This is a genomic window from Trinickia symbiotica (assembly GCF_003028655.1).
Classification (GTDB): domain Bacteria; phylum Pseudomonadota; class Gammaproteobacteria; order Burkholderiales; family Burkholderiaceae; genus Trinickia; species Trinickia symbiotica_A.
Genome location: NZ_PYUC01000007.1, coordinates 113,311 through 343,129 on the forward strand (window position 1 = coordinate 113,311; position 229,819 = coordinate 343,129).

Consider the following 229,819-nt stretch of genomic DNA (forward strand, 5'->3'; position numbering starts at 1 on the left):
CAGCATCGTGATCGTCATCGGGCCGACGCCGCCGGGCACCGGCGTGATGAAGCCGGCTACATCGCGGACCGCCGCGAAATCGACGTCGCCGCATAGCTTGCCGGCCTCGTCGCGGTTCATCCCGACGTCGATGACGACGGCCCCGGGCTTGACCATATCGGCCGTCACGATGTTCCGCCGCCCCGTCGCCGCGACGATGACGTCGGCTGCCCGCGTATGCGCCGCGAGGTCGCGCGTCTTGCTGTGGCAGAGGGTGACCGTCGCGCCGGCCTCGAGCAGCAGGAGCGCCATCGGTTTGCCGACGATGTTGGACCGCCCAATGACGACCGCATTCGCGCCTTTCAGCGCGATGCCGTGCGCTTCGAACATCTTCATGACGCCGTACGGCGTGCAGGGTCGAAAGAGGGGCTTGCCCGTCAGCAGCGCGCCGGCGTTCGCAATATGAAAGCCGTCCACGTCCTTTTCGGGAGCGATCGCTTCGATGACTTTATGGCTGTCGATGTGCGGCGGCAGCGGCAGTTGAACGAGGATGCCGTGGATTTGCGGATCGCGATTGAGCTCGTCGATGCGCGCGAGGAGAGCCGCCTCTGAGAGCGTCGCGGGATAGCGGTCATACGACGAGTGAATGCCGTTGTCTTCGCACGCCTTCACCTTGTTGCGCACATAGACTTCGCTCGCCGGATTATCCCCGACGAGCACGACGGCGAGGCCCGGCTTGTGTCCGCGCGCCGTGAGCGCCGCGGCGCGCGTCGCGACTTCCGCGCGCAGAGTCTTGGAAAGGGCGATGCCGTCGATCAATTGGGCTGTCATGGATGGTCGGTCGGGACAAAGGAAAAATTATACCGCCGGGCTATTGGCCCGACTGGCAGTCCAACCGGCGAGGCAGCGAAGCTTGGAGGGGCGAGACGATGCAGCGAAACGCCGCGCGTGGCGTTTCGCCCGGCGCCTATTGTTGCTGCGGCTTGTTCGACAGCGCGAGTCGCAGCAGGTCGGCGACCGTGTTGACGTTGAGCTTTTCCATGATGTTCGCCCGGTGCGCCTCGACGGTCTTGATGCTGATCCCGAGGTCATCGGCGATCTGCTTGTTGAGGCGCCCGGCGATGATGCGCTCGAGCACCTGATGCTCGCGCGCCGTCAACTTCGAGAGCCGCTCGGCGGCCGCCCGCTGTTGCTGGACCGTGGTGCTCTCGCTGCGCGCCTTCTCGAGCATCCGCTCGACGAGCTTGCGGAGCTCGGCCTCGTCGAACGGCTTTTCGATGAAATCCATCGCGCCTTTTTTCATCGTCGAGACGGCCATCGGCACATCGCCGTGTCCGGTGACGAAGATGATCGGCAGCGAGGCGTTCTCGGCAATCAGCCGTTCCTGCAGCTCGAGGCCGCTCATGCCGGACATGCGCACGTCGAGAATCAGGCAGGCGATCTGCCCCGGGTGCTGAGCGGGCTGATAGGCGTCGAGGAACTGTTCGGCGCTCGTGAAGCACTGCACCCGATAGCCGTTCGCCTCAAGCAGCCAACGCAGCGAATCGCGCACGGCCTCGTCGTCGTCGACGACAAAGACGGTTTCCTGAGTGGTGACTGGGCTGCTCATAGTTCTCCCGTGACAGTTTGCGGTCTCTGTGCCTCGGACCCGCCTTGGTTATGATCGGCTGGTTCGCCGATCGGCAGACTAACGTGAAACGTGGCGCCTGTAACCTGTCCGTCGGCATCGATGTTGTTGACGACCCACAGGCGTCCGCGATGCGACTCGATGATCGATCGGCAGATGTTGAGCCCCATGCCCATGCCGTCCGACTTGGTGCTGAAAAACGGCTCGAAGAGGCGCTCGATGGCCGCTTCGTCCACGCCCGGGCCCTGATCGATCACGCTGATGCAGACGAACCCGGCATCGAGTCGGACGACGATCCGGATCGCCGGATCGACGGCGTTCGGCCGCGCGCCGTGCATCGCCTCGGCGGCGTTCTTGAGCAGGTTGACGAGCACCTGCTCGATGAGAACCGGGTCGACATAGATGACGGGCAGCCGTGAACGGATTTCCGTCACGATCCGAATCCTGCGCTTGCGGGTCTCGATCTCGGCGAGGCCCACCGCGTCGGCGACAATATCGGAGACGCGCGCCGCCTGGCGTTTCGGCTCGCTGCGCTTCACGAACTCGCGGATTCGCTTGATGATCATGCCCGCGCGCACGGCCTGCTGCGCCGTCTTTTCGAGCACGGGCAAGAGCGTATCGGGCGTCGTGCGACCCGCCTTGACGAGCGCCACCGTGCCCGAGCAGTAGTTGTTGATCGCGGCGAGCGGCTGATTGAGCTCGTGCGCGAGCGAGGAAGCCATCTCGCCCATCGTCATCAGGCGGCTCGTGAACTGCAGCTTCTCTTCCTGTTGACGCGCGAGTTCCTGCGCCTGCTTGCGCGTCGTGATGTCGGTGGCGATCTGCATCTGCGCGAGATGGCCATCGACCCACTGGATGTACTGGCGGCGCACCTCGAACCACTTCTGGATGCTCTGGACGTAGACTTCCTGCGCATCGGCCGTGCCTTCGGTCAGTGCGGCGGCCGGCAGCCCGGCGTAGGTATCGACCATATCGATCGAGTCCGACGACGCCTGCGTCGAATCGAAGCCGCCGCCGCCCGCGAGCTCGAGGTGCCCGTCGGGCCGAATGCCGAAAAGGTGCCGGTAATAACGGTTAGCGAACAGCAGCTCGGCTTCGTCGGCGGCGAGCACCGAAACGGCGGCGTCGAGGCTTTCGAGCACGGTCGTGAACCGCTCGTGGGCCGCGGCGAGCTCTTCGCGCGCGCGCTTCGGCTCCGTGATGTCGGTCATCGACGACATCCAGCCGGTTTGCCGTCCCGAGCTGTCGATGAGCGGCGAGACGTAAAGCCGTGCATGGAAGATCGAGCCGTCCTTGCGGCGCACGCGCAACTCGAAACCCGAGGAGGGCGCCTTGCCGCGCAGCGTCATGTCGATCTGACGCTGCATTTCGGGATAGGAGTCGCGCGGCCAGTACGGAAACGGCGGCGTCTTGCCGACGAGGTCGCTTTCGTCCCAGCCCGTCATCCGGCAGAACGCGGGGTTCACGTGCGTGATCCGTCCGTGCATGTCGAGCACGCGCATGCCGATCAGCACCGAGTTCTCCATCGCGCGTCTGAAGAACGCCTCGGCATACAGCGCCTGCTGCGCCTCGAAGCGCTGGCGCGTGTGCTTCCAGAGGCTCCAGAGACTCCAGAGGACGAAGCACGACAGCCCCGCCACGAGCCACACGAGTGTGTTGTTCGTGAAGTTCGTGATCTGCGGAAACGCGTAGACGCGCACGGTGAGCCCTTGGCCCGGCGGGTCGAGCGGCAGATCGTAGAAGATGTCGCGCGGCAGGCGCGGGCGCGTCGACGTCGTCGAGAGCTCCCGGTTGTCCGCGTCGAGCAGCGAAATCTTGTATTTCGCCGAAAGCTCGGGCGGAATGTCGTGCTTCAGAATCCCTTCGATCGAAAATACCGCGGCAATCGAGCCGAGAAACTCGCGATCGCGATAAACGGGTGTTTGCAGCGTCAGGTAGCCGTTGCCGAGGTCGTCGTAGATGAGCGGCGAGTAGACCTGGCGCCGCGTGCTGCGCGCCTCGCCGAAAGCGGCCGTGACGGCCATGTCCATCTGCGCGTCCGTGAGCCGCGCGAAACGCTGCCCCGCGAGCGGCGGCGCCATGTCGGGCCAGTGCAGCGTCTTTCCGCTCGTGTACCAGTTCAGATAGACGATCTCGGGGTGCGCCTGCATGATGTCGGCCGTCGACGTCTGAAACGAGCGTTCCTCCTCGTGGCCGGCCGCGAGATCGCGCGCCACGCCCTGCAATTGTTCCTGCGCGCCCGTCATGGAGAGGCGGATCTGCTGCTGGGCCCACGCCACGTTGCGGAAAAGCGTGTCCTCCTGCTGCTGCTGCTCGCGCCGGTTCAAGCTCCAGAGGATCAGGCTCATCACGACGAGGAACACCAGGATCGAGAGGAGCGGCGTCAGCAAATAGGAATTGGACCACCACGGTCCGTGGTGCCAGCGAGACGGCGCCGAGTCCGCCCGGGCACCGGACGGCCGCGCCGAGCGTGCGAAAAGCCGATCGGTCAACATGGCTCGAATTGTAGCGCAGCGCCGCAGGGCCAATTGGCGTAAAACAGGAAGCAACGGCTGTCAATTCGAGCGTTTTCCGATCGTGCGGCTATGTCCGGATACGTTCGATTTGCCGTTCGTCTGCGTGCCGTTCGATGTGCGTTGCAACAATATTCCGCATTATGAGAAATGATCTCGTAATTCGAAAAATTCGTTGCGCGGTGGGCTCGGGGGTCTTTACAATCGCCCACAACTGCCGCGGCCGAACCGGCTCGCGTCGTCTGTTCGAAGAGCATTTCCTACCAGGAGACGAGAAATGTCCGCTGTGCCCGACGAAGTCATGAAGTATGTCGCCGCCGATAAAGACGACGATCCCCAGGAAACCGGCGAATGGCTCGAGGCACTCGAGGGCGTGATCTCCGCCGTCGGCCCGAACCGTGCGCACTACCTGATCGAAAAGCAGATCGAGTTTGCCCGTGTGCATGGCGAGCATCTGCCGTTCTCGGCCAATACCCCCTACATCAACACGATTCCGGTCCCGAATCAGGCGAAGATTCCCGGCGACCAGGACATCGAGCACCGCATCCGCTCCTACACGCGCTGGAACGCGATCGCGATGGTGCTGCGCGCGGGCAAGCACACGAACGTCGGCGGTCACATCGCTTCGTTCGCCTCGGCCGCGACGCTATACGACGTCGGCTTCAATCATTTCTGGCACGCGCCGTCGGACAAGCACGGCGGCGACCTCGTGTTCGCGCAGGGCCACTCGTCGCCCGGCATCTATGCGCGCGCCTTCCTGCTCGGCCGGCTGACCGAAACGCAGCTCGACAACTTCCGCCAGGAGGTGGGCGGCGAGGGCATCTCGTCGTATCCGCACCCGTGGCTCATGCCCGACTTCTGGCAGTTCCCGACCGTCTCGATGGGCCTCGGCCCGATCATGGCGATCTACCAGGCGCGCTTCATGAAGTATCTGCAGGCGCGCGGCATCGTCAACGCGGAGGGCCGCAAGGTCTGGGCGTTCCTTGGCGACGGCGAGACCGACGAGCCCGAATCGCTCGGCGCGATCGGCATGGCGGGCCGTGAGCGGCTCGACAATCTGGTGTTCGTCGTCAACTGCAATTTGCAGCGCCTTGACGGCCCCGTGCGCGGCAACGGCAAGATCATTCAGGAGCTCGAGTCGGAATTCCGCGGCGCGGGCTGGAACGTCGTCAAGGTCATCTGGGGCAGCCGCTGGGACGCGCTCTTCGCGCGCGACAAGACGGGCGCCCTGATGCGCCGGATGATGGAAGTCGTCGACGGCGAGTATCAGACGTACAAGTCCGAGTCGGGCGCCTTCGTGCGCGAGCACTTTTTCAACACGCCGGAGTTGAAGGCGCTCGTCGCCGACTGGTCCGACGACGACATCTGGAACCTGAACCGCGGCGGCCATGATCCGCACAAGATCTATGCGGCCTTCCACGCGGCCACGCATCACAAGGGCCAGCCGACCGTCATCCTCGCGAAGACGATCAAGGGCTACGGCATGGGCGAGGCCGGCCAGGCAATGAACATCACCCACCAGCAGAAGAAGATGCAGGTGGATCAGCTCAAGGCGTTCCGAGACCAGTTCCGGCTGCCGATCTCCGACGAGCAGATCGTCGACGTGCCGTACCTCAAGTTCGAGGAGGGGTCGAAGGAGCTCGAGTACATGCGCGCCCGGCGCGAGGAGCTCGGCGGCTATCTGCCGGCGCGCCGTCAAAAGGCGGCCGAGTCGCTGCCCGTGCCGCCGCTCTCGGCGTTCGAGCCGCTTCTGAAGGGGACGGGTGAAGGCCGCGAGATCTCGACAACGATGGCGTTCGTGCGGATCCTCAACATCCTGCTGAAGGACAAGGCGCTCGGCAAGCGTGTCGTGCCGATCGTGCCCGACGAGTCGCGCACGTTCGGCATGGAGGGTCTCTTCCGCCAGATCGGCATCTGGAACCAGGACGGCCAGAAGTATGTGCCCGAGGATTCCGATCAGCTGATGTTCTACAAGGAATCCGAAACCGGCCAGATCCTGCAGGAAGGGATCAACGAGGCGGGCGGGATGTGCGACTGGATCGCCGCGGCGACGTCGTATTCGACGCACGGCGAGATCATGGTGCCGTTCTACGTCTTCTACTCGATGTTCGGCTTCCAGCGCATCGGCGATCTCATCTGGGCGGCCGGCGACATGCGTTCGCGCGGCTTCCTGCTCGGCGGCACGTCGGGCCGCACGACGCTGAACGGCGAAGGCCTGCAGCACGAGGACGGCCACTCGCTGCTGTGGGCGTCGTCGGTGCCGAACTGCGTCAGCTACGATCCGACGTTCGGCTTCGAGCTCGCGGTAATCATGCAAGACGGCCTGCGCCGGATGGTTCAGGAGCAGGAGGACGTGTTCTACTACGTCACGGTGATGAACGAGAACTACGAGCACCCGGCGATTCCCGAGGGTGACGACGTTGCCGCTCACATCATCAAAGGCATGTACTCGCTCAAGAAGGCCGACGCCTCGGGCAAGGCGCCGCGCGTGCAACTCATGGGCGCGGGCACGATCCTGAATGAGGTGATCGCCGCGGCCGATTTGCTGAAGAACGACTGGGGGGTGGCCGCCGACATCTGGAGCGTGCCGAGCTTCACCGAGCTCGCGCGCGAGGGCCAGGAAGTGTCGCGCTGGAATCTGCTGCACCCGACGGAGTCGCGCAAGCTTTCGCACGTTGAAACGCTGCTGAAGGATACGCAGGGCCCCGTCATCGCTTCGACGGACTACGTGCGTGCGCTAGCCGACCAGATCCGCGCTTACGTGCCGCGGCGCTTCGTCGTGCTCGGCACCGACGGCTTCGGCCGCTCCGATACGCGCGAGAAGCTGCGTCACTTCTTCGAAGTCGACCGTTACTGGGTCACCGTCGCCGCGCTGAACGCGCTGGCCGATGAAGGTACCATCGAGCGCAAGGTCGTGGCCGACGCGCTCGCGAAGTACCGCCTCGACCCCAACAAACCCAACCCGATGACCGTTTAAGGCATCGCCTTCGCGCGATCCGACGCGTGCGTGAGCCGCCCGAAAGGCGGCTTCACGCGCGTGTGCCCTGGAGACACCAACAAATGAGTCAAGCGATCGAAGTCAAGGTGCCGGACATCGGCGATTTCAAGGACGTACCCGTCATCGACATCCTCGTGAAACCGGGCGATACCGTCGAGCCGGAGCAGTCCCTCATCACGCTCGAGTCGGACAAGGCGACGATGGACGTGCCGAGCCCCGCGGCCGGCACCGTCAAGGAAATCCGAGTGAAGCAGGGCGACACCGTCTCCGAGGGCACGTTGATCGTGCTGCTCGAAGGCGGCGCGGCAGGCGCTGCCAGGCCCGCGCAAGGCAACGGCGCCGCCGCGCCCGCGCCTGCTGCCGCTCCGGCACCGGCCGCCGCTCCGGCGCCGGCCGCCGCGCCGGCTCCGGCTGCAGCCGCGCCGGCCGGCGGCGCCGTCCAGGAAGTCAAAGTGCCCGACATCGGCGACTTCAAGGACATCCCTGTCATCGAGATCGCCGTAAAAGTCGGCGATCGCGTGCAGAAGGAGCAATCGCTCATCACGCTCGAATCGGACAAGGCGACGATGGATGTACCGAGCCCGGCCGAAGGCGTCGTCAAGGAACTGAAGGTCAAGGTGGGCGACACCGTCTCCGAAGGTTCCGTGATTCTGCTGCTCGAATCGGGTGGCGCGGGTGCCGAAGCCGCGCCCGCCCCGGCCGCCGCGCCGCACAAGAAGGTGGAAGAGCCCTCCGACTCGCCGCGTCCCGACCTCGCGCACAAGGCGCCCACGCCGCCGTCCGCGCTCGCGCAGGCTCCGCTGATTCCGGCGGGAGAGGGCGGCGTGCGCCGGCCGAGCCATGCGTCGCCCTCGGTGCGCAAGTTCGCGCGCGATCTCGGCGTCGATGTCGCGCTCGTGCCGGGCACGGGCCCGAAAGGCCGCATTACTCAGGAAGACGTGACAGCGTTCGTGAAGGGCGTGATGACGGGACAGCGCGCGCCGGCTGGCGTACCCGCGGGCGCGCCGTCCGCCGGCGGCGAGCTCAACCTGCTGCCCTGGCCGAAGATCGACTTCACGAAGTTCGGCCCGATCGAGGCCAAGCCGCTCTCGCGCATCAAGAAGATTTCCGGCGCGAACCTGCACCGCAACTGGGTGATGATCCCGCACGTCACGAACAACGACGAGGCCGACATCACCGAGCTCGAGGCGCTGCGCGTTCAGCTCAACAAGGAAAACGAGAAGGCGGGCGTCAAGGTCACGATGCTCGCGTTCGTGATCAAGGCCGTCGTTGCCGCGCTGAAGAAGTTCCCGACGTTCAACGCGAGCCTCGATGGCGACAACCTCGTCTACAAGCAGTACTACCACGTCGGCTTTGCGGCGGATACGCCGAACGGGCTCGTCGTTCCGGTGATCCGCGACGCGGACAAGAAGGGCCTCATCGAGATCGCGAAAGAAATGGCCGAGCTCTCGAAGCTCGCGCGCGAAGGCAAGCTTAAGCCCGATCAGATGCAAGGCGGCTGCTTCTCGATTTCGTCGCTGGGCGGCATCGGCGGCACGCATTTCACGCCGATCATCAATGCACCCGAAGTGGCGATCCTCGGCCTTTCGCGCGGCGCGATGAAGCCCGTCTGGGACGGCAAGCAGTTCGCCCCGCGGCTCACGCTGCCGCTCTCGCTGTCGTACGACCATCGTGTCATCGACGGCGCCGAGGCCGCGCGCTTCAACGCCTATCTCACCTCGCTGCTCGCCGATTTCCGGCGCGTGATCCTTTGATCGCCGGCGCTAACAAGAAGGGGACGTGAATGAGTCTCGTCGAAGTGAAAGTGCCGGATATCGGCGACTTCAAGGACGTCGATGTCATCGAGGTCAACATCAAGGCTGGCGACGTCATCGAAAAGGAACAGTCGCTGCTGACGCTCGAGTCCGACAAGGCGTCGATGGAGGTGCCGAGCGATGCGGCCGGCACGGTCAAGGAAGTGAGGATCAAGGCCGGCGACAAGGTCTCGCAGGGCACAGTCATCGCGCTCGTCGAAGTGAGCGAAAGCGCCGGTGCTGCGAAGCCGGCGCCCGCTGCCCCATCGCCCGCGCCGGCCGCCGCCCCGGCTCCCGCGCGTGCCGAACAACCGCGCTCGCAGCCGGCTGCGGCGCCTGCCGCCGGCAGCTACACGGGTAACGTCGACATCGAATGCGACATGCTCGTGCTCGGCGCAGGCCCCGGCGGCTACTCGGCCGCCTTCCGCTCGGCGGATCTCGGCATGAAGACGGTGCTCGTCGAGCGCTATCCGACGCTCGGCGGCGTGTGCCTGAACGTCGGCTGCATTCCGTCGAAGGCGTTGCTGCACACAGCGCTGATCATGGACGAAGTCGGCGAGCTCGCCGAGCACGGCATCATGTTCGGCGAGGCGAAGATCGACCTTCCGAAGCTGCGCTCGTTCAAGTCCGGCGTCGTCAAGAAGCTGACGACGGGCCTGGCGGGCATGGCGAAAGCGCGCAAGGTCGAGGTCGTGACCGGTGTCGGTTCGTTCCTCGACCCGCACCACATGGAAGTCCAGGGCGAAAGCGGCAAAAAGGTCGTGCGCTTCAAGCAGGCAATCGTCGCGGCCGGTTCGCAAGCCGTGAAGCTGCCGTTCATGCCCGACGACCCGCGCGTCATCGATTCGACGGGCGCGCTCGAGCTGCCGCAGATTCCGCAGCGGATGCTCGTCGTCGGCGGCGGCATCATCGGACTCGAAATGGCGACGGTCTATGCGACGCTCGGCGCGAAGATCGACGTCGTCGAGATGCTCGACGGTCTCATGTTGGGCGCCGATCGCGATCTCGTGAAGGTCTGGCAGAAGTACAGCGCCAAGCATTTCGCCAACATCATGCTGAAGACGAAGACGACGTCGGCCGAAGCGAAGTCCGACGGCATCTACGTCAAGTTCGAGGGCGAGAGCGCGCCGGCGCAGGCGCAGCGCTACGACCTCGTGCTCGTGGCGGTCGGACGCAGCCCGAACGGCAAGAAAATCGGCGCCGACAAGGCGGGGATCGCAGTGACCGACCGCGGCTTCATCGAGGTCGACAAGCAGATGCGCACGAACGTGCCGCACATCTTCGCGATCGGCGACATCGTCGGTCAGCCGATGCTCGCCCACAAGGCGGTGCATGAAGGGCACGTCGCGGCCGAAGCGGCGCATGGCGAAAAGGCTTATTTCGACGCGCTGCAGATCCCGTCCGTGGCCTATACCGACCCGGAGGTCGCTTGGGCCGGAAAGACCGAGGACCAGTGCAAGGCCGAGGGCATCAAGTTCGGCAAGGCCGTCTTCCCCTGGGCCGCCTCGGGTCGGGCGATCGCTAACGGCCGGGACGAAGGCTTCACTAAGTTGATCTTCGACGAAGAGACGCATCGCGTCATCGGCGGCGGGATCGTCGGCCTGAATGGCGGCGATTTGATCAGCGAAGTGTGCCTGGCGATCGAGATGGGGGCGGATGCCACCGACATCGGCCGTACGATCCATCCGCACCCGACGCTCGGCGAATCGATCGGCATGGCCGCCGAGCTTTACGAAGGGGTCTGTACCGACCTGCCGCCGCAGCGCAAGAAGTGAAGCGGTGCGCGAAGGCTTGGCCGCCCGATTGGGCGCCAAGTTTTCGGCGCGACGGTCGCGCGATGGATTGTGGCGCCCGCCGTCACGCATGCAAAAGCAAAAACGGCGCGCTTCCGTTGGGAAGCGCGCCGTTTTTTTCCGTGCGGGGAGGGCCGGAGTTCAGCCCTCGGTTCCCGTCACGACTCTCAGGCAACAGGCTTTTTCGCTGCCGCGCGCGAAGCCGAAGCGGCTTGTTGAGCGGCCTTTTGCGCAGCCGTGGCGGCCGCGTTGAAGTTGCTTTCGGCGATTTCGACGGCTTGCTTCGTCGCCTTGTGGACCGTTTCGTACGTGGTGTTGGCTGCCGTGATCGCGGACTTCATCACGGCGACAGCCGTTTCCGAGCCGGCGGGAGCGTTCTTGCCGATATTGTCGACGAGCGCCTGCACCTTGCGGTTCTGCTCTTCGTACTGCGCTTCCGCGACGCGCGCGAATTCGGCTTGCGTGGCCGATGCGATCTCGTAGAGATGACGGCCGTACGACAGCACCTTCTCAGCCGCAGGCTGCGCGATGCTCGCTTGCAGCGCGAGCAATTCCTGCGCATCCCTCACGGACAAGGCACGCTGCGCGTTTTCCTGGCCTTCCGCGATCGTCGACTTGACGACTTGCAGGTTCAACTCGACCAGCTTCTCGATGCCTTCGAACGCCTTGTTCGTGAGGCCGAACAGCGCTTCGAGGTTGGCCTTCTGGGCTGCCGCGAATTGCTCAGGTGTCAGCAGAGTCATGTTTTCGCTCCTGATAGTCGGCCTGTCTGGCGCAGACCGGGGGGTGGAATGGCAAAACTTGAAAACTTGGGATCGCGTCGTCTAGCCGACGCGTTTTGTGCGTCGCAACAACGGAGTCTATTTTAGGCCGACTTGCACAAATGTCAAGCGCCTTTTTGTGCGTCGCACAATGTAAAGGTTTCCATGTAAAAACAAGAGCTTGCCGGTAATTCCGGCCGAGCAAACGCTCGCTTGTCGGGAAAAAATGCGGCAGTGCTCTGAACCCGTGCACCAACGTCGTGATAGGATCGCGCCCACGCTCCCGCTCGCACTTCCGTCACTTGGCTGCGCGCGTCGACGTCAACGTAAGGTCGCTGCCGCGCGTTGAGTCGGCTCGCGCGCGCAATGCGGTCCGAACGGCGCATCGCAGCGGATCACCGCCATCGTGGCGCCGCCGCTGCGCGCCGCGTACTTGGCGGGCCGACGCTGTCATTTTTCGTTCAAGTTTGCGTCAAATGCGCCGTTATGTGGCTATCGCCCCATAGCGAACCCTTGTTTTGTCGCACGATGAAATCGCGCGTGCGCGGCAGCCATTTGTGCCTGCCAGCACCTACAATTTGCTTCAAGGATCGCCGGTAAGTGCTTCAGATTGCTTATTTTTAATACCTTTACTACACTTGCCGGAACCTTCCGTCTCTCGCCACCCGTTTCAAGAACACCAATGAAAACCGCTCTGTTTTCGTCGCTGAAAGTGATGCAAGACGTGGCGCTTACCAGAGTCGTCTCGGTGACTGCTTCCCTGCTCGCCGCCGCGGTCTTCGCGGCCCCGATCGACGCGCTCGCCGCGTCCAGCTCGACCGACGCCGCTCAGACCAAGCCCGCCCTCGCGAAGAAAGCGCACAAAATCCGGCACGCCGAGGCGAAAGAAGCCGCGCGTGCGGAAAAGCCCGCCGCCCTCGCTGATGAGAAGACACGCAAGAAGCGCGTCTCGTACACCTTGAGGACGCACGGGCGTCATGGCGCAATGCGCCGGGTCGCCTTCGAGTCGCGTCTGCCGGCGACGGGTCAGGCGTTCAAGCTGCAAGAGGGGCCGGAAGGGCTCGCGCTGCGCTCGAACGTCGCTTACGTGATCGACCAGAACACGTCCGAAACCCTCTTCGACAAAAACTCGCGCTCGGTCGTGCCCATCGCCTCGATCACGAAGCTGATGACGGCGATGGTCGTCCTCGATTCGAAGATGCCGCTGACGGACGAGATCGAGGTGACGGACGAGGATCGCGACTACGAGAAGCATACGGGCTCGCGGCTTGCCGTCGGCTCTGTGCTGTCGCGCGAGGATATGCTGCACATCGCGTTGATGGCGTCGGAAAATCGCGCCGCGGCCGCGCTGTCGCGCTACTATCCCGGCGGCCGCGCCGCGTTCATCGCCGCGATGAACGCGAAGGCGAAGGCGCTCGGCATGACGGACACGCGTTTCGAGAACCCGACCGGCCTCACGAGCCATAACGTCTCGACGGCGCGCGATCTCGTGAAGATGGTCGACGCGGCCTATCAGTACCCGCTGATCCGCAAGTTCTCCACGGATCGCAGCTATACGGTCGATACGGGCCGGCGTGAGATCGCCTACAACAGCACCAACGCGCTCGTGCGCAATCCGTCGTGGGAGATCGGCCTGCAAAAGACCGGTTTCATCAATGAAGCGGGCGAATGCCTCGTGATGCAGGCGACGATTCAAGGTCGGCCGGTGATCATGGTGCTGCTCGATTCGTCGGGCAAGTACTCGCGCTTCGCCGACGCGACGCGCCTGCGCACCTGGCTCGACAACGGCGGTGATCAGCGGATCACGAGCGCCGATGCGGGCCCGCGCGGAGGGACCTGACGCGGTGCTTCATCGTCGCGACCAGAAAAAAGCCCCGTTCGCATTGACGGGGCTTTTTTTTCGGCCGGCTGACGTGGCTCAAGCGGTGGCTCAAGCGGTTTTCGCCGCTTTCGTGTCGTGGCCGTTGCCGGCCGTCGCGCTCACGGCTTCGGGGTGGTATCCGAGCGATTCGGAGATGACGAGCGCGGTGCGGCTCAGATGACCGAGCCACGCATCCTGCAGCCGGTCCGCCGGAGCCGACAGCGAGAGGCCGGCAACGAGCTTGCCCGTGTCGTCGTAGATTCCGGCGGCGATACAGCGCACGCCGAGCTCCAGCTCTTCGTTGTCGCGGGCGCAGGCCTGCTGACGCACCTGCAGCAACTCTCGCTCGAGCCGTCCGAGGTCCGTGATGCTGTTTTGCGTGTGCCCCGACAGACCCGTGCGCGTGGCATAGGCACGCACGCGCGGAGCCTCGTCGGCCGCCAGGAAGAGCTTGCCGACCGATGTCAGATGCAGCGGGGCCCGGCCGCCGATCGCGCGCACGACCTGCATGCCCGAGCGCTCGGAGTAGGCACGTTCGATGTAGACGATCTCGTCGCCCTGGCGCACTGACAGGTTGACCGTCTGCCCGGTGAGGCGATGCAGCTCGCGCATCGGCGCGAGCGCCGCATCACGCACGGAGAGGCGGGCCTTGACGAGGTTGCCGAGCTCGAGCAGCCGCATGCCGAGCCGGTAAGTGCCCGGATCCGAACGGTCGACCAGGCGGCAGGTGACCATGTCGTTGAGAATGCGGTGCGCCGTCGACGGGTGCAGCTCCGTGCGCAGGGCGAGTTCCTTGAGACTGACCGGGTCGGTGTGACCGGCAAGGGCGTCCAGCAGGCGCATCATGCGTTCGATGACCTGGATCGACGTCTTGGTGTCCTGGTTCGTATCGCTCATCGTGGATCGAATGACGCAAAGCAAAAAGTCATTGTATCTCGTATTGTGAAAAAAGCGAACGCTGTTCGAACGCTGGTTCGGCACCGTTTTTTGGCGGATCGCCCGCGCGAGCGGCCGCAATCGACGGATAATGGCAGCGATCGCCTCAACGGAGCTCTCATGCGCGTCGGATTGTTCGTCACTTGCCTCATCGACCTCATGCGCCCCGAAATCGGGTTTTCGGTCGTCAAGCTGATCGAGCAGGCGGGCTTCGAGGTCGTCGTGCCGCCGGCCCAGACCTGCTGCGGGCAGCCCGCCTACAACTCGGGCGAGCGGCGCATCGCGCGCGATCTGGCCGAGAAGATGCTGCGCGAGTTCGAGCAGTTCGACTACGTCGTCGTTCCGTCCGGGTCCTGCGGCGGCATGATCGCTGTCCACTACGCCGATCTTTTTGCCGACGATCCCGAGCTTATGGGACGCTATGGACGCCTTCGCGCCAAGGTTCATGAACTGACGGACTTTCTCGTGAACGTGGCGAAGGTCGAGCTGACGCCCGGGCATTTCGCGGGCCCCGTCACCTATCACGACTCGTGCTCAGGGCTGCGCGAGCTCGGCGTCAAGCTCGAACCGCGGGCCTTGCTCGCGCAAAAGGGCGTCGAGATCAACGAGATGAAGGGCTGCGAGCACTGCTGCGGCTTCGGCGGCACCTTTGCGGTCAAGTACGGCAATATCTCGACGGCGATCGTCGACGAAAAGTGCGAAAACATCCGTGCGAGCGGCGCGGACACGGTCGTGCTTGGGGATCTCGGCTGTATCCTCAACATCGAAGGCCGTCTGCGGCGCACGGGCGACACGGTTACGCGCGTGCTTCATATCGCCCAGGTGCTCGCGGAAGACATCTGACGCTGACGCGTCTTAGCCTCTTTGTCTCTGCCTCTTTGTCTCTTCGATACGGTGCTTTCATGCAAGTCCAATCGATGCACTTCAAGGCGCGCGCGAAGGAGAGTCTCGCCAACGCGCGTTTGCAGCAAAACCTGACGAAGCTGTCGACCAAGTTCGTTTCGGCGCGCGCGGTGGCGATGGAGTCGATCGACTTTCCGACGACGCGCGCGGAGCTCAAGGCGCGCCGCAACCGGGCGCTCGACGATCTCGACGTCTGGCTCGAGACGTTCGAGCGCGAGGCGACGCGCCGCGGCGTGACGGTGCTCTACGCCGAGACGACGCGCGACGCGGCGCGGCTCGTGGCCGAGATCGCGCGTCGACACGAGGTCAAGAAGGTCATCAAGACCAAATCGATGGTTTCGGAGGAGATGCGCCTGAACGCGGTTCTCGGCGAAATGGGCGTGCAGTCGATCGAGACGGACCTCGGCGAGTACATCCTGCAGATCAACGACAACGAGCCGCCCAGCCACATCATCGCGCCCGTGGTGCACAAGGATAAGGAGGAGATTGCCGATCTTTTCGCGCGAACGCACGCGCGTGCGCGCCTCACCGAAATTCCGCAGATGACGCGCGAGGCGCGCGACGTCCTGCGGCCTCACTTCATGTCGGCCGACATGGGTGTGACCGGGGGCAACTTCCTGATCGCGGAGACGGGCTCCGTCGTGCTCGTCACGAACGAAGGCAACGAAGGCATGTGCACGGTCATGCCGCGCGTGCACGTGGCCGTGACCGGCATCGAAAAGGTGCTGCCGACGCTCGAGGACCTCGCGGTCGCGATGCGGCTTCTGCCGCGCTCGGCGACCGGGCAGTCCACGTCGAATTACTTTTCCCTGCTGACCGGGCATCGCGCCGAGGGCGATGGCGACGGCCCCGCGCATATGTACGTCGTGCTCGTCGACGGCGGCCGTACCGGTCTCATCGGCGGCGAGTTTCAGGAGATGTTGCGCTGCATACGCTGCGGCGCCTGCATGAACCACTGTCCCGTCTATCAGAAGGTCGGCGGCCACGCTTACGGTTGGGTCTATCCGGGCCCGATGGGCTCCGTGCTCACGCCGAGTTATGTAGGGCTCGACAAGGCGGTTGACCTGCCGCAGGCGGCCACGCTTTGCGGCGAGTGCAATAGCGTCTGCCCGGTCGGCATACCGATTTCGGACCTCTTGCGCAAGCTGCGCGAAAAGCAAATGGACCGGCACTTACGGCCCCTCGCGGAACGGATCGGGCTTGCCGCATGGGGATTCGTCGCCGTGCGGCCGGCGCTTTACGGGCTAGTCACCAAGCTTGCCGTTCGCGTGCTCGAAACGATGGGTGGGCGCAGCCGCTCGATCTCGCGGCTGCCGCTCGGGCGGGGGTGGACGGCGACGCGCGAGATGCCGGCGCCCGTCGGCCGTACGTTCCGCGAGCTCTATGCCGCGCAACGCAGTCATGGTGGCGACCGCGCGCCCCGCAGCGCCGGGTCGTAGCACGATTGTTTATGCTATCGCAACGCTGAATTCGCTATTCCCGGCTTTGTCTCAATAGTCGATATCTATAGAATCCTCTCATGTAACCGCGGACGCGCATGTGCGCGCCCACAGCAACGAGGGGCGCAAGATGAAAACGAGAATATCGGTCTATTGGCCACTGGCCGTGGCGGTGACGCTGGCCGCCCTGGCGGCGATGCAAGCGTACGGCGCGAAGGCGCGGCATGAGCCGCTGGCGGCGGAGCAGGTGAGCGCGGAACTGGCTCGCACGATCTCTTACGGCCTCATTGACGGAGCTGAAACCGCGAGCACGGCCACCGTGGGGCAACGCGCCGCGAGCGCCGGGAAGCCGCAAGCGTCGTAGGAGGGGCGCCTCTATAATGGCGCCTTCGTACCCTAATGACCCGTTCGGCGGCAGGGGATACTTGACTAAAAATGTCATGTATTTATACTTGACCGCAATTGTCAAGAATTGCGGTTTCCCCCCAATACCATGAGACTCACCACGAAAGGGCGTTTCGCCGTCACGGCGATGATCGACTTGGCGCTCCGGCAGGATCAGGGGCCGGTGACGCTCGCTGGAATCAGCCAGCGCCAGAGGATCTCGCTGTCCTATCTCGAGCAGCTGTTCGGCAAGCTGCGTCGCCACGAGATCGTCGAGTCGGTGCGCGGGCCGGGCGGCGGTTACAACCTCGCCCGCAGGGCCAACGAAGTGACGGTCGCGGACATCATCATCGCCGTCGACGAGCCGCTCGATGCCACTCAGTGCGGTGGCAAGGGCTCATGCGAAGGCACGAAGCAAAGCGACGGCCACTGCATGACGCACGAGCTCTGGTCGACGCTGAACCAGAAGATGGTCGAGTACCTCGATTCAGTGTCGTTGCAGGATCTCGTCGATCAGCAGCGCTCGCGCGAGGGCGTGCCGTCGGTCCTGCACGATCGGCGTACGGAGCCGGCTGCCCCCGAGGCGCCGCGTCCGACACCGAGAGGTCCGAACTCGGTATTCAACATCGCGAGTTCATAGCTGATTCCAGTGCGCTGCCCGTCGAGCCGGCTCGAGCGATCGAGCCGAGCGTAACGGAATGAGGCGAGCGCCGTACCCAAAACAACGAGTCCCCCGGAGCGATTGATGATCAACGAAATGCCCCATCTGCCCATCTATATGGACTACAGCGCGACGACGCCCGTCGATCCGCGCGTGGTGGACAAGATGATTCCGTATCTGCGCGAGCAGTACGGCAACCCCGCATCGCGCAGCCATTCATACGGATGGGAAGCGGAGCGCGCCGTCGAAGAGGCGCGCGAGCATGTCGCCGCGCTGGTCAACGCCGATCCGCGCGAAATCATCTGGACGTCGGGCGCGACGGAGTCGGACAACCTCGCGATCAAGGGCGCCGCGCACTTCTACAAGAGCCGCGGCAAGCATGTCGTCACGGTGAAAACCGAACATAAAGCGGTGCTCGACACGGCCCGTGAACTCGAGCGCGAAGGCTTCGAAGTCACGTACCTCGACGTCCAAGAGAACGGCCTCATCGATATCGAGGCGTTCAAGGCGGCCTTGCGTCCCGACACGATTCTCGTCTCCGCGATGTTCGTGAACAACGAAATCGGCGTGATTCAGGACATCGAGACGATCGGCGAGATCTGCCGCTCGAAGAACATCATCTTTCATGTCGACGCCGCGCAGGCGACGGGCAAGGTCGAGATCGACCTCAATCGTCTGAAGGTCGACCTGATGTCGTTTTCGGCGCACAAGACTTACGGCCCGAAGGGCATCGGTGCGCTCTATGTGCGCCGCAAGCCGCGCGTGCGCATCGAGGCGCAGATGCACGGCGGCGGCCATGAGCGCGGCATGCGCTCCGGTACGCTCCCGACGCATCAGATCGTCGGGATGGGCGAGGCATTTCGCATCGCCCGCGAGGAAATGGCGACCGAAAACGAGCGCGTGCGCATGCTGCGCGACCGGTTGCTTGCCGGCCTCACGGAAATCGAGGAGGTCTATGTCAACGGCGACATGGAACGGCGCATTCCGCACAACCTGAACCTGAGCTTCAACTTCGTCGAAGGCGAATCGCTGATCATGGCGATCAAGGAAGTTGCCGTTTCATCGGGCTCCGCGTGCACGTCGGCCTCGCTCGAACCGTCGTATGTACTGCGCGCGCTCGGCCGCAACGACGAGCTCGCGCATAGCTCGATCCGGTTCACCGTGGGTCGCTTCACGACGGAACAGGAGGTCGAATTCGTGGTCGATCTGTTGAAGAGGAAGATCGCCAAGCTGCGCGACCTGTCCCCGCTCTGGGAAATGCACCAGGACGGCATCGATCTGTCGACGATCAAGTGGGCCGCGCATTGAAGCGGCACTGGACGACAAACACCGGACGACACAGGAATCAAGGAGAGTTTTGACCATGTCTTACAGCAATAAAGTGTTGGATCACTACGAGAATCCGCGCAACGTCGGCTCGTTCGCCAAGGACGACGACACCGTGGGCACCGGCATGGTCGGGGCGCCCGCTTGCGGCGATGTGATGAAGCTGCAGATCCGCGTGGGCGCGGACGGCGTCATCGAAGATGCGAAGTTCAAGACGTACGGCTGCGGTTCGGCCATCGCATCGAGCTCGCTCGTCACCGAGTGGGTGAAGGGCAAGACGCTCGACGAGGCACTCGCGATCAAGAACACGCAGATCGCCGAGGAGCTGGCGCTGCCGCCCGTGAAGATCCATTGTTCGATCCTGGCCGAGGACGCGATCAAGGCCGCGGTGGCCGATTACAAGCAACGCCATGCGGGCGTGGCGGGCGACGCGGCTGGAAAGACAGTGGAAGATGCAAACCAGCAAGCTGCTTGAATGAGCCATGGCAATCACATTGACTGACAAGGCCGCGCAGCAAGTCCAGAAGTATCTGGTGCGGCGCGGCAAGGGACTCGGTCTGCGGCTCGGCGTCCGGACGACGGGCTGCTCGGGCCTGGCGTACAAACTCGAATACGTCGATGAGCTCGAGCCCGAGGACCAGGTCTTCGAGTCCAATGGCGTCAAAGTCATCGTCGACCCGAAGAGCCTCGCCTATATCGACGGCACGGAGCTCGACTTCGCGCGCGAAGGGTTGAACGAGGGATTCAAGTTCAACAACCCGAACGTGAAGGACGAGTGCGGCTGCGGCGAGTCATTCCGCGTCTAACGACGCTCGCGAGCGTTTCGTAGCGGTTCTCCTTCCTGCAAGCATCGACCGGAGAGAAGGGCGGCGCGAGCCGCCTTTTGTTCGCTCGCGCGGCGCGGCGTCGTCGAGGGATTTCACGAGTCGCCGTGTGCCGTCGCGCCCTTGCGCACAAGTGAACATCGCGGCCCCCGGGGCCTTCAACGACTACCGCCTCATGTCTTCGATCCAGCAAAATTACTTCGAGCTTTTCCATCTGCCCGCACGATTCGCGCTTGATACCGATGCGCTCGATGCGGCCTACCGTACGGTGCAGGCGCAGGTTCATCCCGATCGTTTCGCCGCCGCCGGAGACGCGCAAAAGCGCATTGCGATGCAGTGGGCCGCACGCGCCAACGAGGCGTACGGCACGCTTCGCGATCCGCTCAAGCGTGCCACTTATCTGCTTTCGCTGCGCGGGGCCGACGTCGAGGCCGAGAACAACACGGCGATGGAACCGGTGTTTTTGATGCAACAAATGGAGTGGCGCGAGCGCGTGGAAGATGCCGCGGGCGCGAAGAATGTCGAAGCGCTCAATGCCTTGCTCGACGAGCTGCGCGATGAGGAGCGCGCGCGCTTCGCGAAACTCGCCGCATTGCTCGACGGCGGCGCTGATCAGCCGGCGGCCGAAGCGGTGCGGCAATTGATGTTCATCGAGCGCGTTGCGACCGAAATCGGCGCGCAGATCGAAAAGCTCGAGAACTAGGGACCTAAGCTGCTACGCAGCGAGCATCGCGCAGCCGACTCATAATAGCGGGGCATGGATCCCCGAAGAAACCTCAGATGGCCTTATTGCAAATTTCCGAACCGGGCATGGCGCCCGCGCCGCATCAACGGCGCCTCGCCGTCGGTATCGATCTCGGCACGACGAATTCCCTGGTTGCCGCCGTGCGCAACGGCGTACCCGACGCGCTGCCCGATGAGCACGGGCGTGTGCTGCTGCCGTCCGTCGTGCGCTATCTCGAGAAAGACGGGCGTCGTATCGGATACGCGGCAAAGGAAGAAGCCGCGCTCGATCCGCGCAACACCATCGTCTCCGTGAAGCGCTTCATGGGGCGCGGCAAGGCGGAGGTCGAAGGCGCCGAGAATGCGCCGTACGACTTTGTCGACGCGCCCGGCATGGTGCAGATTCGCACGGCCGCGGGGGTCAAAAGCCCCGTCGAAGTGTCCGCCGAAATCCTCGCCACGCTGCGCCAACGCGCCGAAGATACGCTCGGCGATGAGCTCGTCGGCGCCGTGATTACCGTGCCCGCCTATTTCGATGAGGCGCAGCGGCAGGCGACGAAAGATGCCGCCCGTCTCGCCGGCCTCAATGTGCTGCGCCTGCTCAACGAACCGACGGCGGCGGCGATCGCATATGGCCTCGACAATGGAGCCGAAGGGCGCTACGCGGTCTACGACCTCGGCGGTGGCACGTTCGATCTGTCGATCCTCAAGCTCACGAAGGGGGTCTTCGAGGTGTTGGCCGCGGGCGGCGATTCGGCGCTCGGCGGCGACGACTTCGACCATGTGCTGTTTCGCCACGTGTTGTCCGAGGCCGGGCTCGCGCCGCAAAGCCTCGCGCCCGAGGACGTCCGGCTGCTGCTCGATCGCGTGCGCGCGGCGAAAGAGGCGTTGTCGAGCGCCAACGACGTGCTGTTCGAGGCGACGCTGTCCGATGGCACGAGCATCGCTCAGCCGATCACCGAAGCTCGATTCGCGGCGCTCGTCGAGCATCTGGTGCAGCGCACGCTCGGGCCGACGAAAAAGGCATTGCGCGACGCGAAAATCTCGCCCGCCGACGTCAAGGGTATCGTGCTCGTCGGCGGCGCGACGCGCATGCCGGTGATTCGCCGCGCCGTCGAAGCGTTCTTCGGTCAGCCCCCGCTCACCAATCTTGACCCCGATCAGGTGGTCGCGCTAGGAGCCGCCATTCAGGCCGACTTGCTTGCCGGCAACCGCGGCGGCGACGACTGGCTGCTGCTCGACGTGATTCCGCTCTCGCTCGGCGTGGAGACGATGGGTGGGCTCGTCGAAAAGATCGTTCCGCGCAACTCGACGATCCCGGTCGCGCGTGCCCAGGAGTTCACGACGTTCAAAGACGGCCAGACCGCGATGGCGATCCACGTCGTCCAGGGAGAGCGCGAGCTCGTGTCCGACTGCCGCTCGCTCGCGCGCTTCGAGCTGCGCGGGATTCCGCCGATGGCGGCCGGCGCTGCGCGCATTCGCGTGACCTACCAGGTCGATGCCGACGGATTGCTTTCCGTCGTCGCACGGGAACAGCATTCGGGCGTCGAGGCGTCCGTCGTCGTGAAGCCTTCGTATGGGCTCGCCGACGACGACATCGCGCGCATGCTCGAAGATAGCTTCAAGTCGGCGGAGTTCGACATGCGCGCGCGCGCGCTGCGCGAAGCGCAGGTCGAGGCCGAGCGTCTGATCGAAGCGACCGAGGCGGCGCTCGCGGCCGATGGCGAACTGCTCGACGCCGCCGAGCGTGCGCTCGTCGACGCCGCGCTCGTCGGTTTGCGCGAAGCGGCACATGGCAGCGATGCTGATGCGATCGAAGCCGCCACGAAGGCACTCGCTTCGGCGACGGACGAATTTGCCGCGCGCCGCATGGACAAGAGCATTCGCGCGGCACTCAAGGGTCGCCGGCTCGATGAGGTCTGACAAGCAAGCCCCACACTACACTGATTGAACGGAAACCGTATGTCGCAAATCGTTGTGCTGCCCCATGTCGAACTGTGCCCCGAGGGAGCGGTCATCGAGGCTGAGCCGGGTAAGAGCGTCTGCGCGACGCTGCTCGAGAACGGGATCGAGATCGAGCATGCTTGCGAAATGTCTTGCGCATGCACCACTTGCCATGTGATCGTACGCGAGGGCTTCGACACGCTCGAGCCGTCCGAGGAGAACGAGGACGACCTGCTCGACAAGGCATGGGGACTCGAGCCCACTTCGAGGCTTTCATGCCAGGCAGTCGTGCCCGAAGGCGAGGATCTCGTCATCGAGATTCCGCGCTACTCGATCAACCATGCGAAAGAAAGTCATTGAACCGAGGAGGGAGCAAGCCATGAAGTGGACGGACGTACAAGAAATCGCAATGGCCCTCACCGATAAACACAGCGGCACCGATCCGCAATACGTGCGGTTCACGGACTTGCATCGGTGGGTGACGGAGCTCGAAGGGTTCGACGATGACCCGAACCGGTCGAACGAAAAGATCCTCGAGGCCATCCAGCTAGCCTGGATCGAAGATGCGGCCGAATGAGCCGCGTCGGGAGCGGACCGAACGAACTAAACGGACGGGCGGCCGCTGAGGCCGCCGAATCGGCCGGGCTTCATCGGCCGTAAAAAAGGCGATCCGTCGGCGGGATCGCCTTTTTTGTATTCCCGAGCGCGGCGGGCGCGCGGCTCAGCGGGCGACGAGCGTACCGCGCTCGATCCTCACCGGCTCTCCTTGCTGGAACGGCGGTGCCTGGCGGTAGGTGAAATAACGGAGCCGGCCGTTCTCCATCCGCACGCGGACCTGGTAGTCCGTCGTGCTGCGCAGGTGTCTCTCGACCGCATTGCCGGCGAAGCCGCCGCCCACTGCGCCGAGGACCGTCATCGCGGCCCGACCCGTACCGGCGCCGAACTGATTGCCGAGCAGGCCACCCGCGACAGCGCCGCCCACGGCGCCGATCCCTGTGCCATGGCCCTGGTGGCGCACCGTTACGATCGATTCCACGGTGCCGCAGCTGGCGCACGCGGCTGCCTGCGGCTGCGGTTGTTGTTGCGGCGTGGAGTAGGGTTGCTGCCCGGAATACGGCTGCTGAGCGTATTGCTGCCCCGGCTGCGCATAGAGGTTCGGCGCGGACTGAGTGGCGTACTGACCTTGCTGGGCAGTTGGCGCCGCGTTTTGCTCGGGCGACGATTGAGCCGATTGTTGAGCCGATTGTTGCGCTTCAGTGGCTTGGCCAGGCGCCGTCGATCGCGGTGCGGGCGCGACTGCCGCGGCGGCCGGCGCGCGAGCCGACGAATCCACGACCGGTTGATTCGCGATCTGCGCGCTCTGCGTTTGATCGTTTTGCGCGCCCGTGCTCGAAGCCTTCGGAAAGAGACCGGTAATGGCGGCCGTGGCGGCCAGGCTCGCGACGATGACTGTCGCCGCCGCCGTGGCGACGAGCGGATGCATGCGGCGCGGCGACGCGGTAGGCTGATTCATGACGGACCTCGTGTCAGCGTTCCATCCCGGGTTTGCGCTTTGGCTGTCGGCCAGAACTCGTGCTTCTGCACTCATTGGGGCGTCATGCAAAGCTCTTGCCCGATCTCCCTGCATAATCGGGATGTACTTGTTCCTACTTAATTGGACACCAGTGTCTGCCAAACGCTGCAGGCCTGCGTTTCAATTTGTAACTGATTGCGGACGGTGAGATCCGCGCGGGATTTGTTTCGTTGGAAGAAAGCCTTCGGCGCACCGGCTTAGCGGGGTCCGAAGCGAGCTGCGCCGCCGCCGGGTCACAGCTCGAAGCATCGCTTTTACCTGCGGTTACAAACTGTCGGGCTCGCGCAACGCCCGACAGTCGACCGTCCGGCGGTCAGTCCTCGCGGCGCAGGTGGGGGAAGAGAATCACGTCGCGGATGCTCGGGCTGTCGGTCAGCAGCATCACGAGGCGGTCGATGCCGATGCCGCAGCCGCCCGTCGGCGGCATCGCGTATTCGAGCGCACGAATGTAATCGGCGTCGTAATACATCGCCTCTTCGTCGCCGGCGTCTTTCTGCTCGACTTGTTTTTTGAAGCGAGCCGCCTGGTCTTCGGGGTCGTTGAGCTCAGAGAAGCCGTTCGCGATCTCGCGGCCCGTGATGAAGAGCTCGAAGCGCTCGGTGATTCCTTCGACCGTATCCGACGCGCGCGCGAGCGGCGAGACTTCGACCGGATAATCGACGATGAACGTCGGCTCCCAGAGTTGCGACTCGGCCGTTTCCTCGAAGAGCGCGAGCTGCAACGCGCCGATGCCGGCGTTCTTGAACGCGGGCTGCGCCGTGTCCACGCCGAACCGCTTCAGCTCGGCGCGCAAAAACACCGCATCGGCAAGCTGAGCATCGGTGTAGTCGGGCGCGTACTTGCGGATCGCCTGCGTGATCGTCAGCCGATGAAACGGCTTGGAAAAATCGAGCTCGCGTTGCTGGTACGTGAACGTCGCGGAGCCGAGCGCGTCGATGGCGGCTTTGCGGATCAGACGCTCGGTGAAATCCATGAGCCACACGTAGTCCGTATAGGCCGCATAGAACTCCATCATCGTGAACTCGGGGTTGTGCCGCGGCGACACGCCCTCGTTGCGGAAGTTGCGGTTGATTTCGAAGACGCGCTCGAAGCCGCCCACGACCAGGCGCTTCAAGTAGAGCTCCGGCGCAATGCGCAGGAACATCTGCATGTCGAGCGCGTTGTGGTGCGTCACGAAAGGCTTTGCGGCCGCGCCGCCCGGAATGGGGTGCAGCATCGGCGTTTCGACTTCCATGAAGTCGGCATCGGCCATGAATTTGCGGATCGAGGCGACGGCCTTCGTGCGGGCGACGAACGTCTTGCGTGCTTCGGGCGTGACGATGAGATCGACGTAGCGCTGCCGGTAACGCATTTCTTGATCGGCGAGCCCGTGGAACTTGTCGGGCAGCGGACGCAGCGCTTTCGCCAGCAGCCGCAGTTCGGTGCAACGAACCGACAGCTCGCCCTTGTTCGTGCGGAACAGTACGCCGCGCGCGGCGACGATGTCGCCGAGATCCCACTTCTTGAATGCTTCGTACGCTTGCTCGCCGACGTCGGCCGGCGTGACGAAGAACTGGATCTGGCCGGAGCCGTCTTGCACCGTGGCGAAGCTGGCCTTGCCCATGATTCGCTTGAGCATCATCCGGCCGGCGATGGCGACTGGAAGTGCCGTGGCTTCGAGCGCGTCCTTGTCGGCATCGGCATGCGCCGTCTGCAATTCGCCGGCGCGATGCGTCGGGCGGAAGTCGTTCGGGTAGGCGACGCCCGACTCGCGCAGCGCACGCAATTTCTCGCGGCGCTCGGCGATGATCTTGTTTTCGTCGGCGCTGTTGTCCAGGCTCGTGAGGGTTGGTTCGGTCATGGTCTTGGCTGCTTACACACCTTGCTTGAGGCTCGCGCTGATGAATTCGTCGAGGTCCCCGTCGAGCACGGCTTTCGTGTTGCTGATTTCGACATTCGTCCGCAAGTCCTTGACGCGGCTTTGGTCGAGCACGTAGGAGCGGATCTGATGGCCCCAGCCCACGTCGGTCTTGCTCGATTCCAGCTTGTCCTGCTCCGCCTGGCGCTTGCGCAGTTCCGCTTCGTAAAGACGCGACTTCAGCATCGCCATGGCTTCGGCGCGGTTGCGGTGCTGCGAGCGGTCGTTCTGACACTGCACGACGATGCCCGAGGGCAGGTGCGTGATGCGGACGGCCGAATCGGTCTTGTTGATGTGCTGGCCGCCCGCGCCCGAAGCGCGGAACGTATCGATGCGCAGATCGGCCGGGTTGATGTCGACTTCGATCGAATCGTCGACTTCCGGGTAGACGAACACCGACGAAAAGGACGTATGGCGGCCGCCCGAAGAGTCGAACGGCGATTTGCGCACGAGGCGGTGAATACCGGTTTCGGTGCGCAGGAAGCCATAGGCATATTCGCCTTCGACCTTGATCGTCGCGCTCTTGATGCCGGCCACGTCGCCTTCGGACTCTTCGAGCACCTCGGCCTTGAAGCCCTTGCGCTCGCAGTAGCGCAGATACTGGCGCAACAGCATCGACGCCCAGTCGCACGCCTCGGTGCCGCCGGCGCCGGCCTGAATGTCGATGAATGCGTTGTTCGGATCGGCCGGATTCGCGAACATCCGGCGAAATTCCATGTCCGCGACGCGGTGTTCGAGCGATGCCGCATCGGCTTCGCATGCGACGAGCGTGTCGTCGTCGTTTTCGTCGCGCGCCATCTCGAACAGATCCTGCGCGTCGCGCAAATCGTTATCGAGTGAGGCGAGGGTGAGAACGACGGCCTCGAGCGACTTTTTTTCCCGGCCGAGGGCCTGGGCGTGCTTCGAGTCGTTCCAGACGTTCGGGTCTTCGAGTTCCTTGTTGACTTCGGCTAGACGCGCCGTTTTGGCGTCGTAGTCAAAGATACCCCCGTAGCTCGCCCGCGCGCCGGCGCAGGTCCGCGAGAGAGCCCTCGATCGCGTTCAGACGTTCCGCTTCCATGTCGATCAGCTTCGGATTCGTAAAAAGGTGAAATTATAGCCGATCGGGGCTCCTGGCCCGGGGTTTCTATGGATTGCCGGTACTGGCGAAACGCGAACGCACTAGGCGCCATCCGCCGCCACGGCATGCTCGACGATCAACTGCACGCGGGACACGCCGTTCCACGAATCGCAGGCGAGCCGATAAGCGATATGCGCGCGCGCGGGCAGCGGCTCCGTGCGATTGAACCAGATCGCCTGGAAGCGTTGACGGCTGCGCATCAGTTGAAGCCTGAGATGCTTGTCTTTGACGAGCGCCTGCGACACCACGTCGAATTCGCCGGAAAACGTCGGCGCCGGAAAACCCTGGCCCCAGACGGCCGCTTCGAGCATCTCGACGATTTGCGGCGTGAAATACGCGTCTTCGAGCGTGCCGTCCGTCATGATCACGCGCGCAAGCGCGTCTTCCGTCAGCCACTCCCGGCCCACGGCCTCGAAAGCGGCGGCAAAGCGGGGCACTTCCGCCGCGGCGAGCGTGACGCCGGCCGCCATCGCATGCCCGCCGAATTTCGTCAGCAGGCCGGGCTCGCGCTTGGCAACGAGGTCGAGCGCGTCGCGCAAATGGAAACCGGCGATCGAGCGGCCCGAGCCCTTGACGACCGTACCGGTTGCGTCGGCAGGCGCGAACGTGAATGCGGGGCGGTGAAACTTTTCCTTGAGTCGGCTCGCGACGATTCCGATCACGCCCTGATGCCACTCGGGATTGAACAGCGTGATCGTGGCTGAGCCCGCCGGGTCGAGCGCGGCCAGATCGACGAGCGCCTGCTCCTGCATGCTGGCTTCGATCTCGCGGCGCTCGCGGTTCATCGTATCGAGCTGTTGCGCGAGTTCCCAGGCCCGACCGGGATCGTCCGTGATCAGGCACTCGATGCCGAGCGACATGTCCGACAGCCGTCCCGCGGCGTTCAGACGCGGGCCGAGCGCAAACCCCAAGTCGAGACCGGAGGCGGTGCGCGCGTCGCGGCCCGCTGCGCGGAAGAGGGCGGCGACGCCTGGCTGCATGCGGCCGCGGCGAATGCGCGCGACCCCCTGCGCGACGAGGACCCGATTGTTGTGATCGAGCTTGACGACGTCGGCGACGGTGCCGAGCGCCACGAGATCGAGCAGCCCGTCCAGGCGTGGCTCCGCGATGCCCCCCTCGGCGAACGCGCCGCGCTCGCGCAATTGCGCGCGCAAGGCGAGCAGCACGTAGAACATCACGCCGACGCCCGCGATGCACTTGCTCGGGAACGTGCATCCCGGCTGGTTCGGATTCACGATCGCCTGGGCGTCCGGCAATACGTCGCCGGGCAGGTGATGATCGGTGATCAGGACGTCGATGCCGTGCGAGCGCGCGGCGGCGACGCCGTCGACGCTGGCGATGCCGTTATCGACCGTGATCAGCAAGTCGGGCGGTCCCGCCGGGTGTCGCGCGGCCAGCTCGACGATCTCGGGCGTCAGACCATAGCCGTACTCGAACCGGTTGGGGACGAGATAGTCGACTTGCGCGCCGAACAGGCGCAGTCCGCGGACCGCGACGGCGCAAGCGGTCGCGCCGTCGCAATCGTAGTCGGCGACGACGAGGATGCGCCGCTTCGCCTCGAGCGCCCGCGCGAGTAGCGCGCCGGCCTCGGCGGCGCCCTTCAGCTCGAGCGGCGAGACGAGTCGGGTCAGATCTGTTTCGATTTCGTCCGGCAAGCGCACGCCGCGTGCGGCGTAAAGACGAGCGAGGACGGGATGAAGACCGTGGCGGATGAGCGCGGCTTCGTCGGCGGGCGACGGCGCGCGAGTCGCGATTCGAATCATGGGAGCGCCGGGAGCTTCATTCGAACAGCGACGCCAGCACGCGGCGGCGCCAGAACCGGCGCAAGTCGCCGCGTGTCGCGGTGAGGGTCGCTGAACTGGTATCGCCGCATAGTGTCATCGTCAGCGCGCTCAGCCGGCCCGCTTCGAGCGCGGCGAGCGCCGGTGAGAACCACTCGCGCTCGAGCGCGGCAAGCGCGCCGCTCCAGGCCGGCCAGTCTTGTTGCACGAACGGCGTCGAGAAAGGCTCGAGCTCGACGAGGGTCGTGCCGTTTCCTTCCGCGGCCGGCAAGGCGTCGAAAGCGGGCGGCGCCGCCGATGGCCCGACACCTGCCGCCAGTGCGAGCCCGCGGGTAGCGGCAGCGTTCGAGAAGACGCGTGCGAACGGGCTTTTGACCGGCTGAGCGGCGCCCTGCGCATGCAGCCAGACCGAGTTCACGGCCGGCAGCCCGCGCGCTTCGCGCGCCTCGTTGACGGGGTGCTCGAACCAGGCCATCTGGACTTCGTTTTGCAGCTTCATCCAGGCACGCGAGCGCTGGCCGGTATGCGCGTCATGGGGGAGCCAGATCTCGACGCTGCGTCCGCTCGCGCGCAGCGGCGACGCGCTCGCGAGCATGCCGAGCGCATCGCCGCTCAAATACCAGCGCGTAGGCGTCGGCGCCTCGATTCGTACGCCGAGCTCTTCGACGAGCGGCTTGGCGACGGCAAGCAGCGTTGCGGCCTCATCGGCGGCGAGCGCCAGCATGGCGGGGTCGACGAGCACGAGATGATCGTGGGCGATGCGCACGTGAACCGGCTCGACGCAAGCCCAGACGGTGTTGCCGGGCGTGCCGCCGTCGGCCAGCAGCATGTACGGCGCAAGCGGCGCCTCGTCGGCGGCGTTCGACGCAACCGCGCCGAATTGACGCGCGATCCAGCGCTCGTGCGGCAGCGTACGCTGGAAGTCTTCGCCGGCCACGCGCTCGACGAGTGTGGCGCGGGCGAGAAGCTTGTCGAGGGCGGGGCTTTGCAGATTGTGCAGCGCGGTCGAGGCGTCGGCGGCCGTCGGGAGCGCGAATGGAAGCAGCAGATGAAGACGGTGGGCGTGCATGATGCTGCGCATTGTATGGCAAACTGCGCGCTTGATCGGCGGCAAAGCCGGCCGCGGCGCGAATTGGGCCGGGGCGGCGGCCGTCGCGTAACAAATTGAAGGATTCGCTTGAAGCTTCCGTACGAATGGCAAATCGGCTGGCGCTATACGCGCGCCGGCAAGCGCACGACCGGCAACGGTTTCATCTCGTTCATCGCGCTCGTTTCGATGTCGGGGATCGCGCTCGGTGTGGCCGCACTCATCGTCGTGCTGTCCGTGATGAACGGTTTTCAGAAGGAAGTGCGCGACCGCATGCTTTCCGTGCTTGCGCACGTCGAGATCTTTTCGCCGAGCGGCGCCATGCCGGACTGGCAGCTGACGGCCAACGAGGCGCGGCGCAACCCGGAAGTCATCGGTGCGGCGCCTTACGTCGACGCGCAGGCGCTGCTCACGCGGCAAGACGCCGTGAGCGGCGTGGCGTTGCGCGGCGTCGACCCGGCGCTCGAGCCGCAGGTCTCCGACATCGGCAAGGAAATGAAAGCGGGGCGCCTGACCGACCTCGTTCCGGGCCAGTTCAATATCGTGCTCGGTGCCGATCTGGCGGAAAACCTCGGCGTGACGATAGGCGACAAGATCACGCTCGTCGCGCCGGAAGGCTCGATGACGCCCGCGGGCTTGATGCCGCGCTTGAAGCAATTCACGGTCGCGGGCATGTTTCAGTCCGGTCACTACGAGTACGACAGCTCGCTCGCGCTCGTGAACATTCATGACGCCGAGGCGCTCTTTCGCGTACCCGCGCCGACCGGCGTGAGGCTGCGGCTCAAGGACATGCAGCAGGCGCCGCGCGTGGCGCACGAGCTGGCGCGAACGCTGTCGGGCGACCTGTATATCCGCGATTGGACGCAGCAGAACAAGACCTGGTTTTCGGCCGTCAAGATCGAAAAGCGGATGATGTTCATCATCCTCACGCTGATCATCGCCGTGGCGGCGTTCAATCTGGTGTCGTCGCTCGTGATGACGGTGACGAACAAGCAAGCCGACATCGCGATTCTGCGAACGCTCGGCGCGCAGCCGGGATCGATCATGAAGATTTTCGTCGTACAGGGTATGACGATCGGTTTCGTCGGCACGGCGACGGGTGTCGCGCTCGGCACGCTCATCGCCTGGAGCATTCCGTGGCTCGTGCCGATGATCGAGCATCTGCTCGGCGTGCAATTCCTGCCGCCCTCGGTGTATTTCATCAGCGAGCTGCCATCCGAACTCGTGCCCGGCGACGTCATCAGAATCGGTGTGATCGCGTTCGTGCTCTCGACGCTCGCCACGCTTTATCCGAGCTGGCGTGGGGCCAAGGTTCGTCCGGCGGAGGCGCTGCGCTATGAGTGAGCTCATGACTGGTCCATCGACGACGAACGCTTCCACCGAGCGGCAGGCGCTCGGCGAGTACGTGCTCGAAGCAACGGGTATTTCAAAGGCGTTCGTTCAGGGCGGCTTCAACGTTTCGGTTCTGTCAGGCGCGAATCTCGCCGTGCGCCGTGGCGAGAAAGTCGCCGTCGTCGGCGCCTCCGGCTCGGGCAAGAGCACGCTGCTGCATGTGTTGGGCGGGCTCGACGAGCCGAGCGCCGGGCGCGTGTCGCTGCTTGGCAAGCCGTTTACCGAGCTCGCCGAGCGCGAGCGCAACGACTTGCGCAATCGCGCGCTCGGCTTCGTCTACCAGTTCCATCATCTGTTGCCCGAATTCAGCGCGCTCGACAACGTCGCGATGCCCCTGCGCATCCGACGTCTCACAACCGAGGAGGCGCGCCGCGAGGCGCTCGCGGTACTCGCGCGCGTGGGCCTCGAGCACCGCGCGAAACATCGGCCCGGCGAACTGTCGGGCGGTGAGCGGCAGCGCGTCGCCATTGCGCGCGCGCTGGTCGCGAAGCCTGCCTGCGTGCTCGCCGACGAGCCTACGGGCAATCTCGACGGCGCCACGGCGGACACGGTTTTCAACCTGATGCTCGAACTGTCGGAAAAGCTCGAAACGAGTTTCGTCATCGTCACGCACGATCCCGATCTCGCCGCGCGCTGCGATCGCGTCCTGCGCCTGCGCGACGGCGTGCTGCGCGAGGAACCGCCGATACCGGTCTGAGGCCGGGCGCGCGCGGCCATCGAGCGACATTCGCCATGTGGATCGATACGCACTGCCACCTGGACGCCGCCGAGTTCGACGTCGACCGCGACGACGTCGCGCGGGCGGCCGAGCAAGCCGGCGTCGGACGGATCGTCATTCCCGCCATCGGACGGGCGAACTTCGCGGCGGTGCGCGCGCTCGCTCATCGTCTGGCCGGTGGCGCTTACGCGCTCGGCATTCATCCGCTATTTACACCGCAAGCCCAGGAATGCGATCTCGATGCGCTTTCCGCCGAGATCGAAGCGAGCCTCGACGATCCGCGCTTCGTCGGCATCGGCGAAATCGGCCTCGACCATTTCGTGCCCGACCTGGACGACGAACGGCAATGGTTCTTCTACGAAGGACAGCTGAAGCTCGCGCGCGAATTCGATTTGCCTGTCATTTGCCATGTGCGCAAATCTCAGGACAAGGTGCTGAAGGGGCTGCGCCGCATCGGCGTGAAAAAGGGCATCGCGCATGCGTTCAACGGCAGCTTCCAGCAAGCGCATGCATTCATCGAGCAGGGCCTGCGGCTCGGCTTCGGCGGCAATGTCACGTTCGAGCGCGCGCGGCAGATTCGGCGGCTCGCCGTCGACCTGCCGCTGGAGGCGATCGTCGTCGAGACCGACGCGCCCGATATTGCCCCGGCCTGGCGCTACAAGCAACGCAATACGCCCGATCAGACGGCGCGCATCGGCGCCGTGCTGGCCGAATTGCGCGGCATCGAAGTCGACCAATTGGCCCTAGGCACAACGGCTAACGCTCACGCCGCGCTGCCGCGTCTCGCGCTTTCCTCTTCATAATCGCCGGACCGACTGCGCGCTCGATCGACGGCATGCGCGGTTCGAATCGGAGGTGGCGATGGAGGATGGATGCGGCTCGTCCTGTGCGGGTTCGTGCTCGGCGTCGTGCTGTTGCAGCAGCAACCGGTCTTGCCCGAGCGGCTCGGCTGGGGCGTCGGTGCGACGCTCTGGGTCGCGGCGCTCGCCCTCGCGGCTGCGCTTGCCGCTAGCTGCCGGGCAAACCCGGCGGAACCGGGGCACGCAGCGGGTTCGCCAATCGCGCGGATGGCAGGGCCATTGCGCCTTGGCGCGTGCTTTCTCGCGGCGGCGCTCACCGGTTTCGGCTACACCGCGGGCCGCGCAGATCTGCGGCTGCGCGACACGCTGCCGGCGCAGTGGGAGGGGCGCGATCTCGTTCTGTCGGGCCATGTGCACGGGCTGCCCGTGCGCGACGCGAGGAGCATGCGCTTTCTGTTCTCCGTCGATACGGACGAGATACGCCGCGATACCGGCATCGCGCGCTTTCCGCCGCTCGTTCAGTTGACCTGGCTCCAGCGCGGCGGCGACCGCATGCCGGCGCTCGTCCCCGGCGAGCGGTGGCGGCTGACGGTCCGCTTGAAGCGGCCGCATGGCCACGCCAATTTCGGTGGGCACGATCTCGAAGCGACGCTTTTCGCGCGCGGCGTGCGGGCGACCGGTTACGTTGCAGGCGCGGCGACGGCTAGGCGCCTGCCGGGCAGCGCGGGCGGACTCGCATCGGCGATCGATCGGTGGCGCTTCGCGCTCGCCGCGCGCATCGGCGAGGCGCTTTCCGCCGCGCCGCATCGCGGCATCGTTCTCGCGCTCGCAATCGGCGCGCAAGAAGCGATCGACTCGGCCGATCGCGCCGTGCTGCGCCGCACCGGGACGAGCCATCTTGTTGCGATTTCGGGGCTGCATATCGGCTTCGTCGCCGGCCTTGGCGCCGCGCTCGCCGCATGGCTCTGGCGGCGCTCGTGCTTTCTCGGCGCGAAGCTGGCACGAGGCGGCTCGCGCGAGTGGCCGCTCATCGTGCCGACACCGATCGTCGCCGCCGTCGCCGGGACCCTCTGCGCAGCCGGGTATGCGGCCCTCGCCGGCTTCAACGTGCCCGCCCAGCGCGCGTTGTGGATGCTCATTGTCGTCAGCGCGGCGTTCGTGTTCGGACGGAGCGTCGCGCCGTCGCTCGTGCTCGCCTGGGCTGCGGCCCTCGTCGTCATCGTCGATCCGTGGGCCGTGGTGGCGGCGGGCTTCTGGCTTTCGTTCGGCGCCGTTGCGGCGATTTCATTGGCGCTGCACGGGCGATTGCGGATACGGTCGCCCAATGACGACGAGGTTGAGGACGAGTTGCTCGACCCCTTCACTGCGAACTCGAGGGCTGCCGACGCGCCGCGCCGCTCACGATGGCGCTTCATGCGACGCGGCCTCGCTCGCGCGCGCCAGCAGCTTGCCGGTGCGCTTCGCGCGCAATATGCGGTGACGATCGGGCTCGCGCCGCTGACGGCCTTCTGGTTTGCGCAAATCTCGCTGGCTGGACCGTTCGCCAATGCATTGGCCGTCCCCTGGGTGAGCGTGCTCGTCACGCCGGTCGTGCTCATCGGCGTTGCATTGCCCGCACCGTTCGATTCGATCGCTTTCGAGCTCGCGCATGCGTTGCTCGAGCCGCTCATGCGGATCTTGCGGCGACTTTCGGACGAAGAATGGGCCGAATGGCGGACGCTCCGTCCGTCTCCCGTGACGCTCGCGTGGGCGGCCGCGGGCGTGATCTGGTGCCTGATGCCGCGAGGTTGGCCGTTGCGCTTCGCCGCGCCGCTCGCCTGGCTGCCGCTCGCGTTTCCCCCGCCTGCGTCGCCCGAGCCGGGTGAATTTCGACTGACCGCGCTCGACGTAGGGCAGGGCTCGGCCATCGTCGTCGAGACGGCACGCCACGCGCTGCTTTTCGATGCCGGGCCAGGCCCCGAATCGACGCACGCCGGCGAACGTATCGTCGCGCCCTATCTACTGGCGAATGGCTTGCCCGAGCTCGATGCGCTGGTGGTCAGTCATGCCGATGCCGACCATGCGGGCGGCGCCCCGGCCGTGCTCGAAGCGGTACGCGTGCGCCAATTGCTCGGCGGATTGCCGCCAGCCAACGCGCTTTGGCGGGCGGCGCGCGCGGCAGGCGCCGAGACGGTGCGCTGCGCTTCGGGGCAGCGCTGGCGATGGGACGGCGTCGATTTCACGATCTTATGGCCGCGGCCCGGCCCGCTGCCGCCGACATCGAACGCGGGCTCCTGCGTTCTAAAGGTGGAGGCGGACGGCTTTTCCGCGCTGTTGACGGGCGATATCGATGCCGCAGTCGAAGGCGCGCTGCAACGTGAGGCGATCCCTGTATCCGGCGTTTCCGACCCGCTCGCAGCCGATGTCCTCATCGTCGCGCATCACGGCAGCAAGACGTCGTCGACCGAGTCTTTCCTCGACTCGGTGCGTCCGCGCATCGCGGTATTTCAGGTAGGCTATCGCAACCGCTTCGGTCACCCTCATTCAGGCGTCTGGTCGCGCTTCGTCGCGCGCGGCGTCGAGCTGACACGGACGGACCGCGACGGTGCGGCGCGCATCGAGCTCGACCACGGCGTATTGACGCTCGAGCGCTATCGCGACACGCATCGCCGCTATTGGATGGATCGGTGAACCGCGTGTCGAGCGCGCCGCCGCGGGGCTTGTGGGGCTTTCAAACGAGGAGGCAGCGAAGCTTGAAGGAGATCATTCACTTTTCGCATGCGAACGGATTTCCGGCATCGACTTACCGGACGATGTTCGCCGAGCTCTCCGACGATTACGAGCTCCGGTACATCGAACGCATCGGCCACGATGCGCGCTACCCGGTCACGAGCGACTGGCCACATCTCGTCGAAGAACTGCTCGACGACATCGGCGCTCGCTACGAGGAGCCGGTCTGGCTCGTCGGCCACTCGCTCGGCGGCTACCTTTCGCTGATGGCGGCGCTCAAGCGACCGCATTGGGTGCGCGGCGTCGTGATGCTGGACTCGCCCGTGGTCGCGGGTTGGCGCGCGGGCGTGCTGCGTGTGTCGCAATGGACGGGGCTCGACGAGCGGCTCTCGCCGGCCGCCGCGACGCGAACACGCCGCACGCATTGGCCGAGCCGCGAGGAAGCGTGGCGGCATTTTCACGCGAAGCCCGCGTTCGCGCGCTGGGACGAGCGCGTGTTGTCCGACTACATCGATTTCGGCATTCCGCAGACGGCGCCCGACGGCACGCGCACGCTCGCCTTCGACCGCCAGATCGAATATCTGATCTATCGGACGCTGCCGCGCACGCTCGGCGCGCGGCTCGCACATGGCGCGCCCGTTCCGGTAGGCTTCGTGGCCGGGACGCATTCGAAGGAGATTCGCCAGGTCGGGCTCGAGGCGACGAAGCGGGCCACAGGCGGCAGCATCGAATGGCTCGAGGGCAGCCATCTCTTTCCGATGGAAAAGCCGATCGAGACCGCGCGTGCCGTGCAGCGGATGCTTCGCGTGCTTAGCGCGGAGTTGGTCGCATGACCGGCCGCCGGCTGTAGCGGGCGAGGGGTTGTCGCGCTCGTCGGGAGCCTCGCTCGGGATGACTCGGAGGAGCCTTCGAAAGGGCTGTGCTCGGCGCTTTCGGAAAGGGGTCCGGGCGGACCTTTAAGGTATAATCCGTTTTTCCCGCGAGCATCCAGCGATGACCAAATATGTTTTCGTCACCGGCGGTGTAGTTTCGTCCCTCGGCAAGGGCATTGCCGCCGCCTCTCTCGCCGCGATCCTCGAGTCGCGCGGTCTCAAAGTCACCCTCCTCAAACTCGATCCCTACATCAACGTCGACCCCGGCACGATGAGTCCGTTTCAGCACGGCGAAGTGTTCGTGACGGAGGACGGCGCCGAGACGGATCTCGACCTCGGGCACTACGAGCGCTTCATCAGCACGAAGATGCGCCGCGCCAACAATTTCACGACGGGGCAGATCTACGAGTCGGTGATCCGCAAGGAGCGGCGAGGCGACTATCTCGGCAAGACGGTGCAGGTCATTCCGCACATCACGAACGAGATTCAGGCCTTCATCGAGCGCGGCGCCGCATCGGCGACCTGCGGCGAGCCCGACGTGGCGATCGTCGAGATCGGCGGCACCGTGGGCGACATCGAATCGTTGCCGTTCCTCGAGGCCGCCCGCCAGATGAGCCTGCGCCTCGGGCGCAACAGCGCCTGCTTCGTTCACTTGACGCTCGTGCCGTTCATCGCGACGGCCGGCGAACTGAAGACGAAGCCGACGCAGCATAGCGTGCAGAAACTGCGCGAGATCGGTATTTCGCCGCACGTGCTGCTGTGCCGCGCGGACCGCCCGATTCCCGACGACGAGAGCAAGAAGATCTCCCTCTTTTCCAACGTGCCCGAGGACGCGGTCATCTCGGTGTGGGACGTCGACAGCATCTACAAGATTCCGCAAATGCTGCACGACCAGGGGCTCGACGAGATCATCTGCGACGAGTTGAAGCTGGCTCCCAATCCGGCCGATCTGTCGATGTGGGCCGATATCGTCGATAAGCTCGAGCGTCCGCTGCACGAGGTGACGATCGGCATGGTCGGCAAGTACGTGGAGTTGACCGAGTCGTACAAGTCGCTGATCGAAGCGCTGCGGCATGCCTCGGTGCATACGTCGACGAAAGTCAACATCGAATACATCGATTCAGAGCAGATCGAGGAAGAGGGCGTCGCGAGCCTCGCGCATCTCGATGCCGTGCTCGTGCCGGGCGGCTTCGGCCGGCGCGGCACCGAGGGCAAGATCGCCGCCATCCGTTATGCGCGCGAGGCGAAGGTGCCGTATCTCGGCATCTGCCTCGGCATGCAGCTTGCCGTGATCGAATTCGCGCGCGACGTCGTCGGTCTCGCGGGGGCGAACAGCACCGAGTTCGATCCGAAAACGCCGCATCGCGTCGTTGCGCTCATCACCGAGTGGTACGACCGTGAAGGCCGTGTCGAAAAGCGCGACGAGGCCTCCGATCTTGGCGGCACGATGCGTCTCGGCTCGCAGCGCTGCCCCATCAAGCCGGGCACGCTCGCCGCGCGTATCTACGGCAAGGACGTGAACGAGCGCCATCGCCATCGTTACGAAGTCAACAACCGCTACGTGCCTCAACTCGAAGGCGGCGGGCTCGTCATCAGCGCGCGCACGCCGAGCGAGGATCTGCCCGAAATGATGGAGTTGCCGCAGCAGCTTCACCCGTGGTTCGTCGGCGTGCAGTTCCACCCCGAGTTCACGTCGACGCCGCGCGACGGGCATCCGCTCTTCAAGTCGTTCGTCGAGGCCGCGTTGGCCTATTCCAAAGCGAGCGTCGAAGAAAAGGTGAAGGCATGAAGCTTTGCGACTTCGAAGTCGGCCTCGAAAAGCGTTTTTTCCTGATCGCGGGTACCTGCGTCGTCGAATCCGAGCAGATGTCGATCGATACGGCGGGCACGCTGAAAGAAATCTGCGCGAAACTCGGCATCCCGTTCATCTACAAGTCCTCGTTCGATAAAGCGAACCGCAGCTCGGGCAAATCGTTTCGCGGGCTCGGCATGGACGAAGGGCTGCGCATCCTCGGCGAGGTCAAGCGCCAATTGAAAGTGCCGGTGCTGACCGACGTTCATGAGATCGACGAGATCGCGCCGGCGGCCGAGGTCGTCGATGTCTTGCAAACACCCGCATTCCTTTGCCGGCAGACCGACTTCATTCACGCCTGCGCGCGCTCGGGCAAGCCCGTCAATATCAAGAAAGGCCAGTTCCTCGCGCCGCACGACATGAAGAACGTCATCGACAAGGCACGCGACGCGGCCCGCGAAGCGGGGCTATCCGATGATCGTTTCCTTGCCTGCGAGCGCGGTGCCTCGTTCGGCTACAACAACCTCGTCTCGGACATGCGCTCGCTCGCCATCATGCGCGAAACCGGCGCGCCGGTCGTCTTCGACGCGACGCACTCGGTACAGCTGCCGGGCGGCCAGGGCACGAGCTCGGGCGGGCAGCGCGAATTCGTACCCGTGCTTTCGCGCGCGGCCGTTGCCGTCGGTGTCGCCGGATTGTTCATGGAGACGCATCCGAACCCGCCCTGCGCGCTGTCCGATGGCCCGAACGCCGTGCCGTTGCGGCGCATGAGCGAGTTGCTCGAAACGCTCGTTGCGCTCGACGCCGTCGTGAAGCGCACGCCGTTTCTCGAGCGCGAGTTCGATTGATGCTCGCGCTTTTCGTCGAACGAACCGCGAACGAACAACACGACGAGAGACCAAGCGACCTAACGAGAACAACGAAAGAGCGAGCGCAGCTCCACGTCATAAGCGGAATTGAACGTCATTTTTAGAGGAAAACATGAGTGCAATCGTAGACATCATTGGCCGTGAGATCCTGGATTCGCGCGGCAACCCGACCGTCGAATGCGATGTGCTGCTCGAGTCGGGCACGATGGGGCGCGCGGCGGTGCCGTCTGGCGCGTCGACAGGCTCGCGCGAGGCGATCGAGTTGCGCGACGGCGAAGCCGGTCGCTATGGCGGCAAGGGCGTGTTGAAGGCGGTCGAGCATATCAACACGGAGATCTCCGAAGCCATCATGGGGCTCGACGCTTCCGAGCAGGCGTTCCTCGACAAGACGCTGCTCGAGCTCGACGGCACGGACAACAAGTCGCGTCTCGGCGCGAATGCGATGCTGGCCGTGTCGATCGCGGTCGCGAAGGCGGCTGCTGAGGAAGCGGGGCTGCCGCTTTACCGCTACTTCGGCGGATCGGGCGCGATGCAGCTTCCGGTGCCGATGATGAACATCGTCAATGGCGGCGCACATGCGAACAACAGCCTCGACATTCAGGAATTCATGATCGTGCCGGTGAGCCAGCCGACGTTTCGTGAAGCGTTGCGCTGCGGCGCCGAAGTGTTCCATGCGCTGAAGAAGATTCTCAGCGACCGCGGCATGAGCACGGCCGTCGGTGATGAAGGCGGTTTCGCGCCGAACTTCGGCAGCAACGACGAGTGCCTCTCGACGATTCTGCAGGCGATCGAGAAGGCCGGCTATCGCGCGGGCGAAGACGTGCTGCTGGCGCTCGATTGCGCGGCGAGCGAGTTCTACCACGACGGCAAGTACCAGCTTGCCGGCGAGGGGCTGCAACTGTCGTCGGCCGAGTTCACCGACTATCTCGCCACGCTCGCGGACAAATTCCCGATCGTGTCGATCGAAGACGGCATGCACGAGAGCGACTGGAACGGCTGGAAGCTCCTGACCGACCGGCTCGGCAAGAAGATCCAACTCGTCGGCGACGATCTCTTCGTCACGAACACGCGGATCCTGAAGGAGGGCATCGAGAAGGGCATCGCCAACTCGATCCTCATCAAGATCAATCAGATCGGTACGCTGACGGAGACGTTTGCCGCGATCGAGATGGCCAAGCGGGCCGGCTATACGGCCGTGATTTCGCACCGCTCGGGGGAAACGGAAGATTCGACGATCGCCGATATCGCCGTGGGTCTCAACGCCGGTCAGATCAAGACAGGCTCGCTCTCGCGCAGCGACCGCATCGCGAAGTACAACCAGTTGCTGCGCATCGAGGAAGATCTCGGCGATATCGCCAGCTACCCCGGCAAGTCGACGTTCTATAACCTCCGTTGACGAGCTGACTCGTTCTTTTTATCGGTCTTTCCGCCCGCCGCCGCGCAACTCGTTCCCCAAGGGGATTACCTTCGGGGCGTCCCCCAAGGGGACTACCTTCGGGGCGTTCGCGGCGGCGTTGACTATACGGCGCCTTTTCGCATGCGGCTCGTCACTGTCGTTCTTGTCGTCCTGCTCGTGCTGATTCAGTTTCCGCTTTGGTGGGGGCACGGTGGCTGGCTACGCGTGCATGAATTACGCGAGGCGCTCGACGCGCAAGCAAAGAAAAACGCCGACGAGAAGCTGCGCAATCAGCGGATCGAAGGCGAGGTCCAAGACCTGCAAGCCGGCACGGCAGCCGTCGAAGAGCGCGCTCGCTATGAAATGGGGATGGTCAAGGATGGCGAGGTGTTCGTTCAGTTCGTCTCGCCGAATTCGGCGGCGAGCACGGTTGCCGCGGCGTCCCTGAGCGCCGAAACGTCCACGCGCGGGCAAGTGTCGGCCGCGCCCGTCGCCGTCGTGCCGAATCCCGTCTCTCGTGTCAAGCCGGCGCACGGCAAGGCCGAGAGAGGCGCCAAGAAGCAGGCGGGCGAGAAACCGAAGCGTTAGCGAGGGCGCTCAGAAGGGCGAACAAGCCCAAGCCCAAGCTTGAGCGTCAGTGGACGCTGCGAGTCCCTTTAGGGACTTCCTCCGGTCGTCCCTAAAGGGACTTCCTTCGGGGGCCCCCGATGGTGCCCCCTTCGGTCGTCCCTAAAGGGACTTCCTTCGGTCGTCCTTACCACCACCAGCCCGGATAATAGCCGGGGCTGTAGTATCCCGCCCCCCATCCGCCGTAATAGCCGCCATACCCGCCGTAGACGATCGGCGGCGCGTAATACGGCACGTAGTAGCGTGCCCACGCGTCGGCCGCCATGGCTTCGTTTTGCTCCGAAAGGACTTGCTTGTCGATTTCGTCGTAACGCTTCTTTTCCGCATCGGTAAGCGGGTGCGCAGACCGCGACGCGCCGCCTTGATCGGGCGGGAGCCGGCTCAAAACCTGTCCGGACGGCGGGGCGACGACGCAGCCGGCGAGCGCCGCGGAGACGATCAGCGCGCCGATGGTAGCAACTGCCAACGGGCCGCGCGGCGATGGCAGGGCGCGTGCCGGTTTCGACGGGTTCATGCTGAGCCTCCTAAGAAGCAACGCGGCGCCGCCGCTCAGTGGCGCTGGGTCGCGGCGGGCGTGACGCCTGACGATACGCCGCTCGCCGCGAACAACTGCGCTACATCGACGGGGTCGAACTCGTAGCGCTGATTGCAGTACTCGCAGTGGATCTCGACGTGCCCTTGCTCGTCGAGCACACTTTCGACTTCGCCCCGTCCGAGCATCTTCAGCATCGAGCCGACTTTTTCCCGCGAGCAACTGCACTCGAAATGTGCGGCGACGGGCGCGAAGTGCTGAACGTTCTCTTGCCAGAAAAGACGCTTGAAGAGCGTCTGCGGCTCTTCTTTTAGCAGTTCGTCTTGCGATAGCGTCCCACCGAGCACGCAGACTCGCTCCCACGTGTCGGCATCGTGCTCGCCCGTGTGCGGCACGATTCCGCCGTCGCCGGGGAGCTTCTGCAACAGCATGCCGACGGCCCGCTCGTCGTTGGAGGCGAGCCAGAGTCGCGTATCGAGCTGTTCCGAGTGATGCATGTAGTGTTCGAGCACCTGGGCGATCGATTGCAGCGGCCCGTGGCTGCCGTTGAGCGGCACGATGCCCTGATAGGCTTGCTGACCGGGGCGCTTTTCGCGGGGATCGAGCGTGATGACGCAGCGGCCATGACCGCTTGCGTTGAGCAGCTCGACGAAGGGAGGGGGCTCCGCGGCGATCCCTTCGATTGCGAGGTCGTCCGAAAACTTCGCCGTGGCCCGCATGGCGAGCGCCGAGCTGCATTGGACCACGAGCATCTTGATGGGGCCGTCGCCGAAAATCTGCATGATGAGCGTGCCGTCGAACTTCAGGTTCGCCGACAGCAGCGCGCATGCCGCCATCATTTCGCCCAGAATGTCCCGTACCGGCGCCGGATAGCGGCGGCGTGTCAGCACATCGCGCCACGTATTGCGCAGCGATACGATTTCGCCGCGCACGGGCGCGGTGCTGAACATGAATTTCTGCAACTGATCTTCCACAGCTTTTCCTCGAAACGTCGATACTGGGCTTTCCGGCCGCCTGAGCGGGCAGCGGATGGCGCGGCGCTGCTCAGCCGATGCGCACGAGCTGCTCCTTGAAGAGCGCACGGCGTTGCACATACCCCGCGGCGTTGCTTTCGAGTCGCGCGACTTCTTCGTCAGTCAACTGGCGCACGACCTTCGCGGGCGCGCCGAGGATCAGAGATCGATCCGGAAATACCTTGCCCTCGGTCACGACGGCGCCTGCCCCGACCAGACAGTTGCGGCCGATCACCGCTCCATTCAAGACGATGGCCTGAATTCCGACGAGCGCGCCGTCGCGAATCGTGCAGCCGTGGAGCATCGCCTGGTGGCCGACGGTGACATTGGTCTCGATGACGAGCGGATAGCCGGGATCCGTATGGAGCGCCGCGCCTTCCTGGATATTGCTGCCGGCACCGACTGTGATCGGCTCGTTGTCCCCGCGGATCGACGCGCCGAACCAGACGCTCGCGTTCTCGTCGAGCGTCACTTGACCGATAATGGTTGCCGTGTCGGCAACGAAAACGCTCTCGTGAATCGTCGGGGCGTGCTCGCCCAGCTTGTACATCGCCACAGTTCAATTCTCCTGTCGGGCCGGCGCCGCGCGGCACGTCATCTTGCCGATCGGCAGTGCGCGTCGGGCAACGACGCGGGTGTCGAACCATCTATTGTAAATGGGTAACTGGCCTCCTTCGATTTCTGTCGCCGTTTCGTCCGACGCTCGCGATGCCCGGATCGGTCGCGGCGAGTCGCTGCGCCGTTTGTCGCTCGCAGCGCTCGTCGCCCGCGACCCGGCCGCGAAAGCCGGCTCGGTGCGGTCATTGCACGCGCGCTGGCTGGCGGGTGAACTCGTCTGTCTGCCGCAAGAGCGGATCGACGAGCCGGACGGCCTGCCCGGGCGCCCCGAGCGCCCGACGCTCGTCGCGCCGCGGCTTTTGCGGCACCGCGGCATGCAGTCGCGCGAGGGCCGCGCCGCGCTGCTTCATGCGCTGGCGCACATCGAATTCAACGCGATCAATCTCGCGCTCGACGCCGTCTGGCGCTTTCGGGACATGCCGGAAACGTTCTACGGCGACTGGTTGCGCGTTGCCGCGGAAGAGGCCCATCACTTCACGCTGCTTGCGGCGCGGCTTGCGGAGTTCGGCCACGCTTACGGCGATTTGCCTGCGCACGACGGCCTTTGGGAGATGTGCGAGCGCACGCGCGGCGACGTGCTCGCGCGCATGGCTCTCGTGCCGCGCACGCTCGAGGCGCGCGGACTCGACGCCTCGCCGCCGATTCGCGCGCGGCTCATCCAGGCGGGAGACTTCGACTCGGCCGCGATCCTCGACGTGATATTGCGCGACGAGGTCGGCCACGTGCGGATCGGCAATCGCTGGTTCCGCTATCTCTGCGAGGCACGCGCGCTCGCCCCGCACCCGACCTATCTCCGCCTCGCCGAGCAATACCATGCGCCGCGCTTGCGCGGCCCGTTCAACTTCGAGGCGCGCCGCGACGCTGGCTTCGACGAGGCCGAACTCGCCGCCTTGGCCGCGCAGGCGGATCCGGGCGACGGAACGGGCGCGACGTAACCCGTCTCCGAAACGCCGCGTGACTCGAGCGCTGCCTCGAGCAACGGCCGTGCGGCACCGATATAATCGAACGACCATTCTTTTTTGGGCGCCTCTCCCATGAACCTCTCCCAATCGGATTTCGTCACCGTTCGCGGTGTCAGGCTCCATGTGCGGCGCTGGGGCGATCGCGGCGCCCCGGCGTTGTTCATGCTGCATGGCTGGATGGACGTCTCGGCGTCTTTTCAGTTCGTCGTGGATGCGCTCGGCGGCGACTGGCAGGTGATCGCGCCCGACGCGCGTGGGTTTGGGCTATCGGATTGGCCGGTGGCGGCGCGCGGCGGCGGGCATTACTGGTTCCATGAATACCTGGCCGATCTGGAAGCACTGCTCGATTACTACGCGCCGACGGGGCAGGTAAACCTGGTCGGTCACAGCATGGGCGCGAACGTCGCTTGCCTTTATGCCGGCGTACGCCCGGAGCGCGTGCGCCGCGTCGTCGATCTGGAGGGCTTCGGCCTTGCGCCGGCGCGCGCCGCGGACGCGCCGCGGCGATTTGCCGCGTGGCTCGACGACCTGCGCGCGCCGCCGTCGCTCAAGGCCTACGGCACGCTCGACGACGTGGCGGCGCGGCTCATCAAGACCAATCCGCGCCTCGCGCCCGAACGCGCGCGGTTTCTGGCGCAGCACTGGTCGCGGCGCGGCGAGGACGGCCGCTACATGCTGCTGGCGGATCCGGCCCACAAGCTGCACGGCCCGCTCCTTTATCGGCTGGACGAAGTGATGGCGATATGGGCCAACGTCAGTGCGAAGGTGCTGCATGTCGAGGCGGTCACCTCGCCGACCCTCGCCAGGCTGGCGGGCGCGATTCCGCTCGCCGAATTCAAGGCGCGCTTTCAGGCGTTCCGCGATTGGCGTGAAAGGCTGATCGAGGACGCGGGGCACATGCTTCATCACGATCAGCCGGAGCGGATCGCGGCGCTGATCGAGGCGTTTTGCGCTTGATCGACCGCGTGCAAAAACGCGTCGGCGCGCGGGTGCCGGTCTTCCAGGCGTTCGAAGTTGCACGCCGCATTGAAGTAAAATGAGAAGACGGTTTTTGGGCCCCATTGAACCACATGAACGCCGACCTGCATTGCCATTCCAACGTGTCCGACGGGTTTTTCGCGCCCGCCGACGTAGCGCGGCGCGCGCATGCGGGAGGCGTGACGATCTGGTCGCTGACCGATCACGACGAGGTAAGGGGCCAAGCCGACGCGCGCAGGACGGCCGAGGCGCTCGGTATGCGCTACCTCGCCGGGGTCGAGATTTCCGTGACTTGGGCGATGAAAACGGTGCACGTGGTCGGGCTCGGCATCGATCCCGACTGCCCGGCGCTCGTCGAAGGGCTCTACGCCACGCGCAACGGCCGCAGCACGCGCGCCGAAGCAATGGGGGCGGCGCTCGACGCGATAGGTATTCCCGGGGCCTACGAGGGCGCGTTGCGTTACGTCTCGAACCCCGATCTCGTTTCGCGCACGCATTTCGCGCGCTTTCTCGTCGAAAAGGGCTTCGCCGAATCGACGGCCGACGTATTCGACCGTTTCCTGGGCGAGGGCAAGCCGGGTTACGTACCGCATCGGTGGGCCAGCCTGGAAGATGCGCTTTGCTGGATCAAGGCCGCGGGCGGCGTCGCGGTGATCGCCCATCCGGGCCGCTACAAGTACACGCCGCTCGCGTTCGACGAGCTGTTCTCCACATTCATCGATCTGGGCGGCGAGGCCATCGAGGTCGTGACGGGCAGCCATACGCCCGATCAGTACCGCGAGTACGCCGACGTCGCGCGCCGTTTCGGCTTTGAAGCGTCGCGCGGATCGGATTTTCACGCGCCGGGGGAGGGCCGAGTGGAGCTCGGTGAGTTGCCGCCGTTACCGGCCGGTCTTACGCCTGTGTGGGAGCGCTGGTTCTAGCGTCCGCTCAATCCTCGAACGAAAGGAAAAACGCCAGGGTCGGCCGGCGAATGCTCGATTTCGGCGCGGCCCCTCGAGCGGCGAGCCAGCCGGTTCACCGCGGCATCGAATGCAGTCCCGGGCCCGTGCCGATGCCCGGCTTACCGACGACTTCCACCATGTCCCAATTCTTCCGGATCCACCCCGACAACCCGCAGCCGCGGCTCATCGCGCAGGCTGTCCAGATCGTCAAGGAAGGCGGCGTCATTGCGCTGCCGACCGATTCGAGCTACGCGCTCGGGTGCCGGCTCGACGACAAGGAAGCCGTGACGCGCTTGCGCCGGATCCGCGGGCTGGACGAGCGTCAGCATCTGTCGCTGCTCGTGCGTGACCTTTCCGAGCTCGCGGCGTTCGCGATGGTCGACAATCACCAGTTCCGGCTCATCAAGTCGGTGACGCCCGGGCCCTATGTGTTCGTGCTGCAGGCGACGAAGGAAGTGCCGCGACGCTTGTCGCACCCGTCGCGCAAGACGATCGGCCTGCGCGTGCCCGATCACGCGATCACGCTCGCCTTGCTAGAGGCGCTCGGCGAGCCCCTCATCGCGACGACGCTGATCCTGCCGCCCGATAACGAACCGCTCAACGAGCCCGAGGACATCCGGGCCCGCCTCGAAAAGCAGATCGATCTCGTCATCGACGGCGGGGCGTGTCCGCGCGCGCCATCGACGGTCATCGATCTGACCGGCGACGAGCCCATGCTCGTGCGCGCAGGATGCGGCTCGCTCGAGCCGTTCGGTCTGACGGCGGCGTGAACGGTGATTTTGTCGCGACGGGTAGGGGCTTCTATCAGGAAACGATGAAAGAACGCGGCCACGCAGGCTGGCCGTCCGGCCGAGAGGCGTCACGCCTTGGCCCCCTTGTTACAATAGGCCCCGCTATGGATTTCTCTTCTTTGATACAGACGATCGCGGTCTACGCGCTGCCGGTGGTTTTCGCGATCACGCTGCACGAGGCCGCTCACGGCTATGCAGCCCGGCTGCTCGGCGACAACACCGCCTACATGATGGGGCGCGTGTCATTCAATCCGATGCGCCATATCGATCCGCTCGGGACGATCGCGATTCCGCTGCTGCTTTATTTCATGACGGGCGGCGCGTTCATGTTCGGCTACGCGAAGCCGGTGCCCGTCGCATTCCGCAATTTGCGCAACCCGCGTTGGGGCAGCCTCTGGGTCGCACTCGCCGGTCCGGCCTGCAATTTCGTGCAGGCGCTGCTCTGGGCGCTCGTCGGCGTGGCGCTCGCATACTTCTCGGTCGACGAGCCGTTTTTCGCTCGAATGGCGGCGGGCGGCGTCGGCGTGAATCTCGTGCTCGGCGTGCTGAACCTATTTCCGCTCCCTCCGCTCGATGGGGGCCGCGTCCTCGTCGCGCTGTTGCCGCCACGCCAGGCGATCGGCCTGGCACGGCTCGAGCCCTGGGGCTTTGCGATCGTGATGGTGCTCGTCATATCCGGCCTCTTGACGAAGATCTGGCTGAGGCCGCTCGTCTCGCTGGGCTATGACGCCTTGACCGCCATCCTGGCCCCTTTCGCCTCGTTCCTGAACTGACACCATGTTTCCTGACCGCATTTTCTCGGGCATGCGTCCCACCGGTTCGCTGCACCTCGGCCACTATCATGGCGTATTGAAGAACTGGGTGCGCCTGCAGGCCGAGTACCCGTGCTTTTTTTGCGTCGTCGACTGGCATGCGCTGACCACGCACTACGAGACACCGGACATCATCGAGAACAACGTCTGGGAAGTGCTGATCGACTGGCTCGCTTCGGGCATCGATCCGAGCCAGGCCACGCTGCTGATCCAGAGCCGCGTTCCCGAGCATGCGGAGCTTGCATTGCTGCTCGGCATGAGCACGCCGCTCGGCTGGCTCGAGCGCGTGCCGACGTACAAAGAGCAGATGGAGAAGCTGAAGGACAGGGATCTGTCGACTTACGGCTTTCTCGGCTATCCGGTGCTGATGGCCGCGGACATCCTGCTGTACCGGGCATCGCTCGTGCCGGTCGGCGAAGATCAGGTGCCGCATGTCGAGATGACGCGCGAGATCGCGCGGCGTTTCAATTATTTGTACGGACGCGAGCCGGGCTTCGAGGAAAAGGCGATAGAAGCCGTGAAAAAGCTGGGCGGCAAGCGCTCGAAGCTCTATCACGAGTTGCGCAACGCTTATCAGCAGGAGGGCGACGACGAGGCGCTCGAGCGAGCCCGCGCGCTGCTGCAGGAATCGCAAAGCTTGTCGATGGGCGACCGCGAGCGCCTGTTCGGCTACCTCGAAGGCACACGCAAGATCATTCTCGTCGAGCCGCAGGTGATGCTGACGGAGGCTTCGCGGATGCCGGGCCTCGATGGTCAGAAGATGTCGAAGTCCTACGGCAATACGATCGGCCTGCGCGAGGATGCGGAATCGATCACGAAGAAGGTCCGCACGATGCCGACCGACCCGGCGCGCGTGCGGCGAACCGACCCGGGCGATCCCGACAAGTGCCCGGTGTGGCAACTGCATCAGGTCTATAGCGACGAGGCGACCCATCAGTGGGTCCAGAAAGGCTGCCGTTCGGCTGGGATCGGCTGCCTCGAGTGCAAGCAGCCCGTCATCGAGGGCATCCTGCGCGAACAGCAGCCGATGCTCGAGCGCGCGCAAAAATACATGGACGATCCCTCGCTCGTTCGGGCAATCGTCGCCGACGGCTGCGACAAGGCGCGAAAATTCGCCACGGAGACGATGCGCGACGTGCGAGAGGCGATGGGCCTTGCATACTCGTAAGGACTCAGGGTCGGCACCGTTACGATTTTGGCCGGCCAATCCGCTACAATCGCGCTTTTAGAATCGAATTCATCGCGTTTCATGGCTAACGGCACATCAGGCAGCACCTCTGGCGGCGTGCGGATTCGCGGCAGCATTCCTGCGATCGTCACGCCGATGCGCGAAGACGGCGGACTCGATCTGGCGGCATTTCGCAAGCTCGTCGACTGGCAAATCGAAGAGGGCACGAATGCGCTCGTCGTCGTCGGCACGAGCGGCGAATCGGCCACGCTGACGGTCGAAGAGCACGTTCTCATGATCAAGACGGCCGTCGAGCAGGTGGCCGGCCGCATCCCCGTGATCGCCGGCGCAGGCGGCAACTCGACGGCCGAAGCGATCGAGTTGACCGAGCGCGCCAAGTCGGTCGGCGCAGATGCCACGCTGCAAGTCGTGCCGTATTACAACAAGCCGACGCAGGAAGGCATTTACCGCCATTTCCGGAAGATCGCCGAGGCCGTCGATCTTCCCGTGATCCTCTACAACGTGCCGGGCCGTACGGTGGCCGACATGTCGAACGAGACGATCCTGCGGCTCGCGCAGGTTCCTGGCATCGTCGGTGTGAAGGAGGCCACGGGCAATATCGATCGCGCGGCGCATCTCATCAAGGCCGCACCGGCCCACTTCGCCATCTATAGCGGCGACGATCCGACGGCGATCGCGCTGATGCTGCTCGGCGGGCACGGCAATATTTCGGTGACGGCGAACGTTGCGCCGCGCGCGATGAGCGAGCTCTGCAAAGCGGCACTCGCGGCCGATGCGAAGACGGCGCGCGAAATTCATTTGCGCTTGCTGTCGCTGCACAAGAATCTCTTCGTCGAATCGAATCCGATTCCGGCGAAATGGGCGCTTCAGGAAATGGGGCGAATCGAGGGGGGAATCCGTTTGCCTTTGACGCCGCTCGATGCGCGCTACCACGAAGTCGTGCGTGCCGCATTGCGCGAGGCAGGCGCGCTGCGCTGAAGCGTCGGGTATCGACGCCGGCCGCTCGGGGGCGAGCCGGCAACTGTAGCTGAATTCAACTAACCGACGTCGTTCTCGACTGACGCGCTTGGCCGCGGCTGGCATGCGCTTGGCATTCACGAAGGGCTCAATGAAACGTTCCGCTTTTTCCACTCGCGCCGTCTGCACGACGGCGCTCGTGCTTGCGTTCAGCACCGCGCTTGCCGGGTGCGACACCCTCAACGACTGGTTCTCCGGCGATAAGGTCGACTACAAGGCGACGGGCTCCGCTCCGCCCCTGAACGTGCCGGGCGATCTGACGACTGCCACCGCGCCGGCGCAGCAGTACACGGCCCCGCCCGTGGGCGCGGCGCTGGGCGGCGCGCCGCAGCGCAACAAGACTGTCGCCGGCAACGCGACCGAAGGCGTGCCCAGCGCGCAAGATCCCTACGGTATGCATATCGAGCGCGACGGCGACCGCCGCTGGCTCGTCGTCGACGGCCGCTCGCCCGACCAGCTCTGGCCTCAGCTCCAGGCGTTCTGGCAGGAGAACGGCTTCGCACTGGCAACCGATGCGCCAGCCACCGGCATCATGGAAACGGCCTGGGCGGAAAATCGCGCGAACATTCCCGACGACTGGTTCCGCCGCACCGTCGGACGTTTGATCGATTTCGCCTATTCGTCGGGCACGCGTGATCGTTTTCGCACGCTCGTCGCGCGCGGCCCCGATGGCACGACCGATATCTCGATCACGCATAGCGCGCTCGAGGAAGTGTTGACGGGGCAGGACAAGGACTCTTCGCGCTGGGTCGAGCGGCCGCGCAACCCCGTGCTCGAAGCCGTGTTCCTGACGAAGATGATGCAGAAGTTCGGTTTGACCGAAGCGCAGTCGAAGGAGCTGCTGGCCAACGCGCGACCTGCCACGGCACCCGCGAAGATCCAGATGAGCGGCGGCGAGACGACCCTCGATCTGCCGGAGTCGTTCGACCGGGCGTGGCTGCGTGTCGGGCTCGCGCTCGATCGAACGAATTTCACCGTCGACAACCGCGATCGCGCGAAGGGGATCTATTACGTCCGCTACGCGGATTCGGCCGAGGAGCTCAAGCGCGACGGCCTTTTCGGCAAGCTGTTCTACCGCAAGCCGACGGCCGACAAGCAGGGCCCTCAGTTCCTCGTCAACGTACGCCCGACGAGCGATACCCAAACGCAGGTCTCGATCGTCGACACCAGCGGCAACGTCGTGACGTCCACCGAGGCACAGCGGATTTTGACATTGCTGCACACGCAGCTGAACTGATCGTGCGATGCGCTTTGCCAGCCTAGGCAGCGGCAGCGAGGGGAACGCGCTCATCGTCGAGGCCCATAGCGGCGCGACGACGACGCGTGTGCTCCTCGACTGCGGGTTCTCGGCCAAAGAGCTCGAACGGCGCCTTGCACGTCTGAACCGCTGCATCGAGCAACTCGATGCGATCCTCATCACCCACGAACACAGCGATCACATCGGCAGCGCGCTGACCGTCGCGCGCAAATGGGCCGTACCGCTCTACACGAGCTGGGGAACGGCGCGTGCGGTCGGTGCGGATGAAGCCAACGTCGATTTGCACGTGCTCTGGGGCGATGAGACCGTCGCTATTGGGGATCTGCAGGTGTGCCCTTATACAGTTCCCCACGATGCGCGCGAGCCGCTGCAATTCGTCTTTTCCGACGGTGCGAATCGCTTGGGCGTGCTCACTGACGTCGGCGTTTCCACGCCGCATATCACAGAGGTGCTGAGTGGTTGCGACGGACTCGTGCTCGAATGCAATCACGACCTCGGCATGCTGGCCGCCAGCCGTTATCCGCAATCGTTGAAAGCGCGGATCGGCGGCAAACATGGGCATTTGAGCAACGATGCGGCCGCGGAGATTCTCGCGGCCTTGGACCGGACACGATTGAAGCACCTCGTCGCCGCGCATCTGAGTCAACAGAACAACCTTCCGGGGTTGGCCCGTTCGGCATTGGCCACGGTGCTGGGCGCGTCGGCCGACGACGTCGTCGTCGCGTCGCAGGAGGAGGGATTCGCCTGGCTCGAACTGGTTGGCGCCTAGCGAACGGGAATCAGGCGTGGAGGCCAAGAAAAAACCGGCCCGCAGGCCGGTTTTTTCTTGCCATCAAGGCGGCGAGCTTACTGGCTCGCACCCGAGGCCGGAGCTGCAGCGGACGCGGCCGGAGCTTCCGAAGCAGGAGCAGCAGCAGGAGCCGACTCGCTTGCGGCAGCAGCGCTCGAAGCAGCACCCGTATCCGAAGCAGCGGCGGCCGGCGCCGAAGCGGCCGACGTGTCGCTGGCCGGCGCGGCAGCGTTCTGGTCGCTGCTCTTGTTGCACGCAGCCAGGGCCACGGCAGCCAACAGGGATGCAACGAGGAGGGATTTCTTCATGATCACGTCCTTTTATGGTTAAAGGTAAGCAACAGCGCGAAATATTACCGGTAATGTGCTTCAACACCAACCTTGAGCCGCTGGTGGGACGCACATCAGAGCGTGAATCTTCCCCACGGCTTGGGCGGAAATTATATGCACTTTCGTACTGACCGTCGACAAACCGGGGTCAATACGTTGCCTTTCACATACAAAATTTCACGTTTTCTCCGGGTGGGGACCCTGTCACGCAAATGCGCCGATCCGAACCCAGCCGGCAAGATACCATTCGTGCAACAACGCTGTCATTGACCAATCATCAGAGAGTGTTACAAAGCGTTTCCCTTCGAGGCGGCGTCTGTCGGCAAGCTCCAAGAGCCACTTTTTACGCGGCGGCAGCCGATGTTCCTCGCCGTTGATGAAGTAGCTGCGCTTGCCATAGAGCAATGCTGTCTTCCTATCGAGCCGGACGCCCGCTCGCGCTGCCTGCCGCGTGAATGCGGCAACGCTGGCGCCGATTTCCGGCGGGTCGAAAACCACATGCGCCTTGGGCTCGCTGAGATAGCTGCCGATGAACGACGCGACGTCGCCCTCATCCCAACGAATGCGAGCAAGGATCGCGCCGATTTGGTCGATCATGGCTTGCGGCAACTGCGCTGGGCGCGTCACGGCGTCTTGCGCCGGGTCACGGTAGCGCCCATCGGGACGAGGGAGCCGCGCCGCCGATCCTCGCTCGGCGAGATGGTAGAGAAACTGGCCGACGAGCTCACTGGCCGACGGCGAACGAAAGCCGATCGAGCAGGTCATGCATTCGCCGATTGCCACCCCGTCGTGCGCGATGTGCGGCGGCAAATACAGCATGTCGCCCGGTTCGAGTACCCACTCGTTTTCCGGTTCGAAATGCTGTAAAACTTTCAATGGCAATCCATCTTTCATTGCCAGGTCTTTTTGCGCGGAGATTCGCCAGCGCCGTTTCCCGTGCACTTGCAGCAAAAAAACGTCATACGAATCGAAATGAGGTCCCACGCCGCCGCCGTCGGTGGCATAGGAGATCATCAGGTCGTCGAGCCGCGCGTCAGGAATGAACCGGAACCGGTCCAAAATCGTCCGGGCGCGGTCGTCGTGCAGATCGACACCTTGCACGAGCAGCGTCCATTCGCGGCGCTTGAGGCCGGGCAGGTCGTCACTATCGAAAGGACCGTGGTCGAGACGCCACGCGCCGCGAAAATGCGAGATGAGTCGGGCTTCCACGTCGTCGCTTGCGGCAAGCTCGAACAATTCGTCGCGAGATAGCGGCGGAACGATACCAGGCAGGGCCTGACGCACGAGCAGCGGCTTTTTCTGCCAGTGGCGCCGCATGAATTGCGAGGGCGACAGGTTGGCCAGAAGCGGCGTCGGCTGGTCGGGCGCGGGCGGTGAAACGGCGGAACGGGAAGGAGCGGCGGGGGAGATCGGTTGGTCGAGGGGCCGCTTCGGCATCGTATAATGAGACCGTATTTTGGGAGAGTTTGATGAAAATTGCGAAGAACACCGTTGTGTCGGTCGCTTATAAGCTGTCGGATGCGCAAGGCAACCTGATCGAGGAAAGCGACGAGCCGATGGTCTATCTGCACGGCGGCTATGATGGCACGTTCCCTAAGATCGAGGAAGAGCTCGATGGACACGAACCGGGGTTCCAGACTCAGATCCAGCTCGAGCCGCAGGATGCGTTCGGCGAGTACGATCCCGAACTCGTGAAGATCGAGCCGCGCAGCCGGTTTCCGGAGCCGCTGGAAGTGGGCATGCAGTTCGAAGGAACGCCTGAGGACAGCGACGACGAGATCGACGCGCTGATCTACACGGTGACGGACCTGGCCGAAGACAAAGTCGTGCTCGACGGAAATCATCCGCTTGCCGGCATGGCGCTGCGCTTCGCTCTGACGGTCAAGGAAGTTCGTCCCGCCACGGCCGACGAGATAGAGCATGCGCACGCCCACGGCGCGGAAGGCATCGAAGTCCTCGACGATGAAGACGATGACGAGGACGGCTCGTCAGCTCCCACCTTGCATTGAACCGCGGCCCGGCATGCCGGCCGGCGGCTGAGTCAGTGTTGGTGCGATGGTGGGCGCAATGAGCGGCGGGGTCGTCGCCGGCTCTCGCTCTTCCAGCTTGGGCAGCAGCGGGGGCTCGGCGGGCGCCGCCGGTGGGATCGGCGGCGGCACCGGCATGATGCCCGAGGCGCTCGGAGCCCGTTCGAGCGGCGCCGCGGGTGACTGCGAAGCAGGTTGAGGCGGGGTCTGCGGTATCCGTCTCAGCGACACCAATAACGGCGGCGCCTTCGCGAAATTCACATCGACTTTTATCCACTGCGTCACGGGGTCGTGCGGCCCGATTGCGATCCGTGTCAGATTCGCGAGACGATCGCCCTTGTCGTCAAAGAGCGGTTGATCGATTGAAAAGCCGTGGGGCAGGGGCTTCGGCCCTTCGTGGATGACAATCACCGGCCCGCGGAAAATCTGGGCCGCTTTCACCAGGCTTCGCTTGAATTCCAGATAGCCATCTCGAGATCGGTTGCGATCGAATCTGAGCCACGAGAATCGATCCGCACGCTCGTAGCGCTCGAAATCGGGCGCTGCCTCGATGAAGACAATGAGCGCATGCGCGCGGCGGCGCCGCGCGTATTCGGCCGCATGCTCGAGCCAGAAGGCCGTCGCGATCGCGCGGTCGTCGTATTCGCCGTTTCGGCCGCCGGCATTGGAGTAATGATTGTTTCCGCTGACCACGTTCAGGCCGACGAATACGGTGTCGTCGACTTGCCAGCGCACGTTTTCCCGATAGGCATGGAATCGTGCGACTTCGCTTTCACGCGTAAGCGCAAGCGTCGATTGCCCGAGCGAGGACGAGTTATCGGCGAACAAGGTCTGCCGCAAGAAGTCGAGACGCTCGGTTGGATCGTAACCGCCTGCTTGCGCGCGGTCGCAATCGGCCCAGTCATGCCGCCCGGGAACGACGACAAGCGGGACGCGCGATGTTTCGAGCACTTGCTGCCGTTGCTCGTAGACGGCATCGTCGCATCGCTCCGAGGCGCTCTTGAGATTGCCGTCATAGACGATGAAGGCGATATTCGGCTCGAGACCGATGGCATCGATAATCTGTTGCGTCATCGCTTCGTCCGCCGCGCTTCGCATGGTGCTGGAGATGACGCCGAACTCGAAGCGAGGCTCGGCCGCAGCGGTTTTTTCGGCGCACGACAAGGCCAGGCAAACCGCGAGGGCGGGTGCGACGATCCGCGTGACGCGATGAATCACCTATGCCTCAGCGCGGCGAATGTTGGGCGCTCGCCATCTCGTGCAACTCGTAGATCAGGTCGAGTGCTTCGCGAGGCTTCAAGTCGTTCGGGTCGAGCGCTCGCAGACGCTCGAGCGCGGGATGTGGCGACGCGTCGTTGGCCTCATCCGTGTCGTCGTCAGGCGCGTCTTCGACGCAGGGCGCCACGGCGAAGAGGTCGAGTTGCGGCGTCGCATGCGTGACGGACTGTTGCTCGAGATGCGCCAGATGCTTGCGAGCCGCGCGGATGACAGCGGCCGGCACGCCGGCCAACTGCGCGACCTGCAGCCCGTAGCTCTGGCTCGCCGGCCCGTCGTTGACGGCGTGCAGAAAAACAATGCCATGCCCGTGCTCGACGGCTGAAAGGTGGACGTTGGCCGCATGCGGAAATTCGGCCGGCAGTTGTGTCAACTCGAAGTAGTGCGTCGCGAAGAGCGTGTAGCAGCCGTTATGCGCAAGCAGGTGACGTGCGATGGCCCACGCGAGCGCGAGGCCGTCGAACGTCGACGTACCGCGGCCGATTTCGTCCATGAGTACGAGGCTTTGCGGCGTGGCGTCGTTGAGGATCGCCGCGGCTTCCGTCATTTCGACCATGAACGTCGACCGCCCACCTGCCAGGTCGTCGGCCGCGCCGATGCGCGTGAAGATGCGATCGATAGGACCGAAACGCGCACCCCGGGCCGGTATGTAACTGCCGACGTAGGCAAGCAGCGCGATCAATGCCGTTTGCCGCATGAACGTCGACTTGCCGCCCATGTTCGGGCCCGTGATCAGCAACAGCTTGCGCTCGGCGTCGAGCCGGCAATCGTTCGCGACGAATTGCTCGACCTGCGCTTCGACGACGGGGTGCCGTCCTTGTTCGATCTCGATGCCGGCTTCGGACGCGAACGTCGGCGCGACCCAGTCGAGCGCTTGCGCGCGCTCCGCGAGCGCGGCCAGCAGATCGAGCTCGGCGAGCGCGGCGGCGACGCGCTGGCAATCGCCGATGAACGGCAGCAGCGCCTGCAGCACGGCGTCATAGAGCGAGCGCTCGCGCGCGAGTGCGCGCTCCTGAGCGGACAGCGCCTTATCTTCGAACGTCTTGAGTTCGGGGGTGATGTAGCGCTCGGCGTTCTTCAGCGTCTGGCGGCGGCGATAGTCGTCGGGCACTTTATCGGTCTGGCCGCGCGTGACTTCGATATAAAAGCCGTGCACTTTGTTGTACTCCACGCGCAGATTGGCGATGCCAGTGCGTGCGCGCTCCCGTGCTTCGAGATCGATCAGATACTGCCCGCAGTTTTCGGAAATGTCACGCAGCTCGTCGAGCTCGCTGTCGTAGCCGCGTGCGATGACGCCACCGTCGCGTACCATCGCGGAAGGCTCCTCGGCGATGGCGCGCGCGAGCAGATCGACGCACTCGGCGGGAGGCTCGAGCGCGGCCGCGATTCGTTCGAGCGCCGCGGCGCCGCCGGCGGCGTCCGATGCCAGCGCACGCAGCGAGGGCAGCGCAGCAAACGTATCGCGCAGGCTGGAGAGATCGCGCGGCCGAGCCGACAGCAGAGCCAGGCGCCCGGTAATGCGCTCGACGTCGGCAACGCGCCGCAATGACCCTCTCAACGAATCGAGGCTCGCTTGCGGTGGAGCGTCGAGCAGTGCGCCGATCGCTTGCTGACGTGCTTGCGCGCGACCGCTGTCGCGCGGCGGGTGATGCAACCAGTGGCGCAGGAGGCGGCTGCCCATCGTCGTGCAGCAGGTGTCGAGCAGTGAACAGAGTGTCGGCGACTCGCCCCCGCGCAACGTTTCCGTCAGCTCGAGGTTGCGGCGCGTCGCCGGATCCAGCCCGATGTACTCCGATTCATATTCGACCTTGAGGCTGCGCACGTGGCGAAGCTGTTGGCCCTGCGTGGCAGCCGCGTATAGAAGCAGCGCGCCGCCCGCGCCGCATGCGCTCGTGAGCGACTCCGCGCTGAAACCGTCCAGGCTTGCCACATCGAGCTGATCGCATAGCCGCTGCTTGCCCGACGTGACGTCGAAATGCCACGATGGCACGCGTGTCAGCGCACCGGTCAGGCCCGGAGGGAGGAAGTCCGCGGGAGCGTCGGCCACGAGGATTTCGGCGGGACGAATGCGTTCGAGCGAGGCGCCGAGCTGGTCGGGTGCGATTTCGGCGAGACGTAGCGCGCCGCTCGCGAGATTCAGCCAGGCGAGGCCGATCGTATTGATGACGCCGCGCTTGTTATGCGCGGGGCAGATCGCAAGCAGATAGACGTCGCTTTTGTCGGCGAGCAGTGCCGCGTCGGTCAGTGTGCCGGGGGTAACCACGCGGACAACTTTGCGCTCGACAGGACCTTTCGACGTGGCCGGATCGCCGATCTGCTCGCAGATGGCGACCGATTCGCCGAGCTTCACGAGCTTCGCGAGATATTGCTCGACCGCGTGATGCGGCACGCCTGCCATTTTGATGGGATTGCCGGCCGATGCGCCGCGTTGCGTGAGGGTGAGGTCGAGCAGACGTGCGGCCTTTTCCGCGTCTTCGTAGAAGAGCTCGTAAAAATCGCCCATCCTGAAGAAGAGCAACGTGCCGGGGTGATCCGCTTTGATGCGCAGATACTGCTGCATATACGGCGTATGCTTCGCGAGCGTCTGATCGGTTTCGCCGGATGCCTGCTGCTGAGTTGGATTGCCCATCGTGTTCTTGGTGCTTGCGAGTATAGGGCGAGAGTGTACCTCGGCAGGCAATCCGTGCAGTCGTCCGAATGGCTAATGCAAACCAGGGACGCTCATGCAAGCTAGCGGCGTGCCGTCACGCGCCGGCGCTCAGTATTCGGGCGATTTTTCGCCGCGCGCGTCGGAACGCTTTCCGCCGCGTTAACTGCGGCATCGACATCCAGCCACGGACGAAAATTGTCGAGCGAGTACCGTGCGCCCGACTCGGACACCACCGACAACTCCAGTTCGAGTCCGAGCGATTTCAGAAAGCGCCGCAGCGTGGAAAGATAGGTGTCGGAGCGCCGTTCCAGTTGCGAAATGGCGTTTTGCTGGATGCCAAGCTCTTGTGCCACGTTCGCTTGCGTTTTTCCTACGGCCTTGCGGATGTCGGTGAGCGTCGTGGCCGCGGCCAGCATCTCCTGAACTTTTTCGTCCGCGAGCGATTCGATCCGTTGCCGGCGCGCCGCTGGGAGGCCTTCGATCACGTCGTCTAAGCTTCTGCCCATGTCTGCTTCTCCTTCGCTTACCTGCTCTGCATCCCGTTCTGCAAGACGGCGCTCGCCGCTTGCAGGCTCTTCAAATGCTCGTCGAATCGCTTGTTCGCGAGTTTCAGCAAATCGCTGTAAAACTGCTGCTCGCTCTTGCCTTGTTTGCTTCCGGCCACCAAGAGAACCGGGTGCCGATCCGGGCCGAAGGCGAACGCGGCCCTCCAGATTTCCGCTCCATTGTTGACCTTGAAGCGCAGCTCCTTCATGTTCGGGTGCCTCGGGTTGTGCAGCGTCCCAACATGAGGACGGCCCGCGTCGGGTCCCAACCGTTGAACCGCCTTCGCCGTCGCCAGCAACTCGTCCTGGACGGCTTCGGGCAGCAAATCGAATTCGGCATCGAAAGCGTCGTGAAACGAGAACTTCCATTGATGGCGCATCGATTATCACCTCCGAATGATATCACGTCAAGATTATCGAAGGCCGCGTCATCGGCGGAAGCGCGACGACGAGCGTCAGCTCGGTCACGGCCTCCGGCTTCGAGCCGGAGGCCGTGACGCTGGGGTCTTCGAGAGTGGCTTGAGGGTCTATCGCGGCGCGGAATCCGGACAGTCGTCCGAACGGCCAAACGGAGGAGACAAGGGGGCGGCGTACGCGTACGGTGAGGGCGCGCGATGCCTTATCGCCGTAATCGGCGTATCAAGCCTTTTGCGACAAGCGGCTATAAGGCGTGAGGATCGGCACCATCTGCGCGTAGATCTTCGGATTGCCGGCGACGATCTCGCCGATATGCAGGAAGTCCGAATCACCCGTGTAGTTGCCGACAAGCCCGCCCGCTTCGGTGATGAGCAGACTGCCCGCGGCCATGTCCCAGGCGCTGATGCCTTGCTCGAAGAAGCCGTCGAGGCGACCGGCCGCGACGTTCGCCAGATCGAGCGCGGCGGCGCCCGGACGACGCAGGCCCGTGCACGAGCGCGTCATTTCGGCAAAGAGGCGGCAATAGGCATCGAGCCGGTCGTTCTCACGGAACGGAAAGCCCGTGCCGATCAGCGAATCGGCGAGACGGTCGCGCCGGCCGACGCGGATGCGGCGATCGTTCAGATAGGCGCCGCGGCCGCGCGATGCAGTGTAGAGATCGTTGCGGGTCGGGTCGTAGACCACGGCCTGCGTCACGATTCCCTTGTGCGCAAGCCCGATGGAGACGCAGTAGTAGGGAAAGCCGTGGATGAAATTCGTCGTGCCGTCGAGCGGATCGATGATCCACTGGTAGTCGGATTCGTTCTCGGAGCGACCCGATTCCTCGGCGAGGATCGAATGATCGGGGTAGGCCGTCTTCAAAGTGTCGATGATCGCCGCTTCGGCAGCCTTATCGACCTCGGTGACGAAATCGTTGTGCTGCTTCTGGCTGACCTGGATCAAGTCGAGGTCGAGCGATGCGCGGTTGATGATCTGTCCGGCGCGGCGAGCCGCCTTGACAGCGATGTTGAGCATGGGATGCATGAGCAGATTCCTTGTGCCGCGGCAACAGCAAGTGCCGCCACGGAATGGGCCAAATCAAACCGCCCGGACTGCGCGCCAACACGGGAAAGAGGCACGCATTCCGTCGACGAAGACGAATTGAAGAAGAGCAATGCGCGTACATGGCCAGAGAGGCAAGCGTTGCGGTACGCGCAAACAAGGCGTGATTTTACCAGGAAGCGCGGCAAGCTTAGCGTTTCGGAGCGACACGCGCCGGGCCGATCCGACCAGATCGGCCGGTCGTTCGGGCGGCCTCGGGCCGTTGGCGATACCATACGGGCGTGCCGTTCATCGATTGCGGTGAGTAAGCCCAAACCATGCGGCTGTATCCATCCTTCGTCACCCTTGCAGCATCTTGTTTCGCAGCATCTTGAATTCATCGAATCCGAATCAGCCGCACGCGCCGCTCGACGCCGAAGCAGCCGCACTCAGCGGAGCCGGCGGACCTTGCGGCGGCTTTACGTCAACCGTCTTCGTGCTCGTCGAGCCGAGCCATCCGGGCAATGTCGGCGCTGCCGCGCGTGCGTTGAAGACAATGGGGTTTTCGCGTCTCGTGCTCGTCGCGCCGCGCGTCGCGCACGTGCAAACGGACCCGGAAGCCGTCGCGATGGCGAGCGGGGCCGACGACGTGCTCGCCGCGGCGAGCACCGTGCCGACGCTCGCCGATGCATTGACCGGTGTGCGGTGGTCGGTCGCCTTGACGGCCCGCGCGCGCGAGTACGGGCCGCCGCAACTTGCGCCGCGCGAGGCGGCAGGCGAGGCGTGCCGTCAAGCGGCGAGCGGCGACATCGCGTTCGTCTTCGGTAACGAGCGAACCGGTCTTTCCAACGAGCACGTCGAGCGATGCAGCTCGCTCGTGCATATTCCCGCGAACCCGGCCTATAGTTCGCTCAACCTCGCTCAGGCGGTGCAGGTGCTGGCTTACGAGTTGCGCACCGCCTATCTCGGGGAGCGCACGGCAATGGGCGCCGGCGACACGCTGGCCCAGCGTGCGTCGAGCGACGAAATCGAGCGGATGTTCGTGCATCTGGAAAACGCGCTCATCGCGCTCGACTTTCTCGATCCAGCCAATCCGAAAAAGCTGATGTCGCGGCTGAGGCGCCTTTTCGCGCGCGCGGCGCTCGAGCACGAGGAAGTCAACATCGTGCGCGGCATCGCCAAGCATATCCTGCTCAAGTCCCGCCGCGACGGCCGCCCGTAGCGCGTTCGTCCCTAAAGGGACTTCCTTCGGGGGCCCCAAAAGGGTGCCCCCTCCGGTCGTCCCTAAAGGGACTTCCTTCGGGGGCCTAAAAGGGTGCCCCCTCCGGTCGTCCCTAAAGGGACTTCCTTCGGGGGCCCTAAAGGATGCCCCCTCCGGTCGTCCCTAAAGGGACTTCCTTCGGGGGCCCTAAAGGATGCCCCCTCCGGTCGTCGTGCCTGCTTTCAGCCCGGCGGGCCGATGCCGATGGCCCAGTGATCGACGCCGCGCGAATGCCCCTGCCGAGCGCAGGGCGAAAAAAGCGCGCGAAGCAATCGGCGCGGGTTGCCATTACAATCGGCCGAACGCTCATAAGCAAATCACACCGAGTCATAACGATGCGTAGGCTGCCGCTCCGGGAGGGGCCGCAGTGGCGCTCATCAGGCGAGCCGACATCATGTTCACGAGACTTCGCGAAGACATTGCCTCGATCCGCGAGCGGGATCCCGCCGCGCGCAGCACGTGGGAAGTGCTCACCTGTTATCCGGGGCTGCACGCGATCGTGCTTCATCGAATGTCGCACGCCTGCTGGCTCGCCGGACGGCGCTGGCTCGCTCGAGCAATTTCGCAGTTCGGCCGATTTCTGACCGGCATCGAGATCCACCCGGGCGCGCGGATCGGCCGCCGCGTCTTCATCGATCACGGCATGGGCGTCGTCATCGGCGAGACCGCCGAAGTCGGCGACGATTGCACGATCTATCAGGGCGTCACGCTTGGCGGAACGTTGCTCACGCGCGGCGCGAAGCGGCATCCGACACTGGAGCGCGGCGTCGTCGTGGGCGCCGGGGCCAAGGTGCTGGGCGGCTTCACGGTCGGCGCTGAAGCGAAGATCGGTTCCAACGCGGTCGTCGTCAAGCCGGTGCCGGCCGGCGGCACGGCGGTCGGCAACCCCGCGCGCATCGTCATGCCGGCCGACTCGAAGCGCAAGAGCGAGCGCTCGACGTTTTGCGCGTACGGCATCACGCCGAACGCTGAAGACCCCGTTTCGCTTGCGCTGCATGGGCTCATCGATCACGCCGCGAAAGAGAGCCAGCGCGTCGATGAAATCGTGGCGGCGCTCGAGCGACTTGGCGAGCGCCTCGAGGCGCTACACGGCGCCGACGGCGCGCTGTCGGATTTGCGTCGCTTGTCGGCGGCGATCGAAGGGAAAGTGGCCCAGCATTGACGAAAGCCGCCGCGTCTTCTTTCCGCTGAGCAATCGAAGGGGTGAAAGTCGGTGCGACTGATCCCCGATCGGGCGTCGATGCCCGTCGGCGCACCTCAGTCGAGCGGGAGAACGTGGATGCCCTCGGCATCGATGCGCAAGTAGCCGCCGCGCCGCGTGCCGTGATCGAGGTCCCAGTCGGGCAGCACCCAGCGCGTGCCGCCTCGCTCATCGTGGCGTGCGGGCCGATGCGTATGCCCGTGGATCATCGTCGTCGTTTTACTCGACTTGAACAACGCGGCGACGCTTTCGCTCGTGACGTCGTAAAGCGGGGAAGGCGGCCGGCTTCTGCCGGCGTCGCTCGTCGTGCGCATCCGTTCGGCGAGCGCTCGACGCCACCTGAGCGGCCAGGCGAGAAAGAGCAATTGAACCGCGCGCCAGCGCGCGAATCGCCGAAACGTCTGGTATTTGTGGTCGGCGGTGCATAGCGCATCGCCATGCGCGAGCACGATGCGCGAGCCGAAAGCCGTCATGACGAACGGGTCGGGCAGCCAGATCGCGCCGGCCGCGCGCATGAACCGCTTGCCGAGCAGAAAGTCGCGGTTGCCGTGCATCACATAAAGCGCGATGCCGCGCTCGGAAAGCGTATGGAGGACGGCCGCGACGCGAGCGGCGAATGGGTCCACCTTCAGCGTATCGTCGCCGATCCAGTAGTCGAAGAGGTCTCCGAGCACGAAGACGGAATCGGCGCTATCGGCCGTGACGAGGACGAAGTGCTCGAAGGCGGCGACCGTGCGCGGAATGGCGGGACTCAGGTGCAAATCCGAGATGAAGAGCAGCGGGCGCGGCGCATGACCGCGCGTGCGGCCGTGCTCGTGCGGCACGGTCGCTTCGTTGCTGCGGGGCGGCACGTCGTGGCGCGCCGTAATCCCCTCGTCCCGGAAGATGCTCGTGCTCAATCGACGACGACCGCTTTTTCGATGATGACATCGTCGACGGGCACGTCCTGATGAAAGCCCTTCGAGCCCGTCTTCACCTTCTTGATTTTCTCGACTACGTCGAGCCCTTCGACGACCTTTCCGAACACGGCATAGCCCCAGCCCTGCGGCGTGGGTGCCGAGTGGTTGAGGAAGTCGTTGTCGTTCACGTTGATGAAGAACTGTGCCGTGGCCGAATGAGGATCGTTCGTGCGCGCCATCGCGATCGAGCCCTTGACGTTCTTCAGGCCGTTGTTGGCTTCGTTGTCGATCGGGGCGTCGGTCGGCTTTTGCTTCATGCCGGCCTCGAAGCCGCCGCCCTGGATCATGAAGCCGTCGATGACGCGGTGAAACACGGTGTTGTCATAGTGACCTTTCCTCACATAGTTCAGAAAGTTCTCCACCGTCTTCGGCGCTTTGTCCGCGTCCAGTTCGAGCTTGATGACGCCGTAGTTCGTATGCAGTTCGACCATGATGAAATTCCTTGCCTTGAAAGTGCCGTAAAAAAGAGGCATTGAGCAGGCCGGCATCTTGCGCCGGCCGGGTAGGGGCCGCTATTGGGAAACGACGCTCGCCGATTCGATCACGATCGGCTTTTGCGGCACATCGGCCATCGGGCCGCGCGTCGTGGTGGGCGTGCCCTCGATCTTCTTCACGACGTCCATGCCCGAGACGACCTTGCCGAACACCGCATAACCGTTGCCGTCCGGGTTCGGATAATCGAGCCCCGCGTTGTCGACGGTATTGATGAAGAACTGATCGGTTGCCGAGTTCGGGTCGCTCGTGCGCGCCATCGCTATCGTACCCACTGCATTTTTCAGACCGTTACGGCTCTCGATCGGGATCGGCGCGCGCGTCGGCTTCTCCTGAAAGGTCTGCGTGTAGCCGCCGCCCTGAATCATGAAGCCGGGAATCACGCGATGAAAGATCGTGCCGTTGTACTGACCTGACTTCACGTAGTCGAGAAAGTTGGTGACCGTCTTCGGCGCTTTGTCCGGATAGAGTTCGAGGCGAATGTCGCCGTCGCTGGTTTTCAGGAGCACTTGCGGATGCGCGGCCGTCGCGGCCGTTTGCGCGAGCGCGGACGTGCTCGCGATCAGAGCGGCGCTGCCGAGCGCCAACCAGAAGCGTTTCATGGACATCCTCATCGTTGGGAAGAAATGAATCCCGTCTCAGTTCGAAGGGGCGACGTAGGGAGCAGCGGGAAATGCGCCATTCGCGCCGCCTCCGAACGAAGGCGTCGGCGGAGGCGGAACCGATGGCTTCGCGGCCGAGGCGCCTGTCGTCTGAGCGCGCCCTGTAGTGATGGCGGATGGCTGCGCGACGATCTTCTCGACGGCGGCAAGACGCTCGCTCGTGGCGCCGCTCGTATGGCCGACGCTTTGCGCGCGCTTGTAAGCCGCGGCGGCGAGCCGCAGATAGAGATCGCCGAGGTTTTCGTAAGCGAGCCCAAAGGAAGGGTTCGCCTTCACGGCCGTCTCCAGCGCCGCGCGCGCTTCTTCATAGCGGCCATGCTTCGCATAGAGCGCGGCGAGATTGTTGTAAGGCTCGGGAAGCTCGGGATACGCCTGAGTCAATTCGACGAATTGCTCGATCGCATCGTCGTCGCGGCCGAGGTGCGCGAGCACGGTGCCGCGCTTGAACTTCGCCTGCGCATCGCGCGGGTTCGACTTGATCCGCGCATCGAGATCGGCGAGGGCCGCATTCCAATTCCGTGCCGCGATCGACGCATCGATTTGCGGTGTGTCGTCGGTCGTCACTTGCGCCGCTTGCGCATGCGCCGGCGCACTCGGCGACGCCGCGAGAGCGAAGCCGAGCACGGCCGTCGCGGCGAGGGCCGCTGTCCGTTGCATGCGGCCGCTGTAAGGTTTCATAGGCTCAGGTCTGGATGTTATACTCCGGCCCATTCTAACAAAACGTTTGCTCGTTTCCTCGAACGAGCGAACTCCTCCGCCTAGTCGTGGTCGTCTTTCGCCTCGATCGCAGCTCGAAGCGGCGCATGACGGTGCGAACCCGCACCGGCGCGTTGCGAACGGAGGCGCTCGAGCGTTCTCGCGAGGCGCCTCGCACGTCGCCAAGTGCGGAATGCTCGGGGCTCACGCATCGTCTCTATGGAATCACTGCGCATCTACAACACGCTCGCGCGTGAAAAGCAACTGTTCGAGCCGCGCCGTGCAGGCGAAGTGCGGATGTACGTCTGCGGGATAACCGTATACGACTACTGCCATATCGGCCATGCGCGCATGCTGATCGTGTTCGATGTCGTGCAGCGCTGGTTGCGTGCGCTTGGATACCAGGTGACATACGTCCGCAACATTACCGATATCGACGACAAAATCATTCGCCGCGCCGTCGAAAACGGCGAAACGATCAAGGCGCTGACTGATCGTTTCATCGCGGCGATGCACGCGGATGCCGATGCGCTCGGCGTCGCGCGCCCCGACATCGAGCCGCGTGCGACCGACTACATTCCGCAGATGCTCGGCATGATCGAGAAGCTCGAGGCGAACGGTTATGCCTATCAGGCGACGGATGGCGACGTCAACTATGCCGTGCGCAAGTTCGCCCGCTATGGCGCGCTTTCGGGCAAGTCGCTCGAGGATCTGCGCGCCGGCGAGCGCGTCGCCGCCAACGAGGCGAAGGAAGATCCGCTCGACTTCGTGCTGTGGAAGCGTGCGAAGCCCGACGAGCCGGTGGGCGCGAGTTGGGAGTCGAAGTACGGACCGGGACGGCCCGGTTGGCACATCGAGTGCTCGGCGATGAGCTGCGCGCTGCTCGGCGAGCATTTCGATCTGCACGGCGGCGGGCAGGATCTCCAGTTTCCGCACCACGAAAACGAGATCGCGCAAACCGAAGGGGCGACGGGCGAGACGTTCGTCGACTACTGGATGCACAACGGGTTCGTGCAGATCGACAACGAGAAGATGTCGAAGTCGCTCGGCAACTTCTTCACGATTCGCGAGGTGATCGCGAAATACGATCCCGAGGTCGTTCGCTTTTTCATCGCTCGCGCACATTACCGTTCGCCGCTCAACTACAGCGACGTTCACCTCGACGATGCGCGCGCGGCGCTCACGCGTCTTTACACCGCGCTCAAGGACGTGAGCCCCGACGACGGCGCACTCGATTGGAGCGAAGACCATGCCGCGCGTTTTCGCGCGGCGATGAACGACGACTTCAATACGCCCGTCGCGGTAGCCGTGCTGTTCGAGCTTGCCAACGTCGTGAATCGTACGCAGGACCGCGCGCTCGCGCGGCAGCTTCGCGCATTGGCGGCGACGCTCGGGCTGCTCGGCCGCGAACCGCGGGCGTTCTTGCAGCAAGCGGCGGGCGACGTCGGGGTCGTGATCGACGAGGCGGCGATCGAGCAGAAGATTGCCGAACGCGCCGCCGCGAAGCGGGCGAAGAACTATGCCGAGGCAGACCGGATTCGGGCCGAGTTGCTTGAAGCCGGCGTTGCGCTCGAAGACAAACCGGGCGGGCTCACGGAGTGGCGCCGCGTATGAACGTGCGTCGCGAAACGCGCTACCGCCGGGAGGCATGATGGCAACGGCCAGAAAGACGCCAGTCAAGCGCGCCGCGCCGCAGCGAGCCGCGGCGGCGAAAAACGCAGCGGGAAAGCGCGCGACGAAAGAGACGCGCGCATCGGTGAGCCCGAACGGCACGGCTGAACCGAAGCCGAAGCTGTCGGCGGCGCGCGCGACGAAGACGAAGGGCAACGGCTCGGCGGTGCCCGATTCAGGCAGCGGCGTCCAGGCACTCGTGCGCGATGGAACGCGCGACGGCGAAATCGTCCGCAAGACGCGCGCCGGTTCGAGTGCCGAGGCCGCCGTTCCTGTACAGATCGGCGGCTTGAAGCCAGAGGTCGCGCGACCGACTTATTGGGATCGCGCCTGCGCCGACCTCGTGAAGCGCGATCGCATCCTCAAGCGCCTCATTCCAAAATTCGGCCCTGTACATTTGATCAACGGTGGCGACCCATTCGTCACGCTCGCCCGTTCCGTCGTCGGTCAACAGATCTCGGTCCCCTCGGCGCAAGCCATGTGGGAGCGCATCGAGCAGGCGTGCCCGAGGCTCGCGCCGCAACAGTTCATCAGGCTGGGGCAGGAGCGGCTTATCGGATGCGGGTTGTCCAAGCGCAAGTCCGAGTACCTGATCGATCTCGCGCAGCACTTCGTCTCGGGCGCGCTGCACGTCGATAAGTGGATGTCGATGGAAGACGAAGCCGTCATCGCCGAGCTCACCCAGATTCGGGGCATTGGCCGCTGGACGGCGGAGATGTTCCTCATCTTCAACCTGTCGCGCCCCGACGTCCTTCCGCTCGACGACCTCGGCCTCATTCGTGCGATCAGCGTAAATTACTTCAGCGGCGAGCCCGTGACGCGCAGCGAGGCACGTGAGGTGGCAGCGAACTGGGAGCCGTGGCGTACGGTGGCCACCTGGTACATGTGGCGCAGCCTAGACGGCGCGCCCGAGCAGTGATCTATTAAGATTGTGGGTTGATAGTTTCGACCGATGCCGCGGCGCGTGGCGGCGGTTAGAATACGCGCTGCCGAAAGTCCCCAGGATTGGAACATATGAAAACGACGTTTCTGGATTTCGAACAGCCAATTGCCGAACTCGAGGCAAAAATCGAAGAACTGCGTTTCGTGCAGGACGACTCGGCTGTCGATATCTCGGAAGAAATCGAGCGGCTCTCGAAGAAGAGCCAGCAGTTGACCAAAGATCTGTACGCGAACCTGACGCCATGGCAGGTTTCGCAGATCGCCCGGCATCCGCAACGCCCGTACACGCTCGACTACGTCAACGAGATCTTCACCGACTTTCACGAGTTGCATGGCGATCGGGCTTTCGCCGACGACCAGTCGATCGTCGGCGGCATGGCGCGCTTCAACGGCCATCCGTGCATGATCATCGGTCACCAGAAGGGGCGCGACACGAAAGAGCGCGCCGCGCGCAATTTCGGCATGCCGCGTCCCGAGGGCTATCGCAAGGCCGAGCGGCTGATGCGCCTTGCGGAGAAGTTCGGACTCCCGATTTTCACGTTCGTCGACACGCCGGGCGCCTACCCGGGCGTCGGCGCTGAGGAGCGCGGACAGTCGGAGGCGATCGGCCACAATCTGTATGTCATGGCTGAACTGAAGACGCCGATCATCGCGACAGTGATCGGTGAAGGGGGCTCGGGCGGCGCACTGGCGATTGCCGTGGCCGACAGCCTGCTGATGCTGCAGTTCTCGACCTATTCGGTGATTTCGCCCGAAGGCTGCGCCTCCATCCTCTGGAAGAGCGCGGCGAAGGCGCCCGAAGCAGCCGAGGCGCTGGGCTTGACGGCCCATCGCCTGAAGGCGCTCGGCCTCATCGACAAGATCGTCAACGAGCCGCTCGGTGGCGCGCATCGCGATGTGAAGGGAATGGCTGCACTGCTGCGCCGCGCGCTTGCCGATACGCTGCGCCAATTCCAGGGCATGAGCGTGCACGATTTGCGCGAGCGCCGCTTCCAGCGGCTCATGTCCTACGGGAAGTTCAAGGAATCGATGCCCGGGGCATGAGGCGCGCCGCGCACGCCCCAGTGCGTCTCGTCGCGTCCTTCCGCTAGCGACGAAAGCCATGATTTCCTCTACCGACTCCGCCGCCGAGCACGTCATTTTCGACGCGCTCGGCGGTTTGCTTTCCGCGATGCCGTCCGATGCACGGATCGGCATCGCATTCAGCGGCGGCCTCGATTCGAGCGTGCTGCTCGATGCGGCGGTCCGCGTGGCGGGAGCGCACCGCTGCATCGCCTTGCACGTACATCACGGGTTGAGCCCGAATGCCGAGCGATGGCTTGCCCATTGCGAGGCCGCGGCTCGCGCGCTTGGCGCCGGCTTCGATGCTGAGCGCGTCGACTTGCGGCGCGAGACGGGGATGAGCATCGAAGCGGTTGCGCGCGAGGCGCGCTATCGAGCGCTCGACGCCATGTGTGCGCGCCACGGCGTGGCCGCGCTCTGGCTGGCGCATCATGCCGACGATCAGGCCGAAACCGTGCTGTTGCAGTTGCTGCGCGGCGCCGGCGTGGCAGGCCTCGCGGCGATGGCGCCGCATCGCGTCGACAACGTGGCCGCCATTCCTCGCGTGCGGCCGTTGCTGCATTTGCTGCGAGCGCAGCTTGAACGCTATGCACGCTCGCGCGGCCTGCGCTGGATCGAGGACGAATCGAATGCCGACACGCGCTACGCGCGCAACGCATTGCGTCACGACGTGATACCGGCGCTGACGATACATTTTCCCGGCTTTCGCGACGCGCTTGCGCGCACGGCCGCCCATGCGGCGACCGCTCAGCGCTTGCTCGATGAGCTCGCCGCGATCGATTTGGGCACGATCGCGCGAGACGATGGGCGCGCATTGTCGCGCGAGGCCCTGCTCGCGCTCGACGGCGCGCGCGCGATGAACGCGATGCGCGGATGGATGCGTGCGGCCGGGATCCCGGTGCCCTCCGCCGCGCGACTGACGGACATGCTGCGCCAATTGCGCGAGGCGCGCGCCGAGCATGCATTGCGAATCGAGCACGCCGGGCGCTGCCTGCGCCTCTATCGCGACTCGGTCTATTGGGAGAGCGACGATCGGCCTGCGTCGCCTGCAGCCGCCGCCGAGGATCGCGTGGCGCATGCGATCAAGGAGCCGACGATGCTCGCTTGGCGCGGCCAGGAAGTCTGGCGGCTCCCGCAATGGCGCGGCTCGCTCGTTTTCGTTCCTGTGCCGACGGGCGAGATGCCGGCCGATACGGTTGCGGAAACGCTGCTCGAGGGTGCGCCGCTGACCGCGCGCCCACGCATGGGGGGCGAACGCATGCGCCGCGCGCCGGGCGCGCCGGCTCGCACGCTGAAGAACCTGTTCCAGGAATCGGGGGTGCCCGCCTGGCAGCGCGACGTGCCGCTCGTTTATCTCGGCGATCGGCTGCTGTTCGTGCCGTTTCTCGGCATCAACGGCGCGTTCGTCGCTGCCGCGCCCGCGGACGAGGAGGGGGCGGCCGTGAGCGGACCACGTCGCCGCCTGGAATGGCGTGCCGACCTGCTTATCGCCTAGCGCCGATCGTCGGCATGGCGCGACTCCAAGCGGTGTCGCACCCCGTCGCCGACCGCCCGTGCGGCTTGTATTTTCAGCGTCGATCGAGTACTCTCGAACGCTTGTCCGACCCGCTTTAGCACCCATTTGCGGCCGTTTGCGCGCTTTTTTCACAGCAGTGACGCAGTCGGCTGCATTTTGCTTGTGCGGCAGATGTGGCATTGAGCCGTGGCGCATTCGAACGAACCGTGCGCTTCACGCCTACCCCCCGCCACGTTACGTCGTCGTCATGCGCTCACGAGGCCGCGTGGCCGATCGGCATGCCCGAGCTTCGAGCCATTAGCGCGTCGGCGCCGTTATTCCTCAAGTTAAAAACGACACAATGGCACTCATCGTACATAAATACGGCGGCACCTCGATGGGCTCGGTGGAGCGCATCAAGAACGTCGCCAAGCGTGTCGCGAAGTGGCAAAAGGCGGGCCATAAGTTGGTCGTCGTGCCATCGGCGATGTCCGGCGAAACGAATCGCCTGCTCGCCCTCGCGAAGGAAATCTCGAGCCAGCCCGATCCGCGCGAGCTCGACGTGATCGCATCGACGGGCGAGCAGGTGAGCGTCGGCCTGCTATCGATCGCATTGCAGGAAGCCGGCGTCGAAGCGGTCAGCTACGCCGGTTGGCAGGTGCCGATCAAGACCGATAGCGCATTCACGAAGGCACGGATCAGCGAGATCGAAAGCGAGCGCATCTTGCGCGATCTCGACGAAGGGAAGGTCGTCGTCATCACGGGCTTTCAGGGCGTCGATCCGGAGGGCCATATCACCACGCTCGGGCGCGGCGGTTCCGATACGTCAGCCGTGGCCGTCGCTGCGGCGCTCGAAGCGGACGAATGCCTGATCTTCACGGACGTGGACGGCGTTTATACGACCGACCCGCGTGTCGTCGAGGAGGCGCGCCGGCTCGATCGCGTGACGTTCGAGGAGATGCTCGAGATGGCGAGTCTCGGCTCGAAAGTGCTGCAGATCCGCTCGGTGGAGTTCGCGGGCAAATATCGCGTGAAGACACGCGTGCTGTCTAGCCTGACCGATCCGATGATCCCGCTCGAACAGGAAATGACCTCGGGCACGCTGATTACTTTTGAAGAAGACGAGACCATGGAAAAAGCAGTCATCTCCGGCATCGCGTTTCAGCGCGACGAGGCCCGTATCGCGGTGAGGGGCGTGCCCGATAAGCCGGGCATCGCTTATCAGATTCTCGGCCCTGTCGCCGACGCGAACATCGACGTCGACATGATCATTCAAAACACGAGCGTGCAGGGTAAGACCGATTTCACGTTCACGGTCGGCCGCGGCGACTATCAGCGCGCGATGGACATTCTGCTCAACCAGGTCAAGGGCCATGTGAGCGCGGAGGAAGTCGTCGGCGATCCGAAGGTCTCGAAGGTATCGGTCGTCGGGGTCGGGATGCGCTCGCACGTGGGTATCGCGAGCAAGATGTTCCGGACGTTGTCGGAAGAGGGGATCAACATCCAGATGATCTCGACCTCCGAAATCAAGATCTCGGTGCTCATCGACGAGAAGTACATGGAGCTCGCCGTGCGCGCGCTGCATAAGGCGTTCGAGCTCGAACAGGCTTGAGTATGCGATTTTCATGTCGCCGTCACGGCGGCGTCATGAAAGATGGGGCGGGAGGTGGTCGAAGCAGGCGGTAAACAGCGTCGCAGGCAAATTTTGCGTCGCACGATTTGACCTGCGTAACCGTTCCCGTTATCATCTTGGACTCGTCGCGCTGCCTCCCGGCGCCGACGAAAGCTTTGGGAGACGTGGCCGAGAGGTCGAAGGCACTCCCCTGCTAAGGGAGCATCTGGGCCAAAACCTGGATCGAGGGTTCGAATCCCTCCGTCTCCGCCAGTAGGCGGTGACAAAGCCCCGTGAGTTCTCGGACTTGCGGGGCTTTTTCTTTTTTCAGCCCGCGGTCGGCCCATCATCGGAAGCGGTGTGAGCCTCTATCAATTCGGTTCGTCCGCCTTCTGGCCAGCCGCCCACCAAACAGGTATTGATGCATTTGGCGTTTAGTCTATTTCGTTTGCTTCGTCTGTTGCGAATGAGGGTTGTCGGTAATATTATGGCTGTGTTGTGAGGACCCTTTTAATGACCACCGCAACCCCCGATCGCATCCAACTGACCGACGATCAAGCTGCCCTGCTTGCGAGCGCCAGTCGCCTAATGGGCGAAGCGTTAGATCATTCCCGCGCGGCGCGCGTGGCGCTCGTGGAAGAGGGCGAACACGGCGATGTCGCGCGTATCGACGTGCCGCCCGCAACCCTGCGCGTGCTGTCGAAGATACTGGCCATGATGGCCAGCCAACAGACCTTCCTGCTGTATCCGGCCGAAACCGAACTAACAACGGGGCAGGCGGCGGACATGCTCGGCGTGTCACGTCCCTATCTGATTGCGCGGCTCGAGGCCGGCGACCTTCCATTTCGCAAGGTCGGACGGCATCGCCGCATACGAATGGAAGATGTCCTCGCTTACAAGGCCACTATGCAGGTTGACCGCAAGGCGGCACTCGACGAATTGGTCGCGCAAAGCGAAGCCCTTGGCGGATATGACCTGTGAGGCTGGGCTTCGACCGTTTCACCGTCGTGCTCGACGCGTGCTGTTCCCGATGTTCACGCGCGATGTTTTGCTGACGTTGGCTGATCACGGCTTCTTCAACCCAAAGTGGTCCGCCAGGATCCATGCTGAGTGGACAGGCAACCTCATCTCTCGTTTGCGGACAAGCGGTGCGACGGAGGATCGGAGTGCGCGGATCGACGCTGTTCGACGCGCGATGGATCGGGCGTTTCCGGACGCCCTGATCCGCAATGTGCCGCCTGATTCAGGAGACGTACTGCCGGTGGATCCGAAGGATCGTCATGTGGTGATGGCGGCGGTTGCTGCCCGCGCCGACGCGATCGTAACGTTCAACCTGAAAGATTTCGCTGGCGATCACCTGCGGTGTGAACTTGCGATCGAGGTCCTCCATCCGGACGTATTCGTGCGTGACCTCATCGATCTTAACGAAAAGCGCGCGGCTGGCGCATTTCGCGAACTGCGCGCACGTAAGCGCCAGCCACCTTGGCAGGCGGAAGAACTGATCGACCGGGCACGGCGTGCGGGTCTCCTTGAGACAGCGGCTTGGCTTGAGGGAGAAGACGTTCGTCGACTGCTTTGATGACGTCAATGAATGACGGGGACTTCTCCAGAACGTACGGCAGTCGCTAGATTCGTTCGGCGCGCAGTCGAGGTCAGGATCCGCAAGCCTCACTGTAGTGTGAACCTTCGAGAATTACGTAAAGACGCAGGTCGCAGCCGGCGGCGTGCTCCGCCGCAATGAGCGTCTGCGTGACCAACATTACGATAGTCATCGGACCCGCCCCTCCAGGACGGGCGTACGCGATTCGGTCGAAGCACCGCAGCTCGTCAAGGACGGTACGGGATGCTTGACCAATATGCCATGAACGTCACGAGCCGCGTTAACCCTGTGCGCGACGCGTCATGAGCGAGAGCCGAATTTCGTTGCAGTACGTCTCGACAAGTTCGATGACAGGATCGGTAAGCGCGAGCGAGTTCTTGCGGATCGCCTCCATTTCTTCCGTTCGCACGAACACATCGACTCCGCATTCGACGAGCGCGATCCATACCATCGGCTGCGTGCCGCGCAGAGAAGCAAAAAAACTGGATAGCGAACGGCCACCAGGCGGATAGCGCCTGGCCTGCATCGGGTATTCAATCCAGTCCATCAAGGATCTGGTCGGAAGACCGCTGAAAGGCAGGAGGAGAACCTATCGTGAGCGCAGCGAAAGTCACATCGCAATGGCAGCAATTCGTTGGCGGATGCCTCGATTTCCGTCCGGCCGAGGGCGTCTATCGCATTGCGCGAGAGATGTTTACCGAACCGCAACTATTCGACTTGGAGATGGAGTTCATCTTCGAGAAGAACTGGATCTACGCCTGCCACGAGAGCGAGATTCCCCAGGCGCACGACTTCCTGACGATGCGTGCGGGCCGCCAACCGATGATCATCTCGCGCGATGGCAACGGTCAGCTCAACGCCATGATCAACGCCTGTCAGCATCGCGGTGCAACGCTCACGCGTATGGGCAAGGGCAATCAGTCCACTTTCACGTGCCCGTTCCACGCCTGGTGCTACAAGAGCGACGGACGCCTCGTGAAGGTCAAGGCTCCTGGCGAGTACTGCGACGACTTCGATAAGTCCACGCGTGGCCTCAAGAAGGCGCGCATCGCGAGCTACAAGGGCTTCGTCTTCGTGAGTCTCGACGTGCAAGGAACAGACACGCTCGAAGACTACCTGGGCGACGCACGCGTGTTCCTCGACATGATGGTCGCCCAATCGCCCACGGGCGAATTGGAAGTGCTGCCGGGCAAGTCGACGTACACCTATGAAGGGAACTGGAAGCTGCAAAACGAGAATGGCCTCGACGGCTATCACGTCAGCACCGTGCACTACAACTACGTCGCCACGGTGCAGCATCGGCAGGACGCGAACGCGAAGAAGGGCGGCGCGATCAACGGGACGCTCGACTACAGCAAGCTAGGCGCAGGTGACGCGGATACCGATGACGGCTGGTTCGCTTTCAGGAACGGCCATAGCGTGCTGTTCAGCGACATGCCGAACCCCGGCGTGCGTCCGGGCTATGCCACCGTCATGCCGCGCCTCCTCGAGGCATACGGTCAGCAGAAAGCCGAGTGGATGATGCATCGGCTGCGGAACCTGAACGTCTATCCAAGCCTCTTTTTCATGGATCAGATCAGCTCGCAACTACGCATCGTGCGTCCGGTCGCCTGGAACAAGACGGAAGTCATCAGCCAGTGCATCGGCGTAAAGGGCGAATCGGAAAAGGATCGCGAAAACCGCATTCGCCAGTTCGAAGACTTCTTCAATGTCTCGGGAATGGGCACGCCTGACGATCTCGTGGAATTCCGTGAGCAGCAGCGCGGCTTCCAGGCGCGCCTCGAGCGCTGGAGCGACATTTCGCGCGGACACCACAAGTGGGTGGCGGGCGAAACGGCAAATACGCGCCTGCTCGGCATTGAACCTGTGCTGTGCGGCACGGAGCTGACGCACGAGGGGCTCTACGTCAATCAGCACGGCGCCTGGCAGGCGTTTCTCATGAAGGGCCTCGCGCAACGATCGAACGTCGGGAAGGAGGCTTGAATCATGGCCGTCACGCATACGCTGCAACAATCGGTCGAGCAGTTTCTGTATCGCAAGGCCGAGCTTTGCGATGCACAGAGCTGGGACGAGTACCTCGACCTTTTCGACGAAAACAGCGAATTTCACGTGCCTCAATGGGACTCTGAGCACGTGTACACGACCGACCCGAAGCGCAGCATGTCGCTGATCTACTATGCGAACCGCACAGGGCTCGAGGACCGTGTCTTCCGGCTGCGCACGGGAAAGTCGGCAGCGTCCACGCCGCTGCCGCGTACGCTGCATCAGATCACCAACGTGCGTATCGCCGAGCGCGAGCACGGGGCGCTGGAGGTGAAGGCCAACTGGGCGACGTTTTACGCGCGGCACGGGGTGGCTGAGCACTTCTTCGGGCGCGCCACCTACCAGCTGCGCCCGGCGGGCGAGAGCTGGAAGATCGCACGCAAGCACGTGCTGCTCCTTAACGACACGATCAACGCCGTGCTCGACTTCTATCATCTGTAAGCGGGAGAGCGCGCAATGAGCCACAAGGTCGCGTTCAGTTTTGCCGACAGCAAGACTGTGTTCTTCGACGTCCGTTCGGGCGAACTCCTCCTCGACGCCGCGCTTCGCAACGGCGTGAACATTCCGCTCGACTGCCGCGAAGGCGTGTGCGGGACCTGCCAGGGACGCTGCGAGACGGGCAGCTATACGCAGGACTATGTCGACGAAGAAGCGCTGTCTGCGGACGACCTTGCCGCGCGCAAGATCCTGTCCTGCCAGACGCGCGTGCAATCCGATGCCTCGTTTTACTTCGACTTCGATTCGAGCCTATGCGGCTCGGGCGGAACGCGGTTGCTCGCGGGCCAGGTCGCGGGCGTCAAGCAGGTATCCGAAACGACGGCGATCCTGCATCTGGACACAAGCGCTCACGCGGGGCGCCTCGATTTTCTGCCGGGGCAGTACGCGCGACTGAAGGTGCCGGGTACGGACGCGTGGCGTTCCTATTCGTTCGCCAACCGGCCCACCGACGACAACCAGTTGCAGTTCCTGATTCGTCTGCTGCCCCACGGCGCGATGAGCAACTATATCCGCGAGCGCTGCGAGCCGGGTCAGACGATCGAATTCGAGGCGCCGCTCGGCACCTTCTATCTGCGAGAGGTGGAGCGACCGCTTGTGATGGTCGCCGGGGGTACCGGTCTCTCCGCATTGCTGGGCATGCTCGACGATCTCGCTCACAAGGGCGGTTGCGGCCAGCGCGTGCATCTCTACTACGGTGCGACGAACGCGCGCGACCTATGTGAGCTCGAGCGTTTGAAGACCTACGGTCAGCACATCGGAAACTTCATGTGCGACATCGTGGTGATGAATCCATCGGAGGGATGGCAGGGAAAGACAGGGCTCGTTCCGGAGCATTTCGACCGCGGCATGCTCGACGCGAGCCCGTTCGACATGTATGTGTGCGGACCGCCTGCGATGGTCGACGCCATCAAGACGTGGCTCGCGCGCGAAGCCTTGGGTGAACACCGCCTCTACTACGAGAAATTCGCAGATAGCAACGGCGCGAAGCAAGCTGCGTGAGCTTGCGGCGCAGCGCGCATTCAGGGTCTTTTCGTATTTTTGTCCGCGCGCGGCGTCGTTTACCATCGAGTGGCCATCAACCTCGGTGACACGCCATGTACGCGCCCGCCTCCAACGATATTCAAGGTATTGACGCACTGCGTCACGACCTCGAAGGCGCGCGGGACTGGATGGCGTCGATCTGCGGACCGCATGGATTGCAGGTACGGAGCCCGAAGAGACTGCAGTTCCATCATTCAGGCACGGTGTTGCGCTCGATGGCGAGTACGTTGGGGTACGTGGAATACGGCACCGACGTCACCGTTTCCGTTCACAACGAGGCGCCGCTCAACTGCTATAGCGTGAGTCTGCCGCTCACCGGGCAGCAGGAACTGGCCGCGCAGGGTCGCTTGTGGCTGTCGGACCAGGACAGGGGGCTCGTGTTGTCGCCGCACGAGAGGCAGGACCTCACGATCATGGGCAACTGTCGGAAGATCATCGTTGCGATACCGAGCCAGGCTCTGCGTGAGGTGCTCGAAGGCCTTCTGCAACGACCTCTCGGTGCCGCTTTGACGTTCGAGCCGCAGATGAATGCCATCGACGGCGATCAGGCTGCCTGGTGGCGTATGGTCAAGTATCTGCTGACCGAGATGGGCCGCGCCACGCCGTTGCTCAATCATCAGCAGATGGTCGGGAACCTCGAGCAGGCGCTGATCAAAGGGCTGTTGCTCTGTCAGCCCCACAACTACTCGCAGGCGCTCGCGGGGGCCATGGGCCCTTCATGTCCGTACTATCTGTTGCGCGCGAAGCAGTTCATCCACGATCACGCCCGCGAAGATGTCTCACTCGAGGACATCGAGCGTGCGGCCGGTGTGTCGCGCTACAAGCTGTTTGAAGGCTTCCGGCAGCACTTCGGGCATGCGCCCATGGCGTATTTGAAGTGGCATCGGCTCGAAGCAGTGCGCCGCGACATTTTGTCGGATTCTTCTGAACGAAATGTTTCGTCCATCGCGATGAACTGGGGTTTTTCGCATCTCGGCCGATTTTCCCACGACTACAAGCAGCGCTTTGGCGAAACACCGTCGCAAACACTCAAGCGGGCCGCAAAACGTTAAGTGAACCTCCACTGCGACTGCGCAGTCAGGCTGGCGCAATCGACCCTTTTCCTTTAAATGATGTATTATTGATGCATGTTAAGCATGCGGCAACTTGGTCAGAGCGGTTCTACGTCCGGACTGCCCGTTCTGAGACTCGGCTTCCGGCCTTTCTATCTTGGCGGCGCGATCTTCGGCGCGCTCGCGTTGCTGGTTTGGCTAGGCGCACTGCACGGCATAGCAACGGCAGGCCGAATACCGTCGGCGAGCGGAATGCTTTGGCATGCACACGAAATGGTTTTCGGGTTTGCCGCCGCCATCGTCGCTGGCTTTCTGCTCACGGCAGTGCGAGCCTGGACGTCAGCCGAGACGCCACATGGTATGCCGCTGGCCCTGTTGTGGCTGCTGTGGCTGGCGGGACGGATCGTGATGTGGCTAGGTTCCGAGCCCCTGGCTGCGATCGTCGATTCGGCGTTTTTGCCGGTGCTGGCGATTGCTCTGCTCCGTGTACTCCTGCGCGCGCGCAACCGCCGCAACCTCTTTGTGCCGGTGGCATTGGGTGCGCTCGCACTGACAAACATCCTATTTCACGAGTGCGTCCTGCGCGGGCGAGTCGATCTGGCATTGCGGATTGACTACGCGGCCGTCGGACTGCTGATTACGCTGGTCACGATCATCGCTGGTCGCGTCGTCCCGATCTTTACGACCAACGCCGTGCCGGGCTATACGTTCAAGCGCTGGCAATGGGTCGAAGCACTAGCGTTGCCTTTGCCGCTTTTGACCTTCGTGCTGGACGCAGCGGGCGCAAGCACAGGGTTTGTTGGCATCGCAGCAGGCGCTACTGCAGTGGTTCACGCCTTCCGGTTGGCGGGATGGCGCTCCTGGCGGGTCGGCCAGCGGCCGATTCTCGCGATTCTCCATCTCGCCTATGCGTTCATTCCGATTGGATTTGCGCTGCTCGCGCTGAGCGCAGTGGGCTGGGTACCCCATTCCATCGCACTCCATGCTCTGACAGTCGGCGCGCTTGGAGGCGCGATTATCGCCATGATTACGCGTACGGTTCTCGGGCATACCGGCCGCATGCTCGTAGCCGGGCGGGCCGAGATCGCTTGTTATTGCCTCGTGATCACCGCCGCCGTCTTGCGCGTTTTCGGTCCGTTGCTCTTGATCAGATGGAGAGCAGGCTGGGTCGACGCGGCGGGCTTGTGTTGGTGCGTCGCATTCGCGCTATATGCGTACCAATACTGGCCCTACCTGACGCGCCCGCGAGCCGACGGCAAGGCAGGCTAAACCGAAAAGACGTGAGCAAGGCATGAATCCCAACGATCTTTTGAGCAAACCGGCACCGTCGTTTGACGAGCCGCTCGAGATGCTGAAAGCGTGTCATGAGCGAATTGCCGCGCAATGCGCGACGCTCGAGAAACTGGCGGCGTATCTGCCTTCGCATGGTGCGGATACGCAGGCACAACAGGCGGCCAGGAACATCATGCGCTACTTCGACGTGGCGGGCCCGCATCATCACGCAGACGAGGAGCAGGACCTTTTTCCGATGCTCAACGAAATCGGCCGGCAGCAGCGCTCGCCCGTGACCGAACTGATCGTGTCGTTACGCGATGATCATCGATCGCTCGAGGCGGGATGGGCGCGATTGCGACGGGTGCTCGTCGACATTGAGGCGGGCGGAGCAGGGGGCCTCGAGCCTGAGTTGGTCGACAGCTTCGTTGCGGCGTACCGCCGTCACATTGCGATCGAGGAGAGTCAGGTCCTGCCGTATGCCGAAGCATGCCTGGATCGCCAGCAAATGGCCAAGCTGAGCTCGGCCATGGTGGCCCGACGCACTGTGGCGACCTAGATCAGCCCGTCCGGAAACGCTCAACCCTTGAGACAGCGGCTGGGTTTGAAGGCGAGGACGTCCGCCGACTGCGCTCAAATTGCCGTTATGCCGGGCCACCATTCCGGAGCATTGGCGTCCCTCCGCGCGCGTTACAATCCCACACGCAAAATCGCAAAATAAATGCTGTGGGGTTGTAGGCATGGGCAGTTGGCGTCCCGCTTGGCGCGGGCCAGAGTTTCTTGGTGCCGTCCAAAGGCACCCCGAGAAGGAGCAGGCAGCCCTTCGCGTGTCGCTCGGTACGATCGTTCTCGTCGCGTATCTGGTTGCTGCATGGATTGCGCGCTCGAGCGCCGTTTATGCCACGACCATGATGGTTGCGCTCTACGTGGCATACGGTCTTGCAACCTATCTCGCGATAAAGGTCGGGCCCGCGCGTTCGCCTCTTCGCCTGATCGTCACGACGGTTTCGGACCAGGCCATCGTCATGGCAATCCTCGTCGTCGGCGGGCAAGCCGCGCTCCCGGTCCTCTGGGCTTCGTTCTGGTTTCTTGTCGGTGCCGGCTGCCGCTACGGCAAGCGCATGCTCGGGCTCTCCTGCGCGGTGGCGCTGGCCGGGCTTGCCGGGCTCACGTTTGCGCAGCCGTGGTGGAGCGCAAACGTCGCGGTCGGCGTGAGTTTGGCGCTGAGTATTGCAGCGACCTCCATCTATCTATCGGTGTTGGTACACCGACTCGAACAACAGGCTGTCACTGATCCGTTGACGGGACTGAGCAACCGCGTCCGGCTGGAGCAGGCCCTGAATCACGCGCTGGCCAATCGCGACGCGGAGGCAGGGGACACTGCCTTGCTGCTGGTCGACCTCGACGGCTTCAAGGAAGTGAACGACAGATACGGTCATGCGGTAGGCGACGCACTGTTGCAGCGCTTCGCCATTGACTTGTCGCGCGGCGTGCGTCGAGGCGACACGCTCGCCCGCCTGGGCGGGGACGAGTTCGTGGTGCTGGCCCGACAGGTCCATGGCAAGCAAGGCGCATTGAAAATTGCCGACGCCATTCATGCGGTGCTGAGGAATCTGCAAGCGGTCGAGGGACATCGAATCGCCGTCTCGGCCAGCATTGGCGTGTGCATGCTCGCGAACGGCGTTCGGGGCGTCGCACCCGATGCCCGAACGCTGATGCGCTTCGCCGATCGTGCGATGTACCGCGCAAAAGCGAATGGCAGGGGACAGACGGCATTCGCCGGTTCAGTGGAAACAGAGCCTACCGCGTAGCCAGCCCCAGGAGACGCGCGCTATCGTACGAACGCCGAGGCCTGGCGCGAGCCGAACCCGGACACGGCTCTCGCTCATTGCGGACCGAACTACGCGAACATATAGGTTCAGAGTGAGGAGATCGAAATGCAATCGCGCCCGAAACAGATACAGGACTTCATCGATGCTGCGCGTATCCTCTTTGCCGCGGACATCCTTTCGAGAGAAGCTCGTGCGTTGGCGGTCGAGGTCTTCGCTCGCCTAGAGCAACACGGGGAATTCCGCTTCGAAAAGCGTGAGCGCTTCCCCGCCTGCGATTCGCTCGATAGAGCGCTCGAGCCGTATCTGGGTGCCAGCGATGCGTTCGGCCAAGTTGCGAGAAGCATCAAAGCGCTGGAGCCGTTCATCGGCTGGTCCAGACGGATGACCGTCGCGAACGCAAGCCCCAACTTTCTGGAAGGGCACGCGAACGGCATGATCTGCGGCCCCGGAGGCATCGAGGATCGGCGGGACCTGCAACTGGGCTTTACGGTGATGAAGCCCGATGTCCGCTATCCCGATCATAGTCACCCACCCGAGGAAGCCTATGTGTTGATGTCCGCAGGTGAATTCCGCAAGGACCGAGGGCCCTGGCTTTCGCCGGGGATCGGCGGCGGCATCCATAATGCTCCCGGCGCTGTTCACGCAGCGCGCTCCGACGACAACGCGTTCCTGGCGTTGTGGTGTCTCAAGATGTGATCATTATCCGTACGGTCACTCCGCGAACGGCAGTGCCGTTTGACCATCGGCGCGCATTTCGAAGGTGTTCAACGTCATCGCCACGAGCGCGTAGTAACCGAGCAGGCCGACCAAGTTGACCGTCACTTCGTGGCCGAAGCGGCCGACCGCTTTTCGATAGGTTGCATTCGATACTCGATGCGTGTCGTAGAGTTCCGTGGCGAAAGCGTAGATCAGCGCGTCGTCGTCATCGTCGAATTCGGGCTGCTTCCCGCTGCGGATCGCCTCCGCCGTGGCGGCGGGCACGCCGGCGTCCAGCGCGATCGGATGGTGGATGTGCCACTCGGCCTGCGAACGCCAGCGTGCGGCGGTGACGAGTATCGCCAGTTCCGAGAGGCGCAGGGGCAGCCCGGTACGATAGCGGCAGAATGCGCCGAGGCGCTGCGCATGCTGCGCGAGTTCCGGGCTGTGAATCCATCCGAGGAACGGGCCGTTAAGATTGCCTCGAGGTCCTGACAGAATCTCCGTCAGGACGGCTTTTTGCTCGGGCGTGGCATGCGCTTCGTCGAAGGCCGGCAAGCGGCTCGCGGGCGGGGCGAATGAGGAGTGGGTCATGGTCGAGTCTTAAATCTAGCGCACGCCTGCGCTGCGCAGTGCATCATCGATCGCATCGGTCAGGCGGCTGACGATGCGGTCGATATCGTCGGCCGTGCAAATGAAAGGCGGCGCCAGCAGCACGTGATCGCCTGACACGCCGTCGACGGTTCCTCCCATCGGATAGACCATCAGCCCGCGCTTCATCGCCTCACGCTTGATCGCCACGTTGACCGCCAACTCATGAGAAAACGGCACCTTGGTCGCACGATCCTCGACGAGTTCGACACCGACGAAGAGCCCCCGGCCTCTTACATCGCCGATATGTTCATGCCTTGAGTAATGCTCGCGCAGCGACGCGCGCAATTGCTCTCCGCGCGCCTTGACGTTATCGAGCAAGCGGTCTTCTTCGATCACGCGCTGCACCTCCAGTGCCGCGGCGCAGGCGATTGCGTGGCCGATATAGGTGTGGCCGTGCTGGAAGAACCCGGAACCTTTGAGAATCGCTTCGTAAATCCTGTCGCTGACTAGCGTCGCACCGATCGGCTGATAGCCTGCTCCGAGACCCTTGGCGATCGTGAGCAGATCGGGCGCTACGCCGTCCTCGGCACACGCATACAGATACCCCGTGCGGCCCATGCCGGACATGATCTCGTCAAGAATCAGAAGAACACCGTACTTGTCGCAGACCGCACGGATCTTGCGCAAGTAGTCGCCCACCGGCGGGACCGCGCCGGCCGTTGCGCCGACCACCGTCTCCGCGACGAACGCCGCCACGGTCTCCGGTCCCAACGCCAGAATCTTACTCTCCAGTTCATCCGCGAGGCGCTGCGTGAATGCATCGTCGGATTCATCGGACCGCTGCTCACGATAGGCGTAGCAGGGACTGACGTGATGCGCCTCGATCAGAATCGGCAGGAACGGCTCGCGCCGCCACGCGTTGCCGCCGATCGCCAGCGCTCCGAGCGTGTTGCCGTGATAGCTCTGACGGCGCGCGATGAAATGGCGTCGCCGCGGCTCACCGGTCTCGACGAAATATTGACGAGCGAGCTTGAGCGCGGCTTCGACCGCCTCCGAGCCGCCCGACACGAAGTACACATGCCCCAGGCCCTTTGGCGCTCTTTCCACGAGCCAATCAGCCAGTGCTTCAGCCGGCTCCGTCGTGAAGAACGAGGTATGTGCATAAGGGAGCTGCTGGGCTTGTCGTTTGATGGCGTCGATGACGCGCTGGTTACTGTGCCCGAGGCACGAGACCGCCGCGCCGCCCGATGCATCGATATAGCGTTTGCCTTCGGAGTCGATGATTTCGATGCCGTCGCCGGCGACGGCAACCGGCAACGTGCGCTTCGGCGCACGATGAAAAACAGTGGTCATGCGGTTTCCTTTGACAGCGGGCTAGTCGGCAACGGGTTCGGCCACGAGGTGCCGCAGCTTGTCGCGCACCCCTTTCCAATCATCGGCGTCGGGCAGCGGTGCCTGTCTGCTGACAATGACAGGCCATTGTTTCGACAAGGAAGCATTCAACTCGACGAACGACCGCTGGTCATCCGCGATATCCTCCGCCGATACAATGGCGTCGGCCGGACACTCCGCAACACAGACGGCGCAATCGATGCACTCGTCCGGATCGATGACGAGAAAGTTGGGGCCCGCGCGAAAACAATCGGTTGGACATACTTCGACGCAATCCGTGTAGCGGCAACGGATGCAACCTTCGGTCACAACATAAGCCATTGAGCCTCCTGGTAAAACGAAAATACCATCGAGGAGTGGGCCGCCGCAAGCAACAGCCCAAACTCACCTAAAAGGGCTTCTGTCATCCGTTGGACGCGATCGCGAGCGCCGGCTCGGACGGCGCGCTGGCAAGATGGCGGACCGAATGCCGTGCCATGGCGATGTTCGCGACGCTTTCCTCTTCGAAGAAAAACTTCTTCGCACCGAACGCAGGCTCGAGATCATGCAGCCAGGTCGCCGTCGGATCGAATTTGGCGTAGAACGGCCTGCGCACCCAGTCGGGGTTGCGTGCTTGCAAGAACTGAAGGGCGAACACCTTCTCGCCACCGATATCGACGATGCCATCGATGACGACCTTGCCGGGGAATGCGCTCATCGAAGGACCGCGGACCGTGCGCGCGAGTCCCGATACGGTCTGATAGGCCGCCTGAAAAATCTCATAGGCCTTCGCGAGCGGCAACTGGAAGTAATGGCTGGGGCCCGTGTCGCGTTCGACGAACATATAGTAGGGGATGGCGCCGAGCCGCACGCCCGTCGTCCACAGTTCCGCCCATCCCTTCGGGTCCTCGTTGATATGGCGGATCAGTGGCGCCTGCATCCGCAGCGTCGCGCCCGACGAAACGATACGTTTGACCGCGCGCTGCGCGATGGCCGGGCGCAATTCAGCCGGGTGATTGTAGTGGCCCATGATCGCGAGGTTCTTGCCTGCCGCGACGACTTTTTCGAACAAGCGTATGAGATCGTCGGAATCCTTGTCCGTCACGAAGCGTTGCGGCCAGTACGATACCGATTTCGTGCCGATGCGGATGTTTTGGATATGGGACAGTTCGGGCGCCAACAGCGGTTCGATATATCCGGAAAGAGACCGCGTGTTCATGATCAGCGGATCGCCGCCGGTAATCAAGACGTCGGTCACTTCGGGGTGCTGCTTCAGATAGGCAACCAGTTCGTTGGATTCGCGCGCATCGAACTTGAGATCGTCCATGCCGACAAATTGCGGCCAACGGAAGCAGAACGTGCAATAGGCGTGACAGGTCTGTCCGGCGCTGGGGAAGAACAACACGGTTTCTTTGTATTTGTGCTGCAGCCCGCTTAGCGGTTGACCATCGAGGAAGGGGACGTTGTGCGTCATCTGGCCGGCAGGATGCGGATTCATCCGCATGCGGATCGCACGCACGGCTTCTTCGATCGCAGCCTCGTCCTTCTTCTCGAGTACCAGGTCCCTCAGATTTGAATACTCGGCCGGAGAAAGCATGTCCTGGTGCGGAAACGTCAGGCGATAGATAGGATCGTTCGGGATGTTGGTCCAATCGATCAACTCGTCCATGACGTACTGATTCGTGCGAAAGGGCAGCACGCGAGATACGACCTGTACCGCTTCGCGCAACTCCGTGGAAAGCAATTGCCATTGCGGGGCCTGGCTGATCGTCTGGCGGGTATAGGGCTTGAACTTTGCGGGAAGTGCGTCGTTGGACATGATGCTCCTTCAATTCGAAAGTCGATGTCGGTCTGAAAATGAGGAGTACGAATGAAATCGATTCGATGTGGCTCGAACGATCTACCGCGATATGGAAGACATTGTTGCGATATGGTTTGACGTGAGCAAACGATATAAACTCGCGACGTTGTGCGTTTGAGGAATGATCCGTGAGACGAAAGATTCCGAGTATCGAAGCCTTGGTCGCATTCGAGGCAGCGGCCCGCCACCTGAGCTTTACCCGCAGCGCCGATGAGCTCGCCCTGACGCAAAGCGCCGTCGGACGGCAGGTTGCGATACTCGAGGAATATCTGGGCGTCGCGCTTTTCAACCGGGTCAAGAAGCGCCTTAGTCTCACCGAGGTCGGCCAACTCTATGCGAAGCGCGTGCGAGAGAACCTCGAGAGAATGGAGCGCGATACGCTGGCGGCGATGGCCCACCCGAATGCGGGCGGTATCCTCGAACTCGCGGTCATTCCCACGTTTGCTACGCGATGGTTGATTCCGCGGCTTCCGCAGTTCTACCGCGCGCATAAAAACATCGTCGTCAACCTGGCGACGCGGGCCGAGCCGTTCCTGTTCACCGACACGCAGTTCGATGCGGCGATTCACTTCGGCGACCCCATCTGGCCGGGGGCAATCGCCAAATTCCTGTTCGGTGAGGAGATGATTGCGGTATGCAGTCCGCGGTTGATGAACGGGCGGACGAACCTCGCGCCTTGCGAGGTCCCGAATTTCACGTTGCTGCATCAGTCGGCGCGCCCCGATGCGTGGCGGCAATGGCTCGCACAGGCAGGCGTGGACGCCGCCGACAGCATGAAAGGTCAGCGGTACGAGCTGTTTTCGATGCTCGTGGAGGCTGCCCGCGCGGGATTGGGCATTGCGCTCGTGCCGCGATTCCTCGTTACGCACGAGTTGAGCATTGGCGAGCTGATTTGTCCTTGCGATCTGCGTTTGCCTAGCGACAAAGGCTACTACCTCGTGTATCCGGAGCACCAGCAGAATTCGCCATGGCTGCAGGCTTTCGAGACATGGCTGCTGTCGGCGGCAAACTCATATATTGAGCGCGGCGGGGAATGAAAGGGGCGCGTGTGAGTCATCCCCGGCCCCTTCTAAACCCGGTTAAACGCCACTCGCCTTAAGGCGTGCGTCATACCAGCGAGCGAACTGCTCGAGTGCGCCTTCCGTGTACTTCGAGTACGGGCCCGGAACGTAGCCCGGGTCCTGCGTCCCGCTATGCGTGTTGCCGACCAGTTCCGCGTCCTGCGTAGTCGTGGCGATCCACACTTCGGTCAGCTTCTTCAGGTCGTAGTCGACGCCTTCCACGGCATCTTCGTTCACGAGCCAAATGGTACGCACGCGCGTTTTGTCCGGTGCCAGTGGAATGGCATACGCGATGACGGCGTGATCGCTCATCACGTGCGTCCACGAGTGATGCCCCCACATGTGCACGTCGCCGAGATCGCGGCGTTGCAAGTTGCCGAGGAGCTTGGTGCTGGCGACCTTGGTGTCCATCGTCTGAGATTCGCCGGCCCCGGCGATCACGAGCCGCTGAGAACGGAAATTCGTTTCGACGCTTTCGTCGAGCGATTCGACCAATTCGCAGATATAGCCGTCCTTCTCCCATTCTTCCTTGCGGGCCGCGTTGTTCGCGAGGTACTGCTCGTAGTCGGCCAGCGACTCCTCGCTTTGGCCATCGGGGCAGAAGCCGAAGTCGTGCGCGAGGAATGACTGCGTCAGCTCGGGGTGCGTGGCGCCGCAGTGGTAGCACTCACGGTTGTTCTCCATGACGAGCTTCCAGTTGCCGTTCTCGACAATATCCATCTCATAGGCAATCTTCGTACGCTGCATCTCGTGCGGCGCGAAGCGCGGCGTCATGGCCGTCTCGAGCTTTGCAATATCTTCCGGCGCCTCGTCGGCGAGGCACACGAAAACATGCGCGCCGACGACCTTGACGTGAACCGGGATCAGGCTCTTGCAATCCTTGTCGAATTCCTTGCCCATATGCGTGGCATGACGCAGGCTGCCGTCAAGGTCGTACGTCCATTGGTGATAGGGGCAAACCAGCATGCCGACGCTGACCTTGCCGGCGTTCTTGACGAGGCGCGAGCCGCGATGCCGGCAGACGTTTCGAAAGGCGCGGACATTTTCGTCGTCATCGCGCACGATCAGCACCGAAGCTTTGCCTATATCGATCGCGTAGACATCGCCGGGTTCCGGCACGTCGGCCGTCACGGCGACGAGGATCCATCGTTTGTGGAAAAAGACGTCCATGTCCGTTTCGAACACGTCTTGCCGCCCGAAGAGATCGCCGGGCATTCCGTGTCCGGGCTCCCGGCTGTCGAGCAGTTCGCGGTGCGTCTTAATGGGAATAAGGGGCATGGGGGGCCTCCAATGGGTATTTCCAAGTGCGTTGCATTGAGTTATGCCGGCAGTATTGGAGCGGCGAAACGTAGCGTCAACGCGCTTTATTTTTCGCATCGCATTACTTTATGTTATGCAGCGGTGGCCGGATTTTCGGTAGGCTTTCCCTGCCTCCTTGGACCGAAGAGAGCGCCGGGGCATTCGGTAGTGGATGCCCCGACTTGATCGACGCGCCCTTAGAAAACACGCGATCGTCCGGCGGACGAGCCATGGAATTGGACAAACAGGGTCAAGATGACAAGGGCAACTAAAGGATATCGACGCATCGTACCGTCCTTGACCGCACTGGTTGAATTCGAGGCGGTGGCGCGCTTGGGCAGCTTTACGCGTGCAGCGACTGAATTGGGCGTGACCCAGGCCGCGGTCAGCAGGCAGGTACGGTTTCTGGAAGAAGCGTTGGGCGTACGCTTATTCCATCGCTTGCACCGCTCGATCGCGTTGACCGCCGAGGGCGAGGCACTCTTTGTGGTCGTGTCCGAATCGATGCAGAAGATCGCGGGCGTATTCGATCGTCTGTCGATCGGTGCGGAGCAGCAAGAACTCGTGCTCGCTGCGACGGCGCCGTTTGCGCAACTGCGATTGCTGCCGAGGCTGCCGAACCTCAAGCGCCTCGATCCGCCCTTGCTGCTGCGGTTGAGCACGCAGATGTTCACCGCGGACATTCGTCATGTCGAGGTCGACGTTGCGGTGCGGTACGGAGACGGCAACTGGGGCGACGGCACATCCACGTTGTTGTTCGACGAAGAAGTGTTTCCCGTTTGCTCTCCGCGTTTTTTTGAGGAGAACGAAATATCGGACTCCCTCGAGGCGCTGGCCGCTCTGCCGCTCATCGAATCGGATTCGACGTACGAGGGCTGGATGGGGTGGGAGGCGTGGTTTCGATCAGCAGGGCATCGTCCGGCCAAGTTGAACTATGTGCTGCGTAGCAGCTTGTACACGGATGCCGTGCAAGCGGCGAGATATGGGCAAGGCGTCGCGCTGGGCTGGAGCCGTCTGGTGCACGACCTCTTGGCAAAAGGCGACCTTGTGCGCTTGACGAGCGCATCGTGCAAACCGCGCGACGCCTACTACGTCATCGTCCCTCACGGCCGGACGATGACGCCGGCCGTCGCGCGATTGATCGACTGGCTGCGGGAGGATGGCGCTATTAGCTAGGCGGCTAAGCGTTATGAAGATTTGAATGCGTGCTTGAGCTGAAACGCCTACAGCCAGTCGGCCTCGAAGCTGCAATCAGTGAGCGAGACGCAACCGTGCTCCGTGAGTACGACTTGCTGTTCGAGCTTGACGCCCTGCGTGCCCCCATCCGCACCGATGTAGCTTTCGACGCACACAGTCATGCCGACTTCGAATCGGCCGTCGTAACCCGCGCTTTTCCAATCGACGCTGTGTGCGATCGAGGGGTACTCGTCGACCATCCCAATGCCGTGGGCAAGGCAGCAGTACCGGTTCTTGATGTATTGATCGGGAATCTTCCAGGCCTTTTCCGAGAACTCGCGGAAGGTCATGCCCGGCCGTAGAAGGTTCATGTTGAAATGAACCTGCGTGTACGCAAGCTCGTATAGCTTGCGCTGCTCGTCCGAGGGGCGCCCATCCCCGACGAGCCAAGTGCGAGAAATGTCGGAGCAGTAGCCGTTCGGCCCGACCATGTCCGTGTCGAAGGCGAGCAAGTCGCCCTTTTGCAGGACACGCGAAGAACACTCGTGCATCCACGGATTCGTGCGGTCGCCGGAGGCGAGCAGCCGGGTTTCGATCCACTCGCCGCCGTGCCGGATGTTCTCGTAATGAAGGTTGGCCCAGAGATCGTTCTCGGTGATGCCGGGGCGCAGTTCGCGCCGCATGCGCGCAATGCCCTTTTCGGCGGTACGCAGGGATTCGCCCATCAAGACGAGTTCGCCGGCCGACTTGATCAGACGGGCCGTCTCCATGAGTGCCTGGCCGTCGAGCAGGGTGATACCGTTCTTTTCCAGGTAGGCGGTGCCGAACGGATCGAGCCGGTCGACTGCCAGCAGGCGCTCGCCCGGGGCATGCTTGCGGAAGACGTCTACGATATCGGCGCCCCAGGTCTGTGCGCGTTGCTCGGCTTCATGGCCTGCGTTGAAGAAGGTCCAACTGACGGGGTGGCGCAGTTCGACATCCTGGCCTAGCCCATCCCACACATGGTCGCTGCTATGAAACTCCCAGGCGATGATGCGGCCGTCCGCGAAAACCATGATGTATCGCGCGGGATTGCGGCCACACCAAACCGACATGTTGGACGAATCGGTCGCAAAGCGAATGTTTACTGGGTCGTACAGCAGGATCGCAGGGCATTGATGTTTGAGCAGTTGCTCCTGCACGCGAGTGAGCCGATACGATCGTACCTCGCGCAAGATCGCCTCCTTGCCGCTCGCTTTAACCGTGTTGTCTGGATCGGAAAGCTGATCGCCCGCCATACTGCGCCTCCTTGAATGATTTTGGTCGTGCGTTTTCGAGGGATAAGCGGGTTCGACGGGTGGTGTGAACCCGCTTGAAAACATGCCATGACTAAATCGCTTGCGTTTTCGTCGACGAATTGGGGGGACTACAGTTCGAGCACCAAGTCCGACGTCGGGCGGCTGCAGCAGAGCAAGCGGAATCCTTTCTGGACGTCTCGATCGCGAATGCCGCCGTTGTGTTTCATGTCGACCTCGCCTTCGAGCACCTTCGTCTTGCACGTGCCGCAGATGCCTTGGCTGCAAGACGAGGGGATCGCGACGCCGGCTTTTTTCGCGGCGGCGAGCACGGTTTCGGACGCGCTCATCGTGAACGTCTTCGACGAGCGCGAGAGTTTCACGGTGAACGTCCCTTGCGATGCATCGCCCTGTGGCGCGGCGGTTTCCGCGGTGCGTGCCGTCTCCACAGTTGCCGCACCCGCCGAGAAATCGAAGCTTTCCTGGTGATAGCGCGCCGGGTTGTGACCGCCTTCGCGCAGCAATGTCTGCGCGGCTTTCATGTAGCCGTCGGGGCCGCAAGTGAACACTTCGCGCTCGGCGTAGTCCGGTACCCATTCGGAAAGCTGCTGCAAACTGAGGCGGCCGATGGGGCCCGGCCAATCGCTTTCGTCTCCAATGCCTTCGCAAAGGAAGAATGTGCGCAGGCGAGGCGACAGCGCCACGAGCCTTTCGAGTTCTTTGCGGAAGATGATATCCGCCGGTGTCCTTGCGCTGTGAACGAAGACTATGTCTCGATCGAGACCAAGATCGATGCTCGCACGCGTCATCGACATCAGCGGCGTGACGCCCGAACCGGCGGACAGGTAAAGCGATTTTTTGGCGGCGGGCGCTACTGTCGGTGTAAAGCTGCCGGACGGGCCGTACGCGCGCAACTGGCTGCCGGGTTTCATGTTGTCGTGAAGCCAGTTGGACACGATGCCGCCCAGCACTCGCTTTACGGTAATCGACAACAGATACGGCCGCGTCGGCGGAGACGAGATCGTGTAGCAACGCTGGACCGTCCGACCTTGTATGTATGCCGACACGGTCATGAACTGACCCGGTTCGAAGCGAACCGGCGTGCCGTCGCCCACGCGGAATTCGAAGCTTTTGACGTCATGGGTCTCGTCGACCACACGAGCACACTTCAGGATCTGTTCCTCACTGCTCGCCCAAACTTTCGTGCCGCTCTCCCAGGTGTCGGCATTCGAGAGCCCATCTTCCGCCTGCTGCGCAGGCACCAACATTCTTTCTACCGAGTTCATCGCATCAACTTTCCATCGGAATACCTTGCGCGCTCATTCGGCTGCCTACCAGCGCGTGAACTGCTCAGCGTGCGTTGTCATCAATCGCGAAAGCTGGGCGCCCTTCAGTACGTGCCACCAGGCTCTTCTTCTGATGTTGCGGTTCGAGGATCAGAGTGCCTTCGCTGTGATCCGAGTATTGGTGGAGGGCGAGGGCAGCGTCAATACGCTTTATTTTCCGGCGGCTATTACATTAGGTTATGCGTCGCATCGGGACGCGTGTTTGGCTAATGCGAATAACCCACAACCGTTTTGGTCAGGCTCTTGCCCTTTGGTTTCCAGTGCGCGCCATCGCGATAACGCGGCACCGACCGCGGCGACGCTGGGCGCCGCGGCCAAGTCCGATTTCGCGCAGGGCGGCATTTCGGATTGCACGGTGGGTAACGTCGCCTGGTCTACGGTAATCACATACAACACGGTGTCGGCGGCGCTGAAGGCAGTGCGCTCACTGCCGCGCTGATCGGACGAGTCGGATGCGACAAAGCCCGCATTAGGCGGGCTTTGTCCGGGTGGTCGAAGAGCTTTCTGTGCGACGTTGTCAGGCTGCGAGTTTAAATTCCATTCGTTTGCCTAGCGCCGTAAGAGCGCTCGCCAGCGTTGTCAATGTAAGGCTTGTGTCTTCCTCGTCCAGCAAGCGATTTAATGCTGCCCGGCTCGTGTGCATCCGTTCCGCCATCGCTGTTTTGGACAGTTTTTGAGCCTTCATTTCCTGCGCGATTTGCCACGCGATGATTCTCTTCATGGCGGTAGCTGTGGCTTCCTCGAGCCGACCTTCTTCGGCGAGGAAGTCGTCGAAGCTACTTCCGACGTGCTTGTTTGCCATGTGGGGACTCCTTCAATTGCTTCGCACTTGCCGCGTCGTGAGCTTGCCGCATTCTTGTACGGGCGAGTTTCAGGTCAGACGCAGGCGTTTGCTGCGACTTCTTAATGAAGCCGTGGAGCAAAATCATCTTGTCGCCCATGACCGTGAAAAGCACCCGGGCAATCCGCTGTCGCAAGTCAACCCGGACCTCCCAGATGTCTGCCTCCATCTTTCGGACCAAAGGCATTCCGATCGGCCAGCCAAGCTCGACGGTTTTGATGTCGTCGCCGATGGACTTTCGGTCTTCGATGTCCAGCCCACGAAGCCACTCGCGAACGGGCTCATTGCCATTTTCTGACCGATAGAAATAGACAAAAAGCACGCGATCGGGAGGGGCCATGCGGAAGCGGAACCTGGGAACGTTGCTATCGTACCAAATTTGGTACGCCTGTCAATGGGGTTTTGGGGCTGCGGCTGTCAGAAAGGGCGACGGATCGGCAACGTCTCTGCGCGCTGTTGGGACTGGGCGAGCTTGCGATCGATGTTCTCTATCCGGACGTCTTCGCCAGCATCGTCGTACCGGTAGCGGTCGTTCCAACACTGAGGCCAGGCGAGCCGAACCCGGACCCGGCTCTCGCGCGCCCCGAAATGGCGCTTTTCCCTAGTGCCCTCCATACGGGCGCGTGATGATCTCGAGGAGGTGGCCGTTCGGATCTTCGAAATACGCGCCACGGCCGCCGTCGCGCGCGCTGATTTCGCCTTCGCGTCGCTGGGCCGGATCGGCCCAGTAGCGAACCTTCCTGGCTTCGATGCGCTCCATGATTTCGCCGAATTCCGTTTCACCGACAAGGAAGGCGTAGTGCTGCGGCGTGAGTCGCTCGTCGGTTCCCATGAAGTCCATCGTTACGTCGTTGCTGAGATGGACCGTGAGAAACGGCCCGAACGGCGTGGGCTTGGGGAGTCCGAGAATGTCGGTGAGGAATGCCGCGGATGCGTCCCTATCGTGGGCATAGACGATCGTGTGATTCAAAGAGATGCTCATGGAGGTAACTCCTTTCCAACGTTCACGCGTGATTGCGCTCTGAGCTCGGCTGCCGGCTCGTCAAGTCGACTGGCAAGCGTCGACTCTCCGACAATTGCAAAACCGCAACCTCGCTACGACTCCATCGGCATGCTACTTGATCTCGCAAATCGCCTTGTGCGGGTAGCTTGCCAGAACGATCGAGGTCTTCACCGGGCCGAACCGGGCCAGTGCGTCGATGACCGCTTCGAGTTGATTCATTCGTTGGACTACGACACGGACAATGAAGCAGTCTTCACCCGTGATCCGGTGCGCCTCGATGATCTCAGGCGTCGCTGAGAACGCCTTCAGGCACTTGGCAATCTGCGCGTGAGTCGTCTGTATGCGGACGATCGCGGAAATGTCGCGGCCTACCAGCTCGGCGTTGACCCTTGCCGCATATCCTTCGATCACGCCATGCTCTTCGAGCCGCTTGATCCGAGCGCTGACGGCCGGTTGCGACAATCCGATCCGTTTGCCGAGCTCGGTGTTGGTCACACGTGCATGAGTTTGCAGTGCCTCGAGAATGCGCCAATCCAGTCGGTCCAAGTCTACCTGCTTAGGTTTCATTCGTAGGAGTCCTCAAATTCCGCATATTCGAAGCCAGATGACGAACAATTCATCTGCTCGGTTATTCTGACAGAGACCGTCAGGTTTTACACTGGACGCTCTTTCATGGAGGAAAAAGATGAGTCGACGCTTCCTGATCGTGCCCGGTTACGGGAATTCGGGACCAACACACTGGCAAAGCCTCTGGGAGGCGACGAAACCGGGGGACTGGTCGCGCATCAAGGTCGAAGACTGGGATCACGCCGTTTGCGACGAATGGGTGGCGGCGATCGATAATGAGGTGAGGGCGCTCGGCCCCGATGTCATCGTCGTTGCTCACAGTCTTGGTTGCCTGGCGGTGGCGCATTGGGCCGCGCGGCACGCGCGCGCCATTCGAGGGGCGTTGCTCGTAGCCGTTCCGGATCCGTCGGCGCCCGCATTTCCGCGCGCTTTCACGGTCGGGTTTTCGGCTGTGCTGTCCTCAAGATTGCCGTTTCCCAGCATTGTCGTCGCCAGTAACGACGATCCGTACGGATCGATCGGTCATGCGCAGTCCTGTGCAAACGTATGGGGCAGCGAGTTCGTCGACGTGGGAGCACATGGGCATATCAACGCCGCCAGCCAACTGGAAGACTGGGCCGAGGGATACCAGCTTCTGCAGCGACTCGATACGAGTGAACTGGCCGAGCGCACTGATTCACGCTAAGCCGGATAGCGACGACGCGCCCGAATCGGGTACTGATCCGGATGCGGGTCCGATGAAGAAGAGCTCAATCCACGTTGTCCGCGACATCGGTCATGCGCGCGATGTGCGGGCAAATGCCCTCGTCTTCATCGATAGCCGAGGGCGGATGAATCAGCGCTTCGAGTCGCGCTTTCGTCGCGACGAACTCGGGCGACGTGATCTGCGAATAGTCGCGCGGCCGCGGCACGGGCACCTCGATGAGCTCCTGCACTTCGCCGGGATTGGCCTTCAGCACGAGAATGCGATCCGCGAGAAAGATGGCCTCGTCGAGGTCGTGCGTGATGAAAAGAATCGTGATGTCGACGTTGCGCCAGATATCGAGCAGATACGACTGCATTCTGGCTCGCGTCTGAGCATCGAGCGCGCCGAAGGGCTCGTCCATCAGCAGAATGCGCGGCCGCATCGCGAGTGCGCGCGCGATCGCGACGCGCTGCTTCATTCCGCCGGAAAGCTGATGCGGATAAACGTTCGCGAACTTCAACAGGCCGACGACGTCGAGCCATTGCAGCGCTTCCCGCTCGGCCTGGCTCGTGCCGAGGCCGTTCATCTTGAGCCCGAACATTACATTCTTCTTGACCGTCAGCCACGGAAACAGCGTATAGCCCTGAAACACCATTCCCCGGTCCGCGCCCGGCCCTTCGACGGGCCTGCCGTCGAGCAGCACTTCGCCGCTCGTCGGCCGTTCGAGGCCGGCAAGGATGCGAATCAGCGTGGACTTGCCGCAACCTGAGGGGCCGATCACGCAGACGAACTCGCGGCGATGTGTCTTGAAGCTGATGTCGTTCAATGCCGTGCATGCTCCCTGTGGCGTCGCGAAGCACTTGCCGACATGCCGGACTTCGAGAATCGTCTCGCGCGCCTTCAAGCGCTCGAAGCGCGCGCGCACGTCGTCGGATTGGAGCAGATAAGGAGGCACCGGTTGTGGATTGAGCATCATGATCCTTGCTGATTGGAGCGGGCACCGCGCGCAAACGGCACGCCGGCGGTGCGGGGTCTAGGCCTTGAGCGTGCGGTCCCACGGAAAAAGCCGGCGCCCAATGAGCGCGAGCACGATGTCGGTGCCGAGCCCGATCACGCCGATCATCATGATCGCCGCATAGACGTTCTCGAAATGCTCGTAGCGCGCCTGCTGCGTGATGTACCAGGTGATGCCCGATGTGGTCCCGACCAACTCGGCCACGATCAGATAGGTCCAGGCCCAGCCGAGCAGGATGCGCTGGTCGCGGTAGAGGTCCGGCAGAATGCCTGGCACGGCGACGTGCGTCAGCAGCCTGACCTTGCTCGTGCCGAGCGTCATCGCCGCCTCGAAGAGCGCATAGTCGAGCTTACGGGTCGTGTTGGCGATGATCAGCACCTGCTGAAAGAACGTGCCTATGACGATGATCGCGATCTTGGGGGCGTCATAGATGCCGAGTATGGCCACCATGAGTGCGCCGAAAGCGGGCGCCGGCAAGTATCGAAAAAACTCGAAGAAGGGCTCCTGCAACCGCGCGAGCGAGCTGAACGTGCCGCAGACGATGCCCAGCGGCACGCCGATCGCCGACGAAATGACGAAGCCCCAGAAGATGACCTGAATGCTGTGCCAAAAGCTTTGATGCAGCCATACCCCGTCGCGCGAGGCGGGCGGCGTCGCGAACGCCGTGTAGAAAGCCGCTAAGACCTCATGAGGAGCCGGCAGGTAGACAGGGTTTGCTGGCACGCCCGCGGGCAACGGCGCGTGTTTCGCGCGCGCGTCGGCGAGCTCCTGCCGGAACGTGTCCTTGTCGACCCGCAAGCCCACCTGAAAGTAGTCGACGCTGCCGGGATTCGTGATGACGATCTGTGGATGCCAGACGAACGGCACATAGCTCACGATGCACCAGACGATGATTGGCAGTGCGAACGATCCGATCCCGAGTATCCAACGATTGCGCGCCGACAGTTCGCGGCGCACCGCGAGCCATTCGGTACGGCGGTTGGCTGATGTGGTCATTGCGCTTTCTCGTCGATGCTTGGCATGGTGCCGCTCGCGAGATACGCGCGCCAGCCGCCGAATGCGGTGATGTCCACGGCACCTTGCAAACCGGCGCTCTCGCAGAGAAAGCCCTGTACCTGCGCCCCGTCAGCGAGCGTCAAGGTCCCGATCGAAAGCGGCGAGGGGACAAGTGTCATGAAGTCTCCATAGGCGGTAAGCGGCAGGTCCCAGACTTCCACGTCGATTGCGGCGCCGTCCTGGCCTTGTGGAAGCCGTACCAACCCTGGTTTGGCCATTCCGCCGTTTGCCGCGGCAGGCAGCGCGTAAAGCCGATAGAGCGGCGCTGTCTTTGTCGTGCGCAGATACCGGGCTTCGCGCTGCGTCAGTTGACCGTTGAGCGGCTGTCCACGCAGATGGGCGCCCACTACGGCAAGTGCAACGCGACGGGAGGCCGATTCATGCTGACAAGTCTCTTGCGCGGCGTGCGTGCCCGCTGCCGCGACGGCTGTTCGTTCGGGCTCGCGCGTGGGCTCGGCGAGCCAGGCTCGCGCGAGATCGAGCAACATGTGATCGGCATGCGCGCGGCCCACGAACGAGAGGCCGAAGGGAAGGCCGGCATGCGCTCCGCCTTCACAGACGCCGGCGGGTACCGCGACCGCCGCGAGGTCGAGCAGGTTGACGAAGTTCGTGTAGTAGCCGAAGCGCGCATTGACGCCGATCGGGTCCGCTTCGAGCTCGTCGATCGTGGCAGTCGTCGGGGAAGTCGGTGTGACGATCGCGTCGATTTTCTGCCAGACGGCGTCCGCGCACATGCGCAGGCTTGCGAGGCGATCGAAGGCCGCGAACGCCTCGGCTGCGCTCCATCGTTGCGCGCCGCCGATGATCGCGCGCGTGACGGCATGCAGCGCGCCCGGTTGCGTGTCAAAAAACGGTTTGATGGCAGCGAGTCTCTCCGCGACGAACGGTCCTTCGTAAAGTAGCCGAGCCGTCTCGAGAAAGGGCGCGAAGTCGATCTCGATCAGCCGGGCGCCGGTTTCTCGCAGCTGATCGAGCGCAGTGTCGAACGCCAGCGCGTACGACTCGTTCCCGAAGAATTCCAGCTGCGACCGTAGTGGCACGCCAAAGCGCATACCGCTCAACGTTGCATCGCGCGTGCGCGACGATGGCCCGCCCGCGCGAGGCATCCATTCTCGCGCGTAGGGATCGCCCGGCACGGCGGCGCGAGCGACATCGAAAACCCGCTGTGCGTCGTCCGCCGAATGCGCGAAGATCGATACGCAATCGAGCGACTTGCAAGCGGGCACGACGCCGAGCGTGCTCAGTATGCCCTTGGTCGGTTTCAAGCCGACGAGGCCGTTGAAGGCCGCCGGCACACGTCCCGACCCGGCCGTATCGGTGCCGAGCGAGAATGCCGCGAGGCCGAGCGCGACGGCAACAGCCGATCCGGAGCTGGACCCGCCGGACGCATAGCGCGGATCGAGCGCGTTGCGGCACGCTCCGTAGGGAGAGCGCTGACCTGAGAGCCCCGTCGCGAACTGGTCGAGATTGGCTTTGCCGATCGGGATCGCTCCGGCCGCGATCAAGCGCTCGACGACCGCCGCGCTCTTCTCCGGCGTGTAGGCATAGGCGGGGCAGGCAGCCGTCGTGGGCACGCCGGCGAGGTCAATGTTGTCCTTGATCGCGAACGGAATCCCGAAGAGCGGCAATGAATCCGGTGTGTGACCTCCGAGGGCATCGACATAGCGCATCATCTCGTCGAGCGTCAGCGCGCGAATCCAGACGTGGTGTCGATCGTTGCCCGCCGTACGCGCCGCGATCGCGTCGACGAGTTGCCTCGGCGTCAACGTGCCCTCGCGATAGCACTTCAAGAGGGCGGCGATCGTCATGGGGCCGGCCGGCATCCCGTTGCTCCCGCCCGTAATGCCGAGATCATCATCGATCGCCACGGTTTTTTCCTTTATTTGCATATAGCCTCCGAGCCTTGCACCGCATCCGTTTCCGCCGTTGCCGCTCTGTCGGCGCGCAAGACCATGAGCCGCTGTCCAGCCACGATTGGTGAGCCCTCAGCGCACTCGATCGTCTCGACGATGCCGTCGTTGCCCGCCATCACTGAAACCTCCATCTTCATCGACTCGAGAATCGCGACGACTTGGCCCTTCGCCACGCGTTCTCCCTCGCTTACGCAGATTTTCCAGACGCTGCCGGACACGTCGGCGCCAAGCGCCGATTGGTCATCGGCAAGCATATCCAGTGGGGAGGCGCAGCCGTGTCCGGCACCGTCGCCCGTGCCGCTCGCGCGATCGCTTTCCGGCTCGCCGACATGTTCGGCGGTGCCGGCTGCGCGCCAGCGTTCGCGCTCCGCTTCGAAGGCGGCCTGCTGCGATGCCTTGAAGGCTGCGATGGACTCGGCCTCCTCGCGCAAGAACCGGTTGTAAGCTCCCAAATCGAAGACGGATTCCTCGATCTTCAAGCTCGCCCGGCCCGCGATGAAGTCCGCGCGCAATTCGGTCAGTTCGGGCTCGCTCACCTCGTAGAAGCGAATCTCGTCGAAGAATCGCAGTAACCACGGTTTGCCGGGCTCGAATTCGCGCGTCGCGCGATAGCGGTTCCACATCTGGACGGTACGCCCGACGAACTGGTACCCACCGGGACCCTCCATGCCATAGACGCACAGATAAGCGCCCCCGATGCCGACGGCGTTCTCGGGCGTCCATGTCCGCGCCGGGTTGTACTTCGTCGTGACGAGCCGATGCCGCGGATCGATGGGCGTGGCGACGGGTGCACCGAGATATACATCGCCGAGCCCCATGACGAGATAGCGCGCATCGAAGACAATGCGCTTGACGCTTTCGATATCGGGCAGGCCGTTGATGCGTCGAATGAATTCGATGTTGCTCGGGCACCAAGGGGCATCGGGCCGCACGGATTGCATGTAGCGCTCGATCGCCGTGCGCGTCGAAGGGTCGTCCCATGAGAGCGGCAGATGCACGACGCGGTTCGGCACGCGCATGTCGTCGACGCGCGGCAAGGCGCGTTCGGCACGCTGCAGATGCTCGATCAACGCTGCGCGCGCCAAGCGCCGCGGATCGAACTGAATCTGCAGCGAGCGGATCCCAGGTGTCAGATCGACGATGCCGGGCAGGCGATGCGCTTCCAGCCAGGTCATGAGTGCGTGTACACGGAAACGCAGATTGAGATCGAGCACGAGCGGACCGTATTCGATCAGCACGTTGCGGTCGCCTGATTGACGGTAGACGACACCCATGCCATCTCCGGCGTCTCGATCTTCGAGCAACACGCACTCGTGCCCTGAACCTACCGCGTGTGCCGGCGCCTCCGGGGCGATCGGCACGAATCGAACCGTATCGCCGGGCCGCAGCTGTCCCAGCTTCCAGAGTTCGCTCGCGACGACCGTGACCGGGCACACGAAGCCCCCGAGGCTCGGACCATCGGGACCCAGGATCACGGGCATGTCTCCCGTGAAGTCCACCGCGCCGATCGCATACGCATTGTCGTGGATGTTCGACGGATGCAGCCCGGCTTCGCCGCCATCCGCACGTGCCCAGCGAGGCTTCGGGCCGATGAGGCGCACGCCGGTTCGGCTCGAGTTGTAATGCACCGTCCAGTGCGTGTCATACAGCATGGCGATATCGTCGCGCGTGAAGAAATCGGGTGCTCCATGCGGCCCGTCGAGCACGCCGAGCGACCAATCGTTCGTCAAGGGCGGCACATGGGCATCGCCAAGCGCGACGCCTTCTTTCGGACCTTCGCCGGCGTCGTCGGCAAGATGCAGCACGTCGCCTCGGCGCAAGGCTCGCCCGGCATGGCCGCCGAACTGACCCAGCGTAAAAGTCGCCTTGCTGCCGAGATAATCGGGTACCTGCAACCCGCCTTTCACGGCCAGGCAGGCTCGCATGCCGGGCCCCGCTATGCCGCCGAGCTCGAGGACAGCGCCCGGAGCCGCCCGCACTACCTGCCAGTAAGGAACGGGTTCGCCGTCGAGCGTCGCTCGCATGCGCGCGCCGCCCAATACGAACAGCGTTGCGCTGTTGAAGCGCAACGTCGCGCCTACCATCGTCAGCTCGAGCCCGGCCGCATCGATGGCATTACCGAGCAGTTCGTTGGCCTTGCTGAACGAAAGATCGTCCATGGGGCCGGAAGGCGGCACACCGACGCTCCAGTACCCGGTTCGGCCCGGCAGTTGCTGAACGGTCGTCTGGACGCCGCCGCTCAGCACGTCGATCGTATGGGGGAAGAATGCGAAGCGCGACAGATACGCCGTCGTCTGCTTGCCGCGGGCGAAGCGCTCGGAGCCCACGATCGCGCGAAGATAGTCGAGGTTCGTTTCGATGCCATAGAGCTCGGTCCGAGCGAGGGCGTCGCGCAACGCATTGAGCGCCGCGGCACGTGTATCGCCCTTCACGATGAGCTTGGCCACGAGCGGATCGTAGTACGCGCTGACCTCGGTGCCCGCGTCGACCCACGTCTCGGTGCGCGCGGTTTCGGGAAAACGCACGTGTGTGAGCGTGCCGGCGCAGGGCTGAAACTGTTTGTTGGGATCCTCGGCGTAGAGCCGGACCTGGATGCTCGCGCCGCGCGGAACGGGCGCGAGCGTCGCGAGCGGCGGTAGCTGACCCTCCGCCTGCCGAATCATCCATTCGACGAGGTCGATGCCCGTCACTTCCTCGGTGACGCAGTGCTCTACCTGCAGCCGGGTGTTGACTTCGAGAAAATAGAAATGCCGCGTGTCGTCGTCGAAGACGAACTCGACCGTGCCAGCCGATTCATATTGGACGGCCGCCGCGAGTCGCACTGCGCTGTCGATCAATGCCCGGCGCTCCGCCTCGGTGATATTCGGAGCGGGCGTCTCCTCGACGACTTTCTGATTGCGCCGCTGAAGTGAGCAGTCGCGCTCGCCGAGCGCGATGACTTTGCCGCTCCCGTCGCCGAATATCTGCACTTCGATATGCCGCGCGTTCTCGACGAACTTTTCGAGGTAGACGCCGCTATGCGCGAAGTTCGTGCCGCCGAGCCTCGATACCGAGGCGAACGCAGACGCGAGGTCATCGGGATTTCGGCAAACGGACATCCCGATGCCCCCGCCACCCGCGGTGCTCTTCAGCATGACCGGATAGCCGATCACGTCCGCCTCGGCGAGCGCGTGTGCCGTATCGGCGAGCAAGCCGGTGCCCGGCAGCAACGGCACGCTTTGCACGCGCGCGATCTCGCGCGCCGTGTGCTTGAGCCCGAACGAACGCAACTGGTCCGGCCGCGGGCCGATGAACCGGATTCCCGCGTCTTCGCAGGCCTGCGCGAAAGCGGCATTCTCGGAAAGAAACCCGTAGCCCGGATGCACGGCATCCGCACCCGTCGAATCCGCCGCGGCGATGATCGCCGCGATGTTCAAATAGCTGTCTGCCGCCGGGGACCGTCCGATATGCACTGCTTCGTCGGCAAGGCTGACATGCATGGCATGCCGGTCGGCATCGGAATAGACGGCCACGGAAGCGATGCCGAGCCGCTTCAGCGTGCGAATGACGCGGCAGGCAATTTCGCCGCGGTTGGCGATCAATACCTTGCGGAATGTCACTGCGCCTCCCAGATGGACAGGCGCACGGGCGTCGGGTTGTAGCCGTTGCAGGGATTGTTGAGTTGCGGGCAGTTCGAAATGAGGACGATCACATCCATCTCCGCGCGCATCTCCACATACTTTCCCGGCGCGGAAATACCGTCTTCGAACGTCAGCTTGCCGAGCGGCGTCACGGGCACGTTCATGAAGAAGTTGATGTTGCTGACGATGTCGCGCTTCGTGAGGCCAGGTCCCGCGCCGCAGACGCAGTGCGTGATGGCCTGCAGGAAATTGTCGCGGCAGTTGTGCATGTGACGCTTCTCGAGCGCGTAGCGGACTGTGTTGCTTTCGGCCGCACATGCGCCGCCGAGCGTATCGTGTCGACCGCACGTATCCGCAATGATCGTCAGCATGGGATTGCCGAGGTTCGACATCAGCCGGCTGCCCGCCGTCAGATACAGCTTGCGCTGAGCGCGAATCGTATCTTGCGCGCTGTATCGCTCGCGCGGATCGGCGCTGCTATAAAAGAGCGTATCGACGGCTTGGTTGCCTTCGAGATCGAGGATGCGGAACACCTGCCCGCGCTTCACTTCGTGCTGCCAGGGCTCACCGGCCGGAAGTGTGAAGTCATACGCGGCATAGCGCGGATCGAGCCGGCTTTCGACGATGGGCATCTTGGCATCCCCCCTCAGGCGAACAAGCGCTCGGTATTGATGAAGCCGCGTTCGTTCTCGGCGCACGAGGAGCGGCACGGGTCGTCCGAAGGGACACTGGCATCGGCGGCATAAGCGCGATACGCGATGAGCTTGACGGACTTCGGCTGGTAGCGGACCGCCGGGTCCAGTGGATGCGGCGCCGCTGAAAACGCCACGAGCGTATTCATCTCGAAGCGCAAGTCGAATGCGTCACTCGCTCGCGAGTGACCCGAGACGAATTCGAGCGAACCATCGTCCGACACCGCCAGCTTGCTGAAGAAGTTCACGTTCGCGACGAGGTCTCGACTGCCGAGGCCATGCTTCGCGATTTCTACGAGAAGACTGTCGCGGCCGTTGCGCATCATCGCGTTTCGATGCTCCTGGTAACGCGCGACGCCGTATTTGGCCTCGAAGAGCGCGGCGTCCCCAACGCCTCCCAGCGGGTCGTGCCAGCCGAGCGTGTCGGCTGTCACCGATGCCATCACGCGTCCCATATCCGAATAGAGGACGAACCCGCGCGTTAAATGCGCGGTGTGCTGGGCCTTCAGCGTATCGGCCATGTTGTAGCGCTCGAGCGGGTCTTCCTGCCGGTAGAACACCGCCGAGAGGTTGGCCCCGCCCTCGAGATCGACGATGCGCAAGGCGAGGCCGCGCCGCATGATCCCTGACCAGTGGGTGCCCGTCGGAATGACCGCTTCCCACAACGGCTGCGGGATCGGCGGAAGATCGACATGTGGATTCGACGACATGGAGGCTCCTGTTATCGGTGGAAATCAGCATGAGAGGGGCGACTGAAAACATCGCGACCTCCCGGGCTTTTATCCCTCCGTGGAGCCTCGCCGATGCCTTCGAAGAGAAGGGGAGCGGCAAGACCGGATTGCTCTCGGACCAGACGTCGCGTGCGCTTGCAGAGCGACCGGAACCCTAGCGATCCTGAAGATGATGCAAATTGCTTCGCACCTCTCGCGGGCCATAGAAGCGAGGAGCGTGCCAATGTGCGCTCAGCACGAGTGAATCTGTGAACGAGCGATGTGTGAGCAGGACCGGAGCGCCGATCACCGCTTCGAGCGCAGGATGTTCGCGCAAACGATGAACGGCGCACGCACAGAAAGGCGGAACGCCATGCACCACCAACATGTATGACGGCCCTGTTTCGGGGCATCGGATGCTGGACGGCATGAAAGCGCTGCAGTCGCGAGACATGCTCGATTGCGCCTTCGGTCCATGATGCCCAAACACGCAGTTGCTTTCCCGCCCAATCGAAGATGGCCGTTCTCGATCGATTCGGCGCCTTGGATAAGAAGCGGTTTTGACGCATGCAAAGAAGGAGAGCCTCGACTTGGCATGGTTCTCGCAGATCGGCGCCGCGAGAGGTGCGGCAGTGTCGCATCTTTAGGGATGCTAGGGTTCCGGTTCGCGAGAACGTCTGGTCCGAGAGCAGCCGGTGTGTCGATGCGTTTTGGCGTTTGCCGATTCGCGTGCCGCACTACACGGCGGGACAAAAGCCCGGGAGATTGGCGATAGCGGCCGCTATCGTGCCTCTCTCCGGCTGGCTTCTGGCGTTCCTACCCGCTCCGAACCGGCCATTGCGGCGCACGCCGCATCAATCGTCAACTCACCGGCCTACTGGAGCCCACGATGGCAACAATCCAACGCGTCCTGTCCCGTCTCACACCGTCGCTGCGCCGTGCGCTGATGCGCCTCGCCGCTACGCTTACGATCGCGACTTTCGGTTTTCCCGCCTATGCCCAGGCGCCGCTGCGCATCGGCTATAGCGACTGGCCCGGTTGGGTGGCCTTCCAGGTCGGCATCGACAAGGGATGGTTCAAAGAGGCGGGCGTGAACGTCGACTTCGAATGGTTCGATTACTCGGCTTCACTCGATGCGTTCGCGGCCGGCAAGCTCGACGCCGTCGGCGCGACCAATGGCGATGCACTCGTCACGGCGGCAAGCGGCGCGAAGAACATCATGGCGCTCGTCACCGACTATTCGAGCGGCAATGACGTAATCGTCGCGAAGCCCGGCATCAAGTCGATCGATGCGTTGAAGGGCAGGAAGATCGGCGTCGAGGTCGGTCTGGTCGACCATCTGCTGCTCGACAGCGCGCTCGAGAAGCACAAGCTCAAGGAGTCCGATGTCACGCTCGTCAATGCAAAGACGAACGAACTGCCTCAGGTGCTGGCATCGTCCGGCGATATTGCCGCCGTCGCGGCATGGCAGCCGAACGCGGGGCAGGCGTTGAAACGAGTCCCGGGCTCGCGGCCGATCTACACGTCGGCCGATGCACCCGGCCTTATCTATGATGTCATTGCGATCAACCCGACGAGCCTTGCGACACGCAAGGCGGACTGGGACAAGGTGATCAAGGTCTGGTACCGCTGCGTCGCCTATATCAACGATCCGAAAACACAGCCCGATGCAGTCAAGATCATGGCCGCGCGCGTTGGGTTGACGCCCGAGCAATACCTTCCGTTGCTGAAGGGCACGCATCTGCTCGATCTCGCATCCGCGAAGAAGGTTTACGCAAAGGGCGACGGCCTGGATTCGCTCTACGGCTCGAGCATGAACGCGGACAAATTCAATGTGCGCAACAGCGTCTATAAGCAAGCGCAAGACGTCAGCTCGTACATCGATCCCTCGCTCACTAACGCGCAGTAACTCCCTTTCGTTTGCTAGACATATCTATGGAGCGTACGCCTATGAAAAAGTCGTTGCTGGCTGCAGCAATTTCCGGGGTGCTCGCGACTGCCGCGCAGGCGCAAAGCAGCGTTACCCTCTACGGGCTCATCGATACGGGGCTCGTCTATACGAACAATCAGGTCGGTGCAAACGGCCAAGGGCACCGAAATTGGCAGGAAAACAGCAGCTCGACGCAGAACACGGTGTTCGGGCTCAAAGGATCGGAGGACCTCGGCGGCGGCAACCACGCGGTGTTCAAGCTCGAGCAGGGCTTCAATCTCAACAACGGCACTCAGGCGTTCCCCGGTGACGGCTTCGGTTCGCAGGCCTGGGTCGGACTGGAGAACGACAAGTACGGGACGCTCACGCTGGGCCGCCAGTTCGATGTCGTCAACGATCTGCTCGGACCGTTGTCCGCGGAAGCCAATACGTGGGGTGGCAGCATCGCCGCGCATCCGTTCGAGAACGACAATCTTGCCGCGGACTCGGTCGTCGTCAACAACACCGTCAAATACGCGAGCCCGACGCTTTTTGGCGTGACCGGTGAAGCGATGTACTCGTTCAGCAACAAGGCGGGCGCTTTCGCCAACAACCGCGCTTATGGCTTCGCCCTTTCGTACGCGCAGGGTCCGGTCAACGTGGCGGCCGGGTACTTGCAGTTCAACAATGCGGGCGGCGGTGCGCTCGGTACGAATGCGAACGGCGCGATCTCACTTTCCGACGGGAGCACGAACTTCGTCGCAGCACGCCAGCGGATCTGGGGCGTCGGCGGCAATTACACGTTCGGACCCGCGACGGTCGGCCTCGTCTGGAGCCATACCCAAATCGATCAGGCGGTCGACGTCTTCTCATTCGGCAGCGGTTACCTCGTGAGTGGAGGTGCCGGCGTGGGTACCCTGGCGGGCACATTGCGAATGGACAACTACGAAGTGAACGCAAAATACGCGCTGACGCCGGCATTGTCCGTGTCGGGCGCCTACACTTTTACGGCTGGGGCCTACAACGGTTCATCGCCTGACTGGAACACCGCGATGCTTCAAACCGATTACTCGCTGAGCAAGCGCACCGATGTCTACCTCGAAGGGGTCTATCAGCACGTTCACGGCGCACCAGCCAACTCGGTGCTGGCTCACGCGATGATCAACACGCTGTCGCCCTCGTCGACCGGCACGCAGGTGGCCGTGACAGTCGGGCTGCGCCATACGTTCTGAGGCGCGGCGAGTCGTGGCTGGGCCGATCCGTCATCGGATCGGCCTAGCTTTGATCCGCGTCTCGCAACGTTGAACGAACTCCAGAGACGCAAGCCGATTGTTGTTTTCGCGACAACACGGTGAACCCCTTCGCGGTGATACCGGCGTTCGACGTCCATACCTACAATCCGTTCCGACGATGGTCGCGCAAGGCGATCCTCCCAACGTCGATCAGGCGCATCCATCGATCTCAACATCTTGGGTAAGTCGCAACGGAGCTCACTATGGGCCTCAACGTCGTTTTGCGAGCAGCTCTCTGCTCTGCAGCACTTTTGGCGATCGTGCCCGCGATCGCTCTTGCCGAGCGCTTTTCCGTGCAGGTCGACGACCTGGATCGCGGACAGTTCATGAACGAACAGGTCTACGGCGGATTTGGATGTCACGGCGCCAACGTATCGCCCCGCATCTCATGGTCCCATGTTCCTCGCGGGGCGAAAAGCATTGTCGTCACGATCTACGACCCGGATGCGCCGACGGGTGGACTCGGCTGGACGCATTGGGAAGTCGCCAACATTCCCGCGTCGGATACGTCGATCGAGAAGGGCGCCTCGGGCAACCCGAAGCTGTTGCCTGCGGGCGCCGTCGAAACGTTGACGGACTTCGGCGATTCCAGGTACGGCGGACCTTGCCCGCCCGAAGGCGAGTCGCATCGATACGTCGTCACTGCATCGGCGCTCGCTGTCCCGAGTATCGATGTGAAGGCGGCATCGAGTCCGGCGCTCGTCGCTTATCAGATGCATGGAAAGGTCATCGCGCAAGCGCACTACGTCGCGACGTATCACCGGCCGGCGGACTGATCGGCGAATCGGTGGCGGGAATCGACATGCACCTTGGCAAATCCTATAGGTTGTCCGAGTTCCTGGTCTGGACGCGGCGGCAAATCTACGCGCTCGTCATTTGCGGCTCGATACCCGTCATCCTGTTCAAGTTCTGCGCGATGACCTGGCTATCCGTGCCGTTGACGATCGTCGTACTGCTCGGCACCGCCACATCGTTTATCGTCGGCTTCAAGAACGCGCAGACATACAATCGGGCAATGGAGGCGCAAGACGTCTGGACCGGCATACTTGGCGCGAGCCGTAGATGGGGGCAACTGGCGCGCGATTTTCTCCGCGAAGAAGACACCCGCCGCGATCTGATCTATCGACATCTCGCCTGGCTCACTGCACTGCGTTACGAGTTGCGCCGCCCGCGCGTTTGGGAAAGCATGAGCAGGCGGTTCAATGCTGAGTACAGCCGTCACTACCGGGTACCGGAATGGGAGAAGGGTCTTGGTGAAATTCTGCCGAACTACCTGTCTGCACGGGAGACTGAACGGGTGTTGGGTTGCGCTTCAGCGGCGACGATCCTATTGAGCACCCAGGGTGCATTCCTCTCGGAACTCCATGCTACCGGGCATCTGAATTCAGCGTTCTATCTGGAGCTTCAACGAGCACTTGGCGATTTCATTGCGCTTCAGGCGAAAGCGGAGCGCCTGAAGAATTTCCCTTATCCGCGCCAATACGCGACCGTCAGTGCGCTGTTCGTGCGATTTTTCTGTTTGCTTTTCCCGTTCGGGTTGCTGCACGAGTTCGATCGGTTGAATGACGGTGTGAGCGGTTTCATGCATGGAAATATGATCTGGCTCGCCGTGCCGTGCAGCGTCGCGGTCTCGTGGATGTACACATCGCTCGAGCAGGTCGGGGAAAGCACCGAAAATCCGTTCGAGGGTGGGGCAAACGATGTGCCGATTTCGACGATGTGCGCCTTGATCGAGCGTGATCTCCGATCGATGCTGGGTGAGACGACCGAGGATCCGGCGCGGGAGACTATTGCGCTGTAAAGGCGGCCGCTCACAGCTGGCTGCGCGATTTCCGGCTCGGCGCGAGCGACATCTCGTCGTCGCTTTTCGGTCGATCGAGTCCCCAATTGCCGGAATATCAGGCAGCCGGCGCCTGCTCAATCGACTGCAACTTAGTCATTTCGGTAGGACACTGAAGGTCGAGCGCTCTCGTATGCTCGGTCATATAGTCGATGAACACGCGGATGCGGGCGGGAAGCAGCTTGCGACTCAGATAGCAGAGGTAGTGACCGCCATCGTCGGGTGCATGTTGCATCAGGCAGCTGACGAGGCGTCCGTCACGCAGAAGATCGCGCACCTGATAGGCGGGCAACTGGGCAAGTCCCAGTCCGTCGAGCACCGCCTGCACAACCAGATCGGGATCGTTGAATGTATGGCTCGCAATGGGCTGGCGCCGCTGTGCGAGACCATCGACTTTGAATTCCCACTCTTTGACGCGGCCGGACGCCGTCAACAGGTTGATGCACCGATGCCCGTCCAACTCGCCGATGTGGCGCGGCAATCCGTGGAGGTGCGCATAGGCGGGCGACGCGCAAACGATCGTCTGCATCGGAATGAGCCGGCGTGCAACGATGCCGCTGTCTTCGATGCGTCCGTCGCGAAACGACGCGTCGACGCGATCGGCGGCGAAGTCCGCGGGCCGGTCGTTCAGCAATAGTTCCAGAGAGATCTCGGGATATCGCGCGTGAAAGCCCCGCAAAAGCGGCGCGACGATTTTACGGCCAAAGCCTTGCGTCGAGGCGATGCGCAGATGGCCCCGGGGCGGCCCATTGCGCAGCTCCCGCATGTCTTCCAGGGCTTGTGCGATGCGAGCCAGGCCCGGCTGGCAGTTTTCATAGAAAAGCTCGCCCTCGCGCGTCAATGAGGTGCTGCGCGTCGTACGCACGAACAGGCGCGCATCGAGCTGCGCCTCGAGTTTCTGCACGTTGCGGCTAACGGACGAGCGACCGATGCCGAGGCGGTCACCCGCGCGTGCAAAGCTCCCTTCGTTGGCAACGGCCAGGAATGATATGACGCCGGCGTAACTGGTCGCAAAGCTGCTTGCCAGCGGATCGTCGATGCCGCTCGGGAGGCGCGATGAGTAGTCTGACATGGAAGCGGAGTCGTAAAGTGCCTGCTTCCTAGACGTATTGGCACGATCGTCTGTGACGCGATACGTGAAAATTTTCGGTCAACCATTGCCGTGCGCGGCCGCGATGCGTGCGAGCTTATCGGGGTTGCGCTGAATTTGTACGGCAACGATGCGAGCCCCGTCGGTTTCGAACGACTGTGCCGATTCGAGTTGGCCTTCGATAAAGCGCAGGAGCGCCCACTGACCGTTGAGCAGTACCAGCTCGTGGCGCAATTGACTGCCGAAGCGCAACGACGACGCGTAGAAAAGTTGCGCGATGCGTCGGCCGCCCACCAAGGGTTTCGGGAAGCTCTGAACTTTGCCGCCGCCATCGCCGAGCAAAATGGCGTCTTCGGATAGAAACGCGTTGATCGAGGGGAAGTCGCCGCGCTCTAGTGCCTGCACGAATGCCTGCAAGAGGCGCCGATGTGTATCGCGAGCAATCGTGTAGCGTGGCCGTTCGTCGCGCAATTGTGCTTTTGCACGGCTGACCAGTTGACGGCACGCCGCTTCGCTTTTGCCGATGGCATGCGCCACTTCCGCGTAGTCGGCGTCGAAGACCTCGCGCAGCAGGAAGGCGGCGCGCGCCTCGGGCGTCAGCCGCTCGAGCAGCAACAGGAAAGCCACCGAGACGTCGTCGGCACGTTCTTTGGCCTCTTCCGGGGTAGTGGGCGAGCCCGTCATCTCGGGCTCGGGCAGCCAGATACCCGTATAGTGCTCGCGTTGGACTTTGGCGGCGCGCAGGCGGTCGATGGATATCCGTGTGGTGACCGAAACCAGCCATGCCTCCGCGTTGTCGATCGCTTCCCGGTCCGCTGCATGCCAGCGCAGCCAGACGTCCTGCACGATGTCTTCGGCCTCGGCGACAGACGCGAGCATTCGATAAGCGATCTTCTGCAATCGTGGGCGGAGCCCGTTGAAGACGAGTGCGTCGTCATCCATGAAAACACTTCCTTATGTTGCTTCACACCTACACGAGCGCGTACGTTTGATAGAGGCGCCCCTGGCCGGGATCGGTGTATGCGTCCAACAACCGCAGTCCCTGTTTCTCGAAGGCCCCGGCCAGATCGCTTCCGGTAAATGCACGTTGACGAAATTGAAAGCGATGCGAATGGATTTCGCTTCCTCTATCTTCAGCGATTGTGAGCGTTGTCAGAAAGACGCCGTTGCTCTTCGAAAGATGCTGCGTTTCGACGGTATGGGTACAGCGAGTATGCGCATGGAACCATTCGCCGCGCCCGTTGAAATAGTTGGTCGCGTGGATTGTGTCGCTATCGTAGGCATCGATCAGGAGACGGGCGGTCGGCCTTCTGACGAGGGTTGACCGCAGCGCTTGCGCCGCGCACTCGACCGAAATGTCGTCCAGGAGATAGGCGGTGACGGCACCGAGCGCTACCACCGTATCGAAGCGTTCGAAGAAAGGAAGATGCCGGATATCGCCCAGTACCGCCGGCAGCCCCGATAACACCTGCCGGCCGAGCATCAGCATATCCGCATCGAGGTCGAGCAAGACCCACGATGCATCGGCCCACGGCTTGGCGAGCTCGAAGTAGCTGCCGATCCACAGAACGTTGGTCGTTGACTGCATAACCCCTCGCAACGGCGCCGTGGCTACCCGGCGGACGGACCACGCGCGGTAGTAGGCGTTCATCAGCGATGCTTGCGTGGATGACGTTGTGAGATCCATACGGCTCGCGAAAGAGGAGATGGGTGGATGGAAGGAGATTCTCTCATCGTTGATGTAGTTTTGCTGCCGTCCGGCAAATCGACCCGCAACGTGCGCGCGGCGCGGCTGCCGGCTTCGCAACAGCCGATCGAGTACCATGTGAGAGATTGCGTCGACGCATAAGAGGAGAGAAGGGCATGACAGATGGAGCGGGAAGGTCAGCAAGAACAGCGATCGTGACGGGCGCGGGCAGCGGGATCGGTCGAGCCGCGGCCACCGCACTGCTGAAAGATGGGTGGAATGTCGCGCTGCTCGGGCGCCGCATCGAGCCGCTCAACGAAGTGGCCGACGATCCAGCTTTTGCCGGGCGCGCGTTCGCCCATTCATGCGACGTGGCGGATGCCTCCGCGGTCGAGCAAGCCTTTGCCACGATCGTCGAACGATTCGGCCGGCTCGATCTTCTTTTCAACAATGCGGGCGTGTCGAATCCGCCCGGACCGTTCGAGGACTGGACCCCCGAGCAATGGCGCACGGTGGTCGACGTCAATCTGAATGGCATGTTCTACTGCATTCAGCAGGCATTCCGTGTCATGCGTTCGCAGCGGCCGATGGGCGGGCGCATCATCAACAATGGCTCGATCTCGGCCAGCGCACCGCGGCCGAATTCGATCGCCTATACGGCCACCAAGCACGCGGTGAAGGGCATGACGAAGTCCGCGTCGCTCGATGGCCGCAAGTATGACATCGCAGTCGGCCAGATCGATGTTGGAAACGCGCGCACGCCGCTCGCCTCGCGAATGGAAAAAGGCGTTCCGCAAGCGAACGGCGAGATTGCAGCCGAGCCGCTGATCGATGTGGACATCGTCGGCCAATCGGTGCTCTATATGGCCAATCTGCCGCTCGAAGCGAATGTGCTTTTTCACACCGTCATGGCGACGAAGATGCCATTCGTGGGGAGAGGGTAGGTCAAGGTTGATGCGTCGTTCTCGTCCAACGAAATGGAGGCGCTCATGTTCAATGCAATCCTCGTCGATAAGAAAGATGATCGTTATGAAGCTGAATGGGTGTCGCTCGACGAATCCCGTCTTCCGCCCGGCGACGTCCTCGTCAATGTCGCCTACAGCACGCTGAACTACAAGGATGCGCTCGCGATCACCGGAAAAGGATCGGTGGTTCGCAGCTTTCCGATGGTCCCCGGCATCGATCTGGCGGGAACGGTCGAGCGCAGCGAGCATCCGGCGTTCGCCGCGGGCGACCAGGTATTGTTGAACGGGTGGGGCATCGGCGAACAACATTGGGGTGGGCTCGCGCAAAAGGCGCGCGTGAGCGGCGAATGGCTGACACCGTTGCCGAAAGGACTTTCGCTGCAACAGACGATGGCGATCGGTACTGCCGGATACACGGCGATGCTCTGCATCATGGCGCTCGAGCGTCACGGGCTCAAGCCGCCGCAGGGCGACGTGCTCGTCACCGGCGCGAACGGCGGCGTGGGCAGTATGGCGATCGCGCTGCTCGCGAAGCTCGGGTACCGCGTCGTCGCATCGACAGGGCGTCTTCAGGAGTCCGACTATCTGCACGGGCTCGGCGCGGCCGAGATCATCGATCGCAATACGCTTTCCCAACCGGGGCGTCCGCTTCAGAAGGAACGTTGGGCAGCGGCGATCGATTCAGTCGGCAGCCATACACTGGCCAATGTCTGCGCGAGCATACGGGCGGACGGCGCCGTTGCGGCATGCGGGCTTGCGCAAGGGCTCGACCTTCCCGCGACCGTCGCGCCGTTCATCTTGCGCGGCGTGAGCCTGCTCGGCGTCAACAGCGTTTACCGCTCCGCGGCGGAGCGCGCCGAAGCGTGGCGGCGGCTTGCGCGCGACCTCGATGCCGCATCGCTCGACGCAATGACGAGAACGATTGGGCTTACCGAGGCGATCGACGCCGCCGGCGATCTGTTGAAAGGCGTGGTGAGAGGCCGCCTCGTCGTCGACGTCAGTCGCTGAAGCACGAGCGTGCGGGGGCACGGCGATGTCGCTCATTTCGTGCGGAACGTCGCGGCCTGAACGCACATCGGCGTGCCAACGCGCACGCTATCGGCTTGCTCCAGCGGAATGCCCGTGCGCGGATCGAGGCGCCACGATGCGAGTAGATCGCTGTCTTGATTCGCCACCAGCAAGAATTTGCCGGATGGCGATAGCGCGATGCTTCGCGGCGTCTTGCCGCCACTCGGGCTGGGCGATGCACCGACGATCCGCCCGCTACCTTCCTCGAGCGCATAGGTGATCACGCTGTCCTCTCCGCGCAAGCTTGCATAGAGCTGGCGACCGTTTGCCGACGCGACGAGGCCGGCGGCAAAGCTTGGCATGGCACCGGCGGGCAGCATGTCCGTGCGTTCGAGCCATCGCAACTCCCCCGTATCGCGGTCATACGCGAGCCGATCGATGGCATTCGCCAGTTCGCAAATCACATAGGCGATCGCTCCGTTCGAATGAAAGGTCAGATGGCGTGGTCCCGAGCCAGGCGCCAACTTCAACGGGGCGGTATTCGCAGGACCGAGCGCGCGGCGTGGCTGGTCGAGACGATAAGTCGTCAACTCATCGGTGCCGAGGTCGGCCACGATGACGAACCGGTTGTCGGGGCTTGGCACGGCACAATGCGCATGCGGGACTGATTGTCGGTCGTCACGTGGCCCGCGACCCTCATGAGTGAACTCGCTCGTCACGGACGTCAGCGTGCCGTCGGCAAGAATCGAAAAACTCGCGACATGCCGCCTCGGCTCGTCGTCGGGACGCTCTCGCGCATAGTTGGCGACCAGGGCGACCTCACCGCGAGCGTCTGTCGCACACCAAGCCGTCAATCTGCCGCGCGTGCGTTGCCTCTGTCCGACGAGCGTCAAGGCGCCGTTTGCCGCATCGATCCGCACCGCGCTAATGAAACCTTCCGGCGAATCAATAAGCTCGCTCGTCGCATAGAGCATCCTTCTCTCCTGGACGACGGCGAGGTAGGTCGGATTGTCGATGTCGGTAAATTCAGCGAGAAAAGACAGCCGTCCTGAGATCTCGTCTAACGAGAACACCGCAATTCCGTTTCCGTTTGCACTTGTGAAATGCGGAATCGGTCGATTGAGGCAGCCTGCGAATACCAATGTGCGGTCTATTCGGTCGTTCATCGTCGTTCGCTCCCTGGGCGGCAGCTCAAACGGCCATTATCTTAGCTTTCTGGAAAACACCTACTTGTATGGTAGTAGGTCATGACGTACGATGCAATGAGCGTTATCGACCAACAAGAGAGAGGAGACGGCGGTGGCCAACAGAACATTCTTCATGCGGCTCGCCGGCATCACGCTGTTTGCATTGAGCGTGGCCGCCAGCGCGAACGTGGCGACGGGCGACACGTCGAAAGCAAAGATCGCGCTATCGAACAGCTATGCGGGCAACACATTCAGGCAGCAGCAGTTGAAAATCTGGGCGCAAGTGGCGGGGCAGGCGAAGAAGGCTGGCCTCATCGCGGACGCGCCGGCATTCACGACAGCCGAGAATCAGGCGACGGAGCAGGCCCAGCAAATCCAGAACCTCGTGCTGCAAGGCTATAAGGCGATCGTCATCAACGCGGCATCGCCGACGGCGCTCAACGGCGCGATCAAGCAAGCATGCGCGGCCGGCGTGGTCGTCGTGTCGTTCGACGGCATCGTCACCGAGCCGTGTGCCTATCGGATCGAGGCCGATTTTCACAAGATGGGCGCGGAGGAAGTCGATTTTCTTGCGAAGAAGCTCGGCGGCAAGGGCAATCTGCTCGAAGTCCGCGGGTTGGCCGGTGTTTCGGTCGACGACGAGATTCATCAGGGCATCGTCGACGAGCTCAAGCAATACCCCGGTATGAAGATCGTCGGCTCGGTCTATGGTCAATGGACGCAGACGGTCGCGCAAAAGGAAGTGGCGGGGATCCTGCCGTCGCTGCCGCCGATCGACGGCGTCGTGACGCAGGGAGGCGACGGATATGGTGTTGCGCAGGCATTTCGTGCCGCAGGCCGGAAGATTCCGACGATCATTCTCGGCAATCGTCAGGAAGAGCTCGCATGGTGGCAACAGCAAGGTATCGACAGCTATCAGACGATGTCGATCGCGGCCGATCCGGGTTCGTCGAGCTTTGCGTTCTGGGCCGCCCAGCAGATTCTCGCCGGTAACAAGCTGCCGCACGAGATGTCGTTGCCGACGCTTACCGTGACCTCGGACTCGCTCGCGAAAGTCTTGCCGAAGACGGCGCCCGGTACGGTGGCCAGCAATGTCTTCACGCGCGAGCAGGTCATCGATATGGTTCAAGGCAAAAAGTAAACCGGCCGATTGCCGATCCGATGAGCCATTCCGAAACTGCGGCCCTTTCCGCGGCGCGCGAGGCGCCTCCCCGCATTCCGTTACTTTGCGTGCGCGGCGTCGACGTGACGTTCGGGCCGGTGCGTGCCCTCCAGCGCGTCGATTTCGAGTTCGCCGTCGGCGAATGTGTAGCCGTGGCGGGTCACAACGGCGCGGGCAAGTCCACGCTGATGTCGGTACTTTCGGGCGCGCGCCGTCCCGACGCCGGCACGATCGAGGTTGCCGGCCAGCGGTTCGACGGCGGCTTCGATGCACGCGAGGCGCGCACCCTCGGTATTCGCTGCGTCTTCCAGGAGCTCTCGCTCTGCCCGAACTTGACGATCGAAGAGAATATGCGCGCCGTGCATCCGCAATTGAGGCACTTCGGTTGGCGGCGGCGGGCGCGCGCGATCATCGAAGATCAGCTCGATGCGATCTTTCCCGGGCATGGGTTGCGCGGGACCGACGTCGTCGGCGACCTCACGCTCGCGCAACAACAAATGGTCGAGATTGCGCGCGGGTTCGCATCGGTCGACACGCCTGTGCGTCTCGTCATACTCGATGAGCCGACGTCGAGTCTCGATCGCTATACGGCGGACCAATTGCTCGCATTCATCGGGCGTTGCGCGCAGGCGGGCGTGACCTGCATTCTGATCACGCATATGCTCGAGGAGATGCTGCGATCGGCGCATCGCGTCATGGTGATGCGCGACGGCAAGGTGGTATCGACGCTCGATGCGGCTCACTTGCAAAAGGAAGCGATCATTCGCGCGATGGGGCAGTTCACGGACGAGGCCGCTGCGGCGACGCAGCGCGCGCGCACGCCGGAGTGCGGCGAGTCGGCCTTCCGCTGGAACGTCGGCCCGCAACGGCGCACCGTCATCGAAGCCCGCCGCGGAGCCATCGTCGGTCTCGCCGGCCTCGCAGGCCAAGGGCAGACGCTCGCACTGCACGATATCTACGTCGACTCGCGCAAGCGCGGCGCCAAGGCGCGTGTCGCATTCGTCGCCGGAGACCGGCGCGCCGATGGCGTGTTCATCGACTGGACCATCGCCGAAAACCTCGATATTCGCTCGCTCTACAACCGCGACAGCCGAACCTGGCTCGATCGCGCAGCGTTGCGCGATCTCTTCGATCGATGGGCGAAGCGAATCGACATTCGCGGCGCCGCGCCGACCGACAACATCCTTGCATTGAGCGGCGGCAATCAGCAAAAGGTCCTATTCGCGCGTGCGCTCGCCTCGGACGCGCAGCTCGTATTGATGGACGACCCCATGCGCGGTGTCGACATCGGAACGAAGCTCGAAATTTATCGTCTGCTGCAAGCCGAAGCGGCCAACGGGCGAACGTTCGTCTGGTACACGACGGAGAACGACGAGTTCGCGTACTGCGACCGCGTCTATGTCTTCCGCGGCGGCAATGTCACGCGCGTGCTCGACGCGAGCGAATGCACGGAGCAGGCGCTGCTCGCGGCGAGTTTCGAGGAGGCGCGATCATGATGGGGTTCGCCAGGGCGGGTATGCGCCGGGCGGAGCGGCGCGCCATGCTGCCGGCCATATCGCTCGCCGCAGTGTTGGTTCCGATGTTCGTCGTCCAGCCGAACACGCTCAGCTACTTCGGGATGTCGATGTTGCTGAATCTCGGTGTGCCGATCGTCTTCGCGACGCTTGCGCAGCTCGCGGTCATCACCGCCAACGAGCTCGATCTGTCGATCGGCTCGTTCGTGAGCCTCGTGACCTGCATCGGCGCGACGCTGCTCGATCGCTCTCCGTGGCTCGGCTGGATGGCGCTCGCCGGTTGCGTGGCGCTCTACGCGCTCGTCGGCGCGCTGGTGGAATCGCGGCGCATTTCATCGGTCGTCGTGACGCTGGGGCTGTCCTTCGTCTGGAACGGGCTCGCGGTCTTGCTGCTGCCGTCGCCGGGCGGAACGAGCCCGATCTGGCTCTCGACGCTGATGGGGCTGCAGGCGCCGTACGTTCCCGCGCCGCTGATCTGGAGCGCCGCGATCGCGCTCGTGGCCCACGGTCTGTTGATGCGCTCCCCAGCCGGCGTAGCGTTGCGCGGCGTCGGCGGCAATCCCGACGCGATGCGTCGATGCGGGTGGTCGGTCGTGCGTGCCAAGGCGATTCTCTTCGGCTGCGCAGGCATGCTCGGCATCTGCTCGGGGCTCGCGCTGCTCGGTCTCACTACTTCCGCCGACGCGAACATCGCCTTGCGCTATACGCTGCTCTCCGTTGCCGGCGTGATTCTCGGCGGCGGCGAGTTCGTCGGCGGACGCGTGTCCGTGATCGGAGCCGTGCTCGGAGCGGTCACGCTCACGCTGGCTTCGTCGTTCCTCGCATTCCTGCAGATTGCGCCGGAATGGCAGATCGGTTTCCAGGGACTCATTCTGATCGCCGTCCTCTCGTTGAGGCTCGTGTTCCGCCGCAAGGGAGGCCGCCGATGAAAAGCGTGCTTGCCATCCGCGAGCGGCCTTGGTTCTGGTCGGTCGGCGGTGCCGTGCTCGTGGGCCTGGCCGCCTCGCTTGCATTCGGTCCGCGGACGGCCGGCAACATGTTGTCGGCCGCGTCCGCGTTCGTCGTGTTCAGCGTGCTCGTCGGTCTCGGGCAGATGCTCGTCGTGACGAGCGGCCCGGGCAACATCGATCTGTCGATTCCGGCCACGATCACGCTGGCCGGCAGCGTGGCGATGCACGTGATGGCGCGCAACGACGCGGCGATTCCGGTTGGCGTTGCAGTCACTGTCGCGACGGGCGTCGCCGTCGGGTCGTTCAACTATCTGCTCATTCGCCTGCTGCGGATTCCGCCCATCATCGCGACGCTCTCATCGAGCTTCGTGCTTCAATCGATCGCGATCAGCCTTGGGCACGGGAGCGCGGCGCCGCCCCCCGCGCTGGAAGATTTCGCGCTCGGACATTGGCTCGGCATTTCGACGCTCGCGTTCGTCGCGCTTGCACTGACGATCGCGACCGGCATCGTGCTATTCAGGCTCGTGCAAGGACGCAGCTTGTCGGCGGTCGGTCAGAACGGGCGGGCCGCGCATCTTGCCGGCGTGCGCGTCGAACGCGTGCGCTTCGCGACTTATGTCGCCTGCTCGGTTTTGGTGGCGCTCAGCGCGTTGCTGCTTTCGAGCTTTTCGGGCGGAGCGACGCTCGATATGGGCGCCGACTACATGCTGTTGTCCGTCGCTGTCGTCGTAATCGGCGGCACGCAAGTATCAGGTGGCCGCGCCAGCCCGATCGGCGTATGGGGCGCAGCCTGCTTCCTTTTTCTCGTGAACGCGCTGTTGAACGCCAGCGGTACGGGGGCGGGCGTGCGCGCAATCATCTATGGGCTGCTGATCATCGCCGTGACGGCGGTGGCGGGTGGGGCGAGGGCGCTGCGATCCTGACTCATGCGTAGGCGGCGATCGCGCGCAATGTGCCTTTTCGAAGCGCTTGCAACGCTTCGACGAGCGCCTGCCGCAAGGACGCGCTGCGCGCCAGCTCGGTCGGAAACACGTCGCGAACGTCGAGCAGCACCCGAACCAGCGCGTCGGGCGATCCGCCCGACGAGGCCGCGAGCGATTGCAATCGGTCGGCAAGCGGGTCATGAATTTCGTAAGGCACGCCGTCGTCGGTGCGGCCAAGCAGGAACTGCATCCATGCTGCAACGGCGAAGGCGAGGCGCGAAAACGATTGCCGTGTCGCGATTCGCTTGGAAAGCGTGCCGAGAAGCCGTAGCGGAATTTTCTGGCTGCCGTCCATCGCGATCTGCGCGCAGCGATGCTTGAGAGCCGGATTCGCATAGCGCTCGAGCAACGCGTCGCGATAGGCGAAAAGGTCGAACGACAGCGGCACGTTCAGCGTCGGCGCGATTTCGGAGGTCATCAGCGCGTGAATGAGACGATGCATGTCAGGGTTTGCGATGGCCGCGTCGACGGTTTCGATGCCGGTGAGCATCGACAAATAGGCGATGGTCGAGTGCGTCGCATTCAGCATGCGGAGCTTGGCGAGTTCGAACGGCGTCACGTCATCGACCAGTTGCGCACCTACGCGATCCCACGCCGGGCGGCCCGCCGGAAAGCGGTCCTCGACGACCCATTGGCGGAACGGCTCACAGGCGACGGGGGCTCGATCTTCGTAACCCAGCGCCGCGCGCGCAGAGACCAAATCGGCTTCGGTTGTCGCGGGCACGATGCGATCGACCATCGTCGAGGGGAACGCGACATGCGTTTCGATCCAGTCCGCCAAGCCAGGGTCGACGGCCCGTGCGAAAGAGCAAACGACGCGCCGCAGCGCGGCCCCGTTGTGTGCGAGGTTGTCGCACGACAGCACGGTAAACGGATTGCCGCTGTCGCGGCGCATGCGCAAGGCGGCCGTGAGAATACCCGGCACGGTGACGGGCGTCTCGGGGTGGGCGAGATCATGCATGACGCCGGGGTGGCCGAAGTCGGCGTCGCCGGCGTTCGCGTCTCGGCAGTAACCCTTTTCCGTCACGGTCAGCGAAACGATTCGGACTTGCGGGTCGGCGAGGCGCGCGAGCAGCGCGGCGCGATCGTGCGGCATGGCGAGGACTTCGCGCAGCGCGCGCACCACTGTCACGCGCTCGCCTTCCATTCCCCGCTCGACGATGCTGTAAACGCCATCCTGCGCCATGAGCGCATCGCGTTTCGCGACGTCGCCCTGCAGCGTGACGCCGCAAATGCCCCAGTCGCCGCCCGCGGCGATCATGGCCTCCTCGGTGAAAAGCGCTTGATGCGCGCGATGGAAGTTCCCGATGCCGAGGTGAACGATGCCGATGCGCGGTTCGCGCCAGGCGGGCGACAGCAGATGCGAGCGAAGCTCGGGTAGAACGCTGCGCGCGAGGCGGGGCGGCACGAATCGACTCATGATTCCTCTCAGTGCTTCCGGTTGATATACTTGTATGGTAGCATGGACCAATCGAAGCGAGGATGCGAACATGAAGATCATTCGAGCGGACGTGATCGTCACCTGTCCCGGCCGCAATTTCGTCACGCTGAAGATCGAGACAGACGAAGGCTTATACGGCATCGGCGACGCCACGCTCAATGGACGCGAGCTTGCGGTCGCCTCGTACCTGCGCGATCACGTCTCGCCGACGCTGATCGGACGTGACGCGAGTCGCATCGAGGACATCTGGCAATACCTGTACAAGGGGGCCTACTGGCGCCGCGGGCCCGTCACGATGACGGCGATCGCCGCGGTCGACATGGCCCTCTGGGACATCATGGGCAAAAGAGCGGGCTTGCCGCTCTACAAGCTGCTGGGTGGGGCCTCGCGCGACGGTGTGATGGTCTATGGCCACGCAACGGGGCGTGACATTCCCGAGGCGCTCGATCGCTACGCGCAGCATATCGAAGCGGGATACAAGGCGGTCCGCATTCAGTGCGGCGTGCCGAATATGCGTTCGGTCTATGGCGTATCGAAAGGCTCGGACAAGTACGAGCCCGCGAAGAAGGGGATCGTCGATGAAGAAAGTTGGTCATCCGAGAAATATCTGGACTTCATTCCGAAGCTCTTCGATGCCGTGCGAAATCGATTCGGCTTCGAGACGCATCTGCTGCACGACGTTCACCATCGACTGACGCCGATCGAAGCGGCGCGCCTTGGCAAATCGGTGGAGCCGTACCGTCTCTTCTGGCTCGAAGATCCGACGCCTGCCGAGAACCAGGCCGGTTTCCGCATAATTCGCGAGCATACGGTGACGCCGATTGCGGTGGGCGAAGTATTCAATTCGATTTGGGACTGCAAGCAATTGATCGAAGAGCAGTTGATCGACTATTTGCGCGCAACGCTCACGCACGCGGGCGGCATTACGCATTTGCGGCGCATGGCCGATTTTGCGTCGCTCTATCAAGTGCGAACAGGGTGTCACGGGCCGTCGGACCTGTCGCCCGTCTGCATGGGGGCGGCATTGCATTTCGATTTGTGGGTGCCGAACTTCGGCATGCAGGAATACATGGGCTATCCCGAAGCAGCGCTCGAGGTGTTCCCGCATGCGTGGCGCTTCGAGAACGGCATGATGCATCCCGGCGATGCGCCGGGGCACGGAGTCGATATCGACGAAACGCTGGCCGCGCGCTATCCCTATGAGCCGGCCTATCTGCCCGTTGCCCGTCTCGAAGACGGCACGCTCTGGAACTGGTAAGGAGTCCGATATGTTCGCCGCTGTCCTTCACGAACCGAAGCTGATCCGAATCGACGAGGTGGTGCCGCCAGAGCCCGGGCCGGGGCAGGTGCGCGTGCGTGTGCGCGCGGGCGGCATCTGCGGCTCGGATCTCTCCTATTACTTCAAAGGCCGAAGCGGTGATTTCACGGTGCGTGAACCTTTCGTGCTCGGGCATGAGGCGGCCGGCGAAATCGACTGCATGGGCGAAGGCGTGACGGGTCTCGTCAAGGGCCGGCGCGTGGCGGTGAACCCGGGCCTTGCCTGCGGCGTGTGCCGCTATTGTCGCGCGGGCATGTCGAACCACTGTCTCGACATGCGGTTCATGGGCAGCGCCTCCACGTTTCCGCATACGCAAGGCATGTTTCGTCAGCAGATCGTGGTTTCCGCTTCGCAGTGCGTGCCGTTGCCCGATAGCGTCGACTTCGCGCAGGCCTCCATGGCGGAGCCCGTGGCGGTCGCGCTGCATGCCGTCAAGCAGGCCGGTTCGCTCGTCGGCGCCCGGGTACTCGTGATCGGCTGCGGCCCGATCGGGTGTCTCCTCGTCGCCGTCGCGCGGCGCGCCGGTGCGCATCGGATCGTCGCCGTCGATCTCTCGGACCATGCGCTCGGAACCGCACGCCAGGTCGGCGCGGACGACGTCGTCAATGCGGCCGATTCCGCGGCGATCGGCCGTTGGGCCGAAGCGCGCGGATTCTTCGACGTTGCGATCGAAGCATCGGGCAGTCCCGCCGGCCTCGATACGGCCTTGCGATCGGTGCGCGCCGGCGGCACGGTCGTGCAAGTCGGCAACCTGCCGGCGGGCCCGTCGCCTGTGCCGGCGAATCTCGTCATGTCGAAGGAAATCCGCTATGTCGGCTCATTTCGTTTCGCCGACGAGTACGCGATCGCAGCCGAGGAAATCGCGGCGGGCAGGATCGATCTGCGTCCGCTGATGACGCACGCCTTCTCGCTTGCAGAAGCGAACCGTGCCTTCGAAATTGCCCACGATCGCTCGCAATCGATGAAGGTGCATCTGCGTTTCGAATGAGCGATGGGGGGTACGGACGCCCCCCCACTACGCGCTTTCTCTTTCGTACAACGCCCGTCAAGAGGCGAACTTCAGGAGACATATTCATGATCAGAAGCCAGCGTTGGTTCGTCGTCGCGCTGTTTTTTCTGGCCGGCATCATCAATTATCTCGACCGCGCCGCGCTGTCGATCGCCGCGCCGCTGATTCAGAAGGATCTGCATTTTTCCCATGCCGAATTGGGCATCGTATTCAGCAGCTTTTTCCTCGGCTATGCGGTCTTCAACTTCATTGGCGGCGTGCTGTCGGACAAGCTCGGCGCGAAACGGGTATTCGGTGCCGCGATGGGCGTATGGTCGATTTTCTGCGGCGCAACGGCGCTCGCAACGGGGATCGTCTCGCTCATCGTGCTTCGTGTGCTGTTCGGTATGGGCGAGGGGCCCTTCAGTTCGTCGAACAGTAAGATGGTCAACAACTGGTTTCCACGCCGGGAAGTGGCGAGCGCAATCGGTGTCATCAGTTCCGGAACGCCGCTTGGCGGTGCGCTGGCGGGCCCGGTGGTCGGTTACCTGGCCATGCGATTCGGCTGGCGCTGGGCATTCGTCGGCATCATGCTGCTCGGCCTCGCGTGGCTCGTGCTGTGGGTCACGACGACCACCGAGCATCCGCACGATCATCCGCGCATCACACGCGAAGAGAGGGAGTTGATCGCCTCCGATCAAGCCGGGGGTGAGGCCGGGCAGTCGACGTCCGGCAGCGAGCGCCCGGCGCTCATCGGCCTTTTGCGGCAGCCGCTCGTGCTCGCGACGGCGTTCGCGTTCTTCGCTTACAACTATGTGCTGTTTTTCTTTCTGTCCTGGTTTCCGACTTACCTGACCGAAGCTCAGCATCTGAGCCTGCGCGATATGAGCTTCGCGACGGTCGTGCCTTGGCTCTTCGGCAGCATCGGCCTCGCGGCGGGCGGCTTTGTTTCGGATGCGATACTGCGCGTCACGGGCAGGCCGCTTTTCTCGCGCAAGCTCGTGCTCGGTGTCTGTCTCAGCGCCGCGGCAGCGTGCGTGGCGCTCGCCGGCCGCGTCGTGAGCGCGGAAGCAGCCGTCGCTTCGATGTCCGTCTCGATCTTTTTTCTCTATGCGACGGGCTCCATCTACTGGGCCGTCATCCAGGATACGGTGCCGCGCGCGCATGTCGGGGGCGTGGGGGGCTTCGTCCACTTCCTGGCCAACCTGGCGGGCGTCATCGGCCCCGCTGTCACGGGCTTTATCGTCGAAGCGACGCACGGCGCGTATGGCAGTGCATTCGTCCTCGCTGGAGCCGTGGCGGTGCTCGGCGCCATCTGCTCGATCGTCGGAATACGTGAACCGCGGCGCGCGGCCGTCAGCGTGGAACGAGCATGGTAGTATGGTGAAGGCCGGCCACGCTCGTCGCATGGCCGACCGTCAATCTTCAGAAGTGCCCCTCGCGGGGCCATCGAATCGCATGAAAGCCGTTCCCGAATCGGATGTCGTTTCCGTCGACGCGCCGCCGTCGCGCGTCTCCGTCCCTCGTGCCCGGCGGCGCGTGGGCCCGGCCGTCGCGGCACGCAGCGCGCTGCCCGACCTGGCGAGCCAGGTTTCGCTCGACTCGCACGAGCCGATCAGCAGGCAGATTTTCCGCGCGCTGCGTCAGGCCATCTTCATCGGGCAGATGACGCCGGGCACGCCGCTCTCGGAAAAGGAAGTCTCCGAGATGTTCCATGTCTCGCGTCAGCCGGTGCGCGAGGCGTTCATCAAGCTCGTGGAGGCGGGGGTGCTGCAGGTGTTGCCGCAGCGCGGCACGCTCGTGAAGAAGATCTCGCCGAGAAAAGTCAGAGAAGGCCGCTTCATTCGTGAGGCCATCGAAACGGCGGTGGTGCGCAAGGCGGCCGAATCGATCACCCATGCGCAGCTGCAGCTGCTGGCCGAAAATATTCGCGAGCAAAAGCTCGCGGCGAATCTCAACGATACGGCGGCCTTCCTTGCCCTCGACGAGGCGTTCCATTATTCGATCGCTCAATCGATCGACTGTATCGCCGCGTGGGAAACGATACAGGACATCAAGGCGCAAATGGATCGCGTCCGGTACCTGAGCCTCGCCGATGTATCGCCGCTCGACCTTCTGATTCGCCAGCATGCGAAGATTCTTGCCGGACTGCGTGCGCACGATCCTGTCGCGGCCGAGGAGGCGATGCGCCGGCACTTGCGGGAAATCCTCGTGTCGCTGGGGCCGGTCGCGGCCCGCAATCCCGATTGGTTCGAGGCGGACGAGCCTGAACGCGTGCCGCTTTCATCGTAACCCGCGACGACGGCGCTAACCGCTAAACGGCTGCGCCGCCGCCACGCCGTCAAAGTGCAGCGGTCGCGCATGATTCGCGGCGTTGCACGGAAGTTAATCAGGACTCCTTCTCAATGCGCGACTGAAACGGTAGACGCGAGCGCACGCTCCGCGAAACGCTCGATCGCGAACGGTTCGATCGGCAGCGAACTACGGCCGGCCGTGATCAGCTCCGCGACGATCCGTCCTACCACCGGTCCAAGCTCGAAGCCGTGCGCGGAGAAGCCGAATGCATGCATGACCTTCGGCGCGGTCCGGCTCGGACCAATCACGGGGATGCCATCGGGCATGAAGCCTTCGATTCCGGCCCACGTACGATTGATGCCGACGTCACGCAGATGCGGAAAGAGGTCGAGTGCCGTACGGGCGTTCGATGCGAGCTGCGCGAAGTCCACCTCACCCGCTCGCGACGGCATGTCGACGCGGCCGCGCACGCCGCCGCCGATCAGCACCGTTCCGTTGTCGAACTGCTTGAACGACAGCGGCCGGCCCGTTGCCCCGACGACGGGAGAGCAGAACGGTGGCACGCGATGCGTGATCGTCAGCAGCAGCGCCACGGGTTCTTCGGGCACGGGCTCGCCGATCTGGCGGGCGAATTCGCCGGCCCATGCGCCCGCGGCGTTGACCACATATTCCGCCGTGAAGCGACCGTTTTTCGCGTCGATCGCCCAATGCTCGCCCATTCGCTCGACCGCGGTTACGCGGGCGCCTTCGTGCACGATGACGCCGAGCCGCTCGGCCGCGCGACGAAATGCCGTGACCGTGCGAAACGGCAGGGCGTGACCATCGTCAGCCACCCAGATGCCGCCGGTGACATGCGGCGCGACGGCCGGCAGCAAGTCTCGAACGGTCGCCGCATCGACGAGCGTTTCATGCGTGAAGCCGCGCTGATGAAGATCGGCCACGCGTGCGCGCAGTGTCTCGAGCTCGGCTTCCGACTCGGCAACTTTCAATTGACCGCTCGGCACGAAGCCGCCGGTGTCGTCAATGAGCTCGGGCAATCGATGCCAGAGCGCGCGCGATTCGAGCGCGAGCGGGATTTCGGCGAGGTGACGCCCGAGCGTGCGCACGCCGCCCGCGTTCACGCCCGACGCGTGACGTCCGCAATATTCGGCTTCGAGCACGGTCACGCGAGCCCCCGCCCGCGCGAGATGCACGGCACTCGAGAGTCCATGAAGGCCGCCGCCTATTACGACGACATCGGCATCTCGGTGCGCCAGATGGGCGCTTGCGCTTGCGAGGCTCATGACTCGCGCGCCAGTTCGCCGAGCGTGATCGGCTTGATCGGCGGCCGAATCCGGTAGTAGCCGACTTCGGCTGGCGACACACCGCGCGCGTCGGCGATGACCTCCGTCACCGTCAGCCCGCAAAGGCGCCCCTGGCATGGGCCCATGCCGCAGCGGCCGAACGACTTCGCTTGGTTGGGACCCGTGCAGCCGAGCCGTACGTGCTCGCGCAGCGTTCCGGCCGTGACTTCCTCGCAGCGGCAGACGAGCACGTCGTCGGACGGAACGCGGTTTTGCTGCTTGGGGCGATAGAGCGCGTCGAGGAACGGGCGTATCCGAAGATGCGCGGCGAGTCGATGTCTGACCGGCGCCGCGTGGCGGTCGCGCTCGGCTTGGTCGATCCGTCCAACGGCGCAGGCCGCGGCGAGGCCCGCGAGCTCGCCGAAGAGCGCCGCGGCCGTCGCGCCGCCGATCCCCGCGCCATCGCCCGCGACTTGGATGCCGGGCACGCTCAGTTCGCCCCACTCGTCGGTGAGCGGCACGAAGCACAGTTGCGCATCGTCCCAGCGATGCTTTGCGCGCAGCGCCCACGTGAACTGCGTGTTCGGCACGACGCCTTGATGCAGCAGCACGAGTGGTGTCTCGATGCGCTGACGGCCGCGCGCGTCGACGAAACGGATGGCACGCACGGCGTCATCGCCCTCGATCGAAAGCGACGTGGCGCCTTCATGAAACGGCACGCCCGCGCGCCGCAGCACGCGCATCATCGAGAGTCCCTTCTTCACATAGCGCCAGCCGGCGAGTGCTCCGCCGAGATGAGCGAGCGCCCGGCGCTTGTCGGAGGCATCCGTCGTATCGACGATCGCGCGCACCGGCACGCCGGCCCGAACGTATTGCCAGCCGAGGAGATAGAGCAGGGGGCCGCAACCGGCGAGCACGACGGGCTCGGCGGGAACCGTATCCGCGGTCTTCAGCAGAATCTGCGCGGCACCGACTGTCAAGACGCCGGGCAGCGTCCATCCCGGCACGGGGAACGGCCGCTCCATCGCACCGGTGCAGAGGATCACGCGTTTTGCCTTGAACGAACCTACGCGACCGTCCCGAAGGTAGTGAACCGTTCGCTCCGGCGTGACCTGCCAGACGGCCGCATTGCCGATATGTCGCGCTGACGAGCGCTGGAACGCTTCGACGATTATGCGGCCCGCGGCATAGTCGGGACCGAGAATATCGAGGCGCTTCTCGGGCGCGCCGCCGACGCCGCGATAGATTTGTCCGCCCGGCGCGGCTTGCTCGTCAAGGAGCACGACGGAAGCGCCGAGTTTCGCGGCTCGGGTCGCGGCGGCCATGCCGGCCGGGCCGCCGCCGACGATGGCGATATCGACGAGATCAGGCGTGTCCATGCGCGTTCTCCGTCGCAACGGTAAAGAGCGTGCGTGCGCGTTCTTGCGTGCGGATTTTCATGCCGTCGCGGACTTCGATGAGGCAGGTCTGCCGGTTCGGCTCGCCGTCGATCTCCATCAGGCACTCGAAGCAGACGCCCATCATGCAATAGGGTGCACGAGGCGCCCCGCTCACGGGCGTGCCGCGAAAGTGTACGAGACCGGCTGCAAGAAGCGCCGCGGCGACGCTGCAGCCCGACGGCACCGATATCGGGGCGCCGTCGAGCTCTACCGTGACGTGCGGCACGCCGTCGCCGCTCGGCGCGAGTCGGGTGAAAAGGCTGCTAGTGGGCATGATGGCTGGTCCATTCCGGGTGCAAGAAGCGGTCGCCCGCGAAGACATCGATTTCCTCCGGCGCCGCGGCGCCGGCGATCCAGGGAGCGAGGCGCAGCGCGTGCGCCGCGGCGAGCGTGACGCCGCTGTGACACGTTGCGACGTACGCGCCGCGATAAGTTGAGGACTCCTGATAAATCGGAAAGCCATCGGGGCTCATCACGCGCAGCGCGCTCCAAGCCCGCACGAGGCGCAGGCCTTCGAGCACGGGGAAGCTGCAGATGCCGCGCCGCGCGATCGTCGCGAGCACGCTTGTCGTCGTCGTATCGTCGAAGCCGACGTCCTCCATCGAATCGCCGAGCTGGATCGTCCCCTCGTCGGTCTGGCGCACGTAGGTCGTCGGGTAGTCGAGGAACGGCGCCACGCGCTCGCCGACCAGAACCTGCCCGCGGTTCGGCCGCACGGGCGCATGAAGGCCGAGCGAGGGCGCGAGCCGCGCGTTGCCGAGTCCTGCCGCGAGCACGACCTTCGGGGCTTTCCAGCTGCGGCCGGTGCCGCGCACGACGAACGCGCCGCCCGTCGGCTCGACGTCGTCGACGTGCTGATTGCGATACCACTGGACGCCGCGTGCTTCACACGCGCCGTAAAGCGCGCGCAAGAGCTTGAGCGGATTCACATGACCGTCCATCGGCGTGTAGCTTGCGCCGTACACCTCGGGGCCGATCGCGGGAAGCCTGGCTTTCAACGCGTCGTGGCCGAGCATTTCGAACGGATAGGGCTCGTCGAGTCGATCGCGCAGCCAGGCGAGCCGTGTCTCGCGTTCGATGGCCTCGCTCTGCGAATGAACGAAGTGAAAGCCGCCGGGCTGCTCGAGTTCGACATCGACACCCGATTCCTTTTTCAACGCCGCCGCGAGCCGCGGCCAAAGTCGGGCAGAGCTCATCGTCCATCGTGCATATTCGGGCAAGCCATACCCTTTGCCTTGCACCCACACGAGCCCGAAATTGCCGCGAGAGGCGCGAAATGCATCGTCGCCTTCGTCGAGTACCGCGACGCGCGCGCCGTTACCCGCAAGGCCATATGAAATGGCCATGCCGACGAGGCCGCCGCCGATCACGATCACATCGGGTTCAACTGTTGTCATCGCGCGTTCAACCTTTGCCGATCAGGACGCGATCGAGCCCCACGATGCGGTCGAGCGCGATCATCAGCAGGACCGTGCCGACGATCAGCACGGTGGAAATGGAAGTCACGAGAGGATCGATGTTCTGCGCGATATCGTTGTACATCGCGACGGGCAGCGTAGTGGTGCCCGGCGTGGCGACGAATATCGTCATCGTCAGTTCGTCGAAACTCTGAATGAAGGAAAGAATCCAGCCGCCGGCCACCCCGGGCAGCAGCATCGGCAGCACGACCCGGCGAAAAGCCGTGAACCGGCCGGCGCCGAGCGAGCGCGCCGCGCGCTCACCGTCGCGATCGAGCCCGGCTGCCGCGGCGAGCACGAGGCGCAGCGCATAGGGCATGACCACGATGACATGGATCAGCGCGAGCCAAAAGAAGGAGCCGGTCAGGCCCGCCATCGTGAAGAAACGCAGGAACGCGACGCCGAGCACGACGTACGGGATCATCAGCGGCGAGAGGAAGAAGCCCATTAATGCGCCGCGCCCGACGAACCGGTAGCGCGTGAGCGCGAGCGCCGCCGGCACGGCGAGCGCGACGGCGACGGTGGCGGAAACGGCGCCCAGGCGGATCGAAAGCCAGAATGCGGTAATGAAGTCGTCGGCTTGCGCCAGTGCCCTGAACCAGCGCAGCGAAAGGCCGCCGCTCGGCAGCGAGATATACCCTTTGCCCGTGAACGAGACCGCCACCACGACGACAAGCGGCGCAAGCATGAACGCGATGAAGAGCGTGTGATAAGCGAGCGAAAAGAAGCCGTTCTTGCGCATTTCGAACGCCCCCGTCACGACTCGAACACCGCGGCGAAGCGCTTTTCGACGAGCCGGTTGCAGCCGATGATGATCGCGACGTTCGCGATCAACAGCAGCACCGCGATCGATGCGCCGAGCGGCCAGTTCAGCGTGCTCAGAAACTCGTCGTAAGCGGCTGTCGCGACGACCTTGAGGCGCCGGCCGCCGATGATGGCCGGCGTCGCGAACGCCGAGGCGGCGAGCGCGAAGACGATGATGCTGCCCGACAGCACGCCTGGCAGCAATTGCGGAAAAACGATGCGGCGGAATACGGTGAAGCGCGAGCCGCCGAGCGAGCGGCCCGCGTTCTCGACTTGGGCGTCGAGTTTTTGGATCGATGCCCAGACCGAGATCACCATGAAGGGGACGAGCACGTGCACAAGTGCGATCGTGACGCCGGTGAGCGTGAACAAGAACCTCAGCGGCGAATCCGTCAGATGCAGTGCGAGCAGCGCCTGATTGATGAGGCCCTCGCGTCCCATCAGAATGGCCCAGCCGAGCGTGCGCACGACGACCGAAATCAGGAGCGGTCCGAGGACGATCAGCAGAAATACGCTGCGCCACGGTGCCTTCATGCGTGCAAGAATCAGCGTCTCCGGCACGCCGAGCGCGATCGAGAGGGCGGTGACGATGAGAGCGAGACCGGCTGTGCGCGCAAAGATGTCGTGGTAATAGGGATCGCCGAGCACTTCCGAATAGTTGGCCCACGTGTAGGCAGGCAGAATGCCGAGCGTGCCGTCGAACGCATGGAACGACAGCAGCGCGATCATGATCATCGGCACCACGAGCAGCCCCAGGAAGAGCAGCAGCGCAGGGGCGGCCAGCAGCCAGGGCGCGCGCGCTTCGCTTGCGCGACGCGCTCGCGGCGCCGCCGGCAGCCGCGAAGAGAGCTCAGACATGCTGTGCCTCCGCGCGGAGCATATGCAGATCGGAGTCGGACCACGCGATCTTGACAGCTTCGCCTTCGAGCGGCGGCGGCATGCCGATGTTGGGCTGGCTCATGCGAAAGGTCCCGAGCGCGCTATCGATCTCGAGCATCCAGTGGTTGCCGAGGAAAAGCCGCGTACGCACGCGGCCCGCGAGCCCATCCTCCGTTTCGGATGCGAAGCGCAGTTTCTCCGGCCGCACGTAGACGTGCACGGTGTCGCCGAACTCGCGCTCGCCGTGCGGGATATGCGCGACCTGCGAGCCGAGTTGCACGATGCAGCATCGCGCATGCCGGCCGATGACCTTGCCCGCGAGCGCGTTCGTGCGGCCGAGGAACGTCGAGGCGAAAGGCGATTCCGGATGCTCGTAAGCGTCGAACGGCGCGGCGATCTGCACGATGCGGCCGCCGTGCATGACCGCGATTCGGTCGCTCATCGTCATTGCCTCGACCTGATCGTGCGTGACGAGAATCGTCGTAATGCCGAGCTCACGCTGGATCGCGCGCAGCTCGATATGCATCTCCTCGCGCAGCTTCGCGTCGAGATTCGACATCGGTTCGTCGAGCAGCAGCACCTGCGGTTCGATGACGAGCGCGCGCGCGATCGCGACGCGCTGGCGCTGCCCGCCCGAAAGCTCGCGCGGCAGGCGTTTTTCGAGGCCGTCGAGGCGCACCATCGCGAGCGTGTCGCGAATGCGCCGCACGCGCTCGGCGCGCGTCACCTTGCGCATCTCGAGACCGAAGCCGACGTTGTCCGCCACCGTCATATGGGCGAAGAGGGCATAGCTCTGAAACACGACGCCCATGCCGCGCTTTTCAGGCGCGAGCCCGCAGATGTCGCGGCCGCCGAGCACGATGCGCCCGCCCGTCGGTTCGACGAAACCCGCGATCATCTGCAGCGTCGTCGTTTTGCCGCAGCCCGACGGCCCGAGCAGCGAAACGAATTCGCCGCGCTCGACGCCAAGCGAGAGACCGTCCACGGCCGAGAAGTCGCCGTAGCGTTTCGAGAGGTTCTCGAGTTGCAGGAACGCCATGGTGTGATGCGGCTCCACGTCAGAATGCAATAGTCTCGACGTCAGGCGAGATGCAGGGCGGCGCACGTTGCGCCGGCCGCCGCTCGCATGACGCTCAACGTTCCACTTGCCTGTTCCACTGATTGGTCCATTGCGTTCGTTTTTCGTTGACGATGGTCCAATCCGTTTTGACGAGCTTGCCGATCTGGTCGTTGCCATAGGGCACGGTGGCGGCGACTGCCGAGTCAAGCTTCGTTTTACTGTTGACAGGGCCCCAAGCCTGCGTCTTGGCGAGAACCGTCTGCACCTCGGGAGAGAGCAGGTACTGGACGAACTGCTGCGAGAGCTGGGGTTCCTTGTTCTCGACGACGGGGCAGGTCGCGGTCAGCAACGCCATCGCGCCTTCCTTCGGATAGACGAAGCGGATCGGAAAGCCGGTCTGCTCCAGCGTGTAGGTGCGGCCGCTGCCCCATACCGCGAGCGTCACGTCACCGTTCTGGAACAGTTCCGTCATCTTGCCCGGCGACGGCTCCCAGGCGAGCACGTTCGGCGCGACCTTCTTGATGAGCGCATCGAAGCCCGGCGCGATGTTCGTTTCGCCGCCGCCATTCATCCGGGCGAACATGACGAGGGTTTGCAAGCCGTATGTGTTCGAGATCGGCGGAATCGCGATCTTTTGCTTGAATCGCTTGTCTGCGAGCGCGGACCACGAATCGGGCGGCGGCAGGCCTGCTTTCTTGAACGCGTCGGCGTTATAGGCGAGACCTGTGGCAACGACGCCGAGCGCCACCGCGCGATCGCTCATGTGCGCAAGCGGATAGAGATCGTGATAAACGGGCGCATCGGCGAGCTTGTCGCAAAAGCCGAATTGCACCGCCTGATACATCGGTCCGTCGTCGAGCAGCACGACATTGAGTTCTTCCTTGCCTTTTTGAGCCTGCAGCTTCGCGAGCGTGTCCGTGGAATTGCCGGGCACGTAGACGATCTTCACGTCATGCGCCTTCTCGAACTGCGGAATGATCGTCTTTTCGAAGACCGTTTGCGTCGAGCCGCCGTACGAGCCGACGTAGAGGGTAGGCTGGGCCGACGCGCCGATTGCGCCTAGCGCGAGCGTGGCCGCGAGTGCCGCGGCGGCGAGGCTGGTCTTTCTCAAAGTCCGCTCCTTCTTGCCTGCACGGTTGACGAAGTTCGTTTTCGAACACAAAACGGTATGGCTCCCCGGCTCGGGCCGAAGCGCCGCTTCGCATGGATGCAGCTAACAATAAGGACGCCAAAAACAGATGGAAAATCGTTTTTTTTCGGAGAACAATAACATTCGGTTATGGGGTTGCCAATCCAGCGAATCCAGCCAATCTGTGCGAGACCCGCATGAAGCTGCGTCAACTCGAGGCCTTCAGGGCCGTCATGCTCTGCCACACCGTCACACGCGCGAGCGAAATGCTGCACATCTCGCAGCCGGCGACGACGCGGCTCATCGCCGATCTCGAGCAGTCCCTGGGGTTTTCCCTGTTCGAGCGCGTGAAGGGCCGGCTGCACCCGACCGTCGAAGCCCAGGCGCTCTACGAGGAAGTGCAGCGTTCGCTGCTGGGCCTCGACCGGATCGCGCGCGCGGCCGACGAGATCCGGGCGTTGCAGCGCGGCACCTTGCAGGTGGCCGCGGCGCCGGCCATCGCGTTGTCGTTCCTGCCGCATGCGATCGCCGGCTATCTCGCGACTCATGCGGAGGCGAACGTATCGCTGCTCGTGCACTCGTCGCGCACGGTCGTCGACATGGTGGTCGGGGAGCGCTGCGATCTCGGGATCGCGATTCTGTCGATGAACCACCCGGGCGCGCACGGCGAGCGACTGATCTCAACGCAAATGGTTTGCGCGCTGCCCGCCGGCCATCGGCTGTGCTCGGCCAGTGTCGTGCGGCCGCGGGATCTTGCGGGCGAGCGATTCGTCGCACATCCGCGCACGCTCGATTCGAGGCTGCGTATCGACGCGCTCTTTGCCGCTCACGGCATCGCGCCGAAGATACAGCTCGAGACGCAGGTGTCGCATACCATCTGCTCGTTCGTCGAGGCGGGTGCCGGCGTTTCGCTCGTCGATGCGGTCACGGCCTGGGGCTATCGCGGCCCCGGTGTAATCTTCAAGCCGTTCGAGCCTGAACTATTGACCGACTTCTCGATGCTGACGCCGTCGCAACGTCCCCCCGCGCTGTTGTTGAAATCGTTCGTCGAGCATGTCCGGCGCTTTGCGCTCGAGCAACTCGATCCGCGCTTCGTCGAGGCCTGAGCCGCCTACGTGACGATTGCCAGCGCTTGCTATATAGAGCAGCAACAGTTACAAGTATGAAATATCACAAAAGGAGGCATGCGGTATAGTCGGTTCCATCGAGGATCGCTCTCGAACCTGTCGAACGCTTCCATTGGATAGAGCTGTCATGATGAAACCTGCACGCATCCTTTCGTACGCCGTCGCCGCACTCGCGATCGGCGCCTCGAGCGCGGCGATGGCGCGCGTGGACATCGGTGTGAATATCGGCGTACCGGCGCCTGTCTATGTCGCGCCCGCGCCCGTCTATGCGCCTCCGCCGCCGCCTGTCGTTTATGCGCCGGCTCCTCCGGCGATCGTCATCGGCTGGCATGGCGATCGGTACTGGGATGGCGGTCGCTGGTGGGACCGCGACGATTGGTATCGCCATCACGACGGCTGGCGCGGCCGCGATTGGCACGATCGCGATTGGCACGATCACGGGCGGCATGAGGGATGGCGCTGATAGCGGAACGGCGCTCCCTGCTTCGGCCTTTCGGTGCCCCTATGGTAGTGCGGCAGGCAGCCAACGCCATGTGACGCGATAAAGCTGCTTGCACGAAACAAAAAGTCGCCCGTCGAGACAATCGGCGAGCGACTTTTTTATGCCTGGAAGCGGGCCGGGCAGGCCCGCGCGCACTTCTTATTCGGCAACGGCAGCCATTCCCCCGACGACGGCATGAAAGCCGCTATCTACGTGAACGATTTCCGCCGTCACGCCGCTCGCCAGTTCCGAGAGAAGGAAGGCGGCCGTATTGCCGACTTGCTCGATCGTCACGTTGCGCTTGAGCGGCGCGTTTTGCTCGACGAAGTCGAGAATCTTGCCGAAGCCCTTGATGCCGCTCGCGGCGAGCGTTTTGATCGGGCCCGCCGAGATCGCGTTCACGCGAACGCCTTTCGGACCGAGTGAGCCGGCCATATAGCGGACGCTCGCCTCGAGTGCCGCTTTAGCGACGCCCATCGTGTTGTAGTTCGGAATGACTTTTTCGGCGCCGAGATAGGAGAGCGTCAAGAGCGACGCGTCCGGCGAGAGCAACGGCAACGCGGCCTTCGCCAATGCGGGAAAGCTGTAGGCGGAGATGTCGTGCGCAATGCGGAAATTCTCACGCGTCATGCCGTCGAGAAAATCGCCGGCGATTGCCTCGCGCGGCGCGAAGCCGATCGAGTGAACGAGACCGTCGAGCGTCGGCCAATGCGCCTTGAGCGATGCGAAGAGGGCATCGATTTGCGCGTCGTCGGCAACGTCGCATGGAAAGACGAGCTCGCTGCCGAATTCGTTCGCGAACTCGGTGATACGGTCCTTGAAGCGGTCGCCGACGTACGTGAATGCGAGCTCGGCGCCTTCGCGCTTGCACGCTTGCGCGATGCCGTAGGCAATCGAGCGGTTCGACAGCAGACCCGTCAGCAAAATGCGTTTTCCAGCGAGAAAGCCCATGAATTCTCCTCTAAAGACGGTCTAGACAGCGCCGGCCGGCACAGCGCGCGATGGCACGTTCGGCCCGCCCGGCGTGGGTTTGGGTAGAATTCTCTCACAACGCCCACCTCGACCAACCGAAAGGTGCTCATGAAGACCGGTTTGCGAAGGACCGCCGCGCTGCGTTTTCTCGTTCATTCATTGCTCGCGCTTTCCTGTGCCGGTTGGTTCGCCGTGCCGTCGCCCGCGTGGGCCGTCTATGCCATTGCGCAATTTGGCAGTCCGAAATATCCGCCGGGCTTCAAGCATTTCGACTATGTCAACCCCGATGCGCCGAAAGGCGGCACGCTCGTCCTCTCGAACCCCGACCGCCTGACGAGCTTCGACAAGTTCAATCCATTCACGCTGCGCGGCAACGCGGCGCCCGGCATTGGGATGTTGTTCGAGACGCTGACCACGAACAGCTCGGATGAAATGGCCACGGCGTATTGCCTGCTTGCCGACGATATTCGCATCGCGCCCGATCGCCTGTCGGTCACGTTCCACATCAATCCGCGCGCGCGCTTTTCGAACGGCGACTCCGTGACGGCCGCCGACGTCAAATACTCGTTCGATACGCTGACGAGCCGGCTGGCCGCCCCGCAGTTCGCGGCCTATTTCGCCGAGATTTCGCGCGCGGTCGCCGTCGATCCCGCGACGATCCGCTTCGACTTTCGCCAGCCGAACCGCGAGCTGCCGCTGATCGCCGGCGCGATGCCCGTGTTTTCGCGCAAGTGGGGCATGAAGCCCGACGGCACGCGCGTGCCGTTCGATCAGCTCGCATTCGAAAAGCCGATCGGCAGCGGACCGTACCTGATCGAGAGCTACGACGGCGGCCATACGATCACGTACCGGCGCGACCCTTCCTATTGGGGCGCGTCGTTGCCCGTGCGAGTCGGGGAGGACAACTTCGATCGCGTCACCTACAAGCTCTACTCCGACAACACGGCCCGGCTCGAGGCATTCAAGGCCGGCGAGTACGACGCGCTCGTCGAATACGTGGCGCGCAACTGGGCACGGCGCGACGTCGGCAAGCGATTCGACGACGGCGAGCTCATCAAGCGCGAGTTTCGGCAGCACAACGGTGCGGGCATGCAGGGCTTCATCATGAATCTGCGCCGCCCGCTCTTTCAAGATCTGCGCGTGCGCAAGGCGCTCGACCTCGCATTCGATTTTCAGTGGCTCAACAGCCGTCTGTTCTTCGGCGCCTATACGCGGCTGCAAAGCTATTTCGCGGACAGCGATTTGCAGGCGACGGGAATGCCGATGCAAGGTGAGCTGAAGCTTCTGAATCCGTTGCGCGCGCAACTGGATCCGGCTGTTTTCGGCCCCATGCCCGTGCAGCCCGATACGGACCCGCCGAATTCGCTGCGCGCGAACCTGCTGAAGGCGCGCGCGTTGCTTTCCGCGGCTGGCTGGACCTATCGCAACGGTGCGCTGCGCAATGCCAAGGGTCAGCCGTTCGAATTCGACGTCCTCGAAGACGAAAGTTCGCGCGGGGCGATGGAGCCCATCGTCGCGGCCTATGCGCGCAACCTTGCGAAACTCGGGATCAAGGCCAACTTTCGGGCCGCCGACTTCGCCCTGATCCAGAAGCGATACGAGACGTTCGATTTCGACATGACCTCGCTGCGCTATCCGGGTGTTCAAGTGCCGGGCGTCGAGCAAGTATCGCGTTTCGGCAGCAAGCAGGCCGACGAGCCCGGCTCCGACAACATGATCGGGCTCAAGTCGCCGGCCGTCGACGCCATCCTGCACTCGCTCGTCGGTGCGCAGACGAAAGAGGACCTCGTCGACGCGACGCATGCACTCGATCGCGTGCTGATGAACGGCTACTACGTCGTGCCGCATTGGTTCAGCACGACGCATCGCATTGCGTACAAGCGCGAGCTGCGCTACCCCGATACGTTGCCGCTGTACTATTCGGCGGAGGACTGGATCGTAACGATGTGGTGGCTCGATCCCCGCTCCCGAGGATGACCGACCATGTGGGCCTATATTCTTAGACGGCTGTTGTTGATGATCCCGACGTTGATCGGCGTGCTGACGCTCACGTTCATCGTCATTCAGTTCGTGCCTGGCGGTCCCGTCGAGCAGCTCGCCTACGAATTGCGCAAGGGGACCGCGCAGGAAGGGCAGGCCGCGGCGCCGCCGTTCGGCCTGCGCGCACACACGGGCGTCGATGCCCGGCAGATGGCGCAACTGAAAGCGCTCTACGGCTTCGACAAGCCGCCGCTCACGCGTTATTGGCTGATGCTCTCGCGCTTTGCGAGGTTCGATCTGGGGCAAAGCTACTTCCGTCATCAAAGCGTCTGGTCGCTCGTGATTTCGAAGCTGCCTGTCTCCATCAGCATCGGCTTGTGGACGTTCTTTTTGACCTATCTGATATCGGTGCCGCTCGGCATTGCGAAGGCGATCCGCAACGGTTCGCCGTTCGATGTGGCGACGAGTCTCGTCGTGCTCGTCGGATACGCGATCCCAGGCTTCGTGCTCGGCGTGCTGCTGCTCGTGCTGTTCGGCGGCGGCTCGTTCCTGCAGATCTTTCCATTGCGCGGGCTCGTCTCCGACAACTTCTCTCAGCTCTCGATCGGCGGCAAGATCGTCGACTATCTCTGGCATATCGCGTTGCCGGTGACGGCATCGGTGGTCGGCAGTTTCGCCGTCGTGACGATGCTGACGAAGAACGCGTTTCTCGATGAGATCAAGAAACAGTACGTACTGACGGCGCGCGCCAAAGGCCTCGGCGAGCGGCGCGTGCTTTGGAAGCACGTCTTTCGCAATGCGATGCTGCCGCTCGTCGTGGGCTTTCCGGCCGCGTTCATCGGTGCCTTCTTCACGGGCAGCCTGCTGATCGAGACGCTGTTTTCGCTCGACGGTCTCGGTCTGCTCTCGTACGAGTCGGTCGTGCGGCGCGACTATCCCGTCGTGCTCGGCACGCTTTATCTGTTCACGCTGATCGGGCTCGCGACGAAGCTGATTTCGGACCTCTGCTACGTCTGGGTCGATCCGCGCATTCAATTCGAGCAACTGGAGCGCTGATTTGAGCCGAGCCCGTCCCCGTCTCGACACCGACGCCGAACCGCGCCGCGATCTGCCGGCCGCGTTCGTCTCGCCGACGCCCGCGCGCCGTGTCTGGCGCCGCTTCAAGGCACAGCGTCTCGGCTACTGGAGCCTCGTCGTCTTTGTCGTCGCATTCGTCGTGAGCCTCGCGGGGCCGATATGGTCGAACGACAAGCCGCTCGTCGTGCGCTATGACGGCAAGCTTTATTTCCCGCTCGTGAAGACCTACCCGGAGACCGCGTTCGGCGGCGATTTCCCGACGCCGGCCGACTATCTCGATCCGTACGTCCGGCATCGGTTCGCGTTGCCCGGCAACTTCGCCGTCTATCCGCTCAATCACTATTACTACGACACGCTGAACTACTTTTCGAAAGCTGCGAACCCCGCGCCGCCGTCGCACGAAAACTGGCTGGGCACCGACCAGCAGGGCCGCGACGTCTTCGCCCGGCTCGTCTACGGGTTTCGTATTTCCGTCGAGTTCGGGCTCGTGCTGACGTTCATCGGCAGTGTTCTCGGCATCGTCGCGGGCGCCGTGCAGGGTTATTTCGGAGGCCGAATCGATATCATCGGGCAGCGCTTGATCGAGATCTGGAGCTCGCTGCCCGAGCTTTATCTGTTGATCATCTTCGCGTCGATCTTCGAGCCGAGCCTGCTGCTGCTCCTCGTGCTGCTGTCGCTGTTCGGCTGGATCGGCCTATCCGATTACGTGCGCGCCGAATTCCTGCGTAACAGGACGCAAGACTATGTGCGCGCCGCGCGCGCGATGGGTCTTTCGAATTGGCAGATCATCTGGCGCCATGTGCTGCCGAACAGCATGACCCCCGTCATTACGTTCCTGCCGTTCCGGATGAGCGGTTCGATTCTCGCGCTCACGAGCCTCGATTTTCTCGGTCTCGGCGTGCCGCCGCCGACGCCGAGCCTTGGCGAGCTGCTCGCCGAAGGGAAGGCGAATCTCGATGCCTGGTGGATTTCTGTCGCGACGTTCGGGGTGCTCGTCGCCACGCTGTTGTTGCTGACGTTCATGGGCGATGCGTTGCGCAATGCGCTCGATACGCGCATTGCCGATGCGATGCGCGCGGGAGGCAACCAGTGAGTTCGAAGCCGACCCATGAGGCGCGAGCAGGGCATGAAGCCAACGGCGAGCCGCTGCTCTCGCTCGAAAATCTGCGCGTGTCGTTCGGCGATACCGTTGCCGTCAGCGATGTGACGTTCGCGATCGCGCGCGGCGAACGCGTCGCGCTCGTCGGCGAATCCGGTTCGGGCAAGACAGTGACGGCGCTCGCCATACTGCGCCTCTTGCGTGATGCCCAAGTGAGCGGGGCGATTCGGTTCGAGGGCGAAGACTTGACGACGAAAAGCGAGCGCGAAATGCGCGGGCTGCGCGGCGCGGACATCGCCATGATCTTTCAGGAGCCGATGACCGCGCTGAACCCGCTCTATACGATCGGGGAGCAGATCGCGGAGACGATCGTCGCGCACGACGGGGTGTCGGCCGACGAGGCGCGGCGGCGCGCGATCGCGCTCATCGCGCGCACGGGCATCGGCGAACCCGGAAAGCGCGTGAACAGCTACCCGCATCAGCTATCGGGTGGCCAGCGGCAGCGCGCGATGATCGCGATGGCGCTTGCATGTCGTCCGCGGCTATTGCTCGCCGACGAGCCGACGACGGCGCTCGACGTGACGATTCGCGCGCAGATCGTCGATCTACTGCTCGAGCTGCAGATTCACGAGGCCGAGCGGCGCGGCATGGCCGTGCTGCTCATCACGCACGATCTGAATCTCGTGCGCCGCTTCGCCCAGCGCGTGGCCGTCATGGAGAAGGGCGTGCTCGTCGAAAGCGGACCCGTCGAGCGGATTTTCGCGGAGCCGCAGCATCCTTATACGCGCCGCCTCATCGAAAGCCGCCCGCAGCGGGCCGTCAATCCCGTCCTGCCGATCGCCCCGACCGTGCTCGATGCGCGCGACGTCTCGGTGACGTTTCGCACGCGAGTTCCCGGTATCGCCGGCTGGTTTCGGGCCGGGCGCTTCACCGCTGTTTCGAACGCGAGCCTCGCCGTGCGCCAAGGCGAGACGCTCGGCATCGTCGGCGAGTCCGGCTCCGGCAAGTCGACGCTCGCGATGGCGCTGCTGGGCCTACAGCGCGCCTCCCAGGGCGCGATCGAGTTCCAGGGACGTGCGCTCGCGAGCTACCGCGGGCGCGAGCGCACGCTGCTGCGATCGAATATGCAGGTCGTCTTTCAGGACCCGTTCAGCTCGCTCTCGCCGCGCCACACGATCGAGCGGATCGTCGGAGAAGGGCTCGAGCTGCATCGCCCTGAACTCGGCAGAGCCGCCCGGCGCGAGAAAGTCATCGCCATGCTGCGCGAAGTGGGGATCGATCGCACCGCACTGGCGCGCTATCCGCACGAGTTCTCCGGCGGTCAACGTCAGAGGATTGCGATCGCACGCGCGCTTATCCTGGAACCGCGCTTGCTCATACTCGATGAACCCACGAGCGCGCTCGACGTCTCGATTCAGCAGCAGGTATTGGCGCTGCTGACCGCGCTGCAGCACAAATACAATCTCGGCTTCATATTCATCAGTCATGACCTGGCGGTCATCGGCGCGATGGCGCATCGTGTCGTCGTGATGCAAAACGGCGCGATTGTCGAGACGGGCGATGTCGAGAAGATATTCTCGACTCCCGAGCATTCGTATACACAAAGGCTGGTTGCCGCAAGCATGGGGACAGGGTAGGCGTGAAAATGCCAGGCCCGGGCGCTGATCGCGTCCTTTTATTGTTTTTTTAAATTGTTTTGACAACTAGTTACATTCTGGCTAGTATCGTCCAAACTTTTCGCCAGACCGCTGATTCTTAAGCAAATTCTACCGACCGATGCAGCATCGATACTTTGCCCAGGCTCGCTCGCGCGTCGTCACCGTAATGCTAGTTGGCGCGCTGATGACAGCAGCTGCCAGTGCGTTCGCAGACGAAGCGAACAATTTGTCGCAAAGCACCGCAATCTCGATTCAACCCGGCGCCGCTCCGACGCCTCTTTTCGCCGCTCCTTCCCCTGATTCGCAAGCCGCCCCGGCGCCCATGACCAGTGGCGGACGCGCGAAGGCTTTTCTGTCGGGAATGGCGGGCAAGGCCGGCGATGTCGTCGTCGGCGCGCTGAACATGATTGGCGTGCGCTATCGTTGGGGCGGCGATTCGCCTGATTCGGGGCTCGATTGCAGCGGCTTCGTCCGCTACGTCTTCCAGGACACGCTCGGTCTGGCGCTGCCGCGCCGCGCCGAGGAGATGAGCCGGGTGGGCGAAAAGGTGCGGATCAGCGATTTGAAGCCCGGCGATCTCGTGTTTTTCCATACGATGCGTCGGACGTTTTCTCACGTCGGCATTTATATCGGCGACAACAAGTTCGTGCATTCGCCCTCGACGGGTAGCACGATCCGCGTCGACGATCTCGACGATCGTTACTGGGAAAAGCGCTTCACCGGCGCTCGCCGCGTCGAGACCGATTTTCCGGCGGAGCAGTTGCGCCAACGCGTGAGCATGGACGCGAAGGGTAGCAACTAAGCCGTTTCCGGTACTTCTCTCAAACGGGGCCCCTTCTCAGGGCCTCGCTTCTGGACGTCCGTTCCGCCCCCTAAATCCTAGTTGAATGCGTCTTCTCGCCCTGTAGTTTTGCAGGCGAGGAACGGCGTTTTCACGCCCAACTCAATTCGCCATACTTTTCGGTTGAACGAGTTTCTCGCCGACGTCCCAAAACCGCCGGAGGCAGATCTCGTCTCGGGTACCGGTAGCGCTTGCAAATAATCCAAAATGAACGAGCTACGCGGGAGGGCTCATCCTCGTATGAGGAAACCCTCTCGGCGAGGGCTGCTCGAGCGTTGTCGACCCAAAGGTTGATGGAAGATCGATGGTCATCGACCTTTAGTTTGACGATTCGCGCGGCCCATTATCGCGAATTCGCCCCATTGCTGACTACGCTGCGCGCGCCTGACTTGCCGCCAGTTTTTGTTCGAGTTGCCCGAACGCCTTGGCAACGGCCTCCTCGCCGGCGAGGATAGCTGCATTTCGTTGCCCGAAGTCGCTCCCGCTCATCGCCGCGAGATTCGGGCGAATCACGAAGTCGGCATATTTCTCGAGCTCGTAGGTCTTGATCGTTTGACCCATGATCGTGAACGTCTGAAGCAGCACGTCGAACGAGCTTTGCGTGAGCGCCGTTTCGGGGTTGGCCGAGATGTCGACGGCCACGACGAAGTCGGCACCCATGCGGCGCGCGAACGAGGCGGGAACGGGGCTTACGAGCCCGCCGTCGACGTACTCGTGCCCGCCGATCGTCACGGGTTCGAAAATCGACGGCACGCTGCATGACGCACGCACGGCGACACCGGTGTTGCCGCGCTGAAAGAGGATCGGCTGCCCCGTGCGCAGGTCCGTCGCGACGATGCCGAGCGGCTTCGCCATTTTTTCGATCGGACGGTTGGCGAGCGTCGCATTGACATAGTTCTGCAGTGCGACGCCTTGCAGGAAGCCGCGTGCGCGAAACGGCATCGCCCAGTCGCTGATCGATGCCTGGTCCATCGTCAATGCGAGCTTGTTGATCGCGATGCCGGTCATCCCCGACGCGTAGAGCGCGCCCACCACGGAGCCTGCACTGGTGCCGCAGACGATGTCGGCGTGCAAGCCCCGCGCTTCGAGCGCCTTGATGACGCCGATGTGGGCGAAGCCACGAGCCGCGCCGCCACCGAGCGCGAGCCCAATCCGCAAGGGACGTGACGGAATCGGTAGGACGGGCGGCGTGCTCGGCGCGAGTGCGGAGGTGGTGTCGCTCGTCGTTTTCGAGGGTGGCGACGCGCAGGCGCCGAGGACGGCCGATGCGCAGGCAATTGAGAAACCGCGCCGAGACAGGCGCGGCGGGCGGGATGAAGATGAGCTCAAAACGATGTCTCCCACTGCGATGAATGCGCGGTGTCCCGAGCAAATGGACGGGTCCCTCGCAGCCAGCGTCGATCCACGCCATTGGGTGTGATGCGACGCGCGGCCACATCATAAGGCAAACGGCCGCTCACGAGCGCCCGGTGTCGTATCCGTTCCGCGCTCGACAACGCGCTCGACAACGCGCTCGACAACGCGCTCGACAACGCGCTCGACAACGCGCTCGACAACGCGCTCGACAACGCGCTCGGCGCGGCGAGGCGTGTTTGCGTCACACGTTATAATTGCCGTCTCTTTTTCGCCGTCCGCATCGCCGCTTTCGCGCGCCAACTCGCCTATGTCTACCGTCCGTACCCGTTTCGCCCCGAGCCCCACGGGCTTCATCCATCTCGGCAACATCCGCTCCGCGCTCTATCCGTGGGCGTTTGCGCGCAAGATGAAGGGGACGTTCGTACTGCGCATCGAGGACACTGACGTCGAACGTTCGACCGCCGCTTCCGTCGATGCGATTCTCGAAGGCATGGCATGGCTCGGCCTCGATTACGACGAAGGCCCTTACTACCAGATGCAGCGCATGGACCGCTACCGCGAAGTGGTTGCGCAGATGGTCGAGAAAGGGCTCGCCTATCCGTGCTACATGTCGACGGAGGAGCTCGACGCGCTGCGCGAGCGGCAACGCGAGGCGGGTCTCAAGCCGCGTTACGACGGAACGTGGCGGCCGGAGCCGGGCAAAGTCCTGCCGACGCCTCCCGCCGGCGTCGACCCCGTAATCCGGTTCAAGAATCCGCTCGCGGGCGTCGTCGCCTGGGACGATGCGGTGAAAGGGCGCGTCGAGATCTCGAACGACGAGCTCGATGATCTCGTCATTGCACGGCCCGACGGTACGCCGACCTATAACTTCTGCGTCGTCGTCGACGATATCGACATGCGAATCACCCACGTGATTCGCGGCGACGATCACGTCAACAACACCCCGCGGCAAATCAACATCATGCGTGCGCTCGGCGCCGAGCCGCCCGTCTTTGCGCATCTGCCCACGGTGCTCAACGAAGCGGGCGAGAAGATGAGCAAGCGCCACGGTGCAGTGAGCGTCGTGGGCTATCGCGACGCGGGTTATTTGCCCGAGGCCGTGCTGAACTATCTGGCTCGGCTCGGCTGGTCGCACGGCGATGCAGAAATCTTTTCGCGCGAGCAGTTCGTCGAATGGTTCGATCTCGAGCACCTCGGCAAGTCGCCGGCGCAATACGACCACAACAAGCTGAACTGGCTCAACAACCACTACATCAAGGAAGCTGACAACGCGCGTCTGGCCGAACTCGCGAAGCCTTTCTTCGCCGAGGTCGGCATTGATGAAGCGACGCTCGCGGGCGGTCCGGATCTCGTCGGCGTGGTCGCGCTCATGAAGGATCGGGCCACGACGATTAAGGAAATCGCCGAAACTTCCGCGATGTTCTATCGCATGCCCGCGCCCGAGGCGGATGCGTTGGCTCAGCATGTCACCGACGCGGTTCGCCCCGCGCTCGCGGAGTTGGCTGCGGCCTTACGCTCGGCGGAGTGGACGAAAGAGGGCATCGCGGCGGCGATGAAGGCGACGCTTGCCGCCCACACGCTCAAGATGCCGCAGCTCGCGATGCCGGTGCGGCTTCTCGTTGTCGGGACGACGCATACGCCGTCGATCGACGCAGTGCTTGCGCTCGTCGGTCGCGAAGCTGTGGTGGCGCGAATCGAGAAGGGCTTGTCGGCCACGTGATTGCGGGCGCGGACGGCGCGGTGCTCGCGGTCGCGGTGCGGCGTGTTTTGCTCGTGGACCGGAAAGTGCACGAAGCGATGTAAGGGGTATTTACAAGTTAGAGAAGGGCATATAGAATCTCGTTTCTGTTCTGCAAGGGGGTATAGCTCAGCTGGGAGAGCGCTTGCATGGCATGCAAGAGGTCAGCGGTTCGATCCCGCTTACCTCCACCACCCGATTGTCCGGGGAAGCACAGAACAGTCAGAAAAGCCTTGAGAGATCAAGGCTTTGTCTTTTTCTACGGTCGTAGATTTCCCCCGAATTCCGCAGTGTTCCGCACGCCGCTGATCATAGGCCAAGCGTGTCTACCGGTTCCGAGAAAGTCCAAACAGCGCGTCGTACAGCGTCAGCGCGGCGCCTATCCCCAAGCCCACAGCAAAGACCGCTGTTGCCATAGCGAACGTCCCGCTCGCGAGCGTCATCGATGCGATCGGGACGACTCTGTACCCCGGGATGGGTTCATCGAAGATTTCGAATCGCGATACAGCTCGGCGAGCTTACCGATCGCCATCGATTGATCAAAATCACGCATCAATCGATCTGAAACTTGCACTTCACATCGCGGGCTGTTCCAAAGAACAATGCGTGGTCGCTCAGTAGCTCATCGCATGACCTGCCGGCGGCGCATGAACTAGAACCGTCAGGAGACACCTCCATGCAACAATCAGCCGCCATCGCTTCCGATCGCGGTCGTGCAAGCGCGACCGTACTCCGCGTTACCGCCGGCAACTTCCTCGAGCAGTTCGACTTTTTCCTGTTCGGCTTCTATGCGACGCAAATCGCGGCGGTTTTCTTTCCGTCGTCGAGCGAGTTCGCGTCCTTGATGATGACTTTCGCCGTGTTCGGCGCCGGCTTTCTGATGAGACCGATCGGCGCGATTGTGCTTGGCGCTTATATAGACGATGTCGGTCGCCGCAAGGGGCTGATCGTTACGCTTTCGCTGATGGCTGTCGGCACGATTCTCATAGCCTTCGTGCCTGGCTATGCCAGCATCGGCCTCGCCGCGCCCGCGCTCGTGCTGCTAGGCCGTCTGCTGCAGGGTTTTTCGGCCGGCGCGGAGCTCGGCGGGGTCTCGGTCTACTTGGCCGAGATGGCGGCGCCGGGTCGTAAAGGCTTCTACACGAGCTGGCAGTCGGCTAGCCAGCAGGTCGCGATCGTCGTCGCGGCCACGCTCGGATTCGCGCTGAACCAATGGCTCAGCAAGAGCATGATCGCCGAATGGGGGTGGCGGGTGCCGTTCTTCGTCGGCTGCCTGATCGTGCCTTTCATCTTCGCGCTGCGCCGCAATCTCACGGAAACTCGAGCGTTCGAGCAGCGCCAGCATCGGGCCGATGTGCGTGAGGTATTCCGCACGCTGGCTCGACACTGGGCGATCGTGCTTGCCGGCATGATGCTGGTCGCGATGACCACCACGAGCTTTTACCTCATCACCGTCTATGCGCCGACCTTCGGCAAGACCGTGCTTCACCTCAGCACGGCCGATAGCTTGCTTGTCACGCTATGTATCGGCGTGTCGAATTTCGTCTGGTTGCCAACTGGCGGTGCGCTGTCGGACCGTTTTGGCCGCCGTCCGCTTTTGGTCGGCATGAGTGTGCTTGCTGTGCTGACCGCGTATCCGGTGCTCTCCTGGCTCGCGCATGCACCGAGCTTCACGAGCATGCTCGGAGTACTGCTGTGGCTGTCGTTCATGTACGGCGTCTATAACGGTGCGATGGTGGTCGCGCTCACCGAGATCATGCCCGCCGAGGTACGCGTGGCCGGCTTCTCTCTCGCATACAGCCTGGCAACAGCCGTATTCGGCGGCTTCACGCCCGCGATTTCCACGGCTTTGATTCAATGGACGGGCGACAAGGCCGCACCGGGATACTGGCTGAGCTTTGCCGCCGCCTGCGCGTGCTGCGCGACGTTCGTGCTGTACCGGCGCGTGCCGGCTGCACTGGGCGCGGTCCAATCACAATAAGAGGAGGCCTAAGATGATGCGAACCCTTCGATCCGTTTTGCTGAAGTGCCTTGCCGTCGCGTTTATTGGCAGCACGGTTGCAGCGACGAATGTGCAAAGCGCGGAGCTGCATGTGATGACCTCTGGCGGCTTCACGGCGGCGTATCAGTTGCTCGGTCCGCGCTTCGCCGCGGCAACAGGAAACACGCTGGATACGATCCAAGGGCCGTCGATGGGCAAGTCCGCCGCTGCCATACCGAACAGGCTTGCGCGCGGCGAACCCGCCGACGTCGTGATCATGGTCGGCTATGCACTCGACGATCTGATCAAGCAAGGCAAAGTCATCCCCGGCTCCCGTGTCGAGCTCGCCGATTCACGCATCGGCATGGTTGTTCGCGAAGGCGCGCCGAAACCGGATATCAGTTCGCTCGATGCATTGCGGCAGACGCTTTTGCACGCGAAGTCGATCGCCTATTCCGACAGCGCAAGTGGCGTATATATCGAGCGCGAGCTTTTCAAGAAGCTCGGAATCGAAGACGACGTCAAGCAAAAGGCGAAGCTGATTCCACGGATTCCGGTTGCATCGGTGGTTGCGACTGGTGACTATGAGGTCGGCTTTCAACAGGTCAGCGAGTTGCTACCCGTCAAGGGCGTGACGTTCGTCGGCACCATTCCTGAATCCGTGCAGTCCGTCACGCGCTATGCCGCGGGTATTCCGACCGGTGCGTCGCATCCTCGGGAAGCCAAAGAGCTGCTCGATTATCTCTCATCGCCCGAGGCCCGGCCTGTGGTCGAATCGACAGGGCTCCAACCGGTCAGTCAGCATTGAGCCGATCCGCGCGCGGGCAGGGGGCAGGGCTGCTGCAACGGTCCATGTCCAAAAATGGTCGAGGGCGCTGCCCAACCTGACCAAGAAACACTTTTGAGCGCACCTGCCCGAGCGGCTCACGATTCCCGTCGCATCGTTTTTTTCGCGGCGCCGCGGGGGCCCCGTGCGCCTTGTAAGTCGACGACCATGCGGTAGAACTCTTGCGCCGCGGGTGTCAGCTGCCGACCGCGGCGGCTCACGAGACCGACGCGTCGCGTCACTACCGGGTCGACGAGCGGTACGCTCGTCAGTAACGGATGCTCGGACTGAGGCATCGCCATGGACGGCACGGCGGCGATTCCGAGCCCGGCTTCGACGAGCCCGAGCGTGGTAGTCACATGGCGCGTTTCACAGACGCTCGGTGCGCGCGGTGCGACGGCCCCGAGCGCTTGGTCGAGCAGCAGGCGGTTTCCAGACGTCCTGTCGACGGACACGTAGTCGTGTTCATAGAACTCGCTCCATGAGACGCGCTTCTTGCTCGCCAGCGGATGATTGCGTCGGCATGCTACAACGAAGCGATCTTGCATGAGCAGCTTGAATTCGACGTCAGCATCCTGACTACCGACGAAGCCGACGCCGAAGTCGGCTTCGCCGTTCTTGACCGCGTTCAATACTTCATTCGCGCTCGCGTCGAAGAGCTTGACGCGGATGCGCGGGTAACGGAGGCGATACTGCGCGATGACGGTTGGCAGAAAGTAATGGGCAGCCGAAGGTACGCACGCAATCGTCACGTGCCCCAGGTGGCTCGACGATACCTCGCGGATGCTGAGGAGCGCGGCGTCCAGATCATCCAGCAACTGCTCGGCGCTCGGCGCGAAGGCCTGGCCGACCGTCGTCAGGTACACACGGCGCGTCGTGCGCTCGAACAGGCGCACGCCAAGTGCCTCTTCAAGCTTGTCGATGCGTCGGCTCAGGGCCGGCTGCGAGATGTTGATCGATTCGGCGGCCCTGCGGAAGTTACCGAGCTTGACCAGCGCTGTGAATGCCTGCAGATCGGCAAGATCCAAATGGATGGCCACCGTACGTGCTCTCTTGAAAATGCCATATTGTGCAGCCCTCGAGCTTTCGCGGCTTCAACGCTTACAGCCAGTCCGTCTCGAAGGGGCAATCGGTGAGCGAGACGCAACCATGCTCAGTGAGCACTAGCTGCAGTTCGCAGCTTGACGCCTGCGTGCCGCCTTACGCCCCGATATAGCTTTCGACGCACACTGTCATGCCGACTTCGAAGATGCCGTCGTAGCCCGAACTCGCACAATCGATTTGGTGTGCGATCGCGGCGGCAAATTGTTGACAATATTCATGCCGCCCGCACGCGACAATGGTGCACACGACTCGGGCAGATGCACTGTACTGGCGCGAGAATGCACCAAACGACGGATTCGTCCGGGGAATTTGCTGCAGCAAATGCCGGCACCTAGCGGCAAAAAAATTGTTGACAATCTTTATGTCGAAACTACGATACTGAACATGCCGACGCCGAAATCATCCGACGCCGCCACGCCCGCGGCGATTGCCGAACGCATCCGCGACGCGATTCTCGAGCACCGGCTGGAGCCGGGTGCGAAGCTCACGGAAGCGCAGTTGTGCGACGTATTCGGTGTCAAGCGCGGGACGGTGCGGCAAGCGCTCTCACTGCTTGCAACCGAGCATCTCATCGACTTGGAGCCCAATCGGGGCGCCTTCGTGGCGAGCCCGTCGCTTCGGGAGGTGCACGAGGTGTTCGAGATGCGCCGCATCGTCGAGGCCGCAGTGATCGAGCGCGTGTGCCGCGATCGAGACGGGCAGGGTGCGGTACATATGAAGGCGTTGGCCAAGATGATCGAGCGCGAGCGAAACGCATTCGAACATCGAGATTTCCGCTCGTGGATTCGCCTGTCGGGCGAATTCCATACCGCGCTTGCCGCGTTGACGGGCAATCGCGTGCTTTGCAATTGTCTGGCCGGTCTCGTGGCGCGCTCGACGCTGATCTCGGCGCTCTACGAGTCCCTTGGCCGCAGTCCGTGCTCGTTCGACGAACATGCCCAGATTGTCGATGCCATCGAGGCCGGCAATACGGAACAGGCGGCGGAACTGATGGTGCGGCACTTGGAGACAGTGGAGCTGAAGATGCTCGATCGGCCCGCACGCGGCGCAGCCGATTTGCGGGAGGTTTTCGGCGTTTGAGCGCGCTTCAGCGGCGGATGGGCCGCGGGCGAGACTAGAGAGATAGCATTCCAAGGACTCCAGGTTCGATTCGGTTGATTAGGACAACTAACTAGGTGATTGACGGCCGCAGAGTGCGCCGACTGCGACCGCGTTTATCAGGCGCTCGATATCGTGTCGGCACGCGAGATGCCGCGCTGGACAACTGTTGTCCTTTACCGGAGACGTCAATGCCTGATTTGTCCTTACCCACCGATGCCGGCTCCGTCGGCGCCTCGTCTGGCCGCAAGGAGGGAAGCTTGCCCGCGGGCTACAGCGAGCGCCTTTGCAACGCCGATCTTGCTCCGCTGCGCGATCAGCATTGGGGCACTTACAACATCTTCGCGTTTTGGATGTCCGACGTGCACAGCGTGGGCGGCTACGTGTTTGCCGGGAGCTTGTTCGCTCTAGGTTTGACGAGCTGGCAGGTGCTCATTGCACTGCTCATCGGCATCGGCATCGTCAACGTTTTCGCCAACCTGATCGCGAAATCGAGCCAGCGCGCTGGCGTGCCCTATCCCGTCATTTGCCGGGCGACGTTCGGCGTGTTGGGCGCCAATATCCCCGCCGTGATTCGCGGCCTCATCGCCGTGGCATGGTACGGCATTCAAACGTACCTTGCATCGAGCGCCTTCGTCATCGTTCTGCTCAAGTTCGCGCCACAACTGATCCCCTACGCGGACGTGCATCACCATGGCTGGCTCGGATTGTCGACGCTGGGATGGGCCGGCTTCATGGTGCTCTGGGTGCTGCAGGCCCTCGTGTTCTGGAACGGCATGGAGACGATCAAGAAGTTCATCGATTTCGCCGGTCCGGCCGTGTATGTCGTCATGTTCATCCTGGCCGGCTACATGGTGGCGCGTGCCGGCCTCGCGAACATCAGTCTGAATCTCGGCACCGTCAAGTATCACGGCTGGGAGGCGGTGCCCGTCACGATCACGGCGATCTCGCTCGTCGTCTCGTACTTCTCCGGGCCGATGCTGAACTTCGGGGATTTCTCACGCTATTGCAAGAGCTACGCGAGCGTGAAGCGTGGCAATTTCTGGGGACTGCCCGTCAACTTTCTCGCGTTCTCGCTCGTCACGGTCATTACGACCTCGGCCACGTTGCCGGTATTCGGTGAACTCATCACCGACCCGGTGACGACCGTCGGCCGCATCGACCATACGTTCGCCGTGGTGCTCGGCGCGCTGACGTTCATGATCGCAACGATCGGCATCAACATCGTCGCCAATTTCGTTTCTCCGGCGTTCGACTTCTCCAACGTCGCCCCGAAGCATATCAGCTGGCGTGCGGGCGGCATGGTCGCCGCGACGGCCTCGGTGTTCATCACGCCATGGAACCTGTTCAACAACCCTGCCGTGATTCATTACACGCTCGATGTGCTCGGTTCGTTCATCGGCCCGTTATACGGCGTTCTGATCGTCGACTATTTCATCGTCAAACGGCAGCACGTCGTGCTCGACGACCTCTATTCGATGTCGGAGAAGGGCACGTATTGGTATCGCTACGGTGTGAACTGGCGCGCGGTGGCCGCCGTTCTGGCGGCTGCCGCCATCGCCGTCGTTTGCGTCATGACGCCGGCGCTCGCTTCGCTCGCCAACTTCTCGTGGTTCATCGGCGTCGTACTGGCGGGCGTTTTCTATTGGCTGGCTGCCCGCCGCGCTCGCGCCTGACGAACGTACGCGACGCAAAGAACTGCAGGAGAGAGTGCGAATGAAGATCAAGCTCATCAACCCTAATACGACGTCGCGCATGACTGATCTGATGGCAGTCTGCGCCCGTGGCATCGCCGCGCCGGGCACCGAGATCGTGGCCGCGACCTCGAGCATGGGGCCGCCGTCGATCGAAAGCTGGTACGACGAATCGCTCGCACTGCCGGGGCTGCTCGCCGAAGTGGCCGCCGGCGAGCGCGAGGGAGTCGACGGCTATGTGATCGCTTGTTTCGGCGATCCGGGGCTGTTCGCGGCGCGCGAGCTGGCGCGCGGACCCGTCGTCGGCATCGCGGAGGCGGCGATGCACGCGGCGAGCGTGGTTGCGCCGGGTTTTTCCGTCGTGACGACGCTTTCCCGTACGACAGGAATGGCTTGGCATCTGGCCGAGCGCTACGGGATGAAGCGGTTCTGCCGCAACGTGCGGGCAATCGATGTCGCCGTGCTCGATCTCGATCAGCCGGGCAGCGGGGCGCGGCGGCTGATCACGGACGAGTGCCGCCGCGCGCTCGAGGAAGATGCCGCCGACGCGATCGTGCTGGGCTGCGCCGGCATGGCCGACCTCGGTCGCGCGATCGAAGATGCGATTGGTGCACCCGTGGTGGAAGGCGTGACCGCGGCGCTGAAATGGACTGAGGCGCTCGTCGCACTCGGGTTGGCGACGGCCAAGCGTGGCGAGTATGCGCGCCCGCTCCCCAAGCGCTACGACGGTCCGTTGGCCGACTTCAGCCCGCGCGACGCCGCGTAATGCGCATCGGCCACCGCCCGCCGCGCACCTGTCGCGGCGGCGCTTCACCATTCCATGCTTGCCACGACACGACTTTTTGCCATGACATCTCACTCCCGCTATCCGCGCGACTTGATCGGCTATGGCCGCCATCCCGTCCAGGCCGATTGGCCCGGCCACGCGCGCATCGCCGTCCAATTCGTCCTCAACTATGAAGAGGGCGGCGAAAACTGCGTGCTACACGGCGATCCGGGCTCCGAACAATTTCTCTCCGAGATCGTCGGTGCGGCGGCTTACCCGACGCGGCACATGAGCATGGAGTCGATTTACGAATACGGTTCGCGTGCCGGCGTCTGGCGCATCTTGCGCGAGTTCGAGAAGCGGAACCTGCCGCTGACCGTATTCGGTGTCGGCATGGCGATCGAGCGCCATCCCGAGGTCGCGCACGCGTTCGTCGAACTCGGGCATGAAATCGCTTGCCACGGATGGCGCTGGATTCACTATCAGGACATGTCGCCCGAGCGAGAAGCCGAGCATATGCGTCTCGGCATGGACGCGATCGAACGAGTGACGGGGGTTCGGCCGCTCGGCTGGTACACCGGGCGCGATAGCCCGAATACGCGCCGGCTCGTGGCCGAATACGGCGGCTTCCTCTACGACTCGGACTACTACGGCGACGATCTGCCGTTCTGGGCCGACGTCGAAGTGACCGGCGGCGAGACATGTCCGCAACTGATCGTGCCGTACACGCTCGACACGAACGACATGCGTTTCGCGACTTCGCAAGGCTTCAATACGGCCGATCACTTCTTCACGTACCTGCGCGACGCGTTCGACGTCCTTTACGAGGAAGGGGCCGAAACGCCGAAGATGCTGTCGATCGGCATGCATTGCCGGCTGCTCGGCCGGCCGGGGCGCTTCCGCGCGCTGCAGCGATTCCTCGATCATATCGAAGGACATGATCGCGTCTGGGTGGCGCGCCGCGTCGACATCGCGCGCCATTGGCGCACGCGTCATCCTTATCTGCCCCAGCCAAAAACGGATTGCACTCACGCATGAACCGGATGCGATACACGCTGAAACAACGCTAGCGAACACGCCGAGCGCTTCTTCGAGCTTGTCAATGCGTCGGCTAAGCGCCGGCTGCCCGCTGTGTATTGCCTCGGCAAACCATACAGTGCCCAAATAGCGCTGTCCCAATGTGTCTGGCATCGACATCGGCCCACGGCATATTCTGACCGGACAGTCCGGCAATCGAAGCAAGACACGCACACCTGCCAGAGTTGCAGGGCCCGGACGCATTCCGCCGATTGCCCCGTACCTCAACAACCAGGAGTCGAACGTGTCGCACACCGAGCAAACGAACCGGGCTTTGATGGCCCGCCGTCAAAAGGCCATTCCACAGGGTATCGGCAACGCGCATCCCCTGTTCGCTGCGCGTGCGGAAAACGGAGAGATCTGGGACGTGGAAGGCAGGCGCTACATTGATTTCTGCGCCGGCATCGCCGTGCTCAATACCGGACATCGACATCCGAAGGTCACGAGCGCCGTTGCGCGACAGGCCGAAAAGTTCTCGCACACCTGTTTCCAGGTCGTGGCCTACGAATCATACGTGGAGTTGGCGGAGCGGATCTCGTCGCTAGCCCCCGGCGACTTCGAAAAGAAGGCGTTCTTCATGACGACTGGAGCCGAGGCCGTCGAGAATGCCATCAAGGTGGCACGCCACTATACGAAGCGCACCGCCGTCATTTCGTTCGACGGGGCGTTCCATGGTCGGACGTTCATGGCGATGGCGCTTACGGGAAAAGTCGCACCCTATAAGGCAGGCTTCGGCCCGACTTCGGCGGATGTCTATCAAGCCCCGTATCCGTCGGCGCTGCACGGCATCTCTATCCAGGACTCGATTGCGGGCATCAAGCGGTTGTTCAAGTACACAGTCGACCCGGATCGTGTCGCGGCCATCATCGTCGAACCTGTTCTCGGGGAGGGTGGCTATATTCCGGCGCCCGCGGAGTTCATGAGACAGCTTCGGATGCTTTGCGACGAGCACGGGATTCTGCTCGTGGCCGACGAGATCCAGACCGGCATTGGACGCACCGGGCGCATGTTCGCGATGGAGCATTCGGGCGTGGTGCCGGATCTGACGACGCTCGCGAAGGGACTCGGCGGCGGCATGACGATTTCGGCGGTCGTCGGCCGCGCCGACGTGCTCGATTCCATCCCGGCCGGCGGACTCGGCAGCACCTATGCAGGTCATCCGATGGCATGCGTTGCAGCGCTCGCCGTCCTCGACGCAATGGAAGAGGAGCAACTGTGCGCCCGCAGCGAAGCGCTCGGCAAGCGCCTGCGTGATCGCATGAATGCCTTGCGACAACGCGTTCCGGAAATCGCCGATGTTCGCGGTCTCGGCGCGATGACGGGCGTGGAGTTCTCCAAGGGGGGGCAACCCGCCCCCGAGATGGCGAACGCAGTCAAGGCCGAGGCGTTCGAGCGGGGGTTGCTGCTTCTCACGAGCGGGACGCATGGCAACGTGCTGCGAATCATGCTGCCGCTCACGGTCTCCAACGAATTGGTCGATGAAGGCCTCGATATCATCGAGCAGATTCTGCTCGCCCGCACATCGGCGCAAAGTGTCGGTGGGGTGTTCGCATGAAGCACAGCTACATCGGCGCCGAATGGGTGCCGGGCAGCGATGTTTACCGCGACGTCAATCCGTCCGATACCTCGGATGTCGTAGACGAGTTCTCACTGGGCGACGAAGCGCTCGCGAACGATGCGATCGACGCGGCGTTCGATGCATTCAAGGGCCGGCGCATGCTCGGCATCCAGGCGCGAGCCGACGCGCTCGACAGAGTGGGAAGCGAACTCCTCGCGAGAGCCGATGAGCTGGGTGAGCTGCTTTCGCGCGAGGAGGGCAAGACGCGCCCGGAAGGTGTCGCCGAGGTCAGGAGAGCGGGCCAGATCTTCAAGTTTTATTCCGGGGAAGTGCTGCGCCAGCGCGGCGAGCGCCTCGATTCCGTGCGACCGGGCATGACGATCGACGTGGCGAGAGAACCTGTCGGCGTCGTGGGCATCATCACGCCGTGGAACTTCCCGATCGCAATCCCGGCATGGAAGGTCGCACCGGCATTGGCGTACGGCAACTGTGTCGTGCTGAAGCCCGCGGAACTCGTCCCGGCGTCGGCGTGGGCACTGGCCGATGTCATCGGCCGGGCCGGATTCGGCGATGGTGTGTTCAATCTCGTACTGGGACGCGGAAGTGGTGCGGGGCAAGCGATTTTGTCGAACCCGAAAGTCGGAGCCATCAGCTTTACGGGTTCCACAGGCGTCGGCGCTCGAGTGATGGCCGCGGCCGGTCCGCGGTTCGCGAAGATGCAGCTCGAAATGGGCGGGAAGAACCCGTTGGTCGTCGCCGACGATGCCGATATGGCGGTCGCGCTCGACTGCGCAATCCAAGGTGCGTTCTATTCGACGGGACAGCGATGCACCGCGACGAGCCGCATCATCGTCACCTCCGGAATTTACATGAAGTTCCGCGACGCGCTAGTCGAGCACGTCTCGCGATTGCGCGTTGGGCACGCGCTCTCGCCGAACACGGATATCGGTCCGGTCGTGAGCGAGCGGCAACTGAGGTCGAATCTGGAGTATGTGAAGATCGGTTCCGACGAGGGGGCAACGCTCATCTATGGCGGCACGCTCAAGGACTGCGAAACCCAGGGCTTCTATATGAAGCCTGCGCTCTTTGCCGACGTCGATGCGCGCATGCGTATCGCGCGAGAAGAAATATTCGGCCCGATCGCCTGTCTCATTCATGCAAAAGACTTCGATGACGCGCTAGAGAAAGCCAATGATACGGAGTTTGGCCTCTCGGCGGGCATTTGCACGGCGTCGCTCAAGCTCGCGGAGCGATTCAAGCGGGAAGCCCAAGTGGGCATGGTCATGGTCAACGCGCCTACGGCGGGTGTCGATTACCATGTGCCGTTCGGCGGCCGCAAAGCGTCGAGTTACGGCCCGCGGGAGCAGGGAAGCTACGCAGCCGAATTCTTCACCACAGTAAAGACTTCATACACCCATCACGGGTAACGAAGGCATCGCACCGCCTGCGTACCCGCCGCCCGCCGGCTGCCGCGAGAAGCCGGCTCCGGCTTTCCTTCTCGAGTCGCGACGAGTGACTCGATGCATTCCTCTTTCCAGCGGTTTCTCCGCGAATTCCCGTCTTGAGGCAGTGCGCGGCGCTTGCGCCGCATCGTAGGGCGTTCTTCGTCGAATGCCGCCGAACGTCGGCTTCGCACGTGTATGGCTCGCGCGAGCAGCACAGCATCCGCGACGGCTTGTCCGGCTGTGCATTGCCCCGGGATTTTGACGTTTATAACCTGCCTGACATCGAACTGGGCTAACGCAAGCCGCGCGGCCCGACGAACGAAGACGATCAACCGGAGAACGTGATGTCACGAGATGTCGATCCGATTACGCTGGCCGTCGTGCGAGGGGTGCTGGAGACCACTCAGCGCGAAATGACCATGACGCTGGAGAAGACTGCTCGGTCGAGTGTGTTCAATGTCGCACACGATTACAGCAATGCCATTTTCAACGGTCGCCCTGAGATGATCCTGCAGGGGCAGGACATTCCGATCCACCTCGGCGGCCTTATTCCCGCGATGAAAGAGGTCGCCCGCTTCTTTGGAGAGGATATCCACGACGGCGATATCGTCTACCACAACGACCCAGTCTACAAAGGCAGCCACATCGTCGACTGCTGCATGTACAAGCCGGTGTTCTACAAAGGGGCGCTCGTTTTCTGGACCGTCTGCAAGGGGCACGTCACCGACATCGGCGGTCCGGTCCCCGCGGGATATAACCCCGACGCGCGCGAGATCTATGCAGAAGGCCTGCGCATCCCTCCCGTCAAGCTATGGGAGAAGGGCGTGGAACGATACGACGTCGTCAACTTCATGTTGAGCAACATGCGCTCGCGCCGCGACCAGGAGGGCGACCTCAAGGCGCAGCTCGGCGCTGTCAACGTCGGTGCTCGTAACCTGATCGCGCTGCTCGACAAGTACGGTGTGGAGACGGTCCGTGCGTGCGTGGACGAACTCATGGAGATGGCGGACCGCCACATGCGCCAGATCATCCATGCGGTACCCGACGGCGTCTACGAAGCGAGCGCCAGGCTCGAAGATTCCGGGCATGGCTACGGCGAAATCGAAATCAAGGCGACAGTCGAGATCAAGGCCGATACGTGTCACATCAAGATCGAGAGCCCACCGCAGATTCCCTACTTCATCAACTCCTACGAAGGCAATTCGATGTCGGGCGTCTACCTGGGCCTCATGATGTTCGCCCAGCTCGATCCGCCGTACAACGAAGGCCTCTATCGATGCGTCAGCGTGGATCTCGGACCGAAGGGCACGCTCTGTAATGCGGAGGAGCCTGCGCCGCACGTCAACTGCACGACGACACCGATGGAAACGCTCGCCGACGCCGTGCGTCTCGCGCTCGAAAAAGCGCAAGGCGAGCGCGCCGTCGGCTCGTGGGGCCATTCGAGCGGCGTCAACATCGCGGGCCACGATCAGCGCACGGGCGACGAGTACGTGACGATGGTCCTCGCTTCGCTGATCTCGGGGGCAGGTGCGACGGGTTATATGGACGGCTGGCACGCGTGCGGGCCGCAATGCTGCTTCGGCGCGCTCTATTCGGGCGACATCGAGACGCTCGAATATTCCTATCCGATCGTCATTCATCGTTTCGGGCTCGTCACCGACAGCGCGGGAGCCGGCGAATATCGCGGCGGCAGCGGCACGGTCTGGGAGGTCGAGCCGATTGGACACGAGATGACGGTCGTCAGCTTCGGCGAAGGCCGCAAGCTGCCCGCGATAGGCGCGAACGAAGCCACGAGTGCGATGCCGGAGCGCAAGCTCGGGCGCGTCGAGCTCAAGCGTCACGGCAAGGTTATCGAGACCTACAAGCAAAACGCCGTGATGACGGTGCGCGACGGATATTCGCTGGCCACGTTCAATCCGGGCGGAGGCGGCTGGGGTTCGCCGCTGCGTCGCCAGCCGCAAAGCGTGGCGGGGGACGTGCGGAATGGAATCGTATCGATCGAAGCCGCTCGTGCCGAGTACGGTGTCGTCATCGATGCGGAAAGCCTCGAGATCGACTTCGCGGCAACCGAGGCATTGCGCGCCGAGCGCCAATCATCCCAACATCAATGAGGCCAACGAAATGACGAGCACACGATACCGCCTTGGTGTGGATGCGGGCGGCACCTTCACCGATTTTGTCCTCGCCGATGGAGCGGGCCAGATGCGCCTCTTCAAGGCAACGTCGACGCCGGAGGACGGGACGCGCGCGATTGCCGACGGCCTTGCGCAAATCTCGGAAGCGCTCGACAAGCCGGTCAGCGAGATATTGTCGAACCTCGATTTATGCGTGAACGGCACGACCGTGGCGTTGAACGCACTCATCCAGCTGAAGGGCGTCAAGACCGGTCTGATCTGCACCTCGGGTCACGAGGATTCGCTCGAAATCCGTCTCGGGCACAAGGAGGAGGGGCATCGCTATGACGCCAAGTATCCGCCCGCGGCGATGCTTGTCGAGCGCTACTTGCGCCGGCCGATTCGCGAGCGGGTACTTGCCGACGGCACGATTCATACCCCGATGAACGAGGACGACGTTCGGGAGGCCTGCGAATTCTTCAGAGCACAAGGCGTGCAGGCCGTGGCGGTCTCGTTCGTTTGGTCGGTCTCGAACGGCGTGCATGAGAGACGGGCGGCCGAAATCGTTCGCGAGCTGCTTCCCGACGTCTATGTGTCTGTGGGCCTCGAAGTATTTCCGCAGATGCGCGAATACACGCGGACATCGACGGCGGTCGTCAACGCGTATCTGGGGCCGGTGCTCGGCCGATATGTCAGCCGGATCGAGAACTTCTACTTGGACAACGGCCTGAAGGCGCCGGTGCGGTTCTATCAGTCCAACGGGGGAATGGCTTCGCCGAAGGTGATGAGCGCGCGCGCCGTCAATGCCATCAACTCGGGCCCGGCATCGGCGCCGCAGGCTGCCTTGTTCGTAGCCAAGCCGTTCGGCTACCGCAACCTCATCACGGTCGATATGGGCGGCACGTCGTTCGACATCACGCTGACGAAGGAGGGCGTGACGAACGTCAACAAGGACATCGATTTCCTGCGCTACCGGATCGGCACGCCGATGATTCAGGTCGAGACGCTCGGAGCGGGGGGCGGCTCGATCGCATGGATCGACCCGATGGGGCTCCTCAAAGTGGGTCCGCAGAGTGCGGGAGCCGTGCCGGGGCCGGCCTGCTATATGCGCGGGGGACAAGAGCCCACGGTGACGGATGCGAATGTGGCGCTCGGCTACCTCAACCCGGTCTCGCTGCTCGGCGGACGCGTCAAGATCGACGGTGAGGCCTCGCGGACGGCGATCGAAACGAAGATTGCAAAGCCCCTCGGCCTTTCCGTCGGCAAGGCGGCATACGGCATCTACAACATCGTCAACGTCAACATGATCAACGGCATTCGCCGTGTGTCGATCGAGCGCGGATACGACCCGCGCGACTTCGTGCTGATCGCGGCGGGTGGCGCCACTTCGTTGCACATTGCCGCGCTGGCGCGCGAGATCGGCGTCAAGACGGTTCTCGTGCCGAAGCTGGCTTCGGGCCTGTGCGCATTCGGACAGCTGCTGTCCGATGTGAAATACAACTATATGGCGGCTTGCCCGATGCGCGTCGACAAGCATGCCAATTTGGGCCGCGTTCAACAGCAGTTCGAGCGGCTCGAAGCCGATGCCGTGGCCGCCCTCGCGAAGGAGGGCTTTGCGCGCGATCGAATCCGGATCGAGCGCCAGCTCGATATGCGTTACACGGGCCAAGTCCACGAATGCTCGGTCACCATCGGTTCCATGAATGTGGGCGCCGATACGATCGACGGTATTCGCGAGATGTTCGACGCTCGTCACAAGGCGCTTTATACGTACGCCGAGCCCGACAGCCAGGTAGAGATCGTCAATATCGAGAGCACGGTCTACGGCGTGCTCGATCAGCCGCCCGCTCAGGCGATCCCCCCCGGCGTTGGCGATCCCGAGGTCGTGGTCAAGGCACGACGCGATATGGTCTTCGCCAACGGCCACGATATCGAAACGCTGTCGTCGCCTGTCTATGACGGAACGCGCCTCGGCGCGGGCGATCTGATCGTTGGTCCCGCCGTCATCGAGGAAATTACGACGTCCATCGTGCTGCCGCCCGGCTGGCGTGCACGGCTGGACCAAACGGGCGCTTACGTCCTGACCGACGAAAGCTGATCCCGCATAACAAGGGAGACCACGCCGACGCAAATCGGCCGATGCGTCGGCGGCCGAAGTTGATCGATTAGGAGTCCTCATTGGCTTGCCATCAAGGGTGCATCGATGTGAGCCGATTTTTATTCGTTACGTGGGAGCGCAAATGGAACTGAATGCTATACAGGACGGCTCGGACGACGGTTATTCGACGAGCGCCGTTCCGGCAACCGCAAGGATGTCGAAGTTGTCTTTGACGATGGCATGGTGGGCGACCTGCAGTGCCATGTTCTGGCTCGTGGTGTCGGCGACGCTCGCGATCAATTTCGGCACGGTCAACACGTTGATCGGGCTTGGGCTGTCCGTCGTGGTCTATAGCTTGATCAACAAGGTCATCGTCCGATATGTGGTTTCCAACGGTTTGTCGGTAGCGCTCTTTTCACGCGTGTTGTTCGGCAGCGTCGGAGCCGCTTTGGCGACATTGATTTTCTTCGCGACGGCGATTTACTACGCGCTCTTCGAGGGATCGGTCATTGCGGTCGCCATCAACGCCTATTTCCCGGCGATATCGGTGAAGCTGGCGTACCTGATCGTCGTCGTCTACAGCGTCTTGCTCGTTTTCGGCAGTGTGCAGACGTGGCTCGACAAGTTCAACGGGGCGCTGCTTCCGTTCTATCTGCTCGGCCTGATCGCAGCCGTTGTTCTGGCGCTCATGAGCGGCGGGGACCATACGGCGTGGATCCATCTTGGCCCGGCGGGCGGTGCGCCGACGTACGGCTGGTGGAATTGCTTCACCGCGTTCATGGGTGTATGGATCATGATGATGTACACCTGGGATTACGCCCGCTTCGGACGCCAGTCGGACACGCGCTACCACGAGAATTTCAACTTCGGCTGGTCCTTCTACACGTTCACGTTCGTCATCAACGGCATTGCCGGAATTTTCCTCGCGAGCACGTTGGCGGGAAGCGGAGCGCTCAGCGAGGTATCGGTCGTCTTCGCGTTGTTGAAGCTGATGGGATTCGCCGGACTGCTGTTCGTCTGGGTCAGCCAGACGCGGATCAATACGGCCAATTTCTATCTGGCCTCGACGAATATGCATTCGTTCTTCACCGCCGTATTCGGTCTTCATCTGCCCAAGTTCTTCTGGTCCGTGGTGGCGGGCGTGATCGTCTATTTCCTGATGCTGACGAACGTCTTCAGCTTCATCCTCCAGGCGTTGGCGTTCCAGGGCATTTTCGTCGTCGCATGGGTGGGCATCGCCGTCATGCATATCGTCTCCCCGCACTACGAGGCGATCTTCGGCAAGCAGATCGAGTATCGCTCGGAGCGCGTCGTTGCGTTCAATCCGTGTGGCCTCGTTGCCTGGCTCGCGTCGTCGGCGCTTGGCATCGCCTTGCTCGAAGCGGGCGGCACGACGGCAACGTTCTCCGCGCCCGCGGCAGCCGTGGCTTCCGCAATTATCTATCGCATCGGGCTTTCGCTCGCGAGCAAGCGGTCGTTCGTTCGCGAACTGGTCGCAAGCGAATGAGCCGCCTTGCGGCGGCCTAAACAACTGCTCCACAAAAAATCGCGCCCGTCGCAGGGCGCAAAACGACGACAAAGAGGAATCCGGTAATGAAGAAAGCAGCAATGGTAGGGGCAACGCTCGCCCTGATGTCTTTGGGTGCGCGTGCGCAAAGCACGGTGACGTTGTACGGTATCGTCGATCTCGGCATCGACTATGCAAGTAATGTAAGCAAGGCGTCGAACGGGACCGCCATAGCGGGAAGCGGCGGCCGGCTCTTCCAGATGCAAAGCGGCGTGCCGCTCGGAAGCCGCTGGGGGCTCCTCGGCGGCGAAGACCTCGGCGGCGGTCTGCGAACGGTGTTCCGGGTGGAAAGCGGCTTCGACGCCGCGAACGGCGCGCTCGGCGGTGGCCTCGCATTTTCGCGCAACGCTTACGTCGGCCTGTCTTCGAAGCAGTTCGGTACGGTCACGTTCGGCCGGCAATGGGACGCAAACGTCGATCAGCTCGAGGCCTTTACGCTCAACGGCCAATTTGGCGGCTGGTATTTCGCGCACCCGAACGATATGGATAACCTCGACAATGGGTTCTCCGTGCCGAACGCCATCAAGTATGTGAGTCCGACGTTCGGCGGCGTGACGGTCGAAGGCCATTACTCGCCGGGCGGCGTAGCCGGACAGTTCTCGACGAACTCCACCTACAGCGCCGCGGTGGCGTATGCCGGCTCGCAGGTCAGTGCGGCGGTCGGGTACCTGCATATCAACGATCCGTCGACGGCTGTTGCAGGCTACGTGTCGGGCGGCGGCTTTGCCAATGCCGTCTATGGCGATGCGCTGGCCGCCGCACGCAGCCAGTCCGTGCTCGCCGTCGGCGCATCGTACAAGCTCGGCGCGTTCAAAGTATCGACGGACTTTTCGAACACCGTATTTCGGCCGAAGTCGGGCGGCGCCAATCTGACGTTCCAGAACTACGAACTGTCCGGGTCGTATCAGCTGACGCCCGCGCTCGTCGTCGCCGGCGGGTTCACGTACACGGTCGGCCACGACGATCGGACGGATACGTCGCCGAAGTACGAACAGCTCAACCTGCTCGCGCAATATGCGCTCTCGAAGCGGACGTCGGTCTACGCGATGGTGGCCGGCCAGAAGGCCTCCGGCGACGCACCGGTCGCGCAGATAGCCGGATTCAACCCGTCGAGCTCGAAGCGGCAGCTCGCGACCCGGCTCGGGATCACGCATTCGTTCTAACGTTGGGCGAAGCGTGGCGCAAGCGTGTTTCGGCACGCCTGCGCCGTGCTTTGCATCGAGGTTTCTCGGAGAAAAGCTGATGAAATGGTTCGGCCAGCGCAACGGGACGGCGCCGACGAAGGAAGAAAGTCACGAGGACGCGCTCATCGCGAGTGTCTCGACGTTGCGAGAACAGGCCGACGAGCTCGAGCGGGAGAACGCCGCACTCATCGTTCGGCTCGATGCGGTCGAGCGCGCGATGCGCTGCGGGTGGTGGGAGGTTCATCTGCACGACGATGCGTTCCCCGTCGGCCGGGCCTCGAGCTCGTGGTCCGAACGGTTTTGCGAGCTGTTGGGATACGGCGGGGGCGAGCTTGGGCCTGCGTTCGATGCGTGGCTTGCTTGCGTGCATCCTGACGATCAGCCCGCGTTATCGAACGCGTTGTGGCACGCGGCGCGCGGGGGTGGCGATGGGGCGGCGACGGTGGCGCACCGAGCCAAGCATCGGCGTGGCAACTATCGATCGTACGAGATGCGCATCGCCGGGCGCAACGAGTGGCCCGGGGATGCGCAAACGCCGCACGGCGTCACGATCGTCGGCACGCTTACCGATATCGAAGAAGCCGCGCAAGATCAGCGCGAACTGGAGAAGGTACGCGCCCGCTTCGAACTATCGCGGGAGCTGTTGGCCGACGGCATATGGGATGTCGAGATCATCGCCGGCGATCCGCTCAATCCAAAGAACGTCCTTTGGTGGTCGGATCAGGTCAGGCGGCTGCTCGGTTTTTCGACGGTCGAGGAATTTCCCGATGTGGCCGAGAGCTGGACGTCCCGGCTTCATCCGGACGATGCCGAACAAGCCGGCAAGGCCTTCATCGAGCATTTGTCCGATCGCTCCGGGCATACCGGTTACGACGTTGAATATCGACTGCGCTGCAAGAACGACGAATACCGCTGGGTCCGATCGCGCGGCCAGACGCTTCGCGACGAGCGCGGTTTGCCGTTGCGGACAGTGGGTGTCATGACGGACATTCACGCGTCGAAGATCGCGCAACAGCTTGCCGCCGCGGAGGAGGCGCTCAAGGCAAGCATGCTCGAAAGCATCAAGGAGATCGGCGAAATCGTCTCCACGATACGCGACATTGCGCGCCAGACGAACCTCGTTGCGCTGAACGCGGCGGTCGAAGCAGCGCGAGCCGGTGCGTCGGGCCGGGGCTTCTCGGTGATCGCGGGCGAGGTTCGGCAGTTATCGACTCGCACGCGCGAGGCGACCGAAGCAGCCATGAAAATCCAGTCGGAGCTCGATCGCCGACAACGTGCCCGGTCAAATTCGACTCAGTCCACTCACGCGGCGGCAAGGAATTCGAAGAGTGCATTGTTGTCGCAATAACTCACGTTGAACCGCAGCCAGGGAGTGGGCTCTTCGTGGTGAGTGAAAAGATGCCCTGGCGCCAGATAGATATCCTTGTCGAGCGCACGGCTCGAAAGGGCGCGCGAGTCTTCGTAACGCGGATGACGGGCCCAAACGAAGATTCCCTCCGGGGCCTGGTTGAACATGATCAGGCCCGCCTCGGCGAGCTTTTGCCGCGCGCTGCATTGCGCGTTAGCAAGCTGCTCACGCAAGCCTTTCAGATGCTTGCGATGGCGTCCGTCGATGAGAACCTGGTAGACGATGCGCTCGCCAATCTCGGAGCTCGTCAAGCCCATTGCCATTTTCAATTGCGCCAGGTCCTCGATGAGGTCGGGATGCGCAGCGATGTACCCGACGCGCAGGCTCGGTGATATGGTCTTCGAGAAACTCCCGACGTAGATCACGCGTTCGAGCTGATCGAGGCTCGCGAGCGGACGGCGCGCCGACGCGTCGATGTCGGCGCAGACGTCGTCCTCGACGATGAGGAAGTCATGCTTTGCCGCAAGCTGCAGGATCTTATGCGCCGTGGCGGGCGAACAGGAGATCCCCGTCGGGTTGTGAAGGCGCGGATTCGTGAAGTACGCTTTCGGCTGATGCTTGGCGAGTAGTTCCGTGAAGGTGGCGAGGTCCGGTCCGGTCGGTGTCAGCGGCACGCCGACGATATCGACGCCGATCCGCTTCAGATGCGCGAACAGCAGGCTGTAGCCGGGAGAGTCGACGAAAACGGTGTCGCCGGGCTTGATCAGATGATGAATGAGCAGGCTCAGTGCATGCGCGGCACCGCTCGTCATGAGCACCTGTTCCGGTGGGCAATATATCTCCTGATGATTGAGGCAATCGGAGATTTTCCAGCGCAGCGGCAAGTAGCCTTTCGGTACGCCGTAGCCGGTCATCGAGCCTGCGGAATGCACTGCCATGTTCCGCAGGGTGCGGCGCAATCCTTCTTCGTCGAGCCAACGCGGCGGCAGCCACCCGCATCCGGGATTGATTTCGGCCGAATGGTTTTGCCATATCCGGTTCAGCATCCAGAGAGAGTCGAACGATGTGCTCTCTTTGGCAACTGTTTCGGGGTTCAGATAAGACGCGTGCTGGAAGCTTCGGACGAAAAACCCGGAGTTTTGGCGCGGAACGAGAGACCCGTCGGCAACGAGACGGTCATAGGCGTCGACAACGGTCGAGACGCTGACGCCATGCGATTCGGCGAAGCTGCGAATCGAAGGCACCTTCATGCCGGATTGGAGCTTGCCTTCCGCAATCAACCTATGAAAATGCTCAATGATCCTTTGCGTCAGGGACTTTGTCGGGTCAGCGGACAACGAAAGCACGGTACCGGTCCTCTTTGCTGCAACTGAGCTTGGCTGTAGTGGTGAGTCTGACGGGCAGCGCTCGTGTAGGCACGGCGCACGCCTGGTCTCCATGACGATGGCCGCCATGCCGCTACTTTACGAAGCTGAAAAGAATCGGGCTTGTCCGGGAGCGTCCAAAGTTTTGGACAAGGGCGGCCTTGGCCGCTGAGCGCCGACTATTGGTAGTCGGTGGGCGCCAAGCCGGCGTCCTGTCGAAAGACGCGGCTGAAATAAGCCGGATCGGAGAATCCGACGATCATGGCGATTTGCGTCACGCTGAGTCTGTTTTGCTTTCTTTTGGCGAGGAGCCGTTTCGCTTCCGTCAGTCGCCGGCTTCGAATGACTGCCGTCAACGTTTCTCCATTCTCGGAGAAAATCTTCTGCAGATACCGCTCCGACACGCCGATCGCGCTTGCCACGTCTGCGGGCTGTAAGGCAGGATCGGAAAACCGTTGCTCGATGAATCTCATCGCGCGAAGCCTGTGACCACTACGGACCGACGTCTCGTTCGGGCTCGATCTTTCATCGGTGAGCGCGAGTATCAGCAGGTCGAGCAATTGCTGCTCGATCCGCGCATTGGTCTCCGCCGGCAACGCAGGCGCATGCTTGAAATAGGAAGCGGCGAAATCGAGAAAGAGCGCCGTACAGGCCTGGTTGGCGGAAGCGAGCGTCGCGACGCAGTCATCGACGCCAGGCAACCTTGAGCGCAGCGATCGGCACGGGATACGCAGCGTCCGTAAGCAAAGGTGCTCCGGATTCTCGAACGAGTAGGACTCGGCACCGTTGACGATCGTGAAGTTTCCCGGCTCGACGAAAGCCTCTCGGCCGCGCTGATTGATCAGCACCGGGCTCAGTTGCGGCATTTCGATGACGTAGAACTCATCGGCTTCCGCATTCGCATGTGAGCGATGACGCTGCGTCACCATCGGATCGCAGTACAACGTGCACGCGCGGATCCCGCCCGCATCGATTCTCTCGATCGATCCGCCGCGAAAATCCGGCCCGATCTTGACGTCCATCGGGAAGTAATTGAGCTCGATGATGTCGGCCCACTCGTGAGCGGTGCGTTCGCGCTGCAGATAAGCCGGCACTTCATAGGTGCAAATCTGCCGGACAACCGGTGCGATCGGCGTTGGCTTGCCGGTCTGATTCCGCATGCTCGCGTACCCCTTACGACGGACTGGTCACTGCAGGTCTGCGGGTCAGCAAGAGGTGATGTCTTGGCGCCAATGAAGCAGCTGCGTGCCTGACTCTACATCGCCGAAATAGCCTGAGCAACCAGGGTATTCGCTGGAAATCGAATGAAGCGTTTACCGAAGCCCAGCGAAAACTCGAGAGTAGTGTGCTGCTCCCGATGGCCGCACAGTGCGCGAGTGCGAGCGCTCGGATGTATCTGGCCGCTGGATTTTGCGACTCTTACTCTCGGGTACCGCGGTCTCGGACTCGGCCATGCGAGCCCATTTGCGGATTCGTCTTGCAATGCGAACGTTGATGAAAGGACACAGCCGAATGGCCTCGAAGCTTGACCCCCACCTACATCTGGCCGGAACGGTCGAAGAAGCGGTCGCTGCGTTGCGCGACTATGGCGACAGCGGCGCGCCGCTGGCCGGTGCAACCTGGATTATGCGGGCGCCGATTCGTCGGGAAAAGCTCAAGAAGGCATACGTGTCGCTCGCCGCGATCGACGAGCTCGCTGCCATCACGAGTACGGACCGCGAGATCAGCATCGGTGCTTGCGTGACTCATGAGCAGTTGGCATTGCAGTTCGCCGCCATACCGGGCCTCCGGGCGTTGACCGACGCGGCCGGCAAATCGGCGAACCCCGCCGTGCGCGGCGCCGCGACGATCGGCGGCAATCTGTGCGCGACCGATTTTGCCGCGGCCGATCTTGTGCCAGCGTTGATGAGCCTTTCTGCCGAGGTCGAGTTGGCATCCGAGAACGGATCGAAACGGATGTCGATGGACGCGTTCCTCGAGACAAGGGCGTCGCTCGAGCCGGGCACCATCGTCCGCTGCGTTTCGATACCGAAGCGCGAGTATCGTTCGGCGCATGCGAGGCTCCCATTGCGCAAGGCTGGCGATTACCCCGTTGCGATCGTCAGCGTCGCGCTGGACGTCGCTTCCAACGGATCGGTGAGCAACGCGATGGTCGCGGTCGGCTCCGTTGAAGCCAAAGCACGGCGATGGTTCGAGTTGGAGAATGAACTCGTCGGACGCCCGTTGGATGCGCAGCACGCGAAGCTGCTCGCCACGCGCCACGCTCAGGTCTTCAAAGGCCGAGAGGGTGTGGAAGCGCCGGGCTGGTACCGCCTGCAAGTGCTGCCGACGCTTCTTTCTCGCGCCGTCGCCGACATCCAGACACAACTTCGGACCTAACGCGGGAGGACAAATTGGCGATTTCCTTAAAGGTCAATGGCGAATCATGCATGGCGCGCGGCGGCTCGCTTACGCCGCTCATCGATGTGCTGCGAGACGAACTTTATCTGACCGGGGTCAAGCCGGTATGCCGGGAAGGCTTTTGCGGCGCATGCACGGTGCTCGTCGACGGCAAGCCGACGGCCTCGTGTCTGACGCCGATCGGCGCGCTCGGCGAGCGGGAGGTCGTGACGGTCGAATCGCTGGCCGCAGGCGGGCAGCTATCCGCGCTGCAGGCGGCACTCGAAGAACATGATGCCGTGCAGTGCGGAATGTGCTTTCCCGGCATGGTGATGGCGCTGACCGGCGTGTTGGCGCGTCTGCCTGGCGCCACGCGCGAGGAGATTCGATCAGCGTTGAGTGGAAACATATGCCGGTGCACAGGCTACGAGCGCATCGTCGACGCGGCCGTGTCGCTCGCGACGGCCAAATAGGGGATCTCCGATATGTCAGACCCGAGAACCGCTGTGTCGAACCTCCCTAGGCGCGACGCCCGAGACAAATTGCAGGGCCGCACGCAGTACACGATCGATCGCGTACGCCCCGGAATGCTGCATGGCTTCGTACTGCGCTCGACAGTCGCGTCCGCGCGCATCACAGGCATCGACCTGACGCGCGCGCGCACGATGCCAGGCGTGCGCGCGATCGTGACCGGCGAGGACGCGCCGAACCGTCACGGCATTGGCATCGCCGACGAGCAATTGTTCGCAACGGACCAGATTCGCTTCGTCGGAGAGCCGATTGCGGCCGTCGCCGCGGACACCCTCGAGCAGGCGCGCGACGCCGCCGAAGCCATTACCGTGCAATGGGAGACATTGCCCGTTGTGCTGACGATGGAAGAAGCGCTGGCCGATGACGCGCCCCTTGTCCACCCGAATTGGAAGGACTACGAAGTACTTTTCGAGGGCAGCGAGCGCGCCGGCAACATCGCCTGGGAAGCGACCGTCGTTCGCGGCGATACGGAGGCCGCTTTTGCGCGTCCCGACGTTCGCATCGTCGACACGACGTTCCGTGTGGGTCGCCAGAACCATCTGTCGTTCGAGCCGCGCGCGGTAGTGGCCAGCTACGAGGACGGGCGTTTCCACATCGAAACGTCGACGCAGGTACCGTGGACGATTCGCAATACGACGGCGCGCGTACTGGGCGTTCCCCCGAGTCAGGTGCGTGTGACGGTGCCGCCCGTGGGTGGCGCGTTCGGTCTCAAGTTCGACTGCGCGCTGGAGCCGTTCGCGGCATTGCTTGCTCGTGCGACCGGAAGACCCGTGCGCATCGTCAACACTCGTCAAGAGGAGATGCAGATCTGCCTGTGCCGGGAGAACGCTGAGATACGGATCCGGTCTGCCGTGACGCGCGAAGGAGAGATCGTTGGGCGCGAGGCGGTCGTGCTGATGGATTGCGGTGCGTACGGCGGCGAGCAGATCTTCCTGACAACGATGACCGCGCACACGCTCGGCGGAAATTATCGGCTCGGTTCCGTGCGGATCTCCACGCGTGCGGTCTATACGAACACGCCGCCCAACGGCGCGTTCCGGGCCTGCAACGGCGTGTATAACACCTTCGCCCTCGAGCGTCACACCGACGAGATTTGCGCCGAGATCGGGATGGACCGGTTGGAATTTCGCCGGCGCAATGTGCTCGGCAATGGCGATCTCGGGTCGACAGGGCAGGTCTTCGAGGGCGATGTCCTGGGTCCTATGCTCGACAAGATGTCGATCGTCATCAAGGATCGGGGCTCGAAGCAGCATATGGCCGAGGGTCGTCTCTACGGACGCGCGACGGTGGTCGGGACATGGTTCATCTTCGTCGGTCCTTCGGCGGCCACGGTCAACGTCAATGCCGACGGCAGCGCGACACTCGTCACATCCGGTGTCGAGATCGGATCGGGATCGATGATGCAATCGCTTCCCCAGATCGTCGCGCATACGCTCGGCATCAAGCCCGAAAACGTCGTCGTACGCGCGGCCGACACCGATGCGGCCGGATATGATGTCGGCATCGGCGGAGGCCGGCAAACAGTCGCCCTCGGCGCTGCCAGCCTCGCGGCAAGCGTCGAGGTTCGCAAGAAGCTGCTCGACATCGGCTCGGAGATGCTCGAGGTGGGTGCCGATGACCTGGTTCTTCGCAACGGGCGCGTCGAGATCGTCGGCGCAAACGGTTCGGGTGTCACCCTCTCGAAAGTGGTGGAGCACGCGCACAAAACCGTTGGGCCGCTAGCGGGCACCGGCTCGTTCACGAAGCCGGGCGTCGCGGCAATGCCCGGCTGCGCGGCGGGGCATTTCATCGATGCGATCGATATTCCCGTCTTCGCCGTTCACGATTGCGAGATCGCGGTGGACGCCGAGACCGGACAGGTCGAAGTCCTCTCCTATACGGTCGTTCAGGATGTCGGGCGCGCGCTCAATCCGCGGGCGATCGCCGGCCAGATCCAGGGCGGTGTGGTACAAGGCCTCGGGTACGCGCTTCATGAGGAGATCACGCTCGACGACCAAGGGCGCGTTCGCCAGAGCGGGCTCGATACATTCCGTGTCCCGCTTGCGCAGGATGTCGTCCCGGTGGACATCCACCTCCACGAAGGCGCGCCTTCGATCGGGCCGTTGGGTGTCAAGGGGGCCGGCGAGGTTCCAATCCTCAATGTGGCCGCCGCTATCGCTTGCGCGGTTTCGAATGCCACGGGCAAGAGCGTTTACGAATTGCCCTTGACGCCGCCGCGTGTGCTCCAAATGATGCTCGGAGAGGATTCCCAGCCACGCTTTCCGCACATTCGCGAAGCATGGTCTGACAACGTCCTCGCTAAACCCAAATGTGCGTAGCCGCGGCTCGAGACATGCACATCCATCCGCAAGAGGGGGCCGATGAAAGTTGCGACGCGGCGATCGGCGCGGGTTTTCCTACGATCGACCGCGTGGCCGATGGGCTCCGCAGTGTCGGCTACCACGCGACTCGGCGGCTCGCTACCGCGGTTTTTTTGGCGCTGAGGATGAATCGCCCGCTGCTGCTCGAGGGCGAGCCCGGGGTGGGCAAGACGGAGCTCGCCAAGGCACTCGCGAAGATGCTGCGGCGCAGCCTGGTTCGGCTGCAATGTCATGACGGGATCGAGCAGCGCCAAGCCGTTTATGAATGGAATTACGCCGCGCAGTTGCTGCATATCCGCGCAGCGGAGGCGGCCGGCGAGGGGGGCGAGAGCGGATCGGCGGTGTACGACACACGTTACCTTTTACGGCGCCCGCTGCTGCAGGCGCTGCTGACGCCGTCGCCTGGCGCCGTTCTGCTCATCGATGAAATCGATCGTGCCGACGAGCCGTTCGAAGCCTTTGTGCTCGAATATCTCGGCGAATACCAGGTCACGATTCCCGAACTGGGTACGATCAGGGCGGAGGTATCGCCGATCACGATCCTCACCGGGAACCGGACGCGAGACCTCGGGGAAGCCGTCAAGCGCCGCTGTCTTTATCAATGGCTCGATCACCCGGACGCCCAGCGCGAGCTGTCGATCATTCTCGAACAGGTTCCCAAGACGAGCCAAGCGCTCGCCGAACAGATCGCCGCGTTCGCCCGGCGTTTGCGAGAAGGGGCAGCGGATGTGGAGTTCCATCGCGTCCCGGGCGTTGCCGAGACGGTAGAGTGGGCTCGCGCGCTGAAGGTGCTCGGCATCTCCGAACTTGATCCGGACATCGTCGCGGAAACGGCCGGCGTGCTCTTCAAAGATCCGGATGATCTCGATGCGTTGACGCCCGAGCGCGCGGCAGGCCTTCTTCGAGCGAGCACGGCAGTCGAGCAATGAGCGGCGCGCGTGTCTCGAAGCCGGGCGCGTCCTCCAACATCGCGTTTTTGCGGCACGTCGTCGCGTTCGCGCGCGCGCTTAGGACGGCGGGCATTCGTGTCGATTCATCGAAGATCGCGCTCGCGTTGGAGGCGGTTTCGCTCGTGGGCATCCATGCGCGCGAAGACCTCTGTGCGGCGCTCGAATGCTTGTTGATTTGCCGGGAAGCGGACCGGTTCGTTTTTCATGCGCTTTTCGACGCTTGGTTCGATGCGGGCGCATCGCACGGTCAGCCCGTTGCGCAAGAGGCCTTTCAGGAAGCGGTAGACTCGGCCGGAGCGCAGGAGCGCCGACGGATCCGAGACGCAGCCCCGCAATGGTCACGTGCGAGAACGGCGCCCGTCGTCGAGTACCGCATCCGATTCAGCGGCCTGCTGACGGCGAGCGACAAAGAACGGCTCAGATTTTCGGATTTCGGTACGCTCGACGCGCTCGAGTATCGCGAGGTGCAGCGGCTTGCGCGCAGCATTGCCGTGGCACTTCCGAGCGCGAAGGCGAGGCGTCATCAGGCGACAGGCGGCTCCGCGAGCTCGAGTCCAATCGATTGGCCGCGCGCGCTGCGCGAAGGCGTGCGTACCGGCGGCGAACTGATTCGCCTGCCGAGCGTGAGACGCAGGCGGGAACGGCTTCCATTGCTAGCCGTCGTCGACGTCTCTGGTTCGATGGAACGCTACGCGCGGATGTGGCTTGCATTCTTGCATATGGCCATACCGCTCGAGGGCAGGCGCGATGTATTCGCGTTCGGTACGCATATCACCGATTTGAAGCGATGTTTCGAGTGCGGCGATGTTGATGAGATGCTCGCGCGCACGAACGCGGCGATCGACGACTTCGCGGGCGGTACACGGATAGGCGGCTCGCTCGAGCAATTGCGCCGGCGCTACGCGCACCGGTTCGTCGGCGGCCGTACCGTCGTCTTGATCATCACCGACGGGCTGGAGACGGGCAACCCCGAGGTGCTGCACGACGAGCTGAGATGGCTCAAACGTCGTGCGCGCCGTCTGCTATGGCTCAATCCCATGATGCGCTTCGAGGAATACACACCCGTCGCGCGTGGAGCGAGCGCACTGCACCGATATGCGGACACGATGCTTGCGGCCCACAACCTTCATACACTCGAAGAAGCAGCGGCGCATCTCGCGCGATTGCTGGCATCGGCATGACGACGTCGGCCCGGTCTCCGCAAGCGTGGCATGTGCGGCGCACCACATCACACAGTATTACAAGCGGCCTTCATGTTAACGAACGAAATGCGCCGTAACGGATCGTTGCCGCCATTTTCCTGACTTTTCGATAAAGTCGAGCCTGCATTCCGCTTGCCACGGCGAACCGTCGCGGCGCTCAACTATTTGGCTCGCCCTATGCAGGAATTGAACGAAGTCGGTCAAACCGTCTCGAACCCGGTCAACCGTTCGCGTCGCTGGCGCTCGGTCGCAGCGCTGCTGCTCTTCGCGCTCGTCGTCGCCATCATCGTTTATCACGTGACGCATCGAGGCGCACCACGCACGGGCACGCCGGCACAGGTCGTCACGGTCGCGCCCGCGACGCTCGGCGACATGCCCGAAACGCTCGCCGAGCTCGGCACAGTCACGCCGATCGCGACCGTGACAGTGCTGCCCCAATTGAGCGGCTATCTGACGGCCGTCGCATACAAGGAAGGTCAGGACATCGAAAAAGGGCAGTTGCTCGTTCAGATCGATCCGCGCCAGTACGAGATCGACAAGCAGCAGGCCGAGGCACAGCTCGCGAAGGACCAGGCGGCGCTTGGACAAGCGCGCTCCGATCTTGCACGCTACGCGGAGCTGAACGCCAGGAAATCGATTGCGCAGCAGACTTACGTCGACGAGCAGTTCACGGTGCAGCAAGACGAGGCCGCCGTGAAGGCCGACAAGGCCAGCATCGCGCAATACGACCTCGATCTGGCCTATTGCCGGATCACATCCCCGATCTCGGGGCGCGTCGGCTTGCGTCTTGTCGATCCAGGCAACTACGTGACGGCGTCGAGCTCGACGGGCGTCGCCGTCGTGACGCAAATGAAGCCGGCGACGGTCGAATTCACGGTGCCGCAGGACTCGCTGGGTCCGGTGCTCGAGCGCATGCAGTCAGGCGCGAAGCTGCCCGTCACCGTCTATGGCAGCAACGACAACAAGCAGATCGCAACGGGCACGCTCTACGCCATCAGCAATCAGGTGGCGACGAGCACGGGTACCGTCATGCTGCGCGCGATGTTCGCGAACGACGACGAGAAGCTCTACCCGAACGAGTTCGTCAACGTGAAGCTGCTGGTCGATACTTTGCACAATGCCGTGCTCGTGCCCACGCCGGCCGTTCAAACCGGGGCGCCGGGCACGTACGTCTATATCGTCAATGCGGACGATACGGTCTCCGTGCACAAAGTGACGACAGGGCCGACCGACGGTCGGTACACGGCCATCCTCTCGGGTCTTTCGCAAGGCGAGCGGGTCGTCACCGACGGCATGGACCGATTGAGCGACGGTGCCAAGATACGCGTCGCCGGTGCTGCGGGCGCGCGCGGCGCGGCGGCGTCGAGCGCGGCCAGCGCGGCCAGTGGGGCGCATGCGCACCATCGCTCGAGCGATGGCGAAACTCGAGCGTCCTGAACAAAGGCCGACGACCCGATGAGTCTTTCCCGTCCGTTCATTCTCCGGCCGGTAGCCACGTCGCTGCTGATGATCGCCCTCGTGCTCATCGGCATGGTGGCCGTGCGCTATCTGCCTGTTTCGTCGTTGCCGAACGTCGACTACCCGACGATTCAGGTCCATACGTCATATCCGGGCGCGAGCCCCGACGTGATGGCGACCACGGTGACAGCCCCGCTCGAAGTGCAGCTCGGCGAGATCCCGGGCTTGCAGCAAATGACGTCGTACAGCTCGGACGGCTCGTCGATCATCACGCTGCAGTTCGACCTTTCGTTGAGTCTCGATGTGGCCGAGCAGGACGTCCAGCAGGCCATCAACGCGGCGAACAGTTACTTGCCGAGCGGCTTGCCCGCGCCGCCGACGTACGCGAAGGTCAATCCCGCGGACCGGCCGATCCTCACGTTGGCCGTTACGTCGAAGTCGATGTCGCTGACTCAGCTTCAGGACTACGCGAACAATCGGCTCGGCACGAAGATCTCCGAAGTGCCCGGGGTGGGCCTGGTCACGACGGCGGGCGGGAATGTGCCGGCCGTTCGCGTCGAAGCGGATCTGAAGAAGCTCGCCGCCTACAACCTTAATCTCGACGACCTTCGCACGCTGCTCGCGAACGTCAACGTGAGTCAGCCGAAGGGCAACTTCGACGGACCCGAGCTCGACTATACGATCAACGACAACGATCAGATCGCGGACCCGAAGGACTACCTCGACACCGTCATTGCGTATCAGAACGGCTCGCCCGTCTATCTGCACGACGTGGCGCGCGTGACCTCGGCGGCGCAGGACGTGGCGCAGGGAGCGACTTATAACCGTACCCCGGCGATTATCCTGAACGTGCAGCGCCAGCCGGGGGCCAACGTCATCAAGACGGTCGATCAGATCATGAAGCAGCTTCCGGCGCTCGAATCGACGCTGCCGGCGGGCATGAAGGTGACGGTCGTCTCGGACAGCACGGGGATCATTCGCGCTTCCGTGCGCGACGCGGCGCTCGAGCTCGTGCTCGCCGTCGTGCTCGTCGTGGCCGTCATCTTCGTCTTCCTGCGTAACATTCCGGCGACGATCATTCCGAGTATCTCCGTGCCCGTCTCGCTGATCGGCACGCTCGCGGCGATGTACGAGCTCCATTACTCGATCGACAATCTCTCGCTGATGGCGCTCATCATCGCGACGGGCTTTGTCGTCGACGACTCGATCGTGATGATCGAGAACGTGGTCCGCTATCTCGAGGAGGGCGACAGTCCGCTGCAGGCGGCGCTCAAAGGGGCAGGCCAAATCGGGTTCACGATTCTGTCGCTGACGGTATCGCTGATCGCGGTGCTGATTCCGCTGCTGTTCATGGGTGGCGTGATCGGGCGTCTGTTCAGCGAATTCGCCGTGACGCTGGCCGTGACGGTCGTCCTATCGGCCGTGGTCTCACTGACCGTCGTGCCGATGCTCTGTGCCCGGATTCTGCGCGCGCAGGCGGAACGGCATCCGAGCCGCTTCGAGCGTGTGAGCGAGCGCCTGTTCGACAAGACGCTCGCGGCCTATGAGCGCGGGCTGCGCTGGGTGCTCGATCATCAGCGGCTGACGCTCGCGGTCGCGGGCGCGACGGTGGCGCTCACGGTGCTGCTCTATGCTGTCATTGCGAAGGGGCTCTTCCCCGTGCAGGACGTCGGCGTCATTCAGGGCATCAGCGTGGCCGACAACTCCGTCTCGTACAAGGCGATGGTCGAACGCCAATCGGCGCTGGCCGACGTCATTCTGCGCGATCCCGACGTCACGTCGCTGACTTCGTACGTCGGCATCGACGGCACGAACGTCACGCTCAACAATGCACGCTTCCTGATCAACCTGAAGCCCGTCGACGAGCGTTCCGACAGCGCGGAAGCCATCGCAAGGCGGCTGCGGCGCGAAGTGGAAAACGTGCCCGGCATCAAGCTCTACGTGCAGCCCGAACAGGATCTGACGCTCGACACGACGATCTCCCCGAATCAGTATCGCTTCGTCTTGCGCGGGCCAAGCCAGGCTGTGCTTGCGAAGTACGTGCCGGCGCTAGTCGACCGCATGAAGCGGATCGATTCGATCGTCGATGTGACGAGCGATCTCAACAACGATGGCCTCGGCATCGATGTGGAGGTCAACCGGCAACTCGCCGCGCGCTACGGCATCACGCCCGCGACGATCGACAATGCGCTCTACGACGCACTCGGGCAGCGTATCGTCTCGACGATCTTCCAACAGTCCGATCAATACCGCGTCATTCTCGTCGCGAAACCCGAAACGATTCCCGACGTGCAATCGCTCGGCAACCTCTATCTGCCGACGCAGACGGGATCGACCGGCCAGGTGCCGCTTTCTGGAATCGCGACGATCAAGATCGTGAAGTCGCCGCTCGTGATCAGCCACCTTGCGCAGTTCCCCGCCGTGACAATCTCGTTCAATCTTGCCGACGGCGCATCGTTGAGCACGGCCGTGCGTCAGATCGAAGATGCGCAACATGCCGTCGGCCTGCCGCCGTCGATTACGGCATCGTTCCAGGGCGCCGCGCAGGCGTTCGAGGATTCGCTCTCGAGCGAGATCTATCTGATCGTCGCGGCGATCGTGGCCGTCTACATCGTGCTCGGCGTGCTCTACGAGAGCTTCGTTCATCCCGTGACGATCCTCTCGACGCTGCCCTCGGCCGGCATCGGCGCGCTGCTTGCCCTGATGATCGCGGGCAAGGATCTGGACGTCATCGGGATCATCGGCATCGTGCTGCTGATCGGTATCGTCAAGAAGAACGCGATCATGATCGTGGACTTCGCGCTCGCGGCAGAGCGCGATCAGGGCAAGTCCCCGAGAGAAGCGATCTTCGAAGCGTCTTTGCTGCGCTTTCGGCCGATTCTGATGACGACGATGGCCGCGATGCTCGGCGCGCTGCCGATGCTCGTCGGTACCGGCACGGGCTCGGAACTGCGCCGTCCGCTCGGCCTCGCGATCATCGGCGGGCTGACGGTGAGCCAGGTGCTGACGCTCTTTACGACGCCCGTCATCTATCTCTTCTTCGACCGGCTGGCCCGTCGCTTCGGGCGCAGGCCCAGCACCGCGGCGGGCGGGGAGATGCCGTCGTGAACCTCCCGGGGCTTTTCATTCGCCGGCCCGTCGCGACGACGTTGCTCGCCGTCGCGATCGTGTTGTCGGGCATGCTCGCCTATTTCAAGCTGCCCGTGGCGCCGCTGCCGAACGTCACGTTTCCCGTCATCGTCGTGCAGGCGCAGATGGCGGGCGCGAGCCCGGAGATCATGGCGACGACCGTGGCCGAGCCGCTCGAACGAAGGCTCGGGACGATCGCGGGCGTGAACGAACTCACGTCGATCAGCTACGTGGGGATGTCGCAAATCATCGTCCAGTTCGCGCTCGATCGCGACATCAACGGTGCGGCGCGAGATGTCGAGGCGGCGATGCAAGCCGCGCGCGCCGATCTGCCGACGACGCTGCGCGCGAACCCGACCTACCGCAAATTCAATCCGGCCGATGCGCCGATCATGGTGCTGGCGCTGACGTCGGATACATTGACGAAGGCCCAACTCTACGACGCCGCCGATTCGGTCCTTCAACAGCAGCTCTCGCAAGTCAGCGGCGTCGGCGAGATCACGCTCGGCGGCGGCGCGCTGCCTTCGGTGCGCGTCGAGCTCGATCCGGGCAAGCTCAATAGCTATGGCATCGGGCTCGAGGACGTCCGCGCCGCGATCGGCGCCGCCAATGCCGATAGTGCGAAAGGGCATCTCGACGTCGAAGGCGAGCGCTACGAAGTGCTCTCGAACGACCAGATCACGAGAGCCGCGCCGTATCGCGACGTCGTGATCGCCTATCGAAACGGCGCGCCCGTCATGCTTCATGACGTCGCGTCTGTCATCGATTCGAACGAAAACATCCGCAACGTCGGGCTCTATAACGGCAAGTCGGCCGTCATCGCGATTCTCTACCCGCTGCCCGGCAGCAACATCGTCAACACGGTCGCGCAGATCCACAAGATTCTGCCGTCGATCGAGGCGACGCTGCCGAAAGGCGTCGATGTCGATGTCGCACTCGACCATTCCGAGTCGGTCAAAGCATCCGTGGCCGATACGCAGCGCACGCTTTTCATCGCCGTGCTGCTCGTCGTCGGCGTCGTGTTCGTCTTCCTGCGCTCGCCGCGCGCGACACTCGTGCCCGCGGTCGCCTTGCCATTGTCGATCGTCGGCACGTTCGGCCCGATGTACCTGCTTGGCTACAGCATCGACAATCTCTCATTGATGGCGCTGACGATCGGCACGGGCTTCGTCGTCGACGATGCGGTCGTCGTGCTCGAGAACGTCGTCAGGTATCTCGAGCTGGGGTTGAGCCCGAGAGAGGCGGCGATGCGCGGCAGCGCCGAAGTGAGCTTCACGGTGATCTCGATGAGCCTCTCGCTGATCGCCGTATTCCTGCCGATCCTGCTGATGCCCGGCATCGTCGGCCTGCTGTTTCACGAGTTCGCGGTGACGCTTTCCATTGCGATCCTCGTCTCGCTCGTGGTCTCGCTGACCGTGACGCCGGCGATGTGCGCTTACGTGCTGAGCCGAGAGAACGCCTCGCATTCGACGAGCCGCTGGGCGAGGTGGACGGAGATGCAGTTCGAACGGTTCAAAGAGGCTTACTCGCGCTCGCTTTACCTGGCGCTCGATCACTCGTTCATCGTCGTCCTAATCCTCTTGGGCTTGCTGGTCGCGAATGTGTTCCTCGCGAAGCTGCTCCCTTCGACGTTTTTTCCCGAGCAGGACAACGGAGTTCTGATGGGCCAGATCATCGCCGACCAGAGCATTTCGTTCCCCGCGATGGCGAAGAAGCTTGCGCAGCTGCAGGCAATCGTCAAGAAGGACCCGGCCGTGGCATCGGTCGCGGGCTTCGCCGGAGGCCGCGCGCTGAATACGGCGATGGTGTTCATCGAGTTGAAGCCGCTCAACGAGCGGCATGCCTCCGCTCAACAGGTCGTCAATCGATTGCGGCCGAAGCTCAATCAGGTGTCGGGCGCACGGCTCTTTCTGCAGGCGCAGCAGGATTTGCGCATCGGCGGCAGGCAATCGGCGGCCGAGTATCAATACACGCTGACGAGCGACAACACGCAAGCCGTGTTCGAGTGGACGCCGAAGCTCGTCGACGCGCTGCGCAAGTACCCGCAACTGCAGGACGTCAACTCTGACCTGCAGCAAAACGGCCTGCAAACCTTCATCAATATCAACCGTGCCACGGCGATGCGGTACGGCTTTCAGCCGAATCAGGTCGACAATACGCTCTACGATGCTTTCGGTCAGCGCACCGTATCGACCATCTATAACCCGCTCAATCAGTATTTTGTCGTCATGGAGGTGGCGCCCCAGTACTGGCAGTACCCGCAGACGCTCAACCAGATATTCTTGAGTAAAGCGGCGGGTAACGCGAGCGGCACGGCGCAAACGCAAATGTCGTCGGGCACGGTTTCCGCGGTTTCCTCATACTCGGCCGTGTCCAGCACGGGCAGCACGACGGGCTCGTCGCTTTCGACATCAGGCACTAGCTCGCTGAACGCAAACGCCGAAGCGAACGCGACGACGAACAGCATTGCCAACAGCAAGGGCGGCGGCTCGACAGGCAGCGCGGACAGCACCGCGGCGGAAACGATGGTGCCGCTGCCGGCCTTCATGACCTTTGCGAACAGCCATACTGCGACGCAAGTCAACCATCAAAGCGGGCTCGTGGCCGCGACGATATCGTTCAACCTGCCGTCGAACGGGTCGCTGAGCCAGGCGGCGGTAGCGATCCGCGACGCCACCGAGAAAATCGGCATGCCCGCCTCGGTGCACGGCGCGTTCGCGGGCGCCGCTCAAGCATATTCGCAATCGATGGGCACGGTGCCGCTGCTGATTCTCGCCGCGCTCGGCGTCGTCTACATCGTGCTCGGCATCCTCTACGAGAACACGATCCATCCGCTCACGATCCTGTCGACGCTGCCGTCGGCCGGCATCGGCGCCACGCTCGCGCTGCTGATCTTCGGTACGCCGTTTTCCGTCATCGCGCTGATCGGCATCATTCTGCTCATCGGCATCGTCAAGAAGAACGGCATCATGATGGTCGATGTGGCGATCCAGCTTCAGCGGCAGCAAGGCCGCGATACGCGGCAGGCGATTCATGAAGCCGCCGTGATGCGTCTGCGGCCGATCCTCATGACGACGGCCGCCGCCGTGCTCGGCGCCGTGCCGCTCGCGGTCGGGATCGGGCAGGGCGCCTCGTTGCGCCAGCCGCTCGGCGTCACCGTGATGGGCGGTCTGCTGCTGTCACAGGTGTTCACGCTTTATACGACCCCCGTCATCTATCTCTACCTCGACCGATTGCGTGCAAGGCTCGCGAGATGGTCCTCACGTCTCCCGTGGAATCGCACCACACCCGACACGGCGGCATAAGCATGAAATTCGTTCGCACTCCTATCGTTCTGGCTCTGGCATTGGCGCTCGGCGCTTGCGCGGTCGGGCCGGATTATCGCCGGCCGGCGGTCGCGGTGCCCACCAAGTTCAAGGAGCTCGACGGCTGGGCGCAGGCGCAACCGGCGGCCGAGGCGCCGAAGGGCGACTGGTGGACCGTCTTCCACGATCCGCTGCTCGACGAGCTCGAGCCCATGGTCGTCGTCTCGAATCAGACGGTGCGGCAGGACTACGCAAACTACGAGGAGGCGCTGGCCGAAGTGCGCGTTGCGCGCGCGTCGCTCTTTCCCAGCATCGGCGTAACCGGCTCCGCGACGCGCGAACGGTCGTCGACCGGCTCTTCGAGCTCGTCGCTCTCGGCGAGCAGCTTCTCGGTGTCGCGTCGCAACGTCAATAATTCCGCGTCTCTCGAAGGCAGCGTGAGTTGGGCCCCCGATCTCTGGGGCCAAGTGCGGCGCACGGTCGAGGAGAACGCGGCGTCGGCGCAGGCGAGCCAGGCGACGCTGGCCAACGCAACGCTGTCCGAGCAGGTGACGCTCGCGACGGCCGTCATCGACTTGCGCATCACCGATGCGAACATCGACCTCCTGACGAAGACGGTCGACAACTACAAGGAGTACCTTCGCGTCGTTTCCGATCAGACCCAAGCCGGTACCGAGCCGCCGTCCGATCTCATTACCGCTAAGACGCAGCTCGAAAGCGCACAGTCGAGCCTGATCGCGCTCGGGGTGTCGCGCGCGCAGTACGAGCATGCGATTGCGGTGCTCGTCGGCAAGAATCCGGAGGACCTCGACATTTCGCATAGCACCTCAATGCCGGTGCTGCCGTCGATTCCGGTCGGTGTGCCATCGACGTTGCTGCAACGGCGGCCCGATATCGCCGTGGCCGAACGCGAGATGGCCGCCCAAAACGCTGCGATCGGCGTCGCTGTTTCGGCCTACTATCCGACGATCTCGCTCTCGGCCGCCGCCGGTTTCTCGGCGTCGCCGCTAGCGGGCTTGCTCAATATCGGCAACTACGTCTGGTCGCTCGGCGCCGATGTGAGCCAGACGCTTTTCGACGGTGGCGAGCGTAGCGGGAAGGTCGCCGCCGCGAAGGCGGCCTACGACGCGGCCGTGGCGAACTATCGCGGGACGGTGTTGACGGCGTTCGAGGGTGTCGACAACGACCTGGCGGGATTGCGCATCCTCGCAGAGCAGGCGAAGGTTCTCGACGCCGAAGTGAAGGACGCGACGCGCGGCGCGCAGATCGCACTCGACGAGTATCAGGCCGGCACGGTCGATTACACGACCGTGGCGACTGCCCAGACGACGCTGCTGAGCGCGCAGGAGACGGCGCTCGGTGTCGAGCAAACGCGGCTCGTCGATGCCGTCTCGCTGATCGGCGATCTGGGCGGCGGATGGTCGGCCGACGCGCTTTGCGATCCTCGGCACGCCAAGTGCGAAGCGCCCGCCTCGGGGAATTCGGGCGCATCGGCTCCCGCCGCCTCCACGCCCGCCGCCTCCAGCACTAGTGCGGAACGTTCACCACTCCATGCTTCACGCTGATCGCGTTGGCGCCCGGGCTTTCGGTTATCGCCGGCAGGTTGGCAAGCGTCAGCGCGGGAGCGGCACCCGGGGTGCCTCCGCGCGGCACCGTGCGAACGACCTGCGACGGCGGCAGCGGCGTACCGCTTTTCAGGTGATTCCACATCAGGTTGAGTGCCTGTAGATAGTAGTAATGAACGGGCACGAAGCGCGTGTCGAAGCCAGGGAAGCCGAGAAACGCGTCGAAGTGTTGGCCGTTCGTCACTTCGATCAGTGATAACTCGCTGCGCGATCCTTCGACGACGCTGTTCGCCGCCAGATACGCGCGCGACGCATGATTGATCGGCACGAGCGCATCGCTGCGGCCCTGAACGACGATCGCGGGCTTGCCGTGCAGATCGGCGCGCACGCGAATCGCGTCGACGCTCGCCACCATGCGCGGGTCCTGATTCGTCCATAGCGCGCGCAGGCAGGCGGCCCCGGCGAAACTGGCATCCGGCGTGGCCAGTCGATGATCGGCACCGCCCGCGGGCGCTTCGTTATAAACGAGGTTGATCCCGTTCGTAGGCGGCACGCCATTGCCGAGACCGAAGATCGTCGGCATCGGCGAGACGGCGGGCGTGAAGCCGGCCGCGCCCGTCGACGGATTCGTCGTGCCAAAGCTGAATCCGCAGAGATTGTCGATGACGCTCGATCGCGTGTAGGCGTTCGCGTAGGTTACCGCCACGGCCGGCACCGCCTGCGAATCCCACATCGGCGCCTGCAGCAGATCGGAGTCCGCTTCGTAGCCGGCTTCATGGAGCCGTGCGAGCGCATCGTTCGCCTGGCTTTGCGTGTCCGTTCCGCTCACCATGCCGGCCGCGGCAAGCGACGCGCAGCGAGCCTCGCGAATCGCCGTCGTGGTCGTGAGGGGCAGCGCCGTGAGGTACGGTGCACCGGCGGCAGCCTGCGCGAGCGCGGCGCACGGTTGCAACAGATTCGCGAGCGTCATGTAGTCGGCGAGCGGCTTGCCGGCCGCGAAGATGCGCTGGCCGCCCTCGAATACCTCCGCATGGCGCGGCATTCGCACGTTGACTTGCGGCTCGCCGACGACGACGGCGGTGATCCATCCTCTTCTGTCCTGCTCAGCCGCTTCCAGCGACGCGCCGCCGCCGTTGCTGACCGACGTCGCGATCGTCGTAATGCGGCCGGGCCGGTAGAGCACGCGGTGCTTCGACGAATCGCCTATGACGGGGCCGAACTGCTGATTCAGCACCCAATAGGCGAACCTGATCGCTTCGAGCGTATCTTTGCCCCAATCCTGCTCGGGGTTTTGCTGCGAATGCGCGTGCTTGAACGCGTAACGGTTCGGAAACATCTGGTTGTAGGTGGCAAGGGCGCCGCTCGCGACATTGGCGGTGAAGAGGCTGTCGCGTCCGGCCGTGGCCGCATCCTCGATCTCGCCGTCGATCAGCGTGACGAGATTGGTCCTCAGCTCGTGCGCGCCGTTGCCGGTGCCTTTGTCGGTATAGGCGACGGCGCAGCCGCGCTTGAGGCCCCATTCGCCGGCCGCCGAAATGGCGCCGTAGACGCCGCGCGAGCCCGACGAGGTTGCCGTCACGATGCAGGGGTTGGCCGGATCGAAGCTGACCGGGACCTGAACGAGCACGGTGACATTGCGACGGCCGGTGCCGTTGTCGGCATAGGCGAGGTATTCCGTGCCCGCGATCTTTCCCTCGCCGAGCGTGTTGTTGCCGTCCAGATCGACGTTGGGCCCCCAGAAGCGGCCGTAGCCGCCATTCGCCGTGATATCGACGAGCGCCCGATAGTTCGACCAGATCGCCAACCGCCGCAGCTCGGCGGCGCTCGGATGGGCGGGATCGGCAATCGCGGGTTGCGGGCCCGCCAGGCCGGTCTTGCCTAAGCCCGCGGTCAGCAGATCGTCGCTGATGCCGTCATAAGTCTTCGTTCGGAGGCTGCCTGCCACGATGAACGAGGGCAGGGTATTCACAGCAGGGCCGTCGTGGTCGTCATCCGCGCCCCATGCGCTCGACATTGACGCGCCAACTGCGATTGCGGCGCTCAACAGCACCGCGGCACTGCGGACTGCGACGGGAACGTCTCTCATGCGTGTCTCCTTACTGTTGTTGGGATGCGCCGCACCGATCAGTTTGGAACAAATAGTAATGCTTCTCTCCCGGTTTGGCGGAAGACGATGGATAGGTGTCCGAAACAATGACCTCGCTTCGTGGTCGTGGAAGTCGATAATGAAAAGCTTATTGGTACGCAAAGAAATATTGACTGTCCATATTGGTGCAAGAGACCGTACTCTCGCGACACTGGGCGACGAGCCCGACCTTTCGATCAAGAACGAGCGACGTCGATGAGAAACGGAGCGGCAGCGAAATCCAAGCGCCTTTTATCGTCCCTGGGCGCGTTGTTCGGCATAGCGTTCACCGGCTGGGTGGCGCATCTCGTACTCGGCGAGACGGTCGATGTGCCGCTACTCGTCGCGCCGATGGGCGCGTCGGCGGTTTTGCTTTTTGCGGTACCGGAGAGTCCGCTTGCTCAGCCCTGGTCGATCATGGGCGGCAATGTCGTCTCCGCCATCCTCGGCGTGGCCTGCGCGCAGCTGATCGCCACTCCAGTCTTTGCGGCGGCGACCGCGGTCGCGCTCGCCATCAGCGCGATGCTCGCACTGCGCTGCGTGCATCCGCCTTCCGGCGCGGTCGCGCTGACAGCGGTACTCGGCGGCCCCAACATTCACGAGCTCGGCTTTCGATTCGTCGCGATGCCCATCGCACTCCAGTCGGGCGCGTTGCTGACCGCGGCATTGCTGTTTCATCGGATGACCGGACATCGTTATCCGCGCATGCAGGAAAGTGATTCGGCAGAAGGGATATCGGCCCTGCGCCGCATTTTTTTGAAGTTCCGCGGCCGCGAGCGCGAGGGTGTTCCGTACATCGACGATCCTGAATCGACATAATAAAAAACTTTAACTTTCCCTAATGGATCGCGCCGCTCACTATGAGCCGTAAGCGATGCGGACGATGAAAAGCGCGCCGCCAGAGTGCGAACCGTTCGAGGATCGCCGCTGACCACCGGGCGCTATCGGGCCGAGCTGACCGACCAGATTTCTTGACTCGACCAAAGGGAAACGACAATGAAGATCTGCGTTTATGGCGCCGGAGCGATCGGCGCTTACATGGGCGCCCAGCTCGCGCTGGCCGGCGCCGACGTGAGTTTCATCGCACGCGGCGCGCATTTGGCCGCCATGCAGAAAAACGGCGTCCGTCTGCAGCTGGAGGGCGCCGAGCGCGTCATCAACGTCAAATGCACGGCCGATCCGCGCGAGCTCGGTCAGCAGGACTACGTCATCGTCGCGCTGAAGGCGCATTCGGTGCCTGGCGTCGTCGATGCGATGCAGCCGCTCATCGGGCCGCACACGGCGATCGTCACAGCCGTCAACGGTATTCCTTATTGGTATTTCTATCGTCATGGCGGCGTTTTCGCCGGCACCAAGCTTGATAGCGTCGATCCCGGCGGCAAGCAATGGGAGGCGCTCGGTCCCGAGCGCGCGATCGGTTGCGTGCTTTATCCGGCCGCGGAAATCGTCGAGCCCGGCGTTATTCGGCATGTCTACGGCAAGAAGTTTCCGATCGGCGAGCCGAGCGGCGAAAGGACCGAGCGCATCGTGAAGCTTCAGGAGATCATGACGGCGGCCGGCTTCGATGCGCCGATTCGCGAGGACATCCGCGATGAAATCTGGCTGAAGCTGTGGGGCAACCTCTGCTTCAACCCGATCAGCGCGCTCACGCATGCGACGCTCGACGTCATCACGAGCAATGCCGGCACACGCGCCGTCTCGCGCACGATGATGCTCGAAGCGAAGGCGATTGCGGACCGGTTCGGCGTGCATTTTCGCGTCGATGTCGAAAGGCGCATTGACGGGGCCGGCGCGGTCGGCGCACATAAGACTTCCATGTTGCAGGACCTCGAGCACGGCCGGCCGATGGAGATCGATCCGTTGCTGACCGTCGTGCAGGAAATGGGGCGTCTCGTCGGTCAACCCACGCCGACGATCGATACCGTGCTGGCGCTGATCAAGCTCAGAGAGCAGACGGCGCAGCAGGCACTCGGTCAGCCGGTAGCCAGCGCGAATCACCACGCCGAGCGGAAGATGGCGCTCGGCGCGGCCTAGCGACGCATTCGAAACTCACGGCGCGCCCGCAACCTGATGGCGGGCGCGGTATCCTTTCGTCTTAGCCCAAGAAAGTCACACGCATTGATTGCACCGGAGTCTTTGTAGTACGAAAGCAACGCATCGCGCCTTTCCGTGAAATATCACATACAAAATATTGACGATTGCCGCGACGCAGCATAACATGGCGCTATTCCTGTCATGTTTTCCGGAGCAAAAAAATGGACCTTCTTTCGTTGGCATGGGTTGCCATTGCCGCGGTCGGCCTCGGGGCCGCCGCGACGTACTGGATGGCGAAATGGATTCCGGCGCCGGTGGCGATGAAGGCGGCCGAGCATGGTCGTTTCGCCGGTCTTGGCGAAGCGGATCATCCGGCCGCACCGCAACACCGGCGGCCGCAACGTGAGGCATTGAATGTCGTCAGAACTGCTAACTAACAAGAATGCGACAGCGCCGTTGACGCTGTCGCTGAAGTCGATCGGGGCGAGCGCGAGCCTGCGCGATCAGGCTTACGCGATGTTGCGCAAAGCGATCGCCGATGCGGATATCTACGCAACGCGCGAACCCGTGCGTCTAGACGAGCGGATGTTGAGCGAGACGCTCGGTGTGAGCCGCACGCCGATCCGCGAGGCGATGACGCTGCTCGAGCAGGAGGGGTTCTTGCGCACCGTGCCGCGGCGCGGGATCTACATCGTGCGCAAGAGCAAGCGCGAGATCGTCGAAATGATTCAAATGTGGGCCGCGCTCGAGAGCATGGCGGCGCGGCTCGCCACGCTGCACGCGAGCGACGAGGAGATCGCCCGGCTGCGTCGCATGTTCGACAGCTTTCGCGACACGACGCCCGCCGAGCACATCGAGGAGTACTCGGACGCGAACATCGCCTTCCATCAGGCGATCGTCGAATTGTCGAAGTCGCAGATCATCCTCGACACGATCAAGAATATCTTCGTGCACGTGCGGGCGATTCGCCGCATGACGATCTCGCAGAGCGATCGTGCGGCACGCTCGATCGTCGATCATCTGCGCATCATCGAAGCGCTCGAAGCGCGCGATACCGAGCTTGCCGAACGGCTCGTTCGCCAGCATTCGCTCGATCTCGCCGCCTACGTCGAGGCGAATTGCGATTTCCTCGATTGAGGCGGCCTCCCGCCCGCGGGTGCCCCTAGGGCAGCCTCGCGCGAGCCAAGGCCGCCAATCGCCGCTCGCGCGAGTCGAGTCTCAAAGGCGCTTTGCCGTCAATGCGTTGACTCGCGTGATCTGTTCGATCTGCGCCGCGCCTTCGTCGATCAGAAATTGCTTGAACGCGTCCGCGACGGGCGGCAGCCGCTTGTTCTTGCGGTGCACGACATACCAATTGAGCATGACCGGGAAGCCCTCGACGTCCAGCACGACGAGGTGGCCGACCTGAAGCTCGAGGCTGATCGTATGCGCCGATAGGAACGCGATGCCCATCCCGGCGATCACTGCCTGCTTGATCGTCTCGGTGCTCTTGATCTCCATCGCGATCTTCGGATTCTCGAGTCTGCCGGCCAGGCCTTCCTGCATCGAATTCCATGTATCGGAGCCGCGCTCGCGAACGACGAACGGCTCCTCGGCAAGTTGCGCCATCGTGATGAAGCGCTTGTTCGCGAGCGGATGGCTCGGGGCGGCGACGATGACGTAGGGGTGCGGGGCGAACGGCTCGGTCGTCACATCCATGCCGACAGGCGGACGCACCATCACCGCGAGATCGGTCTGATTCGTGACGAGCTGCTGAAGCAGCTCCTCGCGATTATGGACGGACAGATTGAGCGTGACGCCCGAGTGCCGGCGCGTGAATTCCGCTAGAAGGCGAGGGAAGAAGTAGTCCCCTGCGCTGATGACGGCCACGTTGAGCTTGCCGCCCGAGATGCCCTTGAGCTGGCTCATCGCTTCGTCCTCCTGCTGGAATTGCAGCAAGATGTTGCGGCTGAACTGCAGCATTTCGGCGCCGGCCGGCGTCAGGTAGATCTTCTTGCCCAACTGCTCGAAAAGCGGCAATCCCGCGTGCTCCTCGAGTTGCGCGACCTGGGTCGAGACGGCCGGCTGAGTCAAATGAAGCTCCTCGGCGGCGCGCGAGAAGCTGAGCAGACGTGCCACGGTCTCGAAAACCTTCAGCTGCCGAACCGTGGCGTTTCTGATTGTCATGGGCCGATGCATAAGGAAGAGGCTATCGGCATCGTAACAAAGTTCAGGTTTTCCAAAGCTAGCGAAGACCCTAATGCGCGCACCGACTCGCGGTGTCGCCGCAGCCCGAATCGACCGGCGCCAAAGCGGCGATTAGGTCATATATAAGGCTCCCTTAATCCAAACGGTAACTAAGTTTGATTATCGGCAATTGATCGCAGCCCCTAGCATGCAGGTATGCGATCAAGCGGCTGTCGACACCGGGCCCGGTCCAACCGCAAGCCATCGCGCCTCTCGCTTTCATAAATAGATCGATGGAGACAAAGCACATGAACGGATCCGTTCAGCATGCCCCCGTGTTCTGGAAGAACAGATGGTGTCAGCTAGTCATCGGCATGCTATGCATGGCGCTGGTCGCCAACCTTCAATACGCCTGGACCCTCTTCGTGGGCCCGATGCATACCAAACATCACTGGGATCCGGCGTCCATTCAAGTGGCTTTCTCGATCTTCCTCATTACCGAGACGTGGCTCGTGCCCGTCGAGGGTTAGCTCGTCGACCGGTTCGGGCCGCGGCTCGTGGTTGCGATCGGTGCGGTCTTCGCCGGTGCGGCATGGATCATGGACTCTTACGCGACGACGCTGCCCGAGCTCTACATCGCGTCGGTCATTGCGGGCGTGGGCGCCGGGTGCGTCTATGGAACTTGCGTCGGCAACGCCCTTAAGTTATTCCCCGACCGCCGCGGCCTCGCGGCGGGGCTGACGGCGGCCGGCTTCGGCGCGGGTGCCGCGGTGACCGTCATTCCGATCGCGACCATGATCACGCGCTCGGGCTACGAACAAGCGTTTCTGGTCTTTGGCGGCTTCCAGGGCGTCGCCATCTTCTTGTTGGCCATGCTGCTCATGAAGCCCGTGGTCCGCGCCGGCGTGGTGCCGGCACGCAAGTTCGCCGTCACGAAGGTCGACTACACGCCGGGGCAGATGGTGCGTACGCCCGTGTTCTGGCTCATCTATGTATCGTTCGTCGCGGTCGCGGCCGGCGGCGTCATGGCGACGGCGCAGATCGGCCCCATCGCGAAGGACCTCGGGCTCGCTCGCATTCCGATGACGCTGTTCGGGATGACGTTGCCGCTGCTCACGATGACGCTTTCGATCGACAACATCTGCAACGGCTTCACGCGTCCGCTCTGCGGCTTTGTTTCCGACAAGATCGGCCGCGAGAACACGATGTTCATCGTCTTCATCGGAGAGGGCCTTGCGCTGCTCGGGCTCATGCAGTACGGCACGAACCCTTATGCGTTCATGACGTTCGCGGCGCTGATCTTCCTTTGCTGGGGCGAAATCTTCTCGATCTTCCCGGCCATTTGCGCCGATACGTTCGGCAGCAAGTTCGCCGCCGCAAACGCGGGCTTGCTTTATACCGCGAAGGGTACGGCCGCGCTACTCGTTCCGCTCGCGTCGATCCTCGCCGAGATGGGCGGCTGGAACGCGGTGTTCCTCGTCGCGGCCGCCATCACGATTACGGCCGGCATCGGCGCCAAGTTCGTCCTCGCGCCGATGCGCGCACGTTGGATCGAAGCGCAGAACGCAGGCTCGGCTTTCGTCACCACGCATCAATCGTCGTCGACCCTTTCGCACTGATCGTCGCGCGCACTGTGATCGACGTTTGAACCGGGGGCGCCTTGCTCGATTCACCGAGCAAGGCGCTTTGAGTTTGAGGGAAGAGATTGGCGCAACGGACTTCGCCCGCGAAGCCGGAGAAAAGAAAACGCCGCGTGAAAGTCACGCGGCGTTGGGATTGCGGCTAAGCGAGTCGAATCTCAGGCGCCGCTGAGCATGGGCAGGCCGAAGTCGCCGGAGAAGTCGTCGTTGAAGCGGGGCGAGGCACGCATCTCTCGCGTGCGGACCTGGAGCACCGAAGGACCCTTCGTTTCGGCGGCGATAGCCGCGCACGCTTCGAGTGCCTCGGGCCGCAGCGCGTTCTTCTTCGCCAGGATGGCCTCGCTCAGAAACTCGGCGCTATAGGCGGTCAGCAGATGAGGATGGTGCGTTTCGATGTATGTGACGATGCGAGCCGCTTCGCTATCGATCAATGCAAGCGACGCCAGCGTTTGTGTGTCCCAGCGAAAGCGCAGCCCCAGTTCGGCGAACGCCATGTTGTACGCGCAAACGTGCGCCTTCAGGTCGCGATCGTCGTCGAGCCGACGATCGTCGAATGCTGCAGAAGTCATGGGCTTCTCCTTCCATCGTGAATCGATGAGTTGGGTAAAGCATAGGGCTGCAGCGGGATAGGTGATAGTTAAAGTTTTATTGGAAATCCATAAACAAAGGTTTATCGACAACGACCAGACGCGGCGTGACTCAAGGAACCAGCGTGCGCCGGGGCTCGCCGTCGTTGCGCGAAATCGCTTGACCTCGTTGATATCTGATATACAGTATTAAACATACTGAGATCGCGAGGAGACTATGTCCACGGACAGGCACATCGAGTCCGAGCCGCCGCAGGTGTCGTTATCGCTTGCGCCGATCGGAGCCTCCCTGTCGTTGCGTGACAGGGCTTATGCCAGCTTGAGGCGGGCCATCGCCGAGACCGACATCTATGAGTCGCGCGAGGACATCCGGCTCGACGAAAAGGAATTGGCCGAGGCGCTCGGTGTCAGCCGCACGCCGGTGCGCGAAGCGATGACGCTGCTCGAGCAGGAGGGGTTTCTGCGGACGGTGCCGCGGCGCGGCGTCTACATCCAGCGCAAGACGAAGCGCGAAATCGTCGAGATGATCTACATGTGGGCAGCGCTCGAGAGCATGGCGGCACGTCTGGCGACGGTACGCGCCTCGGACGGGGATGTTGCGGGCCTGCGCCGCATCTTCGCCGCCTTCGGCGAAGCGACGCCCTCCGAGCACGTCGACGAGTACTCCGAGGCCAACATCGCATTCCATCAGGCGGTCTTCGAGCTTTCGCAATCGCCCGTGCTCGTCGAAACGAGCAAGAACATCTTCATGCACGTGCGCGCGATCCGTCGGATGACGATCGGCGAGCGCGATCGCGCCGCGCGTTCGATGGATGATCACATGCGCATCATCGAGGCGCTGGAGGCGCGCGATACCGAGCTTGCCGAGCAGCTCGTGCGCCAGCACTCGCTCGATCTGGCGGCGTTCGTGGAAGTGCACTGCGACTTTCTCGACTAAGGGGACGGGCGGAATACGCGACGTGAAGCAGCGACGCAAAAAACGCTTGCTCTAATACAGTGTGGGATATATGGTATATCACAGCAAAACACAAACTCTGCGCCAAGGAGGCACGACATGGCAGAAGCAGCTGGGGCGATCGAACTGAAGGTCCCCCAAGTCACGGAAACGTCGCCGATGACGGACGGCTTTCATCTCGTCATCGAAGCGTTGAAGCTGAACGGTATCGAGAACATCTACGGCTTGCCCGGAATTCCCGTTACCGACCTGGCGCGGCTTGCGCAAGCCGAAGGAATGCGCGTCATCAGCTTTCGGCACGAGCAAAACGCCGGCAACGCGGCGGCGATTGCCGGCTATCTGACGCAAAAGCCCGGCGTCTGCCTGACCGTGTCCGCGCCTGGCTTTCTGAATGGGCTCACGGCGTTGGCCAACGCGACGACGAACTGCTTTCCGATGATCCTCATCAGCGGCTCGAGCGAACGTGAGATCGTCGATCTCCAGCAGGGCGATTACGAGGAGATGGATCAACTCAATATCGCCAAGCCACATGCGAAGGCGGCTTTTCGGGTGCTGCATGCGCAGGACATCGGTATCGGCGTGGCTCGCGCGATTCGCGCCGCGGTATCGGGACGGCCGGGCGGCGTTTATCTCGACCTCCCGGCGAAGCTGCTGGCTCAGGCGGTGGACGCCGTCGAGGGACGCAACTCGCTCGTGCGTGTGGTCGATCCCGCGCCGCGCCAGCTGCCCGCGGCCGACTCGGTCCAGCGCGCGCTGAACTTGCTCAAAGGCGCGAAGCGTCCATTGATCCTGCTTGGCAAGGGCGCAGCCTACGCGCGGGCCGATGACGAGATCCGGGCGCTCGTCGAAAAGACGGGCATTCCCTACCTGCCGATGTCGATGGCGAAGGGCCTTCTGCCCGATACGCATCCGCAATCGGCATCGGCCGCCCGTTCGTTCGTGTTGGCCGAGTCCGACGTCGTGCTGCTCGTCGGCGCGCGCCTGAACTGGCTGCTCGCTCATGGCAAGGGCAAGACCTGGGGGGCGCCGAAGCAGTTCATCCAGATCGATATCGCGCCGACCGAGATCGACAGCAACGTTGCGATCGCGGCACCCGTCGTCGGCGATATCGGCTCGTGCGTCTCGGCGCTCCTCGAGGGAATCGACCCAAGCTTCCCGAAGCCGAGCGCCGAATGGCTTTCAGTCGTGGCCGAGCGCAAGAACAAGAACCTCGCGAAGATGGCCGAAACGCTCGCGAAGGATCCGACGCCGATGAGCTTCCACAGCGCACTGCGCGTGCTGCGCGATGTCGTGAAGGCGCATCCGGACATCATGCTCGTCAACGAGGGCGCGAATACGCTCGACTATGCGCGGGCGGTCATCGACATGTACGAGCCGCGGAAACGTCTCGATTGCGGCACGTGGGGCGTGATGGGCATCGGCATGGGCTTCGCGGTCGGTGCGGCCGTCGAGACCGGCAAACAAGTGCTCGCGATCTGCGGCGACAGCGCGTTCGGCTTTTCGGGGATGGAGGTCGAGACGATTTGCCGATATGACCTGCCCGTTTGCATCGTCGTCTTCAACAACAACGGCGTCTATCGCGGCACGGATGTGAATCCGTCCGGCGGCAAGGATGTGGCGCCGACGGTGTTCGTCAAGGGTTCGCGTTACGACAAGCTGATCGAGGCGTTCGGCGGCATTGGTTATCACGTGGCCACGCCGGCCGAGCTCGAAAGAGCGGTGGCCGAGGCGTTCAAGACCGGCAAACCCACCCTCATCAACGCCGTCATCGACGAATCGGCCGGCACCGAAAGCGGCCGCTTGACGAACCTCAATCCGCAAAGCTCGGCGAAGAAGCATTGACGCCTGACATCGCCCGACACGACACCCTTAGGAGAATGAAAGTGACACTGCCGCTCAAAGGAATCAAGATCATCGATTTCACGCACGTCCAGGCGGGTCCCGCCTGCACGCAGATGCTCGCTTGGTTCGGCGCCGACGTGATCAAGGTCGAGCGTCCCGGCTCCGGCGACGTGACGCGTAATCAACTGCGCGACATTCCCGATGCCGATGCGCTTTACTTCACGATGCTCAACAGCAACAAGCGTTCGCTGACGCTCGACACGAAGACGGCCGAAGGCAAGGAGGTTCTCGAGAAGCTGATTCGCGGCTCGGATGTGCTCGTCGAGAACTTCGGGCCCGGCGCGCTGGACCGCATGGGCTTCTCGTGGCAACGCATCAACGAGCTCAATCCGAAGATGATCGTCGCCTCGGTGAAGGGTTTCTCTGAAGGCCATCACTATTCGGACCTGAAGGTCTACGAGAACGTCGCGCAGTGCGCCGGCGGCGCCGCCTCGACGACGGGCTTCTGGGACGGCCCGCCGACGGTCAGCGCGGCGGCGCTGGGCGACAGCAACACGGGCATGCATCTCGCGATCGGCATTCTCACGGCCCTCATCGGCCGCCAGCAGACGGGCAAGGGACAGAAGGTGGCTGTTTCGATGCAAGACGCCGTATTGAACCTGTGCCGCGTCAAGCTGCGCGATCAGCAGCGCCTCGAGCGCGTCGGCTACCTCAAAGAGTATCCGCAGTATCCGCACGGCTCGTTCACCGATGTGGTGCCGCGTGGCGGCAACGCGGGCGGCGGCGGCCAGCCTGGATGGGTGCTCAAGTGCAAGGGATGGCAAACCGATCCGAACGCCTATATCTATTTCACCGTTCAGGATCACGCGTGGGAGCCGATCTGCCGCGCGATCGGGCGTCCCGAATGGATCAACGACCCCGACTACAACACGCCCGACGCGCGCCAGCCGCATATCTTCGACATCTTCGCGAAGATCGAGGAGTGGCTCGCCGACAAGACCAAGTACGAGGCCGTCGATATCCTGCGCAAATTCGACATTCCGTGTTCGCCGGTGCTCAGCATGAAGGAACTCGCCTACGACGAATCGATGCGCAAGACCGGCTCGATCGTCGAAGTCGATCACCCCGTGCGCGGCAAGTATCTGACGGTTGGCAGTCCTATCAAGTTCTCCGAGCTCAAGCCCGAGATCACGGCATCGCCGCTGCTCGGGCAGCACACGGACGAAGTGCTGGCCGAACTCGGCTACACGAAGGAGCAGATCGCCCACATGCACGAGGCGAAGGCCGTCTGAAGACACGGGCGGGCGGGGCCACCGCGACGGGCATGCGCTTTTTCGTTTATTGTCGAAGCAATCGCCGCCGCGGCGCCTGCCATCAGCGCGAGCAGAGACGTCAGGCGCCGCGGCGAGCCGGCCCATCCCGCCCATAGCGGCACAACGAACGGAGTGAGAGAGCACCATGCAAACGACGATCGATCTCGAACAACTGGTCGCGGCCGTCGGCGACGCGATCATCGTCTCTGATCCGGAAGGCAGGATCACCCTCTGGAATCCGGCGGCGCAGCGAATATTCGGTTTCAGCGAGGACGAGGCGCTGGGCAAGTCGCTCGACCTCATCATTCCGCAACGTCTGCAGGCCCGTCATTGGGAGGGCTACCAGAAGACGATGCAAACGGGCGAGACGCGCTACGGCAACGACGTGCTCAAGGTACCCGCCGTGCACAAGGACGGAAGGGCGTTGTCGATCGCATTCACCGTCGCGCTGCTGTATTCGGCGCCGGGGACGCTGAGTGGAATCGTTGCTGTCATTCGCGACGAAACGAGCCGCTTTCAGGAAGAGCGCAATTTGCGCAAGCGGCTCACCGAATTGGAGGCCCGAGTCGGGGCTTGACGTCATCTACCGATCGGTCGTGGCGCCGCGCTCGACGCATGCGCGGCGACACGGCGGCTCCGATTGAAGCAAGAGCAAACGAGGAAGCGATGCGTGTGGAGATTGTGGGATCGTACCGGCTCGAGCTGTCCGCGATGCAGCTCATCGAGAACGGCGGGTGGACCGCCTATGCGGCGGTCAGAAACGCCGAAGACCAAGCGGCGGGCGAACCGAAGATGAGCATTCTGCCGTATCAACGCGTCGTCGACGACGCCGTGTTCGAGAGCGAAGCTGCCGCGCTTGCCGCTGCGCGGCGCGTGGCGATCGCGCTCGTCGGCGCCGCCTCGGCCTGACGGTTGCGGCGCATGCTCGAGCGGCGTTATTGGTCATTTAGTTAGTAGTGCAGAACAAATTGAATGCGCTGAGCGGGGTTTTAAAACCTGCCAGTGCAATGGCACCGAAGCTGTGACGAGAACACGGTGCCGATAGAGACAAACGAGTTTGGGAGACAGGAAGTGAGCAAGGCACTGATGGGTGTGCGCGTCCTCGATTTCACGCATGTGCAGTCCGGCCCGACCTGCACGCAGCTGCTCGCCTGGTTCGGCGCGGACGTGATCAAGGTCGAACGGGCGGGAGCCGGCGACGTCACGCGCGAGCAACTGCGCGACATCCCCGATGCCGACAGCCTTTACTTCACGATGCTCAACCACAACAAGCGGTCGGTCACCATCGACGCGAAGCATCCGGAAGGCAAGAAGGTCCTCGAGGCGTTGATTCGCCAATGCGACGTGCTCGTCGAGAACTTCGCGCCGGGTGCGATCGAGCGGATGGGTTTCGGTTGGGAGCGCATCCAGGAATTGAATCCGCGCATGATCATGGCGTCGGTCAAGGGCTTCGGCCCCGGGCCTTATCAGGACTGCAAGGTCTATGAGAACGTCGCGCAGTGCGCGGGCGGTGCGGCTTCGACGACAGGTTTCGACGATGGCCCGCCCGTCGTGAGCGGCGCGCAGATTGGCGATAGCGGCACCGGACTCCATCTCGCGCTGGGTATCGTGACGGCGCTCTATCAACGGACGATGACGGGCCGCGGACAGTATGTGCTCGCGGCGATGCAGGATGCCGTGCTCAATTTGTGCCGCGTCAAGCTGCGCGATCAGCAGCGGCTCGACCGCACGGGTGTGTTGCGCGAATATCCGCAGCACCCGCAGGGGACATTCGGGCCGGCCGTGCCGCGCGCGGGCAACGCGTCGGGCGGAGGCCAGCCGGGCTGGATCCTGCGCTGCAAGAATTGGGAATGGGACTATAACGCCTACATCTACTTCATCGCGCAGGCCCCTGTATGGGCCAAGGTCTGCAACGTGATCGGCAAGGAAGAGTGGATTACCGATCCCGACTACGCGACGCTGCAAGCGCGCTTGCCGCGCTTGAAGGAGATCTTCGCCGAAATCGAGCGCTGGACGATGACGAAGACGAAGTTCGAGGCGATGCAGATTCTGAACAAGTACGACATCCCGTGCGGCCCGGTGCTCTCGATGAAGGAGATTGCCGAAGACGAAGCGCTGCGCGAGACGGGCACGATCGTCGAAGTCGATCATCCCGTTCGCGGGCCGTACCTGACGGTCGGCAATCCCATCAAGCTGTCGGACAGTCCCACGGTGGTGACGCGCTCGCCGCTGCTCGGCGAGCATACCGACGAAGTCATGGCCGAGCTCGGCTTCACACCCGAAGACGTCGCGCATCTGCGCGAGGTCGGAGCGATCTGACTTTAGGAGAACTCCCATGACATCATGGGTCCGCTTTCTGTCGAAGGACGGAAGCGTCGGCTTCGGCTTGCTCGAAGACGACTGCGTTGTTGAATATCGCGGCGACATGTTCGGCGAGCCCGAGCGAACGGGAGGCCGGCGGTATCTCGACGACGTGACGCTGTTGAGTCCGTGCGTGCCGACCAAGGTCGTCGCGCTCTGGAACAACTTTCATGCGCTCGCCGAGAAGCTCGGCAAGGCCGCGCCCGTTCATCCGCTCTTTCTGATCAAGCCGCCGATGTCCGTCATCGGGCCTGGCGCGCCCATCCGGCGCCCCCGCGCGTACCGCGGCAAGATTGCCTATGAGGGCGAGCTCGGCATCGTGATCGGACAGCGCTGCAGCAACGCTGCAGTGGAAGAGGCCGATCGGTACATCTTCGGCTATACCTGCATCAACGATGTCACGGCCGTCGAGTTGCTGGACGAAGATCCGAACTTCGCGCAATGGTGTCGGGCGAAGGGCTTCGATACGTTCAGCTGCATCGGTCCTGCAATCCGCTGCGACTTCGATTGGCGCGCCGCGCGCGTGGCAACGCGACTCGACGATACCGAGCGGCAGAACTATCCGCTCGATGACATGATCTTCTCGCCGGCGCAGCAGGTGAGCCTGCTCTCGCAGGACATGACGCTGATTCCGGGCGACGTGATCGCGTGCGGCACGTCGATCGGCGTCGGGTCGATCAAGGACGGGGCGACGGTGACGGTGTCGATCGATGGGATCGGCTCGCTTTCGAACACGCTCGCGGCGAGGGGGGAGCAATGACGACGATCGCCGTGCCACGCGAAGTGCATCCGGGCGAGCGCCGCGTCGCGGCGACGCCCGATACCGTCGCGCAATTGATCAAGCTTGGATACGCGGTGACGGTCGAGGCGGGCGCCGGAGCCGCCGCGTCGTTCGACGACGACGCCTATCGCACCGCCGGCGCCGAGATCGTCAGCGATACCCGCGCGCTGTGGACCGGGGCGGATGTCGTCGTCAAAGTGCGTCCGCCCGCGTTCCACCCGCGGCTCGATGTCGACGAGTCCGCTCTGATCCGGGAAGGTGCCACGCTGATCGGCTTCGTCTGGCCCGCGCAAAACCCGGGGCTGCTGACGTGCCTCGCGGAGCGTCGGACGAACGTTCTCGCGATGGACTGCGTGCCGCGCATTTCGCGTGCGCAAAAGCTCGACGCGTTGAGCTCGATGGCGAACATGGCCGGCTATCGCGCCGTGATCGAAGCCGCTCACCACTTCGGGCGGCTGTTCACGGGGCAGATCACCGCGGCGGGCAAGATGCCGCCGGCGAAGGTAATGGTCATCGGCGCCGGCGTGGCGGGGCTTGCCGCCATCGGCGCGGCGCGCGGCCTCGGCGCGATCGTGCGCGCATTCGATACGCGTCCCGAAGTCGAGCAGCAAGTGCAAAGCATGGGCGCCGAGTTCCTGAAAGTCGATGTCGAAGAGGAGGGCAGCGGCAGCGGCGGCTACGCGAAGGAAATGAGCGCGCGCTTCATCGAGGCCGAGATGGCGCTCTTCGCGGCCCAGGCAAAGGAGATCGACATCATCGTCACCACGGCGCTGATTCCGGGCAAGGCCGCGCCGACGCTCATCACGGCCGAGATGGTCGAGTCGATGCGGCCGGGCAGCGTGATCGTCGATATGGCGGCCGAGCAGGGCGGCAACTGCGAGCTCACGAAGCCCGGCGAGGTCGTGAACGCACACGGCGTGACGATCGTCGGCTACACGGACCTGCCGAGCCGGATGGCGACGCAGTCGAGCCAGCTCTATGCGACGAACATCCGGCATTTGCTGACCGATCTCACGCCGAACAAGGATGGCGCGCTGCGAATCGATATGAACGACGAAGTCATGCGGGGCGCGACCGTCGTTCACGAAGGTTCGATCGTCTGGCCGCCGCCCGCGCCGAAGCAGCCGGCGACGGAAAAGAAGTCGAGCGTCGAGCGCGCCGGCGAATCGGCGAACCATGCGGCGCGCGCGCCGGGCGCAGCCGCTCAGAAGGAAAACGGCGAGGGCGCTCGACGGAAACCCGGTATGGGCACGCTCGCGTTCATCGTCATTGCCGCCGTGGCATTGCTCGCATTGGGAGCCGTCGCGCCGGCGTCGTTCGTTGCCCATCTGACGGTTTTCGTGCTCGCGGTCTTCGTCGGGTACCAGGTCATCTGGAACGTGACGCCGGCGTTGCATACGCCGCTCATGAGCGTGACCAACGCGATCAGCGGCATCATCGTCATCGGGGCGCTGCTGCAACTCGGCTCGTCGAACATGCTCGTGACGACGCTTGGCGGCATCGCACTTTTCGTCGCGACGATCAACATCGCGGGCGGATTTCTCGTCACGCAGCGCATGCTGAGAATGTTCCAGCGCAATTGATAAGGAGTCCTGATGTTGAACGGAATCGGAAATGTCGCGTATCTGGGCGCGAGCACGCTGTTCATTTTGAGCCTGCGCGGCCTCGGCAATCCGCTCACGGCGCGGCGCGGTAACTTGTACGGCATGATCGGCATGCTGATTGCCGTCGCGGCGACGCTTGTCATCTCGCCCGGCGTCAGTCTTGCGATCGTGGTCGTCTGTGCCGCCACGGGGGCGGCGTTGGGCGCGCTTCTCGCGCAGCGCGTGGAAATGACGCAGATGCCGCAGCTCGTGGCGATCCTGCACAGTTTCGTGGGCCTCGCGGCCGTCGTGACGGCTGTCAACAGCTATCTCGCGCCCGCGGCGGGGCAAGAGGGCGTGCAGCAGACGATCCACGAATGCGAGATCTACCTTGGCGCATTGATCGGCATGGTGACGTTCGCGGGATCGATCGTCGCGTTCCTCAAGCTGCAAGGGACGCTCGGCGGCAAGCCGCTCGTCTTGCCGGCTCGGCACCTGCTCAATCTTCTCGTCGTCGCCGTGTGCGCCGTGCTCGGTTATCGCTTTCTGACGGCACCGACCGTCGAGGCCGGATTGTTCGCACTCCTGACGATGATCGTGCTCGCCGCCGCGCTCGGCGTCCACCTCGTGATGGCGATCGGCGGGGCCGATATGCCCGTCGTCGTGTCGATGCTCAACAGCTACTCGGGCTGGGCAGCGGCGGCCACGGGGTTCATGCTCGACAACGATCTGCTGATCACGACGGGCGCGCTCGTCGGCTCGAGCGGCGCGATTCTGAGCTACATCATGTGCCGCGCGATGAACCGAGGCTTTCTATCCGTGATACTCGGCGGTTTCGGCGCGTCGAGCGGAGCGGGCGCGGCGCAGGTCGAGGGCGAGGTCGTCTCGGCGACCGTCGACGAAGTCGGCGCCATGTTGCGCGATGCGTCGGATGTCATCATCGTGCCCGGCTACGGCATGGCCGTCGCGCAGGCGCAATCGACGATCAGCGAGATCACACGCAAGCTTGCCGCGATGGGCGTGCGCGTGCGCTTCGGCATTCATCCCGTCGCGGGTCGCTTGCCGGGGCACATGAACGTTCTGCTCGCTGAAGCGAAGGTACCGTACGACATCGTGCTCGAGATGGACGAGATCAACGACGACTTCGCCGATGCCGACGTCGTGCTGGTGATCGGTGCGAACGACATCGTCAATCCCGGCGCACTCGAAGACCCGGCGAGCCCGATTGCCGGGATGCCGGTGCTCGAAGTCTGGAAGGCTCGCACCGTCGTCGTCTCGAAGCGCAGCATGGCGTCCGGCTATGCGGGCGTCGACAATCCGCTCTTCTACAAGGAAAACACGCGGATGCTGTTCGGCGATGCGAAAGCGAGCGTCGACGCGCTGCTGCAGGCTCTGGCGATCTGAGGAAGGGGCCGGGCCGGCCGGCGGACCGATCGCTGCGCTCTGTTGGGCGAACCCGAACCTAACGTCGTCCGCTTGCGCATTGCGGCGGACGATGCGTATAATCGCAGGCTCGCTTTTCGAAGCGGGAGCGCTTCGCGGAAGGCAGTCGATCGTTGCGGGAATCGATCGGTCGGCGCGCAGGAAAGCCTTTCGGCGCCCGATGTGAGGAAAGAAAATACTTCACAAACGGCGAGCGGGAAGCTAGAATAGCGTTCTTCGCTTTCGGCGGAAGTTGATTGCGAAACGCGGTAGTAAAACGCGGTAGTACGAAGAGATTTTTGTCCCCTTCGTCTAGAGGCCTAGGACATCACCCTTTCACGGTGAGTACAGGGGTTCGAATCCCCTAGGGGACGCCAGACATCGGCGGTATCTCAGTCGCGGGAGCGATGAGGTGCGGCAGCTCGAGAGACGAGACCGACGCTCGCGAGTATGATGCAAGAAAGTGGAGTGGTAGTTCAGTCGGTTAGAATACCGGCCTGTCACGCCGGGGGTCGCGGGTTCGAGTCCCGTCCACTCCGCCAGACAAAGCCCGTTCAGTAAGCTTGAACGGGCTTTTTTAATAAAGATGTAAGCGGTACGTTTGTCCCCTTCGTCTAGAGGCCTAGGACATCACCCTTTCACGGTGAGTACAGGGGTTCGAATCCCCTAGGGGACGCCAGATATCGGTGGCGTATTCGAGCGCCGGGTCGAACCCGGTGGCACGAGACGCCGCAGCCCGTGAGACACGACCGACGCTCGCGGGCCATGATCTGCAAGACTGGAGTGGTAGTTCAGTCGGTTAGAATACCGGCCTGTCACGCCGGGGGTCGCGGGTTCGAGTCCCGTCCACTCCGCCAAATCGAAAAGCCCGTTGATGAATTCAACGGGCTTTTTTTTGGCTTACAGCTATCGCACGTGCGCCGGAAACGAACGAGCGCGGCCGTGACATGCGCCGGCAGCCATGTGTCGCGCCGCACCATCGCCGGGGGAAATCTCGGTTGCAAGCGGCGTCCCAGTGCCGTACCGTGTCCCTGAATCATCCCGTTGCCGCGCAGATGTTCGCTCCCACCGACGCACCGCTGCCGTTCGCGCTACGCGACGCCGCGCCCGAAGACTTCGAGTTCGCCGAGGCGCTGACGCGCAATAACATGAACGGCTACTACGAACGCCATCATCTGGTCTGGCGTGCCGATCTCTTCTTCGTCAGCTGGCGCGAATCGGAAAACTATATTCTCGAAGCCGACGGCCAGCGGGTGGGCGTCATGCGCCTGACCGAAGAGGGCAATTCATTGCACATACGCGATGTCCAGATCGCGGCAGGCTACCGCGGCCAGGGTGCCGGCACTTATATGCTCGAGACGGCGCATCGCTGGGCTCGCGAGCGGGGATTGAGCGAGTTGCAGCTGCGCGTCTTCGTCGACAATCCCGCCGCGCGTCTCTATCTGCGCATGGGCTATCGCGTGACGGGCCCGCGTATCGCTCAGATCGGCGCAATCCGCCATATGACGCGGCGCGTCTGATCCGTGTCCGCCCCGAAGAAGCGCCCGGCGCCGATCAACGGCCGGCCTGGGCGTCCGGCAGATCCTCGAGCTCGTCTTCTTCGAGCGCCTCGCTTTCGTGCCGGCGCTCGTGCCCGCGCACCATGAAAGCCCGCGGGCTCTCGCCGAACGCTCGGCGGAACATGGCCGAAAACGCGCTCTGACTCTGGTAGCCGAGCGCCTGCGCAATATGCGACAGCGGCCTGCCCTGGCTGAGCAGCGGAATCGCCCGCGCCAGCACGGCCTGCTGGCGCCATTGCGAGTAGCTCATGCCGAGTTCCTGCCGAAAGAGCCGCGCAATCGTGCGCGTGCTCGCGCCGACCGTTGCCGCCCAATACTCGAGCGGGTCCGCGTTGCCCGGGTCGGCGAGCAGCGCGTCGCAGAGCGCGCGCAACCTTTTTTCACGCGGCATCGGCACCGATAGCGGCAACGGGACCGAGTGCGTCAGCTCGTCGAGAGCGAGCGCGCCGAGCAGTCGCTCACGCATGGGCGACAAGTCGCTCGCGTCGATGGACGCGATCAGTTCGCGCAAGAGCGGCGAGACTTCCATGACCCGGCAACTTTCGAGTCCCGCCGGCACCACGGATTCGTCGATATACAGGGCGCGCAGATAGGCGTCCTCGACGATGACGACTTCATGCGGCACGTGCGGCGGCACCCAGATTGCGCGCGAGGGCGGGACGATCCAGGTGCTGCTCTCGACGCCGATGCGCAGCACCCCACGCGACGCGTAGGCCACCTGCGCCCATGCGTGCATGTGCAAGGCGATGCGCTCGCCGGCCGGGACGGCTCGCGAGCGCACGCGGACCGGATGGTCGCGCGTCGGCGCGAATTGCGGCGGGATGTCGGCAAAGCGTACGCGCGCCGAAGGCAGTGGGAGAGTCGATTCGGTCATGGCGAAACGGATCGGCACAGGCGACTCGAGCGGGATTCGCGAGCGCGGCAAAGAGCCGGCACGCGAATCCTCACGGTCCTCATGCTTCGCTATTGTATGAGCGGCCCGGGTTCCGCGGTGCCGCTCGAGGCATGCATAATGCGTCTTTCGATGCGCGTGACCAGCGGGGCTCCCGCGGCACGCGTGCCTTATTCCGTGCTTAGAGCGCGCTTCGAGTCTGCCTGTCAGGCGAGCGGCGCGTCCGGCGGAAAGAGCCACCCACCATGCCACTACGGGGCGAGCGAACAGGAGAACGAGTGCGGATGCGATACGTTTTCGTGTACGGCACGTTGCGCGCGGGCGAGATCAACGATATTGAGCGCGCCGCGGCACGCCATGGCATCGAGGCGCCGCGTCTCGTCGGCACTGCCGCGATTCGCGGGCGTCTCTATGACTTTGGGGCTTACCCGGGACTCGTGCTGGACGCCGCCGCCGGACCCGTGCGCGGCGACGTCTATGAGATCGACGATGCCCTCGTCCCCGTTCTCGACGAAATCGAGGAGGTCTACCCTGGCGTCGACGGGCTTTTCAAGTCTCGCGAAGTCACCGTTGCCGCGGACGGGCGCAACGTGACCTGCCTTTACTATCGCGTCGACGCGGAATCGGTGGCGGGTCTGCCGCGGATCGCAATCGGCGACTGGGTCGAGTACCGGCTGGCACGCGACGCCGAGCCGGCGCTCGGATGACGTCGGGGGCTCGGTTGAAGTCCGGTCCCGAGCGAATGATGGCGCAACGCGCAAACACGGCTGCATCCAGCCCGCGACAGCCGTGCCTGCCGTTCAAGCATGGCTCATAGCTCTTCGTAAAGCGGCAGCGTCAGGAACTCGGTGAATTGCTCCGCCGTCGACATCTTTTCGAAGATCTGCGCGGCACGGACGTAGGGCTCCGCGTCGCTGCCCACCTCGCTCTTCACTTTCTCGAGTTCCTCCTTCGTCAGATCCCGCACGAGTTCGGCCGTGACCTTGCGGCCGTCGTCGAGCTTGCCCTTCGACGAGCGAATCCACTGCCAGACTTGCGAGCGGGAGATCTCCGCCGTCGCGGCATCTTCCATCAGGTTGTGAATCGGCACGCAGCCGTTACCCGCGAGCCAGGAGCCCAGGTAATGGATGCCGACATTGATGTTGTTGCGCAGGCCGGCCTCCGTGATCGGCGTCTCAGGGCGGAAGTCGAGCAGATCCTTCGCCGTTACTTGCACGTCGTCGCGCTGCTTGGCGATCTGATTCGGCTTGTCGCCGAGCACCTTGACGAACTCTTCCATCGCAACCGCAACGAGCCCCGGATGCGCAACCCAGCCGCCGTCATAGCCGTCCGTGGCATCGCGCGCTTTGTCGGCGCGTACGCCGCTCATCGCCTTTTCGTTCGCCGCCGCGTCGCTCTTGATCGGGATCAGCGCGCTCATGCCGCCGATCGCGGGCGCGTTGCGCCTGTGACAGACCTTCAGCAGATGCAACGCATAGGCGCGCATGAACGGCACCGTCATCGTGATCTGCGCGCGGTCCGCGAGGCAGAAGTCTTTGTCGTTCCTGAATTTCTTGATTGCCGAGAAGATGTAGTCCCAGCGGCCCGCGTTGAGCCCCGAACTGTGCTCGCGCAACTCGTAGAGAATTTCGTCCATCTCGAAGGCCGCGAGGATCGTTTCGATCAGCACTGTCGCGCGGATGGTGCCGCGGGCGATGCCGAGCGTTTCTTGTGCCGCGACGAACACGTCGTTCCAGAGGCGCGCTTCTAGATGGCTCTCGAGCTTCGGCAGATAAAAGTAGGGGCCGCTGCCGCGCGCGACGAGTTCCTTCGCGTTATGGAAGAGATAGAGCGCGAAATCGAAGATGCCGCCCGATACGCGCTGGCCATCGACCGTCACGTGCTTCTCGTCGAGGTGCCAGCCGCGCGGACGCACGATCAACGTAGCGATCTTATCGTTGAGCTTGTATGTCTTGCCGCTCTGCTCGAGCGAAATCGTGCGGCGCACCGCGTCGATCAGATTCAACTGCCCCGTGATCTGGTTGTGCCAGTTCGGCGTGTTCGAATCCTCGAAGTCCGTCATGTAGGCGTCGGCGCCGGAGTTCAGTGCGTTGATGATCATCTTGCGCTCGACGGGGCCCGTGATCTCGACGCGCCGGCATTCGAGATCGCGCGGAAGCGGCGCGATCGTCCAATCGCTTTCTCGAATCGCTTTAGTCTCGGCGAGGAAGCTCGGGCGCTCACCTGCATCGAGCCGTTCGGTCCGGGCCGCGCGCGCCTGCAAAAGCTCGCGGCGGCGCGGCTCGAACGTGCGATGCAGTTTCGCGACGAGCGCGAGCGCATCGTGCGTGAGAATCTTCTCGAAGCCCGGCTCGATGGCGCCGGTGATTTCAACGCCCGAAGGCAAGGGCAGCGTGTTGGGCATGATGGTATGTCTCCTGGAATGGGATGATCGAGAGCGGCGGGGCGCGGCGAACGAGCGGGTCGCGCGGCGAGGCGGTCGGGTCGGGCGGGTTTTCGATATGCGGACTGTCCCTTACATCGGACGAAAGCGGCGCGACCCGCGCACTACAATCGGATCAGGCGCTGCCGCCTTCGCACAACGCGCGCATCGCGGCGACGCCGCGCCATGCGCGACGCAGCCGCCGAGGAGGGCATCATGTTCAAGCACATCCTGGTCCCGACCGACGGTTCGGATCTCTCGCAAAAGGCGATCGACGGCGCGATCGAGCTTGCGCGATCGATCGGCGCGCGTGTCACTGCCTACGCTTGTCTTCCCCAGTACCCTTATTCGCCGTTTTCCGATGTGGCCGTCGAGCCGCCGGAAGACTTCGTCGCGCGCAGCGAACGCGAAGCTCGCTCGCACCTGGACGACGTGACGGAGGCAGCCCGGCGCGCGGGCGTCGCCTGCACGTGCCAGACGAGCGTGCATCCGTCGCCCTACCTCGGCATCATCGAAGCCGCGGAGCAGGGCGGCTGCGACGTCATTTTCATGGCGTCCCACGGGCGCCGTGGGCTGGGCAGTCTGCTCATCGGCAGCGAAACGCAGCGCGTGCTCACGCATACGAAGATCCCCGTCCTCGTCTACCGATAGGCGCGCCGTGCAATAGCGCCGATCGGTCCGTCACCGGCGCGCCGGGGCGGCGCGAAGACGCGAGCGGGCCCGGCTGGCCCGTCGCGTTTCCGAATGGCTCCTCACGCTGATGTGCCTAGGCGGCGACCTTCTTGGTGTCGAAGAATTGCTCGTCTTCGGTCGAACCGTGAAGCGCCGTCGTCGATGCTTCGCGCTCGACTGTCTGCGTCACGGCGTCGAAGTAGCCGGTACCGACTTCGCGCTGATGCTTGACGGCCGTGAAGCCCTTCTCGGCCGCCGCGAATTCGGCCTGCTGCAGATCGACGAATGCGCTCATCTGCGTGCGCGCGTAGCCGTATGCGAGGTCGAACATCGAGTAGTTGAGCGAGTGGAAGCCCGCCAGCGTGATGAACTGGAACTTGTAACCCATCGCCCCGAGTTCCTTCTGGAACTTGGCGATCGTGGCATCGTCGAGATTCTTCTTCCAGTTGAACGAAGGCGAGCAGTTGTAGGCCAGCAGCTTGTCGGGGAATTGCTTGTGGATCGCTTCGGCGAATTTCTTCGCGTATTCGAGATCGGGCTTGCCCGTTTCGCACCAGACGAGATCGACGTAGGGCGCGTACGCGAGGCCGCGCGAGACCGCTTGCGCGAGCCCGGGCTTCGTGCGGAAGAATCCTTCGATGGTGCGCTCGCCGGTCAGGAACGGCTTGTCGTTCTCATCGACGTCGGACGTGATGAGGTCGGCCGCTTCGGCGTCGGTGCGGGCGATCAGCACCGACGGCACGCCGCAGACATCGGCCGCCAGGCGCGCCGCGACGAGCTTGGCGATGTTCTCGCGCGTCGGCACGAGCACCTTGCCGCCCATATGGCCGCATTTCTTCACGGAGGCGAGCTGATCTTCGAAGTGCACGCCCGCGGCGCCGGCTTCGATCATCGCCTTCATGAGTTCGAAGGCATTGAGGACGCCGCCGAAGCCCGCTTCCGCGTCAGCGACGATCGGCGCGAAGAAATCGATAAAGCCTTCGTCGCCCGGGTCCTTGCCTTCCGACCACTGGATCTGGTCCGCTCGCGTGAACGTGTTGTTGATGCGCTTGACGACCTGCGGGACGGAATTGGCGGGATAGAGCGACTGGTCAGGATACATCTCGCCGGCGACGTTCGCATCGCCCGCGACTTGCCAGCCGGATAAATAGATCGCCTTGAGGCCTGCCTTGACCTGCTGCATCGCCTGGTTGCCGGTCAGCGCGCCGAGCGCGTTGACGAACGGCTCCGTATTGATGAGCTTCCAGAGCTTCTCGGCGCCGTGCTTGGCGATCGTATGCTCGGCTTGCAGCGAACCGCGCAGACGCACGACGTCTTCGGCCGTGTAGCCGCGCTTGACGCCCTTCCAGCGAGCGTCGGTCTCCCACTGTCGTTGAAGTTGAGTTGCCTGCTCTTGACGGGACATGATGTGCTCCTTGTTGCCTAGAGTAAAAAAAAGCCTGTGCTCGTCGTCGTTCGCCGGCGGCGAAGTCTTATATAAGAGTCTAGGTAATCTCGTTAGCTGGCAACAGCCATCGTCTGTATCTTTTTTAGCCTTTATTTTCCTTTAATATCAAGGCATTATGTTTTTCATTTCACGATAAGAAACGACATCTTTCATCACGCAACGCTAGTCGTTGTGCCACGCAGCACCGTTTTTACGACTCAAAAATATTTTTCGCATTGTGAAATATGGAGACAGGCTACGGCCGCGTCGTTCGGGGCGGGTAGGAGCCTGTCCGATCGCCGGCGGCCTGGTTGGCGCCGGGATCCGCCGGCGCGCCCGTGAAGAGGCGCGCCGGCTGTTGCCGCGTTAGCTACCGCGGCGCGTGCCTCGCGCACTGTCGCCGCGCCGGGCGGCGTAGCCATCCCGGGAGCCGTCGGTCGGCCGGCCGCTCCAGCCGTTGCCGCCGCGCCGGTCGCCATTGGCGGACGCCTTGCCGCGGCTTTCTCCGTATCCACCAGCGCCGCGCGAGTTGCCGGCGCCCGTGCCTGCCGCGTTCGAGCCGAAGCGCCGACGCTCGCCGCCGGGGCGGCCTCGGCCGCCCGCGCCCGCGCGCGATTTCGCGGGCGGCGCCTTGCGCGGCTCGAATCCCTCGATGACGTTGACCGGAAGCGGCGAGCGCACGAAGCGCTCGATCCGCTTCAATGCGCCTTGCTCCGCATGATGAACGAGGCTCACCGCCGTGCCCGAACGGCCCGCCCGGCCGGTGCGGCCGATACGGTGAACATAGTCCTCGGCGAACTTCGGCAGATCGTAGTTGAACACGTGCGTGATGCCCGGAATGTCGATACCGCGGGCCGCGACGTCGGTCGCCACGAGCACGCGCAAACGGCGCTCGCGCAGCGCGCGGATCGTCCGGTTGCGCGCGCCTTGCGGCAAGTCACCGTGGAGCGCCGCCGAGGCGAAGCCGGCATCGGCAAGGCGGCCGGCGAGCTGGTCGGCATCGTTTTTCGTCGCCGTGAAGACGATCGCCTGGTCGAGCGCGGCATCGCGCAGCAGGTGATCGAGCAGGCGGTCCTTATGGTCGCGGTCGTCCACGAAATGCACCGTCTGTGCGATGTTCGAGCTCGACTCGGCTTGCCGGCGAATCTCGATGCGCTCCGGGTCGCGCAGCAACCGGTTCGTGAGCGAGCCGATCTTGCCGTCGAGCGTGGCCGAGAACAGCATCGTCTGGCGCGACGCGGGCGTGGCGGCGACGATCGTCTCGATGTCGTCGATGAAGCCCATGTCGAGCATGCGGTCGGCTTCGTCGAGCACGAGCATCTGCAATTGCGACAGATCGATGCGGCCGCGCTCGAGGTGATCGAGCAGGCGCCCCGGCGTGGCCACGAGAATTTCGGGATTCTTCGCGAGCAGCATCAACTGCTGGCCGTAGGCGACGCCGCCGAGAATGCTGACCGTTCGCAACCGGCGCAGATGCTTGCCGTAGGTCGACGCCGCGGTCGTCACCTGCATGGCGAGTTCGCGCGTCGGCGTGAGGACGAGCAGACCCGGGCGCGCCACGGGCGGCCCGCGCCGTGAGCGGCGCTCGCCGTTCTGTTCCCCCGGCTGCGAGGCTGGCGTCTTTTGCAGCTGGGCGAAGCGCTCGATGGCCGGCAGCATGAAGGCTGCCGTTTTACCGGAGCCGGTCGGGCTCGACACGAGCAGGTCTCGGCCTGCCAAGCCGGCCGGAATGGCACGTTGCTGAACGGGCGTCGGCTCGACGTAGCCCGCGGCCGTCAGTGCGGAGACGATGGCGGGCGAAAGGCCCAGCGCGGCAAAGCCGCTGCCTGCGGGTGCGGCCACCTGGGGCTCGTCGCCGGCGGGCGTCGCTGCGTCGTCGAGATGGAGTGCGCGATCGGCGATGGCGGTGAGCGGGGAGGCCGAGGTGGGGATGAAGCTCGAAGTCATGAGAATCCTTGTGACACAGGGAAAAAACGCCGGCGCCAATCGACCGTTTCGTTCGAGATCGGAACTACGCGCAAATGCGCTCATTCCGACCGACCTGAGTCACAGGTTCGGCCTGCACGACCGCTGCGAGCAAATCGAAAAACGGGGGCAGCCCGCATGTTGCTGCGAGCATTTCGTTAGAAGCTGTTTCGAATGCGGGACGCCGGGAAGACGCCGCCGCCAGCCGTTCAAGACGACCCGTAGCGGGCCTAGGCGGAAGGGACAGTTTCTAAACTGGATTGGAGCGGAACGCTACTTTAGCGCCCGATCGCAGCGGAAGCCGAGGAAGACTTCCGCCACGACAAGACGCGGAGCGGATTATACCGGGTTTTGCTGCGCTGCGCCACCCAAACCGCTTCGCTTCGAGAGGGCCCGCGAACGGCCGGACCCGCACGCGGCGAGCCGATTCGCGAAAAACCGATCTCGCGCGAAACAGGCGCGCGATGGAGGACACCCTGATTAGCTCACCGCGCCGCTTTTGAGCGATTCGACGAGCTCGATGTAGAGCTCTTTCGCGCGATCCCGGTCCGTCCCCTTGAGCGAAGCCCAGGCGTCGTACTTGTACTTGCCGACGATGTCGGCGAAGCCGGGCTTGTCGCCGTGCGCGTCGCCCTCCGTTGCCTGCTTGTAGAGCGCGTAAAGCCGCAGCAGCGTCATGTTGCCCGGTTTTTCGGCCAGCGCCTTCACGTCGGTCAGCGCCTGCTCGAAACGCGCGTCGAGAGTGGTCATCGAACGTTCTCCTTGCCTGAAGATCAGGCGGCCGATCATAGCAAGCGGCGAGCGCGAAAGCCTGGAGCACTGCCTCCAAACGCGGTCAGTCACTGGCGTCGCATTACAATACCGGCCATGACCCGTACCGTTTTACTTGCGATCGATACTTCGACCGAATATTGCTCGGTTGCATTGCTTTGTTCCGACGATAAGCCTGGCGCGCAATCCGTCACACCTTCACGCATCTGGGGCCGTCACGACAGGACCGGCGCCGTATCGAGCGCGCGCGTGCTGCCCGCGGTGCGCGAGCTCTTCGACGAAGCGGGACTCGCACTGGCCGAGTGCTCCGCGATCGCATTCGGCGCCGGCCCAGGCTCGTTCACAGGCCTGCGCACGGCCACTGGGGTGGCGCAAGGGCTGGCGTTCGCGCTCCGCGTGCCCGTGGTTCCCGTCAGCACGCTGCTCGCCTGCGCCGAGAGCGCCAGGATGCGCGATGCGGCGTCGACGCGCGTGCTCGCCGTGCTCGACGCGCGCATGGACGAAGTCTATTGGGCCGACTACGCGTGGGATGCCGGCGAGGGCGAATGGAAGACGCTGTCGCGGCCCGCGCTCGCGGCGCCCGCGGCCGTCGTCGTTCCTTCCGAGCCGTTCGCGCTCGCGGGCAACGCCGCGGCTCAGTTCGGCGAGCGGCTGCCGGCCGCGGCGGCGGCGAGCATCGTCGACCACGATGCGGTTCCGCACGCCGTTCCGCTTGCGTACGCGGCCTTGCGCGCCTATCGCGGCGGCCGCACGGTGCCGGCCGATCAGGCGGCGCCCGAATACGTGCGCGACAAAGTCGCGCAAACGACGGCCGAGCGGCTCGCGGCACGGGCCGTTCAGGTGGGGGAGTCGGCTCCATGAGCGGAGTGTTGCTGACCGACCGCTACATGACGCCGATGACCGACGCGGACCTCGACGAAGTCGCGGTCGTCGAGCGCGAAGCCTATGAGTTTCCATGGACGCGCGGCAACTTCGAGGATTCGCTGCGCAACGGCTACTTCGGCGTCTGCATGCGGCACGTCACAGGCATGCTCATCGGCTACTGCGTGCTCATGCCCGTCGTCGACGAAATGCATCTGCTGAACCTCTGCGTCGCGCCGCGTGCTCAGCGCACGGGGGCGGGGCTCGCTTTGCTGCGCGAAGCCGTGCACATCGCGCGCGGCAAGGGGCTTGCGGGCATCCTGCTCGAGGTCCGGCCGTCGAACCTGCGCGCCGTGCGGCTCTACGAGCGCTTCGGCTTCGTGACGATCGGCCGCCGCAAGAACTACTATCCCGCCCGCCATCGCGGCCGCGAAGACGCGCTCGTGATGCGATTCACGTTTCCGAAGGAGGACGCGCATGGCGTTCGATGAAGCCGCGCTCGAAACTTTGGGGCTCGCGCCGATCTGGGTGCGGCGAGGTGCGCGGACAGCGACGACAGCAGCGGCAGCGGTCGCCGAGATCTCGTCGGGCGGGGATCGCGGCGCCACGGCACCGGCAACGACCGTCGCCGTGCCAGCCGCGGCGGCGCGCGAAGCGACCAAGCCTGTGCCGCCGGTCGAGCCGACGGTCCGAGGGCAGGCGGACTCGAACGAGAACGAGACATCATTCGACGACGTCGATCTGGCTGGGGTCGACGTGTCGCCGCGAGCAGCTTCCGCCGACATTCCGCCGACTGCTTCGGCGCGGACCCGTAACGCGGACGCGTCGGAGCCCGACGTCGCCTCGCTCGACTGGGAGGCGCTCGAGGCGCGTGTCGCGTCCTGCCAGCTTTGCCGCCTCTGCGAGCGGCGCACGAAGACGGTCTTCGGCGTCGGCGATCGCGAAGCCGACTGGATGCTGATCGGCGAGGGGCCGGGGGAAAACGAGGACAAGCAGGGCGAGCCGTTCGTCGGGCAGGCCGGCAAGCTGCTCGACAGCATGCTGCATGCGCTCGAGCTTGCGCGCGGCCGCAACGTCTATATCGCGAACGTCGTCAAATGCCGTCCGCCCGGCAATCGGAATCCGGAACCCGACGAAGTGGCGCGCTGCGAGCCCTACTTGCAGCGTCAGGTCGAACTCGTGAAGCCGAAGCTGATCGTCGCGCTCGGCCGCGTGGCGGCGCAGAACCTCCTGAAGACCGACGCAAGCATCTCCTCGTTGCGCGGGCGCGTTCATCGATACGAGGACGTACCCGTCATCGTTACCTATCATCCGGCCTACTTGTTGCGCAGCCTGACGGACAAGGCGAAAGCCTGGGTCGACCTGTGCCTTGCGCACGATACCTACCGGCGTGCGCTCGCCGAAGAGGCCGATCGATGAACGCGCTCGAGCCGGCCGAACGGCGAGCCGTGCTCGAAGCGTTGCTGGCTGTACTCGACGACGACGCCGTACGCGATCTGGCCTGGCTCCTCTTCAGTCCACCTCTGCTGCGCGAACAGCCCCCGCTCGGCATGCTGGTGAATGCCTTCGAGACGGTGGATGAAGTGGCTGCGACCGAAGCCTGGCTTCTCGCGCTCGATCGCGATTCGGATCCGTTGCGGCAAACGCTCGCCACATCGCGGCTGACACGGCTCGGCCGGTATGCCGAATGTCTGCTGGCGTACTTTCTCGCCCACGGTCCGGCGACGCGGCTCATCGCCGCGAATGTGGCGCTGCGCCTCGCGGGGCGCACGGTCGGGGAATGTGATTTCCTCGTCGAAACGGCAAGCGGCCGGCGCCAGCATTGGGAGCTCGCGGTCAAGTGCTACCTCCATCTGGGCGGTGAGCCGGCGTCTCTCGCCGATTATGTCGGACCGAACCTGCAGGATCGCTTCGATGTAAAGCTCGCCCGTCTGCTCGAGCATCAGTTGCCGTTGTCGGCGCGCGACGAATTCGCTTCGCTCGGCCACGCAGGCCCATGGGAAGCTCAGATGCTCGTCAAAGGCTGGCTGTTTTACCGTTGGCAAGAAGATGCCCCCGTCGGCAGTGTTGCTCCGTCTCCGTTGCATCCCCAAGCTGTCGATCCGCTGCACGCACGCGGCTTCTGGATCACACGGGCGCAGTGGCCGCGCTTCGCGGCGCGGCCCGCGTGCGACGCGACCCGAGTCGACGCTTTGGCGTCCTACTCAGGTCTCGAGCACAGCTCACGCTTGTCGCTCGAGCGCGCCGACGCGTGGGCGGTTCTGCCACGGCTGGCGTGGCTTGCGCCGCGGCGCTCGAGCAAAGGCGACGGGGCGCAGGCGGCCGGGCTTTCCACGGCGCAGGCGCTCGCCGAGCGGTTGGCCCAGCACGACGATCCGACGATGGTCGCGGCGTTCGTCCGTGCGGAGGACGATGACGGCTCGCCTTATTGGCGCGAATGCGCGCGCGGCTTCGTCGTACCCGACGATTGGCCCGAGCGAGCCAGCGCCTTCGCGAGCCGGCCTTACCACCAGCGGTGAAAATGATGGAGCGGCCCGATCCCGCTCCCGACGCTCAGCCGGCCGCTTTCGCGCAACGCATCGAGCAAGTAGGCCTTGGCGTCGGCGATGGCGCTCCTGAGGTCAGCGCGCTGCGGCACGAGGGCAGCGATGGCCGAAGACAGCGTACAGCCGGTGCCGTGCGTATTCGAGACAGCGATGCGAGGGCCGCCGAACCGGTGCGGGCCGTTCGCGTCGACGAGCCAGTCGGGGCTGTCGGGCGCCGCAAGGTGTCCGCCTTTCATCAGTACGGCATGGGCGCCGAGCGCGCGCAACGCTTCGCCCTGACGCAGCATCTCCGGCTCGTCCGCGGCCGGGACGACGCCCAGCAGCGCGGCCGCTTCGGGCAGATTCGGCGTGACGACTGTCGCGAGCGGCAGCAGTTCGTCGCGCAGCACCGCGACTGCCTCCGGTTCGAGCAGCGCGCGATGGCTTTTGGAGATCATCACCGTATCGAGTACGACGCAAGGCGGTTCATAGCGTCGCAACGCGGCCGCGACGACGCGCACGATGGAAGCATTCGAGAGCATGCCGATCTTGACCGCGTCGATGCCGATATCGCCGAAGACCGCGTCGAGCTGCGCCGCGACGAATGATGCGTCGGGCGTGTGGACAGCCGTGACCCCCTGCGTATTTTGCGCCGTCAACGCTGTGACGACGCTCGCACCGTACGCGCCGAGCGCCGACAACGTCTTCAGATCGGCCTGAATGCCGGCGCCGCCGCCCGAGTCGGAGCCGGCGATCGTCAACACGTTCGGAATGGAGCGCGACATGGTTCTAGGCGTGCGAGAGCGGGACGTGTGCGAAGCCTCAGGACACCGGCCTGCGCCCGTCAGTGCTTGACCTCGCCGATCAATGCGACGGCGTCGAACGCGCGCTGATTGGCCTGGTGGCGGCGCATGACCATCCACATCGTCAGGCAGACGAACGTGCCGAACAGCACGATGACGATGGCAACGGGCACATCGAGCCAGACGAGCACCGCATAGAGGCAAAGCATGACGAGGACCGAAAGATTCTCGTTGAAGTTCTGCACGGCGATCGAATGGCCCGCGGAGAGCAGCACGTGGCCCCTGTGCTGCAGCAGCGCGTTCATCGGCACGACGAAGAAGCCCGAGAGCGCGCCGACGAACATGAGAAACACGTAGGCGATGATGAGATAGCCGGGCACGCGCATATGCCCGAAGTAGAGGCCCCAGTTCGGCGGGACGAGATTGCGCGTATAAAACGCCATCACCATGACGGCGATGCCCATGAGAATGCCGACGGGCAAGACGCTCAGCGATTTCTTGAGCGGCACTTTGGCGGCGGCCATCATGGCCCCGACCGCCACGCCGACCGCGACGATGGCCTGCAGGATCGCGCCTTCGGACAGCGACATGCCGAGCGAGACCTCGGCCCATTTGAGCACGATGAATTGCAGCGTCGCGCCGGCGCCCCAGAAGAGCGTGGTGACGGCGAGCGAAATCTGCCCGAGCTTGTCGCGCCAGAGCGTCAGGAAACAATCCGCGAAATCGGTCACGAGCCTGATCGGGCCGTGCTGCTGTTTCGGATAGCGGGCGCCCGTATCGGGAATGCGCAGATTGAAGATGGCCGCGACGATATAGATGCCGACGATCACGACCATGGCCGCCTCGGCGGCCGTGGCGATGACGGGGATATGGTGGCGGAGGATATGACTCGCAATGTGCGGGCTGATCAGCGCGCCGCCGAGCACGGTGCCGAGGATGATGGAGGCGACGGTCGTTCCCTCGATCCAGCCGTTGGCGGCCACGAGCCTCTCGGGCGGCAGCAGCTCCGTGAGAATGCCGTACTTGGCGGGCGAGTAGGCGGCGGCGCCGAAGCCGACGATGCCGTAGGCGATGAGCGGATGCGCGCCGAACAGCATGAACAGGCACCCGCCGATCTTGATCGTGTTCGTCACGAACATGACGCGCCCTTTTGGGCGCGAATCGGCGAACGCGCCGACGAAGGCGGCCAGCACGACGTACGAAAGGACGAAGAACAGCTTCAGCAGCGGTGTCATCCAGTTCGGGGCGTGAAGGTCTTTGAGCAGTGCAATGGCGGCGATCAGAAGGGCGCTATCGGCCAGCGACGAGAAGAACTGCGCGGCCATGATGGAATAAAAACCTTTTTTCATCTGATGCGTGTGTGTCCTCGCTGCGGTCGTCCGCCCGGCCGCGCGAGAGACGCGTTGGGACCTATGCCGTTCGAAATGGGTTGTGCGCACGGCTTTATATCACGAAAATAGGTGCCTTCGGACTGCCGGCGCGTCGGGAAGACGACGCTTTTTGGCCGGTTTATATGCACGAAAAGAGCGCCACGAGCGTTCTTCGTTCCCTATTCAGACGAAAACACCTATGCCGCGCCCGCTTCTCGCCACCGTTCATACCGCCGCCTTAGCCAACAATCTTGCCGTCGCGCGCCGCCATGCGCCGCGCTCGAAAGTCTGGGCCGTCGTCAAGGCCAACGCCTACGGCCACGGGCTCGCCCGCGCATTTCCCGGTCTGCGCGCGACGGACGGCTTCGGCCTGCTCGATCTCGAAGAGGCGGTCAAGCTGCGCGAGCTCGGCTGGGCCGGGCCGATCCTTCTGCTGGAAGGGTTTTTTCGACCGACCGACATCGACGTCATCGATCGCTATAGCCTGACGACGACGGTGCATTGCGACGAGCAGCTGCGCATGCTCGAAATGGCCCGGCTTTCGAAGCCCGTCAACATCCAGTTGAAGATGAACACGGGCATGAATCGGCTCGGGTATATGCCCGAGAAGTTCCGCGCGGCCTGGGAGCGCGCGCGCGCTTGCCCCGGCGTCGGCCAGATCGTATTGATGACCCATTTCGCGGATGCCGACAGCGAGCGCGGCATCAGCGAGCAGATGGCGGCCTTCGAGCGCGGCGCCGAAGGGATCGCGGGCGCGCGCAGTCTCGCGAACTCGGCGGCGACGCTCTGGCACCCGCAGTCGCATTTCGACTGGGTCCGGCCCGGCATCATCCTTTATGGCGGGTCGCCGTCGGGCGTCTCCAGCGCGATCGAGGGGCTGGGCCTGCAGCCGGCGATGACCCTCGCCTCCGAGCTGATCGCGGTGCAGACGCTTGCGGCCGGGCAAACGGTCGGCTACGGGTCGACGTTCGCCGCGGCGGGGCCGATGCGCGTCGGCGTGGTCGCCTGCGGGTACGCGGATGGTTATCCGCGCTGCGCGCCCGAAGGCACGCCGGTCTTCGTCGATGGCGTGCGCACGCGCGTCGTGGGCCGCGTATCGATGGACATGATCACGGTCGACCTCACGCCATGCCCGACGGCGAACGTCGGCTCGCGCGTCGAGCTGTGGGGCGCGCAGCTATCGATCGACGACGTCGCTCGCGCTTGCGGCACGATCGGCTACGAGCTCATGTGCGCCGTGGCGCAGCGTGTGCCCGTGCGCGCCGAATAAACCGCCCGGCTTCCTCCGGAAAAAGAACCGACAAGAACGATCAAGGCGGCGCGTGGCAAAGCAGAAAACGACCTTTACCTGTTCCGAATGCGGAGGGCAGGCCCCTAAGTGGCAAGGGCAGTGCCCAGCCTGCGGGGCGTGGAATACGCTCATCGAGGCGGTCGCGCCTGCGACGGGCGGGCATCGCTTCCAGGCGCTCGCGAAAAGTGCCCCCGTGCAGCGTCTCGCCGAAATCGAAGCCGCGGACGTACCGCGTTTTTCGACGGGCATCGGCGAATTCGATCGCGTGCTCGGCGGCGGATTCGTCGCGGGCGGCGTCGTACTGATCGGCGGCGATCCGGGTATCGGCAAGTCGACGCTTTTGCTGCAATCGCTCGCCGCCGTCGCCGAAAGCCGCCGCGCGCTTTATATCAGCGGCGAGGAATCGGCCGCGCAAATCGGCTTGCGCGCGCAGCGGCTCACGTTGCTCGAACCGGGCTCCAAGGCCGCCGAACTGAAGTTGCTTGCCGAGATCCAGCTCGAGAAGATTCAGGCAGCGATCGAGGCCGAGCGTCCCGACGTGGCCGTGATCGACTCGATTCAGACCGTTTACTCCGAGGCGCTGACTTCGGCGCCGGGCTCGGTCGCGCAGGTGCGCGAGTGCGCGGCACAATTGACGCGCATCGCGAAGCAGTCGGGCACGACGATCGTCATGGTCGGGCACGTGACGAAGGAGGGCAACCTCGCCGGGCCGCGCGTGCTCGAGCATATCGTCGATACCGTCCTCTATTTCGAAGGCGATACGCACTCGTCGTTCCGCCTCGTGCGCGCGTTCAAGAACCGCTTCGGCGCCGTCAACGAGCTCGGCGTCTTCGCCATGACCGAGCGAGGCTTGCGCGGCGTCGCCAATCCGTCCGCGCTGTTTCTCTCGCAGCATGGCCAGCATGTGCCGGGCTCGTGCGTGCTCGTCACGCAGGAAGGGTCCCGGCCGCTGCTCGTCGAGATTCAGGCGCTCGTCGATACGGCCCATGTGCCGAATCCGCGGCGTCTCGCAGTCGGGCTCGAGCAGAACCGGCTCGCCATGCTGCTCGCGGTGCTGCATCGCCATGCGGGCATCGCCTGTTTCGATCAGGACGTGTTTCTCAATGCGGTCGGCGGTGTCAAGATCGCCGAGCCGGCCGCCGATCTTGCCGTATTGCTCGCTATCCATTCGTCGATGCGCAATAAGCCGCTCGGCAAGGGGCTCATCGTCTTCGGCGAAGTCGGGCTCGCCGGCGAAATCCGGCCTTCGCCGCGCGGCCAGGAGCGGCTCAAGGAAGCGGCGAAGCTCGGCTTTACCGCGGCGTTGATCCCGAAGGCCAATGCGCCGAAGCAGGCCGTCGACGGCTTGCAGGTGCTCGCCGTCGAGCGCATCGAAGAGGCGATCGACCGCGTGAAGGAGCTGGAATAGGGCGTGGTGAGGGGGCGTGCATCACGCATGGCCCCTTCGCAGGCGCCTGACTAGCCTGACCGAATTCATCCCGAGTCGCGGTGGCCGAGGCGGCTTTCGGCTTTCGGCTCGCGGCTCGCGGCTTGTAATTAAGCCGGGGCGACGTTGCGGAACAGCAGGTGGCGGCGCGCCTCCTCGACCGTGAGGACCGGCGAGACGCAGCAATCGAGCGGCTCGAGTAGCTCAAGCCAGCTTGCGAGCGGTTGCACGGCAATGCGTGCGGCGAGCTCGCGAGTGAGCGCGGTCGCATCGGGGCCGCCGATGGCTTGCCCGAGACTCCAGTGGCGGCTTGCCCAGTCTTCGCGGCCGAGCGCCCGGCACAGCTTTTCCCAGAACTTCAGTTCGAGCGCGCCCACCGCGAGCCAGCGGCGGTCCGCCGTGCGGTAGACGTTGTAGCAGGGCACGCCGCCGTCGAGGAGCCCGCGGCTGCCGGCGCGCGCATCGGCCGCGCCTTGTGCGCCCGAGGCCGCATCCCTCGTCTCCAGCGCCGCACGCGCCACGACGTTGTTGTCGCGAATCGCATGCGTCATCGATACGTCGAGGAAGGCGCCATTGCCGCCCTGGGCGGCCTGCCAGAGCGCCGCGAGAATTTGCGTGACGGCCGTGGCCGCGCCGCCGAGCAAATCGGCGATCTGGATATTGGGAACGACGAGGGTGCCGTCGGCTGCTCGGATCTGATCGAGCACGCCCGCGTAACCGAGGTAGTTGATGTCATGGCCGGGCCGATGCGCCAGCGGTCCGTGCGCGCCGTAGCCCGTGATCGCGCAGTAGACGAGCTTCGGATTGATCTGCGCGAGGCTCGCATAGTCGAGCCCGAGACGCGCCATCACGCCCGGACGAAAACTCTCGACGAGCACATGCGATTCGCGCACGAGCGCGCGCAGCACCGTGCGGCCCGTTTCACTCTTGAGGTCGAGCCGCGTCTCGCGCTTGCCGCGATTGACGATCCGATAGAACGCGCTCGGCCGGCCGGCGGCCCGGTCAGCGGCACTTTGCATCATGGCGCGTGCGCCGTCGCCGGCACCGGGCTCCTCGATCTTGAGGACGTCGGCGCCGAGCTCGGCCAGCCGCAGCGTGGCGACCGGGCCCGGCAACAGGCGGGTGAGATCGAGTACGCGAAGACCTCGCAGCGGACTATGCGTCGCCAACGAACACCTCCTAACCGATTTGTTCGAGTTCCTCCTGCGCTTCGAGCCAGGCGGCTTCGAGCGTTTCGAGTCGCGCCTGGACGTCCGCTTGCCGTCTGATGGTATCCGTCAGCTTCGCTTTTGTCGCGGGCTCGTAGCTCGCGGGATCGGCGACGAATGCATCCAGCGCCGCCTTTTCCGCGTTCAATGCTTCCATTTCTTTCTCGATCTTGGCAATCCGCGTTTGCAGCGGCTTTCTGAGCTGCGCAAGCTTTTGCCGAGCTTCGGCTTCCTGGCGCCGCAGGTCTTTGCGGTTGGCCGCGCCCTCCGTCGCGCCGTTGCCGGCTCCGGCGCCCATGCTTACTGTCTTTGCCGCGTCGGCCGTCCCCGCGGCCCGTGCCGCCTCGCGCACCTGCGCCGCGTGCTGCAACAGCCAGTCGCGATAGTCGTCGAGATCGCCGTCGAACGGTTGCAGCCGATGGTTGGCGACGAGCATGAACTGATCCGTGCAGGCGCGCAGCAGATGCCTATCGTGCGAAACCAGAATCAGCGTGCCCTCGAACTGCGCGAGCGCCATCGTCAGCGCATGCCGCGTTTCGAGATCGAGATGGTTCGTCGGCTCGTCGAGCAGCAGCAGATTCGGCTTCTGCCAGATGATGAGCGCGAGCGCGAGCCGCGCTTTTTCACCGCCTGAGAACGGCGCGATCGGCGAGCTTGCCATCTCGCCGGGGAAATTGAAGCCGCCGAGATAGTCGCGAAGCTCCTGCTCGCGCGCGTCGGGTGCGATGCGGGCGAGGTGCGCGAGCGGCGAGTCGTCCGGCCGCAGCGTTTCGAGCTGATGTTGAGCGAAGTAGCCGATCGCGAGTCCGCGGCCTTGACGCATCGAGCCCGCAAGCGGCGGTAGCGTATCGGCCAGCGTTTTGACGAGCGTCGACTTGCCTTGGCCGTTCGCGCCGAGCAGGCCGATTCGCTGACCGTTCTGTATCGACAGCGAGATGCCGTCGAGGATCGCGATCTCGCCGCCGTCGTCCGAGCGGTAGCCGCAGCGAACGTCTTCCATGACGAGCATCGGGTTCGGCGCCGCATCGGGCTCGCGGAACTCGAACGTGAGCGGCGAGGCGACATGTGCCGGCGCGATGCGCTCCATTTTCTCGAGCGCCTTCATCCGGCTTTGCGCCTGCTTGGCCTTCGTCGCCTTCGCCTTGAAGCGATTGATGAAGCTCTCGAGATGCTCGATCGTCTTCTGCTGCTTCTCGTAGGCGCTTTGCTGCAACGCGAGCTGCTGCGCGCGCAGGATTTCGAACTGCGAGTAGTTGCCGCCGTAGCGCTTCACCTGCCGGTTTTCGAGGTGCAGCGTGACGTTGCATATCGAATCGAGGAACTCGCGGTCGTGCGAGATGACGATGAGCGTGCCAGCGTACCGGAGCAGCCAGTCTTCAAGCCAGACGATCGCGTCGAGATCGAGGTGGTTCGTAGGCTCGTCGAGCAGCAGGAGGTCGGAGCGGCACATCAGGGCCTGCGCGAGGTTGAGCCGCATACGCCAGCCGCCCGAGAAGCTCGCGACCGGCTCGCGCGTTTGCGCGAGTGTGAAACCGAGGCCGAGCAGCAAGGCTTCTGCGCGCGAGGGTGCCGTATAGCCGTCGGCATCGGCGAACGCCGCATGCGCGTGGGCGAGCGCCTCGCCGTCGTGCTCGGCCTCGGCCGCGGTCATCTGAGCCTCGATCTCGCGCAGGGCCGCATCGCCGTCGAGCGTGTACTCGAGCGCCGTCTTCGCGACGGCTGGTGTTTCCTGTGCGACATGGGCGATGCGCCAGGAGGGCGGCAGTGAAAAATCGCCGGCGTCGGGATGCAGTTCGCCGCGCAAGACGGCGAAGAGCGTCGACTTGCCGGCCCCGTTTGCACCGACTAACCCGGCCTTTTCGCCGGGGTTCAGCGTGAATGTGGTGGCGTCGAAGAGCGGCTTGACGCCGCGCGATAGACTGAACTGGCTGAAGCGGATCACGGCGGACGGGGCGGCTGGAGCGAAAACCGCTATTTTAGACGGCTCGGGCGGCCCCGCGCCGGAGATGCGGCGGCAGATGGCGCCTTGCCATGGCGGCGGGCCGATGCAGTGCCGAGGCGAAGGTGCGTCGCTCAGCACGATTGAATGCGTTTGAGAGGAATCCGGTCGTTGTCGCGCTTACGTTTCGCGTAGACTTCGCGATTCATGGAGGAGATGCGCATGGGTCCGGTCTACACATTTTCGGCACGTACGCTCGGCGGCGAAACGATCAGCCTCGATCGCTATCGCGGCAAGGTGCTCGTCATCGTCAACACAGCGAGCGAGTGCGGGTTCACGCCGCAGTACGCGGGGCTGCAGCAGCTCTATGAAAAGTACGCGGCGCGTGGCCTCGAGTTGCTGGGCTTCCCGTGCAATCAGTTCGGCAAGCAGGAACCCGGCGATGCCGCGCAGATCGCGACTTTTTGCGAAAAAAACTTCGGCGTCACTTTTCCGATGTTCGAGAAGGTCGACGTAAAGGGGGCAAACGCACACCCGCTTTATCGCTATCTGACGAAGGAAGCTCGCGGCCTGCTTTGGACGAAGTCAATCAAATGGAACTTCACGAAGTTTCTCGTCGATCGAAACGGTAACGTTGTCAGGCGTTACGGACCGAAGGTGAAGCCTGAAGCGCTGGTACCCGATATCGAGGCGCTGCTCTGAAAGCGCTGGTCGAAGCGCCGCTGACAGCGGAATCCGGTTTTCCGAATCGTTGCAACGTCAATTCGCGCTAATACAAGTGGCCCGCGGCGCGTGGGCCTCGAGTTTTTGGCCGACAGCACGGCCGACGTCGGTTACAAAATCGGCGAAAAAAGCCGCGCCACGTGCATGGTCACGCGTCTTAGCGCCGGCGCTTCCCGATATTCGCTGCGATCGACTTCATAGGCATGGGTGAAGTCCTCGGCCAGCATCGCTTCGACTTCAGCGGCGAATTCATGATCGATCGTCAAGACCATGATCTCGAAGTTGAGGCGGAAGGATCGATTGTCGAGATTGGCGCTGCCGACCGCCGCGGCCACCTTATCGATCAGTACGACCTTTTGATGCAGGAAGCCGGGGCGGTACCGAAAAATCCGCACGCCGGCGCGAACGAGGTCGTACGCATAGAGCTTCGATGCCTCGAAAACCACATAGTGATCGCGCCGGCTCGGAATCAGAATCCGCACGTCCACGCCGCGCATGACCGCAAGGCGCAGCGCCGCGAATACGGCCTCATCCGGGATCAGGTAGGGCGTCGTGATCCAGATGCGCTCGCGTGCCGCGTGAATCGCCTCGACGAAGAACAGCGAACCCGTCTCGCCTTTGTCCGCCGGACTCGGCGCGACCACGAGGCAGTGCATGTCGTGACCGTGCTGCGGCTGCGGGTCTTCGGCCTGCGACGGCTCGAGCCGCGGCAGCCGCTGCGTCGCCCAGTGCCAGTCCTCGAGAAAGACGAACTGCACGCTCGCCACGACGGGACCGCGCATGTCGATGTGCGTGTCGCGCCATGGCGAAAGCCGTGGATTTCCGCCCAGGTACTCGACGCCGATGTTATGGCCGCCGACGAAGGCGCGCTCGCCGTCGACGACGACGATCTTGCGGTGGTTGCGGAAGTTGAGCTGGAATCGATTGACGAAGCGCCGGTTGGTCGCGAACGGATGGATTTCGACGCCGCCGGCCAGCAGCTCGGTCACATACCGTTGCGGAAGATCGAACGAGCCGATGCTGTCGTAAAGGAAGCAGACGCGCACTCCTTCGCGGGCTTTGGCGATCAGCAGATCCTTCAGCATCGCGCCGAGCGGATCGTCGCGCACGATGAAGAACTGCACGAGCACGTAACGGCGCGCGTTCTCGATCGCGTCGAGGATCGCGCCGAACGTCGCATCGCCGTTGACGAGCGTGCGCACCGCGTTGCCGGGCAAAAACGGCATGCCGGAGAGCCCCGTCAGCGCGCGCACGACATGGTGGCCGAGCGCGTCGGCGGGGCGGCCCGCGGACGACGCATGGGTGTCCCAGGCGCTCGGATGCGCGCGCGTGCGCAGCAATTCGTTTTCGAGGCGGCGCGCGTCGACATAGCCGGCGAACTTGCTGCGGCCGAGAAAGAGATAGGGGATCAGCGTAAAGTAGGGCATCGCGACGAGCGAGACGGCCCACGCGACGGCGCCTTGCGAAGTGCGCGTATTGAGAATGGCATGGATGGCCGCGATGACGCCAAGCGTATGCGAGACGAAGATGAGCGTGCCAAGCGAGAGCCAGTTGAATTCGAATTGCATGCGTACGCGAGACTGCCGGTTCGGTCTACCCGGCGACGCTCGAAGCGCCGCCGGTTCGCATCTTACCGAACGCCGTCCAATGAGGGGCGGATCTTCCGCATGCGCGCGACGGAAAGGACGCCCGAGCGCCGCAGGGCGGTCGATCAGAGCTCGGGCAGGTCGCTCGCCTGGATCAGAAACACGCTGTCTTCGCCCGCGCTCGTCGGCAGCCAGACGAGATCGAGCCCGCCGAACGCTGCCTCGACGTTATGGCGCTCGTTCCCGATCTCGACGACGAGCACGCCGTCGTCCTCGAGCCATGAGCGTGCCGCCGCCACGATCCGGCGAACGACGTCCATGCCGTCCTCGCCGCCGGCAAGCGCGAGCTCGGGCTCGTGCCGATATTCGGCCGGCAATGTCTCCATCGACGAACGGTTCACGTAGGGCGGATTCGCGAGAATGACGTTGTAGCGCCGCTCCGGCAGCGGGGCGAACAGATCGCCCTGGAAAAGGGCGACGCGGTCGTCGAGCCCGTAGTCGGCGACGTTGATACGCGCCACTTCGATTGCCTGCGGGGAAACATCGACCGCATCGACGTCGGCATTCGGAAATGCCTCGGCGGCCAGGATCGCGAGGCACCCCGAACCCGTGCACAGCTCGAGCACGGCGGCGACTTCGTCGGGATCGGCAACGTACGGCTGCAGCCCGTCCTCGAGCAGCTCGCCGATGAACGAGCGCGGCACGATCACGCGCTCGTCGACATAAAAGCGCCGCCCGTGCATCCATGCCTCGTTCGTGAGGTAGGCCGCCGGCACTCGCTCCGTCGCGCGCCGCTCTATCACCTTCAGCACGTCCGCGATTTCAGTGTCCAAGAGCCGCGCGTCGAGAAACGGATCGAGCGTATCGAGCGGCAGATGCAGCGTGTGCAGGATCAAATAGGCGGCTTCGTCATAGGCATTCGCCGTGCCGTGGCCGAAGGCAAGCTGCGCGGCGGTAAAACGCGACACGGCGTAGCGCAGCAAATCGCGCACGGTGGTGAACGGGGTCATGGGCGTCGTCATCAGCGGCTCCTCGATTGCGCGCTCGGCGCTATGCAATCAGCGCTTCGAGCACGCGCCGGTAAATGTTCTTCAGCGGCTCGACGAAGGCGAGCTCGATATGCTCGTCGATCTTGTGGATGCTGCCGTTCGGCGGCCCGAACTCGACGACTTGCCGGCATATGCGCGCGATGAAACGGCCGTCGGATGTCCCGCCCGTCGTCGAAAGCGCCGCGGTGACGCCGGTCTCTTCGCCGATCGCGCGCGAGAGCGCGTCCGAGAGCTCGCCGCGCGGGGTAAGAAACGGCAGGCCGCTCACGGTCCATTCGAGCTCATAGTCGAGGCCGTGCTTGTCGAGGATCGCATGCACGCGTCGCTGCAAGCCCTCGACGGTGCTCGCCGTCGAGAACCGGAAGTTGAAGATCAGTTCGGCGCGACCCGGAATGACGTTGGACGCGCCCGTTCCGCTGTGCAGATTCGAGACCTGCCACGTCGTCGGCGGAAAGTACTCGTTGCCGGCATCCCAATGTTCGTCGACGAGCTCGGCCAGGGCCGGCGCGAGCAGATGAATCGGGTTCTTCGCCAGATGCGGGTAGGCGATATGGCCTTGCAATCCCTTGACGGTAAGCTTGCCCGACATGGAGCCGCGGCGGCCGTTCTTGACGATGTCGCCGAGCGTCGCGTCCGAGGTCGGCTCCCCGACAATGCAGTAGTCGAGCCTTTCACCGCGCGCGTGCAGCGCCTCGACGACCTTGACGGTGCCGTCCGTGGCGGGGCCTTCCTCGTCGCTCGTGATGAGGAAGGCAATCGAGCCGCGATGGCCGGGATGCGCGGCGACGAATTCCTCGCTCGCGACGACGAAGCCCGCGATCGACGCTTTCATGTCGGCGGCTCCGCGTCCGTAGAGCTTGCCGTCGCGTCGCGTAGGCGTGAAGGGCGGCGATTTCCATTGCTCGAGCGGCCCCGTCGGCACGACGTCGGTATGGCCCGCGAACGCGAGCAGCTTGCCGTTCGTCCCGTCGGCGCCGCGCTTGACCGCCCAGAGATTCGTGACGCCGTGCGAGGCGATCGTCTCGCACTCGAAGCCGATCGCTTCGAGCCGCTCGATCAGAAGCTGTTGGCAATGCTGATCGTCGGGCGTCACGGAGGCGCGCGCGATCAGTTCTTCGGTGAGGGCAAGGGTGCCGGACATGAATGCGAACCCGTTTCGATAAAAGTTGGCCGGGCCGCCCGCGGGCGGCGGGCGGGCGCGAGACCGCCGCGCCGATCGCTCAGCCGAAGAGCGATGCGTATTCGTCCGCGGAGAATCCGAGCGACTTGACGCGTCCGTCGACGACAACCACGGGCCGCTTGACGATCGACGGCTTCTCGATCATGAGCGCGATCGCGCCGTCGACGGTCTCGGCGGCGGCCTTCGCTTCGTCGGGCAGGCCGCGCCACGTGGTGCCGCGGCGGTTCAGCAGCGACTCGATCGACACGTCGGCAAGCCACGACTTCACGAGCGAAGCGCTGAGGCCCGCTTTCTTGAAATCGTGGAACTCGAATGGGACCCCGCGCGCTTCGAGCCACGTACGGGCCTTCTTGACGGTGTCGCAGTTCGGAATGCCGTAGACGATCGTTCGTCCTTTCGCCGCCATCAGTCGCCTCGCAACAACTCGTTGAGGCCGACTTTCGCGCGCGTCTTCGCATCGACTTTCTTGACGATCACGGCGCAATAGAGGCTGTGCGTGCCGTCCTTGGACGGCAGGTTGCCGGCCACCACGACCGAGCCCGGCGGCACGTAGCCGTAGCTGACTTGACCGGTTTCGCGATCGTAGATCTTCGTGCTCTGGCCGAGGTAGACGCCCATCGAAATGACGGAGTTCTCGCCGACGATGACGCCCTCGACGACCTCCGAGCGCGCGCCGATGAAGCAGTTGTCCTCGATGATGACGGGATTCGCTTGCAGCGGCTCGAGCACGCCGCCGATGCCGACGCCGCCCGAGAGGTGAACGTTCTTGCCGATCTGCGCGCACGAGCCGACTG

At 63.6% G+C, this 229,819-nt stretch carries 199 protein-coding genes, 6 tRNA genes, 2 pseudogenes and 2 riboswitches (2 of these 209 running past the window's edge); of the genes and pseudogenes, 130 read left to right on the forward strand and 77 right to left on the reverse strand.

Features of this window, described 5'->3' with window-relative positions:
• The 3 genes from folD to fixL all read right to left on the reverse strand — a co-directional run.
• Positions 1-810, reverse strand: partial view of a bifunctional methylenetetrahydrofolate dehydrogenase/methenyltetrahydrofolate cyclohydrolase FolD gene (folD, locus tag C9I57_RS15225; protein ID WP_107151505.1) — the 5' portion only. It extends 63 nt beyond the left edge of the window; only the first 810 of its 873 coding nucleotides appear in the window; the start codon lies at positions 808-810; its stop codon lies beyond the left edge, outside the window.
• Between the two features lie 136 nt (positions 811-946).
• Positions 947-1,588 carry an oxygen response regulator transcription factor FixJ gene (fixJ, locus tag C9I57_RS15230; protein ID WP_018440237.1) on the reverse strand — a complete coding sequence of 214 codons (642 nt, stop codon included), beginning with the start codon at positions 1,586-1,588 and terminating at the stop codon, positions 947-949.
• The gene (gene fixL / locus C9I57_RS15235; protein ID WP_107151506.1) at positions 1,585-4,101 is read right to left on the reverse strand and encodes an oxygen sensor histidine kinase FixL; all 2,517 of its coding nucleotides are present in this window, start codon (positions 4,099-4,101) and stop codon (positions 1,585-1,587) included. The genes fixJ and fixL overlap by 4 nt, the downstream gene beginning before the upstream one ends.
• 295 nt (positions 4,102-4,396) lie before the next feature.
• Here fixL and aceE point away from each other — a divergent pair, with 295 nt between their 5' ends.
• The 3 genes from aceE to lpdA all read left to right on the forward strand — a co-directional run bounded on the left by aceE (position 4,397) and on the right by lpdA (position 10,685).
• Complete coding sequence (aceE, locus tag C9I57_RS15240; protein WP_107151507.1) at positions 4,397-7,096, forward strand: pyruvate dehydrogenase (acetyl-transferring), homodimeric type; 2,700 nt, start codon at positions 4,397-4,399, stop codon at positions 7,094-7,096.
• 83 nt (positions 7,097-7,179) lie between these two features.
• Positions 7,180-8,871 (forward strand): dihydrolipoyllysine-residue acetyltransferase, encoded by a 1,692-nt coding sequence (gene aceF, locus C9I57_RS15245; protein WP_107151508.1) that lies wholly within the window; start codon positions 7,180-7,182, stop codon positions 8,869-8,871.
• A 29-nt stretch (positions 8,872-8,900) separates the two neighbouring features.
• Complete coding sequence (gene lpdA, locus C9I57_RS15250) at positions 8,901-10,685, forward strand: dihydrolipoyl dehydrogenase (protein WP_107151509.1); 1,785 nt, start codon at positions 8,901-8,903, stop codon at positions 10,683-10,685.
• A 185-nt stretch (positions 10,686-10,870) separates the two neighbouring features.
• On the opposite strand, the gene C9I57_RS15255 is transcribed toward lpdA, so the two are convergent.
• Positions 10,871-11,446, reverse strand: coding sequence for a phasin family protein (locus C9I57_RS15255; RefSeq protein WP_107151510.1), 576 nt, complete (start codon positions 11,444-11,446; stop codon positions 10,871-10,873).
• A gap of 700 nt (positions 11,447-12,146) precedes the next feature.
• Between C9I57_RS15255 and pbpG the strand changes: the two genes are divergently transcribed.
• Positions 12,147-13,304, forward strand: coding sequence for a D-alanyl-D-alanine endopeptidase (pbpG, locus tag C9I57_RS15260; protein WP_107151511.1), 1,158 nt, complete (start codon positions 12,147-12,149; stop codon positions 13,302-13,304).
• A gap of 90 nt (positions 13,305-13,394) precedes the next feature.
• On the opposite strand, the gene C9I57_RS15265 is transcribed toward pbpG, so the two are convergent.
• A complete protein-coding gene (locus C9I57_RS15265) occupies positions 13,395-14,222 on the reverse strand; it encodes an IclR family transcriptional regulator (RefSeq protein WP_018440229.1) in 828 nt (275 codons plus the stop codon).
• Positions 14,223-14,381: 159 nt separating this feature from the next.
• Between C9I57_RS15265 and C9I57_RS15270 the strand changes: the two genes are divergently transcribed.
• The 11 genes from C9I57_RS15270 (at position 14,382) to iscX (ending at position 23,042) form a co-directional block, all read left to right on the forward strand.
• A complete protein-coding gene (locus tag C9I57_RS15270) occupies positions 14,382-15,104 on the forward strand; it encodes a (Fe-S)-binding protein (protein WP_107151718.1) in 723 nt (240 codons plus the stop codon).
• Between the two features lie 59 nt (positions 15,105-15,163).
• Entirely contained in the window at positions 15,164-16,603 is a 1,440-nt protein-coding gene (locus C9I57_RS15275) for a lactate utilization protein B (RefSeq protein ID WP_107151512.1), read from the forward strand.
• Between the two features lie 130 nt (positions 16,604-16,733).
• Positions 16,734-16,967, forward strand: coding sequence for a hypothetical protein (locus tag C9I57_RS15280; protein ID WP_107151513.1), 234 nt, complete (start codon positions 16,734-16,736; stop codon positions 16,965-16,967).
• Between the two features lie 129 nt (positions 16,968-17,096).
• Positions 17,097-17,627 carry a Fe-S cluster assembly transcriptional regulator IscR gene (gene iscR / locus C9I57_RS15285; RefSeq protein ID WP_107151514.1) on the forward strand — a complete coding sequence of 177 codons (531 nt, stop codon included), beginning with the start codon at positions 17,097-17,099 and terminating at the stop codon, positions 17,625-17,627.
• A gap of 105 nt (positions 17,628-17,732) precedes the next feature.
• Entirely contained in the window at positions 17,733-18,956 is a 1,224-nt protein-coding gene (locus tag C9I57_RS15290) for an IscS subfamily cysteine desulfurase (protein WP_107151515.1), read from the forward strand.
• 55 nt (positions 18,957-19,011) lie between these two features.
• On the forward strand, positions 19,012-19,449 hold the full coding sequence (gene iscU / locus C9I57_RS15295; RefSeq protein WP_107151516.1) for a Fe-S cluster assembly scaffold IscU: 438 nt from the start codon (positions 19,012-19,014) through the stop codon (positions 19,447-19,449).
• Positions 19,450-19,456: 7 nt separating this feature from the next.
• Positions 19,457-19,780, forward strand: a complete 324-nt coding sequence (gene iscA / locus C9I57_RS15300) for an iron-sulfur cluster assembly protein IscA (protein WP_107151517.1) — start codon at positions 19,457-19,459, stop codon at positions 19,778-19,780.
• Positions 19,781-19,973: 193 nt separating this feature from the next.
• Positions 19,974-20,501: a Fe-S protein assembly co-chaperone HscB gene (gene hscB / locus C9I57_RS15305; protein ID WP_107151719.1), complete on the forward strand. Its 528-nt coding sequence runs from the start codon at positions 19,974-19,976 to the stop codon at positions 20,499-20,501.
• Positions 20,502-20,578: 77 nt separating this feature from the next.
• Positions 20,579-22,444, forward strand: coding sequence for a Fe-S protein assembly chaperone HscA (gene hscA / locus C9I57_RS15310; protein WP_107151518.1), 1,866 nt, complete (start codon positions 20,579-20,581; stop codon positions 22,442-22,444).
• 39 nt (positions 22,445-22,483) lie between these two features.
• Positions 22,484-22,825, forward strand: a complete 342-nt coding sequence (gene fdx / locus C9I57_RS15315; RefSeq protein WP_107151519.1) for an ISC system 2Fe-2S type ferredoxin — start codon at positions 22,484-22,486, stop codon at positions 22,823-22,825.
• A gap of 19 nt (positions 22,826-22,844) precedes the next feature.
• On the forward strand, positions 22,845-23,042 hold the full coding sequence (gene iscX / locus C9I57_RS15320; protein ID WP_107151520.1) for a Fe-S cluster assembly protein IscX: 198 nt from the start codon (positions 22,845-22,847) through the stop codon (positions 23,040-23,042).
• A 144-nt stretch (positions 23,043-23,186) separates the two neighbouring features.
• Here the strand turns inward: iscX and C9I57_RS15325 are convergent, their stop codons facing one another.
• The 5 genes from C9I57_RS15325 to C9I57_RS15345 all read right to left on the reverse strand — a co-directional run bounded on the left by C9I57_RS15325 (position 23,187) and on the right by C9I57_RS15345 (position 29,917).
• A complete protein-coding gene (locus C9I57_RS15325; RefSeq protein WP_107151521.1) occupies positions 23,187-23,978 on the reverse strand; it encodes a glycine zipper 2TM domain-containing protein in 792 nt (263 codons plus the stop codon).
• A gap of 373 nt (positions 23,979-24,351) precedes the next feature.
• The gene (gene lysS, locus C9I57_RS15330) at positions 24,352-25,878 is read right to left on the reverse strand and encodes a lysine--tRNA ligase (protein ID WP_107151522.1); all 1,527 of its coding nucleotides are present in this window, start codon (positions 25,876-25,878) and stop codon (positions 24,352-24,354) included.
• Positions 25,879-25,890: 12 nt separating this feature from the next.
• A protein-coding gene (gene prfB, locus C9I57_RS15335) for a peptide chain release factor 2 (RefSeq protein WP_102607212.1) occupies positions 25,891-26,995 on the reverse strand; the annotation gives its coding sequence in 2 pieces (ribosomal slippage) (positions 25,891-26,913 and positions 26,915-26,995; 1,104 coding nt in all).
• A 101-nt stretch (positions 26,996-27,096) separates the two neighbouring features.
• Entirely contained in the window at positions 27,097-28,818 is a 1,722-nt protein-coding gene (recJ, locus tag C9I57_RS15340) for a single-stranded-DNA-specific exonuclease RecJ (RefSeq protein WP_107151523.1), read from the reverse strand.
• 16 nt (positions 28,819-28,834) lie between these two features.
• Entirely contained in the window at positions 28,835-29,917 is a 1,083-nt protein-coding gene (locus tag C9I57_RS15345) for a regulator (protein ID WP_107151524.1), read from the reverse strand.
• A 96-nt stretch (positions 29,918-30,013) separates the two neighbouring features.
• On the opposite strand from C9I57_RS15345, the gene C9I57_RS15350 reads away from it, so the two are divergent.
• The 9 genes from C9I57_RS15350 to ftsB all read left to right on the forward strand — a co-directional run bounded on the left by C9I57_RS15350 (position 30,014) and on the right by ftsB (position 41,059).
• A complete protein-coding gene (locus C9I57_RS15350) occupies positions 30,014-31,267 on the forward strand; it encodes a lipoprotein-releasing ABC transporter permease subunit (RefSeq protein WP_107151525.1) in 1,254 nt (417 codons plus the stop codon).
• A 4-nt stretch (positions 31,268-31,271) separates the two neighbouring features.
• Positions 31,272-32,012: a lipoprotein-releasing ABC transporter ATP-binding protein LolD gene (gene lolD, locus C9I57_RS15355; RefSeq protein ID WP_107151526.1), complete on the forward strand. Its 741-nt coding sequence runs from the start codon at positions 31,272-31,274 to the stop codon at positions 32,010-32,012.
• A gap of 35 nt (positions 32,013-32,047) precedes the next feature.
• Positions 32,048-32,836: a TatD family hydrolase gene (locus C9I57_RS15360; protein WP_107151527.1), complete on the forward strand. Its 789-nt coding sequence runs from the start codon at positions 32,048-32,050 to the stop codon at positions 32,834-32,836.
• 69 nt (positions 32,837-32,905) lie between these two features.
• Positions 32,906-35,503 carry a DNA internalization-related competence protein ComEC/Rec2 gene (locus tag C9I57_RS15365; protein WP_107151528.1) on the forward strand — a complete coding sequence of 866 codons (2,598 nt, stop codon included), beginning with the start codon at positions 32,906-32,908 and terminating at the stop codon, positions 35,501-35,503.
• 62 nt (positions 35,504-35,565) lie between these two features.
• A complete protein-coding gene (locus C9I57_RS15370; protein WP_018440207.1) occupies positions 35,566-36,375 on the forward strand; it encodes an alpha/beta fold hydrolase in 810 nt (269 codons plus the stop codon).
• Between the two features lie 160 nt (positions 36,376-36,535).
• Positions 36,536-38,203: a CTP synthase gene (locus tag C9I57_RS15375; RefSeq protein WP_107151529.1), complete on the forward strand. Its 1,668-nt coding sequence runs from the start codon at positions 36,536-36,538 to the stop codon at positions 38,201-38,203.
• On the forward strand, positions 38,200-39,054 hold the full coding sequence (kdsA, locus tag C9I57_RS15380) for a 3-deoxy-8-phosphooctulonate synthase (RefSeq protein WP_107151530.1): 855 nt from the start codon (positions 38,200-38,202) through the stop codon (positions 39,052-39,054). The genes C9I57_RS15375 and kdsA overlap by 4 nt, the downstream gene beginning before the upstream one ends.
• Before the next feature lie 133 nt (positions 39,055-39,187).
• A complete protein-coding gene (gene eno / locus C9I57_RS15385) occupies positions 39,188-40,471 on the forward strand; it encodes a phosphopyruvate hydratase (RefSeq protein WP_107151531.1) in 1,284 nt (427 codons plus the stop codon).
• Positions 40,472-40,612: 141 nt separating this feature from the next.
• Positions 40,613-41,059, forward strand: a complete 447-nt coding sequence (gene ftsB / locus C9I57_RS15390) for a cell division protein FtsB (RefSeq protein WP_107151532.1) — start codon at positions 40,613-40,615, stop codon at positions 41,057-41,059.
• A 166-nt stretch (positions 41,060-41,225) separates the two neighbouring features.
• Here the strand turns inward: ftsB and C9I57_RS15395 are convergent, their stop codons facing one another.
• The 3 genes from C9I57_RS15395 to C9I57_RS15405 all read right to left on the reverse strand — a co-directional run bounded on the left by C9I57_RS15395 (position 41,226) and on the right by C9I57_RS15405 (position 43,199).
• A complete protein-coding gene (locus C9I57_RS15395) occupies positions 41,226-41,612 on the reverse strand; it encodes a hypothetical protein (protein ID WP_107151533.1) in 387 nt (128 codons plus the stop codon).
• 35 nt (positions 41,613-41,647) lie between these two features.
• Positions 41,648-42,604, reverse strand: coding sequence for an Hsp33 family molecular chaperone HslO (gene hslO / locus C9I57_RS15400; RefSeq protein WP_107151534.1), 957 nt, complete (start codon positions 42,602-42,604; stop codon positions 41,648-41,650).
• A gap of 70 nt (positions 42,605-42,674) precedes the next feature.
• Positions 42,675-43,199, reverse strand: a complete 525-nt coding sequence (locus C9I57_RS15405) for a gamma carbonic anhydrase family protein (protein WP_107151535.1) — start codon at positions 43,197-43,199, stop codon at positions 42,675-42,677.
• 100 nt (positions 43,200-43,299) lie between these two features.
• Here C9I57_RS15405 and C9I57_RS15410 point away from each other — a divergent pair, with 100 nt between their 5' ends.
• From C9I57_RS15410 to C9I57_RS15450, 9 genes are all read left to right on the forward strand, one after another.
• Entirely contained in the window at positions 43,300-44,196 is an 897-nt protein-coding gene (locus C9I57_RS15410; RefSeq protein WP_107151536.1) for a ferritin-like domain-containing protein, read from the forward strand.
• Positions 44,197-44,295: 99 nt separating this feature from the next.
• A complete protein-coding gene (locus C9I57_RS15415) occupies positions 44,296-45,180 on the forward strand; it encodes an alpha/beta fold hydrolase (RefSeq protein ID WP_107151537.1) in 885 nt (294 codons plus the stop codon).
• Between the two features lie 113 nt (positions 45,181-45,293).
• A complete protein-coding gene (locus tag C9I57_RS15420) occupies positions 45,294-46,124 on the forward strand; it encodes a 3',5'-nucleoside bisphosphate phosphatase (RefSeq protein WP_107151538.1) in 831 nt (276 codons plus the stop codon).
• Positions 46,125-46,282: 158 nt separating this feature from the next.
• Positions 46,283-46,915: an L-threonylcarbamoyladenylate synthase gene (locus C9I57_RS15425; protein WP_107151720.1), complete on the forward strand. Its 633-nt coding sequence runs from the start codon at positions 46,283-46,285 to the stop codon at positions 46,913-46,915.
• Positions 46,916-47,040: 125 nt separating this feature from the next.
• Positions 47,041-47,709 carry a site-2 protease family protein gene (locus C9I57_RS15430; RefSeq protein ID WP_107151539.1) on the forward strand — a complete coding sequence of 223 codons (669 nt, stop codon included), beginning with the start codon at positions 47,041-47,043 and terminating at the stop codon, positions 47,707-47,709.
• 4 nt (positions 47,710-47,713) lie between these two features.
• A complete protein-coding gene (locus C9I57_RS15435) occupies positions 47,714-48,916 on the forward strand; it encodes a tryptophan--tRNA ligase (RefSeq protein WP_107151540.1) in 1,203 nt (400 codons plus the stop codon).
• An 81-nt stretch (positions 48,917-48,997) separates the two neighbouring features.
• Positions 48,998-49,915 (forward strand): 4-hydroxy-tetrahydrodipicolinate synthase, encoded by a 918-nt coding sequence (gene dapA, locus C9I57_RS15440; RefSeq protein WP_107151541.1) that lies wholly within the window; start codon positions 48,998-49,000, stop codon positions 49,913-49,915.
• Positions 49,916-50,045: 130 nt separating this feature from the next.
• Positions 50,046-51,191: an outer membrane protein assembly factor BamC gene (bamC, locus tag C9I57_RS15445; RefSeq protein ID WP_107151721.1), complete on the forward strand. Its 1,146-nt coding sequence runs from the start codon at positions 50,046-50,048 to the stop codon at positions 51,189-51,191.
• 7 nt (positions 51,192-51,198) lie between these two features.
• A complete protein-coding gene (locus C9I57_RS15450) occupies positions 51,199-51,981 on the forward strand; it encodes an MBL fold metallo-hydrolase (RefSeq protein WP_107151542.1) in 783 nt (260 codons plus the stop codon).
• 77 nt (positions 51,982-52,058) lie between these two features.
• On the opposite strand, the gene C9I57_RS15455 is transcribed toward C9I57_RS15450, so the two are convergent.
• Together C9I57_RS15455 and C9I57_RS15465 are read right to left on the reverse strand one after the other, a co-directional pair.
• The gene (locus C9I57_RS15455; protein ID WP_035468533.1) at positions 52,059-52,310 is read right to left on the reverse strand and encodes a hypothetical protein; all 252 of its coding nucleotides are present in this window, start codon (positions 52,308-52,310) and stop codon (positions 52,059-52,061) included.
• Positions 52,311-52,535: 225 nt separating this feature from the next.
• Complete coding sequence (locus C9I57_RS15465) at positions 52,536-53,768, reverse strand: cupin domain-containing protein (protein WP_258187657.1); 1,233 nt, start codon at positions 53,766-53,768, stop codon at positions 52,536-52,538.
• Between the two features lie 32 nt (positions 53,769-53,800).
• Between C9I57_RS15465 and C9I57_RS15470 the strand changes: the two genes are divergently transcribed.
• The gene (locus tag C9I57_RS15470; protein ID WP_107151543.1) at positions 53,801-54,340 is read left to right on the forward strand and encodes an FKBP-type peptidyl-prolyl cis-trans isomerase; all 540 of its coding nucleotides are present in this window, start codon (positions 53,801-53,803) and stop codon (positions 54,338-54,340) included.
• Here C9I57_RS15470 and C9I57_RS15475 read toward each other — a convergent pair.
• The 5 genes from C9I57_RS15475 to C9I57_RS15495 all read right to left on the reverse strand — a co-directional run bounded on the left by C9I57_RS15475 (position 54,320) and on the right by C9I57_RS15495 (position 60,268).
• Positions 54,320-55,432: a hypothetical protein gene (locus C9I57_RS15475; RefSeq protein WP_440130210.1), complete on the reverse strand. Its 1,113-nt coding sequence runs from the start codon at positions 55,430-55,432 to the stop codon at positions 54,320-54,322. The two genes, C9I57_RS15470 and C9I57_RS15475, sit on opposite strands and share 21 nt — an antisense overlap.
• 151 nt (positions 55,433-55,583) lie before the next feature.
• Complete coding sequence (mutS, locus tag C9I57_RS15480) at positions 55,584-58,262, reverse strand: DNA mismatch repair protein MutS (protein ID WP_107151545.1); 2,679 nt, start codon at positions 58,260-58,262, stop codon at positions 55,584-55,586.
• A gap of 101 nt (positions 58,263-58,363) precedes the next feature.
• On the reverse strand, positions 58,364-58,789 hold the full coding sequence (locus C9I57_RS15485) for an XRE family transcriptional regulator (protein WP_107151546.1): 426 nt from the start codon (positions 58,787-58,789) through the stop codon (positions 58,364-58,366).
• A 17-nt stretch (positions 58,790-58,806) separates the two neighbouring features.
• Complete coding sequence (locus C9I57_RS15490) at positions 58,807-59,208, reverse strand: type II toxin-antitoxin system RelE/ParE family toxin (RefSeq protein ID WP_107151547.1); 402 nt, start codon at positions 59,206-59,208, stop codon at positions 58,807-58,809.
• A gap of 259 nt (positions 59,209-59,467) precedes the next feature.
• Positions 59,468-60,268, reverse strand: a complete 801-nt coding sequence (locus C9I57_RS15495) for an inositol monophosphatase family protein (RefSeq protein WP_107151548.1) — start codon at positions 60,266-60,268, stop codon at positions 59,468-59,470.
• Between the two features lie 388 nt (positions 60,269-60,656).
• Here C9I57_RS15495 and C9I57_RS15500 point away from each other — a divergent pair, with 388 nt between their 5' ends.
• Both C9I57_RS15500 and cysE read left to right on the forward strand, forming a co-directional pair.
• The gene (locus C9I57_RS15500; protein ID WP_107151723.1) at positions 60,657-61,487 is read left to right on the forward strand and encodes an RNA methyltransferase; all 831 of its coding nucleotides are present in this window, start codon (positions 60,657-60,659) and stop codon (positions 61,485-61,487) included.
• 433 nt (positions 61,488-61,920) lie between these two features.
• A complete protein-coding gene (gene cysE / locus C9I57_RS15505; RefSeq protein ID WP_107151724.1) occupies positions 61,921-62,688 on the forward strand; it encodes a serine O-acetyltransferase in 768 nt (255 codons plus the stop codon).
• Between the two features lie 95 nt (positions 62,689-62,783).
• Here cysE and C9I57_RS15510 read toward each other — a convergent pair whose 3' ends face one another.
• From C9I57_RS15510 to C9I57_RS15525, 4 genes are all read right to left on the reverse strand, one after another.
• On the reverse strand, positions 62,784-63,626 hold the full coding sequence (locus C9I57_RS15510) for a UDP-2,3-diacylglucosamine diphosphatase (protein WP_258187658.1): 843 nt from the start codon (positions 63,624-63,626) through the stop codon (positions 62,784-62,786).
• Positions 63,623-64,117 carry a peptidylprolyl isomerase gene (locus C9I57_RS15515; protein WP_107151549.1) on the reverse strand — a complete coding sequence of 165 codons (495 nt, stop codon included), beginning with the start codon at positions 64,115-64,117 and terminating at the stop codon, positions 63,623-63,625. Before C9I57_RS15515 ends, C9I57_RS15510 begins: the two co-directional genes overlap by 4 nt.
• A gap of 81 nt (positions 64,118-64,198) precedes the next feature.
• Entirely contained in the window at positions 64,199-64,780 is a 582-nt protein-coding gene (locus C9I57_RS15520) for a peptidylprolyl isomerase (protein WP_107151550.1), read from the reverse strand.
• A 36-nt stretch (positions 64,781-64,816) separates the two neighbouring features.
• Positions 64,817-65,518 (reverse strand): tetratricopeptide repeat protein, encoded by a 702-nt coding sequence (locus C9I57_RS15525; RefSeq protein ID WP_258187659.1) that lies wholly within the window; start codon positions 65,516-65,518, stop codon positions 64,817-64,819.
• 237 nt (positions 65,519-65,755) lie between these two features.
• On the opposite strand from C9I57_RS15525, the gene cysS reads away from it, so the two are divergent.
• The 8 genes from cysS to C9I57_RS15565 all read left to right on the forward strand — a co-directional run bounded on the left by cysS (position 65,756) and on the right by C9I57_RS15565 (position 73,897).
• Positions 65,756-67,150 (forward strand): cysteine--tRNA ligase, encoded by a 1,395-nt coding sequence (gene cysS, locus C9I57_RS15530; protein ID WP_107151552.1) that lies wholly within the window; start codon positions 65,756-65,758, stop codon positions 67,148-67,150.
• Positions 67,151-67,187: 37 nt separating this feature from the next.
• Positions 67,188-68,126, forward strand: a complete 939-nt coding sequence (locus C9I57_RS15535; RefSeq protein ID WP_107151726.1) for a DNA-3-methyladenine glycosylase family protein — start codon at positions 67,188-67,190, stop codon at positions 68,124-68,126.
• Between the two features lie 95 nt (positions 68,127-68,221).
• Positions 68,222-69,193, forward strand: coding sequence for an acetyl-CoA carboxylase carboxyltransferase subunit alpha (locus tag C9I57_RS15540; protein WP_107151553.1), 972 nt, complete (start codon positions 68,222-68,224; stop codon positions 69,191-69,193).
• A 58-nt stretch (positions 69,194-69,251) separates the two neighbouring features.
• On the forward strand, positions 69,252-70,706 hold the full coding sequence (gene tilS / locus C9I57_RS15545) for a tRNA lysidine(34) synthetase TilS (RefSeq protein WP_107151554.1): 1,455 nt from the start codon (positions 69,252-69,254) through the stop codon (positions 70,704-70,706).
• A 361-nt stretch (positions 70,707-71,067) separates the two neighbouring features.
• Positions 71,068-72,318 carry an aspartate kinase gene (locus C9I57_RS15550; protein ID WP_107151555.1) on the forward strand — a complete coding sequence of 417 codons (1,251 nt, stop codon included), beginning with the start codon at positions 71,068-71,070 and terminating at the stop codon, positions 72,316-72,318.
• Positions 72,319-72,497: 179 nt separating this feature from the next.
• Positions 72,498-72,591: transfer RNA gene (locus C9I57_RS15555), tRNA-Ser, on the forward strand.
• 240 nt (positions 72,592-72,831) lie between these two features.
• Positions 72,832-73,299 (forward strand): helix-turn-helix domain-containing protein, encoded by a 468-nt coding sequence (locus tag C9I57_RS15560; protein ID WP_107151556.1) that lies wholly within the window; start codon positions 72,832-72,834, stop codon positions 73,297-73,299.
• A gap of 49 nt (positions 73,300-73,348) precedes the next feature.
• On the forward strand, positions 73,349-73,897 hold the full coding sequence (locus C9I57_RS15565; protein ID WP_181321853.1) for a PIN domain-containing protein: 549 nt from the start codon (positions 73,349-73,351) through the stop codon (positions 73,895-73,897).
• A 301-nt stretch (positions 73,898-74,198) separates the two neighbouring features.
• On the opposite strand, the gene C9I57_RS15570 is transcribed toward C9I57_RS15565, so the two are convergent.
• Positions 74,199-74,465 carry a hypothetical protein gene (locus C9I57_RS15570; protein WP_146166228.1) on the reverse strand — a complete coding sequence of 89 codons (267 nt, stop codon included), beginning with the start codon at positions 74,463-74,465 and terminating at the stop codon, positions 74,199-74,201.
• 47 nt (positions 74,466-74,512) lie between these two features.
• Here C9I57_RS15570 and antA point away from each other — a divergent pair, with 47 nt between their 5' ends.
• The 8 genes from antA to C9I57_RS15610 all read left to right on the forward strand — a co-directional run bounded on the left by antA (position 74,513) and on the right by C9I57_RS15610 (position 82,352).
• The gene (antA, locus tag C9I57_RS15575) at positions 74,513-75,901 is read left to right on the forward strand and encodes an anthranilate 1,2-dioxygenase large subunit (protein WP_107151558.1); all 1,389 of its coding nucleotides are present in this window, start codon (positions 74,513-74,515) and stop codon (positions 75,899-75,901) included.
• 3 nt (positions 75,902-75,904) lie between these two features.
• Positions 75,905-76,402, forward strand: coding sequence for an anthranilate 1,2-dioxygenase small subunit (gene antB / locus C9I57_RS15580; protein ID WP_107151559.1), 498 nt, complete (start codon positions 75,905-75,907; stop codon positions 76,400-76,402).
• A gap of 15 nt (positions 76,403-76,417) precedes the next feature.
• A complete protein-coding gene (antC, locus tag C9I57_RS15585; RefSeq protein ID WP_107151560.1) occupies positions 76,418-77,458 on the forward strand; it encodes an anthranilate 1,2-dioxygenase electron transfer component AntC in 1,041 nt (346 codons plus the stop codon).
• A gap of 95 nt (positions 77,459-77,553) precedes the next feature.
• Positions 77,554-78,552 carry an AraC family transcriptional regulator gene (locus tag C9I57_RS15590; RefSeq protein ID WP_107151561.1) on the forward strand — a complete coding sequence of 333 codons (999 nt, stop codon included), beginning with the start codon at positions 77,554-77,556 and terminating at the stop codon, positions 78,550-78,552.
• Positions 78,553-78,636: 84 nt separating this feature from the next.
• Positions 78,637-79,821, forward strand: coding sequence for an NnrS family protein (locus C9I57_RS15595; RefSeq protein WP_440130211.1), 1,185 nt, complete (start codon positions 78,637-78,639; stop codon positions 79,819-79,821).
• Between the two features lie 22 nt (positions 79,822-79,843).
• On the forward strand, positions 79,844-80,383 hold the full coding sequence (locus tag C9I57_RS15600) for a hemerythrin domain-containing protein (protein ID WP_107151563.1): 540 nt from the start codon (positions 79,844-79,846) through the stop codon (positions 80,381-80,383).
• Positions 80,384-80,849: 466 nt separating this feature from the next.
• Positions 80,850-81,635: a GGDEF domain-containing protein gene (locus C9I57_RS33250; RefSeq protein ID WP_308836359.1), complete on the forward strand. Its 786-nt coding sequence runs from the start codon at positions 80,850-80,852 to the stop codon at positions 81,633-81,635.
• A 126-nt stretch (positions 81,636-81,761) separates the two neighbouring features.
• Entirely contained in the window at positions 81,762-82,352 is a 591-nt protein-coding gene (locus C9I57_RS15610) for a dimethylsulfonioproprionate lyase family protein (RefSeq protein WP_107151565.1), read from the forward strand.
• Positions 82,353-82,367: 15 nt separating this feature from the next.
• On the opposite strand, the gene C9I57_RS15615 is transcribed toward C9I57_RS15610, so the two are convergent.
• The 4 genes from C9I57_RS15615 to C9I57_RS15630 all read right to left on the reverse strand — a co-directional run bounded on the left by C9I57_RS15615 (position 82,368) and on the right by C9I57_RS15630 (position 86,136).
• Entirely contained in the window at positions 82,368-82,946 is a 579-nt protein-coding gene (locus C9I57_RS15615) for a carboxymuconolactone decarboxylase family protein (RefSeq protein ID WP_107151566.1), read from the reverse strand.
• A gap of 15 nt (positions 82,947-82,961) precedes the next feature.
• The gene (locus C9I57_RS15620) at positions 82,962-84,299 is read right to left on the reverse strand and encodes an aspartate aminotransferase family protein (RefSeq protein ID WP_107151567.1); all 1,338 of its coding nucleotides are present in this window, start codon (positions 84,297-84,299) and stop codon (positions 82,962-82,964) included.
• Positions 84,300-84,320: 21 nt separating this feature from the next.
• Positions 84,321-84,659: a ferredoxin FdxA gene (fdxA, locus tag C9I57_RS15625; protein ID WP_107151568.1), complete on the reverse strand. Its 339-nt coding sequence runs from the start codon at positions 84,657-84,659 to the stop codon at positions 84,321-84,323.
• A gap of 82 nt (positions 84,660-84,741) precedes the next feature.
• Positions 84,742-86,136: a KamA family radical SAM protein gene (locus tag C9I57_RS15630; RefSeq protein ID WP_107151569.1), complete on the reverse strand. Its 1,395-nt coding sequence runs from the start codon at positions 86,134-86,136 to the stop codon at positions 84,742-84,744.
• A 170-nt stretch (positions 86,137-86,306) separates the two neighbouring features.
• Between C9I57_RS15630 and C9I57_RS15635 the strand changes: the two genes are divergently transcribed.
• Entirely contained in the window at positions 86,307-87,215 is a 909-nt protein-coding gene (locus tag C9I57_RS15635; RefSeq protein WP_181321854.1) for a LysR family transcriptional regulator, read from the forward strand.
• A gap of 42 nt (positions 87,216-87,257) precedes the next feature.
• Here C9I57_RS15635 and C9I57_RS15640 read toward each other — a convergent pair whose 3' ends face one another.
• Positions 87,258-88,517, reverse strand: a complete 1,260-nt coding sequence (locus C9I57_RS15640) for an aromatic ring-hydroxylating oxygenase subunit alpha (RefSeq protein WP_107151570.1) — start codon at positions 88,515-88,517, stop codon at positions 87,258-87,260.
• A gap of 276 nt (positions 88,518-88,793) precedes the next feature.
• On the opposite strand from C9I57_RS15640, the gene C9I57_RS15645 reads away from it, so the two are divergent.
• Positions 88,794-89,714, forward strand: a complete 921-nt coding sequence (locus C9I57_RS15645) for a LysR substrate-binding domain-containing protein (protein WP_107151571.1) — start codon at positions 88,794-88,796, stop codon at positions 89,712-89,714.
• A 47-nt stretch (positions 89,715-89,761) separates the two neighbouring features.
• Here the strand turns inward: C9I57_RS15645 and C9I57_RS15650 are convergent, their stop codons facing one another.
• Positions 89,762-90,991: a M24 family metallopeptidase gene (locus C9I57_RS15650; protein ID WP_107151572.1), complete on the reverse strand. Its 1,230-nt coding sequence runs from the start codon at positions 90,989-90,991 to the stop codon at positions 89,762-89,764.
• A 128-nt stretch (positions 90,992-91,119) separates the two neighbouring features.
• On the reverse strand, positions 91,120-92,274 hold the full coding sequence (locus tag C9I57_RS15655; RefSeq protein WP_107151573.1) for a hybrid-cluster NAD(P)-dependent oxidoreductase: 1,155 nt from the start codon (positions 92,272-92,274) through the stop codon (positions 91,120-91,122).
• A gap of 133 nt (positions 92,275-92,407) precedes the next feature.
• Between C9I57_RS15655 and C9I57_RS32450 the strand changes: the two genes are divergently transcribed.
• Complete coding sequence (locus tag C9I57_RS32450) at positions 92,408-92,773, forward strand: hypothetical protein (RefSeq protein ID WP_146166229.1); 366 nt, start codon at positions 92,408-92,410, stop codon at positions 92,771-92,773.
• 78 nt (positions 92,774-92,851) lie between these two features.
• Here the strand turns inward: C9I57_RS32450 and C9I57_RS15665 are convergent, their stop codons facing one another.
• From C9I57_RS15665 to C9I57_RS15685, 4 genes are all read right to left on the reverse strand, one after another.
• A complete protein-coding gene (locus C9I57_RS15665) occupies positions 92,852-93,136 on the reverse strand; it encodes an XRE family transcriptional regulator (protein ID WP_107151575.1) in 285 nt (94 codons plus the stop codon).
• Positions 93,111-93,515 carry a type II toxin-antitoxin system RelE/ParE family toxin gene (locus tag C9I57_RS15670; RefSeq protein ID WP_107151576.1) on the reverse strand — a complete coding sequence of 135 codons (405 nt, stop codon included), beginning with the start codon at positions 93,513-93,515 and terminating at the stop codon, positions 93,111-93,113. The genes C9I57_RS15665 and C9I57_RS15670 overlap by 26 nt, the downstream gene beginning before the upstream one ends.
• 261 nt (positions 93,516-93,776) lie before the next feature.
• Positions 93,777-94,157 carry a VOC family protein gene (locus C9I57_RS15680; protein ID WP_107151578.1) on the reverse strand — a complete coding sequence of 127 codons (381 nt, stop codon included), beginning with the start codon at positions 94,155-94,157 and terminating at the stop codon, positions 93,777-93,779.
• 132 nt (positions 94,158-94,289) lie between these two features.
• Entirely contained in the window at positions 94,290-94,745 is a 456-nt protein-coding gene (locus C9I57_RS15685) for an Lrp/AsnC family transcriptional regulator (protein WP_107151579.1), read from the reverse strand.
• Between the two features lie 118 nt (positions 94,746-94,863).
• On the opposite strand from C9I57_RS15685, the gene C9I57_RS15690 reads away from it, so the two are divergent.
• Positions 94,864-95,430: an RBBP9/YdeN family alpha/beta hydrolase gene (locus C9I57_RS15690; RefSeq protein ID WP_107151580.1), complete on the forward strand. Its 567-nt coding sequence runs from the start codon at positions 94,864-94,866 to the stop codon at positions 95,428-95,430.
• Between the two features lie 64 nt (positions 95,431-95,494).
• Here the strand turns inward: C9I57_RS15690 and C9I57_RS15695 are convergent, their stop codons facing one another.
• Genes C9I57_RS15695 through C9I57_RS15720 form a run of 6 tightly spaced genes read right to left on the reverse strand, consistent with a single transcriptional unit; the run spans position 95,495 to position 104,436 of the window.
• Entirely contained in the window at positions 95,495-96,403 is a 909-nt protein-coding gene (locus C9I57_RS15695; protein ID WP_107151729.1) for an ABC transporter ATP-binding protein, read from the reverse strand.
• Between the two features lie 60 nt (positions 96,404-96,463).
• Positions 96,464-97,441 (reverse strand): ABC transporter permease, encoded by a 978-nt coding sequence (locus C9I57_RS15700; RefSeq protein ID WP_107151581.1) that lies wholly within the window; start codon positions 97,439-97,441, stop codon positions 96,464-96,466.
• Positions 97,438-99,324 (reverse strand): allophanate hydrolase, encoded by a 1,887-nt coding sequence (gene atzF, locus C9I57_RS15705; protein ID WP_107151730.1) that lies wholly within the window; start codon positions 99,322-99,324, stop codon positions 97,438-97,440. Before atzF ends, C9I57_RS15700 begins: the two co-directional genes overlap by 4 nt.
• Positions 99,325-99,380: 56 nt before the next feature.
• Positions 99,381-103,013, reverse strand: coding sequence for a 5-oxoprolinase/urea amidolyase family protein (locus tag C9I57_RS15710; protein WP_107151582.1), 3,633 nt, complete (start codon positions 103,011-103,013; stop codon positions 99,381-99,383).
• Positions 103,010-103,666 carry an urea amidolyase associated protein UAAP2 gene (locus C9I57_RS15715; protein ID WP_107151583.1) on the reverse strand — a complete coding sequence of 219 codons (657 nt, stop codon included), beginning with the start codon at positions 103,664-103,666 and terminating at the stop codon, positions 103,010-103,012. Before C9I57_RS15715 ends, C9I57_RS15710 begins: the two co-directional genes overlap by 4 nt.
• A gap of 14 nt (positions 103,667-103,680) precedes the next feature.
• Complete coding sequence (locus C9I57_RS15720; RefSeq protein ID WP_107151584.1) at positions 103,681-104,436, reverse strand: urea amidolyase associated protein UAAP1; 756 nt, start codon at positions 104,434-104,436, stop codon at positions 103,681-103,683.
• A 56-nt stretch (positions 104,437-104,492) separates the two neighbouring features.
• Positions 104,493-104,626: riboswitch (guanidine-I (ykkC/yxkD leader) on the reverse strand.
• A gap of 451 nt (positions 104,627-105,077) precedes the next feature.
• Positions 105,078-105,202, forward strand: a riboswitch (guanidine-I (ykkC/yxkD leader).
• A gap of 123 nt (positions 105,203-105,325) precedes the next feature.
• Here C9I57_RS15720 and C9I57_RS15730 point away from each other — a divergent pair.
• The 4 genes from C9I57_RS15730 to C9I57_RS15745 all read left to right on the forward strand — a co-directional run bounded on the left by C9I57_RS15730 (position 105,326) and on the right by C9I57_RS15745 (position 109,438).
• Positions 105,326-106,345 (forward strand): ABC transporter substrate-binding protein, encoded by a 1,020-nt coding sequence (locus C9I57_RS15730; RefSeq protein WP_107151586.1) that lies wholly within the window; start codon positions 105,326-105,328, stop codon positions 106,343-106,345.
• A 41-nt stretch (positions 106,346-106,386) separates the two neighbouring features.
• Positions 106,387-107,577 carry a porin gene (locus C9I57_RS15735; protein ID WP_107151587.1) on the forward strand — a complete coding sequence of 397 codons (1,191 nt, stop codon included), beginning with the start codon at positions 106,387-106,389 and terminating at the stop codon, positions 107,575-107,577.
• A gap of 263 nt (positions 107,578-107,840) precedes the next feature.
• Positions 107,841-108,413 (forward strand): YbhB/YbcL family Raf kinase inhibitor-like protein, encoded by a 573-nt coding sequence (locus C9I57_RS15740; RefSeq protein WP_107151588.1) that lies wholly within the window; start codon positions 107,841-107,843, stop codon positions 108,411-108,413.
• Positions 108,414-108,439: 26 nt separating this feature from the next.
• Entirely contained in the window at positions 108,440-109,438 is a 999-nt protein-coding gene (locus C9I57_RS15745) for a bestrophin family protein (RefSeq protein WP_107151589.1), read from the forward strand.
• Positions 109,439-109,535: 97 nt separating this feature from the next.
• Here the strand turns inward: C9I57_RS15745 and C9I57_RS15750 are convergent, their stop codons facing one another.
• The 3 genes from C9I57_RS15750 to C9I57_RS15760 all read right to left on the reverse strand — a co-directional run bounded on the left by C9I57_RS15750 (position 109,536) and on the right by C9I57_RS15760 (position 112,077).
• Entirely contained in the window at positions 109,536-110,549 is a 1,014-nt protein-coding gene (locus tag C9I57_RS15750) for a LysR family transcriptional regulator (RefSeq protein WP_107151590.1), read from the reverse strand.
• A gap of 78 nt (positions 110,550-110,627) precedes the next feature.
• Positions 110,628-111,509 (reverse strand): RNA polymerase sigma-70 factor, encoded by an 882-nt coding sequence (locus C9I57_RS15755; protein WP_107151591.1) that lies wholly within the window; start codon positions 111,507-111,509, stop codon positions 110,628-110,630.
• A gap of 28 nt (positions 111,510-111,537) precedes the next feature.
• On the reverse strand, positions 111,538-112,077 hold the full coding sequence (locus C9I57_RS15760) for a class I SAM-dependent methyltransferase (protein ID WP_258187663.1): 540 nt from the start codon (positions 112,075-112,077) through the stop codon (positions 111,538-111,540).
• A 204-nt stretch (positions 112,078-112,281) separates the two neighbouring features.
• Between C9I57_RS15760 and C9I57_RS33255 the strand changes: the two genes are divergently transcribed.
• Genes C9I57_RS33255 through acuI form a run of 3 tightly spaced genes read left to right on the forward strand, consistent with a single transcriptional unit; the run spans position 112,282 to position 114,227 of the window.
• Complete coding sequence (locus C9I57_RS33255; protein WP_258187664.1) at positions 112,282-112,416, forward strand: hypothetical protein; 135 nt, start codon at positions 112,282-112,284, stop codon at positions 112,414-112,416.
• A 14-nt stretch (positions 112,417-112,430) separates the two neighbouring features.
• Positions 112,431-113,198 (forward strand): SDR family oxidoreductase, encoded by a 768-nt coding sequence (locus tag C9I57_RS15765; protein WP_107151593.1) that lies wholly within the window; start codon positions 112,431-112,433, stop codon positions 113,196-113,198.
• 45 nt (positions 113,199-113,243) lie between these two features.
• Positions 113,244-114,227, forward strand: a complete 984-nt coding sequence (gene acuI / locus C9I57_RS15770) for an acrylyl-CoA reductase (NADPH) (protein ID WP_107151731.1) — start codon at positions 113,244-113,246, stop codon at positions 114,225-114,227.
• Between the two features lie 32 nt (positions 114,228-114,259).
• Here the strand turns inward: acuI and C9I57_RS15775 are convergent, their stop codons facing one another.
• Positions 114,260-115,393 carry a lactonase family protein gene (locus C9I57_RS15775; RefSeq protein WP_107151594.1) on the reverse strand — a complete coding sequence of 378 codons (1,134 nt, stop codon included), beginning with the start codon at positions 115,391-115,393 and terminating at the stop codon, positions 114,260-114,262.
• A gap of 154 nt (positions 115,394-115,547) precedes the next feature.
• On the opposite strand from C9I57_RS15775, the gene C9I57_RS15780 reads away from it, so the two are divergent.
• Genes C9I57_RS15780 through C9I57_RS15795 form a run of 4 tightly spaced genes read left to right on the forward strand, consistent with a single transcriptional unit; the run spans position 115,548 to position 119,963 of the window.
• Complete coding sequence (locus C9I57_RS15780; protein ID WP_107151732.1) at positions 115,548-116,555, forward strand: ABC transporter substrate-binding protein; 1,008 nt, start codon at positions 115,548-115,550, stop codon at positions 116,553-116,555.
• Positions 116,556-116,575: 20 nt separating this feature from the next.
• On the forward strand, positions 116,576-118,072 hold the full coding sequence (locus C9I57_RS15785) for an ATP-binding cassette domain-containing protein (protein WP_107151595.1): 1,497 nt from the start codon (positions 116,576-116,578) through the stop codon (positions 118,070-118,072).
• Complete coding sequence (locus C9I57_RS15790; RefSeq protein ID WP_107151596.1) at positions 118,072-119,019, forward strand: ABC transporter permease; 948 nt, start codon at positions 118,072-118,074, stop codon at positions 119,017-119,019. Before C9I57_RS15785 ends, C9I57_RS15790 begins: the two co-directional genes overlap by 1 nt.
• Entirely contained in the window at positions 119,016-119,963 is a 948-nt protein-coding gene (locus tag C9I57_RS15795) for an ABC transporter permease (RefSeq protein ID WP_107151597.1), read from the forward strand. The genes C9I57_RS15790 and C9I57_RS15795 overlap by 4 nt, the downstream gene beginning before the upstream one ends.
• A 1-nt stretch (position 119,964) precedes the next feature.
• Here the strand turns inward: C9I57_RS15795 and C9I57_RS15800 are convergent, their stop codons facing one another.
• Positions 119,965-121,443 (reverse strand): mannitol dehydrogenase family protein, encoded by a 1,479-nt coding sequence (locus C9I57_RS15800; protein ID WP_107151598.1) that lies wholly within the window; start codon positions 121,441-121,443, stop codon positions 119,965-119,967.
• Positions 121,444-121,513: 70 nt separating this feature from the next.
• On the opposite strand from C9I57_RS15800, the gene manD reads away from it, so the two are divergent.
• From manD to C9I57_RS15820, 4 genes are all read left to right on the forward strand, one after another.
• On the forward strand, positions 121,514-122,722 hold the full coding sequence (gene manD, locus C9I57_RS15805; protein ID WP_107151599.1) for a D-mannonate dehydratase ManD: 1,209 nt from the start codon (positions 121,514-121,516) through the stop codon (positions 122,720-122,722).
• Between the two features lie 10 nt (positions 122,723-122,732).
• Positions 122,733-123,770, forward strand: a complete 1,038-nt coding sequence (locus tag C9I57_RS15810; protein ID WP_107151600.1) for an L-idonate 5-dehydrogenase — start codon at positions 122,733-122,735, stop codon at positions 123,768-123,770.
• An 86-nt stretch (positions 123,771-123,856) separates the two neighbouring features.
• Entirely contained in the window at positions 123,857-125,149 is a 1,293-nt protein-coding gene (locus C9I57_RS15815; protein WP_107151601.1) for an MFS transporter, read from the forward strand.
• A 79-nt stretch (positions 125,150-125,228) separates the two neighbouring features.
• Positions 125,229-126,062 carry a GntR family transcriptional regulator gene (locus C9I57_RS15820; RefSeq protein WP_219909877.1) on the forward strand — a complete coding sequence of 278 codons (834 nt, stop codon included), beginning with the start codon at positions 125,229-125,231 and terminating at the stop codon, positions 126,060-126,062.
• 110 nt (positions 126,063-126,172) lie between these two features.
• Here C9I57_RS15820 and C9I57_RS15825 read toward each other — a convergent pair whose 3' ends face one another.
• The 8 genes from C9I57_RS15825 to C9I57_RS15860 all read right to left on the reverse strand — a co-directional run bounded on the left by C9I57_RS15825 (position 126,173) and on the right by C9I57_RS15860 (position 134,098).
• A complete protein-coding gene (locus tag C9I57_RS15825) occupies positions 126,173-127,348 on the reverse strand; it encodes an NAD(P)/FAD-dependent oxidoreductase (RefSeq protein ID WP_107151602.1) in 1,176 nt (391 codons plus the stop codon).
• Positions 127,345-128,727 (reverse strand): NAD(P)/FAD-dependent oxidoreductase, encoded by a 1,383-nt coding sequence (locus C9I57_RS15830; RefSeq protein WP_107151603.1) that lies wholly within the window; start codon positions 128,725-128,727, stop codon positions 127,345-127,347. Before C9I57_RS15830 ends, C9I57_RS15825 begins: the two co-directional genes overlap by 4 nt.
• Positions 128,714-129,061 (reverse strand): (2Fe-2S)-binding protein, encoded by a 348-nt coding sequence (locus C9I57_RS15835; protein WP_107151604.1) that lies wholly within the window; start codon positions 129,059-129,061, stop codon positions 128,714-128,716. Before C9I57_RS15835 ends, C9I57_RS15830 begins: the two co-directional genes overlap by 14 nt.
• Positions 129,051-130,184: an NAD(P)/FAD-dependent oxidoreductase gene (locus C9I57_RS15840; RefSeq protein ID WP_107151605.1), complete on the reverse strand. Its 1,134-nt coding sequence runs from the start codon at positions 130,182-130,184 to the stop codon at positions 129,051-129,053. The genes C9I57_RS15835 and C9I57_RS15840 overlap by 11 nt, the downstream gene beginning before the upstream one ends.
• A 7-nt stretch (positions 130,185-130,191) precedes the next feature.
• On the reverse strand, positions 130,192-130,986 hold the full coding sequence (locus C9I57_RS15845; protein ID WP_107151733.1) for an ABC transporter permease: 795 nt from the start codon (positions 130,984-130,986) through the stop codon (positions 130,192-130,194).
• A gap of 14 nt (positions 130,987-131,000) precedes the next feature.
• Positions 131,001-131,906: an ABC transporter permease gene (locus tag C9I57_RS15850; RefSeq protein ID WP_258187665.1), complete on the reverse strand. Its 906-nt coding sequence runs from the start codon at positions 131,904-131,906 to the stop codon at positions 131,001-131,003.
• On the reverse strand, positions 131,899-132,966 hold the full coding sequence (locus C9I57_RS15855) for an ABC transporter ATP-binding protein (RefSeq protein ID WP_107151606.1): 1,068 nt from the start codon (positions 132,964-132,966) through the stop codon (positions 131,899-131,901). Before C9I57_RS15855 ends, C9I57_RS15850 begins: the two co-directional genes overlap by 8 nt.
• A 94-nt stretch (positions 132,967-133,060) precedes the next feature.
• On the reverse strand, positions 133,061-134,098 hold the full coding sequence (locus C9I57_RS15860; RefSeq protein ID WP_107151735.1) for an ABC transporter substrate-binding protein: 1,038 nt from the start codon (positions 134,096-134,098) through the stop codon (positions 133,061-133,063).
• 215 nt (positions 134,099-134,313) lie between these two features.
• Between C9I57_RS15860 and C9I57_RS15865 the strand changes: the two genes are divergently transcribed.
• Together C9I57_RS15865 and C9I57_RS15870 are read left to right on the forward strand one after the other, a co-directional pair.
• Positions 134,314-135,222 (forward strand): LysR substrate-binding domain-containing protein, encoded by a 909-nt coding sequence (locus C9I57_RS15865; protein ID WP_107151607.1) that lies wholly within the window; start codon positions 134,314-134,316, stop codon positions 135,220-135,222.
• A gap of 151 nt (positions 135,223-135,373) precedes the next feature.
• Complete coding sequence (locus tag C9I57_RS15870) at positions 135,374-135,706, forward strand: hypothetical protein (protein ID WP_107151736.1); 333 nt, start codon at positions 135,374-135,376, stop codon at positions 135,704-135,706.
• Positions 135,707-135,883: 177 nt separating this feature from the next.
• On the opposite strand, the gene fabI is transcribed toward C9I57_RS15870, so the two are convergent.
• Positions 135,884-136,675, reverse strand: coding sequence for an enoyl-ACP reductase FabI (gene fabI, locus C9I57_RS15875; RefSeq protein ID WP_107151608.1), 792 nt, complete (start codon positions 136,673-136,675; stop codon positions 135,884-135,886).
• A gap of 129 nt (positions 136,676-136,804) precedes the next feature.
• Between fabI and C9I57_RS15880 the strand changes: the two genes are divergently transcribed.
• The 5 genes from C9I57_RS15880 to C9I57_RS15900 all read left to right on the forward strand — a co-directional run bounded on the left by C9I57_RS15880 (position 136,805) and on the right by C9I57_RS15900 (position 143,312).
• On the forward strand, positions 136,805-138,673 hold the full coding sequence (locus C9I57_RS15880; RefSeq protein WP_107151609.1) for an extracellular solute-binding protein: 1,869 nt from the start codon (positions 136,805-136,807) through the stop codon (positions 138,671-138,673).
• A 6-nt stretch (positions 138,674-138,679) separates the two neighbouring features.
• Positions 138,680-139,732: a microcin C ABC transporter permease YejB gene (locus C9I57_RS15885; RefSeq protein WP_018444110.1), complete on the forward strand. Its 1,053-nt coding sequence runs from the start codon at positions 138,680-138,682 to the stop codon at positions 139,730-139,732.
• A gap of 1 nt (position 139,733) precedes the next feature.
• The gene (locus C9I57_RS15890; protein ID WP_440130212.1) at positions 139,734-140,846 is read left to right on the forward strand and encodes an ABC transporter permease; all 1,113 of its coding nucleotides are present in this window, start codon (positions 139,734-139,736) and stop codon (positions 140,844-140,846) included.
• Positions 140,843-142,489: an ABC transporter ATP-binding protein gene (locus C9I57_RS15895; protein WP_107151610.1), complete on the forward strand. Its 1,647-nt coding sequence runs from the start codon at positions 140,843-140,845 to the stop codon at positions 142,487-142,489. Before C9I57_RS15890 ends, C9I57_RS15895 begins: the two co-directional genes overlap by 4 nt.
• A gap of 139 nt (positions 142,490-142,628) precedes the next feature.
• Positions 142,629-143,312, forward strand: a complete 684-nt coding sequence (locus tag C9I57_RS15900) for a C40 family peptidase (protein ID WP_107151611.1) — start codon at positions 142,629-142,631, stop codon at positions 143,310-143,312.
• A gap of 408 nt (positions 143,313-143,720) precedes the next feature.
• On the opposite strand, the gene C9I57_RS15905 is transcribed toward C9I57_RS15900, so the two are convergent.
• Positions 143,721-144,701, reverse strand: coding sequence for a patatin-like phospholipase family protein (locus C9I57_RS15905; RefSeq protein ID WP_440130215.1), 981 nt, complete (start codon positions 144,699-144,701; stop codon positions 143,721-143,723).
• A gap of 313 nt (positions 144,702-145,014) precedes the next feature.
• Here C9I57_RS15905 and gltX point away from each other — a divergent pair, with 313 nt between their 5' ends.
• From gltX to C9I57_RS15930, 4 genes are all read left to right on the forward strand, one after another.
• Positions 145,015-146,427, forward strand: coding sequence for a glutamate--tRNA ligase (gltX, locus tag C9I57_RS15915; protein WP_107151613.1), 1,413 nt, complete (start codon positions 145,015-145,017; stop codon positions 146,425-146,427).
• Positions 146,428-146,563: 136 nt separating this feature from the next.
• A tRNA-Ala gene (locus C9I57_RS15920) sits at positions 146,564-146,639 on the forward strand.
• A 482-nt stretch (positions 146,640-147,121) separates the two neighbouring features.
• On the forward strand, positions 147,122-148,426 hold the full coding sequence (locus tag C9I57_RS15925) for an MFS transporter (RefSeq protein ID WP_107151614.1): 1,305 nt from the start codon (positions 147,122-147,124) through the stop codon (positions 148,424-148,426).
• Positions 148,427-148,439: 13 nt separating this feature from the next.
• Positions 148,440-149,234 carry a substrate-binding domain-containing protein gene (locus tag C9I57_RS15930; RefSeq protein ID WP_107151615.1) on the forward strand — a complete coding sequence of 265 codons (795 nt, stop codon included), beginning with the start codon at positions 148,440-148,442 and terminating at the stop codon, positions 149,232-149,234.
• A gap of 116 nt (positions 149,235-149,350) precedes the next feature.
• On the opposite strand, the gene C9I57_RS15935 is transcribed toward C9I57_RS15930, so the two are convergent.
• Positions 149,351-150,292, reverse strand: coding sequence for a LysR family transcriptional regulator (locus tag C9I57_RS15935; protein WP_107151616.1), 942 nt, complete (start codon positions 150,290-150,292; stop codon positions 149,351-149,353).
• 448 nt (positions 150,293-150,740) lie between these two features.
• On the opposite strand from C9I57_RS15935, the gene C9I57_RS15945 reads away from it, so the two are divergent.
• From C9I57_RS15945 to C9I57_RS33620, 11 genes are all read left to right on the forward strand, one after another.
• A complete protein-coding gene (locus C9I57_RS15945; protein WP_107151739.1) occupies positions 150,741-151,436 on the forward strand; it encodes a GntR family transcriptional regulator in 696 nt (231 codons plus the stop codon).
• A gap of 209 nt (positions 151,437-151,645) precedes the next feature.
• Complete coding sequence (locus tag C9I57_RS15950) at positions 151,646-153,130, forward strand: NCS1 family nucleobase:cation symporter-1 (protein ID WP_107151617.1); 1,485 nt, start codon at positions 151,646-151,648, stop codon at positions 153,128-153,130.
• Between the two features lie 40 nt (positions 153,131-153,170).
• Positions 153,171-153,914 (forward strand): aspartate/glutamate racemase family protein, encoded by a 744-nt coding sequence (locus C9I57_RS15955; protein ID WP_107151618.1) that lies wholly within the window; start codon positions 153,171-153,173, stop codon positions 153,912-153,914.
• An 81-nt stretch (positions 153,915-153,995) separates the two neighbouring features.
• Positions 153,996-154,952, forward strand: coding sequence for an allantoinase PuuE (gene puuE / locus C9I57_RS15960; protein WP_107151619.1), 957 nt, complete (start codon positions 153,996-153,998; stop codon positions 154,950-154,952).
• 316 nt (positions 154,953-155,268) lie between these two features.
• Entirely contained in the window at positions 155,269-156,546 is a 1,278-nt protein-coding gene (gabT, locus tag C9I57_RS15965; RefSeq protein ID WP_107151620.1) for a 4-aminobutyrate--2-oxoglutarate transaminase, read from the forward strand.
• The gene (locus C9I57_RS15970; RefSeq protein WP_107151621.1) at positions 156,543-157,976 is read left to right on the forward strand and encodes an aldehyde dehydrogenase family protein; all 1,434 of its coding nucleotides are present in this window, start codon (positions 156,543-156,545) and stop codon (positions 157,974-157,976) included. The genes gabT and C9I57_RS15970 overlap by 4 nt, the downstream gene beginning before the upstream one ends.
• Positions 157,977-158,338: 362 nt before the next feature.
• On the forward strand, positions 158,339-160,105 hold the full coding sequence (capB, locus tag C9I57_RS15975; protein WP_107151622.1) for a caprolactamase subunit beta: 1,767 nt from the start codon (positions 158,339-158,341) through the stop codon (positions 160,103-160,105).
• A 10-nt stretch (positions 160,106-160,115) separates the two neighbouring features.
• Positions 160,116-162,206 carry a caprolactamase subunit alpha gene (gene capA, locus C9I57_RS15980; RefSeq protein WP_107151623.1) on the forward strand — a complete coding sequence of 697 codons (2,091 nt, stop codon included), beginning with the start codon at positions 160,116-160,118 and terminating at the stop codon, positions 162,204-162,206.
• Between the two features lie 142 nt (positions 162,207-162,348).
• Complete coding sequence (locus C9I57_RS15985) at positions 162,349-163,713, forward strand: purine-cytosine permease family protein (RefSeq protein WP_181321856.1); 1,365 nt, start codon at positions 162,349-162,351, stop codon at positions 163,711-163,713.
• Positions 163,714-163,799: 86 nt separating this feature from the next.
• Positions 163,800-164,936 (forward strand): porin, encoded by a 1,137-nt coding sequence (locus tag C9I57_RS15990; RefSeq protein ID WP_181321857.1) that lies wholly within the window; start codon positions 163,800-163,802, stop codon positions 164,934-164,936.
• Positions 164,937-165,015: 79 nt separating this feature from the next.
• Positions 165,016-166,305 (forward strand): methyl-accepting chemotaxis protein, encoded by a 1,290-nt coding sequence (locus tag C9I57_RS33620; RefSeq protein ID WP_107151626.1) that lies wholly within the window; start codon positions 165,016-165,018, stop codon positions 166,303-166,305.
• Here the strand turns inward: C9I57_RS33620 and C9I57_RS16000 are convergent.
• Together C9I57_RS16000 and C9I57_RS16005 are read right to left on the reverse strand one after the other, a co-directional pair.
• Positions 166,260-167,651 (reverse strand): aminotransferase-like domain-containing protein, encoded by a 1,392-nt coding sequence (locus C9I57_RS16000; RefSeq protein WP_107151627.1) that lies wholly within the window; start codon positions 167,649-167,651, stop codon positions 166,260-166,262. The two genes, C9I57_RS33620 and C9I57_RS16000, sit on opposite strands and share 46 nt — an antisense overlap.
• Before the next feature lie 197 nt (positions 167,652-167,848).
• A complete protein-coding gene (locus tag C9I57_RS16005) occupies positions 167,849-168,829 on the reverse strand; it encodes an AraC family transcriptional regulator (protein ID WP_107151628.1) in 981 nt (326 codons plus the stop codon).
• Between the two features lie 352 nt (positions 168,830-169,181).
• Here C9I57_RS16005 and C9I57_RS16010 point away from each other — a divergent pair, with 352 nt between their 5' ends.
• From C9I57_RS16010 to C9I57_RS16050, 9 genes are all read left to right on the forward strand, one after another.
• Positions 169,182-170,048, forward strand: coding sequence for an FAD binding domain-containing protein (locus C9I57_RS16010; RefSeq protein WP_258187666.1), 867 nt, complete (start codon positions 169,182-169,184; stop codon positions 170,046-170,048).
• 14 nt (positions 170,049-170,062) lie between these two features.
• Positions 170,063-170,521, forward strand: a complete 459-nt coding sequence (locus C9I57_RS16015) for a (2Fe-2S)-binding protein (RefSeq protein ID WP_107151630.1) — start codon at positions 170,063-170,065, stop codon at positions 170,519-170,521.
• 33 nt (positions 170,522-170,554) lie between these two features.
• A complete protein-coding gene (locus C9I57_RS16020; protein ID WP_258187667.1) occupies positions 170,555-172,897 on the forward strand; it encodes a xanthine dehydrogenase family protein molybdopterin-binding subunit in 2,343 nt (780 codons plus the stop codon).
• Between the two features lie 14 nt (positions 172,898-172,911).
• On the forward strand, positions 172,912-173,868 hold the full coding sequence (locus C9I57_RS16025; protein WP_107151632.1) for an AAA family ATPase: 957 nt from the start codon (positions 172,912-172,914) through the stop codon (positions 173,866-173,868).
• Positions 173,865-175,070 carry a vWA domain-containing protein gene (locus C9I57_RS16030; RefSeq protein ID WP_107151633.1) on the forward strand — a complete coding sequence of 402 codons (1,206 nt, stop codon included), beginning with the start codon at positions 173,865-173,867 and terminating at the stop codon, positions 175,068-175,070. Before C9I57_RS16025 ends, C9I57_RS16030 begins: the two co-directional genes overlap by 4 nt.
• Before the next feature lie 198 nt (positions 175,071-175,268).
• Positions 175,269-176,528 carry an efflux RND transporter periplasmic adaptor subunit gene (locus tag C9I57_RS16035; protein ID WP_107151634.1) on the forward strand — a complete coding sequence of 420 codons (1,260 nt, stop codon included), beginning with the start codon at positions 175,269-175,271 and terminating at the stop codon, positions 176,526-176,528.
• An 18-nt stretch (positions 176,529-176,546) separates the two neighbouring features.
• A complete protein-coding gene (locus C9I57_RS16040) occupies positions 176,547-179,657 on the forward strand; it encodes an efflux RND transporter permease subunit (protein ID WP_107151635.1) in 3,111 nt (1,036 codons plus the stop codon).
• A complete protein-coding gene (locus C9I57_RS16045; RefSeq protein WP_107151636.1) occupies positions 179,654-182,983 on the forward strand; it encodes an efflux RND transporter permease subunit in 3,330 nt (1,109 codons plus the stop codon). The genes C9I57_RS16040 and C9I57_RS16045 overlap by 4 nt, the downstream gene beginning before the upstream one ends.
• Positions 182,984-182,985: 2 nt before the next feature.
• On the forward strand, positions 182,986-184,548 hold the full coding sequence (locus tag C9I57_RS16050; RefSeq protein WP_107151637.1) for an efflux transporter outer membrane subunit: 1,563 nt from the start codon (positions 182,986-182,988) through the stop codon (positions 184,546-184,548).
• On the opposite strand, the gene C9I57_RS16055 is transcribed toward C9I57_RS16050, so the two are convergent.
• On the reverse strand, positions 184,511-186,634 hold the full coding sequence (locus tag C9I57_RS16055; RefSeq protein ID WP_107151638.1) for a D-(-)-3-hydroxybutyrate oligomer hydrolase: 2,124 nt from the start codon (positions 186,632-186,634) through the stop codon (positions 184,511-184,513). The two genes, C9I57_RS16050 and C9I57_RS16055, sit on opposite strands and share 38 nt — an antisense overlap.
• Before the next feature lie 255 nt (positions 186,635-186,889).
• Between C9I57_RS16055 and C9I57_RS16060 the strand changes: the two are divergent.
• From C9I57_RS16060 to C9I57_RS16075, 4 genes and pseudogenes are all read left to right on the forward strand, one after another.
• Positions 186,890-187,375 (forward strand): annotated as a pseudogene (locus tag C9I57_RS16060) (HPP family protein); the annotation flags it as partial.
• A 294-nt stretch (positions 187,376-187,669) separates the two neighbouring features.
• Positions 187,670-188,707: a 2-dehydropantoate 2-reductase gene (locus C9I57_RS16065; protein ID WP_107151640.1), complete on the forward strand. Its 1,038-nt coding sequence runs from the start codon at positions 187,670-187,672 to the stop codon at positions 188,705-188,707.
• 221 nt (positions 188,708-188,928) lie between these two features.
• On the forward strand, positions 188,929-189,144 hold the full coding sequence (locus C9I57_RS16070; RefSeq protein ID WP_107151641.1) for a hypothetical protein: 216 nt from the start codon (positions 188,929-188,931) through the stop codon (positions 189,142-189,144).
• On the forward strand, positions 189,122-189,844 hold the full coding sequence (locus tag C9I57_RS16075; RefSeq protein WP_107151642.1) for a GntR family transcriptional regulator: 723 nt from the start codon (positions 189,122-189,124) through the stop codon (positions 189,842-189,844). Before C9I57_RS16070 ends, C9I57_RS16075 begins: the two co-directional genes overlap by 23 nt.
• 81 nt (positions 189,845-189,925) lie before the next feature.
• On the opposite strand, the gene C9I57_RS16080 is transcribed toward C9I57_RS16075, so the two are convergent.
• Positions 189,926-190,873, reverse strand: a complete 948-nt coding sequence (locus tag C9I57_RS16080; RefSeq protein ID WP_107151643.1) for a LysR family transcriptional regulator — start codon at positions 190,871-190,873, stop codon at positions 189,926-189,928.
• A 308-nt stretch (positions 190,874-191,181) separates the two neighbouring features.
• Here C9I57_RS16080 and oxlT point away from each other — a divergent pair.
• A pseudogene (oxlT, locus tag C9I57_RS16085) lies at positions 191,182-192,492 on the forward strand (oxalate/formate MFS antiporter).
• A 179-nt stretch (positions 192,493-192,671) separates the two neighbouring features.
• Here oxlT and C9I57_RS16090 read toward each other — a convergent pair.
• Positions 192,672-193,082: a hypothetical protein gene (locus tag C9I57_RS16090; protein WP_107151644.1), complete on the reverse strand. Its 411-nt coding sequence runs from the start codon at positions 193,080-193,082 to the stop codon at positions 192,672-192,674.
• Between the two features lie 235 nt (positions 193,083-193,317).
• Between C9I57_RS16090 and C9I57_RS16095 the strand changes: the two genes are divergently transcribed.
• From C9I57_RS16095 to C9I57_RS16160, 14 genes are all read left to right on the forward strand, one after another.
• Entirely contained in the window at positions 193,318-194,037 is a 720-nt protein-coding gene (locus C9I57_RS16095) for a GntR family transcriptional regulator (RefSeq protein WP_107151645.1), read from the forward strand.
• A 117-nt stretch (positions 194,038-194,154) separates the two neighbouring features.
• The gene (gene oxc / locus C9I57_RS16100; protein ID WP_107151646.1) at positions 194,155-195,897 is read left to right on the forward strand and encodes an oxalyl-CoA decarboxylase; all 1,743 of its coding nucleotides are present in this window, start codon (positions 194,155-194,157) and stop codon (positions 195,895-195,897) included.
• A gap of 41 nt (positions 195,898-195,938) precedes the next feature.
• Positions 195,939-197,189 (forward strand): formyl-CoA transferase, encoded by a 1,251-nt coding sequence (frc, locus tag C9I57_RS16105; protein ID WP_107151740.1) that lies wholly within the window; start codon positions 195,939-195,941, stop codon positions 197,187-197,189.
• A 166-nt stretch (positions 197,190-197,355) separates the two neighbouring features.
• Positions 197,356-197,787, forward strand: a complete 432-nt coding sequence (locus tag C9I57_RS16110; protein ID WP_107151647.1) for a PAS domain-containing protein — start codon at positions 197,356-197,358, stop codon at positions 197,785-197,787.
• Positions 197,788-197,876: 89 nt separating this feature from the next.
• Positions 197,877-198,119: a hypothetical protein gene (locus C9I57_RS16115; protein ID WP_107151741.1), complete on the forward strand. Its 243-nt coding sequence runs from the start codon at positions 197,877-197,879 to the stop codon at positions 198,117-198,119.
• 162 nt (positions 198,120-198,281) lie between these two features.
• Positions 198,282-199,529, forward strand: a complete 1,248-nt coding sequence (gene frc, locus C9I57_RS16120) for a formyl-CoA transferase (protein WP_107151648.1) — start codon at positions 198,282-198,284, stop codon at positions 199,527-199,529.
• Positions 199,530-199,545: 16 nt separating this feature from the next.
• Positions 199,546-200,331, forward strand: coding sequence for a fumarylacetoacetate hydrolase family protein (locus C9I57_RS16125; protein ID WP_107151649.1), 786 nt, complete (start codon positions 199,546-199,548; stop codon positions 200,329-200,331).
• The gene (locus C9I57_RS16130) at positions 200,328-201,935 is read left to right on the forward strand and encodes a Re/Si-specific NAD(P)(+) transhydrogenase subunit alpha (protein WP_107151650.1); all 1,608 of its coding nucleotides are present in this window, start codon (positions 200,328-200,330) and stop codon (positions 201,933-201,935) included. Before C9I57_RS16125 ends, C9I57_RS16130 begins: the two co-directional genes overlap by 4 nt.
• 12 nt (positions 201,936-201,947) lie before the next feature.
• Complete coding sequence (locus C9I57_RS16135; RefSeq protein ID WP_107151651.1) at positions 201,948-203,339, forward strand: NAD(P)(+) transhydrogenase (Re/Si-specific) subunit beta; 1,392 nt, start codon at positions 201,948-201,950, stop codon at positions 203,337-203,339.
• Between the two features lie 319 nt (positions 203,340-203,658).
• A tRNA-Glu gene (locus C9I57_RS16140) sits at positions 203,659-203,734 on the forward strand.
• 88 nt (positions 203,735-203,822) lie between these two features.
• Positions 203,823-203,899 (forward strand) — tRNA-Asp (locus C9I57_RS16145).
• 61 nt (positions 203,900-203,960) lie between these two features.
• Positions 203,961-204,036 (forward strand) — tRNA-Glu (locus tag C9I57_RS16150).
• Between the two features lie 101 nt (positions 204,037-204,137).
• Positions 204,138-204,214: transfer RNA gene (locus tag C9I57_RS16155), tRNA-Asp, on the forward strand.
• 198 nt (positions 204,215-204,412) lie between these two features.
• On the forward strand, positions 204,413-204,877 hold the full coding sequence (locus tag C9I57_RS16160; protein WP_107151652.1) for a GNAT family N-acetyltransferase: 465 nt from the start codon (positions 204,413-204,415) through the stop codon (positions 204,875-204,877).
• Between the two features lie 34 nt (positions 204,878-204,911).
• Here C9I57_RS16160 and C9I57_RS16165 read toward each other — a convergent pair whose 3' ends face one another.
• Entirely contained in the window at positions 204,912-205,790 is an 879-nt protein-coding gene (locus tag C9I57_RS16165) for an AraC family transcriptional regulator (protein WP_107151742.1), read from the reverse strand.
• A gap of 302 nt (positions 205,791-206,092) precedes the next feature.
• Between C9I57_RS16165 and C9I57_RS16170 the strand changes: the two genes are divergently transcribed.
• A complete protein-coding gene (locus tag C9I57_RS16170) occupies positions 206,093-206,515 on the forward strand; it encodes a gamma-glutamylcyclotransferase family protein (protein ID WP_107151653.1) in 423 nt (140 codons plus the stop codon).
• A gap of 104 nt (positions 206,516-206,619) precedes the next feature.
• Here the strand turns inward: C9I57_RS16170 and aceB are convergent, their stop codons facing one another.
• On the reverse strand, positions 206,620-208,212 hold the full coding sequence (aceB, locus tag C9I57_RS16175) for a malate synthase A (protein WP_107151654.1): 1,593 nt from the start codon (positions 208,210-208,212) through the stop codon (positions 206,620-206,622).
• Between the two features lie 234 nt (positions 208,213-208,446).
• Here aceB and C9I57_RS16180 point away from each other — a divergent pair, with 234 nt between their 5' ends.
• On the forward strand, positions 208,447-208,881 hold the full coding sequence (locus C9I57_RS16180) for a universal stress protein (protein WP_107151743.1): 435 nt from the start codon (positions 208,447-208,449) through the stop codon (positions 208,879-208,881).
• A gap of 115 nt (positions 208,882-208,996) precedes the next feature.
• Here the strand turns inward: C9I57_RS16180 and aceA are convergent, their stop codons facing one another.
• The 3 genes from aceA to C9I57_RS16195 all read right to left on the reverse strand — a co-directional run bounded on the left by aceA (position 208,997) and on the right by C9I57_RS16195 (position 213,043).
• Entirely contained in the window at positions 208,997-210,307 is a 1,311-nt protein-coding gene (gene aceA, locus C9I57_RS16185; RefSeq protein ID WP_107151655.1) for an isocitrate lyase, read from the reverse strand.
• Positions 210,308-210,694: 387 nt separating this feature from the next.
• On the reverse strand, positions 210,695-212,275 hold the full coding sequence (locus tag C9I57_RS16190) for a DEAD/DEAH box helicase (protein ID WP_107151656.1): 1,581 nt from the start codon (positions 212,273-212,275) through the stop codon (positions 210,695-210,697).
• A gap of 498 nt (positions 212,276-212,773) precedes the next feature.
• Positions 212,774-213,043: an acyl-CoA-binding protein gene (locus tag C9I57_RS16195; protein ID WP_107151744.1), complete on the reverse strand. Its 270-nt coding sequence runs from the start codon at positions 213,041-213,043 to the stop codon at positions 212,774-212,776.
• A gap of 117 nt (positions 213,044-213,160) precedes the next feature.
• On the opposite strand from C9I57_RS16195, the gene tsaB reads away from it, so the two are divergent.
• Genes tsaB through C9I57_RS16215 form a run of 4 tightly spaced genes read left to right on the forward strand, consistent with a single transcriptional unit; the run spans position 213,161 to position 216,444 of the window.
• Positions 213,161-213,925, forward strand: a complete 765-nt coding sequence (tsaB, locus tag C9I57_RS16200; protein ID WP_107151657.1) for a tRNA (adenosine(37)-N6)-threonylcarbamoyltransferase complex dimerization subunit type 1 TsaB — start codon at positions 213,161-213,163, stop codon at positions 213,923-213,925.
• On the forward strand, positions 213,922-214,416 hold the full coding sequence (gene rimI, locus C9I57_RS16205) for a ribosomal protein S18-alanine N-acetyltransferase (protein WP_107151658.1): 495 nt from the start codon (positions 213,922-213,924) through the stop codon (positions 214,414-214,416). The genes tsaB and rimI overlap by 4 nt, the downstream gene beginning before the upstream one ends.
• Positions 214,403-215,344, forward strand: a complete 942-nt coding sequence (locus C9I57_RS16210; RefSeq protein WP_107151659.1) for a uracil-DNA glycosylase — start codon at positions 214,403-214,405, stop codon at positions 215,342-215,344. The genes rimI and C9I57_RS16210 overlap by 14 nt, the downstream gene beginning before the upstream one ends.
• Positions 215,341-216,444, forward strand: a complete 1,104-nt coding sequence (locus C9I57_RS16215; RefSeq protein ID WP_107151660.1) for a DUF1853 family protein — start codon at positions 215,341-215,343, stop codon at positions 216,442-216,444. The genes C9I57_RS16210 and C9I57_RS16215 overlap by 4 nt, the downstream gene beginning before the upstream one ends.
• Here the strand turns inward: C9I57_RS16215 and thiD are convergent.
• Complete coding sequence (gene thiD / locus C9I57_RS16220; protein WP_107151661.1) at positions 216,429-217,235, reverse strand: bifunctional hydroxymethylpyrimidine kinase/phosphomethylpyrimidine kinase; 807 nt, start codon at positions 217,233-217,235, stop codon at positions 216,429-216,431. The two genes, C9I57_RS16215 and thiD, sit on opposite strands and share 16 nt — an antisense overlap.
• Positions 217,236-217,294: 59 nt before the next feature.
• On the reverse strand, positions 217,295-218,602 hold the full coding sequence (gene lplT / locus C9I57_RS16225; RefSeq protein ID WP_107151662.1) for a lysophospholipid transporter LplT: 1,308 nt from the start codon (positions 218,600-218,602) through the stop codon (positions 217,295-217,297).
• 220 nt (positions 218,603-218,822) lie between these two features.
• On the opposite strand from lplT, the gene alr reads away from it, so the two are divergent.
• Both alr and radA read left to right on the forward strand, forming a co-directional pair.
• A complete protein-coding gene (alr, locus tag C9I57_RS16230; protein WP_107151663.1) occupies positions 218,823-219,893 on the forward strand; it encodes an alanine racemase in 1,071 nt (356 codons plus the stop codon).
• Between the two features lie 52 nt (positions 219,894-219,945).
• A complete protein-coding gene (radA, locus tag C9I57_RS16235) occupies positions 219,946-221,322 on the forward strand; it encodes a DNA repair protein RadA (protein WP_107151664.1) in 1,377 nt (458 codons plus the stop codon).
• 128 nt (positions 221,323-221,450) lie between these two features.
• Here radA and C9I57_RS16240 read toward each other — a convergent pair whose 3' ends face one another.
• Together C9I57_RS16240 and C9I57_RS16245 are read right to left on the reverse strand one after the other, a co-directional pair.
• Positions 221,451-222,509 (reverse strand): CaiB/BaiF CoA transferase family protein, encoded by a 1,059-nt coding sequence (locus C9I57_RS16240; protein WP_258187670.1) that lies wholly within the window; start codon positions 222,507-222,509, stop codon positions 221,451-221,453.
• 10 nt (positions 222,510-222,519) lie between these two features.
• On the reverse strand, positions 222,520-224,490 hold the full coding sequence (locus C9I57_RS16245; protein WP_107151665.1) for an ATP-binding cassette domain-containing protein: 1,971 nt from the start codon (positions 224,488-224,490) through the stop codon (positions 222,520-222,522).
• A gap of 219 nt (positions 224,491-224,709) precedes the next feature.
• Here C9I57_RS16245 and C9I57_RS16250 point away from each other — a divergent pair, with 219 nt between their 5' ends.
• Positions 224,710-225,189 (forward strand): glutathione peroxidase, encoded by a 480-nt coding sequence (locus tag C9I57_RS16250; protein WP_107151666.1) that lies wholly within the window; start codon positions 224,710-224,712, stop codon positions 225,187-225,189.
• A gap of 131 nt (positions 225,190-225,320) precedes the next feature.
• On the opposite strand, the gene cls is transcribed toward C9I57_RS16250, so the two are convergent.
• The 5 genes from cls to dapD all read right to left on the reverse strand — a co-directional run.
• On the reverse strand, positions 225,321-226,778 hold the full coding sequence (gene cls, locus C9I57_RS16255) for a cardiolipin synthase (RefSeq protein ID WP_107151667.1): 1,458 nt from the start codon (positions 226,776-226,778) through the stop codon (positions 225,321-225,323).
• A gap of 143 nt (positions 226,779-226,921) precedes the next feature.
• Entirely contained in the window at positions 226,922-227,818 is an 897-nt protein-coding gene (gene prmB / locus C9I57_RS16260; protein ID WP_440130213.1) for a 50S ribosomal protein L3 N(5)-glutamine methyltransferase, read from the reverse strand.
• Between the two features lie 28 nt (positions 227,819-227,846).
• The gene (dapE, locus tag C9I57_RS16265) at positions 227,847-228,986 is read right to left on the reverse strand and encodes a succinyl-diaminopimelate desuccinylase (RefSeq protein WP_107151668.1); all 1,140 of its coding nucleotides are present in this window, start codon (positions 228,984-228,986) and stop codon (positions 227,847-227,849) included.
• Between the two features lie 79 nt (positions 228,987-229,065).
• Complete coding sequence (locus tag C9I57_RS16270; protein WP_107151669.1) at positions 229,066-229,431, reverse strand: ArsC family reductase; 366 nt, start codon at positions 229,429-229,431, stop codon at positions 229,066-229,068.
• On the reverse strand, positions 229,431-229,819 hold the final stretch of the coding sequence (dapD, locus tag C9I57_RS16275; RefSeq protein WP_107151670.1) for a 2,3,4,5-tetrahydropyridine-2,6-dicarboxylate N-succinyltransferase. The gene runs 439 nt beyond the window's last position; the window shows 389 of its 828 coding nt (coding positions 440-828); its start codon lies off the right edge, out of view; it ends in the stop codon at positions 229,431-229,433. Before dapD ends, C9I57_RS16270 begins: the two co-directional genes overlap by 1 nt.

Bases quoted from the DNA above. Each gene is read 5' to 3' on its own strand.
- C9I57_RS16050 (WP_107151637.1), top strand. From the start codon at position 182,986: ATGAAATTCGTTCGCACTCCTATCGTTCTGGCTCTGGCATTGGCGCTC.
- C9I57_RS15590 (WP_107151561.1), top strand. From the start codon at position 77,554: ATGTACGCGCCCGCCTCCAACGATATTCAAGGTATTGACGCACTGCGT.
- C9I57_RS15570 (WP_146166228.1), bottom strand. From the start codon at position 74,465: ATGGACTGGATTGAATACCCGATGCAGGCCAGGCGCTATCCGCCTGGT.
- C9I57_RS16035 (WP_107151634.1), top strand. From the start codon at position 175,269: ATGCAGGAATTGAACGAAGTCGGTCAAACCGTCTCGAACCCGGTCAAC.
- C9I57_RS15455 (WP_035468533.1), bottom strand. From the start codon at position 52,310: ATGAAGAAATCCCTCCTCGTTGCATCCCTGTTGGCTGCCGTGGCCCTG.
- C9I57_RS15275 (WP_107151512.1), top strand. From the start codon at position 15,164: ATGCAAGTCCAATCGATGCACTTCAAGGCGCGCGCGAAGGAGAGTCTC.
- C9I57_RS15700 (WP_107151581.1), bottom strand. From the start codon at position 97,441: ATGACCACATCAGCCAACCGCCGTACCGAATGGCTCGCGGTGCGCCGC.
- C9I57_RS15825 (WP_107151602.1), bottom strand. From the start codon at position 127,348: ATGAGCCTCGCAAGCGCAAGCGCCCATCTGGCGCACCGAGATGCCGAT.
- C9I57_RS16160 (WP_107151652.1), top strand. From the start codon at position 204,413: ATGTTCGCTCCCACCGACGCACCGCTGCCGTTCGCGCTACGCGACGCC.
- C9I57_RS15520 (WP_107151550.1), bottom strand. From the start codon at position 64,780: ATGAAACGCTTCTGGTTGGCGCTCGGCAGCGCCGCTCTGATCGCGAGC.
- C9I57_RS15650 (WP_107151572.1), bottom strand. From the start codon at position 90,991: ATGGCGGGCGATCAGCTTTCCGATCCAGACAACACGGTTAAAGCGAGC.
- C9I57_RS15775 (WP_107151594.1), bottom strand. From the start codon at position 115,393: ATGAACGACCGAATAGACCGCACATTGGTATTCGCAGGCTGCCTCAAT.
- C9I57_RS15560 (WP_107151556.1), top strand. From the start codon at position 72,832: ATGACCACCGCAACCCCCGATCGCATCCAACTGACCGACGATCAAGCT.
- C9I57_RS15420 (WP_107151538.1), top strand. From the start codon at position 45,294: ATGAACGCCGACCTGCATTGCCATTCCAACGTGTCCGACGGGTTTTTC.
- C9I57_RS15755 (WP_107151591.1), bottom strand. From the start codon at position 111,509: ATGGATGACGACGCACTCGTCTTCAACGGGCTCCGCCCACGATTGCAG.
- puuE (WP_107151619.1), top strand. From the start codon at position 153,996: ATGACATCTCACTCCCGCTATCCGCGCGACTTGATCGGCTATGGCCGC.
- C9I57_RS15490 (WP_107151547.1), bottom strand. From the start codon at position 59,208: ATGCGCCATCAATGGAAGTTCTCGTTTCACGACGCTTTCGATGCCGAA.
- C9I57_RS15525 (WP_258187659.1), bottom strand. From the start codon at position 65,518: ATGAAACCTTACAGCGGCCGCATGCAACGGACAGCGGCCCTCGCCGCG.
- aceB (WP_107151654.1), bottom strand. From the start codon at position 208,212: ATGCCCAACACGCTGCCCTTGCCTTCGGGCGTTGAAATCACCGGCGCC.
- C9I57_RS15810 (WP_107151600.1), top strand. From the start codon at position 122,733: ATGTTCGCCGCTGTCCTTCACGAACCGAAGCTGATCCGAATCGACGAG.
- C9I57_RS15630 (WP_107151569.1), bottom strand. From the start codon at position 86,136: ATGTCCAACGACGCACTTCCCGCAAAGTTCAAGCCCTATACCCGCCAG.
- C9I57_RS16270 (WP_107151669.1), bottom strand. From the start codon at position 229,431: ATGGCGGCGAAAGGACGAACGATCGTCTACGGCATTCCGAACTGCGAC.
- C9I57_RS16135 (WP_107151651.1), top strand. From the start codon at position 201,948: ATGTTGAACGGAATCGGAAATGTCGCGTATCTGGGCGCGAGCACGCTG.
- C9I57_RS15465 (WP_258187657.1), bottom strand. From the start codon at position 53,768: ATGCCGAAGCGGCCCCTCGACCAACCGATCTCCCCCGCCGCTCCTTCC.
- C9I57_RS16030 (WP_107151633.1), top strand. From the start codon at position 173,865: ATGAGCGGCGCGCGTGTCTCGAAGCCGGGCGCGTCCTCCAACATCGCG.
- C9I57_RS16055 (WP_107151638.1), bottom strand. From the start codon at position 186,634: ATGAGAGACGTTCCCGTCGCAGTCCGCAGTGCCGCGGTGCTGTTGAGC.
- C9I57_RS15345 (WP_107151524.1), bottom strand. From the start codon at position 29,917: ATGCGCAGCATCATGCACGCCCACCGTCTTCATCTGCTGCTTCCATTC.
- prmB (WP_440130213.1), bottom strand. From the start codon at position 227,818: ATGACGACGCCCATGACCCCGTTCACCACCGTGCGCGATTTGCTGCGC.
- C9I57_RS15870 (WP_107151736.1), top strand. From the start codon at position 135,374: ATGAAACCTGCACGCATCCTTTCGTACGCCGTCGCCGCACTCGCGATC.
- C9I57_RS15565 (WP_181321853.1), top strand. From the start codon at position 73,349: ATGTTCACGCGCGATGTTTTGCTGACGTTGGCTGATCACGGCTTCTTC.
- C9I57_RS15360 (WP_107151527.1), top strand. From the start codon at position 32,048: ATGTGGATCGATACGCACTGCCACCTGGACGCCGCCGAGTTCGACGTC.
- dapE (WP_107151668.1), bottom strand. From the start codon at position 228,986: ATGTCCGGCACCCTTGCCCTCACCGAAGAACTGATCGCGCGCGCCTCC.
- C9I57_RS16190 (WP_107151656.1), bottom strand. From the start codon at position 212,275: ATGACTTCGAGCTTCATCCCCACCTCGGCCTCCCCGCTCACCGCCATC.
- C9I57_RS15665 (WP_107151575.1), bottom strand. From the start codon at position 93,136: ATGGCAAACAAGCACGTCGGAAGTAGCTTCGACGACTTCCTCGCCGAA.
- pbpG (WP_107151511.1), top strand. From the start codon at position 12,147: ATGAAAACCGCTCTGTTTTCGTCGCTGAAAGTGATGCAAGACGTGGCG.
- C9I57_RS15325 (WP_107151521.1), bottom strand. From the start codon at position 23,978: ATGAATCAGCCTACCGCGTCGCCGCGCCGCATGCATCCGCTCGTCGCC.
- kdsA (WP_107151530.1), top strand. From the start codon at position 38,200: ATGAAGCTTTGCGACTTCGAAGTCGGCCTCGAAAAGCGTTTTTTCCTG.
- iscA (WP_107151517.1), top strand. From the start codon at position 19,457: ATGGCAATCACATTGACTGACAAGGCCGCGCAGCAAGTCCAGAAGTAT.
- fixL (WP_107151506.1), bottom strand. From the start codon at position 4,101: ATGTTGACCGATCGGCTTTTCGCACGCTCGGCGCGGCCGTCCGGTGCC.
- oxc (WP_107151646.1), top strand. From the start codon at position 194,155: ATGGCAGAAGCAGCTGGGGCGATCGAACTGAAGGTCCCCCAAGTCACG.
- C9I57_RS15715 (WP_107151583.1), bottom strand. From the start codon at position 103,666: ATGCCCATCGTCGAAAGCCGGCTCGATCCGCGCTATGCCGCGTATGAC.
- C9I57_RS16215 (WP_107151660.1), top strand. From the start codon at position 215,341: ATGAACGCGCTCGAGCCGGCCGAACGGCGAGCCGTGCTCGAAGCGTTG.
- antC (WP_107151560.1), top strand. From the start codon at position 76,418: ATGAGCCACAAGGTCGCGTTCAGTTTTGCCGACAGCAAGACTGTGTTC.
- C9I57_RS15610 (WP_107151565.1), top strand. From the start codon at position 81,762: ATGCAATCGCGCCCGAAACAGATACAGGACTTCATCGATGCTGCGCGT.
- C9I57_RS15750 (WP_107151590.1), bottom strand. From the start codon at position 110,549: ATGTCAGACTACTCATCGCGCCTCCCGAGCGGCATCGACGATCCGCTG.
- C9I57_RS15735 (WP_107151587.1), top strand. From the start codon at position 106,387: ATGAAAAAGTCGTTGCTGGCTGCAGCAATTTCCGGGGTGCTCGCGACT.
- C9I57_RS15655 (WP_107151573.1), bottom strand. From the start codon at position 92,274: ATGAACTCGGTAGAAAGAATGTTGGTGCCTGCGCAGCAGGCGGAAGAT.
- C9I57_RS16250 (WP_107151666.1), top strand. From the start codon at position 224,710: ATGGGTCCGGTCTACACATTTTCGGCACGTACGCTCGGCGGCGAAACG.
- aceF (WP_107151508.1), top strand. From the start codon at position 7,180: ATGAGTCAAGCGATCGAAGTCAAGGTGCCGGACATCGGCGATTTCAAG.
- mutS (WP_107151545.1), bottom strand. From the start codon at position 58,262: ATGGGCAATCCAACTCAGCAGCAGGCATCCGGCGAAACCGATCAGACG.
- C9I57_RS15395 (WP_107151533.1), bottom strand. From the start codon at position 41,612: ATGAACCCGTCGAAACCGGCACGCGCCCTGCCATCGCCGCGCGGCCCG.
- C9I57_RS15790 (WP_107151596.1), top strand. From the start codon at position 118,072: ATGGGGTTCGCCAGGGCGGGTATGCGCCGGGCGGAGCGGCGCGCCATG.
- aceA (WP_107151655.1), bottom strand. From the start codon at position 210,307: ATGTCCCGTCAAGAGCAGGCAACTCAACTTCAACGACAGTGGGAGACC.
- C9I57_RS15375 (WP_107151529.1), top strand. From the start codon at position 36,536: ATGACCAAATATGTTTTCGTCACCGGCGGTGTAGTTTCGTCCCTCGGC.
- hscA (WP_107151518.1), top strand. From the start codon at position 20,579: ATGGCCTTATTGCAAATTTCCGAACCGGGCATGGCGCCCGCGCCGCAT.
- C9I57_RS16005 (WP_107151628.1), bottom strand. From the start codon at position 168,829: ATGCGGAATCAGACCGGCAAGCCAACGCCGATCGCACCGGTTGTCCGG.
- C9I57_RS15550 (WP_107151555.1), top strand. From the start codon at position 71,068: ATGGCACTCATCGTACATAAATACGGCGGCACCTCGATGGGCTCGGTG.
- lolD (WP_107151526.1), top strand. From the start codon at position 31,272: ATGACTGGTCCATCGACGACGAACGCTTCCACCGAGCGGCAGGCGCTC.
- C9I57_RS15945 (WP_107151739.1), top strand. From the start codon at position 150,741: ATGCCGACGCCGAAATCATCCGACGCCGCCACGCCCGCGGCGATTGCC.
- C9I57_RS16025 (WP_107151632.1), top strand. From the start codon at position 172,912: ATGCACATCCATCCGCAAGAGGGGGCCGATGAAAGTTGCGACGCGGCG.
- C9I57_RS15900 (WP_107151611.1), top strand. From the start codon at position 142,629: ATGCAGCATCGATACTTTGCCCAGGCTCGCTCGCGCGTCGTCACCGTA.
- C9I57_RS15950 (WP_107151617.1), top strand. From the start codon at position 151,646: ATGCCTGATTTGTCCTTACCCACCGATGCCGGCTCCGTCGGCGCCTCG.
- cls (WP_107151667.1), bottom strand. From the start codon at position 226,778: ATGCAATTCGAATTCAACTGGCTCTCGCTTGGCACGCTCATCTTCGTC.
- C9I57_RS16195 (WP_107151744.1), bottom strand. From the start codon at position 213,043: ATGACCACTCTCGACGCGCGTTTCGAGCAGGCGCTGACCGACGTGAAG.
- C9I57_RS16070 (WP_107151641.1), top strand. From the start codon at position 188,929: ATGGACCTTCTTTCGTTGGCATGGGTTGCCATTGCCGCGGTCGGCCTC.
- C9I57_RS15800 (WP_107151598.1), bottom strand. From the start codon at position 121,443: ATGAGTCGATTCGTGCCGCCCCGCCTCGCGCGCAGCGTTCTACCCGAG.
- C9I57_RS15815 (WP_107151601.1), top strand. From the start codon at position 123,857: ATGATCAGAAGCCAGCGTTGGTTCGTCGTCGCGCTGTTTTTTCTGGCC.
- C9I57_RS15830 (WP_107151603.1), bottom strand. From the start codon at position 128,727: ATGGACACGCCTGATCTCGTCGATATCGCCATCGTCGGCGGCGGCCCG.
- C9I57_RS15930 (WP_107151615.1), top strand. From the start codon at position 148,440: ATGATGCGAACCCTTCGATCCGTTTTGCTGAAGTGCCTTGCCGTCGCG.
- cysS (WP_107151552.1), top strand. From the start codon at position 65,756: ATGGAATCACTGCGCATCTACAACACGCTCGCGCGTGAAAAGCAACTG.
- C9I57_RS15540 (WP_107151553.1), top strand. From the start codon at position 68,222: ATGAAAACGACGTTTCTGGATTTCGAACAGCCAATTGCCGAACTCGAG.
- C9I57_RS15450 (WP_107151542.1), top strand. From the start codon at position 51,199: ATGCGCTTTGCCAGCCTAGGCAGCGGCAGCGAGGGGAACGCGCTCATC.
- gltX (WP_107151613.1), top strand. From the start codon at position 145,015: ATGTCTACCGTCCGTACCCGTTTCGCCCCGAGCCCCACGGGCTTCATC.
- alr (WP_107151663.1), top strand. From the start codon at position 218,823: ATGCCGCGCCCGCTTCTCGCCACCGTTCATACCGCCGCCTTAGCCAAC.
- lplT (WP_107151662.1), bottom strand. From the start codon at position 218,602: ATGAAAAAAGGTTTTTATTCCATCATGGCCGCGCAGTTCTTCTCGTCG.
- fixJ (WP_018440237.1), bottom strand. From the start codon at position 1,588: ATGAGCAGCCCAGTCACCACTCAGGAAACCGTCTTTGTCGTCGACGAC.
- C9I57_RS15470 (WP_107151543.1), top strand. From the start codon at position 53,801: ATGAAAATTGCGAAGAACACCGTTGTGTCGGTCGCTTATAAGCTGTCG.
- eno (WP_107151531.1), top strand. From the start codon at position 39,188: ATGAGTGCAATCGTAGACATCATTGGCCGTGAGATCCTGGATTCGCGC.
- C9I57_RS16165 (WP_107151742.1), bottom strand. From the start codon at position 205,790: ATGACCGAATCGACTCTCCCACTGCCTTCGGCGCGCGTACGCTTTGCC.
- C9I57_RS15255 (WP_107151510.1), bottom strand. From the start codon at position 11,446: ATGACTCTGCTGACACCTGAGCAATTCGCGGCAGCCCAGAAGGCCAAC.
- C9I57_RS15845 (WP_107151733.1), bottom strand. From the start codon at position 130,986: ATGCGCAAGAACGGCTTCTTTTCGCTCGCTTATCACACGCTCTTCATC.
- C9I57_RS15280 (WP_107151513.1), top strand. From the start codon at position 16,734: ATGAAAACGAGAATATCGGTCTATTGGCCACTGGCCGTGGCGGTGACG.
- C9I57_RS15880 (WP_107151609.1), top strand. From the start codon at position 136,805: ATGAAGACCGGTTTGCGAAGGACCGCCGCGCTGCGTTTTCTCGTTCAT.
- tsaB (WP_107151657.1), top strand. From the start codon at position 213,161: ATGACCCGTACCGTTTTACTTGCGATCGATACTTCGACCGAATATTGC.
- C9I57_RS15745 (WP_107151589.1), top strand. From the start codon at position 108,440: ATGCACCTTGGCAAATCCTATAGGTTGTCCGAGTTCCTGGTCTGGACG.
- C9I57_RS15535 (WP_107151726.1), top strand. From the start codon at position 67,188: ATGGCAACGGCCAGAAAGACGCCAGTCAAGCGCGCCGCGCCGCAGCGA.
- C9I57_RS15600 (WP_107151563.1), top strand. From the start codon at position 79,844: ATGAATCCCAACGATCTTTTGAGCAAACCGGCACCGTCGTTTGACGAG.
- ftsB (WP_107151532.1), top strand. From the start codon at position 40,613: ATGCGGCTCGTCACTGTCGTTCTTGTCGTCCTGCTCGTGCTGATTCAG.
- acuI (WP_107151731.1), top strand. From the start codon at position 113,244: ATGTTCAATGCAATCCTCGTCGATAAGAAAGATGATCGTTATGAAGCT.
- C9I57_RS33255 (WP_258187664.1), top strand. From the start codon at position 112,282: ATGGAAGGAGATTCTCTCATCGTTGATGTAGTTTTGCTGCCGTCCGGC.
- C9I57_RS15720 (WP_107151584.1), bottom strand. From the start codon at position 104,436: ATGTCGTCGAATCCACATGTCGATCTTCCGCCGATCCCGCAGCCGTTG.
- C9I57_RS16130 (WP_107151650.1), top strand. From the start codon at position 200,328: ATGACGACGATCGCCGTGCCACGCGAAGTGCATCCGGGCGAGCGCCGC.
- C9I57_RS16095 (WP_107151645.1), top strand. From the start codon at position 193,318: ATGTCCACGGACAGGCACATCGAGTCCGAGCCGCCGCAGGTGTCGTTA.
- C9I57_RS15515 (WP_107151549.1), bottom strand. From the start codon at position 64,117: ATGGTCGAACTGCATACGAACTACGGCGTCATCAAGCTCGAACTGGAC.
- C9I57_RS15680 (WP_107151578.1), bottom strand. From the start codon at position 94,157: ATGAGCATCTCTTTGAATCACACGATCGTCTATGCCCACGATAGGGAC.
- C9I57_RS16210 (WP_107151659.1), top strand. From the start codon at position 214,403: ATGGCGTTCGATGAAGCCGCGCTCGAAACTTTGGGGCTCGCGCCGATC.
- C9I57_RS15865 (WP_107151607.1), top strand. From the start codon at position 134,314: ATGAAGCTGCGTCAACTCGAGGCCTTCAGGGCCGTCATGCTCTGCCAC.
- C9I57_RS15670 (WP_107151576.1), bottom strand. From the start codon at position 93,515: ATGGCCCCTCCCGATCGCGTGCTTTTTGTCTATTTCTATCGGTCAGAA.
- C9I57_RS15475 (WP_440130210.1), bottom strand. From the start codon at position 55,432: ATGACGCAACAGATTATCGATGCCATCGGTCTCGAGCCGAATATCGCC.
- C9I57_RS15270 (WP_107151718.1), top strand. From the start codon at position 14,382: ATGCGCGTCGGATTGTTCGTCACTTGCCTCATCGACCTCATGCGCCCC.
- C9I57_RS16180 (WP_107151743.1), top strand. From the start codon at position 208,447: ATGTTCAAGCACATCCTGGTCCCGACCGACGGTTCGGATCTCTCGCAA.
- C9I57_RS15785 (WP_107151595.1), top strand. From the start codon at position 116,576: ATGAGCCATTCCGAAACTGCGGCCCTTTCCGCGGCGCGCGAGGCGCCT.
- antB (WP_107151559.1), top strand. From the start codon at position 75,905: ATGGCCGTCACGCATACGCTGCAACAATCGGTCGAGCAGTTTCTGTAT.
- manD (WP_107151599.1), top strand. From the start codon at position 121,514: ATGAAGATCATTCGAGCGGACGTGATCGTCACCTGTCCCGGCCGCAAT.
- cysE (WP_107151724.1), top strand. From the start codon at position 61,921: ATGTTCACGAGACTTCGCGAAGACATTGCCTCGATCCGCGAGCGGGAT.
- iscR (WP_107151514.1), top strand. From the start codon at position 17,097: ATGAGACTCACCACGAAAGGGCGTTTCGCCGTCACGGCGATGATCGAC.
- C9I57_RS16080 (WP_107151643.1), bottom strand. From the start codon at position 190,873: ATGACAATCAGAAACGCCACGGTTCGGCAGCTGAAGGTTTTCGAGACC.
- C9I57_RS15835 (WP_107151604.1), bottom strand. From the start codon at position 129,061: ATGCCCACTAGCAGCCTTTTCACCCGACTCGCGCCGAGCGGCGACGGC.
- C9I57_RS15690 (WP_107151580.1), top strand. From the start codon at position 94,864: ATGAGTCGACGCTTCCTGATCGTGCCCGGTTACGGGAATTCGGGACCA.
- C9I57_RS15620 (WP_107151567.1), bottom strand. From the start codon at position 84,299: ATGACCACTGTTTTTCATCGTGCGCCGAAGCGCACGTTGCCGGTTGCC.
- C9I57_RS15795 (WP_107151597.1), top strand. From the start codon at position 119,016: ATGAAAAGCGTGCTTGCCATCCGCGAGCGGCCTTGGTTCTGGTCGGTC.
- C9I57_RS16065 (WP_107151640.1), top strand. From the start codon at position 187,670: ATGAAGATCTGCGTTTATGGCGCCGGAGCGATCGGCGCTTACATGGGC.
- C9I57_RS15365 (WP_107151528.1), top strand. From the start codon at position 32,906: ATGCGGCTCGTCCTGTGCGGGTTCGTGCTCGGCGTCGTGCTGTTGCAG.
- C9I57_RS15885 (WP_018444110.1), top strand. From the start codon at position 138,680: ATGTGGGCCTATATTCTTAGACGGCTGTTGTTGATGATCCCGACGTTG.
- C9I57_RS33250 (WP_308836359.1), top strand. From the start codon at position 80,850: ATGGCAATCCTCGTCGTCGGCGGGCAAGCCGCGCTCCCGGTCCTCTGG.
- atzF (WP_107151730.1), bottom strand. From the start codon at position 99,324: ATGCCGGCCGGCCCCATGACGATCGCCGCCCTCTTGAAGTGCTATCGC.
- C9I57_RS15695 (WP_107151729.1), bottom strand. From the start codon at position 96,403: ATGCTCAATCCACAACCGGTGCCTCCTTATCTGCTCCAATCCGACGAC.
- tilS (WP_107151554.1), top strand. From the start codon at position 69,252: ATGATTTCCTCTACCGACTCCGCCGCCGAGCACGTCATTTTCGACGCG.
- C9I57_RS15820 (WP_219909877.1), top strand. From the start codon at position 125,229: ATGAAAGCCGTTCCCGAATCGGATGTCGTTTCCGTCGACGCGCCGCCG.
- C9I57_RS15495 (WP_107151548.1), bottom strand. From the start codon at position 60,268: ATGCATCCCATGCTCAACATCGCTGTCAAGGCGGCTCGCCGCGCCGGA.
- C9I57_RS15265 (WP_018440229.1), bottom strand. From the start codon at position 14,222: ATGAGCGATACGAACCAGGACACCAAGACGTCGATCCAGGTCATCGAA.
- C9I57_RS16170 (WP_107151653.1), top strand. From the start codon at position 206,093: ATGCGATACGTTTTCGTGTACGGCACGTTGCGCGCGGGCGAGATCAAC.
- C9I57_RS15425 (WP_107151720.1), top strand. From the start codon at position 46,283: ATGTCCCAATTCTTCCGGATCCACCCCGACAACCCGCAGCCGCGGCTC.
- C9I57_RS15290 (WP_107151515.1), top strand. From the start codon at position 17,733: ATGATCAACGAAATGCCCCATCTGCCCATCTATATGGACTACAGCGCG.
- C9I57_RS16115 (WP_107151741.1), top strand. From the start codon at position 197,877: ATGCGTGTGGAGATTGTGGGATCGTACCGGCTCGAGCTGTCCGCGATG.
- C9I57_RS15925 (WP_107151614.1), top strand. From the start codon at position 147,122: ATGCAACAATCAGCCGCCATCGCTTCCGATCGCGGTCGTGCAAGCGCG.
- C9I57_RS15985 (WP_181321856.1), top strand. From the start codon at position 162,349: ATGGAACTGAATGCTATACAGGACGGCTCGGACGACGGTTATTCGACG.
- capA (WP_107151623.1), top strand. From the start codon at position 160,116: ATGACGAGCACACGATACCGCCTTGGTGTGGATGCGGGCGGCACCTTC.
- fdxA (WP_107151568.1), bottom strand. From the start codon at position 84,659: ATGGCTTATGTTGTGACCGAAGGTTGCATCCGTTGCCGCTACACGGAT.
- capB (WP_107151622.1), top strand. From the start codon at position 158,339: ATGTCACGAGATGTCGATCCGATTACGCTGGCCGTCGTGCGAGGGGTG.
- C9I57_RS15645 (WP_107151571.1), top strand. From the start codon at position 88,794: ATGACAAGGGCAACTAAAGGATATCGACGCATCGTACCGTCCTTGACC.
- lpdA (WP_107151509.1), top strand. From the start codon at position 8,901: ATGAGTCTCGTCGAAGTGAAAGTGCCGGATATCGGCGACTTCAAGGAC.
- C9I57_RS15970 (WP_107151621.1), top strand. From the start codon at position 156,543: ATGAAGCACAGCTACATCGGCGCCGAATGGGTGCCGGGCAGCGATGTT.
- rimI (WP_107151658.1), top strand. From the start codon at position 213,922: ATGAGCGGAGTGTTGCTGACCGACCGCTACATGACGCCGATGACCGAC.
- C9I57_RS15850 (WP_258187665.1), bottom strand. From the start codon at position 131,906: ATGTCTGAGCTCTCTTCGCGGCTGCCGGCGGCGCCGCGAGCGCGTCGC.
- C9I57_RS16090 (WP_107151644.1), bottom strand. From the start codon at position 193,082: ATGACTTCTGCAGCATTCGACGATCGTCGGCTCGACGACGATCGCGAC.
- C9I57_RS15855 (WP_107151606.1), bottom strand. From the start codon at position 132,966: ATGGCGTTCCTGCAACTCGAGAACCTCTCGAAACGCTACGGCGACTTC.
- fabI (WP_107151608.1), bottom strand. From the start codon at position 136,675: ATGGGCTTTCTCGCTGGAAAACGCATTTTGCTGACGGGTCTGCTGTCG.
- C9I57_RS16040 (WP_107151635.1), top strand. From the start codon at position 176,547: ATGAGTCTTTCCCGTCCGTTCATTCTCCGGCCGGTAGCCACGTCGCTG.
- C9I57_RS15955 (WP_107151618.1), top strand. From the start codon at position 153,171: ATGAAGATCAAGCTCATCAACCCTAATACGACGTCGCGCATGACTGAT.
- C9I57_RS15615 (WP_107151566.1), bottom strand. From the start codon at position 82,946: ATGACCCACTCCTCATTCGCCCCGCCCGCGAGCCGCTTGCCGGCCTTC.
- C9I57_RS15410 (WP_107151536.1), top strand. From the start codon at position 43,300: ATGGGTAACTGGCCTCCTTCGATTTCTGTCGCCGTTTCGTCCGACGCT.
- C9I57_RS15640 (WP_107151570.1), bottom strand. From the start codon at position 88,517: ATGCCCCTTATTCCCATTAAGACGCACCGCGAACTGCTCGACAGCCGG.
- dapA (WP_107151541.1), top strand. From the start codon at position 48,998: ATGGCTAACGGCACATCAGGCAGCACCTCTGGCGGCGTGCGGATTCGC.
- C9I57_RS16075 (WP_107151642.1), top strand. From the start codon at position 189,122: ATGTCGTCAGAACTGCTAACTAACAAGAATGCGACAGCGCCGTTGACG.
- C9I57_RS32450 (WP_146166229.1), top strand. From the start codon at position 92,408: ATGTTGCGGTTCGAGGATCAGAGTGCCTTCGCTGTGATCCGAGTATTG.
- thiD (WP_107151661.1), bottom strand. From the start codon at position 217,235: ATGTCGCGCTCCATTCCGAACGTGTTGACGATCGCCGGCTCCGACTCG.
- C9I57_RS15685 (WP_107151579.1), bottom strand. From the start codon at position 94,745: ATGAAACCTAAGCAGGTAGACTTGGACCGACTGGATTGGCGCATTCTC.
- C9I57_RS15740 (WP_107151588.1), top strand. From the start codon at position 107,841: ATGGGCCTCAACGTCGTTTTGCGAGCAGCTCTCTGCTCTGCAGCACTT.
- C9I57_RS15415 (WP_107151537.1), top strand. From the start codon at position 44,296: ATGAACCTCTCCCAATCGGATTTCGTCACCGTTCGCGGTGTCAGGCTC.
- hscB (WP_107151719.1), top strand. From the start codon at position 19,974: ATGTCTTCGATCCAGCAAAATTACTTCGAGCTTTTCCATCTGCCCGCA.
- C9I57_RS15430 (WP_107151539.1), top strand. From the start codon at position 47,041: ATGGATTTCTCTTCTTTGATACAGACGATCGCGGTCTACGCGCTGCCG.
- aceE (WP_107151507.1), top strand. From the start codon at position 4,397: ATGTCCGCTGTGCCCGACGAAGTCATGAAGTATGTCGCCGCCGATAAA.
- C9I57_RS15780 (WP_107151732.1), top strand. From the start codon at position 115,548: ATGCGGCTCGCCGGCATCACGCTGTTTGCATTGAGCGTGGCCGCCAGC.
- C9I57_RS16110 (WP_107151647.1), top strand. From the start codon at position 197,356: ATGCAAACGACGATCGATCTCGAACAACTGGTCGCGGCCGTCGGCGAC.
- C9I57_RS15765 (WP_107151593.1), top strand. From the start codon at position 112,431: ATGACAGATGGAGCGGGAAGGTCAGCAAGAACAGCGATCGTGACGGGC.
- C9I57_RS15485 (WP_107151546.1), bottom strand. From the start codon at position 58,789: ATGGGCAGAAGCTTAGACGACGTGATCGAAGGCCTCCCAGCGGCGCGC.
- C9I57_RS15990 (WP_181321857.1), top strand. From the start codon at position 163,800: ATGAAGAAAGCAGCAATGGTAGGGGCAACGCTCGCCCTGATGTCTTTG.
- C9I57_RS15595 (WP_440130211.1), top strand. From the start codon at position 78,637: ATGCGGCAACTTGGTCAGAGCGGTTCTACGTCCGGACTGCCCGTTCTG.
- C9I57_RS16010 (WP_258187666.1), top strand. From the start codon at position 169,182: ATGGCCTCGAAGCTTGACCCCCACCTACATCTGGCCGGAACGGTCGAA.
- lysS (WP_107151522.1), bottom strand. From the start codon at position 25,878: ATGACCGAACCAACCCTCACGAGCCTGGACAACAGCGCCGACGAAAAC.
- C9I57_RS33620 (WP_107151626.1), top strand. From the start codon at position 165,016: ATGAAATGGTTCGGCCAGCGCAACGGGACGGCGCCGACGAAGGAAGAA.
- C9I57_RS15730 (WP_107151586.1), top strand. From the start codon at position 105,326: ATGGCAACAATCCAACGCGTCCTGTCCCGTCTCACACCGTCGCTGCGC.
- C9I57_RS15840 (WP_107151605.1), bottom strand. From the start codon at position 130,184: ATGACAACAGTTGAACCCGATGTGATCGTGATCGGCGGCGGCCTCGTC.
- gabT (WP_107151620.1), top strand. From the start codon at position 155,269: ATGGCCCGCCGTCAAAAGGCCATTCCACAGGGTATCGGCAACGCGCAT.
- C9I57_RS15435 (WP_107151540.1), top strand. From the start codon at position 47,714: ATGTTTCCTGACCGCATTTTCTCGGGCATGCGTCCCACCGGTTCGCTG.
- C9I57_RS16125 (WP_107151649.1), top strand. From the start codon at position 199,546: ATGACATCATGGGTCCGCTTTCTGTCGAAGGACGGAAGCGTCGGCTTC.
- bamC (WP_107151721.1), top strand. From the start codon at position 50,046: ATGAAACGTTCCGCTTTTTCCACTCGCGCCGTCTGCACGACGGCGCTC.
- iscU (WP_107151516.1), top strand. From the start codon at position 19,012: ATGTCTTACAGCAATAAAGTGTTGGATCACTACGAGAATCCGCGCAAC.
- fdx (WP_107151519.1), top strand. From the start codon at position 22,484: ATGTCGCAAATCGTTGTGCTGCCCCATGTCGAACTGTGCCCCGAGGGA.
- recJ (WP_107151523.1), bottom strand. From the start codon at position 28,818: ATGATTCGAATCGCGACTCGCGCGCCGTCGCCCGCCGACGAAGCCGCG.
- iscX (WP_107151520.1), top strand. From the start codon at position 22,845: ATGAAGTGGACGGACGTACAAGAAATCGCAATGGCCCTCACCGATAAA.